The organism is Streptomyces sp. NPDC002520, assembly GCF_053595235.1.
Window position 1 is genome coordinate 1 of the sequence record NZ_JBSFXG010000005.1, and the last position, 230,686, is coordinate 230,686.

A 230,686-nucleotide genomic window follows, 5' to 3' on the forward strand; every position below is an offset into this window, starting at 1 on the left:
AGTACAGACGTGAGCTCTTGCGATCCCACGGTGGGGGTCCCCCACGGTGGGGGTCCCCCACGGTGGGGGTCCCCCACGGTGGGGGTCCCCCACGGTGGGGGTCCCCCCGCTCGAGCTCAGCCGGGAGTGGGGGAGAAGCCGAGAGTGGGGGAGCGACCAGCCACGACGGACCCGCGGATGACGCACCTGATGGCCAGTGGAGCGCTCAGCGTTCGGCGGCCACGCGGAAGGTGATTCCGGCTGCGCGCAGTCGCTCGGTCAGGGCGTCGCCCATGGCCGCGGCCGTGGTGACCTGGCCCGCTGTCGGCGGCGTGTCGTCGAAGGCCAGGCACAGGGCCGCCTCGGCGAACATCTTGGCCGTCTCGTCGTAGCCGGGGTCGCCGCCGGCGACCTCCGTGAAGACGCGCCGGCCCCCGCCCTCGCCGACGAAGCGCACCCGGAACCAGCTCTTCGCCCGCTTCTCGGGGCTGGGTCCGTCCCCGGGCTTGAGCCGGTCCGACAGCCAGCGCCGGGCGGGCGGCAGCTGGGCGGCGGCCGCGACCGCGCCGACGGCGGCGACACCGCCCGCGGCGACGGGAAGGCTGTCGACCGCCGCGTAGTGCCGGTAGCGGAAGTCGGGGCCGTACCGGTCCAGGGCCCGCGCGGAGCGGGACACGATCTGCGGGTCGATGGTCGGCAGCGGGAGCGCCCAGGCGCCGACCTCCGGGGCGAAGCGCGGAACGCCCGTCGGCGCGCTCACCCGGCGGTTCATCAGGCGCGGCTCGTGCCGGCCGCGGTCGCGGGCCGCGGCGGCCATCCGGCGGGCGCGCGCGAACTGGTTGAGCGCCGAGGCCAGCGTGCCGCCCGAGAAGGCCGCGTCGGCGGTCACGAACCCGTCCACGGTCAGCGGCACCCCCTCCGGCAGCTGCCGGACCGTGAAGTGCGCGCCCAGGTCGTGCGGCACGGAGTCGAAGCCACAGGCGTGCACCAGGCGGGCGCCGGTCTCGCGCGCACGTGCGTCGTGCCGGACGTACATCAGGTCCACGAACTCGGGCTCGCCGGTGAGGTCGAGGTAGTCGGCGCCGGTGTCCGCGCAGGCGGCGACGAGGTCCTCGCCGTAGGTGAGATACGGCCCCACGGTCGTGGCCAGCACGCGCGCGTGCTCGGCGAGTGCGCGCACGGCCGCCGGTTCGTGCACGTCGGCCCGCAGCACCCCGACACCCTCGCCGCCGGGCAGCCGCTCGCGCAGCCGCTCCAGCTTCTTCTCGTCGCGGCCCGCGATCGCCCAGCGCAGGTCCTCGGGCGCGTGCGCGGCGAGGTACTCCGCCGTGAGCGTGCCGACGAAGCCGGTGGCTCCGAAGAGCACGATGTCGTAGGGACGGTCCGTCCTGTTCAGCCTGCTCATGACACCCCTTGCCTGCTCATGACACCCCTTGGTCGTGCAGCCCGCGCCGCTGCCGGTGGCTGAGGCTAGCGTGAGGAGTGCGGAGTCGGACGACCAGCCCGGAGGCGGCGGTGGCGGTGGCCAGGAACACCCTGAGGAAGCGGGAGAAACCGCCCGAGCCCCGCACGCCGGGACATGACGCGACCTCCTCCCCGGCACATCATCCACATCGGGCACTTGGCTAAGCGCTTGCTCGTTCAGGTCTTGTGCACCGTGGAACGTGTTCTTAGCATCGTCGGTGTTACATCAGTTGTGTCACACACGCTTGGGAGCTGGACGGCATGACGACGGCGAAGACGCCCGGGCCGGGGCACGGCCCGCTGCACGGCGTGCGCGTGGTGGAGCTGGCCGGGATCGGACCGGGTCCGTTCGCCGCCATGCTGCTGGCCGATCTGGGCGCCGACGTGGTCCGGGTGGACCGCCCCGGCGGCCCCGGTCTCGGGATCGACCCCGCCCACGACGTGACGAACCGCAACAAGCGCTCGATCGTCGTCGACCTCAAGGCGCCGGACGGCCCCGCGCGCGTGCTCGACCTCGCCGAGCGCGCCGACGTCCTCGTCGAGGGCTTTCGCCCCGGCGTGGCCGAGCGGCTCGGTGTCGGCCCCGAGGCCTGCCACGCCCGCAACCCCCGCCTGGTCTACGGCCGCATCACCGGCTGGGGCCAGGAGGGTCCCCTGGCCGACCGCGCCGGGCACGACGTGGCGTACATCGCCCTCACCGGCACCCTCGGCATGATCGGCCGCCCGGGTGAACCCCCCGCCGTCCCCGCCAACCTGCTCGGCGACTACGCGGGCGGCTCCCTCTACCTCGTCGTGGGCGTCCTCGCCGCGCTGCACCACGCGCGCGCGACCGGCGCCGGACAGGTCGTGGACGCGGCCATCGTCGACGGCACCGCGCACCTCTCCGCGATGATCCACGGCATGCTGTCCGCCGGCAGCTGGCAGGACCGGCGCGGCGCCAACCTCCTGGACGGCGGCTGCCCGTACTACGGCACCTACGAGACCGCCGACGGCCGGTACATGGCGGTCGGCGCCCTCGAGCCGCAGTTCTACGAGGAGTTCCTGCACCTGCTCGACCTGGACGAGCCGGCGTCGGCCCGCACGGACTGGACGCGCTGGGGCGGGCTGCGCGAACGGGTCGCCGCCCGCTTCAAGTCCCGTACCCGGGACGAGTGGACGGCCGTCTTCGAGGACACGGACGCCTGCGTGGCCCCCGTGCTGTCCCTGCGCGAGGCCCCCCACCACCCCCACCTGGCATCCCGTGGCACCTTCACCGATCACGGCGGCATCACCCAGCCGGCCCCCGCTCCCCGCTTCTCCGCCACGCCGGCCTCTGTGCGCACCGGCCCCGCCCTGCCGGGCACCGGCACGCAGACGGTGGCGCGGGACTGGGGAATACCCGCACTTCTGGACGACGACCGCACACCGGCCGGCGACTGACCCCGCGACCGACTCCGCGATCGACCCGCCCACCCGGCGGCGACCCTCGCCCGACCCCGCTCGGCCCACCCTCCCGAAAGGCACTTCAGTGAGCACCGAAGCGTACGTGTACGACGCGATCCGCACTCCGCGCGGCCGCGGCAAGGCGAACGGCGCCCTGCACGGCACCAAGCCCGTCGACCTGGTCGTCGGCCTCATCCACGAGATCCAGGGCCGCTTCCCCGACCTCGACCCGGCCGCGGTCGACGACATCGTGCTCGGCGTCGTCGGCCCGGTCGGCGACCAGGGATCCGACATCGCCCGGATCGCCGCCGTCGCCGCCGGACTGCCGGACACGGTCGCGGGCGTCCAGGAGAACCGCTTCTGTGCCTCCGGCCTGGAGGCCGTCAACATGGCCGCCGCCAAGATCCGCTCCGGCTGGGAGGACCTGGTCCTGGCCGGCGGCGTCGAGTCGATGTCCCGGGTGCCGATGGCCTCGGACGGCGGAGCCTGGTTCAACGACCCGATGACCAACCTCGCCACGAACTTCGTGCCGCAGGGCATCGGCGCCGACCTCATCGCCACCATCGAGGGCTTCTCCCGCCGTGACGTCGACGAGTACGCGGCCCTGTCCCAGGAGCGCGCCGCCACCGCCTGGAAGGAGGGCCGCTTCGATCGCTCCACGGTCCCCGTCAAGGACCGCAGCGGCCTGGTCGTCCTGGACCACGACGAGCACATGCGCCCCGGCACCACCGCCGACTCCCTCGCGGGGCTCAAGCCGTCGTTCGCGGACATCGGTGACCTCGGCGGCTTCGACGCCGTCGCGCTGCAGAAGTACCACTGGGTGGAGAAGATCGACCACGTCCACCACGCGGGCAACTCCTCCGGCATCGTGGACGGCGCCTCGCTCGTCGCGATCGGCTCCAAGGAGGTCGGCGAGCGCTACGGCCTCACCCCGCGCGCGCGGATCGTCTCCGCCGCCGTCTCCGGCTCCGAGCCCACCATCATGCTCACCGGTCCCGCCCCCGCCTCCCGCAAGGCCCTCGCCAAGGCCGGCCTGACCGTCGACGACATCGACCTCGTGGAGATCAACGAGGCGTTCGCGGCCGTCGTGCTGCGCTTCGTGAGGGACATGGGCCTGTCGCTGGACAAGGTCAACGTCAACGGCGGCGCCATCGCGCTCGGCCACCCCCTCGGCGCCACCGGCGCGATGATCCTCGGCTCGCTCGTCGACGAACTGGAGCGCCAGGACAAGCGCTACGGCCTCGCCACCCTGTGCGTGGGCGGCGGCATGGGCATCGCCACCATCGTCGAGCGCGTCTGAACTCCCCGCGGAACCACGAGACTTCAACGGAGACGACTGTCATGACCGAGAGCACCACCATCCGCTGGGAGCAGGACGACACCGGTGTCGTCACCCTCGTCCTCGACGACCCCAACCAGTCCGCGAACACGATGAACCAGGCCTTCCGGGCCTCCATCACGGCGGTCGCCGCGCGCGCGGAGGCCGAGAAGGACTCCATCCGCGGCATCATCTACACCTCCGCGAAGAAGACGTTCTTCGCCGGCGGCGACCTCAAGGACATGATCAAGGCCGGTCCCGAGGACGCCCAGGACGTCTTCGACACCGCGACCGAGATCAAGACCGCGCTGCGCCGCATCGAGACCCTCGGCAAGCCGGTCGTCGCCGCGATCAACGGAGCGGCCTTGGGCGGCGGTTACGAGATCGCGCTCGCCTCCCACCACCGCGTCGCCCTGGACGCCCCCGGGTCCAAGATCGGCCTGCCCGAGGTCACGCTCGGCCTGCTGCCCGCGGGCGGCGGTGTCACCCGTACCGTGCGCCTGATGGGCATCACGGACGCGCTGCTGAAGGTGCTGCTCCAGGGCACCCAGTACAACCCCCGGCGCGCCCTGGAGAACGGCCTCGTCCACGAGGTGGCCGCCACGCCCGAGGACATGCTCGACAAGGCCCGCGCCTTCATCGACGCCAACCCCGAGTCACGGCAGCCCTGGGACAAACCCGGCTACCGGATCCCCGGCGGCACCCCCGCGAACCCGAAGTTCGCCGCCAACCTGCCCGCGTTCCCGGCCAGTCTGCGCAAGCAGACGAACGGCGCCCCCTACCCGGCCCCGCGCAACATCATGGCCGCGGCCGTCGAGGGCTCCCAGGTCGACTTCGAGACCGCGATCACCATCGAGACCCGCTACTTCACCGAGCTGGTCACCGGGCAGACCGCCAAGAACATGATCCAGGCGTTCTTCTTCGACCTCCAGGCCGTCAACTCCGGTGCGAACCGGCCGCGGGGCATCGAGCCCCGCACGGTCCGCAAGGTCGCCGTGCTCGGCGCCGGCATGATGGGCGCGGGCATCGCCTACTCGTGCGCCCGCGCGGGCATCGACGTCGTCCTGAAGGACGTCTCCCCGGAGGCCGCCGCCAAGGGCAAGGACTACTCCGAGAAGCTCTGCGCCAAGGCCGTCGCCAAGGGCCGTACCAGCCAGGAGAAGGCCGACGCGCTGCTGGCCCGCATCACCCCCACCGGGGACGTGGCCGACCTCGCCGGCTGCGACGCGGTGATCGAGGCCGTCTTCGAGGACACCGCCCTCAAGCACAAGGTCTTCCAGGAGATCGAGTCCGTCGTCGCGCCCGACGCGCTGCTGTGCTCGAACACCTCCACGCTCCCGATCACCGCCCTCGCCGAGGGCGTGGAGCGCCAGGGCGACTTCATCGGGCTGCACTTCTTCTCGCCGGTCGACAAGATGCCGCTGGTCGAGATCATCAAGGGTGAGCGGACCGGCGACGAGGCGCTCGCGCGCGCCTTCGACCTGGTCCGGCAGATCAACAAGACGCCGATCGTCGTCAACGACTCGCGCGGCTTCTTCACCTCCCGGGTGATCGGCCACTTCATCAACGAGGGCGTCGCCATGGTCGGCGAGGGCGTCGAGCCCGCCTCCGTGGAGCAGGCCGCCGCCCAGGCCGGCTACCCGGCCAAGGTGCTCTCCCTGATGGACGAGCTGACCCTCACCCTCCCGCGCAAGATCCGGGGCGAGACGCGGCGGGCAGTGGAAGAGGCGGGCGGCACCTGGACCGTGCACCCGGCGGAGGCGGTCATCGACCGGCTCGTCGACGAGTTCGGCCGCACCGGCCGCAGCGGCGGCGCCGGCTTCTACGACTACACCGAGGACGGCAAACGCGCCGGACTCTGGCCGGGCCTGCGCGAGCACTTCACGAAGCCCGGGTACGAGATCCCGTTCCGCGACATGCAGGAGCGGATGCTCTTCTCCGAGGCGATCGACACCGTACGGCTCCTCGAGGAGGGCGTGCTGACCTCGGTCGCCGACGCCAACATCGGCTCCATCTTCGGCATCGGCTTCCCGGGCTGGACCGGCGGCATCCTGCAGTACATCAACGGCTACGAGGGTGGCCTGCCCGGGTTCGTGGCACGCGCGCGTGAACTCGCCGAGCGCTACGGCGAGCGGTTCACCCCGCCCGCGCTGCTCGTGGAGAAGGCGGAGAAGGGGGAGACCTTCACCGACGCGCGCTGACGCGCCGCCGGCTCACGCCGAGGGCGCACCCCGGGGAGTCTCGGCTTCCCGGGGGCGCACCTCGCCCGAGCCGTCCAGCCACTCCCGCAGCTCCTCCTTCAGCGACCGCTGGAAGGTGGTCAGCAGGGCCTGCACCACCAGCGGGTGCATATGGGCGGAGAGCGACTTCACGTCCTCGGTGTCGCGTTCTGCCACGGCGTCGCGCAGCAGCCCCGACAGCTCGTGCGCCGCCGCGCGGGCGTGCTCGGTGAGCACGCCGCGGGCCGCGAGGATCGTCTCCTGCGAGAACGGCACGTCGAGCAGCTGCACCGCGAGCCGCAGCAGACCGGTGTCGACGCGGACGGACTCCCCGTCCCGCGCGATCACGTTCATCGCCGCCAGCCGGTCCACGTCCTCCTCGGCGAGCGGCCGGCCCGCCCGCCCGTCGAGTTCCGCGCGCGAGACCGTCTCCACCGTGTCCGGCGCCCAGGAGGCGACCACCGCCCGGTGGATCGCCAGGTCGTGCGGGCTCAGGTCCGCCGGCAGCTGCCGCAGATGACGTTCGATCGCGGCGAGGGTCATGCCCTGGTGCTGCATCTCCTCGATCAGCGCCAGCCGGGCCAGATGGTCGCGGCCGTAGCGCCCCACGCGGCGCGGACCGATCACCGGAGGCGGCAGCAGGCCCCGGGTGCTGTAGAAGCGGACCGTGCGCACGGTGACACCGGACCGCGCGGCCAGCTCGTCGATGGTGAGCGTCGGTTCCTCGGCCTCGGTCGTCATGTCGAGCAGTATCGCTGTCTCACCAATGGTGTGAAACCCGGGGAGGCCATGGTGTGAAACCCGAGTGGCCCATGGTGTGAAACTCGAGGAGGACATGTGAGAAGTCCTGTGACAAGTGCCGCTCTGTGACCTGGACCACCGCGCATCGGGCGATCTCTCTGGGACACTCCTGACTTGGTCCGTACCACGTCCCCACCAGGGCGGTACGGACCGGATCGTAAGGACACCCGGACCCACGAGGACCGGGCGCACCAGGAAAGTGGAACCACCTTGAGCAAGGACGCCGTGGAATCGGCTCCGGCCACCGCCCCTGCGCAGGTGGCCCAGCCGCCCGCCGATGCGGGAGACGCCGGCTACAGCAAGGGCCTCAAGTCCCGCCACGTCAACATGATCGCCATCGGCGGCGCCATCGGCACCGGTCTGCTGCTGGGCGCCGGCGGCCGACTGCACAACGCGGGCCCGGCGCTCGCGCTGGCCTACCTGGTCTGTGGCGTCTTCGCCTTCTTCGTCGTGCGGGCCCTCGGTGAGCTGGTCCTGTACCGGCCCTCGTCCGGTTCCTTCGTGTCGTACGCGCGCGAGTTCCTCGGCGAGAAGGGTGCGTACGTCGCCGGCTGGATGTACTTCCTGAACTGGTCGACCACCGGCATCGCCGACATCACCGCCGTCGCGCTCTACACGCACTACTGGAGCATGTTCACCAGCATCCCGCAGTGGGTGCTCGCGCTGATCGCCCTCGCGGTGGTCCTGGCCGTGAACCTGATCTCGGTGAAGATCTTCGGCGAGATGGAGTTCTGGTTCGCGATCATCAAGGTCGCCACTATCGTCGGGTTCATGCTGATCGGCATCTTCCTGCTCGCCACCCAGCACAAGGTCGGCGGCCAGACCCCCGGCCTGAGCATGATCACCGACCACGGCGGCTTCTTCCCGCACGGCGTGATGCCGGTCGTCCTGGTCATGCAGGGCGTGATCTTCGCGTACGCCGCCCTCGAACTGGTCGGCGTCGCCGCCGGTGAGACCGCCGAGCCGCACAAGGTCGTCCCGCGCGCGGTGAACTCGATCATGTGGCGTGTGGGCCTGTTCTACGTCGGCTCGGTCGTCCTGCTCGCCCTGCTGCTGCCCGGTTCGGTCTACCACGCCGGCGAGAGCCCGTTCGTCACCGTCCTGTCGAAGATCGGTGTCCCGGCGGCCGGCGACGTGATGAACCTGGTCGTGCTCACCGCCGCCCTGTCCTCGCTGAACTCCGGCCTGTACTCCACCGGCCGCATCCTGCGCTCCATGGCGATGTCCGGCTCGGCGCCCAAGTTCACCGCCCGCATGAACCGCAACCAGGTCCCCTACGGCGGCATCCTGCTGACCTGCTCGGTCTGTGTGCTCGGCGTCGGCCTGAACTACCTGATGCCCGCCCAGGCCTTCGAGATCGTGCTGGAGGTCGCCTCCCTCGGCATCATCAGCACCTGGGTGATCATCATGCTCTGTCACATGGTCTTCGTCCGGCGGGCCAAGGCGGGCCTGGTCACCCGGCCGAAGTTCCGCATGGGGGGCAGCCCTTACACGGAGATCGTCACGATCGCCTTCCTGCTGTTCTGCCTCGGCATGATGGGGAACGACCCCGAGGTCGGCCGCAAGGTCCTCCTGCTCATCCCCGTCATCGCCGCCGCGCTGGTCGCCGGCTGGTTCGGCGTGCGTCGCCGCGTGTCGAAGACGGCCGACCAGGAGCTGGGCGAGCTCACGAAGTAGCAGCTCAGGGCCACTGTCAGTGGCATCGCCTACGGTGGCGTCATGTCGGAGATCACGTATGTCCGGGGTGACGCCACCGTGCCATTGGGCAAGGGCACCAAGGTGATCGCCCATGTCTGCAACGACATCGGGGGCTGGGGCAAGGGCTTCGTCCTCGCCCTCTCGCGGCGCTGGCCGGAGCCGGAGGCGGCCTACCGCGCCTGGCACCGCGACCGCGCCCACAACGACTTCGGCCTGGGGGCGGTCCGGCTCGTCCAGGTCGAGCCGTACGTGTGGGTGGCCAACATGGTCGGCCAGCGCGGCATCAGGACCGGCAGCATGGGCGTGCCGGTGCGCTACGAGGCGATCGACACCGCCCTCGGCCGCCTCGCCGACCACGTGATCGAACTCGGCGCGTCCGTGCACATGCCTCGCATAGGCTGCGGCCTGGCGGGCGGCAAGTGGTCCCGCATCGAGCCACTGATCACCGAGCGCCTCGTCAAGCGCGGGATCCCGGTGACGGTGTACGACCACGGGGAGGGCGGGGGATGACCGGGCGGACGGATGTCCTGGTGCTGGGCGGAGCCGGGGTGGACACGATCGTCCCCGTGCCCGAGCTGCCGCTGCCGTACGCCGACAGTTACATGATCGACTCCGGGATCCGTACCCGCGCCGGGCAGACCGGTGACTTCGTCGCGCTGGGGCTGGCCTCCCTCGGCCTGCGCACCCACCATCTCGACCTGCTCGGGGACGACCCCGAGGGCGACCTCGTGCGCGCCCTGCACCGCGAGCACGGCATCGGTCTCACCGCGCTCCCGCAGCCCGCCGGGACCAAGCGGGCCGTCAACCTCGTCGGCCCCGACGGGCGCAGGCTGTCGCTGTACGACACCAGCCGCGCCCACCCCGACGACCGCTTCCCCGAGGAGACCCTCGGCGCCCTCGCCGCAGCGAGCAGTCACGTCCACGTGACGATCACCCACCCCTGCGCCCACGCCCTGCCCGCGCTGGTCGAGACGGGCCTGCCCCTCTCCACCGACCTGCACGACTGGGACGGCGAGAACCCGTACCACGAGCCGTTCGCGTACGCGGCGGACGTCGTCTTCCTCTCCGCCTCCGCCCTCGCCGACCCCGAGCGGACCATGCGGCGCATCGCCGAGCGGGGCCGGGCCGAGGTCGTCGTCGCCACCGCCGGAGCGGAGGGCGCCCACCTGCTGGCCGACGGTGAGCTGACCCGGATATCCGCGGTGACACCGCCCGCGCCGGTGGTGGACTCCAACGGCGCGGGCGACGCCTTCGCGGCCGCGTTCCTCTACGGGCGCCTCGCCGGCGAGGCGCCCGCCAGGTGCGCCCTGTACGGCGCGGTCGCGGGCGCCTTCGCCTGCACCGTCCCGGCCGGCCGCGCGGACGCGATAGGCCGCGAGGAACTTCTCCAGCGGGCGGCCGAGCCGAGACCGTGAGGCGCCCAGAGGGCGCCCCACGGCTGGGGCGTCAGTGCGCGTGGACGTCGTTCGTCGCCTCGATCTTCTTCCACGACTTCGGCTGGACCGCCGCCTTGGCCGTGCGGGCGAACGGCGCCGCGCTCACCGCGGACGCGCCCGGCTTCGACGGCTGGAACAGCCAGGTGTCGAACAGCGCGGACAGCGGCTTGCCGGAGACCTGCTCGGCGTACTGCTGGAAGTCGGCCACCGAGGCGTTGCCGTACGCGTGCTTCTTCGGCCAGCCCTTGAGGACGGCGAAGAACGCGTCGTCGCCGATCTCGTTGCGCAGCGCCTGGATCGCCAGCGCGCCCCGGTCGTAGACGGCGGCGTCGAACTGGTTGTCCGGGCCCGGGTCACCCGGCTTCACCGTCCAGAACGCGTCGTCGGCCGGGTGCGAGTCGTACACGTAGTCGGCGAGCTGCTGCGTGGTGCCCTCGCCCTCGTGCTCGGACCACAGCCACTGCGCGTACCGGGCGAAGCCCTCGTTGATCCAGATGTCCTTCCAGCCCTTCAGCGACACGTCGTCGCCGTACCACTGGTGGGCCAGCTCGTGCACGACCACCGAGGTGTTGGAGCCGTTCGCGAACTGCCGGGGGCTGTAGTAGACGCGGGTCTGCGTCTCCAGCGCGTACCCGGTGGTGGTGTTGGGGACGTAACCGCCGGCCGAGGCGAACGGGTACGGCCCGAAGTAGCCGCTCAGCCAGTCCACGATCTCCCCGGTGCGCTCGACGCTGGCCCGCGCGGCCCCGTCGTTGTCGCCGAGGTCCTGGCTGTAGGCGTTGACGACCGGCACCCCGCCCTCGGAGGTGCTCGTCGTGATGTCGAACCTGCCGAGGGCGAGCGTGGCCAGATAGGTCGCCTGGGGCCTGTTCTGGCGCCAGTTGTAGCGGGTCCAGCCCAGCTTCGAACTGGTCGACTGGAGCGTTCCGTTGGAGATGGCCTGCGTGCCGTCCGGGACGGCGACCGACACGTCGTAGGTGGCCTTGTCGCTGGGGTGGTCGTTGCTCGGGAACCACCACCAGGCGGCCTCGGGCTCGTCGGCGGCGACCGCGCCGTCGGGCGTGCGGTGCCAGGTGGTGAAGCCGTAGGCGCTCTTCGTCGACGGCACCCCGCTGTAGCGGACGACGACGGTGACCGACGCCCCCTTGGCCAGCGGCGTCTTCGGGGTCACGACCAGCTCGTGCTGACCGGACGTGGTGAAGGAGGCCTTGGCGCCGTTGACCCGTACCTCGCTCACGTCCAGCAGGAAGTCCAGGTCGAAGCTGGACAGGTCCTGCGTGGTCTTCGCCAGGATGGTGGCGGTGCCCTGCAGCTCGTCGGTCGCCGGCTGGTACTGCAGTCTCAGGTCGTAGTGCGAGACGTCGTAGCCGCCGTTGCCGTAGTACGGGTAGTAGGGGTCTCCGATGCCCGGCGCGCCGGGTGCGTAGCTCGCGGCCGATGCCGGGATCGCCAGCAGGAGGGAGGCCGCCGCCAATGCGCCCGGCGCGATGATTCTGCGGTGCACGTCAGCTCCAAGTCGTCGGGACAGGAAGTCTGTTCGAAGCCTATGCAGCCACTGTGGCCTCAAACCTTTCCGCGGCCACTGCTGTCACACGATCGCCATTCGGGCGACACGATCCGGACGGCGACCGGGATGCCTTCTTCTGCAAGGGAGTTGACGCGGAGTACGGTCCGCCCATGCCGAAACGCACGCGCTTCACGATCTGGAGACCGCTCACGGCCGTGGTCGTCGGGTTCCTGACGGCCGCCTTCCTCACCCCTGCCGCCGCGCACGCCGCGCCCCGCGAGAGCCGGCCCGTCTACTCGTACGCGCACGCCGTGCGCGAGTCCGTCTGGGTGGACACCGGCCTGGACGAGGACGGCGACGGGAAGACCGACCGCGTCGCCGCCGACATCGTCCGCCCGTCCGAACCGGCCCGGCAGGGCCGCAAGGTCCCGGTGATCATGGACGCCAGCCCCTACTACTCCTGCTGCGGGCGCGGCAACGAGAGCCAGCTCAAGACGTACGACGCGCAGGGCCGTGTCGTGCAGATGCCGCTGTTCTACGACAACTACTTCGTGCCCCGCGGCTACGCCTTCGTCGGCGTCGACCTGGCCGGCACCAACCGCTCCGACGGCTGCGTCGACGTCGGCGGCCGCTCGGACATCCGGTCCGCGAAGGCCGTCGTCGACTGGCTGAACGGCCGGGCCAGGGCGTACAGCAGCCGCACCGGCGGCACCCCGGTCAAGGCCACCTGGACCAACGGCCGCACCGGCATGATCGGCAAGAGCTGGGACGGCACCATCGCCAACGGCGTCGCCGCCACCGGCGTGAAGGGCCTGAAGACGATCGTCCCGATCAGCGGCATCTCCTCCTGGTACGACTACTACTTCGCCCAGGGTGCCCCGCTGTACGACGGCGGCCCCGACGAACTGGCCGGCTACGTCGAGAGCGACCAGGCCCGGGCCCACTGCGCGGCCGTGCGGAAGAAGCTCGCCGACGGCAGCCCGCGCAGCGGCGACTGGACCCCGCTGTGGACCGAGCGGGACTACGTCAAGGACGCGGCGAAGGTCCGCGCCAGCGTGTTCCTCGTGCACGGCATGCAGGACCTCAACGTTCGCACCAAGCACTTCGGCCAGTGGTGGGACGCCCTGTCCCGGCACGGGGTGAAGCGCAAGATCTGGCTCTCCCAGACCGGCCACGTCGACCCCTTCGACTACCGGCGCGGCGCCTGGGTGGACACCCTGCACCGCTGGTTCGACCACGAACTCATGGGCTACGACAACGGCATCGACCGCGAGCCGACGGCGGACGTCGAACGCCACCCCGACCAGTGGGTCACCTCCGCGGTCTGGCCCCCGCGCGGCACCAGCGCCACCACCCTGCGCCCCGCCCCCGGAGACCGGCCGGGCGTGGGCACCCTCGGCCTCGCCACGGGCACCGGCACCGGCACCGGCACCGAGACCTTCACCGACGACCCGAAGCTGGGCGAGACCGACTGGGCCGCACACCTCACCACTCCCACCCCGGAGAAGGCCGGCTTCCTCACCGCGCCGCTCACCCGCGACCTGCGGCTCGCCGGTACCTCCCGGGTGACCGTGACCGCCACCCCGACCACCACCTCGGCCCATCTGTCCGCCGTCCTGGTGGACCTCGGCCCGGACACCATCCGTGACTACGCCGACGGCGCCGAGGGCATCACCACGCTCTCCGACCGCACCTGTTGGGGCGCGAGCACGGCCGGGGACAGCGCCTGCTTCAAGAAGACCGAGGCGAAGACGACCAAGGTCGACTACACGGTGGTCAGCCGTGGCTGGGCCGACCTCGGCCACCACGCGTCCCTCGGCAAGGGCGTCCCGCTCACGCCGGGCAGGGCCTACACGATGACCCTGTCGCTGGCCGCCACCGACCACGTCGTACCCGAGGGCCACCGTCTGGCGCTCATCGTCGCCGGCACGGACAAGGACCTCATCGACCCGCCGTCCACCAAGCCGACGCTCACGCTGGACCTCGCCCGCACGACCGCGCGGCTCCCGCTGGTCGGCGGAGCGACCGCCTTCGCCCGGGCCACGTCCGGCGGCGCGGCCGCCGCTGCCGTGGACCGGCTGTGGCACGGCGTCCGGGCGCCGGGCACCGTGGGACACATCCCGGCGAACTGACCCCTGGGGCGGCCCGGCGGACGGTGCGATCCGCCGTCCCCGGGCCGCCCTTGGGTTCGGGCCGCGCTTGGGTTCGGGCCGCGCTTGGGTTCGGGCCGCTCTTCAGACCCCGGACCGCCCCTCAGACCTCGGTCAGCCCGGCCGCCTCCCGTGCGCATCCCCAGGCCACGGTGATACCGGCCCCGCCGTGCCCGTAGTTGTGCACCAGCACCGGCCCGCCCGGCAGGGCCTCGCGTTCCAGCCGTACGGCGTGCCGCGCGGGCCGGAGCCCGACCCGGTGGGCCAGCACCCGCGCCCCGGCGATCTCCGGGCGGACCGCCGCGCACCGCGCGACGATCGCCGCCGCGGTCGCGGGGTCCGGCTCCAGCGACCAGGCGTCCTCCTGCGCCGTACCGCCCAGCAGCAGTCGGCCCGGCTGCGGAATGAAGTACGTGGAGGCGTCGGAGACATGGGCGACGGACGTGTACCAGGTCGTGATCCCCGGGTTCTCCACCACGACCAGCTGTCCGCGCACGGGACGCACGGCCGGATCCGGCACCAGCGAACGCGCCCCCAGCCCCGTGCAGTCGACCACGACCGGCGCCGGCACGGCGGCAAGGTCTCTCACCTCGCGCACCTCGACCGTGCCCCCCGCCCTCGTGAACCGGTCCCGCAGCCACGCCAGATGGACCGGCATGTCGATCACCGGAACCCGCGCCGCCAGCCCGCCGGCCACCGCCCGCAGCCCCGGCACCCGGCCCGCCCAGTCACCCAGCTCATCCAGCCGGGACCCCTCGTGCACGCCCTCGACCAGGCGTACGCCCGTCTCCTCGGGCCGGTCCGCCAACTCCTCGTACACACCGAGGCTCTCCAGCGACCAGGCGCCGACCAGCAGTTCGGGCTCGATCCGGTACGGCCACCACAGACCGCCGGCGACCGCCGAGGTCGTGTGCTCGGCCGGCTCCCGCGTCCAGACCCGCACCCGCCGCCCGGACTCGGCCAGCACCACGGCCGTCGTCAGACCGGCGATCCCGCCGCCGACCACGATCACTTCGTCACTCGACAAGGGCTCCACGCCAGGACGCTAACCGAATATGTCATGCCGCACTCACATCATGCTGCCGCGCCGCGTGCGCCCGGGGGCCGAAACCGTCTAGGGGGACGGCCCGGCCCCGATCGTCCCGCTGCCCGTCGCACAGATCGAGCACGCCCTCGGCCGCAGCCCGCAGGGACGGCGCCGACCGACCGGACCGGTCACCGCGTACCGCCTCGACCGGTTCTCCCGCACCCGCACCCGGGAGATCTACGACGGCGTCCCGGAACCCGGTCGGCACCGCGTCCCGCTGGACCCCGAGGTGGCGCAGGGGGAGACGCTCCTGGTGGCCAGGACCACGGGGAGTGTGCTGGTGGAGCCGGTGTGAGGGTGACGCCCCGGACGGAGGGGCGGTCGCCCCCCGTACCGGGAAACCCCGCTGAGCGGCGGTCGCCCGGGACATTAGGATCGGGCTTCTGATGACTGCCACTCTCGTCGCCAAGAACCTCGCCGCCGGGCACGGCGACCGCTCCCTCTTCGCCGGGCTCGACCTCGTCGTCGCGCCCGGCGACGTGATCGGGCTGGTCGGCGCCAACGGCGCGGGCAAGTCCACGCTGCTGCGCCTGCTCGCCGGGCTGACCCCACCCGAACAGGGCGAGCTCAAGCTCTCCCCGCCGACCGCGACCGTCGGCCATCTGCCGCAGGAACCGGAGCGCAGGCCGGGGGAGACGGTCCGGGCGTTCCTGGCCCGCCGCACCGGCGTCGCCGAGGCCCAGCGCGTGATGGACGAGGCCACGCAGGCACTGGTCGACGGCGCGCCCGGCGCCGACGACGCGTACGCGATCAGCCTGGAGCGCTGGCTCGACCTGGGCGGCGCCGACCTGGAGGAGCGCGCGGAGGAGGTCGCCGACTCCCTCGGCCTGGCCGTGGACCTGGACCAGCCGATGACCTCCCTCTCCGGCGGCCAGGCGGCTCGCGCCGGCCTCGCCTCCCTCCTCCTGTCCCGCTACGACGTCTTCCTCCTCGACGAGCCCACCAACGACCTCGACCTCGACGGCCTGGAGCGCCTGGAGCGGTTCGTCGCCGGACTGCGCGCCGGCACGGTCGTCGTCAGCCACGACCGCGAGTTCCTCACCCGCACGGTGACCAAGGTCCTCGAACTCGACCTCGCCCAGCGGCAGATCAACCTCTACGGCGGCGGCTACGCGGCCTACCTGGAGGAGCGGGAGGTCGCCCGCCGGCACGCCCGCGACGACTACGAGGAGTACGCCGACAAGAAGGCGGCCCTCCAGGACCGCGCCCAGCTGCAGCGCGGCTGGATGGACAAGGGCGTGAAGAACGCCCGGCGCAAGGCCGGCAACGACAACGACAAGATCGGCCGCAAGTTCCGCAGCGAGGCCAGCGAGAAGCAGGCCGCCAAGGCCCGGCAGACCCAGCGGATGATCGAGCGGCTGGAGGTGGTCGAGGAGCCGCGCAAGGAGTGGGAACTGCGGATGGAGATCGCGTCGGCCCCGCGTTCCGGCGCGGTCGTGGCGACCCTGCGCGACGCCGAGGTCCGGCGCGGCGACTTCACCTTCGGCCCCGTGTCCCTGCAGATCGACTGGGGGGACCGGGTCGCCGTCACCGGAGCCAACGGCGCCGGCAAGTCCACCCTGCTCGGTGCCCTCCTGGGCCGTGTCCCGCTCGACTCCGGGCACGCCGCGCTCGGCTCGGGCGTCCTGGTCGGCGAGGTCGACCAGGCCCGGGGGCTGTTCCACGGTCCCGAGGCCCTGCTCGACGCGTTCAGCGCGGCCGTACCCGACACCGAGCCCGTCGAGGTCCGCACCCTGCTCGCCAAGTTCGGCCTGAAGTCGGACCACGTCCTGCGCCCGGCCGAGACCCTCTCCCCGGGCGAACGCACCCGCGCCGCGCTCGCCCTCCTCCAGGGCCGGGGCGTGAACCTCCTCGTCCTCGACGAGCCGACGAACCACCTCGACCTGCCCGCCATCGAACAACTGGAGTCCGCCCTGGACTCCTACACCGGCACCCTCCTGCTGGTCACCCACGACCGCCGCATGCTGGACGCGGTGCAGGTGACCCGGCGCTGGGAGGTCGAGGCGGGCAAGGTGACCGAGCGCTGACGGGGCCGGGCCCCGGGGGAGTACGACAGCCCCGGGGCCCGGCGTGCGTGGTGCGGCTGGATCAGCCGGCGGGCAGTACCTTCCAGGAGCCCGTGCCGGTGCCGCGGTCGGTGTAGTGGCTGGTGGAGACGGAGTACTTGGCGCCGCCGCCCTGGTACGAGTGGCCGTTGGTGTCGAGGAAGCCGCCGTTGGCGGAGTTGTAGTCGTTGAGCAGATGCACGATGTCGTCGGTGCGGATGTGGCCGTCGGCCGGCGAGGACGTCTTGCCGAAGATGTGCCACCTGCCGGTGCCTGGACCCCGGTCCCTGGTGGCGGTGGCGGACACCTTGTACTTGGCGCCCGCATGGTCGGAGACGCCGTTGGTGTCGAGGTACGTGTGGTTGCCGTACTGGTTGACGAGGTAGATGACGTCGCCGCTGACGACACGGGTGCCCTCGGCCTTGCCGGTGGCGGAGACGACCTTCCACACCGAGGTGGCGGGGCCGCGGCTGTTGGGACGCTCGTTGGTGCTCACGTTGTAGGTGGCACCCGGCTGGTTGGAGTGGCCGTTGGTGTCGAGGTAGCCGCCGTCGCCCCCGTACCGGTTCTGCAGCAGGATGTCGCTGCCGTAGGTCAGGTCGCTGCCGGCCGCGGCGCCGGCGGCCGTCGTCGGCGCCGCGAACGAGGCCGCCGCCGCGGCCAGGGTCGCGGCGGTCGCGCAGGCCGCCAGACGCTGCTTGGTCGTACGGAACACAGAGTTCTCCCCATCGCTTTGCGTACACGATCGTGTACGAACAGTGAGTGTGGGCAAGGTGGGGAGGCGCTGTGACCACTTCGTGACTTTCGTTGCGTCAAACCCCTCGATACGGGGAAAAGCCTGCTTCGGTCGATTCCTGCCGATGCGGAACGCGCGAAGAGGGGCCGGAGCCACGCGGGCTCCGGCCCCTCTCCTGAGCGCGGGTCAGCGCTGCCCGAGTGCGGGTCAGCGCTTCTTCGGGTCCAGCAGGCCCGCGCGGCGCAGCGCGTCGGCCATGGCGCTGTTGGCGGGGGGCGGCGCCTGCCGTCCGCCCCGGTCGCCGCCACCGCGGCCCTGTCGCTGCCCCTGCCCCTGCCCCTGACTCTGGCGCTGCTGGGGCGGGCGGGCGCCGCCGCGCTGCTGGCCGCCGCCGCGCTGCTGCCGGGCGCCCTGGCCCTGCGGGGCGGCCTCGTCGTCCAGCCGCAGCGTCAGCGCGATCCGCTTGCGCGGAATGTCCACGTCCAGGACCTTCACCTTGACGATGTCGCCGGGCTTCGCGACATCGCGCGGGTCCTTGACGAACGTCTTCGACATCGCGGAGACGTGGACGAGGCCGTCCTGGTGGACGCCGATGTCCACGAACGCCCCGAAGGCCGCCACGTTCGTGACGACGCCCTCCAGGATCATCCCGGCGGACAGGTCGGAGATCTTCTCCACGCCCTCCTTGAAGGTGGCCGTCTTGAAGGCGGGTCGCGGGTCGCGGCCAGGCTTCTCCAGCTCCCTGAGGATGTCGGAGACGGTCGGCAGACCGAAGGTGTCGTCCACGAAGTCCGCCGGCCGCAGCGAGCGCAGCACGCCCGTGTTGCCGATGAGGGAGGCGACCGCCTGGCCCGTCGTCTTCACCATGCGCCGCACCACCGGGTACGCCTCCGGGTGCACGCTGGAGGAGTCCAGCGGGTCGGAGCCGCCCCGGATCCGGAGGAAGCCCGCGCACTGCTCGTACGCCTTCGGACCCAGCCGGGCCACCTTCTTCAGCTCGGAGCGCGAGGTGAAGGGGCCGTTCGTGTCCCGGTGCGCCACGATGTTCTCGGCGAGACCGGAGGAGATGCCGGAGACCCGCGAGAGCAGTGGCACGGACGCCGTGTTGACGTCCACGCCGACACCGTTCACACAGTCCTCGACCACCGCGTCGAGCGAGCGCGACAGCTTCACCTCGGACAGGTCGTGCTGGTACTGGCCGACACCGATCGACTTCGGGTCGATCTTCACCAGCTCGGCCAGCGGATCCTGCAGCCGGCGGGCGATGGAGACGGCGCCGCGCAGCGACACGTCCATGTCGGGCAGCTCCTGCGAGGCGTACTGCGACGCCGAGTACACCGACGCGCCCGCCTCGGACACCATCACCTTGGTGAGCTCCAGCTCCGGGTGCCTGGAGATGAGTTCACCGGCGAGCTTGTCGGTCTCCCGGGACGCCGTGCCGTTGCCGATGGCGACCAGGTCGACCGTGTGCTCCTTCGCCAGCCGCGCGAGCTTGGCGATCGCCTCGTCCCACTTGTTGGCCGGGACGTGCGGGTAGATCACGTCCGTGGCGACGACCTTGCCGGTGGCGTCGACCACGGCGACCTTCACGCCCGTGCGGAAGCCGGGGTCCAGGCCCAGCGTCGCGCGCGTGCCGGCCGGCGCGGCCAGCAGCAGGTCGCGGAGGTTCGCCGCGAACACGTTGACGGCCTCGTCCTCGGCCGCCGTACGCAGCCGCAGGCGCAGGTCGATGCCGAGGTGGACGAGGATCCGGGTGCGCCAGGCCCAGCGGACGGTGTCCGTCAGCCACTTGTCGGCGGGGCGGCCGCGGTTCGCGACCCCGAACTTCGAGGCGACGATGCCCTCGTACGACGACGGAACCGATGAGGACTCAGCGGCCTCCTCCGGCTCCAGGACGAGGTCGAGGACCTCCTCCTTCTCGCCGCGCAGCATCGCCAGGATCCGGTGCGAGGGCAGCTCGGTGAACGGCTCGGCGAAGTCGAAGTAGTCGGCGAACTTGGCGCCCGCCTCCTCCTTGCCCTCCCGCACCTTCGCGGCCAGCCGCCCGCGCACCCACATGCGCTCGCGCAGCTCGCCGATCAGGTCGGCGTCCTCCGAGAACCGCTCGGTCAGGATCGCCCGCGCGCCCTCCAGCGCGGCCTGCGGGTCGGCGACGCCCTTGTCGGCGTCCACGAACGCGGCGGCGGCGGCCGCCGGCTCGACCGCCGGGTCGCTCAGCAGCCCCTCGGCCAGCGGCTCGAGACCGGCCTCGCGCGCGATCTGCGCCTTGGTGCGCCGCTTCGGCTTGTAGGGGAGGTAGATGTCCTCCAGCCGTGCCTTGGTCTCGGCGCCCCGGATCCGCGCCTGAAGCTCCTCGGTGAGCTTGCCCTGCTCGCGCACCGACTCCAGGATCGCGGTCCGCCGCTCCTCCAGCTCCCGCAGATAGCGCAGCCGCTCCTCGAGCGTGCGCAGCTGCGCATCGTCGAGCATCTCGGTCGCTTCCTTGCGGTAGCGGGCGATGAAGGGAACCGTCGAGCCGCCGTCGAGCAGCTCCACCGCGGCCTTCACCTGCCGCTCCCGTACGCCGAGCTCCTCGGCGATCCTGCCTTCGATGGACCCTACTTCGAGGGACTCGGGTGTCGTCACGATCCCGTACCGCCTTCTCCACTCAGGTGTGCGCGGCAATTGTGGCAGGTGACACCGACAACGCGGGGTCAGGGCCGCAACACGCCGCTGTCGCGTCGTCCCCGTCGGCCGATGTCCGCGGCGCCTGTCCGTGGATGTCCCAAACGCCCGTCCGCCGGTGCCGGGGCGAGGATCGCCTCAGCCCGCCGACGGCACACTCCAGGTGAAGTGCGGCCGGCGGCGCTCCAGGAAGGCGGCAACGCCCTCGGCGGTGTCGCCGCTGCCGTGCGCCTGCTCCGCCCAGTGGGCGTCCCGATCGGTGCGGCCGTTCGCGAACTCCTTCGCGGCCGCCTGGGTGAGCTGGGAGCGGGACACCAGGACCCGGGTCAACTCCGCGACCCGCTTGTCCAGTTCGCCCTCGGGCAGCACCTCGTCCACGAGTCCGGTGCGCAGCGCCCGCCCGGTGTCGATCAACTCGCCCGAGAACAACAGGTACTTGGCGGCGGCCGGACCCACGAGGGACACCAGGCGCCGGGTCGAGGAGGACGGGTAGACGATGCCGAGCTTGGCCGGCGTCACCCCGAACAGCGCGCCCTCCTCCGCCAGCCGCAGGTCGCAGGCCGCCGCGAGCTGGGACCCGCCGCCCACGCAGTGGCCCCGGATCGCGGCGAGCGTCGGCTTGGGGAACGCGGCGAGGGCCTCCTCGGCGGTGACGGCCAGAGTCTGCGCCTCCTGGGGCGAGCCCTGGAGGGTGGAGATGTCGGCGCCGGCGCAGAAGGTCGCGCCCTCGCCGGTCAGCACCAGCGCCCGTACGCCGGGGTCGGCGGCGAGGCTGTCCAGCAGCGGGGGCAGGGCGCGCCACATCGCGGCGGTCATCGCGTTGCGCTTGGCCGGGTGACCGATGACGACGGTGGCGACGGAGTCGGTGACCTGGTGCGACAGCTGGGGCTCCATGCGCGGATCGTATCGGCCTGTCTGTGGGCCGCGGAGTGCCGTCCGTTACACCCCGGTGCGTCAAGACGCCCGTCAGAGGGGACAAAGGGAGAGTAAGTGTCGATCGGGGGCGGTCGAGGAGGTGGCCATGGCCAGGTCCGGGAAGCCTCGGAGCAGGGCGGGGAAGCTGCGCCGTGCGTTCAGCTGGCTCGCGGCACTCGGTGTGCTGCTCGTGCTCGCCGGACTCGTCGGCCTGGTCTACACGGGTGTGGCCACCCTGACCTCGATGCTCCTGTTCGGGTGGCTGCTGCTGATCGGCGGGGTGGTCGGGCTGCTGCACGCCGTCCAGGCCCGCGGAACGAGCTACTTCTGGCTCGGTGTGATCGTCGCCGCGCTGAACATCGCGGCCGGTGTCGTCGTCATCCGCATGCCCCACGCGGCGGCCGCCGCCCTCGCCATGTTCGCCGCGCTGCTGTTCCTCTCGGCCGGCCTGTTCCGGCTGGTCGGCAGTCTGGTGGTGCGCGGTCCCCAGTTCGGCTGGACGCTCCTGCTCGGCGCCTTCGACCTGCTGCTGGGCATCCTGGTCCTCGGCTCCTGGCCGAGCAGCAGCCAGTACGTCATCGGCGCCTTCTTCTCGCTCGCCCTGCTCTTCGACGGCCTCGGCCTGATCGCCACCGGGTACGGCGGCCGCCGTGTCGTCGGGCTCGTGGACGAGGGGGTACCGGCCAAACCCGTACAACACGAATAGTTCGCGAACCGGCGCGGGGGGAACAGGAACAGTCCTTCAAGTGACCATGTCATACGCCAACGATCAGAACCGTTCGATACCAGCTGACTTCTGCTCAGTCATCCGGGGTGAAGCGGCTCGTTACCAACACTCGACGTGTGGTGACAATCGAGCGTGAGGGTGGCGACCGGACGATGGACAACCATGGGCGCGGGGGCGTTCCGCGCCCGGCGGGGGGCACCGAAGGGCCGCCTCAGCCACTGCCGTACGAGGGTGTGTGGCGGTTCACCGCGGCCGCGGTGGACGCGTCGGTCCCGCAGGCGCGGCACGCCGTACGGGACCTGCTGCTGCGGCAGGGTGTACCGGTCTGCGACGACGTGGTGCAGGGACTGCTGCTGATCGTCTCCGAGCTGGTCACGAACGCGGTGCGGCACGCGGCGCTGCTGTCGCCGATGCTCGCCGTGGAGGTGGCCGTCGGGGCCGAATGGGTGCGGGTGTCGGTGGAGGACAACCACCCCTACCGCCCGACCGCCCTGGAGGCCGACCACGGCCAGACCGGCGGCCGGGGCCTGCTGCTGGTCCGGGAGGTGGCCCGGGAGGCGGGCGGAGTGGTGGACGTCGAGCACACGGCGAGTGGCGGCAAGGTGATCTGGGCCGCCCTGCCGCTCAAGCCCGCGACACTGCTGTAGGAAGTCCGGCGCCCCGCTCGCCGGGACCCCGCGGGGGGCTACCAGCCCGCGGACTCGCCCGTCAGCTCCCTGATCGCCGGGCGGGCCGCGTCCAGCACGGTCATGAACCAGGCCGAGAAGGGGTCCTGGGCGTGCCGCTCGGCCAGCTCGGCGGCCGTCACGAACGCCGTCGCGGCGACCTCCTCCGCGTCCGGCGCGGGCGGGGCCTGCACCATGCCGACGAACAGGTGGTTGTACTCCTGCTCGACCAGGCCCGAGGCCGGGTCCGGGTGGTTGTAGCGGACCGTGCCCGCCGAGGCCATCAGCGACGGCGAGACGCCCAGCTCCTCGTACGTCCTCCGGGCCGCCGCCGCGAACGGCGACTCACTGGGGTAGGGGTGACCGCAGCAGGTGTTGGACCACACACCGGGGGAGTGGTACTTGCCCAGCGCCCGCTGCTGGAGCAGCAGCCGGCCGTGCTCGTCGAAGAGGAACACCGAGAACGCCCGGTGCAGCTGCCCGGGCGGCTGATGCGCGGAGAGCTTCTCCGCGGTGCCGATCGTCACGCCCTTCTCGTCGACCAGTTCCAGCAAAATCGCCTCTGCGGTGCCGTTCGACGAGCTGTGCGTCTCGCTGGCAGGTGTGATCGGCATACCCATCCTTCGCCTCGGTCTTCGCACCCCAAGTCTGCCGTACGAATCCGGCACTCCTGTCACTCCCCGGCGCGTCCGCATGTCCCGCGCGCAGGTGGTGACCGGAGGGGGTCCGGTAGATCATCGTGCCCGTCGCCGGACCCCGGGAATCGTCACCGGGTGCCGAACAGAAGAGCGTGCCGTCAGTGGCACAGCCTCGACTCGTGCTCGGCGTGCCCGCCCGGCTCCAGCTGGAAGGTGCAGTGCTCCACGTCGAAGTGGTCGCCCAGGCAGCCCTGCAGCTCGTGCAGCATCTTCTCGTTGCCGATGGCGTTGAGCACGTCCGAGCTGACCACCACGTGGGCGGAGAGCACGGGCATGCCGGAGGTGATGGTCCAGGCGTGCAGATCGTGGACGTCCTCGACGCCCTCCAGGCCGAGGATGTGGGTGCGGACCTCCGCCATGTCGACGTTCTTCGGGGCCGACTCCAGCAGCACCTCCAGCGTCTCGCGCAGCAGCTTCAACGTCCTCGGGACGATCATCAGGCCGATGACCAGCGAGGCGATCGGGTCGGCGGGCTGCCAGCCGGTGGTGAGGATCACAGCCGCGGAGATCAGCACCGCCACCGAGCCCAGCGCGTCCGCGGCGACCTCCAGGAAGGCGCCGCGCACGTTCAGGCTCTCCTTCTGCCCGCGCATCAGCAGCGTCAGCGAGATGGAGTTAGCGACCAGGCCGATCAGACCGAACACGATCATCAGGCCGCCGCGGGTGTCCGCGGGCGTGACGAACCGCTGGACCGCCTCGTACAGGACGTATCCGCCGACGCCGAGCAGCAGCATGCAGTTGGCCAGGGCGGCGAGGATCTCGGCGCGGGCGAAGCCGAAGGTGCGGTTGGTGCTCGGCGGGCGGCTCGCGAAGTGGATGGCGAGCAGCGCCATGCCGAGGCCCACCGCGTCGGTCGCCATGTGGGCGGCGTCCGCGATCAGGGCGAGCGAGTCCGCGAGCAGACCGCCGACGATCTCGACGACCATGATCGTGAGCGTGATGCACAGCGCCGCCCGCAGCCGGCCGCGGTAGGCCGCCGCGGCCGTACCCGTGGGCGGCACATGGGTGTGCGCATGCCCGTGGTCGTGCCCTGCCCCCATGACGACTCCGCCCGTTCTTCTCGCGCCTTCTCGTGCCTGGCTCACAGTGAACTACTGGAGGGAGGTATCGGGCAACGCGGCACTGAACACCGTTGTCATGTGCCCTGACCTGCGTAAATGATCCGCAGGTCAGCGAGTCGCCCGGCGCATGGGCGCACGGGAGGGCGTGCGCAAGCTCACGTGCCGTGCTGCAGCTGCCAGCCCTGCCAGGCGGAGGTGATCATCTCGCGCACCCCGCGCCGGGCGCGCCAGCCCAGCTCCTCGGCGGCCCGCTCGGCCGAGGCCACGGCGCGCGGCGCGTCCCCCGGGCGGCGGCCCTCCACGACCGGCGGCCGCCGGTCGCCGGTGGCCTCCCCGATCACCGTGATCAGCTCGCGCACGGAGACGCCCTCGCCACGGCCGATGTTCAGCGTGAGATCACCCGCGAGATCCGCGTCGGCGAGCCGCCGCGCGGCCGCGAGATGCGCCTCGGCGAGATCGGCCACGTGAATGTAGTCACGGACGCAGGTGCCGTCCGGGGTCGGATAGTCGGCGCCGAAGATCCGTGGGGCCTCGTCGCGGGTCAGCCGGTCGAAGACCATCGGCACGATGTTGAACACACCGGTGTCCGTGAGTTCGGGCGCGGCCGCACCCGCCACGTTGAAGTAGCGCAGGCACACCGTGGAGATCCCGTGCGCCTTTCCCGCCGCCCGCACCAGCCACTCACCGGCCAGCTTGGTCTCGCCGTACGGGTTCACGGGCGCGCACGGGGTGTCCTCGGTGATCAGGTCCACGTCCGGGTTGCCGTAGACGGCCGCCGACGAGGAGAACAGCAGCCGGCGGATCCCCGCGCCGGCGGCCGCGTCCAGCAGCGTGGCCAGTCCGCCGACGTTCTCCCGGTAGTAACGGGTGGGCTCGGCCACCGACTCGGCGACCTGCTTGCGCGCCGCGAGGTGGACGACGCCCGTCACGTCGTACTCCGCGAAGACCCGCCCCAGCAGGTCCCCGTCCAGCGTCGAGCCCCCGACGAGCGGGACGTCCGCCGGGAGCCGCGCGGGCACGGCGGCCGACATGTCGTCCAGCGCCACGACCCGCTCCCCGGCGCCGGCCATGGCGTGCGCCACATGGGCTCCGATGTATCCGGCTCCGCCGGTGATCAGCCACGTCATGGTCGTCCACCTTATGCCGGTGGCGAGCCGTGTCCGGGATGCCGTGGGATGCCCGGCGCCGCGACCGTGGTTTGTGGGGCGGGCCCCCGATCACCGATGATGATCGCGGCAAAGGCAGGGGCAGCCTCCGTGGGCCGGGCCGTGAACGGTCGGTGAACACGGTCTTCCCGCCATCCGATACCCTCTGCCGACATGCCGCCCGGGTGCCGCAGGCAGGGGCGCCCCATCACGCAGAAGACCGGCGCCGACGCGCCGGCACCCAGGGAGTGAGTTTCGGTTTGTCGACCGCCATCGTCACCGGTCAGCCGGTCCCGGGATCGTCGCTCGAGAACGATCTGCGGTCGCTGGGCTTCGACGTGCGCGTGGCCGGTGACGCCGCCGAGGCGGAGTCCCTGCTCGCCACCGTCCCCGCCGACCGGCGGGTGGCCCTGGTCGACGCCCGCTTCGTCGGACACGAGCACGCGCTGCGCCTCGGCCTGACCGACCCCCGCTTCCCGCTCGCCGCCGTCACCGGCGCCGTCACGGCCCAGCCCGCCGCCCGGCAGGCGCTGACCCGGGCCCTGGCCCGCGAGACCTCGGCGAGCGGCGGCTCCCCGGTGCTCTCGGCCCCGTCCGAGCAGGCGGGCACCGCCGCGGTCGCCGTCGGCGGTCTCGCCGACCGTGTCGTCGCCGCCCTCGACGCCGACGGCGCCGAGGTGCACCGCCCCGAGCTGGGCAGCCTGGTCGCCGCCGTCCCGGCCGACCCGCAGGCCCGCAACGAGGCACGGCAGGCCGTCGCCGCCGTCGACGACGAGGCCGTACGCCTGAAGTCGGCGGTGAAGTCCCGCGACGGCTTCTTCACCACGTTCTGCATCAGCCCGTACTCGCGCTACATCGCCCGCTGGTGCGCCCGCCGGGGCCTGACCCCCAACCAGGTCACCACCGCCTCGCTGCTCACCGCACTCATAGCGGCGGCCTGCGCGGCGACCGGCACGCGCGGCGGCTTCATCGCGGCCGGTGCGCTGCTGATCGCCTCGTTCGTGCTCGACTGCACCGACGGCCAGCTCGCCCGCTACGCCCTGAAGTACTCCACCCTCGGCGCCTGGCTGGACGCCACCTTCGACCGGGCCAAGGAATACGCCTTCTACGCCGGTCTCGCCATCGGTGCCGCCCGCGGCGGCCATGACGACGTATGGGCCCTCGCGCTCGGCACGATGATCCTGCAGATCTGCCGGCACGTCGTGGACTTCTCCTTCAACGAGGCCAACCACGACGCCACCGCCAACACCAGCCCCACCGCGGCCCTGTCCGGCAAGCTCGACACCGTCGGCTGGACCGTCTGGGCGCGCCGGATAATAGTGCTGCCGATCGGCGAGCGGTGGGCGCTGATAGCCGTCCTCACCGCGGCCACCACCCCCCGTATCACCTTCACGGCGCTGCTCATCGGCTGCGCCCTCGCCGCCACGTACACCACGGCGGGCCGCGTGCTGCGGTCGCTGACCCGCAAGGCGAAGAGGACCGACCGGGCCGCCGGAGCGCTGGCGGCCCTCGCCGACAACGGCCCGCTCGCCGCCTTCGCGGCGCGCGTGCCACGCGCCCCCCTCGGTTCCCCGCTCCTGGTCGCGCTGAGCGGTGCGGCTGTTCTCGCGGTGTCCGTGCTCTTCGGGTTCTCCGGCTTCTCCGGCGTGACCTGGGCGCCGGTCGCGGGCGCCGTCGTCTACGCCTTCGCGTCCGGTCAGGCGCTGTACCGCCCGCTCAAGGGCGCCCTCGACTGGCTGGTCCCGCCGCTGTTCCGGGTCGCCGAGTACGGAACCGTCCTCGTCCTCGCGAGCAAAGCGGGGGTGAACGGAGCCCTTCCGGCGGCTTTCGGCCTGGTGGCCGCCGTCGCCTACCATCACTACGACACGGTGTACCGCATCCGCGGGAACGCCGGAGCTCCTCCGGCCTGGCTGGTGCGCGCCATCGGGGGGCAGGCAGGACGGACGCTGCTCGTCACCGTGCTGGCCACGCTGCTCACCGCCTCGCAGTTCCAGGTCGCGCTCACGGTCCTCGCCGTGTACGTGGCCCTCGTGGTGCTCGTCGAGAGCATCCGCTTCTGGGCGTCCGCAGGGGCGCCCGCCGTACACGATGAAGGAGAAACCGCATGATCGGCCTCGTGCTGGCGGCCGGCGCCGGACGGCGCCTGCGCCCCTACACCGACAGCCTGCCCAAGGCGCTGGTACCGGTGGGGCCCGCGGGCATAGACGGCGAGCCCACGGTCCTGGACCTGACTCTCGGCAACTTCGCCGAGATCGGTCTGACCGAGGTGGCGATCATCGTCGGCTACCGCAAGGAGGCCGTGTACGAGCGCAAGGAGGCCCTGGAGCAGAAGTACGGCCTCAAGCTCACCCTCATCGACAACGACAAGGCCGAGGAGTGGAACAACGCCTACTCCCTGTGGTGCGGCCGTGACGCCCTCAAGGACGGTGTGATCCTCGCCAACGGCGACACCGTGCACCCGGTCTCCGTCGAGAAGACGCTGCTCGCCGCGCGTGGCGAGGGCAAGAAGATCATCCTCGCGCTGGACACCGTGAAGTCCCTCGCGGACGAGGAGATGAAGGTCGTCGTCGACGCCGAGCGTGGCATGACGAAGATCACCAAGCTGATGGACCCCGCCGAGGCCACCGGTGAGTACATCGGCGTGACGCTGATCGAGGGCGACGCCGCCCCCGAGCTGGCCGACGCGCTGAAGACTGTCTGGGAGACCGACCCGCAGCAGTTCTACGAGCACGGCTACCAGGAGCTGGTGAACCGCGGCTTCCGCATCGACGTGGCGCCGATCGGCGACGTCAAGTGGGTCGAGATCGACAACCACGACGATCTCGCCAAGGGACGGGAGATCGCGTGCCACTACTGACCCGGCTCATTCCCTCGCCGGTCGTCGTGGACATCCGCCCGGGTGCCCTCGACGACCTGGCCGGCGTCCTCGCCGACGAGCGCATCTCGCACTCCGGGCGCCTCGCCGTCGCCGTCAGCAACGGCTCCGGCGCCACGCTGCGCGAGCGCATCGCGCCCTCGATGCCGGGCGCCACCTGGTACGAGGTCGGCGGCGGCACCCTGGACGACGCGATCCGGCTGGCCGGCGAGATGAAGTCCGGCCGCTACGACGCGGTCGTCGGCCTCGGCGGCGGCAAGATCATCGACTGCGCCAAGTTCGCGGCGGCCCGCGTGGGCCTGCCGCTGGTCGCGGTGCCGACGAACCTCGCGCACGACGGTCTGTGCTCACCGGTCGCGACGCTCGACAACGACTCGGGGCGCGGCTCCTACGGCGTGCCGAACCCGATCGCGGTCGTGATCGACCTGGACGTGATCCGCGAGGCCCCGGCCCGCTTCGTCCGGGCCGGCATCGGCGACGCCATCTCCAACATCAACTCGGTCGCGGACTGGGAGCTTGCCCACCGCGTCAACGGCGAGAAGGTCGACGGCCTCGCCGCGGCCGTGGCCCGCCAGGCCGGCGAGGCGGTGCTGCGCCACCCCGGCGGCATCGGGGACAACGACTTCCTCCAGGTGCTCGCCGAGGCGCTGGTCCTCACCGGTATCTCGATGTCGATCTCCGGTGACTCCCGGCCCGCCTCCGGGTCCTGCCACGAGATCAACCACGCCTTCGACCTGCTGTACCCCAAGCGGGCGGCGGCCCACGGAGAGCAGTGCGGGCTCGGCGCGGCCTTCGCGACGTATCTGCGCGGGGCGCACGAGGAGTCCGTGCACACCGCCGGGGTCCTGCGTCGGCACGGGCTCCCGGTGCTGCCGGAGGAGATCGGCTTCACGGTGGACGAGTTCGTCCACGTCGTGGAGTACGCCCCGGAGACCCGGCCCGGGCGCTACACGATCCTCGAACACCTCGACCTCAAACCGAACCAGATCAAGGACATCTACGCCGACTATGTCAAGGCCATCGGTAGCTGAACTCCGTCCGGTCGTCCACCCCGCGGGGGTGAAGGACCGGCGCAGCGGTGAGCACTGGGCGGGACGCCTCTACATGCGCGAGGTGTCCCTGCGCGTCGACCGCTACCTGGTGAACACCAGGGTCACGCCCAACCAGCTCACGTACCTGATGACCGTCTGTGGCGTGCTCGCGGCCCCGGCCCTGCTGGTGCCGGGGATCTGGGGCGCCGTCCTCGGCGTGGTCGCCACCCAGTTGTACCTGCTGCTGGACTGTGTCGACGGCGAGATCGCCCGCTGGAAGAAGCAGTACTCGCTCGGCGGGGTCTACCTCGACCGCGTCGGCGCCTACCTCACCGACGCGGCCGTCCTGGTCGGTCTCGGCCTGCGCGCCGCCGACCTGTGGGGCAGCGGCCGTATCGACTGGCTGTGGGCCTTCCTCGGCACCCTCGCCGCGCTCGGCGCGATCCTGATCAAGGCCGAGACCGACCTGGTCGGCGTGGCCCGCCACCAGGCCGGCAAGCCGCCGGTGCAGGAGGCGGCCTCGGAGCCGCGCTCGTCCGGCATGGCGCTGGCCCGCCGGGCCGCCGCCGCGCTCAAGTTCCACCGGCTGATCCTCGGCATCGAGGCCTCGCTGCTGATCCTGGTCCTCGCGATCGTCGACCAGGTGCGCGGCGACCTGTTCTTCACCCGGCTCGGCACGGCCGTCCTCGCCGGCATCGCCCTGCTGCAGACCCTGCTGCACCTGGTGTCCATCCTCGCCTCGAGCAGGCTGAGGTGACCGGCATGAAGGTCGGCGCGGTCATCATCACCATGGGCAACCGGCCCGAGGAGCTGCGGGCGCTGCTCGACTCGGTCACCAAGCAGGAGGGTGACCAGGTCGAGGTGGTCGTCGTCGGCAACGGCGCGCCGGTCCCGGACGTCACAGAGTTCTCATCGGCTGTCCGGACCATAGAGCTGCCCGAGAACCTGGGCATCCCCGGCGGCCGCAACGTCGGCATAGAAGCCTTCGGCCCCGGTGGCCGCGACGTCGACATATTGCTCTTCCTCGACGACGACGGTCTGCTCGCCCGCCACGACACCGCCGAGCTGTGCCGCGAGGCCTTCGCCGCGGACCCGAAGCTCGGCATCGTCAGCTTCCGCATCGCCGACCCCGAGACCGGAGAGACCCAGCGCCGCCACGTCCCCCGGCTGCGCGCCTCCGACCCGATGCGCTCCTCCCGGGTCACCACCTTCCTCGGCGGCGCCAACGCCGTCCGCACCCGGGTCTTCGCCGAGGTCGGCGGCCTGCCGGACGAGTTCTTCTACGCCCACGAGGAGACCGACCTGGCCTGGCGCGCCCTCGACGCCGGCTGGATGATCGACTACCGATCGGACATGGTCCTGTACCACCCGACGACCGCCCCCTCGCGGCACGCGGTGTACCACCGCATGGTGGCCCGCAACCGGGTCTGGCTGGCCCGGCGCAACCTCCCCCTCCTCCTGCTCCCCGTCTACCTCGGGGTCTGGCTGCTGCTCACCCTGCTGCGCCGCCCCTCGCCGCAGGCCCTGAAGGCCTGGTTCGGCGGCTTCAGGGAGGGCTGGACGAGCCCGTGCGGCCCCCGGCGCCCGATGCGCTGGCGCACTGTGTGGAGGCTCACTCGACTGGGCCGCCCGCCGGTGATCTGACAAGCTTCTCTTACCTTAGAGAGCAAGCTTCTTACTCAAGAGAGTCCGGATTTCCACTCGTGAGTCACACAACGCATGACGGCGGGGTCGCGGTCACCGCGGTCCCGTCGCCCGACGAGGGACTGACGGCGGCGCAGCTCGCCACCAACTACGGGCTCGCCGTGAGCGGCGCCCGGCCGTCGCTCGCCGAGTACGTCCGCCAGCTCTGGGGGCGGCGCCACTTCATCCTCGCCTTCTCCCAGGCGAAGCTGACGGCGCAGTACAGCCAGGCCAAGCTGGGCCAGCTGTGGCAGGTGGCCACGCCGCTGCTCAACGCGGGCGTGTACTACTTCATCTTCGGCGTCATCCTGCACGCGAGCCGCGGCCTGTCCCAGGACGTGTACATCCCGTTCCTGGTCACCGGCGTCTTCGTCTTCACCTTCACGCAGAGCTCGATCATGTCGGGCGTCCGCGCCATCTCCGGCAACCTCGGCCTGGTGCGCGCCCTGCACTTCCCGCGCGCAGCGCTGCCGATCTCGTTCTCGCTCCAGCAGCTCCAGCAGCTGCTGTTCTCGATGATCGTGATGTTCGTCGTGGCGATCGGCTTCGGCAGCTACCCGGGCCCGTCCTGGCTGCTGATCGTGCCGGCCCTGGTGCTGCAGTTCCTGTTCAACACCGGACTCGCGATGATCGTGGCCCGCATGGGCGCGCGGACGCCGGACCTCGCCCAGCTGATGCCGTTCATCCTGCGGACCTGGATGTACACCTCCGGCGTCATGTTCTCCATCAGCAAGATGCTGGAGGGCCGTCCCGAGTGGACGGTGCGGCTGCTGCAGGTGAACCCGGCCGCGGTCTACATGGACCTGATGCGCTACGCCCTCATCGACGGCTACGGTGCCTCCAACCTGCCGCCGCACGTGTGGGCCATCGCCCTGTTCTGGGCCGTGGTCGTCTTCGTCGGCGGATTCGTGTACTTCTGGAAGGCGGAGGAGCGGTACGGCCGTGGCTGAGCAGAACACCGGCGAGCGTCGCCCGACGGTCATCGCGGACGACCTGCACATCGTCTACCGGGTCAACGGCGCCAAGACGGGCAAGGGCAGCGCGACGGCCGCGCTCAGCCGCATCCTCAAGCGAGGCTCCGACGACGAGGCGCGCGGGGTGCGCAAGGTGCACGCCGTGCGCGGTGTCTCCTTCGTCGCCTACCGCGGCGAGGCCATCGGCCTGATCGGCTCCAACGGCTCCGGCAAGTCCACCCTGCTGCGCGCCATCGCCGGCCTGCTGCCCGCGGAGAAGGGCAAGGTCTACACCGACGGCCAGCCCTCGCTGCTGGGCGTCAACGCGGCCCTGATGAACGACCTCACCGGCGAGCGCAACGTCATCCTCGGCGGCCTCGCCATGGGCATGTCCCGGGAGCAGATCAAGGAGCGCTACCAGGGCATCGTCGACTTCTCGGGCATCAACGAGAAGGGCGACTTCATCACCCTGCCGATGCGGACCTACTCCTCCGGCATGGCCGCCCGGCTGCGCTTCTCCATCGCCGCCGCCAAGGACCACGACGTCCTCATGATCGACGAGGCCCTTGCCACCGGTGACCGCTCCTTCCAGAAGCGCTCCGAGGAACGCATCCGGGAACTGCGCAAGGAGGCCGGCACCGTGTTCCTGGTGAGCCACAACAACAAGTCCATCCGCGACACCTGCGACCGTGTCCTGTGGCTGGAGCGCGGCGAACTGCGCATGGACGGGCCCACCGAAGAGGTCCTCAAGGAATACGAGAAGTTCACGGGCAAGTAGCCCGATTTCGGCCAGGGCCCCGCCGGAACGTCTCCGGCGGGGCCCTGCGTCTGCGCGCGCCCGCACGCGCCCGCAAAGGAAGCGTCAACTCCACTGTGCCGTAGGAATCTTGACGCCAATCGGTGTGTTGTTGTGATGCGCAGGACACCCCCTGGGGCCTTGCTGCGTTGTACAACGTAAGCTGTACCGGTCCCAGAAAGTGGCAAGTGGGGCGATAACGCGCGACACCCTCCGCCGGGCGCCCCCTCGGAGGGCGGAGCGGCGTGTCCGAAATAGAGTGTATTGGGTCAGCGGTGTAGAACGGGAGATGTGACGGCAATGGCTACGGAAACTCCCCAGCTCAGCGCAGCATGTGCCGTCCCCGCCCCGGGCAGCGCTCGGTGACGGGAACCGACACGGCGCCGGAACTCGAGAGCGCCACCCTGGACAAGGCCGCGAGCGAGAACTTCCCCGTGGCCCCCTTCTTCCTGCCCCGTGACTGGCGTGCCGACCTCATGGCCGTCTACGGCTTCGCCCGTCTGGTGGACGACATCGGCGACGGCGACCTGGCCCCCGGAGGCGCCGACGCCCGCGTTCTCGGCGTGTCGGCCACCGAGGCCGAGGACCGGCTGGTCCTCCTCGACGCCTTCGAGGCCGACCTGCGCCGCGTCTTCGACCCCGCCTCCTTCGGGCCGCGCCACCCGCTGCTGCGCCGTCTGCAGCCCACGGTCCGCCGCCGCTCGCTGACCCCCGGGCCGTTCCTCGGTCTGATCGCCGCCAACCGCCAGGACCAACTGGTCACGCGCTACGAGACCTACGACGACCTCCTCGCCTACTGCGAACTGTCCGCCAACCCCGTCGGCCGCCTCGTCCTCGGTGTCACCGGCACCGCGACCCCCGAGCGGATCCGGCTGTCGGACGCGATCTGCACCGCGCTGCAGATCGTCGAGCACCTCCAGGACGTCGCCGAGGACCTCGGCCGCGACCGGATCTACCTCCCCGCCGAGGACATGAAACGTTTCCACGTCCAGGAAACGGATCTCGCGGCGAAAACCGCGGGCGCATCGGTGCGCGCCCTGGTTGCATACGAGGCGCAACGCGCCCGCGATCTGCTGAATGAAGGCGCCCCTCTGGTGGGTAGCGTCCACGGCAGATTGAAGCTGCTGCTCGCAGGGTTCGTGGCGGGGGGAAGGGCGGCGGTCCGGGCGATCGCCGCCGCCGAATACGACGTACTTCCCGGCCCGCCCCGACCCGGCAAGGTCCAGTTGCTGCGCGAGGTGGGCGTGACCCTGCGAGGAGAGGGGTGATCCGGACCGTGGAGTCCTGGCCGCACGTGTCCGCACCGGTACTCGCCGCCTACAGGTACTGCGAGGCCGTCACCGGGCAGCAGGCCCGCAACTTCGCGTACGGCATCCGGTTGCTGCCGACGCCCAAGCGCCGTGCGATGTCGGCGCTGTACGCCTTCTCGCGGCGGGTCGACGACATCGGCGACGGCGACCTGCCCGACGAGGTCAAGGTCGCGCGCCTGGAGGAGACCCGGGCGCTGCTCACGCGCGTGCGCGAGGGCGAGGTCGCGGACGACGACACCGACCCGGTGGCCGTCGCCCTCACCCATGCCTCCGGTGTCTTCCCCATCCCGCTCGGCGGCCTGGACGAGCTGATCGACGGCGTCCAGATGGACGTGCGCGGAGAGACCTACGAGACCTGGGACGACCTCAAGGTCTACTGCCGCTGCGTGGCCGGCGCCATCGGCCGCCTCTCGCTCGGCGTGTTCGGCACGGATCCGGGCGCGCGGGGCGCCGACCGCGCACCCGAGTACGCCGACACGCTCGGGCTCGCGCTCCAGCTGACCAACATCCTCCGGGACGTCCGCGAGGACGCCGAGGGCGGCCGTACCTATCTGCCCGCCGACGACCTCGCCAAGTTCGGCTGCTCGGCCGGGTTCGCCGGGCCGACCCCGCCGGAGGGCTCCGACTTCGCCGGCCTCGTGCACTACGAGGTGCGCCGGGCCCGCACCCTCTTCGCCGAGGGCTACCGGCTGCTGCCCATGCTCGACCGGCGCAGCGGCGCGTGCGTGGCGGCCATGGCCGGCATCTACCGCCGGCTGCTGGACCGCATCGAACGCGACCCGCAGGCCGTGCTGCGCGGCCGGGTCTCGCTGCCCGGACGCGAGAAGGCGTACGTCGCCGTGCGCGGCCTGTCCGGGCTGGACACCCGGCACGTCTCCCGGCGGACGCTCAGGAGGCGCGCCTGATGGACCTCACCGAACCAGGGGACATGCGGCAGGCAACCCTGTGCACCGGCGTGGCGTCCCTGACTGCGACGGCCGGACGTGCACCGTTCAACCAGCACGCCCGGCAAAGCCCTCTGGGGTCCGGCAGCGCCCCGAAGGGGCGCGAGGCTGTGTCGGACCTGCGGCTGCCGCCGCGTGGGCGCGACCAGCCACGGCGCCGCCGCAGACGTTCGGCGGCACATCGCGGCACCACCAGCGGAGCGCTCGCGCACGGACGGAAGGACGCACGATGAGCGACGGCTCTCGCCCCGCGCGGGCGGACGGCCACGCCCCGGGCCCCGCGGGCGCGGCAGGCCGCAGCGCCGTCGTGGTCGGCGGCGGGCTCGCCGGGGTCACCGCGGCGCTCGCGCTCGCCGACGCGGGCGTCCGTGTCACCCTGCTCGAGGGCAGGCCCCGGCTGGGCGGCCTCGCCTTCTCCTTCCGCCGCGGCGAACTGACCGTCGACAACGGCCAGCACGTCTATCTGCGCTGCTGCACCGCCTACCGCTGGTTCCTCGACCGGATCCGGGGCACGGCGCTCGCACCGCTGCAGGACCGGCTGGACGTGCCCGTCGTGGACCTCGACAAGCCCGAGGGCAGGCGGCTCGGCAGGCTGCGGCGCGACCCGCTGCCCGTCCCCCTCCACCTGGGGCGCAGCCTGGCCACCTATCCGCACCTCTCGCTCGCCGAGCGTGCCGCCGTCGGGCGGGCCGCGTTCGCGCTCAAGGGGCTCGACCTCGACGATCCGGCCCTGGACACCCAGGACTTCGGCAGCTGGCTGGCCGCGCACGGCCAGTCGCCGCGTGCCGTCGAGGCCCTGTGGGACCTGGTCGGGGTGGCCACCCTCAACGCGGTCGCGGGCGACGCCTCGCTGGCGCTCGCCGCGAAGGTGTTCAAGACCGGTCTGCTCTCCGACCCGGGCGCGGCCGACATCGGCTGGGCCCGCGTCCCGCTGGGCGAACTGCACGACCGGCTGGCCCGCAAGGAACTCGACTCCGCCGGCGTCCGTACCGAGCTGCGCACGCGCGTCACCTCCGTCTCCCTTGACGAGAACGGGAGTTGGAGCGTTCAGGTTCCCGGCGAGACGATCCTCACGGACGCCGTCGTCCTCGCCGTACCCCAGCGCGAGACCCACGACCTGCTGCCGCCCGGCGCCCTCGACGCCCCCGAACGGCTCCTGGAGATCGGCACCGCGCCGATCCTCAACGTGCATGTCGTCTACGACCGCAAGGTCCTCGCCCAGCCCTTCTTCACCGCCCTCGGCACCCCCGTGCAATGGGTCTTCGACCGCACCGACGCGTCCGGGCTGCTGAGGGGCGGGCCCGAAGGGCCTCCGTACAAGGGTGGTGGTGGGCGACGGGCGGGACAGTACCTGGCGCTGTCCCAGTCGGCCGCGTACGACGACATCGACGCCCCGGTCTCCGCGCTCCGCGAGCGCTATCTGCCGGAGCTTGAGCGGCTGATCCCGGGCACGCGCGACGCCCGCGTGCTGGACTTCTTCGTGACCCGGGAGCGCACGGCGACGTTCGCCGCAGACCCCGGCGTCGGGCGTCTGCGGCCCGGCGCCCGCACCAAAACCCCCGGCCTGTACCTGGCCGGAGCGTGGACCGCCACAGGGTGGCCCGCGACCATGGAGAGTGCGGTCCGCAGTGGAGTGAGCGCGGCCGATGCCGCGCTGAGCGCCCTGGGCCGGCCCCGCCCCAGCCACCTCTTCGCGTTCGAGGAGGCGGCCTGATGCTCGATCAGCAGCCGGCGGAAGGCCCCCGCACCCCCGGTACCGCAACAAGAGGAGAGACTGTGCCCACTGTGCCCCCGGCCTCGAGAGCCGCCGACGCGGTGGACGTGACCGCGCTGCTGGAGCGCGGGCGGACGCTGGCCACCCCGGTCCTGCGCGCGGCCGTGGACCGCCTGGCGCCTCCCATGGACACCGTCGCCGCCTACCACTTCGGCTGGATCGACGCCGCCGGCAACCCGGCCGACGGCGACGGCGGCAAGGCCGTACGACCCGCCCTCGCCGTCCTCTCCGCCGAGGTCACCGGCGCCGCGCCCGAGGTGGGCATTCCGGGTGCCGTCGCCGTCGAACTCGTCCACAACTTCTCGCTGCTGCACGACGACCTGATGGACGGCGACGAGCAGCGCCGGCACCGTGACACCGTCTGGAAGTTGCACGGCCCCGCCCAGGCCATCCTGGTCGGCGACGCCCTGTTCGCCCTCGGCAACGAGGTGCTGCTGGAGCTCGGCACCGTCGAGGCCGGCCGCGCCACCCGCCGTCTGACCACCGCCACCCGCGCCCTGATCGACGGTCAGGCGCAGGACATCTCCTACGAGCACCGCGACCGCGTCAGCGTCGGGGAGTGCCTGGAGATGGAGGGCAACAAGACCGGCGCGCTGCTCGCCTGCGCCTCCTCGATCGGCGCGGTGCTCGGCGGCGCCGACGACCGCACCGCCGACACCCTGGAGAAGTACGGCTACCACCTCGGCCTCGCCTTCCAGGCCGTCGACGATCTCCTCGGCATCTGGGGCGACCCGGACGCCACCGGCAAGCAGACCTGGAGCGACCTGCGCCAGCGCAAGAAGTCCCTTCCGGTGGTGGCCGCGCTCGCGGCGGGCGGCCCGGCCTCCGAGCGGCTCGGTGAGATCCTCGCCGCCGACGCCAAGAGCAGCGACTTCGCGAACTTCTCCGAGGAGGAGTTCGCGGCCCGCGCCGCGCTCATCGAGGAGGCGGGCGGCCGTGAGTGGACGGCCGAGGAGGCGCGCCGTCAGCACACCATCGCCGTCCAGGCCCTCGACGCCGTCGACATGCCCGACCGGGTACGGGCCGCCTTCACGGCGCTCGCCGACTTCGTCGTCGTACGGAAGAGATGATCACTATCGGGCGAATAGCTCTCGCGTAGTCGCCGGCCGGTCCTGTGGGATGACAGGTACCGGCCGACGGCGGACCCACAGCAGGACGACTCGCACGACTGCACGAAGGGGAAGCCATGACAGCGACGACCGACGGAAGCACCGGGGCGACCGTTCCGCCTCGCGCAGCCGCGGCCAGCGACACCGACATCACCACCCCCGCGGCGGCCGGGGTACAAGAAGCCGCCTCCCACGCCGCGAGGCGCGCCACCGACTTCCTGCTCGCCCGGCAGGACGCGCAGGGCTGGTGGAAGGGCGACCTCGAGACGAACGTCACCATGGACGCCGAGGACCTGCTGCTCCGTCAGTTCCTGGGCATCCTCGACGAGAAGACCACGCAGGCCGCCGCGAAGTTCATCCGCGGCGAGCAGCGCGACGACGGCACCTGGGCCACCTTTCACGGCGGACCCGGTGAACTCTCCACCACCGTCGAGGCGTACGTCGCCCTCCGTCTCGCGGGCGACGCGCCCGACGCCCCGCACATGGCGAAGGCATCCGCCTGGATCCGCGAGCGCGGCGGGATCGCCGCCTCCCGCGTCTTCACCCGGATCTGGCTCGCCCTGTTCGGCTGGTGGAAGTGGGAGGACCTGCCCGAACTCCCGCCGGAACTCATCTACTTCCCGACCTGGTTCCCGCTCAACATCTACAACTTCGGGTGCTGGGCGCGGCAGACCATCGTGCCGCTCACCGTCGTCTCCGCCAAGCGCCCCGTGCGTCCCGCGCCGTTCGCGCTGGACGAGCTGCACACCGACCCGGCGAACCCCAACCCGCCGCAGCCGCTCGCCCCGGTGGCGAGCTGGGACGGTCTCTTCCAGCGGCTCGACAAGGTTGTCCGCGGTTATCGCAAGGTCGCCGTGCGCCGGCTGCGCAGGGCCGCGCTGAACTCCGCCGCCCGCTGGATCGTCGAGCGGCAGGAGAACGACGGCTGCTGGGGCGGCATCCAGCCCCCGGCCGTGTACTCCGTCATCGCCCTGCACCTGCTCGGCTACGACCTCCAGCACCCGGTGCTGCGCGAGGGCCTCGCCTCGCTGGACCGTTTCGCCGTGTGGCGCGAGGACGGCGCCCGGATGATCGAGGCCTGCCAGTCCCCGGTCTGGGACACCTGCCTCGCCACCATCGCGCTCGTCGACGCGGGCCTGCCCGTCGACCATCCGCAACTGGTCAAGGCCGCCGACTGGATGCTCGGCGAGGAGATCGTCCGGCCCGGCGACTGGGCCGTGCGCCGCCCCCAACTCCCGCCCGGGGGCTGGGCGTTCGAGTTCCACAACGACAACTACCCGGACATCGACGACACCGCCGAGGTCGGACTCGCGCTGCGCCGGGTCCGGCACCACGACCCGTCCCAGGTGGACGGGGCGATCGGCCGCGCGGTGCGCTGGAACCTCGGGATGCAGTCGAAGAACGGCGCATGGGGCGCCTTCGACGTCGACAACACCAGCCCGTTCCCCAACCGGCTGCCCTTCTGCGACTTCGGCGAGGTCATCGACCCGCCGTCCGCGGATGTCACCGCCCACGTGGTGGAGATGCTCGCCGCCGAGGGCCTCGCCCGCGACCCGCGCACCCGGCGCGGCGTCGAGTGGCTGCTGGCCGAACAGGAGCCGGAGGGCTCGTGGTTCGGACGCTGGGGTGTCAACTACCTCTACGGAACCGGCTCGGTGGTGCCCGCTCTGACCGCGGCCGGATTGCCTGGCTCCCACCCGGCGATCCGGCGGGCGGTGACCTGGCTGGAGGGCGTCCAGAACGACGACGGCGGCTGGGGCGAGGACCTGCGCTCCTACAAGCACGTCAAGGAGTGGAGCGGTCGCGGTGCCTCCACCGCCTCGCAGACCGCGTGGGCGCTGATGGCGCTGCTAGCGGCGGGGGAGCAGGACTCCAAGGCCGTCGAGCGCGGCGTCCGCTGGCTGGCCGAGACCCAGCGGGAGGACGGCTCCTGGGACGAGCCGTACTTCACCGGCACCGGCTTCCCCTGGGACTTCTCCATCAACTACCACCTGTACCGGCAGGTGTTCCCGCTCACCGCGCTCGGCCGTTACCTGCACGGGGACCCCTTCGAGCGCGGCCTCCTCGCCAGGAAGCCACTGGCACAGGCGAAGCCACTGGCCGAGGCGAAGGGGAGCTGACTTGAGAGACCAGCCCGTCCCGGCCCCGCTGCTGATCGCCTGCGCGCTCGGCATCGAGCACCTCGCCCTGCGCACCGGCGAACGCGGCGTGAGGCGGAGGGGTGAGCGCCCCGGAGCCGAACCGGACACACGGGGTGTCGGCGGGCCGGTGAGCTTCCTGCGTACGGGCATGGGTCCCCGTGCGGCGGAACGCTCCGTCACCCGGCTCCTCGGGGACCCGGCACTGGCCGACGCGGCCGTGCTGGCCACCGGCTTCTGCGCCGGACTCGCCCCCGGGATGCACCCCGGCGACCTGGTGGTCGCCGAGGAGACCCGGGACCCGCGCGGGACCGTCCCGTGCGTGAGCACCGAACTGCTGGTGAAGGAACTCCTGCGCGCCGTTCCCGGGCGCACGGTCCACACCGGCCCGCTCACCGGCTCCGACCACGTCGTGCGTGGCCCGGAGCGTTCCGATCTGCTGGCGACCGGCGCGATCGCGGTCGACATGGAGTCGGCGGCCACGCTCCTGAGTGCCGTGCGCACGGGCGAGCGCCCTGTTGCGGCTGTCCGGGTGGTCGTGGACGCTCCGGAACATGAGCTCGTCCGGATCGGCACGGTACGCGGTGGAATATCGGCTTTCCGCGTTCTCCGTTCAGTACTTCCCGCTTTTTTCGAATGGCACCGTTCTTTGCTGCTCCCCCGGAGGTGAGCCAGATGGCCATGCCGTTGCGTCAGTCCATCAAGGTCGCTACATATCTGCTCGAACAGAAGCTGAGGAAGAGGGACAAGTTCGCCCTGCTCGTCGAGCTGGAGCCACTGTTCGCGTGCAACCTCAAGTGCGAGGGCTGCGGCAAGATCCAGCATCCGGCGGGCGTCCTCAAGCAGCGCATGCCCGTCGCCCAGGCCGTGGGCGCGGTGCTGGAATCCGGCGCGCCGATGGTGTCCATCGCCGGTGGTGAACCGTTGATGCACCCTCAGATCGACGAGATCGTGCGGCAGTTGGTCGCCAAGAAGAAGTTCGTGTTCCTGTGCACGAACGCTCTTCTCATGCGCAAGAAGATGGACAAGTTCAAGCCGTCGCCGTACTTCGCGTGGGCCGTGCACATCGACGGACTGCGTGAGCGGCACGACGCCTCGGTGGCGAAGGAGGGCACCTTCGACGAGGCGGTCGAGGCCATCAGGGAGGCCAAGCGGCGCGGCTTCCGGGTGACCACCAACTCGACCTTCTTCAACACCGACACCCCGCAGACCGTCGTCGAGGTGCTGAACTTCCTCAACGACGACCTGCAGGTCGACGAGATGATGCTCTCGCCCGCCTACGCCTACGAGAAGGCACCCGACCAGGAGCACTTCCTCGGCGTGCAGCAGACCCGGGAACTGTTCAAGAAGGCCTTCGCGGGCGGCAACCGCGCGAAGTGGCGGCTCAACCAGAGCCCGCTCTTCCTGGACTTCCTCGAGGGCAAGGTCGACTTCCCGTGCACGGCATGGGCGATCCCCAGCTACTCGCTCTTCGGCTGGCAGCGCCCCTGCTACCTGATGAGCGACGGGTACGTGTCCACGTACCGCGAACTCCTCGAGGACACCGACTGGGACAAGTACGGCCGCGGCAAGGACCCGCGCTGCGCCAACTGCATGGCGCACTGCGGCTACGAACCGACCGCCGTGCTCGCCACGATGGGCTCCCTGAAGGAGTCGCTGCGGGCCGCGCGCGAGACGATGACGAGCGGAAAGCAGGACTGACGCCGTGGCCGCCGTACCGCTCGGCGTCCCCGAGGTACCGGTCCGGCCGGTCGCACCGCGGCGCGTGTCGCGGCAGATCCAGGTCGGGCCGGTGGCGGTCGGGGGCGGAGCCCCGGTGTCGGTGCAGTCGATGACGACGACCCGTACGTCGGACATCGGCGCCACCCTGCAGCAGATCGCGGAACTCACCGCGTCCGGCTGCCAGATCGTCCGCGTCGCCTGCCCCACGCAGGACGACGCGGACGCCCTCGCGACCATCGCCCGCAAGTCGCAGATCCCGGTGATCGCGGACATCCACTTCCAGCCCAAGTACGTGTTCGCCGCCATCGAGGCCGGCTGCGCGGCGGTCCGGGTGAACCCGGGCAACATCAAGAAGTTCGACGACCAGGTGAAGGAGATCGCGCGGGCCGCGAAGGACCACGGCACCCCGATCCGGATCGGCGTCAACGCGGGCTCCCTGGACCGGCGCCTGCTGCGGAAGTACGGCAGGGCGACCCCGGAGGCGCTCGTGGAGAGCGCGCTGTGGGAGGCGTCGCTGTTCGAGGAGCACGACTTCCAGGACATCAAGATCTCGGTCAAGCACAACGACCCGGTCGTGATGATCGAGGCGTACAGGCAGCTCGCCGAGGCCTGCGAGTACCCGCTCCATCTGGGCGTCACGGAGGCCGGTCCGGCCTTCCAGGGCACGATCAAGTCGGCGGTGGCGTTCGGGGCGCTGCTGTCGCGGGGGATCGGCGACACCATCCGGGTCTCGCTGAGCGCCCCGCCCGCCGAGGAGGTCAAGGTCGGCATCCAGATCCTTCAGTCCCTGGGGCTGAGGGAGCGGCGCCTGGAGATCGTCTCCTGCCCGTCCTGCGGCCGCGCCCAGGTCGACGTGTACAAGCTGGCCGACGAGGTCGGCGCGGGGCTGGACGGCCTCGAAGTGCCGCTCCGGGTCGCGGTGATGGGCTGCGTGGTCAACGGTCCGGGGGAGGCACGGGAGGCCGATCTCGGGGTCGCCTCGGGCAACGGCAAGGGGCAGATCTTCGTGAAGGGCGAGGTCGTCAGGACCGTCCCCGAGTCGAAGATCGTGGAGACCCTGATCGAGGAGGCCATGAGGCTCGCCGAGCAGTCGAAGTGAGTTGAGCAGAGGCACGGCACGGAAGAAGAGGGGGCCCAGCGTGACGATTCTGGAGAGCATCAGGGGACCACGTGACCTGAAGGCGCTGTCCGAGGCGGAACTGGGTGAACTGTCCGAGGAGATCCGGGAGTTCCTGGTGCAGGCGGTAGCGAGAACCGGCGGTCACCTCGGGCCCAACCTGGGGGTGGTGGAACTGTCCATCGCGCTCCACCGGGTCTTCGAGTCGCCGGTCGACCGCATCCTGTGGGACACCGGCCACCAGAGCTACGTCCACAAGCTGCTGACCGGGCGTCAGGACTTCTCCAAGCTGCGCGGCAAGGGCGGCCTGTCCGGCTACCCCTCGCGCGAGGAGTCCGAGCACGACGTCATCGAGAACAGCCACGCCTCCACCGCGCTCGGCTGGGCCGACGGTCTCGCCAAGGCCAACCAGGTGCAGGGGGAGAAGGGCCATGTGGTCGCGGTCATCGGCGACGGTGCGCTGACCGGCGGCATGGCCTGGGAGGCGCTCAACAACATCGCGGCCGCCAAGGACCGGCCGCTGATCATCGTCGTCAACGACAACGAACGCTCCTACGCCCCCACCATCGGCGGCCTCGCCAACCACCTGGCCACCCTGCGCACCACCGACGGCTACGAGAAGGTCCTCGCCTGGGGCAAGGACGTCCTGCTGCGCACCCCGGTCGTCGGCAACACCCTCTACGAGTCCCTGCACGGCGCGAAGAAGGGCTTCAAGGACGCCTTCGCCCCGCAGGGCATGTTCGAGGACCTGGGCCTGAAGTACGTGGGCCCGATCGACGGCCACGACATCAAGGCCGTCGAGTCCGCGCTGCGCCGCGCCAAGCGGTTCCACGGCCCGGTCCTGGTCCACTGCCTCACGGAGAAGGGCCGCGGCTACGAGCCGGCCCTCGCCCACGAGGAGGACCACTTCCACACCGTCGGGGTGATGGACCCGCTGACCTGCGCCCCGCTCGTGCCGTCCAGCGGCCCGTCCTGGACCTCGGTGTTCGGCGAGGAGATCGTCAGGATCGGCGAGGAGCGCGAGGACGTCGTCGCGATAACGGCGGCCATGCTGCACCCGGTGGGACTCGGCAGGTTCGCCGAGCGCTTCCCCGACCGGGTGTGGGACGTGGGCATCGCCGAGCAGCACGCGGCCGTCTCCGCCGCGGGCCTCGCCACCGGGGGGCTGCATCCGGTCGTCGCCGTCTACGCCACCTTCCTCAACCGCGCCTTCGACCAGCTGCTGATGGACGTGGCCCTGCACCGCTGCGGGGTCACCTTCGTGCTGGACCGGGCCGGTGTCACGGGCGTGGACGGGGCCTCGCACAACGGCATGTGGGACATGTCCGTCCTCCAGGTCGTCCCCGGCCTCAGGATCGCCGCCCCGCGCGACGCCGGCCAGCTGCGCGCCCAGCTGCGCGAGGCCGTCGCCGTGGACGACGCACCCACCCTGGTCCGCTTCCCGAAGGAGTCGGTGGGCCCGGAGATCCCGGCGGTCGGGCACGTCGGCGGCATGGACGTCCTGCACCGCGCCGAACGCCCCGAGGTGCTGCTGGTGGCCGTCGGTGTGATGGCGCCGGTCTGCCTCCAGACCGCCGATCTGCTCGAGGCACGCGGCATCGGCTGCCAGGTGGTGGACCCCCGCTGGGTCAAACCCGTCGACCCCGCCCTGCCGGGGCTGGCCGCCGAGCACCGCCTGGTGGCCGTCGTGGAGGACAACAGCCGTGCGGCAGGCGTCGGTTCGGCCGTCGCGCTGGCCCTCGGCGACGCCGACGTGGACGTGCCGGTGCGGCGGTTCGGCATCCCGGAGCAGTTCCTCGCGCACGCCAAACGCGGCGAGGTGCTGGCGGACATCGGTCTCACGCCCGTCGAGATCGCCGGACGGATCAGCGCGAGCCTCGCCGTCAGGGACGTCGGCGGGCCGAGTACGGAGAAACCTGCGAAACCTGCGAAACCCGTGAAAGCCGCGAAACCCGAGAAACCCGAGAAACCCGAGAAAGCCGAGAAGCAGGAGAAGGCCGAGAAACAGGAGAAAGCTGAATGAGCAAGGAGTTCGACCTCGGCGCCCTCCTCGCCGAGCGCGGAGCCGAACGCTACGAGCTGCACGCGCGGTACCTCAACCCGCAGCTCCCGCGGATGCTGCACACCATCGGCTTCGACAAGGTCTACGAGCGGGCCGAGGGCGCCCACTTCTTCGACGCGGACGGCAACGACTACCTGGACATGCTCGCCGGGTTCGGGGTGATGGGCCTGGGCCGCCATCACCCCGTGGTCCGCAAGGCGCTGCACGACGTCCTCGACCTGAGCCTCGCCGACCTGACCCGGTTCGACTGCCAGCCGCTGCCCGGCCTGCTCGGCGAGCGGCTGCTCGCCCACAGCCCGCACCTGGACCGGGTGTTCTTCGGCAACAGCGGCACCGAGGCCGTCGAGACCGCCCTCAAGTTCGCCCGCTACGCCACCGGGAAGAAGCGGATCCTCTACTGCGACCACGCCTTCCACGGCCTGACCACCGGCTCCCTGTCGGTCAACGGCGAGGACGGCTTCCGCGACGGCTTCGCCCCGCTGCTGCCCGACACCGCCGTACCCCTCGGCGATCTCGACGCCCTCGCCCGGGAACTGAAGAAGGGTGACGTGGCCGCCCTGATCGTCGAGCCGATCCAGGGCAAGGGCGTGCACGAGGCCCCGCCCGGCTATCTGCTTGCCGCGCAGGAGCTGCTGCACAAGCACAAGGCGCTGCTCATCGCCGACGAGGTGCAGACCGGCCTCGGCCGCACCGGCGACTTCTACGCCTACCAGCACGAGGACGGCGTGGAGCCCGACCTGGTGTGCGTGTCCAAGGCCCTGTCCGGCGGCTACGTCCCGGTGAGCGCCACCCTGGGCAAGGACTGGATCTTCAAGAAGGTCTACTCGTCCATGGACCGCGTCCTGGTCCACTCGGCGAGCTTCGGGTCCAACGCCCAGGCGATGGCCGCGGGCCTGGCCGTGCTGTCGGTCATGGAGAACGAACAGACCGTCGCCCGGGCCCGGGCCACCGGCGAGCTGCTGAAGTCCCGGCTCGGCGCGCTGATCGACCGGTACGAGCTGCTCGCCGACGTCCGCGGCCGGGGGCTGATGATCGGTATCGAGTTCGGCCGGCCCACCTCGCTGAAGCTGCGGGGGCGCTGGACCATGCTCCAGACCGCCCGCAAGGGCCTGTTCGCCCAGATGGTGGTCGTGCCGCTGCTGCAGCGGCACCGGATCCTCACCCAGGTCTCCGGCGACCACCTGGAGGTGATCAAGCTGATCCCGCCGCTGGTCATCGACGAGGCCGACGTGGACCGCTTCGTCGACGCCTTCACCGCCGTCATGGACGACGCGCACAGCGGCGGCGGCCTGATGTGGGACTTCGGCAAGACCTTGATCAAGCAGGCGGTGGCCAACCGCTGAGCCAGGCCCCTCGGCTTCCGCTCTTTGTTCGACTTTTGCCTCTGAGGCAAGAGATTTGCCAGAGGGGCAAGGATCGGGCTGAATGGAGGCATGAACGCCTCAGAAGCCGTGCCACCGGCGGGCGAGGGTGACGACCTGCCCGCCGTGGCGCCGCAGCTGCGCGCCCTGCGCCGGCGCACCGGCCTGACCCTGGAGGCCGCGGCCCGGTCCGCCGGGCTCTCGCCGGCCCATCTCTCCCGCCTGGAGACCGGCCGGCGCCAGCCGTCGCTGCCGATGCTCCTCGCGCTCGCCCGTATCTACGGTACGACCGTGTCGGAGCTGCTCGGCGAGGCGGTCGCCGAACGGGACGCCGTCGTGCGCGCCGCCGACATGGAGCCCACCCACGCGGGCGGCTGGACCTACGTCCAGACCGGCGCCCCGGGGCGCGCCATGCAGGCGCTGCGCGTCCAGGTGCCGTACCGCACCCAGGGCGACATCGTGCGCGTCCATCCCGGCGAGGAGTGGCTCTACGTCCTCAAGGGCCGTCTCCGGGTGCGCCTCGGTGACACCGCGCACCTGCTCGGGCCCGGTGACAGCGCGCACTTCGACTCGCTCACCCCGCACCGCCTCGCCGCCGAGGACCCGGACGGCGTGGAGCTGCTGTTCGTTCACACCCTGCTGCAGAGCCCCACGGCCTCACTGTGCCTGGGCCACCTGACCGGAGAACTGCCATGAGCAACTTCGAAGAGAAGTTCCCCCGCGCCCTGTGGGTCCGTCTCATCATCTACATCGCGCTCGGGCACGTCCTGGCCGCGTTCCTCTACCTGCTGTTCGCGGTGGGTGCGAAGGGCTGAGGCGGCCGTCGCCGAGCGCGTGACTCAGTCGACCAGGCGCTTGCGCAGCCGCTCACGGTTCTCCGGGGTGAGGTTCAGGCCCTGCTCCAGGTAGGTGTCGACCCCGCCCCACGTCTCGTCGATGCTCTCGAAGGCCGCCGTCAGATACTCGGCGCGCGCGTCGAAGAGCGGGCTCAGCAGCTCCATCACCTCGGGCGTGTACGCGGTCTCCGCGCTGCCGCTGCGCCGGACCTTGTAGCGGCGGTGCTTCGCGTTGGACTCCAGGTAGTCCGCGACGATCGCGTCGCGCTCCACACCCACGGCGAGGAGTGTGACGGCTATGGAGATGCCCGCGCGGTCCTTGCCCGCCGCGCAGTGCATCAGCGCGGGCACGCTGTCCTCGGCGATGGCGTGCAGCACCCGGGAGTGCTCGGCGGTGCGCTCCTTGACGATCGTCCGGTACGAGTCGACCATCCGGGCCGCCGCCTTGCCGTCGGCGAGGATGTCGCGCAGCTGGTCGAGGTCGCCGTCGCGGACCATCTTCCAGAACTCGGCGCCGTCGGCCGGGTCGCTCAGCGGCAGGTTCACGTTCCGCACGCCGGGCAGCTCGACGTCGGGGCCCTCCAGCTTCTGGTCGGCCGCGTTGCGGAAGTCGAAGATCGTGTGCAGGCCCAGGGTGGCGAGGAAGGCCGCGTCCTGCTCGGTCGCGTGCGCGAGGTGGCCGCTGCGGAACAGCACTCCGTGGCGCACCCGTCGCCCGTCCCCGGTGGGAAGGCCGCCCACGTCACGGAAATTGCGGACGCCGGCCAGCCCGGGCTCGGTCGACGGGACCTGCTGCGTCACGGGGGCTCCTCCCGGTCGGCCCCACCGACGCGACTCGCCGGCGGGCGCTCAGTCGACCATACGACATTGATTTCCTCGGGCATCGAGTTGTCCACAGGCCTTGTCACTGCACCTCCACTGGGGGCCGCGCGGACCGAGCCCTTCGCCCCCTCGAATGCCGGGCGGCCCGCGCAGGCCCCGCAGTTCTCGCAGGCGTCGGACGCCAACGCGAGTGCCCCGCAGCAGCAGGCCGCGGCGCCGGAGAGCGCCGAGGCCGCCCCCGCCACCGGCTTCACCCTCCCGGTCGCAAGCGCCACCATCGGCACCGCCTACCACGTGGCCGGCAGCATGTGGTCCAGCGGTTACCACACCGGTGTCGACTTCGTCGTCCCGACCGGCACGCCCCTCAAGGCCGTCGGCGCCGGCACGGTCGTCTCCGCCGGGTGGGGCGGCGCGTACGGCAACCAGGTCGTCATCAGGCTGAACGACGGCTACTACGCCCAGTACGCCCACCTCTCCCAGCTCTCCGTCCCGGCCGGGCAGACCGTGACCGCGGGCCAGCAGGTCGGCCTGTCCGGCGCGACCGGCAACGTGACCGGACCGCACCTGCACTTCGAGATCCGCACCACGCCGAACTACGGCTCGGACATCGACCCCGTCGGCTACCTCCGCCGGCACGGCGTCCCCGTCGGCTGAGCCGCCTCTCCACTCCGAAGTCCGGACCCCCGATCCCCCGGGTCCGGCCTTCGGCGTCGTATTCCGGGTTGGCGACTGAATTTCCAGTGTCTTATCTCACCGTTCGTCAACCCATCCTTACGGTCGCGTAGGTCACATCGAAGGTGAATCATGGTCCGACGTGGCAGACGATTCGAAGAATGACAACAGATCAGTGATCGGGTCGTACGTGGCGGTGGGGGACAGCTTCACCGAGGGCGTCGGCGACCCCGGACCCGACGGGGCCTTCGTGGGCTGGGCCGACCGATTCGCGGTCCTGCTCGCCGACCGACGGCCCGAGGGCGACTTCACATACACCAACCTGGCAGTGCGCGGAAAGCTCCTGGACCAGATCGTGGCCGACCAGGTCCCGAAGGTTCTCGAACTGGCCCCGGACCTCGTCTCCTTCTGCGCGGGCGGCAACGACATCATCCGGCCCGGCACCGACCCGGACGAGGTGGCCGAGCGGTTCGAGCGCGCTGTGGCGCAGCTGACCGAGGCCGTCGGCACGGTGCTGGTGACGACCGGCTTCGACACCCGTGGCGTGCCCGTCTTCAAGCACATGCGCGGCAAGATCGCCACCTACAACGGACATGTCCGGGCCGTCGCCGACCGGTACGGCTGCCCCGTGCTCGACCTGTGGTCCCTGAAGTCCGTGCAGGACCGCAGGGCCTGGGACGACGACCGCCTGCACCTGTCGCCCGAGGGGCACACGCGCGTGGCGCTGCGCGCCGGCCAGAGCCTCGGCCTTCAGGTTCCGGCCGACCCTGAGCAGTCGTGGCCGCCGCTCCCGCCCCGCGGCACGCTGGAGGTCCGCCGCGACGACGTCCACTGGGCCCGCGAGTACCTCGTCCCCTGGATCGGCCGCCGGCTGCGCGGCGAGTCGTCCGGGGACCATGTGACGGCCAAGGGCGCTCTGTCGCCCGACGACATCAAACTGCGGATCGCCTCCGTCGCCTGACGCCCGCCGTTCGCGCCCCGCACTGCGACCAGGGGGAGCGGTGCGGGGCACGTCCCAGCGCGGGGCGGACCGCCGCTCAGCGCTCCCGTTCGGACAGCGCGTCCAGGGGCAGTCCCAGCTCGCGGGCCAGGGCCTCGTCCACCCAGGTCTGGGCCCGGGTCCTCGGGACCGAGCCGGGGTACGACGTCAACTGCACGGCCAGGCCGTCCAGGAGGGCCGTGAGCCGCAGGGCCGTGGCCGCCGGGTCGGGGCACTCGAACTCGCCCGCCGCCACGCCTTCGGCGATGACTTCGGTGAGCGCGGCCTTCCACTGCTTGTCCAGACCCCGGCCGACATCCCGGAGCGCGGGTTCGCGCAGCGCCACCGCCCAGCCCTCGATCCACAGCCGCCAGCCCTTGGCCTGGCCGGTGGGCGCGTACCACCGCACGGCCGCGCGCAGCCGGCGCAGCGCGGGGCCGCGCCGCCCTAGCAGCCTGCGCAGATGCGCGAGGTCGCCCTCGGCCGCGTAGGCGAACGCGGCGGAGACCAGCTTCTCCTTGGTCGAGAAGTGGTACAGCACCAGCGCGTTGCTGACACCGAGCGCCGCGGCCACGTCGGCGATCCTGACCGCCGCCACGCCGCGTTCCTCGATCTGCTCGATGGCGGCCCGCAGCAACTCGTCGCGCCGCTCCGCCACACTCAACCGCACTCTCGCCACGCGATCACCCTATTGCGTCGGTCGGGGAGTTGCCGTAGGCCCGGGTCCTTTGGCCGGTCGGCATCCCCCGGAGGTCCGGAAGGCGCCGGCCGCCGTCCAGTTGCAGGCCGTCGTCAAGCCGCCCGCTGCCGTCCAGTCGCCCGCCGCCGTCACCGGTCCAGGTACTGAACAGCCAGTCAGTATCCGGAGTCGGTACGGACGCTGTCAACGCGCGGGACGCTTCAGTAGGGTCGTCGGGTGTGAGCGGGGCCACCGGAGACGCCCCTCCGGTTCGCCCGGCGGCCGACCATAATGGAGAGCCTCAGTGACACCATCTGGAGGTACCGTGACCGGTCTGCGTTCCCAGAGCTTCGGGCTCCGCGCGCTTCAGCCCGAGGCCTTCGGCGCGGAACCGAGCGGTGAGCGCCTCGCGCGCATCCGCCGTTCCCCCCACTTCAAGGACGGCGTCTTCCAGAACCCCGGCGGCATCGCCCGCACCCGTCCCTCCGGCTCCATGCTGAACTTCGCGAAGGTGTTCTTCGACAAGGACACCCGCCCCCTGCGTGCCCCGCGCGGAACCGTCCCGGTGCACGCCACCACACTGGCCGACCTGGCCAAGCCACCGGTCTCGGGGCTGCGCGTGACGTGGATGGGGCACTCCAGCGTGCTGGCCGAGATCGACGGGCACCGCGTCCTGTTCGACCCCGTCTGGGGCGAGCGCTGCTCCCCGTTCCCGTTCGCCGGCCCCAAGCGGCTGCACCCGGTGCCGCTCCCGCTGGCCGCGCTCGGCCCGGTCGACGTCGTCGTCATCTCGCACGACCACTACGACCACCTCGACATGCCCACCATCAAGGCGCTGGCCGGCACCGACACCCTCTTCGCGGTGCCGCTCGGCGTCGGCGCCCACCTCGAACACTGGGGCGTCTCGGCGGACCGGCTGCGCGAACTGGACTGGCACGAGGCCACGAAGGTCGGCGGACTCACCCTCACCGCCACCCCGGCCCGCCACTTCTGCGGCCGCGGCCTGCGCAACACCCAGCACACGCTGTGGGCGTCCTGGGTGGTGCAGGGCGAGGAGCACCGGATCTACCACAGCGGGGACACCGGCTACTTCGACGGTTTCAAGGAGATCGGCGCCGATCACGGCCCGTTCGACGTCACCATGATCCAGATCGGTGCGTACAGCGACTTCTGGCCCGACATCCACATGACCCCCGCGGAGGGCCTGCGCGCCCACCTCGACCTCCAGGGCGGCGCCCCGCACGGTGCCCTGCTCCCGATCCACTGGGGCACCTTCAACCTCGCCCCGCACGCCTGGGCCGAGCCCGGCGAGTGGTCGAAGGACGCCGCGGAGGGGGCCGGTCAGACCGTGGCGGTTCCCCGTCCGGGTGAGCCCTTCGAGCCCGCGGGAGCCGTGCCGGGCGATCGCTGGTGGCGCTCGGTCTCCGCACCTGTGGCTCGCCCCTGGCGCCTTGCCGAGGCCGCGGAGAGCAGCACGCCCCAGGAGCCGGACGCCGCTCAGGGTGATCTCGACCTCGCTGGTGAGCGGTGACGTCGGTCGGCGTTCCTCTGGGGAATCGGCACCACTCTCGGCGCCCTCGGTGCAACTGGGGAGGCTCTATCGTTGACCCCGGGCAGGCCGCACCACCATCGTCGACATTCGCATCGACCTGGTGGAATCACCACGTTGGGCTGCCCGGCGAAGCTGGTTTCGCCACCCACGACCACCGTCGCCGCGACCGCTGCCGCCACACCGCACTCAATGCCGCCCAGGAGGCCATCTGCCGGCGCAGCGGCGACTGCCCAGACCCTGGTCGGTGATATCCGCACCGCTCGTGCGGACTTGGCGCCGCCAAACCGCGCCAGCGGCTACCTCCACGGCCAGGCTGGAGTCGCCGGGGGAGCGGTGAGCATGGCGGGCGACGACCTGGCTGTCCTGGTCCAGATGCTCTCGGACATGACACCCGAGGAACGCGCACGCGTCCCGGATGCGGTCGACGGCCGCCACCGCGAGCGGAAGGCGCCCGTGGAGCAGCACTTCGTGCCGTTGCCGACGCGGGGGTCCGCGTCATCGGGCCTGGACATTCACGTCCGACAAGCACCTGAGGGGGCGCCGTCTCCTCAAGTGCCTCGCAACGCCGATCGAGTCCCAACCGGTAGGCCGCGCCACGGGACGGAGCGTCCACCGATCGCTGAGAGCTTCACTACGAGGTTGTCCGCTCCGGTAACGTTGAGGCGATCCGGTCGGTGGACTCGCGGCTGGGGCAATCAGTAGGAAAACCGGCGGCAGGCGCGGCTGGGGGACATCGGCAGAGGAACCAGACGATGGCCACGGTCTACCGCGTGGTGACCATGAACGACGAAGGCCGGGAGCAGAGCGCTCGGTACTTCGATGTGGACGGTCGGGAGATCGATGATCCCCACCTGTCCAGGGGGCGTATCCCTTCCCCGCAACGGCAGTCTGTGGATCTGCCCGTCACTCCGGAGCCGGAGCAGGTATCACCCGTTCCCGGGACCGTCGTGTTCGACCCGGTGTGGTGGGAGGATCTGAGGGGGTGCACGGCCGTGTTCCTGCCGGGCGACCCCCCGCGCTCCGGACGGATCGCTTTCCACGACCAGGATGGGCGGCTGCCGGCCGGTGCTCCTACCGAAGAGCTCCTGGTGGTCCTGCCGCACGGTCGCGGAGGTCGGCGACGGACCGTTCCCGCGGTGGTGTGTCCGCTCGCCGACGTTCTGCCGTCGCTGCTCGACGAGCCGCCGGAGCGGCTTACCGCGACAGGTGCCGCATGGCGCCACGCGGCCCTCTACGCGCTGCACATGGCCGGTCGAGGGCTGTTGCTGCCCGGGCTGAGTGCCGGCGGGTACGACGCCTGGAGGCTGGGGCCGTTCTCGCAGGAGGACGCCGGCTGGGTACGGGCATTGGCCGGATCCCTTGACCCCGCCGCGTACGCGACTCCGTTGCAGCAGGCCGGGCGTGGACGTACTCCGCTGCTTCTGCCGCATCCGTACGACCGGCTGCGTCTGTTCCTGGACGCGGTGGCCGACTTGCTGCCGCGCACGCCCGCCGCTGCCGCCGCTGCAGGGCAGGCCGCTTTCGCCGGTCGGGACCCCAGGCATCTGCCGGGGCTGTGGGGCTGGGCCGCCAAGGTCGCCGACGGTCGGGACGCCGGTGTCCAGCTCTCCCTCCGGCTTGAACTTCCGGCTATGGAGGGGTACTTCGACAGCGCCGACGACGGTACGGGCGCGGGCGCTGCGGACCGCCTCGGAGCGGCGGTGCGGTGTGTGCCCCAGGTGCGCTCGCTGGCGGATCCGTTGCTGCTCGCCGACCTGGCCGAGGTGCGATGTGGGACCGTGGACGCATTCGGTCCACGTGACCGTGCGCGGATCGACGCGACGCTGCGTGCGGCCGCCGAGGTCTGGCCCGTACTCGCCGGACTGCTGGAACCGGCCGGGCCGGACGCACTGGACGTGGACGACGACGCCTTTCGCGCCCTGCTGGACGATGGCATCGGTGCCCTGGCACGGGTGGGTGTGGCGGTGCACCTGCCGAAGGACCTGGTCCGGGACCTCGTCGTACAGGCAGTCGTCGAGCCCGGGAGCCGTTCGCCGGACGAAGAACCGGAGGGATCGGGCTTCTTCACACCCGACGCGCTGCTCTCCTTCCGCTGGGAGCTGGCGGTGGGCGACCGCACTCTCACCCCTGCGGAGCTCGACCGGCTGGCACGGGCCGGGCGCCCGCTGGTGCGGCTGCGGGACCAGTGGGTCGTCGTCGACGAGGCGCTGGTACGCAAGGCCCGGATTCGGCCACGCGAACTGGGCGCCCTGGAGGCACTGACGGCCGTCCTCACGGGCGAGGTGGCGGGCGACGACGGATCCGTCACCCCGGTGCGGCCGAACGGATGGCTTGCCTCCCTCCACGACCGGCTGACCGCACCGGAGCACGCCGCGGACGCCGAGCTGCTGCCTCCCGCCGGGCTGGAGGCCACCCTGCGCGGGTACCAGCTGCGTGGCCTGGCCTGGCTGGACAGGCTCACCCGTCTCGGTCTGGGCGCCTGCCTCGCGGACGACATGGGGCTCGGCAAGACGATCACCGCCATCGCCCTCCACCTGCGCCGGCAGGAGGATCCGAGGACGGCCTGCGGCCCCACCCTGGTGGTGTGTCCCGCCTCGCTGCTCGGCAACTGGGGGCGGGAGATCGACAGGTTCGCGCCCGGTACGCCCTGGCGCCGCCATCACGGATCCGCACGTGACCTCGGTGACTTCCGGCCCGGGGAGATCGTCCTCACCACCTACGGCACACTCCGCCGTGACCTGTCCGACCTCTGCGAGGCCGGACCGTGGGGACTCGTCGTCGCCGACGAGGCGCAGCACGCCAAGAATCCCGCCTCGGTCACTGCCAAGGCCATGCGTGCCCTCCCTGCCCAGGCCCGGGTGGCGCTCTCCGGCACACCGGTGGAGAACAACCTCACCGAACTCTGGTCGCTCCTGGACTGGGCCACGCCCGGTCTGCTCGGCCCGCTCACCGCCTTCCGGGACCGCTACGGCCGGGCCGCCGAACGCGCCGCCCGCGGCAGCGAGGCCGAGGCTGACGCGGCGGCCGCCGGACGGCTCGGCCGCCTCATCCGCCCCTTCGTGCTGCGCCGCCGCAAGTCCGACCCGGGCATCGCCCCCGAGCTGCCGCCCAAGACCGAGACCGACCACCCAGTCCGGCTGACCCGGGAACAGACGGTGCTGTACGAGGCACAGGTACGGGAGTCGATGGACGAGATCCGTAACGCACAGGGCATCACGCGGCACGCCCTGGTCCTCAAACTCCTCACTGCCCTCAAGCAGATCTGCAACCATCCCGGCCACTACCTGAAGGAGGACACGGCGGCCCGCCTCACCGGACGCAGCGGCAAACTCGAACTCCTCGACGAACTGATCGACGTCCTCCTGGCCGAGAACGCGTCCGTGCTGGTCTTCACCCAGTACACGCGGATGGCGCGGATGCTGGAGGCGCATCTGGCCCGGCGCGGTGTGCGGACGCTTCTGCTGCACGGCGGGACACCGGTGCACCGCCGCGAGGAGATGGTCGACGCCTTCCAGAGGGGCGAGGTCCCGGTGTTCCTGCTTTCTCTGAAGGCAGCCGGCACCGGTCTCAACCTCACCCGGGCGTCCCATGTCGTCCACTACGACCGCTGGTGGAACCCCGCTGTCGAGGACCAGGCCACCGACCGCGCCTACCGTATCGGCCAGACCCAGCCGGTCCAGGTCCACCGGCTGATCACCGAAGGCACCGTCGAGGAGCGCATCGCACAGCTCATCTCGTCCAAGCGCGACCTGGCGGACTCGGTCCTCGGCGGAAACCGGGGAGAGGCCGCGATCAGCGACCTGACCGACGACGAACTCGCCGACCTGGTCGCCCTGCACACCACCGCCGACCGGAGCAGCCGATGAGCCGCAACGGCACAGGGAAGCGCCCCGTCGATCTGGTCCTCCCGAAGCCGCCGCCGGTACCGGGACAGCGGAAGCTGACGGACGGGTCGTGGGGCATCCTGTGGATCGCAGCCCTGGAAAGTCCCCGCAGACGGGACTCCGGGCACGCGGCCAGGCTCGACCGTGCCCGCACCTATGCCCGGCGCGGGGCGGTCGGAGACATCACCGTACGCGCGGGCGAACTGTCCGCCCGGGTCACCGGCAGCGGCCGCCGCCCGTACAGGGTCACACTCCGCGTTCCCGAACTGCTCGAGGCGGAGGCGGATCGGCTGCTCGACGCATGGGCGGACGACGTCGACGCCGCCGCCGAACTGTCCCGCGGGGAGCTCGGCGAGGCAACCGCGCGCATCGCCGTCGCCGAAGACATCGCCCTGGTACCCAGCCCCGGCCTCACCGACTACGAGTGCACCTGCCCTGACTGGGGCTTCCCCTGCAAACACGCGGCAGCGGTCTCCTACCAGTACGCCCGGGCCATCGACGCCCGCCCCGACGCCCTCCTGCTGCTCCGCGGCCACCACTTGGACTTCGTGCGTGAGGAAGCAGCGCTCCGGTGCGCCGAACGCGAGGCCGCCGCTGCCGAACAGGCCGCCGAAGAAGCGGAACTGACCAGGGCGGGCGCGGCTCGCGGAGTCCCGGCCGGCGAGGCGTTCGCGCGGGCCAGGCAGGAAGGCGGACTGCCTCCCCTGCCGGAGCTTCCCGCCCCGTCGACGGGGCCCCTCACCGTCGGACCGTTCCCGGATCCGGGCCACAAGGACAGCCTTGTCGCCCCCGACCGGCTGCGCACGCTGGCCGACGACGCCGCCCACCGTGCCGCCGACGCCTACAGCCACGCGGTCGTCACCGGAGGCGCCTTTGCTGCCCTGCTCCGGCTCGACACCGACCCCTGGCTGGACACCGTCCGGCGCGCGGCACGAGCGGACGGCGATCCTCGCGTCGTCGGCCGCCTGCTGAACAGCTCGGACCAGGCGCGTGCACGGCTCGCGCGGGCAAGCGCGGCGTGGAAGCACGGGGGCCAACCCGCACTGGCCGTCCTCGACGGAGGCCAGGTGCCACCGCGTGCCGCGGAGACCGCGGCACGCGAACAACTCCTGACCCGGCCGCTTCCCGGCCTGCCCGGCCCTCCCCTGCTGCGCCGCACCGGCGGCCGTCTCCAATTGGTCGGTCACGATATCGAGTTGCGGTACGGACCGGGCGGTCACTGGTACCCGTTCCGCAAGCAGTCCGGCCAGTGGTGGCCGGCCGGCCCTCCCTCCCGGGACGCCGTGGAGGCTGTGCTGCCAATCCTGCCGGGGACATGACCGGCCGGATCAGCTCCGATACCTCGTCCGGTGGACCACTCGGGCAGCACGAATGCCCTGGACTTCTCCCGCGCGGCCGGTCGACGGTTCCCACATCCGGGCGTTGAAGAACCGCGTGAGGGCTCGGACGCAATCAGTCGATGGTCGGATCTTCGGCCTCTTCCCGAAGTCGGGTCGCGAAGTCGGACGCAGTGACGTGCGAGCCCGCGCCCGGAGTGAGCGGGGCGGGCTCGCCAGTGACCGTGTTGCGGTCGCGGTAGAGGTCGGTGCCGCCGGAGAGGGGCCCGCCGTCCCTGGGGGCTTCGGTTGCCGTTCACCCGAGGCCGGGTGAACCATGGCATAGGTACGGTTTTCATTCTTCGAGCAATAAGGATGGGATTTCGTCGGGCCTGCACGTGCGACCTTGGAGGACTCATGTACACGACTCGATCTCGTGCCCGTTCCGCCGCCGTCTGCGCCGCCACCCTGTGTGTCATGGGTGCTACGTCGCTCCCGGCTCTCGCTTCTTCGTCGTCCTCACCGTCGGCGGTCTCCCCTCTGGACAGACAGCTCCTGACCGCAGCCCACCAGGGAAATCTTTGGGAGATTGCGGTCAGTCAGCAAGCTCAGAGCGCAGCGACCACTGCCTGCGTCAAGCGGGTCGGCGTTGAGTTCATTCGTGACCATCGCGCCCTCGATGCCGGTGTCGTCAAGACCGCGGCACAACTCGGCGTGGCACTGCCGTCCGGGCAGTCGGCCGCGCAACTGAGGCAAACCGCCGCTCTCAAGTCCATCGCCGGGACACCCGCGTACGATGCCGCGTGGCTCAAGGCCCAGTACCCTGCCCACGTGCAGACACTGGCGCTCATCGACAAGGAGATCGCTTCGGGCACCAGCCCGCTCGTGAAGTCCCTGGCCAAGAGCGCCCGCCCGGTGGTCGCACGCCACACCCAGATGGTCAACTACGGCATGTGCCACGCGTAACGCCCGCCGACTCACGGGCCTGGATGCGGTTGCCGAGCGCGGCCGCCGGGTTCAGGCGTCCGGGTTCCGGCGTCTGGGGGCGGCGCCGGGCAGGCCGTTGAGGAAGTCGGTCGCCTTGTGGCCTTCGGCGGTCAATGGGTCGCAGCGGAACCGTTCGGACGCTGCGGAGGCGGAAGCAGGAGCGGCAGCGAGGAGCACGGCGGCGCCAACCCCGGGGGACGACGCGGCACGTCGTAGGGGAGGAGCGGCCAGGGTCACTGGGCGTTGCTCCACCCGGTGGTGCTGGAATACGAGTCCAGCAGGTCCACCACGAAGACCAGGGTCGAGCCCGCCGGGATCAGCGGCGAGGGTGACTGATCGCCGTAGCCGAGACGCGGGGGAACGATGATCTCGCGCCGACCGCCGACCTTCATCCCCCTCACCCCCCGGTCCCAGCCCTTGATGACCTTGCCACTGCCCAGGGCGAACTTGAACGGCTGGTCCCGGTCCCAGGAGGCATCGAACTCCTTCCCGGACTCGAAGGTCACCCCGACATAGTGGACCCTGACCACCATGCCCGGCTTCACCTCGGCCCCGTCCCCGACGACCAGGTCCCGGATGGTCAGCTCGGTAGGAGCGTCACCCTCCGGAACGTCGACCTCGGGCTTCGTCGGTTCACTCATCGCAGCCTCATCACTCTCCGTCGGAAGCCGTCGCACGGACCAGCCGGACACGTGGACACTCCATGCAGCAGATGGTCACGCTACCGAGAATGCCGATCCCTGGAGCACACCAGGTCCAGCGGCCGCACGTGATGATCTTTCGCACAGCCGATGAACGCGACCGGCACGCACGGGTCACACGGTAATCGTCAGAACGAGACGAGGTGCAGACGGCTGTCGCCACAGTGCGAGACATGTCGACCGAACGTCGGACTTCGCAGGCACAACCTTCGCCGGTTCCCTGGCCGGCCTGGACGTGCGGGCGCCTCTCCTCCTCAGCATCACCGGGACTACGGCTTCCACCCGTTGGCCTCGGGCGCGTGGAGATCTTTACGGCAAGCGGGCGACGCCGACGTAGAAGCCGCTCAGCTCCTGGGCGGGAGCCGGTGAATCCTTGTACCACTGGGTCGCTGTGACCAGCCCCGGAGCCACCAGTTCCAGGCCCTCGAAGAACGGCTCGATCTCGGCCCGCGTACGCATGCGCAGGGGGATCTCGCCCTTGCGGTAGGCCGTGGTCACCGACTTGACGAGGTGCGGGTGTTCATCGGTGGTGCCGTGGGAGAACATGAAGTAACTGCCCGAGGGCAGCGCGTCGAGAAGCGTCCGCGTAAGACCGTAGGGGTTTTCGTCGTCGGTGATGAAGTGCATCAGCGCGTTCATCGACAGCGCGATAGGACGGGTGAAGTCCAGGAACGTACGGGCGTGGTCGAGGATGGTTCCAGGCTTCCGTACGTCGGCCTCGATGTAGTCGGTGCTTCCTTCGGGGCTGCTGACGAGCAGAGCCTCCGCGTGCCGTAGCACGATGGGGTCGTTGTCGGCGTAGGCGATCCGCGCCGACGGCACTATGCCTTGCACGATCTGATGCAGGTTCGGCTGGGTCGGGATGCCCGTACCGATATCGAGGTACTGGTCGATGCCGTTGCCGGCCAGCCAGGCCGCCGCACGGTGCATGAACGCCCTGTTGCGCATGGCGTTGAGACGCGCTTCCGGTGGCAGCTTCGCCGCCACCTCCTCATCAACCGGATAGTTGTCCTTGCCGCCCAGCAGCCAGTCGTAGACGCGCGCCGGGTGGGGCCTGCTCGTGTCGATACGACTGTCGGAGGAAGGGTCTGCCGTCATGCGTGACTCCAGCGTGCTAGATCAATGACCGACTCACCGAGGTCGCTCCGTGCGCCGTGGGCGAGGCGGTAGAGGGCGTTGTGATTGTGCCATTGGCCTGGTCCTCGCGGAGAGTTGTCGATCGATGTTCGGCACGCCCAAGTGCGCGCCTGGGCGCTGGCTGTACGGCCCCGGAGCGTCCCACGGCTGATCGGTGGCCGGAGCCCTGAAGCCTGATAGAGCGTCATGTTGCCCGACATCCACATGATCCCCGCGGAGGCCTGCGCGCCCACCTCGACCTCCAGGGCGGCGCCCCGCACGGTGCCCTGCTCCCGATCCACTGGGGCACCTTCAACCTCGCCCCGCACGCCCGGGCCGCCCCTGGCGCCTTGCCGAGGCCGCGGAGAGCAGCACGCCCCAGGAGCCGGATGCCGCGCCGGATGCCGCTCAGGGTGATCTCGACCTGACGGGTGGGCGCTGACGCCTGACGCGGCCACAGCTTTCGGCGCGAGGCCCACACGCGTGACGTCCCGGTGCCGCGCTCGACCTGGCCCCCGAGGAGATCGGCAAGCAGGCCGCCGAGCTGCTCATCGACTTGATCCGACGGCCCCCGGAGCCTGGTGCCGTCCCCGAACACCGTCTCGTCGCCGCCACGTTGCTGCCCCGCGCCTCCACCCGGACGGCGTCGGCGGTGAGTTGAGGGGGTACGCGGCCAGGGCGTGGCGGGCGGTGAGTTGAGGGCGTTCGCCGTAGCGGCGCGTTGAAAGTCGGGCCGTACGGCCGCCACGCAGGTGTCTTGTGGCGGCCGCGGCCTCACGCGCGAGGGCTGACCCTCGTCGGCCTCACGCGTGTTGTATGCGGTGGGCCGCCCGGCGGTGGCGGCGGAGGGTGTCGTCGAGTCCGGGGACCTGCGGTTCCCCGGACTCGACCAGGAAGCGTCCGCCGACGACGGTGTGCCAGGCCCAGGTGGGGCCGCAATTGAGAAGGGCGGTGACCGGGTCCGCGAGGGCGCCCGCGTAGGGGAGGGTGTCCATGCGCCACACCGCCAGGTCACCGCAGGCTCCGGCGCGCAGGACGCCGATCTCGCCGTCCCGGCCGATGGCGCGGGCGCTGCCGCGGGTGGCCATCCACAGCGCCTCGCGGGCCGGCATGGCCTCGGCCGACTGCCCGCGCAGGCGCGCCAGCAGCATCGCGGTCTTGGTCTCCATCCACAGCGACTGATGGTCGGCGGCGGTGGCTCCGTCGCAGCCGATACCTACGTCGACACCGGCGTCGAGCATCTCGCGGACCGGGGTGGGGCCACCGGGCAGGCCGCCGTCGATCACGGTCGCGCTGGGACAGTGGGCGACCCCCACCCCGCGCCGCGCGAGCAGGGCCGTCTCGGCGGCGGACGGGTAGACGACGTGGGCGCACCATGTGCGGTCGGTGAGCCAGCCGAGGTCGTCCAGGACCTCCAGGGGCCGGCGGCCGTAGCGGGCGGCGACGAACTCCGCCTCGGACGGGTCGTCGGCGACGTGTGTGTGCAGCCGGACGCCGAGGCGTTCGGCGAGCTCGGCCGTGCGGCGCATGGTGGAGGGCGTGCAGCTCAGCAGGTTCGTGGGGCCGAGGGCGATGCGGGTCATGGCGGCCGGTGCCGGGTCGTGGTGGGTCTTCACGAGCCGTTCGCAGTCGGCCAGGAAGGCGTCCTCGTCCTCCGCCAGGTGGTCGGGGCAGATCCCGCCGTCGCGTGCGCCCATGGTCATCGCCCCGCGGACGGCGGTGAACCGCATGCCCAGCCGGGCGGCCTCCTCGACCTGGGCGTCGATCAGTGCGGGCTCCGGATGGAGGTAGAGATGATCCACCGTGGTGGTGCATCCCGACCAGGCGAGCTCGGCGAGGCCGACCGTCGTGGACAGCCGTACGGCCTCCTCGTCGAGCCGGCTCCACTGGGCGAAGTAGTGCCAGAACCACTCCTCCAGGCCCAGGCCGGCCTCGGGACGGGCGCCGGAGCGGGTGAGGTTCTGGTACAGGTGCTGGTGGGCGTTGACCAGCCCGGGGGTCACCAGGCAGCCGCCGCCGTCGACCACCCTGGCGGCGTCGGGCGGGGTGTCGGCGGCGCTCCCGAGGGAGGTGATCCGCCCGTCGGTGACCGCGACCCAGCCACCGGGCAGGTCGCCGAGCGTCTCGTCCATCGTGACGACGAGGTCGGCGTCGCGGATCAGCAGGTCGGCGGCGCTCACGCGCCGGCCTCGGCGGAGTCGTCGATGCCAGCGGAGTCGTCGGCGCCCGCGGTGTCGTCGGCGCCCGCGGTGTCGTCGGCGCCGGGCGAGTCGTCCGCGTCGGTGTAGTCGTCCAGGATGGCCAGCGCCGCCGCGGTCGCGGCGATCGGGTCGCCCGACTCCACGGCCGCGAACAGCGCGGTGTGGAACGGGTCGTCCCCGGCGGCCTCCATGCACTGGTTGGCCTGGACGGTCTCCCACAGGGCGTCGCTCATGTTCCGGTACAGGTCGCTGAGCAGCGGGTTGTGGGAGGCCTCGGCGATCCGCAGATGGAAGTCGACGTCGGCGTCGGTGAACGCGACCAGGTCGGCCGCCCGCCCCGCCGTGATGCGGCGCTCCATGGCCTCCCGCAGCGCGGTCAGGTCTTCCTCGGTGCGTGTGGTGGCGGCGAGGCGGGCGGCGACGATGTCCAGGCCCCGCCGGACCTCGAGGATGTCGCCGGTCTTGGCGCGCGCCAGGTGCCGGCGCAGGGCGACCTGGCTGTCGTCGGTGGCGGTCACGTAGGTGCCGTCACCCTGCCGGGTGGTCAGCAGCCCGGTGTGCACCAGCACGCGGACGGCCTCGCGGATCGAGAGGCGGCTGACGCCGAGCGTCTCGGCGAGCTGGCTCTCCGGGGGAATCCGGTCGCCGACCTGCCACACCCCTCGGGAGATCTCCCCGCGCAGTTCGTCGATCACGCGGTCGACGAGTGACACCCGCCGTACGGATTTCATTCTGCTCCTCCCCTTCTCAAACATCAGATGACTTGATAACCATATGAACCACTCGGACTGCGGTCCAGTGTTCCCGTCCATGTTGCCGCCCGGAAATCAGGGGGACCTCTTCGTGACCCATGTGCTGTTCACCCATGTCCGCCCGCACGGCGGAACCCTCTGTGACCTGCTGGTCACGGACGGCAGAATCGCCGCCGTCGATCCCGCGACCCCGCCCGCGGACGCCTTGGTCGTCGACGGAGACGGCGCGCTCGCCCTGCCCTCCCCGGTCGACGCCCACATCCATCCCGACAAGTCCACCTGGGGGCAGCCCTGGGTGAGCCGGGAGCCCGCCGAGACGCTGCTCGAACTGATCGACGGCGACGTGGCCCTGCGGATGCGCATGACCGCCTCGGTCGAAGAGCGCGCCGGGGCGCTCATGGCCCACGCGGTCAGCCGCGGCACCCGGGCGATGCGCGCGCACTGCGACGTCGCCCCGGTCTACGGCCTGTCCAACGTGCAGGGCGTCCGCGCCGCCGCCGCGTCCCTCGGCGGCGTCCTGGACGTGCAGATCGTGGCGTTCCCGCAGCTCGGCCTGCTGACCCGGCCCGGTACCGCCGAACTGCTCGAGCAGTCGCTCAAGGAGGGCGCCGACATCATCGGCGGCCTGGACCCGGTCGGCATCGACGGCGACCTGCACGGCCACCTCGACGTCCTGTTCGGCATCTCCGAGCGGACCGGCGCGCCGATCGACATCCACCTCCACGACCGTGGCCGGCCCGGCCTCGACCAGGTCGCCGAGATCGCCCGCCGCACCGCCGAGGCCGGCATGCACGGCAAGGTCACCATCAGCCACGTCTTCTGTCTGGACGGCTGTGACGAGGCCGAGTTGACCGATGTCGCCAACCTTCTCACCGAGGCGGGCGTGGCGCTGACCACCTGCGCGCTCGGCAGCGAACCCGTGATCCCCATCCCGCCGCTGCGCGAGCGGGGCGTGCTGGTCGCCGCCGGTTCCGACGGCGTCCGCGACGCGTGGACGCCCTTCGGCGACGGCGACATGATCGCGCGTGCCCATCTGCTCGCCTACCGCACCGACGCCCGCACCGACGAGGAACTCGAGGCGTGCTACGCGGTCGTCGCCCACCACGGAGCCGACCTGCTCGGCCTGGAGCGGGCCGACCTGCGGGTCGGCGACCCCGCCGACTTCGTCCTCGTCCGCGGCGAGTCGGTGGCCCAGGTCGTGGTCGACCGCCCGGTGCCCGAACTGGTCGTCCGGGCCGGAAACGTCGTCGCTCGCGCAGGCCGCCTGGAGAGGACTCCGAGGTGAGGGGCCGGGGTCTCGGCCTCGCAGCCGGCGTCGCGGCCTTCGGGCTGACCGCCTGCGGCACGAGCACCGGAACCGCCACGGCGCCCCCGAGCCGGAGCGACCTCAAGACGGTCACCGCGCGGGCGGCGCACGGCGTGGCGAGCATCAGCTGGAACCTGCCCTACGAGCCGCAGACCATCGACCCGATCCGCTCCTTCAACTACGCCGAGAACACCGCCCTCGCCAACATGTGCGAGAGCCTCATGCGGCTCACCCCCGACCTGAAGGTCGTACCCGGGCTCGCCGAGCGCGCCACCAACCCCACGCCGAAGACCTGGGTCTACACCATCCGCAAGAACGTGCGGTTCTGGGACGGCCGTCCCGTGACCGCCGAGGACGTGGCGGCCAGCCTGAACCGCCACCTCGACCCGAGCCAGGGCAGCTGGTGGACCCAGTACTTCGAGACGGTCGACTCGGTGAAGGCGACCGGACCGCGACAGGTCACCGTCCATCTCAAGCAGCCCGACGTCCTGTTCAACCAGGCGATGGCCACCGCCGCCGGAGCGGTCGTGGAGAAGTCCTTCCTGACCAAGGCAGGCAAGGACATCGGTTCGCCGAAGACCGGAGTCATGTGCACCGGGCCGTTCCGGTTCGCGGGCTGGACGCCCGGCAACTCCCTGCGGCTGACCCGCAACGACCACTACTGGGACCCGGCCCACAAGGCCCTCTCCCGGAAGCTGGTGTTCAAATTCATCGCCGACGAGACCACCGCGGTCAACGCGCTGCGCTCCGGCGAGGTCGACGGCCAGTACTTCTACCTCCCGCCGGCCGGCATCAGCCGACTGCAGAACTCGCCCAACGGGTCCGTCACCCTCGGCCGTTCGCTCATCTTCTGGACCGTGATCGGCTCCGCCACCTCCGGCCCGTACGCCGATCCCAAGGTCCGCGAGGCCCTGTCGACGGCCCTTGACCGGACCGGCATCGCCCGAGTGATCTTCCAGGGCACCGCCGCCCCGGAACGCTCCCTGGCCGGCCCCGACTACTGGGGCTACAGCGGCGACCGCTTCCGCAAGGCCTACGACGCCCTGCCCCACGGAAACGCCGATCTGGACAAGGCCAAGCGGCTGTTGAAGGAGGCGGGCATCCGCCACCCCCGCATCACCCTCGGCATCCAGGGAAGTTCGGCGGTGCAGGAACAGACCGCCGACATCATCAAGGCCACCGGTGAGTCGATCGGACTCGACGTCGTGATCAAGGTGATCCCGGTCGAGCAGTACGGCAACCTCTACAACGATCCCAAGTCCCGCGAGGGAATCGACGCCTTCCTCAGCACCTGGTACGGCAACGTCCCCGACCCGCTGGACGTGTACGGGATCTTCACCAAGATCGGCCGCACGAACTTCAGCCACTATCCCGCCGTCGACGCGGACCTGAAGCGGGCCAAGGCCGAGTACGACCCGGCCAAGCGTGCCGACCTGGTCACCGGAATCCAGTCCCGGCTCACCCGGGACGTCCCCTGGACGCCGATCGCCAACCTGCCCGTGATCCTCTACCAGAACAAGCGGATCACCGGGGCGGTCGCCTCCTTCTCCTACCTCTATTACCCCTGGGCCGCCGGGATCGGTGCACGATGAACTGGACCCTCTTCCTCACCCGTCGACTGGCCGCGCTCGTGGCCGTGCTCCTGGTCGCCTCGTTCCTCGTGTACGGGCTCCTCTACCTCGTCCCCGGCGGCCCGATGGCCTTCCTCCTGGGCAGCCGCAGCGGCACCCCGGAACAGATAGCCGCGATCCGGCACGCCTACCGCCTGGACGACCCCTTCCTGATCCGCTACCTCGGCTGGCTGGGCGACGCCCTGCACGGCAACTTCGGCCGCTCCCTCGTCTACCAGCAGGACGTCTCCGCCCTGATGTCCACCCGACTGGCGACCACGGGGCTCCTCGTCACCTACTCCGCCGCCCTGATCGTGGTCATCGGTGTCGCCCTCGGCCTCCTCGGAGCGCTGCGGCCCGGCCCGGTCGACGGGGTGATCTCCCTGGTGACCGGCGTGGCCCTGGCCACCCCCACGTTCGTCGTCGGCGCCCTGCTCGCCATCGTCTTCGCGCTCGGCCTCGGCTGGTTCCCCGTCGTCGGACCCGGCGACGGACTCGCCGACCGGCTCTACCATCTGACGCTCCCCGCGATCGCCCTCAGTCTGGGCAGCGCCGCGTTCCTCGCCCGGATCACCCGTGCCTCGGTCTCCGCGGAACTGGGCCGGGAGCACGTGGAGACCGCCCGCGCCCGCGGCTTCTCCCCGGGCCACGTCATCCGCAGGCACGTCCTGCGCAACGCCTCCATCCCGGTCGTCACCGTGACCGGTCTGACCGTCGCGGGACTCATCGCCGGCTCGGTCGTCGTGGAGAACATCTTCGCGCTGGACGGCCTGGGCTCCCTGCTCGTCCGGGCCATCCTCCAGCGCGACTTCGCGGTGGTCCAAGGCGTCGTCCTGGTCCTCGTCGCCGCGTTCGTCCTGGTCAACCTGCTCGTCGACATCTGCTGCTCGTTCATCGACCCCCGTCTGTCCGCTGGGGAGACGACATGAAGTCACGCCTCGGCCCTCTGGGTCTCACCGCTCTGCTCCTGCTCGCCGTCCTCGCCGTGGTGTCGGTCGGCGCACCCCTCCTGGCCCCGTACGACCCCGACCGGCCGAACCTGTTCAACGCGCTGGCCGGCAGCTCCTTGGGGCATCCGCTCGGCGGTGACGCGCTGGGCCGGGACATCCTGTCCCGGCTGATGTACGGGGCGCGCACCACGCTGCTCGGCCCGCTCGTCGTCATCGCGCTGTCCACCGCGGCCGGCACCGCGCTCGCCATCACCGCCGCCTGGGCCGGAGGCCGCGTCGACGCGTTCATCTCCCGCCTGCTCGACGTGCTGTTCGCGGTGCCCGGCATCGTCTTCGCGCTGGTGACCGTGGCCGTGCTCGGCCCCGGCATCACCGGGGTCGTCGCGGGTCTCGCCGTCGCCTACACCCCGTACGTGGCCCGGGTCGTGCGCAGCGCCGCGCTCCGGGAACGCAATCTCCCCTACATCGCGGCGGCCTGGGTCCAGGGCCGGTCGGCCCTCGCCATCTGCGGCCGGCACCTGCTGCCCAACCTGCGGCCGATCATCATCGCGCAGTCGGTGTCCGCACTCGGTTTCGCCATCGTCGACCTGGCCACCATCTCCTTCCTCGGACTGGGCGTTCAGCCCCCGAACGCGGACTGGGGCCTGATGGTCAAGAGCGGTCTGGACAGCGCGCTGCGCGGTCAGCCGGTGGAAGCCGTCAGCGCCGGCGTACTGATCGCGCTCGTGGTCGTGGCGGTCAACTTCCTCGGCGACCGCCTGGCCGGCAAGGAAGGTGAGCTCCGGTGAGCAAAGATCTCCTGGTTCTCGACCAGTTCAGGCTCGACGTCCCGGCCGGCCGCGACCGGCGCACCCTCGTCGAGGACGTCAGCCTCACCATCGCCCCCGGCGAGGCCGTCGGCCTGGTGGGGGAGTCCGGGTCCGGCAAGTCCATGACGGCCCGCGCCGTCCTGCGGCTGACGCCGCCCGGCGCCCGGCTCGGCGGCCGCATCGAGTTCGACGGCGCCTCCGTCCTGGATCTGAGCCCGCGCGAACTGCGTGCCGTGCGGACCCGCCGGATCGCGATGATCTTCCAGGACCCGCGGGCGCACATCAATCCGGTGCGCACCATCGGTGACTTCCTCATCGAGGCCATGGTCACGCACCTGTCGGTGCCGCCCCGCCAGGCCCACGCCAAGGCCGTACGGCTGCTGGCCGAGGTCGGCATCACCAACGGCGAGCACCGCATGCGCCAGTACCCGCACGAGCTGTCCGGCGGACTGCTCCAACGCGTCATGATCGCCTCGGTGCTGGCCGTGGAACCCGACCTGGTGCTCGCCGACGAACCCACCACCGCGCTGGACGTCACCACCCAGTCCGAGGTCATGGCCATCCTCGACGAACTGCGCACCGAGCGTGGCATGGCGATGCTCCTGATCACCCACGATCTGGAACTCGCCTCGGCCACCTGCGACCGGCTGGCCGTCATGTACGCCGGACGCATCGTCGAGGTCCAGTCCGCCGAGGCGCTCACCGAGGCGCCACGACACCCCTACACGGCCGGGCTGATGACCTCACGGCCCCGTATCGACGAGACCGCCCACCGGCTTCCGGTCATCCCGGGCCGGCCGGTCGCCGCCTTCGAGGCCCCGCAGGGCTGCGCCTTCCAGCCGCGCTGCGCCCACAGCGGCGATCAGTGCCTGACCGCGCGGCCCCCGCTGCGGGAGCTGGCCGGCGCCCGCGTCGCCTGCGTAAGAGCGGAGGAACTGTGAGCGAGATCCTGGTCAGAGCCGAAGGGCTGCGCAAGGTCTTCGGCAAGGAGATGGTCGCCGTCGACGACGTCTCCTTCACCGTCGAACAGGGCCAGTCGCTGGCCGTCGTCGGGGAGTCGGGCTCGGGCAAGACCACGGTCGCCCGCATGCTGCTCGGCCTGGAGACCCCCACCAGCGGAACGATCAGCGTCTGCGGACGGACCCGCAGCGGCCGCGCCAACTCGGCCGAACGCAGGCGACGGGCCCGGGAGATCCAGATCGTCTTCCAGGACCCCTACTCCTCGCTGGACCCCCTCCAGCGCGTCGGCGACATCGTCGAGACCAGCCTGGCCATCCACAACCGGCTCACCGCGAGCGAGCGCCGCACCCGCGCACTCGACCTGCTGGAAGCCGTCGGCCTTGCCGAACGCCACGCCACCATGCTGCCCCGCCAGCTCTCCGGCGGACAGCGCCAGCGCGTCGCCATCGCCCGTGCCATCGCGGTCGAACCCCAGGTCCTGGTGCTGGACGAGGCGGTCGCGGCGCTGGACGTGTCCATCCAGGCCCAGATCCTCAACCTGCTCGCCGACATCCGCGAACGGACCGGCATCAGTTACGTCTTCATCTCCCACGACCTGGCCGTCGTCAACCAGATCAGCGACACCGCCCTGGTGATGGCTGGGGGCCGCGTGGTCGAACGCGGCCCGACCGCACAGCTGCTGAGCGCCCCTCAGCAGGACTACACCAAGGCACTCCTGGCCGCGGTCCCCCGACCCGGCTGGAAACCGCAGCGCCGCGAGGCCGCGGCGGGCCGACTTCAGGGCTGACCCCGGCCCGCCGACAGGATCCCCGTCAACAGGACCCCTGTCCTCTCCAGACCCCCCACACCCCTCAAAACCCTCAACCGGAAGGAAATCCATCATGTGCCTGAACCACCCCGCCCCGCCCCCGCCCACCAACCTGGCCCGGCGCGGAGTCCTCGGCGCGGCCATGGCACTCGCCGGCGCGGCCGCTATCACGGGTGCGACCGGCGGTTCCGCCGCGGCGGCCGAGCGGACCACGCGTGACTCCCGCGACTCCCGCGACTCCGGCGCCCCCCGCGGCACCGTCGTCATCGAGGGCGGCACCCTGCTCGACCCGCTGACCGGCAAGGTGACCGAGGACAGCGTCGTCGTCATCGAGGACGGCGTCGTCACGGCCGCCGGCAGCCGCAACGCCACCCGGGCCGCCCGCGCCGCGCTGCCGTCCACCGTGCAGGTGGTCGCCGCGCACGGAAAGTGGGTGCTGCCCGGTCTGATCGACGCACACATCCACCTCAACTCCCTCGCCGAGGCCCGGACCGCGCTGCGCCTCGGCGCGACCAGCGTGCGCAGCGGGTCCACCAACTTCTACCAGGACATCGCCCTGCGCGAGCTGGCCCGTTGGGCCCCCGAGCAGGTGCCGGGCATGCGCGCGGCCGGCGTCTTCGTCACCCCGGACCTCGGTGACACGATCCTCGCCGACCCCGACCTCGCCCCGCTGGCCCGCCTCAAGGACGGGGTGAACTCGGCGGAGGCCCTGCGCCGCGTCGTCCAGGTCAACCTGGAGCGGGGTGCGGACGTCATCAAGACCCGGTCGAACCCCCGCGCGGGCGTGCCCGACCAGGACCCGCGCAAGCAGGTGTACACCCGGGAGCAGCTCGCCACCGTGGTGGCGGCGGCGCGCAAGGGCGGCAAGGGCGTGCTCTGCCACAGCTACAGCGAACAGGGCTGCCGCGACGCCGTGTTCGCCGGTGTCCGCAGCATGGAGCACGGTGTCTTCGTCACCGAGGACACCCTGCACGAGATGGCCCGCCGCGGGACGTTCTTCACCCCCACGATCGGTGCCATCGCCGGGATGATCGGCGACGCCAACCCGGTCCTCGACGAGCGGGGGCGCACCTACGTGCCGATCCTCCAGCGTGCCGTCCGCGCGGCGCACGACATGGGTGTCCCGGTGGCCGCCGGCACCGACTCCGCCGGCGGCGAGGTCGACCCGATCGGCGGCGAGGTGGTGCGGATGCACGAGGCCGGCCTGTCGGTCCTGGACGCGATCCGCACCGCCACCACGTCGGCGGCCGAACTGCTCGGCCAGAGCCGCAGCATCGGCCGGCTCGTCGCCGGCTTCCACGGCGACGCCGTGATCTTCGACCGCAGCCCGCTCGAGGACCTCACCGTCCTCAAGACCCCGAGCGCGGTGATCCACAGCGGTCTCGCCGTGGCTGTCTGACGGATCCATCTGACGGATCCATCTGACGGGTCCACCTGACGGATCCGTCTGACGGCGCCCGCCCGGGGCGCACGTGTTCAAGGGCTGGTGCGTACAGATGTACGCACCAGCCCTTGACGTTAATTGCTTTTCTTTTTTGATCGAATCGGAGCGATTCCCAATTCCTTCGTACTGGAATTCTGGGGCGATTATCGAGCTGTCGTACGAGGCTTAATACCAGAGCGGGATGCTGCTCGGGGGAGTTTGCCAACTGCCCACCGCACGTGATGTGCAGGCAACTACTGTGAGTGTCCGTCGGACGACGCAGGGCCCCTTTCCGGGCCCTTTCGACCGGCCTCGTGATGCGCGAGAAATCCCGACGGACCAGTACGAGGACGCAGATGTCTCAGCTCCGTGCACCGTCCGCCCGCGCCGACCGCCGAGAGGGTGGGCGGCACGGGCGACCGGTCGCCCGACCCGCTCCCGCACTGCCCGAGACGCCCATACGACCCCAGCTCATGCGGCTCGCCGTGCTCCCGCCCGTCGCGGTCGCGCTCAGCGCCGGCGCGGCCGTCGTCTTCAGCATCCGCTCCACCGGGGCGCGCACCGGCCTCACCCTGTGGGCCGTGCTCGCCGGAGCCGTCGCCGTGACGCTCGCCGGCATCCTCATCGCCGCCGTGGCCGCCGACCGCGCCGCCCGCTCCGTGAGCGACCGCGTCGAGGCCCTGCGCAGCAGCGCCGCCCGCGGCGAGTCCGACCTGCGCACCCTCGTCGAGGCGCTGCGGCAGGGCACGATGCCGCCCCAGCGCAAGGCGCGCCGCAGACCGCCCGAGCACGCCGACGACTTCGAACTCCTCGCCGCCGACCTGGCGCGGGCGCACGACGGCGCCGTCACCGCCGTCGTGCAGGCCGCCCAGCTCTCCAGCCAGGCCGCCAGCGAGCAGAAGCTCGAGGTCTTCGTCAACCTCGCGCGCCGGCTCCAGTCCCTGGTGCACCGGGAGATCTCGATCCTGGACGACCTGGAGAACGAGATCGAGGATCCCGACCTCCTCAGGGGCCTCTTCCACGTGGACCACCTCGCCACCCGGATCCGGCGGCACTCCGAGAACCTCGCCGTGCTCGGCGGGGCCGTCTCCCGGCGGCAGTGGAGCAACCCCGTGTGCATGACCGAGGTGCTGCGCTCCGCCATCGCCGAGGTCGAGCAGTACTCCCGGGTCAAACTCGTCCCGCCCGTCGACGGCGAACTGCGCGGTCACGCCGTCGCCGACGTCATCCACCTGCTCGCCGAACTCGTCGAGAACGCCACGGTGTTCTCCGCCCCGCACACCCAAGTACTGCTCCGCGCCAACCTCGTGACCTCCGGGCTCGCCGTCGAGGTCGAGGACCGCGGGCTCGGCATGCCGGTCGGCGAACAGACCAAGATGAACGCCCTGCTCGCCGACCCCGACCAGGTCAACGTGGCCAGCCTGCTGGCCGACGGCCGCATCGGCCTCTACGTCGTCTCCCAGCTCGCCCGCCGGCACGGCATCGGCGTGCGCCTGCAGACCAACATCTACGGCGGTGTGCAGGCCGTACTCGTCGTCCCGCAGGCGTTGTTGGGTACGGCGCCGGGTGTGCCCGGCGCGGGCGGCGGTGCCGTGGGGCGGCCGCAGGACCTCGCGGACACCGGGAAGTCGGCGGTGCCGGTCCGGCAACAGGCGTTGGGAACGAGGGGAGTCGGCGAGGGAATCGGGACTGCTCCCGCCTCCGACGACGGGGCTGAGGCCCGGCGTGCAGGGTGGCAGGACGCCGCCCGGCCGGACTTGGCCGGGCAGCCCGCGGCCACCGGCCGTCGCCGGCACGCGCAGCGCGGGACCGGCCGCGGCGACCCCGAAAGGAACGGGGGCCTGCGGGGCGAGGATGCGCACAGCGGCGATGCGTGGAGCGGCCGTGCGTGGAGCGACGGTGCGTCGAGCTGGGGGCCGAGGGACAACGGTGCGTCGAGCGGCCACGAGTGGAGCGGCCACGGGCAGAGCGGCGATGCGCGGAGCAACGGTGCGCGGAGCGGCGGGACGCAGAGCGTGGACGCGCGGAGCGGGGGCACACCACCGCCGCTCCCCGTACGCGGCGCCCAGGAGCACCGGCCCAACCCCGCCGAGGCCGTACCCGGCGTCAGCCGTGAGCGCCTGCCCGCCGTCGAGGCCCACGCGGGCAAGCCCACGCCGCGCGACGGCACGGTGCGCGGCACCATGGGCAAGCCCCAACTGCCCCGCCGACGCGCCCAGGAGCACATCGTGCCCCAACTGCGAGGCGGTCCCGCCCCGCGCCAGGACGTCGACACCGTCGCGGGCCACGACCCCGGCCTCGTGGCCGCCTTCCAACGTGGTATCGGACTGGCCGAGGCGCAGCAGCGCATGGAGTCGCTGGAGCCGACGCACGCGGAGTCGTACTCCACGGGGAAGGCGTACTCCCTCGGGGAGGCGTACCCCGTGGAGGCGTCGCATATGGAGGCCGGGCACACAGAGGCCAGGCTCACGGCTCCCACCCCCGTGACCACCGCACATGTCGACGCCACACGCGTCGATGCCGGGCACATGGATGCGGCGCACATGGATGCAGCGCACATGGACGCGCCGCACGGGGCTGCCGTGCTCAGAGAATCCGCCCCCATGGACGGTTCCGCCATCGAAGTCGCCGCCCCTGTGGAGTCCGAGCACATGGCTGCCGAACCCACCCTGACCGCAGCCCTGGAGCCGCTGGAATCGCCACGGACCCGGCCCGCCCACCAGGGCCCGGAACCCACCGGACCTGCCGTGGCCGAGCCCGCGCAGCACGCCGAGCCGGCCACCGTAACCCCGCCGCACGCCCACGAACCCGCCTCCGCCTCCGCCCCCGTCTCCGAGGGCGCCGGTCGACCCGACGGGAGCGCACCGGCCGGATGACCCCCCACCTCAGTCCCCCGTCCGTCTCCACCCCCACCGCCGGCGCTGCCTCCACCCCCAGCGCTCCCGCAGACCTTCGTACCCCAAGGAGTCGATCCACCATGGCGAGCGACGCGACGACCGCCCACGCCTCCGACCTCGACTGGCTGCTGAGCGGCCTCGTGCAACGTGTACCGCACACCGGCAGTGCGGTGCTCCTGTCCTGCGACGGACTGGTGAAGTCCGTGTACGGCCTCGACGCCGACAGCGCCGACCACATGGCCGCCCTGGCCTCCGGCCTGTACTCCCTCGGTCGCAGCGCGGGTGTGCGGTTCGGCGACGGCGGCGACGTCCGCCAGGTCGTCGTCGAACTCGACACGACCCTGCTGTTCGTCACCACCGCCGGCTCCGGCACCTGCCTCGCCGTGCTCGCCGGCCGCGAGGCCGACGCCGCCGTGCTCGGCTACGAGATGGCCATGCTGGTCAAGAGCGTCCGCCCCTACCTGGTGACCGCGCCTCGCCAGCACGCCGTCGAACCCACGGCGATGAGGCCTTGAGCGTGGTCACAGTCGGCGATGGGCCCTGGCTCGACGACGCGGCCGGACGACTGGTGCGCCCGTTCACGGTCAGCAACGGCCGCACCAAGCCCAGCATCGCCCTCGACCTGATGTCGCAGGTGATGGCCACCGGAGTCACCCCGCTCGGCTACCTCGGTCCCGAACACGCGCAGGCCCTCGACCTGTGCCGCGCGCCCGTCTCGGTCGCCGAGGCCGCCGCGCATCTGAGACTGCCCGCCGTGGTCACCAAGGTGCTGCTCTCGGACCTCGTCGACTGCGGGGCGCTGACCACCAAGCCCCCCGCCTTCCACCACAACCCCACTGACCGGTCTCTGCTGGAGGCAGTGCTCGATGGACTACGACGACAGCTCTGACCCGTTTCCCACCGCGCTCAAGATCCTCGTCGCGGGCGGGTTCGGGGTGGGCAAGACGACCTTCGTGGGGGCGGTCAGCGAGATCGCCCCGCTCTGCACGGAGGAGCTGCTCACCACGGTCAGCGCCACCACGGACAGCCTCGACGGCATCGAGAACAAGGTCGAGACGACGGTCGCCATGGACTTCGGCCGGATCACCCTCGATCCGGAGCACGTGCTGTACCTGTTCGGCACGCCCGGACAGGAGCGGTTCTGGTTCATGTGGGACGAGCTGTCCGAAGGCGCGCTCGGCGCGGTCATCCTCGCCGACACCCGCCGCCTGGAGGAGTGCTTCGCGGCCGTGGACTTCTTCGAGGAACGCGGGCTCGCCTTCATCGTCGCCGTCAACGAGTTCGACGGCGGCTTCCGCTACGACCCCGAGGAGGTGCGCGCGGCCCTCGACCTCGGCCCGGAGATCCCGGTCGTCCGCTGCGACGCCCGCATCTCCAGTTCGGGCGTGCAGACCCTGCTGACCCTCGTGCGCCATCTCATCGCCCACGCCCCGGCGCCCGCGCCGAGCCACGGTGTCCACATGTGATCCAGCCACATCTTTCATGGAGCCCCCTATGAGAGACGCCCACAACGACGGAGCCCGGCCATGAGCTACGAGCCGGCCCGACCGATCCGGGGTCTGCTGCTGACCCCAGAGGACAAGGAGGCACCCGCCCGGATCTCCCGGCTGCGCCGACTGGGCCTGGGGGAGCGGCCCGAACCCGCCCTCGACGCCTTCGCGGACCAGCTCGCCCAGCTCACCGGGGCGCCGTACGCCATGGTCAACTTCATCGGCGAGGACCACCAGTTCTTCGCCGGACTCAGCACCCCGGTGGCCGTGCCGGTGGTCCGCGAGGACGGCAGCAGGCCCGAGCTCGGCCGTGTCCTGCCGCGCGAGCACGGGTTCTGCCCCCATGTGGTGGCCCGCCGCAAGGCCCTCGTGCTGGAGGACGTCCGCGACTACCCCCGCTTCGCCGGCAATCCGGTCGTCGACGAGCTCGGCGTCCGCTCCTACCTCGGAGCCCCGCTCATCGACAGCTCGGGCATGGTGCTCGGCACCGTGTGCGCCGCCGACACCGCCCCCCGGGCCTGGGGGAGGCCCGGACTGGACGCCATCAAGGCGCTCGCCGGCGATCTCGTCGTACGGATCGAACGGTCCGCGCAGGACGGGCTGCCCATCTGACCGGCGGGCGCGCCGCCCGGAGACCGGGAGGCGTGAAGGAAACCTGAGGCGCCGGTTAAGAAAAGCTCGATGGACCCCGGCCCGCGCATACGGCAGATTGCGGAGTGATTCCACCTCTCTGACCCGGTGCGGGCTCCTTCGGCATGCCCGCGGCCGGGACCTCACCCACAGGAGCCGTTGCGTTGAAGGCGCTGGTCAAGGACAAGGCGGAGCCCGGGCTGTGGCTCGCGGACGTACCGGAGCCCGTCATCGGTCCCGGTGACGTACTGATCAAGGTCATGCGGACCGGTATCTGCGGCACCGACCTGCACATCCGCTCCTGGGACGGCTGGGCGCAGCAGGCCATCCGCACCCCGCTCGTGCTCGGGCACGAGTTCGTCGGCCAGGTCGCGGAGACCGGCCGTGACGTCACCGACATCCGGGTCGGCGACCGGGTCAGCGGCGAGGGCCACCTGGTGTGCGGCAAGTGCCGCAACTGCCTGGCCGGCCGCCGCCACCTGTGCCGGGCCACCGTCGGCCTCGGCGTCGGCCGGGACGGCGCGTTCGCCGAGTACGTGGCCCTGCCCGCCTCCAACGTCTGGGTGCACCGCGTCCCCGTCGACCTCGACATCGCCGCGATCTTCGACCCGTTCGGCAACGCCGTGCACACCGCGCTGTCCTTCCCGCTCGTCGGCGAGGACGTCCTGATCACCGGCGCGGGCCCGATCGGCCTCATGGCGGCGGCGGTGGCCCGGCACGCCGGCGCCCGCAACGTCGTCATCACCGACGTCAGCGAGGAGCGCCTGGAGCTGGCCCGCAAGATCGGTGTGAGCCTCGCCCTGAACGTCGCGAAGTCCTCCATCGCCGACGGACAGCGCGAGCTGGGCCTGCGTGAGGGCTTCGACATCGGCCTGGAGATGTCCGGCCGCCCCGAGGCCATGCGAGACATGATCGCCAACATGACGCACGGCGGCCGCATCGCCATGCTCGGCCTGCCCGCTCAGGAGTTCCCCGTCGACTGGGCCCGCGTCGTCACGTCGATGATCACCATCAAGGGCATCTACGGCCGCGAGATGTTCGAGACCTGGTACGCCATGTCGGTGCTGCTGGAGGGCGGCCTGGACCTCGCCCCGGTGATCACCGGCCGCTACGACTACCGCGACTTCGACGCGGCCTTCGCGGATGCGGCCAGTGGCAAGGGCGGAAAGATCATCCTGGACTGGACCGCGTAACCCCCTTCTCCCGTCAGCACCTTCACAGGAGCCCCCTCATGTTCGACTCCGTCCGCGACGATCTCCGCGCCACCCTCGACGAGATCCGCGCCGCCGGCCTGCACAAGCCCGAGCGGGTCATCGACACCCCGCAGTCCGCGACCGTCAACGTCATCGCCGGCGGCCTGCCCGGCGAGGTCCTCAACTTCTGCGCCAACAACTACCTCGGCCTCGCCGACCACCCCGAGGTGATCGCCGCCGCCCACGAGGCCCTGGACCGCTGGGGCTACGGCATGGCCTCCGTCCGCTTCATCTGCGGCACCCAGGAGGTCCACAAGGAGCTGGAGGCCCGGCTGTCGGCGTTCCTCGGCCAGGAGGACACGATCCTCTACTCCTCCTGCTTCGACGCCAACGGCGGTGTCTTCGAGACCCTGCTCGGCGAGGAGGACGCGGTCATCTCCGACGCCCTCAACCACGCCTCCATCATCGACGGCATCCGCCTGTCCAAGGCCCGCCGCCTCCGCTACGCCAACCGCGACATGGCGGACCTGGAGGCGAAGCTGAAGGAGGCGGCCGAGGGCGGCGCCCGGCGCAAGCTGATCGTCACCGACGGCGTCTTCTCCATGGACGGCTACCTGGCCCCGCTCGCCGAGATCTGCGACCTCGCCGACCGCTACGACGCCATGGTGATGGTCGACGACTCGCACGCCGTCGGCTTCGTCGGCCCGTCCGGCAAGGGCACCCCCGAGCTGCACGGCGTCATGGACCGCGTCGACATCATCACCGGCACCCTCGGCAAGGCCCTCGGTGGTGCGTCCGGCGGCTACGTCGCGGCCCGCGCCGAGATCGTCGCCCTGCTGCGCCAGCGCTCCCGCCCCTACCTGTTCTCCAACACGCTCGCGCCGGTGATCGCCGCCGCCTCCCTGAAGGTCCTCGACCTGCTGGAGTCGGCCGACGACCTGCGCGTCCGCCTCACCGAGAACACGGCTCTCTTCCGCAGCCGGATGACCGCGGAGGGCTTCGACGTCCTCCCCGGCGACCACGCCATCGCGCCCGTCATGATCGGTGACGCGGCGAAGGCGGCACGCATGGCGGAGCTGCTGCTGGAGCGGGGCGTGTACGTGATCGGCTTCTCCTACCCGGTCGTCCCGCAGGGCCAGGCCCGTATTCGGGTCCAGCTGTCCGCCGCGCACTCCACCGAGGACGTGGACCGCGCGGTCGACGCCTTCATCGCGGCCCGCGCGGAGCTGGAGGCCTGACCAGTGCGGTCACCTTGCGATAATTGACCCCATGATCGAAGCGCGGCGGCTCCACATCCTCCGTGCGGTGGCCGACCACCGCACGGTCACGGCGGCGGCCGCCGCGCTGTATCTCACCCCCTCGGCGGTCTCCCAGCAGCTGTCGGCCCTGGAGCAGGAGACCGGCCACCGCCTGGTCGAGCGCGGAGCGAGGGGCGTACGGCTCACCCCGGCCGGCGAGATCCTGCTCAGCCACACCAACGCGGTCCTGGCCCAGCTGGAGCGGGCCGAGGCGGAGCTCGCCGCCTACGGATCCGGGGAGGCCGGGACGGTCACCGTGGCCGCCTTCGCGACGGGCATCGCCCAGGTGGTGGCGCCCGCGGTGGCCCGGCTCGCCTCCACCGCGCCCGGCATCCGCATCCGCGTCCTGGACGCCGAGGGCGACGAGAGCCTGCCCATGGTCCTGGACCGGCAGGTCGACGTGGCGGTCGCCGTCGAGTACCGGGGCGCTCCTGCCGCCGACGACCCCCGCCTGACCCACGTCCCGCTCTACGCCGAGCCGTTCGACGCGGTCGTACCGGTCGGCCACCGCCTCGCGGACACCCCCGAGGTCCCTCTCGCCGAGCTGTCCAAGGACGTGTGGATCGGCCAGTACCCCGGCAACCCCTGCCACGACGTGGTCGTCCTGGCCTGCGAGAGCGCCGGTTTCCAGCCCCGCCTGGAGCACTCCTCCGACGACTTCCGCGCCGTCGTCGCCCTGGCCTCGGCGGACGCGGGCGTGGCCCTCGTCCCCCGCTCGGCCCTGCGCGGCATGGACCTCACCGGCGTCGTCGTGCGCCCCGTGGACGGAGTGGCCCCGACCCGCAGGGTCTTCGCGGCCGTACGACGGGGAGCCGAGGGACACCCGCTGATCCGCCCGGTGCTGGAGGCACTGGGCGAGGCGGCCGGGGCGTAGGGAACCAGCCACCCGTCGCACGCAGTCTGGGCTTTCATGCGTGTGACGATGATCCTCCCGGCCCTGACCGAGGCGACGAGCCCGCTCTTCCGGCCCATCAAGTACTCGCTCTTCCCGCCCCTCGGCCTCGCGACGCTCGCCGGCTACCTCGACCCGGACGACGAGGTCACGCTGTACGACGAGCACGTGGAACGCATCGACCCGGACTCCCTCGACACCCCGGACCTGCTGGTGGTCCAGCCGTACATCACCTCGGCCCGGCGCAGCTACGAGATAGCCGACCACTTCCGCGCCCGGGGCGTCCACGTCGCGATGGGCGGCCTGCACGTCACCTCGCTGCCCGAGGAGGCCGCGGCCCACGCCGACACGGTCTTCACCGGCCCCGGAGAGGACACCTGGCCGCTGTTCCTCAAGGACTTCCGCGACGGCGTCCCCGCCCGCCGCTACGACTCCACGCGGCGCACCCTCGCCGGACTGCCTCCGATCAGACGGGATCTGATCAAGCGCCATCTGTATCTCGTACCCAACTCGATCGTGGTGTCGCGGGGATGCCCGCACCACTGCGACTTCTGCTACAAGGACGCGTTCTTCGAGGGCGGCAAGTCGTTCTACACACAGGCCGTCGACGACGCCCTCGCGGAGATCGACCGCCTGCCCGGCCGCCACCTCTACTTCCTCGACGACCACCTGCTGGGCAACCGCCGGTTCGCGGAGGCGCTGTTCGACGGAATGCGCGGCATGGGACGGCTGTGGCAGGCCGCGGGCACCGTCAACTCCGTCCTGAAACCTGACCTGTTGGAGCGGGCCGTCGAGGCGGGACTGCGCAGCCTGTTCGTCGGCTTCGAGACGGTCAACGACGCCAATCTGGCCGAGCGCCGCAAGGACCAGAACATCGGCACCGACTACGACGCGGCGGTCCGGCGCCTGCACGAGGCCGGGGTCATGGTCAACGCCAGCTTCGTCTTCGGACTCGACCAGGACGGCCCCGACGTCTTCGACCGCACCGTGGCGTGGGCGGTCGAGCAGGGCATCGAGACGGCGACCTTCCACATCATGACGCCGTACCCGTCGACCGGACTGTGGCGGCAGCTGGAGTCCGAGAACCGCATCGTCCACCGCGACTGGGACCTCTACGACACCCGCCATGTCGTCTACCGGCCCGCGGGAATGACGCCGCAACAGCTGGAGGACGGCTACTGGCGGGCGTACCGCGACTTCTACCGCTGGTCCAGCATCTGGCGGTGCTCGGCCGCCCAGCCCGGCGCGCACGAGCGGTTCCGGCACCTCGCGTACGCCGGCGGCTGGAAGAAGTTCGAGCCCGCGTGGGACCTGCTGATCCGTTCGAAGCGGGTGGTGCGGGCGATGCCGGCGCTGGAGCGGACGCTCGCGGCGTTCGGCGGACGGGACTGACGCCCGCCCGCGCCGGGTGGCCGTCGGGGAGACCCCGGGCCGACTGTCAGTGGCAGAGGCTACGGTGCGAAGCATGCCCGACGCCGAAGACGTACGCCGTATCGCCCTCTCCCTGCCGGACACGACGGAGAAGACCGCCTGGAGCATGCCCACGTTCCGGGTGGCCGGGAAGATGTTCGCCACACTCCCGGAGGACGAGACGTCCATCGCCGTGCGCTGCCCCAAGGAGGAGCGCGACGAACTGGTGATGGCCGAGCCGGGGAAGTTCTGGATCGCCGACCACGAGGCCCAGTTCGCCTGGGTCAGAGCCCGGCTCGCCGCCCTGGAGGACGAGGACGAACTGCGCGACATCCTGGCCGACTCCTGGCGCCAGGCCGCCCCGCCCCGACTTCTGCACGCCCACCCCGAGTTGGGTCTGCCGGACGAGCGCTGAAAACCCCTCGGCAGGGGGCAGGGCGGCGTGACATGATCCCGCGCGGCGCACACGGCGCGGGCGGACGGCTCGAGCGGGAATCGCGAACGACGACCCGGGGGAACCGGGGAGACCGGGGACCGGGGGGTACACACAGGGTGACCGGTACGGACGCACGACATGATCGCGTCGCACCAGCCGGGTCGAAGGCCGGCTCCGATGCCGCGTCCCCGGCCCTCTGGTCGCGGGACTTCGCGCTGTTCTTCGTGGCGCGGGCCGTCGCGCGGCTCGGCGACACCATGCTGCCCGTGGCGCTGGCCGCCGGTCTGCTGGAGCACGGGTACGGTGCCGGCGCGGTCGGGCTCGCCATGGCGTCCACGGCCGCGGCCTTCGCGGGCCTCGTCGTCCTCGGCGGGGTCATCGCCGACCGGTTCAGCACCCGCAGGCTGATGATCGGCGCCGATCTGGTGCGGCTCGTCACCCAGTCCCTCGCCGCCGGGCTCTTCTTCGCCGGGCACGTGGTCCTGTGGCAGATCTGCGCCGTCGGCGCCCTCAACGGTGTGGCCGGAGCCGTGTTCCAGCCCGGTGTGGCCAGCACGGTCCCCCGGCTCGCCGCCGACATCCAGGGCGCCAACGGCGCGATCCGCATCGCCGAGTCCGCGGCACAGCTGGCGGGCCCCGCCGTCGCCGGACTCCTCGTCGGCTTCGCCTCGCCCGGCGGGGTGTTCGCCGCGCACGCCGCCACCTACGCGATCAGCGCGCTCTGCCTGCTGCTGCTCCGGCTGCCCCCGCTCCCCGAGGGCGCCCGACGCACCGGCCCGGCCATGCGCGCCTTCCGGGCCGACCTGGTCGAGGGCTGGCGGGAGTTCCGCGCCAGAACCTGGCTGTGGGGCGTGATCGCCGTGTGGTGCGTGTACATGATCGCCGTCTGGGGGCCGACGGTACCGCTCGTGGCCACGGAAGTCGTCCAGCACCACGGTCCACGCGCCTACGGCCTGGTCAACTCGGCCCTCGGCGCCGGCACCGTCGTCGGCGGCCTGCTCGCCCTGCGGCTGCGCCCCCGACGCATGCTCCGGGCCGGCGCGGTCGCCCTGTTCGCCTTCGTCGGCTTCCCGGCGGCCGTCGGCGCGGGCCTCGGCGTACCGGCCATGGCGGCCGGGGCGGCCGTGGCCGGCGCCGGGATGTCGTTCTGGGGCGTGATGTGGGCGACCAGTGTGCAGACCCAGGTCCCCGCCGACGTCCTCAACCGCATCCATGCCTACGACGTGGCCGGTTCCCTCGCCATGCTGCCCGTGGGCCAGGCCCTCGCCGGCCCGGCCGCCGAAGCCCTCGGCGCCGACCACGTCCTGCTCGTCTCCGCCGTCATGAGCCTGGTCGTGGCCGCGGCCCTGCTCGCGGTCCCGGCGATACGCGACCTGGTGCGGGCCGACACCCGGACATCCGCCCACTGAGTCCACCGCCATCCGCCCACTGAATCCACCGCCGAGAGGCCGGGACATCCGTACGTCCGCACACCACGGCCCGCCGATCAGCCACCCGCGCTGACCGACCCCGCCCCCAGAAACGCCCCGACTCGCTCCCTCAAGCTCTTCGCGTCCAGCCCGTGCGCGGCCACGTGCTCCTCGAGCGTCCCGTAGCGCCGCAGCTCGCGGCGGCCGACGCCGAGGCCGAGCACGCGGTGCGGGACGTCGGCCAGGGCCTCGCTCACGGCGGCTGTCGAGGTGCCGGCGAGGTACGGCTCCACGAGGACGACGTCCGTGCCCGCCGCCTCCGTCGCCCGGCGCAGCCCGGCCGCGTCGAAGGGCCGTACGGTCGTCGCGTACAGGACGGTCACGTCCAGCCCCTCCGTCGCGGCGAGCACGGCGTCCAGGACCGGCCCGACCGCGAGGACCACACCGGCGCGGCCCTCGCGCACGGTCAGCAGGCGTTCGCCGTCGACCTCACGCGCCTGAAGGTTGGCCTGCACGGAAAGCCGGACGTACACCTTGTCGTCGCCCGCGGCGACCGCGTGCCGCAGCAGTGTCTCCGCCTCGTCCGGATGTCCGGGCACGTGCGCGGTCCACCCGTCCAGCGTGTCGAGGAGGGCGACGTCGCCGGGCGCCATGTGGGTGAAGCCTCCGGCGGGCCAGTCGAAGGACGCGGCCGCGCTGACCAGCACCGCACCGGCGTCCTGGTGCCCCAGGTCCAGCTTGACCTGCTCGAAGGGCCGCTCGACGAGAAAGCTGGCGAAGGTGTGCACGACCGGCCGGAGCCCGGTGAGCGCCATCCCGGCCGCCGCCCCGACCAGGAGTTGCTCGCGGATGCCGACGTTGATCACCCGGTCCGGATGCCGGCGGGCGGCCTCGGCGAAGCCGTCCTTGCCGATCTCGGCGAGGACGACCGCGACCCGCGGATCCTCGTCCAGCAGCCGTGAGACGACCGGGGCGAAACGGTCACGCATGGTGTCCATGAAAGGGGGCCCTTTCCACAAGAGGGGCGGTGGGTCGACCGGATTGGTCGGACGGAGAGACGGAGAGACGGAGAGACGCAGAGACGGAGAGACGGAGAGACGGACGGGCGGAGAAGCGGCGGGACGGGAAGTCAGAGCGCGGTCTTCGGTTCGACCCGGGCGACGACCACGTGCGGGCGCCCCGGATGCGGGGCCGTGAACGCGGCGTACACGGCCGCGTGGTCCCGCCCGTCGACGGTGGCCGCGGACCAGCCCGCGGCCTCGAACCGGGCGGCGATCCCGCCGGGCAGGGCGCGGCTGGCGGAGGAGTTGTCCACGACGACCGTGTGCAGCCGCTCCAGTCCGGCGGCCCCGGCGAAGGCGATCGCCTCGTGATTGCTGCCCTCGTCCAGTTCGGCGTCGCCGATCAGCACCCAGACGGCCGGCTCGCCGAGCCCCTGCGCACGCAGGCCCAGCGCGGTTCCCACGCCGATCGGCAGTCCGTGTCCGAGCGACCCGCTGCCGATCTCGGCACCCGGCACGAGCACCCGGTCCGGGTGGTGCCCGAGCGGGGAGTCGTACGAACCGAACCCCGGCAGCCACTCCACCGGTAGGAAACCCTTGGCGGCGAGGACGGCGTAGTACGCCATCGGCCCGTGTCCCTTGCTGAGCAGGAACCGGTCCCGGGCCGGGTCGTCCGTCCGCTGGGGCGTGACCCGCAGCACCCGGTCGTACAGCACCCACAGCACGTCGAGCGTGGAGGTGGCCGCCGGGCCGTGCTTCTCGTCGCCGGTCATGAGGCTCATCAGCCGGGGCAGGTCGTCGTAGCCGTGAGGTCCGCCGTCGGCCGGACCGTGGGCGCGGCTGTCGTCCGCTGTGATCGTCATGCCTACGATCGTGCAACCTCAACCATGCTCGAGGTCAACCGTGAACCGGTGCGCGACCACCGACCCGAGTGCGGTATTGTTTCCCTGCGCGTTTCGACCGGGGAAACCCCAGGTCAAACGGCATCGGGACGTGGCGCAGCTTGGTAGCGCACTTGACTGGGGGTCAAGGGGTCGCAGGTTCAAATCCTGTCGTCCCGACTGGAGACAGTCGCAGGTCAGGGCCGGTTTCGGAGACATCCGAAACCGGCCCTTGATCATTCTTGGGGACGGATATCAGCCGGCCATTGCTGTGCTGATTTCCGATGCCACCGACGGCAGGTCCCAGTAAGAGGAGTGCGTCCACACTCCGGTGCTTGCTGCGTGCGGCACCGAGATATCTATGGGAGTGCTGCCGTCGTGGAGCTGGAAAACCCCGGCGGCGACGAAGGCCAGCATGTCGAGTGGTTCCCAAAGGTTCGTCCAGCGGGCCAGGGAAGGAGGCAGCGCCACTGGCTGATTGCCTGAGTAGGGCAAGATCTGGCCGCCTCGTGGATCGCATGCGTGGAAGAACGCCGCCTGGGAACCGAAGGTCAGCAGCGAGGACGTCCACAGCGGCGTGGCCGCGATGGCCATGTCGACCGCGATAACCCCGCCAAGGCTGTGGGCGACCACTCGCACGGGGCGCTCGGGGGTGCGCCCCAGGGCGGGGTCCACGCTATCGATGGATTTGCGCACCCGGGCGTGGATTGCCTCTCGGTGGCGCTGGTAGACCAGAACGTCTCCAAGAAACCGTGTGGTGCCGGGCCCAAACTTCGTGCGCAGTGCATTGTTCAGGTGTCCGGCAGCTGCCTGGATTGCGGCCCCTGCCACCCGGTCCAGGGCGCACAGCCGATTGCGCACCAGCCTCCGCAGCCGGCTCTCGTCTTCATCACCTGCGCGCAGTCCGTCGTACGAGCCCAGTTCGTCAGCCCAGAGGTCGCCGGCCTCGATGAGGGCCTCGGCCAGGGACTGGCCGGTTTCAAAGAGTAGGAGGGGATCGTCAGTGCGCGACAGCCACTCGGTCTTGGGCCATTCCTCGGCCAGGTATGCCAGGAGTTCGTCCGCGTCACCGTAATGTGGAGTGTTCCGTAGGCCCGAATCGGACTGCTGCTCTTCGATCGTGAGTCGCTCACGCACGACGGTTTCCACATGCGTCCACTGGTTGGTCACCTGGAGGTCTGAGGTCAGCGCGGAGGCGAGCAGGGGCTCCGGTACGGAGATGCCTGGCGGATCGTTCGCATCCCGCAGTCCGCCGCTCTGCTGGGCTCTCGGCAGCGTCACGGGGCGGATCGGGAGCGCCGCTGAGACGAAGCGCTCGTCGGCGCCGAGGTCGCCCCAGTACACCGGCATCATGGAGATCCCCGTAGCCGCCTGGAGGTCCGCTACGGCGGCAGTGAAACCGTCGCGGTCGCGGTTGGCGACACCGTGGATCACGAAGACAGGGTCGGTCATGAGCAGTGGCTTCTTCTCGGATAGCTGGCGTGTTCGGGCGGCGGGGAGTTGGGGTGTCATGTCAAGTCGGGGCAATGAGCATGGGATCGTTCGAGGGAACGTCGGCCGTGCGGATCACGGCAGACTCGACTCGGCGTCACCGATTGTTGGTCAAGAAGGTCCTCGGGTCGCCGTGGCGGCCGGGCTGCCATAGACGGCGTATGCGAGCCAGGTCGGGTCGCCGTCGAGGTCTCGGCTGGCGTGGCGGGCAGCGAGCGAAGCCTGTCCCAGGGGCTGGCCGACGTCGAGGAGTTGGTCGTAGAAAGCCTTCGCGAACTGCATGGCCGAGTCGGAACGCACGGGCCACAGCGTGCCGATGAATGCACCGGCTCCCGCCTTCATGAATTGCTGGGCCCAGCTGAGGGTGTCATTGAACCAGGGAATCCCGCCGGTGCTGCGGCAGGCGTTGAAGAACACCAGCGGATGGTGGGCTTGAAGGCGGCCGGTCTGGGCAGCCGTCGCAAGGTCAATGGGCTGGAAGTCGCCGTCGGCCATGTGTACTTGGGATCCCTTGTCGGAGAAAGTGTTGTGGCAAGCGAAATGCAGCAGGCCGGCATGACCGCTCTCGATCAAGGCGGTCAGCGCCTCACGTTCGGTGAGTACGCCCGCGTCCGCAACTCCTGGACCGAGTGAATTGCGCAGTTCGGCTATCTCAAGTGCCGCGTCCGCCGGTGAACCCGGCGGCATGACGAAGGCGGCACCCGGAAGGGGGATTTGGTGCACGCGGTCCTGGTGGAAGACGCGGCGTACGACGGGCAGCCACTCGGCAAGAAAGCCATTGTCGTGACCTTTGTCGAGCGGGTAGAGAAGCTCCCAGGGCACAACGTCGTGCTTACTGAGGACGGTAAAGGAAGTAATACGGTCGGCCTGTTCCCAGAACTGCCGCTGTATGGCCTCCGGCACGGCCGATGCCCACAACTGCACGCCCTCGTTCTTCAGACGCCGTCTGAGCCCGGCCGCGTCGGCGGGTGAAGCACGTCCGGCACGACTGGCTGCCGCGCGCAGCTGGGCGAAGATCTGCTCGGTCGCCCGGCCCGGGTCACCACCGCGGTAACGGAACTGCTCTGGGGGATAGCAGGTCTCGCTCAGCAACTGAAAGCTGAACGAGCCGTCCTCGTCGTTGCGGTGTACCTGGAGCGTGGCCTCTCCCGGTTCGAAGGCGATGCCCGGCAAGACTGCGCGTCGCCGCGGCCCGTCCCTGGTCACCCCACCCTCAGTCACCGAGATCTGCAGGTGCACCACCCCTAGATACGTGCCTTTGTGGAAGGCGCGAACCGTCACGTGATGGAGACCCGAAGCCATCGTGCGCAGGCCGAAGTACAAGACATCGGAGTCCTGGCCCGGGTACACGGTGAGCTCCTGTGTCAGGTCACCCAGCGCGCGCAGACCCTGCGCGGTGACCGTGATCGTCAGTCGTGCACCCTCCTCGGGCACGGGGAACGATCGCATGCGGACACTGCCGTGCCCTTGACCGGGCTCTCGGGTGATCTGAACGTGCAGCGGGACCTCGCGGTCCGGAGCGGCTTGCTCCGCCAGTTCGGCGATCAAGTGGTGCGGTTCGGACAGCCCGTCGACTTCATCTGCGGGGCCGGCAGGGGGAGACTCCGCCCGGGGCCAGGATCGCACCGTGGCCGAACCGCGTGCGGCCTCGCCGTCCTCCGATGAGACGGCGTTGCTGCCGGAAGGTCTTTCACCACCTGGGGGGTGTCTTGGACCCGATCCCGCGCTGTCGAACGCCACGTCGTCCCCCCTCTGGCCGACCTCCACGAGCAGGCCGTCCCGGTCGCTCGCGCCGGCTCTTGCCTGGCGTCCCTGCGCAATTCCGCGCCGTAGATTTGTGAGTCGGCCGCGTACGTCGTCAGGCGCACGCGAGACCTGCGGCCCGGATTGCTGTTGAGCCGTGCCTGGGACGAGGTTCGCCCGCGGCACCCGGCGCGGCAGGCCGGAGGAGGTGACATCACCCGCGGACGGCTGCCGGACCCGCTCTGCCTGCCGGACGAGGTCGTCGTTGGGAGAACTGCGCCAGGCAGGCGTGGCAGGACGCTCCGTCGGGACGGGGGGAGTCTGCGGCTGCTGCGGGGCCGGGGCGGAATTGTTGCCGGGCTGCTGCTCCCGGTGATCCCGGAACCAGCTGGCCTCCAGCGTGTCATACAGCGGCGTACGCCCGTCACCAGGGCCTGTCGGCGGCGCCTCGGGCTCCTGAGGCCCGGGACGCGGCGTTGCCGGGGGCCGACCACCGGCGTACGTGTCGTCGCTCTGCGGTCGCTCGAAGCGGCCGGTGCTCGATGGATCACCCTGCCTGTCCGGCACACCGAAGGAATCCAGGCGGGGCAACCCTGTGGACGTTGAGTCCTCGAAGCTCGGGCGTGCGAGCTCGGAGGGGGAACCGCGTCCCTGCCGGTCGTCGGCTCGCGGCATCTGGGTGGTCTGGTCCGGTTGTCGGCGGGCCACGGACGCACCCGCGGCAGCCTGCGCGGCGGCTGCACCCCCCATGGAACCGGCCCCCGGGCCACCAGGTCTGGCGGGCTGCTGGGGCAGACCTCCCACCGAATGTGGGTCGGGCCCCGGCTGCGGGCGTCCGGGGCGGGGGTGCGGGTCTGCGCCCGGCTCGCCGGCACCCCGACGCTTCGTGTGCGAGAAGCCTTCCGCGACGACCGCCGCCAGTTCCCGGTACGCCTCCCGGGTTGCTTCCTGCATATGCTGCAGGTCCACGTGGTCACCAGCCGCGAGCCGTTCGTCGAACGGTACGACGACGACGCTGCGGCAGGCTCCTCTCAGTCGCTCGGCAGCTTCACGGGCATCGAGCATGGTGGCGCTTTGGTGCACACCGGTCAGCACCACGTGACTGCGATCGGCGAGGTAACGGTAGGTGGCCAGGGCGTCAGCTGTGGCGGCAACACTGGACTCGGACAGGCTGCTGACGAATATCTGCTGGTCAGCCCCGGTAAGCGCGACGAAGGTAGCGAGACCGTCCACTCCAGTGGCGCAGTCACCGAGGACGACTCCGTACGAGTGGAGCGCGGTGAGCAGAGCGCTGTATGAGACCGCGTCAAGCGGCACACGTGGTACGGCGGTGCTCGATGCATCGGCGAGAACCTCCAGGCCGAAAGCCGTACGAGAGGTGAACTCCCGGATGTCGAAGGTGACTTCGCCGAGGCGGGCGGCTAAGTCACGTAAGGACAACCCGGTGCTGAGAGTGACGGCATAACGACCCAGCATGCCGTCATTGGCATCCACCGCGATGATCTGGTCGTCCCGCTCGGAAGCAAGGACGGCACCGAGACCGGCGATCGTCGTGGTCTTGCCGGTGTTGCCGTGCGGGCTGACGACCGCGACAAGATGGGTACTCCCGAGCGGAACTGATGTGCGGATCATCTCACTGAGGTCGGGAGCCTGGTCCCGGTCGGAGCGCCTCGCGCCCCGCCACCACCGTCGACCTGTCACCGACATCGGTCACCCCCGGTCACGCGCCCGCTCTGGCCTGATTCGCCCTGCCATCTATAACTCACGCTGGGGCGTACCCAGACATCCAAGCCGCACTAGGCCCCATAGGCGAACAGCAACCTACTAAACTTACCCAGCCACGATGCTGGATCGGGAAGCACCGCACCATGCGGCGCTCCGACCAACCCCCACGCTGCAGAGCGTAGTTGGGGCTCGGGGCCTCCGGGGCGGTCGACGAGGAGTCAATTCCCGCTGCGGCCTGCTGGGCCGTAACGGCGGTGGTGAAGCCGTCGCGGTCGCGGTCGGCGACACCGCGGATGACGAAGACCGGTTCGTTGGTCAAGGCGCTCCTCGGGTCGTTGCTGTGGCGGCTGGGCTTCCGTAGACCGCGTACGCGAGCCAGGTCGGGTCGCCGTCCAGGTCTCGGATGGTCTGGCGGGCCTTCATCGACGCTTCTCCCAAGGGGAGCCTGCCGGTGATCAGGTGGGCGTAGAAGGCGTCCGCATAGGCCAGTGCCGAGTCCGAACGCACCGGCCACAAGGTGCCGATGAACGCCCCTGCGCCCGCTTCGAGGAACTGCGGGGCCCAGCCCAGGGATGTGGAATACCAGTCGATCTGGCCGGCGCTGCGGCACGCGTTGAAGAACACCAGCGGGCGTGTGGCATCCAAGGAGCGAGATCCCTGAGCGGTGGCGAGGTCCAACGGATCGAAGAGGCCATCCGCCATGGTGACCTGGGAGCCAGTCTCCCTGAAGGCGTTGTGGCAGGCGAAATGCAGCAGTCCAGCCATCCCTTCATCGAGGCGGCTCTGGATCTCCGCTCCCCGGGTCAGGATCCCTCCATCGTCCATCGCGGGGAGGAACCGGGCGCGCAGAGCGTTGACCTCCAGTTCCGCTTCGGGCGGCGATCCGGGTGGTACGACGAAGGTGGCCTGGGGCAGGAGGAGTTGCCGTACCCGCTCTTGGCCGTGAACTCGACGTACCACGGGAAGCCATTCGGCGAGGAAGCCGTCACCCTGCTGTGTTCCGTCGAGCGGGTACAACAATTCCCACGGCACCACGTCGTGCTCGCCGAGCACCGTGAAAGTGCGAATCTTGTCGGTTTCCCGCCAGAACTGTCCACGCACCGCGTCGGGCACGGCAGCCCGCCAAAGGGCTACCCCCAGATTCTGCAGACGTCTGCGCACCTGCCGGGCGTCCGTCCCGACGCCGGCCGCCGCAGCGATCCTGCGCAGTTCCCGGTAGATGTTCTCCGTGGCCTGCCGGGGGTCGCCGGCCTTGAGCTGGAACGCCGGGGCGTAGCTGGTCTCGCTCAGCAGCTGGAAGCTGTAACCGTCGGCGGCTTTGACTACCTGTAGCGTCACCTCGCCCGGGTCGAAGGCGAGTGAGTCCAGCGTTGCCGTGCGCGGCGATCCATCACGGGCGGGCACGTCCGCCTGAACCGAGATCTGTAGGCGCAATTCCCCGAGAAAAGACCCCCCTTTGAACGCGCGCACCATGACCGCATGTAACCCAGGCCGGGCGGTCCGCAGGCCAAAGCGCAGCACATCGGAGTCCCGCCCTGCCTCGACCCACAGCTCCTGCTGCAAGTCACCCAGCGCCAGGAGCCCCGGTGCATGCACTGTGATCAACAGCCGGTCCCCCTCGGCCGGTAGTTCGAACGCCCGGAGAGCCATACCCTCCTGGCCACCACTGCAGGTGACTTGGACCTGCAGCGGTACCTCGCGACCCGGTGATGCCTGCTCCGCAAGTTCTGCTCTCAGCCGACGCTTTTCCGGGTGATCAACGTGCTGGCCAACAACAGGGCCGTGGAACGACCCGCCTCTGAAATCGAGCACACCCGCGACCTCGGTCCCCGGCTCGCTCGGGCCGAGCACGCCCTGCCGCAGCCCGGGCAGGTCGACCTCGCGCACGATACCCCGCTCAATGAGGTACTTGACCATCTCGGCGTGCCGCTGGTCCCGGATCTCGTGCTGGGTGGCCTCGGCCTCCCGGATCCTGGCCAGCTGTTCGAGGGCCTGCGCGGTGTCCTCCGGGTGGCGCGCCAGGTGCTCGCCGATGAGACGCTCGAAGTCCAGCCGCCCGCCGCCCAGCGCGGCGCGCCCCTGCTCCTCCCGGCGCCTGCGGGACGCGGCCCGGTAGTCCTCTATCGCCTCGTCGGAGGGAACCTCGCCGAGCTTCGCGTCGTGCGTGTGCACGCCGAGGCGGGCGCGGCGCCGGGCCTCCTCCCGTTCCTGGATGTGCCGGGCGGCCGCGTCGTCGGGCTCCATCTGGACCTTGCAGTAGTAGATCGTGATGCCCTCGGGCAGCCGGATCTCCCGGCCCAGCTCCTGATTGACGGCCAGCTGGGCCGCCATGGCCTCGGTGATCGCGAACCGCGCGGCCTGCAGCCGGATGCGGTCGGTGAGGTAGCCGTAGACGACCGTCAGCGCGTCCCGTACGTTCCTGGCCACCACCAGCGCCGGGTCGTGTACTCGGAAGCCGATGTCGATCGCGGCCTGGAATCGGTGTTCGCCGTCCTTGCAGGTCAGCGGGGTCTTGGTGACGGCGGCCCGGCGTCGGTGGTCGCTGAGGTCGACGACGTAGCAGGCCCGGTTCTTGCCGAACCAGCGCTGTCCGAAGGTGCGGACGGTCTCGACTTCGAAGGGCCCGCCCTCCACCGGGTAGACGATCGCCACTGAGGGCGGCAGGTTGGGCAGTTCACCCACTCGGCTGCGGGCGATCACCCGCTCGTTGAGTATCAGGGAGACGGTCATCCTCACACTCCTTCCAGGTCGAGCTGCGCGTGCACCATGGCCGCCGTCAGGGTCGGCCCGACGATCCGGTCCGGGTGGATCCAGTCGTGGGTGCAGGAGCGCAGGATCCGGCCCGAGGGCTGGTCGCCGTGGGCGATGGCGCCGACCAGCAGGCGTAATGTCTCGCGGAGTTCGGAGTCCCGTTGGGGCCACGGCCACCGTCACGCTGTCGACCGCGAACAGCCGGGTGAGTTTCTCGACGGGGCGGCCCGGGACAGCACTCAAGCCGTGCACCCGGGCCGCGGCCACCCTCATCTGGGGTCGATCGTCGGCGTAGCAGCCGTTCACGAGCGCGCTCGCCTGCTCCCTCACCCAGGGGTTCTGGCAGGCCACGGAGAGCGCGTAGGCAACGGCGGTGCGGCGCATCGCGCTGTCGCTGCGCGCCCAGGGACCCAGGACGCGGCGTTCGATGTGCCGGTAGGACTCGGCGGCCAGCACGCCGAGCCCGTAGGCCGCCGCGTAGACGCGCACCTGCTCGGCCGGGTGGACCACCAACTTGTCGAGCCAGTCGAGGAGTTCGCTCTGGATCTCGTACTGGGTCCCGGTGTGCAGGATGATCCGGCGGGCGTAGCCGGGGTCCTTCTAATCGAGGATCTTTCCGGGCTTGCCGCCCGGCTTGTCCAGTTCCTGGGTGCGCAGCCGCAGCAACTGCCGCCGCGTGGTCACCGGCCGCCACGGGCGTCGGCGGGGAGGACCGGGGCGGTGGCGTCGGCGCGGTGGGTGCGCTTGTCACGGTCAGCGCATGCAGTTCGGCGAAGTAGCGGTTCGAGATGCCCTGTGCGATGTCCTGGAATCGGGCGGTCGCGTCGAAGAGCTCTCCGGCGGCCTGTGCGAGCGAGCGGCCGGCCGCGGTCAGGATCAGCTGGCTGCCGGGGCGGCGGACGATGAGCTCGATTCCCATGTCGCGCTCCAGAGCGGCGATGTGTTGCGAGACCGCAGAGGGCACGTAGTCGAGCGCGCCCGCAGCCGCCGCCATGGAGCCGTACCGGACCACGGCCATGAACGTGGACAGGAGCTTGAGGTCCGGCTGGCGCTTCATCAGTCGTGAACTATCTCTTCTCGATCCATCGCTTTACGTGTCTTGGTCCGGGGGAGCAGAGTCTAGGCAACTGCCGGGAGGACACGCCCCATGCGTGCCGTCGCCGACCGTCCGCAGCCGCCCTCATGATGCCCCCAGCCTTTCCAGAGAGCCGAGGACATGACCATCGATCTTCCCGCCCTCAGGGCCCATTTCCCCTCTCTCGACAGTGGTCTTGCCTTCTTCGACGGCCCCGGGGGGACTCAGACCCCTCGCCCCGTCGCCGAAGCCATTGCCACGACGCTCACCCGCCCCCTGTCCAACCGTGGGGTCGTCAGCCGCTCGGAGATCAACGCCGAGCAGGCCGTCGCGGAGTTCCGGGTCGCCTTTGCCGACCTGCTCAACGTGCTGGCCCGCGGGATCGTCCACGGGCGCAGCGCGACGCAGCTCACGTACGACTTCTCCCGTCACCTCGCCAAGGACTGGAAGGCCGGCGACGAGATCGTCCTGAGCCGTCTCGATCACGATTCCAACGTCCGGCCCTGGATTCAGGCGGCCGAGCGCTACGGAGCCGTGGTCCGCTGGATCGAGATCGACAGCGAGACCATGGAACTCGACCTCGATTCGTTCGAGCGGGCGCTGTCGCCTCGGACACGGCTGGTGGCGGTCACCGCGGCATCGAACGTGCTGGGCACCAAGCCGCCCGTACGCCGGATCGCTGACCTTGCGCACCAGGCCGGGGCCCTGGTGTACGTGGACGGCGTCCACTACGCCGCGCACCACCTGGTGGACGTGCCCGCGCTCGGGGCAGACCTGTTCGTCTGCTCGCCCTACAAGTTCCTCGGCCCGCACTGCGGTGTGCTCGCAGGGGCTCCGGAACTCCTCGAAACCCTCCGTCCGGACAAGCTGCTGCCGTCCACCGACGCTGTGCCGGAGCGTTTCGAGTTCGGCACGCTCCCCTACGAGATCCTCGCGGGCGCGGCCGCCGCCGTGGACTTCCTGGCCGCGCTGGACCCGGGCACGGGGTCAACGCGCAGGGAGCGGCTGACGTGTTCGTTGGGTTCCCTGCACGAGCAAGAGGAGGAACTGCGCACGAGGTTGGAAGACGGGCTGCACGGCCTGGGAGATGCCGTCACCCTGCACTCGAAGGCCACCGACCGGACCCCGACTCTCCTGATGAGCCTCGAAGGCCGCGATGCCCGAGAGGCACAGACGCATCTTGCGTCTCGTGACGTGGTTGCCCCTGCCGGTTCGTTCTACGCGTACGAGCCCTTCGCCGCCCTGAAGCTGCAGGACCCCGCGCTGAGGGTGGGCCTGGCACCGTACAACACTGCAGACGACGTGGACCGGTTCCTCGACGGGCTGTTCTCGTTCCTCTGAAGCTCGTCGCGCACGTGGCCGTCTGAGACCACTTGGAGGGTTCTCGACGACGCCCAGAGGCCGTGCTCTTCCGTGTACGACGAGGTCAACTGCGGGAAACGGCAGAGGAATCACGGACGACAAGGCGTGGGGGAAGCTTGACCGATTCCGTCGGCTTCTGGTGGATCAGATCGGTCAGACGAGTGGCCTTGGCGGCGTGCGTCAGACTCGCGCACGCAACGCCCGCAGCGCACACAATGCACACGGATGATTTGCCCCAATTTTTCCTCACTGCGAGGTAGGGCCGTCTCAACAGCACGATCGACCAGCCTGACGCACCCACCCAACGATCAAGGTCACTTTGCGCACATCTGCACGTCACAGGCCGGCGTACGGACCGGTGACCGCCGCCGTGGCTGCGCAGGACAGGTAGTTCTTCGCGTGGTGGAATCCGTAGCCCGCGTGCACGGTGTCCGTCAGGTCGAGGCCGATTCCCTGGAACGCGCGGCCGAGCCCCGGAGGGATGGCCACAGGGTCGCCGGGGTCCGCGATGTTCACCCACCGGCGCACGCACGCGGGCCGCTCGCCGCGACGGCCCTCCGGGCCGTCCTCGGGGCGGGGCAGCAGCCGGTCGAACACGGCGCAGGGCATCGCCAGCGGAGAGCCGACGGTCAGCAGCAGCTCGACGTCCAGTTCGGGACGTGCGTGCAGCGCCTCGTAGGCGACGACGGAACCGAGGGAGTGCGCGATGACGATCCGGGGCCGGTGCAGGGCGATCCGCGCGGCCACCTCCTCGCGGGCGGCTGTCCGGGCGGGGTCGTTGTCATGCCGCAGATAGGCGGCCACCTCGCGGAAGAAGACCCGGATGAACAGCCGGGTCAGCCGGCCGTCCAGGCTGAAGTGTTCCGCCACCCAGGCCGCAGCGTGGCGCAGGGGTAGCGTGAGCGCGCCCTGGCTGACCGGCCGCGGGGCGTCCAGGGCGTCCAGCCACTGGGCCATCAGCTCCCGGGCGAGCGGGTCGTCCAAGTCCTCCGGGTCGCCGTCCCCCTGGGGCACGGGGCCGGTGCGGAGCAGCGGCGCGTAGTAGGCGAAGTCCCAGTCGAACGACGAGACGGGCACCTTGAGGCCGGACGCCAGATGCGACGCCCAGTCGGCCGCGCAGGCAGCGCGCACGGCGTCCGGGGTGCGACGGCGGTCGAGATGTCCGACGCCGTGCACGCCGACGATACGGACCGGGGTCGTTGTCACGAGGGCCTCCACGCCGCAGGGGTGAGAGTCAGGGCGATCACCTCGTGCCCCATGCCCAGCACGATGTGTCCTTCGGGGCCGACGCCGACGGTGTGCGGGACGTCGGGCAGGGCGAGAGTGGTCAGGCACCGGCCGTTCGCGAGGTCCCACACCCGGGCCGTGCAGTCGTAGCCGGTCGTGATCGCCCACGTGTTGTCGCCGCGCACCAGGGCGGCGATGTCCGTCACGCCGTCGGTGTGCCCCTCGAGCACCGTGGCCTCATGGGGGTCGCTCAGGTCCCAGACCCGTACGGCGCCCTCGGTGTTCCCGGTGACCGCGACGGGCAGGCCGCCGAGGGTGGTGGCCGCGACGGCGGTGACGGCCGGCGCGTCGCGGTCCAGGGGGACCGTCGCGGCCCGCTCGTCGCCCAGGTCGGGATGCCAGTCGGCCCCCGACGCGGCCGCGAAGACGGCGGCGAGCCGGTCACCGACGACCACGACGTCCATTGCCCGGACCTCCTGGGCGATGACACGGACGGCGCGCCTGACGGCCACGTCCCACACCCGGACCGTGCCGTCCGCGGCGGCCGTGACGGCGAACGGCCGCTCGTGCAGGACCGCCAGGCCGACCCCTGTCACCGGTTCGGTGTGGCGGGTGAACACCGCCGTCGTCCGGCCGCTGACCGCGTCCCACACGCGCGCGGTCCGGTCGGTGCTGCCCGTGAGGGCGACAGGCCGCCCGGCCACGACGGCCATGGCCACGCCGGTGATCGGCCCCTGGTGCCCCTCCAGCACCGTTCTGGTGGTTCCGGCGGTCACGTCCCACACGCGTGCCGTGTGGTCGCGGCTGCCGGTGACCGCGAGCGTACGGCCGTCGGCCGAGGCGGTGGCCGCGTCGGTGACCGCGTTCGTGTGGCCCGGCAGCCCGACCACGGTGCTGCGCGCGGACAGGTCCCAGACCTGGACGGTCCCGCGCTCGCCCGCGGTGACGACGACGGGCCAGCCCGCCGGGTCGGCCACGGCCACGCCGGACAGCCACTGCGAACTGCGGTCCACCGTCGTGGTGGCGGCGGTACGGCCCGTGGACAGGTCCCACACCCGGGCCGTCCCGTCCCTGCTGGAGGTGACGGCGACGGGACGGCCGTCCAGGACCGCGGCGGCCGCGCCCGTCACCCAGTCGGTGTGCCCGGCGAGGACCGTCTCCTGACGGCCGTTGATCAGGTCCCAGACGCGTGCCGTGCGGTCCCGGCCGGCGGTTATCGCCACCGGCCGGCCGTCCATCACGGTCAGGGCCGCTCCGAGGACCCAGTGCGTGTGGCCGGTCAGGGTGAGGCCCGGCCCGTACGGTCCGGTGTCGAGGTCCCAGACGCGGGCCGTGCCGTCGTAGCTGGTGGTCACTGCCACGGGCCAGCCCTGGAGCACCCCGGCGGCCACCGAGGTCACCGGGGCGGTGTGGGCGGGCGGGAAGGCCCTCGGGTGGCTCTCCGCGAGCAGGTCGGCGGCCAGGTCCCACACGTGGACCGTGCCCCGGCGCGCAGTGATCACCGCGATCGGCCGGCCTTCCACGGAGGTGGTGGCCACGCCCGTCAGCGGACCGGCCAGGACGCGCTGGACGGAGATGGTGCGGCCGGTGGCCAGGTCCCACACACGAGCGGTGCCGTCCCAACTCGAGGTGACGGCGACCGGCCGGCCGTCGGCGGCCGTCACCGACACCGCGGTCACGGGGTCGGTGTGCCCTTCGAGGGTGTGGGTGGTGAGTCCGGTTGCCAGATCCCACACCCGCACTCTGCCGCCGTAGCCGGAGGTCACCGCGACGGGCTGCCCGTCGAGCATCGTCAGCGCCACGCCGGTGACCTCGTGCGTGTGACCCTCCAGCGTGGCGGTCAGGGACGTCGCGGCCTGCTGGCCGGTGGCCCACCGGTGTTCCCAGTCGCTGCCGCGGGCCAGCTCGCGGCCCAGTTCGAACGCCTGGAAACGTGCCGCGTCCAGGGCCAGGATCTGCCGCCGCTGGTACGGCTGGAGGCGCCGGTGGGCGCTGTAGGAGGCCCGGTAGACCATCGCGGCGACCCGGGCGTCCCGCGCGCCGGCGCTGCTCAGGATCTCGGAGACCGCCTCCGGGTCCGCCTCGACGAGGAAGTCCGCGTCCAGCAGCAGGTCGTCCGCCCGGCTCGCCCGTACGGCGTGCTGGGCGGCGTGCCGCAGCAGATAGGGGTCGGCGACCTGCCAGAGGCGTCGGCCTTCCCCGGCATCGGGTACGGATTCCAGCAGACGGGTGTAGACCGCTTCGGCGTACGGCGACCGGATCGGCGCGTTCAAGCCCCGTCCCCCCTACCCAGGCCGTGCGGATCGGCGCGCAGGCGTTCGGCCAGGCTCTCGTGGAAGAGCCGGTACAGCGTGGTGCCGTCGACGTCGACATCGCGCCGCAGGTAGAAACGGGCATCGTCCAGGGCCTCGCGGACGAGCGCGGGCCTGAGCGGCTCGCTTCCGGCGGCCTGTGGGCCGACCGCGACGTTCTGCGGGGCGAAGGCGACTGCGGCGTGCGCGAGGACGCGCTCCGGCATGCCCAGCCCCTCCGCGTGAGCCAGGGCCGCGAGCACCGGGCGCATCCAGGGCCGGTCGCCCGGGCCTGCCAGGTCCAGGTGGAGCAGCTCGGTGAGTTTCCGGGGCGTGGCGAGCCCCAGTTGCCGTGCCCGGGCCGGGTCGCTCTCGACCGGCAGGGTCAGGAGATGCCGCAGATAGAGGCCGGCGACGAGGAACTCGCCCCACTCCAGGGGCTGTTCATCGGCCGGGCCGGCCTCTCCCGGGGATCCGACGAGCTGGGCGGCGATGCCTGCCGCGAGCTCCCGGGCGGCGGCCGCGTTCTCCTTGCGCTCGTAGGGGCCGCCGCCGCTGGCCAGCAGGTCCCGGACGTACGCCTCCAGACCGGTGCGCAGGTCGTCCCGGTCGGCCGCATTGAGGTCGATCAGCAGCCCGTCCCGCATGGCGATGTCCAGCAGCACGCCGAACGGCGGCTCGGGCCGGGTGCCGATCAGAAGGCGCACGCCGTTGCCGCGCGTGGCCTCCTGGGCGAGGGGCACGAGCAGCGCCCGGACCACGTCCGCCGGCCGTTCGGCCTCGTCCAGGGCGTCGAGCACGAGCGTGGCGGGTTCCTTCGGGTCCGTACCGGCGAGCCGCGCGAGCCCTTCCGCGTCCCATCCGCCGGTCGGCCTGTCGTCGGGGCGGGCCCCGAGCTGACGGGCAAGGGAGTCGGCTATCTCCTCCAGGTTGCGGCGACGCGCGTGCACGACGGCGAGCCGGCTGTTGACCGCGGGGCGGTGCGGCAGGGGCAGCCACAGGTGCTGGGTGCCCGTGCGGAGCGCGGGATGGGCGGCGCAGACCATCACGCCCAGCAGGGCCGACTTGCCCACGCCGGGCTTGCCGGTGACGACGCCGAACCGTGGGCCCGCGCCGTCGAACCACTCGGTGAGTTCGGCAGCCTCCTTGCCGCGGCCCCGGAAGTAGCCCTGGGCGAGCCCTCGATCCAGGGCTTCGGCACCGGCACCCCGCTTCATGAAGTGCAGCGGGTCGAGCGCCTCGTCGGCCAGCGGCACCAGGTCCTCGTCCAGCTCGGCGGAGAGGCCGGCCCCGACACGGTACTCGGGGTTGGGAAAGAAAGGCAGGTGGTCGAGCGTGTCAAAGAATGGGACGTGGCTTCCGGCGAGCTCCTGGGACAGGCCCTCCTCCGCGTTGAGCCGCGCGACCTTGCGCTTGATCTCGCGCACGACCGTCGGCAGCGGGATGTAACGGCGCGAGGGGTCCGCACGGAGCAGGCCGTCGCGGTACTCGTTCAGCACCGCCGTGGTGGCGCGGCTGAGCCGGTAACCGAAAGCCCTGTCCCTCGCCCCGGAGGCGGCGATCACCCAGGCTCGTCGCTCCAGGGTGCGCATCTGGTGGTGCCAGGGGAGTTCGGCGGCGACACCGGAGTGGCACAGGTCGAGGATGAACAAGGTGAGGGGTCGAACCTTGTCCGGGTGCGACTCGATCAGGCTGATCCATGCGACGACGGGATCGTCGAGGTTGCGCCCGTCCCGGCCCACCGCGTGCAGCGTGCGCTCGCCGGAGGCGGCGATCCGGCCGTGCGCCACCAGATGCACGACGAGTACAGCGGTGTCGTCGTCCGGCATGGTGATCGCGGCCCGGATCCGGCCGGACGGGTCGCCGTCCCCCGCCTCGGCGGATGAAGGCGCGTCGCCGCCGGCGGAGGAAGGCCGGTAGCCGAAACGTGCCAGCGCCTTCGCGACGTCCGCGGCGCGGCGCGGGGCTTCGGCGAGCGGGTCGAGTTCCTGCTGTTCCAGCGACGGCGGTCCGTCCTGACCGTCGTCGTCGATCGGAAGACCGATCGTGAGCATCGTCCGCAGCACAGAACCCCCGGCCCCCGTCGTCGTTCCCGCCCGGCCGGCTCCCGCCGCCCGCACGCTCGCGCGGACAGCGTCGCGGCCGGGACATCGAGCGATCCTCGCAGGTTGGTCCACCCGCCACCACCGAGTCCGGGACATTCATCGAGGGGGCTGGGGAGGCGGAGTTGTGCGTGTGGGGCGGAGCGGGGTGCGGGGGCCGCAAGCCGAGCTGCTCCCGCGGTCGCGAGCCGATCGGACCAGCCCCGCGATCGATAAGCGGATGACGTCCAACGGATCGGCCCGGGGACCGGTTGGGGACCACACGGTGTGCTCGGTGGCGCATGTCATGCCCCCGCATGCGCCGTAAGCGCCCAGATTCAGCCTGCTGTATCCGCAAAAGTCCCCTGGCTCTCACTCCTGGGGGTCAAGGGGTCGCAGGTTCAAATCCTGTCGTCCCGACTGGAGACAGTCGCAGGTCAGGGCCGGTTTCGGAGACATCCGAAACCGGCCCTTGATCATTCTTCGGGACCAGTTTCGAGGGGACGGATCTCCTCGACGATGGGAACCTTGCGGGCTCGCTTGCCCTTGGTGCCCTTGTCGGTCAGCCCGCCGGGCGCGGGTGTGGTCTGACGCCGCACGGTCCAGATCCGCTGGGTGGTGTCGATGTCTCCGACGCCGCAGCCTGAGATCTCTCCGATACGTGCGGCGGTGCGTGCGGGCGTGCGCCGGACGCTCTGAACACCCAGCGACCCTTGTCGTGTCTCCGTATACGGTCAACACGCGTCTGACGTCGATCTCCCGCAAGCTCTCGGTGAACTCGAGGGTCCACTTGACCTGGCTGGTACTGGCGCAGGCCGACGTCGAGGCGGCCGGCCCGTCCCCGTCCGCGTTCTCTGCGCCCGCAGGCAAGCCCCAGGGCATCGCGAGACAACAGGCAGCGCCTCCCCGCCATAGCGTGACCGCACTACGCGCCGCGACAACGCGCGGACCAACCGACCCAAAGCAAGAAGGAAGACACCCCATGCCGTACATCACCGTGGGCCAGGAGAACTCCACCGCCATCGAGCTGTACTACGAGGACCACGGCACCGGCCGGCCGATCGTCCTCATCCACGGCTTCCCCCTCGACGGCCACTCCTGGGAGCGCCAGAGCGCCGCGCTCCTCGACGCCGGCTACCGCGTCATCACCTACGACCGCCGCGGCTTCGGCCGGTCCTCGCAGCCGACGACCGGATACGACTACGACACCTTCGCGGCCGACCTGAACACGGTCATGGAGACCCTCGACCTGAACGACGCCGTTCTCGTGGGCTTCTCCATGGGCACCGGCGAGGTCGCTCGCTACGTCTCGCGGTACGGCTCCGCCCGCGTGGGCAAGGTCGCCTTCCTCGCCTCGCTGGAGCCCTGCCTGCTCAAGTCCGATGACAACCCGGACGGCGTCGCACCGAAGAAGTTCTTCGACGGCGTGGTCGCAGCCGTCAAGGCCGACCGCTACGCCTACTACACCGCCTTCTTCAACGACTTCTACAACCTCGACGAGAACCTGGGCACCCGTATCAGCGAGGAAGCGGTCCGCAACAGCTGGAACACCGCGGCCGGCGGCGGCTCCTTCGCGGCCTCGGCGGCGCCGTCGACCTGGTACACCGACTTCCGTGCCGACATCCCGGCCATCGATGTCCCCGCCCTGATCCTGCACGGCACGGCCGACCGTATCCTCCCCGCCGAAGGCACCGCCCGCCCCTTCCACAAGGCCCTCCCGTCCGCCGACTACGTCGAGATCGACGGCGCCCCGCACGGCCTGCTGTGGACCCACGCGGAGGAGGTCAACAGCGCGCTCCTCGCGTTCCTGGCGAAGTGAGGCCACGCCCGCCGGCTCACACGGGGTGAGCCCCCGCCCGCGGCAGCCGGACGACCGGCTGCCGCGGGCACCGACGCCGGACTATCAGGCGTCGAACGGTCAGGCGTCCGCCGGCTTCGAGTCCCGCGATCACAGCATCCGGACAGGTTCAGGACAGCGGAAGCACCATGCAGTTCGGCATCTTCACCGTCGGGGACGTGACACCCGACCCCACCGATGGCCGTGTTCCGACGGAGCACGAGCGCATCAAGGCGATGGTCGCCATCGCCATCGCCCTCAAGGCCGAGGAGGTCGGCCTGGACGTCTTCGCGACCGGCGAGCATCACAACCCGCCGTTCGTACCGTCGTCCCCGACCACCATGCTCGGCTGTATCGCCGCCCGCACCGAGAAGCTGATCCTGTCCACCGCCACGACTCTGATCACCACCAACGACCCGGTGAAGAGCGCCGAGACTACGCGATGCTCCAGCACCTGGCCGACGGCCGGGTCGACCTCATGCTGGGGCGTGGCAGCACCGGACCGGTGTACCCCTGGTTCGGGCAGGACATCCGCCAGGGCATGAATCTCGCCAAGGAGAACTACGCGCAGAACGCGTAGACGTTGAGCTCGGGGCGGCTCCAGTCGAGATAGAGGCCCACGTCGGGACCATGCCCGCCGCGTGTTTGAACAGCCTTGGCCAGGTACTTGGGGATCGGGTTCCCGAAGCTGCTCTGGCATCCGCTTGTCAGGACGTCGTTCGCCTGCGCGCTGGTGAGGCGGGCCGCGACGTCGTCCGCGAGGTGGTCGTTCGTATCGCTGAAGTCGGTGAAGCGGTCGCCGGCCTCGCCGCCACTGCGACCTCGCGTGCCGAGGACGAGCGAGGTTGTGTGCTTCTCGGCCGCGTGCGACTGCGCGCAGCCGAGTTCCCAGACGTGGGCGCGTTCCGCCCGCTTCGGCCGTGGCCGGCAGCCCCGCACGTTGGGCGGCCAGGTGCGTAGTCGTATCGACGGTCATGTGACGCATGCCTGTGCGCCAGGCTCCTGCCACAGTGAAGGACATGAGGCCGCCTGTGGCGGCGTGTCCTGATCCTGGGAATGGCCGCAGGCCTTGCCCACCGTCACACCGATTCTCGACGGGGCCGCCGAAGTGGGTACGGACCTCGACCGCACCAAGGTGTGCGGGTCCCGCTGCCTTCCGGGCCGCGATTCGAACCAACCGGAGAAACTCGCATGACCACGATTTCCTGGCAGATCCAGGCCGTCTCCCCGCTGTCTCTGGGGAATGAGGAATTCGTCCATCTGGCACTGACGGTCGCCGATTCCGTGCTGATCACCCGAGATGGGGACGAGATCCCCTTGAAGGCCGGTGACCTCGTTTTCTGTGATCCAGGCCGGCCTCGCTCCCCGCGGTTCGCCGATGACGGCCAGGTGACCGTCTTCCGTCTGCCCCACCGCTGTCTGGAGCTGTCGGAAGCGGACCGGGATCGCCTCGCGGGGATGACCTCGAGTGGCAGTGACGGTTTGGGGGCTCTGGTGTCGGGCTTTCTGGCCGGGCTGGTCACCGGGGCGCAGTGTCACAGGCCGAAGGTCCTCCACCAGCTCACCAGCACAGCCGTGGACCTGCTCGTCCTTCTTGTCATGGAACTTCTCCCGACGGAGCGAGAAGACCTATCCGGTACGACAGCTATCCGTAGCGAGATGCTTGCGCGGGTCCAGAACTACATCCAGAATCACCTGGCGGATCCGGGCCTCTCACCTCAATCGATCGCCCGCGCCAACCACATATCGGTCCGCTACCTGCACAGGATTTTCCAGCACGACGGCACCACGGTGAGTCAGTGGTTGCGGCAGCGCCGGCTGGAATCCTGCAGGCGCGATCTGGCCCGAACGCCGAACCGGAGGATCACCGTGTCGGCAGTGGCAAACCGTTGGGGCTTTACCAGCGCGTCGCACTTCAGCCGCGTTTTCCGGGACGAATACGGTATGAGTCCCAGCGAATGGCAGGACCTGTCGTGATCATGAGCGGCCGCGACGGGCGCACGGAGAGGTGTCGAATTCCCGCACTCTCGACCCTCTTGGCATGGCCTCGCAACCGGCTGTGCCCGTGATCCTCTGCCTGCATGGTGCGGGATGGGTGTTCGGCGGTGCCCGGACGCACGACCGTCTGGTCCGCGAACCGGCCGTCGGTGTCGAGGCCGCCGTGGTGTTCCCCGAGTACGCCCTCTCGCCGGAGGCTCGTTACCCGGTCGCCATCGAGCAGAACTACGCCGTCGCCCAGTGGGTCGTGCGCCAGCGCGCGCCGAAGGGGATGGACGGCACGCGTATCGCGGTCGCCGGTGACTCGGCTGGCGGGAACATGGCCATCGCGTGGCCGAGAGGCGCACCCGGGGTCCCGGCAGACGGGGAGGGGAGGGCTATTCGCCTCCGAGGTCGGCCAGGTGCAGCTGGCCGCGGGAGGTGACGTCGAGCTTCTGGAAGATGCGGCGAAGATGCTGGCCCACCGTGCGGTGGGAGATGAACAGGCGGGTCCCGATCTCGCGGTTGGTTATACCGGTCGCCGCCATCCTGGCGATCTGCAGTTCCTGCGGGGTGAGGCTGTCCGCGGTGGACGGTGCGGCCCTGCGGACGGCTTCGCCCGCCGCGCGCAGTTCGGACCGCGCGTCCTGGGCGAACACGGTGGCGCCCAGCGCGTCGAAGCTCTCCACGGCCGCCCGCAGGGGCCGGCGGGCCTCCAGGATGCGGCGCTGGCGGCGCAGCCACCGCCCGTAGGACAGCTGCAACTGTGCGCGGTGGAAAGGCCAGTTGACCAGCAGCCTGTCGTCGAGGGCCCGCAGGTAGCAGGCCTCCGCCTGGTCGGGGGCGACGATCAGGGGTTGGGTGCAGGTGGCCATGACCTTCAAGAGCGCGGCGGTCGTCTTCTCGGCCAGCGCACTGAGCCGGGCGTGATGGTGCGCCGCCTCGTCGGTGCGGTCGGTGCGGACCGCGGCCTCGATGAGGTCCGCGGTGCCAAAGACGCCCAGGACCGGGTGGTAGGTGATGTCGGCCGGATCCAGCACCCGCGTCAACTGCTCGTAGGCGTCGTTGTACTGCTTGTTGACCATGGCGTGGCGCCCCTTGGCGAACTGGGCGAAACCGAGCATCGAGTGCGCTCCGGCGGAGAGCAGTTCCGCCTCGGCCGTCCGGATGAGCTCGTCCGCGGTGTCGGACTCCCCGCGTTCGCTCGCCAGGGTGGCCAGGACCAGGTCGGCGGCGCACGCCCACAGGGGTCGGCCGGTGTCGCGGGAGAGCCGCCGGGACTCGTCCGCCGCAGTGTGCGCCAGCCGGTGCTTGCCGAGGTGGAGCGCAGCCCACGCCTGACACACGAGGGCTTCGCCGAGCAGTCCCAGGCGTCCCTGCCGGCGCAGGCCGTCGACGGCGGCACCATGGTAGGGCCAGGACAGGTCGAGCGCCCAGATCCCGGTGAGCGAGGAGCCCAGGGCATGCTGTTCGGCCGGGTCGTCCACGACCCCCGGAGCGATCCGGGTGGTCGTGTCGATGATCCGGGCCGCTTCACCGACGGGGTCGCCCAAGGCGGCGACGGACAGGGCCATCGGGTCGCTGTCGTGCCGCTGCAGCCGCCGCGCCGCCTGGACGAAGAGGTCGCGGGTCTCCTGCGTCGGGTTGTCGTGCCAGCACCTGATGGACAGGGGCCACAGGGCGTTGAGCGCGAGTGCGGCGCCTGCGGTGTCGGCACCGGCCAGCCGGTCCGCCACGTCGGCGAACGCCCTCACCCGCTCGGTACTGAGCCAGCTCTCGTGGTTCAGCACCTCGCTCCACAGGATCAGGCGCAGCCTGTCCTCGGTCCGCAGTTCCGCCGACTGTGCCTCGGCAAGCTGCTGGTGTGCCGTGGCGGCCTCGCCGAGTTCGAAGTTGATCTCCGCGGACCGCAACAGGAGCCGGCCCCTGTGCGTCTGGGGGAGACTACGGAGCGCCGCCCGCCGCAGCGCCTCGGCCGCGGCACGCGGGGCACCTCGGGTCAGTGCTCTGAGGGCGGCTTGTTCGAGGTCGAGCGCCACGTCGTCGTCCACCCCGGGGGTCGCGGCCGCACGGTGCCAAGCCCTGCGTTCAGGCTGTCCAGCCAGTGTCTTCGCCAGTGCCGCGTGCGTGCTCAGCCGACGGGAGGGGCCGGCGGCGTGGTAGATGGCTGAGCGGACCAGAGGGTGGCGGAAGTGCACGTCGTGCCTGCGGATCTCGAGCAGCCCCGCGTCGACGGCAGGCTCCAGGGCGGCGACCGAGAGGTCGCCGCCGACCAGGACCTTCGCGGTCTCGATGATCTCGGCGAGGTCGCCAACGTCGTCGGCGGCGGCGACCAACAGAACGGTCTGGGTGAGCTCGGGCAGGTCCGAGGCACGCGAGAGGAAAGACCGCTCCAGGCGGCGGGTGGTCGGCACCAAGGGCAGCAGCGACGGTGGGACGCTGCCGTCCCCGCGCAGCGCCGTCGGTAGTTCGACCAGTGCCAGCGGATTGCCGGCGGCCTCGGCCAGGATCCGCCTGCGCACCGAAGGGTCGAGCCCGGGTGTGTGTGCCTGCAGGAGCGCCGCCGCCGCGCCGTCATCGAGTCGGTGGAGCTGCATATCGGCAAGGCCGGCATCGTTCAGCACACTCTCGTGGCCCTCACGGACGGCCATGAGCAGGCCGACCCGCTCCCCTTCAAGGCGTCGGGCGACGAAGGCGAGCACGTCGCTGCTCGCCCGGTCGATCCACTGCACGTCGTCGATCAGCAGGGCGACGGGGGCTTCGTCCGCCAGGCTGCTGATCAGCTCCAGCGAGGCCAGCCCGACGGAGAACATTCCGGGCGCGGCGCTGTCGTTCATGCCGAAGGCCGCGTACAGGGCTTGCCGCTGGGGCTCCAGGAGGGACGGAGCGTGGTCGGACAGGACCGGAGCGAGCAGCTGGTGGAGCCCGGCGTAGGGAACGGAGGCTTCGGACTGCACGCCGAGCGCCGACAAGGCCCGGCCGCCACGTGCGAGGGCGACTTCCCTGACGGCACCGAGGAGGGCGGTCTTCCCGATACCGGCCTCGCCGTGCAGCAGCAGGGCGTCGCCCGCCCCATCGAAGCATCGCGAGAGAAAGTCGGACAGGAACCGCAGTTCACCATCACGCCCGTACAACCTGTCTCCGTCCGAAGTCGCCACCGCGAGAGCGTCGGCCGCTCGGGCGCGGATGACATCACTCCAGGGCGGCCTGGGCCCCCGGCATACCTTCGCTCGGCTGAGAACAACCCTCGTTTTACGACCTGACGGTAACATGATCCCACCCATGAGGTCCGGGCCTGTCAAGGGGCGTAGACGACCCCTGCCTGCGGCTTTTCGATTGGTTGCCGGGGCGTTCTCCTCGTGGATCTTCCTCGTGTCTGTCTGTGGGACCGCCGCGTGGGAGGGGTCCAGTCGGAGCGCCCGGAGCCCCGCGAGGGACGAGCGGGGCGAGGACGAACGCGCCCGAAGCCGACGGGCGGCGGTCCCGGGTGGAGGCCGAGGAAGCGTCATGGATGTTCGCGGATACGGCCGTTGGCATCCCCGGTGCCGGCCGGTCGGCGGAGTGGTCTCACATCCACCCATTCGATGTCTGACCGCACAGGCCGGCGTCATGACCGTGGTGCGGGATCCGGGCTGCTCATTCAGGTCATCGAGCGCGGCCGACAGGCCGTCTCATGGGGTTTTGCGAGCTCACCCGGGGTCTGCGATCGCCGCCGGCGGTTGTCGGCTGCTGTCATCGGGCCCCCTGCTGGTCGCGTTGGTATTGGACGGCGCGCAGCAGGTGGTGGGCGCGAGCCAGCAGGCGACGGCGATGGCGGGGTCTTCCGGCCTCCGCGGCTTCCCGGGCCTTCCCTGCCTCCGCGGCCCTCCTGGCCGTCCCCGCCGGGAACATCGCGCTGTGGCCGCCCGTGGCGATCTCGGCCGCCATGCCGGCGAGCTGGGCGCAGGCTCGCGCGATCTCCCGCTGGGCCTGGTTCCGCTCGCTGACGACCGCGGAGAGCATCAGCGCGGTCAGCGCGGCGGCGCCGTTGAACGCCTGCAGCGTGATCATGTTGGTCAGCAGGTTGTGACCGGCGAACGGGCCCGTTCTCTGGCCGGCGGCGATGATCGCGTAGGTCGACACGGCCAGCGCGCACAGCGCGGCCCCGGCCGGCTGGAAGCGGAACGCCGCCCAGATCAGCAGCGGGAAGCCGATGAACAGCAGCGGTGTGCGACCCGTCTCGACGAAACCGATGCCGACCGTGGCCGCCACGAGCAGCAGCCCCTCCGCCCATCGATACGGTGACAGGTCCTGCGGCCGGCCCACCGAGCGGAGCATGAGCAGGACCGGCGTGACCACCAGGACGCCCATCGCGTCCCCGGTCCACCAGACCGACCACGTCGGCCAGAAGTCACCGCGCCTGAGCGCACCGGCCAGGACGAGGGCCGCGGTGCCCGTCGTGGCGCTGACCAGCGTCCCGGTGAAGGCACCGAGAAAGATGAGGGAGAGCGCGTCCCGTAGGCGATCCAGCCTGTTGTGGAACCCCACATGGCGGAGCAGCGCATAGGAGCAGATCGGCGCGAGGGTGTTGCCGACCGTGATCATGAGTACGGCCGGCACCGACGGGCCCAGCATGACGTTGACCAGGAACGCGCCGAGCGCGATCGCAGGCCAGACCCGGCGGCCGCACAGCAGCAGGCTCGCCAGGGCGATGCCGGTCGGTGGCCACAGCGGTGTGACCTGGCCACGCACCAGTTGCTGCAGCAGCCCCAGTCTGGCCGAGCCGAAGTACAGCGCGGTGATGGCACACATCTCCAGGACGGCCACGGCGCTGCGCCGGAGCCGTACATGGTGTGCATGGCACGCGAGAGCCATCGGGCGACCTCCGTGTCGACATCGCCCCACAGCCCATCATCCGCCGGTTCCGCGGGATCCTCCACGGCACGGGCGAGCGGCGTGTGAACGGCCGGGGTCAGGCCTGCGGGGTGCGCAGGGCGACGATGGCCATGTCGTCGTGGCCGTCGCTCGGGTGGTGATCGGCCAGTGCCTGGACGAACTCGGGCAGGGGGAGGACGGCATACGTCGCGGCGAGTCGGGCGAGCGCGTCCAGACTCTCGTCGATGGAGTGGACGGGGTCTTCGACCAGCCCGTCGGTGAAGAAGACCAGGGTGGCGGCCGCAGGCAGCAGGCGGGAGTGGTCCGGGCGGGGCTGGGAGGTGTCGACGCCGAGCGGCAGTCCGGGCTCGCCGAGCAGGTAGGAGGCCCGGCGCTCGGCGGTGATGAGCAGGGGCGGGACGTGGCCCGCGGTGCTCCAGTGGAGGCGCCAGCCCTGTCCCTCGGGTTCGATGCGGGCCAGGGTGGTGGTCGTGACGGGACTGTTCGTGATGGCTTCCAGCGTCCGGTCGAGCTGGGTGAGGACCTCGCCGGGCGGCTTGTTCCGGTCGAACAGCAGGGCGCGCAGCATGTTGCGGGTGGAGGCCATGGCGGCAGCGGCCCGCAGGTCGTGGCCGACCACGTCGCCGATGACGACCGCCACGACCCTGTCGGCGAGGGGGATGGCGTCGTACCAGTCCCCGCCGAGCTGACTCGGTTCGGCGGCGGGCCGGTAGATCGCGGCGGCGGTGAAGGGCCGCAGGTCGGGCAGGGTGGGCAGCAGCAGCCGCTGGAACTGTTCGGCTCCGACGCGAACCCGTTCGAACAGCCGGGCGTTCTCGATGGCGATGCCGGCGGCGCCGGCCAGTGCGACGACGATGTCCTCGTCGTGTTTGTCGAAGGGCTGTCCGTCGCGCCGCTCGGAGAGGTAGAGATCGCCGTAGATCTCACCGCGCACGCTGATGGCGACGCCGAGCAGGGTCCGCATGCGCGGATGGCCGGGCGGGAACCCGGCGGAGGCCGGGTGGGACGGGATGTCGTCGACCCGCAGGGGTTCCGGGAAGCGGATCAGGTGGCCCAGGACGCCCAGGCCACGAGGCAGGCCGGTGTCCGCCATGGCAGCGCGTTCCCGCTCGGACATGCCGGCCGGGATGAACTGCCCCAGGCTCTCCCCGGACTCGTCGAGCACGCCCAGCGCCCCGTAGCGGGCGCCGACCAGGTCCATGGCGGTGGTCACGATGCGCCACAGCACCTCGGACAGCTCCATCTCGCGGTTGATGGCGACCACCGCGTCCAGCAGGCCCTGCAGCCGGTCCGTGGTGGACAGCAGGCCGCGCAGTTGCTCGTCGATCCGGCTGAGCTCGGAGCGCAGACGTGCGTGGAGGTCGGGGAGGCTCGGCTGCCGCCACTGTCTCTCCTGCCGGTCTCCGGCCATTCCGGCCTCCTGACATGAACCCGGGGCAACGGCGTGCGGCACTTTCGATTGTGGCATCGCCGCATGGTCCGCACATGTGTGGTGCGGGGCCCGCACGGCAGGCGGCCTTCTCGACGTCACGCCGGGACGGAGCCGGACGGCCCACGAAGCCGAGGATCGCCACCGCCCGCGACAGGACGACCGGGCCGAGCCCCCCCGCGTCCGGTTGCGGACCCAGCGCCCGCTCCTCACCAACCACGTGCCGTGGCGTTCCCTGCTGCCCGGCGTCCTCGCGGGTGCGTCCGCCACGAGCACCCTCGGGCCGACCGCGCGGCCGGTCATGCCGACCGCGCCGCACCGGGCCCTCGGCGAGTACGGATCTCTCGGTCCTGTCCTGGCCGTCCTGTCCTGGTTGATCCCGTCGTGGTTGATCCCGTCCTGGCTGATTCTGGCCTGCGGCGACCGCCTCTCGACGGACCGCCGGCGAACTCCTGGCGGACGACGGACTCCTGGGTCGCTCCGGACGGTGAGCCGACATTGACAGATCGTCAGGTAACGAAAACATCACGGGTCTAGCCCAGTTGTAGGGGCTTGTTCATGTGCCCGATGGCGTGAAAAGCCTTGCCGGTCGCCCGTGGCAACGAAGCTCACGGTGACCGGAGGGCCTCGCTCCGGTCGCCCCCTCGCGCCGAGGGGGCAATCCGAAGTCCACGAAAGGGACATGAACCGTGAGATGGACAGGATTCCTGCGCGGGCGAGAACGCAGGTCGCGGAAGGCGGTCATGGCGGCGGTCTGCGCGAGCACGCTCGTGATGGGCGGCGGACTGGCGGTCGCCCTCGGCGGGTTCGACCACGCGGGCCCGCAGGGCGACGGCACCGCCTACACCCCCGCGGGCTGGCGGGTGACCCCGGCCGGTGCGCAGAAGGCCGCCGGTTTCTTCCCGGCGAACGCGGTGCTCTCGCCCGACGGCCGCGCGGTGGTCGTACCGAACATCGTGCGCAACGCACACGGCAAGCAGACCGTGCAGGTGCTCGACGCCGGCGACGGCTCCCTCGTACAGGAGCTGGAGCTCGACACCTCGAACTCCTCCGTGCCGCAGGGCGTGGCTCCGGGGCTGACCTTCAGCCATGACGGCAGGCGCGCCTACCTGGCGACGGCGAGCAAGAACGCGATCCTCGTCCTGGACTGGGACTCCGCCGCGCGCAAGCTCAGCGTGAACAAGTCCCTTCCGCTGCCGAAGGGTTCGTACCCGCAGACCGTGGCGGTGTCCCCGGACGACAGGACGGTGTACGCCAGCGGGCAGTACTCCCGCTCCCTGATCGCAGTCGATGTCGACTCCGGCCGGACCCAGCAGGCGCCGGTGGGCCTGTACCCGTACGGGGTGACCCTCTCGCAGGACGGCCGTACCGCCTACGTCAGCAACCAGGGCGCGAAGACCGTCTCGGTCTTCTCGGTCGACGGCCTCACGCTCACCCCCCGCCCCGAGATCACGGTCGGCACCCACCCGAACGCGATGCTCCTGGACGCCGGGCACCACCGGCTGTTCGTCGCCAACGGCGACAACGACAGCGTGTCCGTGGTCGACACCGACGGCGACAAGCTCGCCGGCACGATCTCGCTGGCGCCGTTCAAGGGCGCGCACGGCGGAGCGCAGCCCACCAACCTCGCGCTCTCCCCCGACAAGGCCACGCTGTACGTCACCAACGGCGGCAACAACGACGTCGCGGTGGTCAACGTTTCCGACCAGGGTGAGTTCGGCCGGGTCAAGGGCCTCGTCCCGACCGGCTGGTACCCGACCGGCGTGCAGGTCACCCCGGACGGCAAGCGGCTGCTCGTCACCAGCGCCAAGGGGCTCGGCACCGGCCCGAACAAGGGCACCGACCCGTCGAATCCGGACAGCCACCCCTACATAGAGAACCAGCTGCAGGGCTACCTGTCCGTCGTGCCGGTCCCGGACGCCGACCAGCTCGCCAAGTACACCCGCCAGGTGCGCGAGAACAACGGCTTCGACGACAAGAACGAGGTGCGCGGCTTCGACGACCGGACGCCCGGCACCATCGTGCCCAGGCAGGTCGGCGACTCCTCGCCGATCAAGCACGTGATCTACGTCGTCAAGGAGAACCGCACCTACGACCAGGTCCTCGGCGACTTCCACAAGGGCAACGGCGACCCCTCGCTGGCCGTTTTCGGCAAGGACGTCACGCCCAACCACCACAAGCTCGCCGACCAGTTCGTCACCCTGGACAACTTCTACGTCAACGGCGAGGTCAGCCAGAACGGCTGGCAGTGGGCCACCCAGGCCAGCTCCAACGGCGAGAACGAGACGGCCACCGCGCAGGGCTACGCGGGCAACGGCTCGGAGTACGACTCCGAGGGCTACCACCCCGACGTGGCGGCCGCCGGCGCCGACCCCGACCACGCCTATCTGTGGGACAAGCTCGCGCAGAAGAAGGTGCCGTTCCGCAACTACGGCCAGTTCGTGGTGCCGGACAACTGGGTCGGCAAGGACGAGAAGGTGAAGTGCGCGAAGGGCGACTTCTGCGCGCACGACCCGCTGCTGGACGCCTCCACCGACCACTCCTACCCGTGGTTTGACATGGGCGTGAGCGACGCGCACCGCTACGACCTGTGGAACAAGGAGTTCCAGGACTACGTCGCCCACGACAACCTGCCCGCCATGCAGTTCATCGACCTGCCGCGCGACCACACAGCGGGCGGGGCGACGGCGAAGCAGCTCGTCGCGGACAACGACGTGGCGCTCGGCAGAATCGTCGACACGGTGTCGCACTCGAAGTACTGGAAGAACACGGCGATCTTCGTCGTCGAGGACGACGCCCAGGCCGGTCCCGACCACGTCGACGCGCACCGCACGATCGCCTCGGTGATCAGCCCGTACACGCAGACCGGCAAGGTCGACTCGCACTTCTACAGCCAGGTGTCGATGCTGCGCACCATGGAGCTGTTCCTGGGCGTCGACCCGATGTCGCAGTACGACGCGGCCGCGCTGCCGATGATCTACTCCTTCACCGACAAGCCGGACTTCGCCCCGTACAGCGCGGTCACGCCGCCGAGCGTCACGGCGACCGTCTCCGACCCGATCGTCAAGCCGGGGCAGACCGTCACGGTCACGGGCAAGGTCACCAACCAGGGCAGCACCCCGCTGACCGGTGCGAAGGTGCGGCTGACCACTCCGGACGGGTGGAAGGCGACGCCGGACGGCCCGTCGGACCTGACCGCCGTCGCACCCGGCGCCGACTCCACGCTGACCTGGAAGGTAGAGGTGCCCTCGGGGGCGGCCTACGGGCAGCAGCGGTTCACCGTGCAGGCGGACTACCCGATCAACGGTCACATGACCGGCTCGCAGAAGGCCACCGTGGCGACCGTCGTACCGGACCCGCACACCGCGCAGGTGCCGCAGGCCTTCGTCGCGAACTACTCCGGCAACAGCGTGTCCGCCGTCGATGTGTCGACCGGCAAGCGCCTGGCCGACATCCAGGTCGGCGCGGCCCCCGGCACCATCGCCGTCAGCCCCGACCACACCAAGGCGTTCGTCGCCAACCAGGGCTCGAACAACGTCAGCGTGATCGACGTGGCCGCCGACGCCGTCGTCTCCACCATCCCGGTGGGCAGGACCCCGGCCGGACTCGCCGTCAGCCCCGACAACAAGACCCTGTGGGTCAGCGCGTACGGCGACAACGCCGTGCAGCCCGTCGACATCGCGACCGGCAAGGCCGGCGCCGAGATAGCCGTCGGCAGCGGCCCGGAGAACCTCGCCCTCACCCCGGACGGCTCCACGCTCTACGTCGCGAACAAGTGGAGCGACACGGTGACCCCGGTCAAGACGGACACCCGTACCGCCGGTGCGGCGATCAGGACCGGCAGCCAGCCGTTCGGCATCGCCATCACGCCCGACGGCAAGAGCGCCTACGTGACCGACATGGGATCCGGCGACGTCACGCCGATCGACCTCGCGTCCGGCGCGCCGAGCGACCGGATCAAGACCGGCACGACCCCGTTCAACATCAGCATCTCGGCCGACGGCAAGACCGCGTACGTGGCCGACACCGGGAGCGACAAGGTCACCCCGATCGACCTCGCGACCGGGACGGCCAGGCCCGCGCTGACCGCCGGCTCCGCCGCGAGCGGTGTCGCCGTCTCACCCGACGGCGGCACGGTGTTCGCCACCGCGGCCGGTGAGGGCAAGCTCGTCCCCCTGTCCACCGCGACGGGCACGGCCGGCACGCCGATCCAGGTCGGCAGCTACCCGATCTGGGTCTCCTACGCCCCGCCGGTCGGCTCCCAGCCGGCCATGCGGGAGCAGGCGCTGAGCCAGACCAGCCCGGCGACGAACCCGTCGGTCCTCCCCTCCCTGGCCATGACGCCGCAGGAGATCTCCGGAGCGCCCGACCAGGCGAACTCCGAGGCTCTCAACGAGGAGATCTGGAAGGCGATCCGGGGGCAGCACAGCAAGATGCCGAAGCCGGAGCACCACCTGTACGCGAATGTGCCCGGGGCCGAGGACTGATCCCGCGGTACTGAGCGCATGCCAACGGGGCGCCGCACTCTCCTCGAGTGCGGCGCCCCGCCACGTCACCGCGTGTTCGTCAGCCGGCGGTCCGGGCGGGCTCGGTGTCCCGCCGGGTCACCCCCACGTAGGCCACGAAGCCGAGGATCGCCACCGTCCAGGACAGGGTGACCGGACCGAGCCCCCAGGCGAGGCCGCCGCGGGTGTGCGGAAGGGCCATCCAGTCGGCGATCGAGGCACCGAGCGGGCGGGTGATGACGTACGCCGTCCAGAAGGCGGCCACCGCGCCGAGGGTGCCCGCACGGTGGGCGAGGGCCGGTACGGCGATCGCCACGGCGAACAGGACGACCGAGCCGAGGTAGCCCAGGCCGATGGAGGCGGTGAGGTCGCCGGCCGCGGTGCCGAGGGCGAACGTGGCCAGCACGGCCGCCCAGTAGAAGGCCTCGCGGCGGCGGGTGCGGATGCTGTGGATCGACAGGGTCCGCTCGCTCGCGTACCAGAGGGCGAAGACGGCGGCCAGGGCGATCAGGAAGACCGGGGTGGACAGGGTGTAGGGGACGCCGAGGCCCACGTGGAGCACGTCGGCGGCCATCGTGCCGAACACGCTGACCATCACGATCGCCGTCCAGTAGACCGCGGCCACGTACCGGCGGACGGCGAACTGAAGGACGAGGGCGGCCGCGAAGGCGAGGGCGCCGAGGCCGACGGCCGGGATCGGGCCCAGCAGGTGGGCCAGGAAGTCGGACGCGGTCTCGCCCATCCCGGTGGTCAGGACCTTGATGATCCAGAAGTAGACGGTGACCTCCGGCACCTTGTTCGCGCCGGTGCGGATGCGGGCGCGGGTACGGCCGGGGGACCGGCGGTCGAGGACGTGCTCTGTGCTCATGATCCGCACCCTGGCACGGCCAACTGTCGTTCCCCCAGCCCCCTTTGCCATTGCTTTGGGGCTTCTGGTGCAGGTGTTGCCACAGGCCCGGGCGAGCCTGAACGCAACCTGAACGCCTCCGGGAAAGCCCTGGTCGGCGCCCTGAAAGGGCTGATAGACAGGCAGGTCGGGCCGGCGCGCGTCAGGACACGACGCCCACGTGCGCCAGCGCCTGCTTCAGCAGCATCCCGTGCCCGCCCGGCATCTCGCTCTGCACGACCTCCGAGGCGGCCTCCTGCGGACTGAACCACACCAGGTCGAGGGCGTCCTGCCGGGGGCGGCAGTCGCCGGTCACCGGGACCACGTAGGCGAGGGACACCGCGTGCTGGCGCGGGTCGTGGTACGGCGTGACGCCCGCCGTGGGGAAGTACTCGGCGACCGTGAAGGGCTGCAGGGAGGCGGGGACGCGGGGCAGGGCCACCGGGCCGAGGTCCTTCTCCAGATGGCGCAGCAGGGCGTCGCGGACCCGCTCGTGGTGCAGGACGCGGCCGGAGACCAGGGTCCGGCTGACCGTGCCGTCCGGGCCGATGCGCAGCAGCAGTCCGATGCTGGTGACTTCGCCGCTGTCGTCCACGCGCACGGGCACGGCCTCGACGTACAGGATCGGCATCCGGGCCCTGGCCATTTCCAGCTCGTCCGTGGTCAGCCAGCCGGGCGTGGTCTCGGTCATGTCAGACATTGCTTGATCATACTTTCCGGGTGGGGCGCCCGCTGGGATCGCGGGTCGGTTCGGATGGGGGCAGCCCGTAGAGTCGGCGGGCGTTGTCGCGGCCGGTCCAGGCCGCTATGCGCAGGGCGTCGGGCAGGCTCAACTCGTCGGCGTCCACCCGGGCTTGGAGCAGATCGGCCAGACCCTGGCGGAAGCACAGCGCGCCCAGGTGGTGGAACTCGGCCACCCCGTAGGCGTCGGAGCTGTACAGCAGCTTGCGGAACGGAGTGATCTCCAGCGCCTCCTCCAGCACCGCACGGGAGCGGGCCGGACCCGTGTAGTGCAGGGCCAGTCCGACGTCGAGGTACACCTGCTCGAACACCGCGGCCAGATAGCCCGCTTGGCGATGGTAGGGCCAGCAGTGCAGCAGCAGGACCGGGATCGTACCCGCCGTCAGGTGCAGCCAGTCGGTCAGCAGGGCGGGGTCGGCGCGGTGCAACCGTACGTCGGCGTCACCGAACCCGGTGTGCAGCTGAAGGGGCAGGCCGAGGTCAACGGCGGTCCACAGCACATGCCGAACGAGAACCGGGTCGCTCAGCCGGCCACCGCCGGCGAGCCAGAGCCGGGCCGCCTCCGTCACCTCGACGTGTGAGGGCCGCTGCGGATTCAGCGCGAAGCCCGTGCGGTAGGCGGCCACCGACTTCACCGCGATCACACCGGGCCGGCGCACGGCCTCCTCGGCGGCCGCCCGGAAGACCGCCGCGTACGCGTCCGCCTCCACACCCCGCCCGGCGACCGCCTCCGCGACCTGCTCCAGCCGTACGACCTCGTACGCGGCGGCGCCGGCCGCCTCGGCCAACTCGGCCGGAGTGGTGAGGGGATGCGGTGCGTAGCCGGTGTCCACGCAGAACGACTCGGTTCCCGCCGAGGTCAAGAAGCGGCGGTTGACCTCGCGCCAGCCGAGGGCGGAACGCCGGGCCAGGTAGTCGGCCGGCGGCGCGTGCCGGGGAAGGTCCAGCAGGGGCGCGCAGTGCCGGCGCACGGCCACGCCGACCGGACTGTCGAAGGGGGAGATCCCGGGCCAGGCCCCACCCTCGGTGATCAGCGACTCGAACTCCCCGGGCGCGAGGTCGGCGGTGACCGCGCCGTGGCAGTGGTGGTCCACCAGCGGTAGCGTCGCGAGGGCCTCGTGGAGCGGGCCGGGTGCGGTCATCGTCGGTACGTCCAGGTCATCGTCGGTCGGTCCGGTTCATCGTCGGTCGGTCCGGTTCATGGTGGGTCGGTCCGGTTCATCGTCGGGCGATCCGGGTCATCTCAGTACTTCCACCGATAGGCCGCCGCCACCCCTGCGTCGTCCAACCCGTCCACGGCCGCCGCCTCGCCGAGCCGTACGGCGCTCACCGCGTCCGCCAGGACCGGCCCCAGAGCGGCCCGCAGCACCTGGTCGGCCCGGAACTCCTCGACGGCCTCGGGCAGCGACACCGGCAGCCGCCGTACACCGAGGGCGGCCGCCTCCTGCGCGCCGAACCGGGCCGGGTCGCCGGTGATCTCCTGCGGCAGACGGAGGGCGCCGGCGATCCCGTCGAGGCCCGCGGCGATGACGCAGCCGAGGGCGAGGTACGGGTTCGCGGCCAGGTCGACGGGTTTGATCTCCAGGTTGGCGTCCTGGTCCCGGCGGCCCGTCGTACCGGTGACGACCCGCAGCGCCGCCTCCCGGGTCTCGCGGCCCCAGGCGGTGAACACCCCTGCCCACTGGGAGGGCCTGAGCCGCAGATAGCTGGCCGGACTGGGCGCGGTCACCGCCGTGAGCGCGGGCAGCCGGGCGAGCACCCCGGCCGCGAACGACTCCGCCTCGCCCGTCATGCCGTACCGGCCCTCCCCGCCCGCGTGCAGGTTCACCCCGCCGCGCCGGCAGGACAGATGGAGGTGGCCGCCGTTGCCGACGCCCTCGGCGAGATACGCCGGAGCGAAGGACACCCGCAGGCCGTGCCGGCGCGACACCGCCCGGATCGTCTGCCGCACCAGCACGCTCCGGTCGGCCGCCGCCACCGGATCGAGGGCGCCCGCCGAGATCTCGAACTGCCCGGCCGCGTACTCGGGATGGACCTGGTCCACGTCCACACCCTGGGCCGCGAGGGCCTCCAGCAGGTCGGCGGTGCAGTCGCTCAGCTCGACCTGCCGGACCGCGCCGTACGCCGGGCCGGACACCGCCGGCACGAACTCCCCGGCGGGCGCGGAGTCCAGCCCGACGGCCCACTCGATCTCCACGGCCGCCTTGAAGTCGAGGCCGTGCCGCTCGGCCGCGTCCGCGACGATCCGGCGCAGGAAGGTGCGGGAACATCCAGGGTGCCGGGATCCCTCCTGGGTGATCCGGTCCACGGGCGCCCACGCCCAACCCGGCTGCCCGGCCAGCACGGTCAGTCCGTCGAGGTCGGGGAACAGACGCAGATCGCCGTCGGGGGAGCCGAGGACGTCCGTGGTGACGATCGAGTCGTCGGCGAGGAACGTGTCGAAGACCGGCGACATGCCGACACCCCAGGACACCGCGGACTCCAGCCGCGCCGTCGGGATCGTCTTCACCCGGCCGACACCCGCGGTGTCCACGTACGCGAGCACGATGCCGCGCACACCCCGCTCCGCGAGATCCGCGGTGAGCGCGGCGACCCGTTCGAGGTCACCGGGGCGCCCACCGGGGACGGGATCGGCAAGGGTGGTCATACGTCCTCCTCGGCGCGCTGGGATCCCGCGCGGTGGGGGCGGGGGCCGGGCCCGGCCCGCGTGTCGGGGTCAGCGTTTCACGGCCACCGCGCCGAACTGTGGTACCGGCGCGGCCGAGTCGGCCTCGGCGCGCCACTGCGAACAGGGCACAAGACCCGGCTCGACCAGCTCCAGACCCTCCAGGAAGGCGGCGATCTCGGTACGCGAGCGGGCGGTGATCGGCGGGGTCGCGTTGGCGTTCCAGAACTCCATCGCCGCGATGTTGCCCTCGCCGCCGACCTCCGCGTCGTAGGTCGGGTGGGTGAGCACCAGGTGGCTGCCGGCCGGGACGGCCGCCATGAGCCGCCGGACGATGTCCCGGGCCACGTCGGTGTCGGTGACGAAGTTGAGGATGCCCAGCATCATCACGGCGACCGGCTGCGACAGGTCCAGCGTCCCGGCGGCGCGCTCGACGATGGCGTCCGGGTCGCGCACGTCGGCGTCGATGTAGTCCGTCACGCCCTCGGGGGCGCTGGTGAGCAGGGAACGCGCGTGCACCAGCACGATCGGGTCGTTGTCGACGTACACGATCCGCGACTCGGGGGCTATTCGCTGCGCTATCTCGTGGGTGTTGTCCACCGTCGGCAGCCCGGTGCCCACGTCCAGGTACTGCCGTATCCCGCGCTCGGCGGCCAGGAAGCGCACCGCGCGGGCCAGGAAGTCGCGGTCGGCGCGTGCCACGGCACGGATCACGGGGAACATCCCGGCGACGTGTTCACCGACCCGCTGGTCGATCTCGTAGTTGTCCTTGCCGCCGACCCAGTAGTTCCAGACCCGCGCGTTGTGCGCCACGGAGGTGTCCAGCCGTGCCGGCAGGGCCGCCGGGGAGTCGTTCTCGCTCACGTCGCCGTCCTTCGTCTGTGCGGTTGTCCGCCGTCATTGTGTCGTCCCTTGATCGACCTGTCCCGGAAAACGCGGAGCGTGCCCCGCCGGGCACGCTCCGGTCGCCCGGCGAGGCGGCCGACCTCCATGAGGAACACTGGAGCGGGTACGCCGTCGCCGACCGGAAGCAGGACATGCCCGCCACGCCCGCCCCTCTCCTCGACACCCCCGACCTGCCCGCGGGCCCGGCCGACATCCGGCTCGTCGTCACCGACATGGACGGCACGCTGCTGGACGACGCCAAGCGCATCCCCGCCGGCCTGTGGCCCATGATCGGCGAACTGCGTCGCCGGGGCGTGCTGTTCAGCCCCGCGAGCGGCCGCCAGTACGCCACCCTGGCGCGGCAGTTCGCGGACGTCGCCGAAGGCATGGCGTTCATCGCGGAGAACGGCACCTACGTGGTTCGCGACGGCGAGGAGCTGAGTTCCGACCCGCTGCGACCGTCCGTCGCCGCGGGCATCGCCCGGACGGTACGACGCCTGGTCGCGGACGGCGTGGACGTCGGCGCCGTCGTCTGCGGCAAGCGGTCCGCGTACGTCGAGCGGACCGACGAGGCGTTCCTCGCCGAGGTGCGCAAGTACTACGTCGAGCACCGCGTCGTCGGGGACGTCACCACCGTCGACGACGACGTGATCAAGATGGCACTGTTCGACTTCGGCTCCGCCGAACACAGCACCGCCCCCGCCCTCGACGCCTTCGCGGCCACCCACCAGGTCGTCGTCTCCGGCGAACACTGGGTCGACGTCATGAACCTCACCGCCGACAAGGGCGCCGCCCTGCGCGGGCTCCAGCGCGAACTCGGCATCACACCCGCGCAGACCATGGTGTTCGGCGACTACCTCAACGACCTGGAGATGCTGGACGCCGCCGACTGGTCCTTCGCCATGGCCAACGCCCATCCGGAGGTCGTCCGGCGTGCCCGCTACCTCGCCCCGTCCAACAACGACAACGGGGTGCTGCGCACCGTCGCCCGGGTCCTGGGCATACCGCTGCCGCTGTCCTGAGGCGGACGCCGGTCAGCCGGCAGGTGCGGGAGCGGCGGGGAGAGCGGCGTCGAGGAAGCGGGTCACCTCCGCGAAGACCTCCGCCCTGTTCGTCTCGTTGAACACCTCGTGCCGGGCCCCGGCGAAGATCCGCTCGGTCAGCCGGCCGCCGCTCAGCAGTTCCACGCCGACCCGGCTGCCGGGCAGGGGCACCAGCCGGTCGTCGTCCCCGTGCAGCCACAGCAGCGGCAGCGGGCCGACGTCACCGCCCTTGGCGACGGTCTCCAGGGTCCGGGCGAACGCCTCGACCGTGGGCCGCTTCATGGGCCCGTGCCACGCCAGGGGGTCGGCGGCGTAGTCGGCGCCGACGGCGGGGTCGCGGGAGAGCGCGGCCGGACTGACCGGCGTGTCCGGGATCTCGTCGAGGGCGAGCAGCATCCCGGGCAGCTCCCAGGCGCCGATCACCGGACCGGACAGGACGAGCGCGGTCAGCTCGTCGCCGTACCGCTGCGCGTACCGGGCCGCGATCAGGCCGCCCATGGAGTGGCCCAGCACGACGAGCGGCAGCCCGGGGTGTGCGGCGCGGGCCACGTCCGCCACGGCGTGCACATCGGTGACGACGTCCTCGAAGTCCTCGATCAGCACCCGCTCGCCGGCCGATCTTCCGTGCCCCATGTGGTCGGGGGCGTACACGGCCGCCCCGTGCCCGGTGAGGACGCCGGCGAGTTCCTGGTAGCGGCCCGCGTGCTCGCCGTATCCGTGCACCACGACGGCGAGGTACCGCGGCGCCGGGTGCGGCCACTCGCGGACGGCCAGGTCACCGCGGGTGCCGGGCAGGGTGTGCGCGCGGACGTGGGGCATGTCTCCTCCGGCTGCGTGGGTGAAGGTGCGGGGGAATCTTCCCAGGGGGCCGGTCCGGGGTCTATAGTCGAAAACTAGCAGTGCTAATTAAGTGGTGCTGTCGCAGCCAGAACCGCAGTCGGAACCGCGGGTCACAACCGCAGTCGGATCCGAGCTGATCCACAGCGTCGTAGGTCAGGAGTTCACGCCGTGCGTCCCGTCCATTTCGCGGCCGCCCGCCGCACCCCCATCGGCAAGCTGCGCGGAGCCCTGTCCTGCGTACGGCCCGACGATCTCGCGGCGACCGTGGTCCGCCGCCTCGTGGCCGACGTGCCCGCCCTCGACCCGGCCCACGTCGACGACGTCTACTGGGGTGCCGCCAACCAGGCCGGCGAGGACAACCGCAACGTCGCCCGCATGGCCGCACTGCTGGCCGGCCTCCCCGACTCCGTGCCCGGCGCCACCGTCAACCGGCTGTGCGCCTCCGGTCTCGAAGCGGTCACCGCCGCCGCCCGCACCATCGCCGCGGGCGAGGCCGACATCGTGATCGCCGGCGGCTCCGAGTCCATGAGCCGCGCCCCCTTCGTCCTGCCCCGCCCCGACGAGGCCCTGCCGCAGCGCATGGAGACCTACGACACCCGGCTCGGCTGGCGCCTGGTCAACCCCGCCATGAAGGACCTGCACGGCCTGCTCTCCATGGGCGAGACCGCCGAGGAGGTCGCCGAGCGGTACGGCGTCACCCGCGAGCGGCAGGACGCGTTCGCGCTGCGCAGCCACCAGCAGGCCGCCGCCGCCCGCAAGAACGGCCACTTCGACGACGAACTCCTCCCCGTCGAACGCCCGGACGGCATCACCGTCGAACAGGACGAGTCCGTCCGCGAGGACACCTCGCTGGAGAAACTGGCCCGCCTGAGGCCCGTCTTCCGCGCCGGCGGCACGGTCACCGCGGGCAACGCCTCGCCGATGAACGACGGCGCGGCCGGACTCCTGCTGGTCAGCGATGAGGCCCTCGAGGAACTGGGCCTCGAGTCCCTGGGCCGGTACGTCGCCGGGGCCTCCGCGGGCGTCCACCCCGACGTGATGGGCATCGGCCCGGTCCCGGCCACCCGCAAGGCGCTCGCCCGCGTCGGCTGGGAGATCGGCGACGTCCAGGAGGCCGAGTTCAACGAGGCGTTCGCCGCGCAGGCGCTCGCGTGCGTCGACCAACTGGGCATCGACCCCGAGCTGGTGAACCCGTACGGCGGCGCGATCGCCCTCGGCCACCCGCTCGGCTGCTCCGGCGCCCGCATCCTCACCACCCTGCTGCACCGCATGCGCCGCACGGGCTCGCAGCGGGGCCTGGCGACCATGTGCGTGGGCGTGGGGCAGGGCAGCGCGGTGCTGGTCGAGAGGGACTAGCGACACATCGACGGGAGGCTCCCCGCAGGGGGATTCGGTCACACGAGCCGCAGCAAGGGATGCACGGAAACAAGGAAAGCAAAGAAGCAAGGAAAGCAAAGAAGCAAGGAAAGCGAGCACCACTCCATGGCCACCCTGTCCGTCGCCGCCATCCTCGCCGAGAACGCCCGGCGCCGTCCGCACAAGACCGCTCTCGTCGAAAGGGATCTGCGGCTGTCCTTCGCCGAGGCGTGGCTCCGGGCACGAGAGCAGGCGGGGGCACTCGCCGGGCTCGGTGTCCGGCCGGGGGACCGGGTCGCCCTGATGGCGCCCAACACCGTGGAGTTCCCGGTCGCCTACTACGCGATCGCGGCGGCGGGCGGCGTCGTCGTCCCCGTGCACCTGCTGCTGTCGCCGGCCGAGGTCGAGCACGTCCTGAAGGACAGCGGTGCCACGCTGCTGCTCGTGCACCCGGCGCAGGCGGAGACCGCACGGGCCGCCGCCGAGGCGCTCGGCGTGCGGGTGGTGACCCTCGGACCGGAGTTCGACGGGCTCGCGGCCGACGCGACCCCGCTGTCCTCGTACGTCACCCGGGCGCCCGACGACCCGGCGGTGATCTTCTACACCAGCGGCACGACCGGCGTCCCCAAGGGTGCCGTGCTCAGCCACTTCAACCTGGTGATGAACGCGACCGTCAGCGCCTTCGACGCCAACGACGTCCGTGCCGAGGACATCGCGCTCGGCGCCCTCCCGCTCTTCCACGCCTTCGGCCAGACCGTGTCGCTCAACGCCACCTGGCGGGCGGGCGCCACGCTCGTCCTGCTGCCCCGCTTCGACGCGGCCCGCGCCATCGAGCTGATGGTGAAGGAGGGCGTGAACACCTTCCACGGTGTGCCGACCATGTACGTGGCCCTGGCCGCGGCCGCCGCGGACGCCGACGTGCTGCCCGAGCTGCGGGTGTGCGTCTCCGGCGGAGCCTCGCTGCCGGTGGCCGTGCTGGAGCGCTTCGAGGAAGGGTTCGGCGCGCGGATCTACGAGGGGTACGGGCTCTCGGAGACCTCGCCGTCGGCCACCGTCAACCAGCCTGTCTTCGGCACCCGGGCCGGCTCGATCGGCCACCCGCTGTGGGGCGTCGACGTGGAGGTCGCCCGCGCGGACGTCGAGGGGAGCATCGAACTGCTGCAGGCCGGTGAGCTGGGCGAGGTCGTCGTCCGCGGCCACAACGTCTTCGCCGGCTACCTCGGCCGCCCGGAGGCCACCGCCGAGGCCCTGGTCGACGGCTGGTTCCGCACCGGCGACCTCGGCACCAAGGACGAGGACGGCTTCCTGCGGATCGTCGACCGCAAGAAGGACATCATCATCCGCGGTGGCTACAACGTGTACCCGAGGGAGGTGGAGGAAGTCCTGATGCGCCATCCCGGCATCGCCCAGGTCGCCGTCATCGGCCTGCCCGACGAGCTGCACGGCGAGGAGGTGTGCGCCGTCGCCGTCCCCACGCCGGGCGCGACCCCCGACGCCGCCGAGATCATCGAGTGGTCCAAGGGCCACCTGGGCAAGTACAAATATCCGCGGTGCGTGGAGTTCACCGACGCGCTGCCGCTCGGGCCGAGCATGAAGGTGCTCAAGCGGGAGCTGCGGGCACGGTACGCCGGCTGAGGCCTGCCCACAGGGGGGACATCGCTTACCCGGACCGGATGTGTGCACATAGCATCGGTTCCCACATGAACACGATGACGCTCTGGCACATATCCGGCTGGGAGTTCGCCGCCCTGGCCCTCGCGGCCCTCGTCGTGGGCTTCTCCAAGACCGCCGTCAGCGGGGCCAACACGGTCAGCCTTGCCGTCTTCGCGGCCGTCCTGCCCGCCCGCGCCTCCACCGGCGTACTCCTGCCCGTCCTCATCGCCGGCGACGTGCTCGCCGTCCTCACGTACCGGCGGCACGCCCACTGGCCCACGCTGTGGCGGCTGTTCCCGGCGGTGGCGGCCGGTGTGGTGGCCGGCACGCTGTTCCTGATGTGGGCCGACGACGGGATCGTACGGACCTCGATCGGCGCGATCCTGCTGCTGATGACCGGTGTCACGCTGTGGCGGCGGCACCGGGCCGACACGGCGGCGGAGCCGGACGCGGTCACCGGCAGGACGGGCCGCGTGAAGGCGCGTTCGTACGGCGTCCTCGGCGGGTTCACCACCATGGTCGCCAACGCGGGCGGCCCGGTGATGTCGATGTACCTCCTGTCGGCGGGCTTCCGGAAGCTCGGCTTCCTCGGTACGTCCGCCTTCTTCTTCCTGATCGTGAACGTGTCGAAGGTGCCCTTCAGCGTGGGCCTCGGCCTGATCGACGGCCGCTCGCTGCTCCTTGACGCCGCGCTCGTGGTGTTCGTCATGCCCGGTGCGCTGTTGGGCAAATGGGCTGTGAACAGAATCAACCAGCGACTCTTCGAGCAACTGGTGATCGCGGCAACGGTCGTGGGCGGCGTGGAACTGCTCCTGACCTGACCGGACCCCGGAGTCTGCTTCCGGCCTAGCCGAGCCCCAGCAGGCCGGGCAGGTCCGCGAAGGAGTCCAGGACGTGGTCGGGCCGGCCGCTCGCCCGGTCGAGCGTGTCCGGCAGGAACTTGCCGGTCCGCACGAGCACCCCGGTGATGCCCAGCCGCTGCGCCGCCAGCACGTCCGACTCCACGTCGTCCCCGATCATCAACGCCTCCCGCGCGCTCACCCCGAGCCGTCCGAGGGCCGCCTGGAAGAAGGCGGGCGCCGGCTTCCCGGTGACCTCGGCCTCGGTCCCGGCGGCCGCCTCCAGCCCGGCGACGAACGCGCCCGCGTCCAACTGGAGCCCCGCGTCCGTCCGCCAGTACAGGTTCCGGTGCATGGCGACCAGCCGCGCGCCCCGCTGCAGATATCCGAAGGCCCGGTTCAGCGCCGCGTATCCGAACTCCGGCCCGGCTCCGCCGACCAGGACGACGTCCGGCACGCCGTCGTCCTCACCGAGGAGCGTGATCCCCTCCAGGTCCTCCGTGACCTCCCCGCTGTTGAGCAGGACGCAACGGGCTCCGGCCAGGTGGGCGGCGGTGGCCGACGGCGCGGTCAGGATCTCCTCCGCGGTCACCGGGAAGCCCGCGTCCGCGAGCGTCGCGGCGATCGACGCCCGGGTCCGGGACGTCGTGTTGGTGACCAGTACGATCCCGAGCCCGGCCTCCCGGATCGCCCGCAGGGCCGCAACCGCACCCGGCAACGGCCGCCAGGACACGGTCAGCACCCCGTCGATGTCGATGAGCACGGCACGCACGGACGCCAGGGAAGCCATGCCAGGACCATAACGGCCGAATACGCTCCGACCGGCAAGGCGAACCGGTGGGGGCGTCCCGGCACCCGTCCCCTACGCTCACCCTCATGTCCCGGCACGTCCTGATCCTCGGCGGCACCACCGAGGCCCGCCGCCTCGCCACCGACCTCGCGGCCCGCCCCGGCGTCCGGGTCACCACCTCCCTCGCGGGCCGGATCACCCGGCCCGGAGCGCTGGACGGCGAGGTGCGCGTCGGCGGCTTCGGCGGGGCCGAGGGGCTCGCCGACTGGCTGCGCACCCACCGTGTGGACGCCCTGGTCGACGCCACGCACCCCTTCGCCGAGTCGATCACAGCGAACGCGGCCCACGCGGCGCGGGCCACCGAAATCCCCGCCGTCGTCCTGCGCCGCCCCGGCTGGCGCCCCGCCCCCGGCGACCGCTGGCACGACGTCCCGTGCCTGGCCGCGGCCGCCGACGCCCTTCCCCGGCTCGGCCGCCGCGTCCTGCTCACCACCGGCCGACTGGGCCTCGCGGCCTTCGCCCACCTGACGGACCTGCACTTCGTCGTGCGCTCGGTGGAGCCTCCGGGTCCACCGCTGCCGCCCGACACCCAAGTGCTGCTCGCCCGAGGCCCGTTCGCCCTCGCCGACGAGCGGGACGTACTGCGCGGCCACCGCATCGAGGTGCTGGTCACCAAGGACAGCGGGGGCGAGGCGACGGCACCGAAGCTGACGGCCGCCCGTGAACTCGGTCTCCCCGTGGTCGTCGTACGACGCCCCGAACTGCCGCCCGGCGTGAGTGCCGTGGCGGACGTGGCGGCCGTGCTCGGCCGGCTGGGGTTCGACGGCCGGTGACGCGCGGCCGGCTCAGCCCTCGTCCGGGTGCCTGCGCAGCAGGTACGTGTCCATGATCCAGCCCTTGCGGTCGCGGGCCTCCGCGCGCAGCCGCTCGATGCGGGGACCGGCCTCGGCGAGCGGTCCGGAGACGAGGATCTCGTCCGGGGTGCCTATGTACGCGCCCCAGTAGATGTGCATGTCCTCGTCGGCGTACTGCCGGAAGGTCTGGTGTGCGTCCAGCATCACGACGACGTCGTCCACACCCTCCGGGAAGCCCTCCGAAAGCCGGCGCCCGGTGGTGATCTGGACCGGCCGGGCCACCCGGTTGAGCCCGGTGCGATGGCGGGCGACCAGGGAGGAGACGCTGCTGATGCCGGGCACCACGTCGTACGCGAACTCCACCGCTCCGCGCCCCAGCACCTCCTCCAGGATCCCCAGCGTGCTGTCGTACAGCGACGGATCCCCCCACACCAGGAAGGCGCCGGTGCCGTCCTCGCCGAGTTCTTCGGCGATCAGTCGCTCGTAGATCCCGGCGCGGGCACTGCGCCAGTCCTCGACGGCCGGCGAGTACGACGCCCCGCCCGCCCCGCGGTCCCGCTCCGGATCCCGGGCCTCCACCACCCGGTACGAACCCTCGGGCAGATGTGCGTCCAGGATGTCCCGGCGGAGCTGGGTCAGGTCGCTCTTCACCTCGCCCTTGTCGAGCAGGAAGAACACGTCCGCGCCCCGCAGCGCCTTGACCGCCTGAAGGGTCAGCTGGTCGGGGTCGCCCGCGCCGATACCGATGACATGAATCTTTCGCACGACCCGAGTCTGCCGCATGCCACTGACAGAGCGTTCATCGCCTCCACACACGCCGCGACGACGCCTTTCCGGGAACCGGTCACCCTCGGCCGGTGGCGCTCAGGAACCGAGCCGCGGTGCCTCGGCGCCCGCGTCGACAGGACCCGGCCCGCGCTCCACCCGGCCGGCCAGCTCGCGGGCCCAGACGACCAGCCCTGCGAGATCCACTCCATAGGGCCGGCCGGAGCCCTGGTCGGAGCTCTGGCCGGCGACCCGCCCGGCCGCCGCCCACTCCTCGACCGCGCCCGCGCCGCGCCGCAGCAGCCGTGCCCCGCCGGTGGCGTTCCCGCGTGCCGCGTGGGTGAGCCCCACCGCCAGCTGGGCCAGCCCCCGCCACAGCGCGCGCTCCTCCTCGGGACCCGACTTCCAGGCGTCCTCGAACACCTCGTGCGCGTGGAACGGCTTCCCCGCGTCCAGCAGCGCCTGCGCCTGCGCGAGCGTCTCCCGCGGGGTCCGTACGACGCCCTCCGGCTGCCGCTCGACCCCTTCCGTGCCGTACGGCAGCGGCCTGCCCAGCCCGTCACGGGGCCGGGCGTTCCGTGCCCGCCCCGCCACATCCCGGTCCCGGCCGCCCTCCGGCCTCCCTGTCACCGCGCCCGCGTCTCCCATACGACCGATTGTCCCCTCCGCGCGCGGGGCCCTCTTCGGCGCAGCCCCGTACGTGGGGTAAAGTTCTGTTCGCGCGATCACACGGGTCACCCCGAGTGAGCGCATCGGGACGTGGCGCAGCTTGGTAGCGCACTTGACTGGGGGTCAAGGGGTCGCAGGTTCAAATCCTGTCGTCCCGACTGGAGACAGTCGCAGGTCAGGGCCGGTTTCGGAGACATCCGAAACCGGCCCTTGATCATTCTTGGGGACCAGTCGGGGACCGGCGTCCTCGACTGGGGTCAGCGGATCACGAGCGGGGTCCTGGCGTGCCGACCGCGCAGATCGACCGGCCGGTGAAGGTGACCGTGGGCCTGACCGGCGTTGCCACCCTCACGATCGAGGGCCATGAGCAGGGCGACCCTGGATACCCCGAAGTCGCTCTCGGTGATCCCGTGCCGCACGGCCTCTGACGGGCGGCCCGCTCCGCCGTCGGGGTTCTTGTGGGGCGCATGTGATGCCCTATACGGTGAACTGCCTTGTATGGCACGTGAGTTCGAGGTCGTCCACCAGGGGAGAGCCGTGGAGATCAAAAAGGTAGTGATCCGCGAAGAGGAGCGCACGAACCGCAAGCCCGCCGTCATGGAGAAGCGCCCGCCGACCCGCTGACCGGGCGGGAACGTGAGCGTGAGCGGGGTGTCGAGGGGGCGGCGACGGGGGAGAGTGGTGTGCGCGTACAGCTGGTGACCATGCCGTGGCACCCGATCGATCTGCCCTCTCTCCAAGTGGGCCTGTTGCACCAGCTGTTGCGGCAGGTCCGCCCGGACGACGATGTGCGTGAGTTCCACGGCTCGCTGCGCTGGGCGGAGTTCCTCCTCGAGCGGTCCGGCGGACGGCTGCGCCCCGGTGACTACGAGGCGATCGGCAGCGATTCGATCTTCGACGGCCTCGGTGACTGGGTCTTCTCGGGTGTGCTGTACGAGGACGAGAACTGGGGCGTCGCCCGGCTGAAGGAGTACGCCGCACGTCGCGGCCTCTGCATCGACACCGCCTCCGACATGCGGGTCCACGCGGCCGAGTTCATCGCCGAGTGCGCGACGGAGGTGCTCGCCCAGGAACCGGACGTCGTCGGGTTCACCAGCACGTTCATGCAGAACGTGCCCTCGCTCGCGCTGGCCAGGGAGCTCAAGCGCCGCCGTCCAGGGCTCACCGTCGTCTTCGGCGGCAGCAACTGCGACGGCCCGATGGGGCACGCCCTGCACCGCAACCATCCCTTTGTCGACCACGTGGTGCGCGGCGAGGGCGAGTACGCCTTCCCGGCGCTCCTGCGCCACCTGGACGCCGACACGCCACCCGCCGACGTACCGGGCCTGTGCTGGTGGGAAGGGCAGACGGACGGCCGGGTCTCGCGGGCGAACACCGAGTCCCGGCGCACCGTGGCGCCCTCCGACATCCCCGCGCCCGACTACGACCAGTGGCAGGCAGCCCTCGACGCATCCCCCGTCCTCGAATACGTCTACCCGAAGCTGGTGGTCGAGGGGGCACGCGGCTGCTGGTGGGGCGAGAAGCACCACTGCACCTTCTGCGGGCTCAACGGCTCCTCCATGGCGTTCCGCGCCAAGTCGGGCGAGCAGCTGTGGAGCGAGATCGACCACCTCGTACGACGGCACCGCATCCTCGACGTCGTCACCGTCGACAACATCATCGACATGGCGTACTTCAAGGACTTCCTGCCCCGCGCCGCCGAGAGCGGCTGGGACCTGCGGATGCACTACGAGGTCAAGTCCAACCTCAACCGTGAACAGATCGCCCTCCTCGGGCGGGCCGGAGCCGTGCTCATCCAGCCCGGCATCGAAAGCCTGAGCAACCGGGTCCTCGACCTCATGGACAAGGGCGTCAGCGGCGCCCGCAACGTCCGCACACTCCGTGAGTGCGAGAACCACGCGCTGACCGTCACCTGGAACTACCTGTACGGCTTCCCGGGCGAGACCGTCGAGGACTACGCCCCGGTCGTCGACCAGCTGCCCGCGCTCGTCCACCTGCAGCCCCCGGGCGGCGCCCACCGCATCCAACTGGAGCGGTTCAGCCCGAACTTCACGGACCCGGGGTTCGGCTTCGGCAAGCGGCGCCCAGCCGAGATGTACCACCATGTCTACGACCTGCCCGAGTCCGAACTCTCCGACCTCGTCTACCTGTTCGCGACGGACGACGCGGGCATCGGCAAAGAGACCGAGAGCCGGCTCAAGCGGGCCGTCGCGGCATGGCGCGACGGACATCACGGATCGAGCCTGGTGATGGAGGAAGCGGAGCCGGAGGACGGCGTGGACGTACTGCTCGTACACGACCGGCGCCACGGCTGGCCCCGCTGCACCCACCGGCTGACCGGCTGGCAGGCGGGGGCGCTGCGCCGCCTCGAGGACGGGCGGACGGAGCCCGCGCTGCACCGGCTGCTGACCGGCGACGGACACGACATCCCGGCCGAGGAGCTGTGCGGGTGGATCCAGCAGGCTCAGGCGACGGGGCTGGTGTTCCGCGACGGGCGGACGTACGTGTCCCTGCCCACGTGGGACGTACCGGACCGCATCGACCCCGACCCGGCTCCGCAATCCGCGGACCGTCAGGAGGTGGCCGGATGAGCGGGCTTCCCGCGACCGTCCCCCACCGCGTGATCGGCCGACAGGTCCACGTGGACGTGCCGCTGCGCCTGGGCGGGGCGGGGCGCGAGACGGCGGTGGCGGTCCAGTTCCTGCGCGAGTGCCAGAGCCAACGGCTCCGTACGCACTGGGAGATCGCCTACGAGGACCGGCCGCGAGGCGACGACCCGCTTGACACGCATGACGCCCCGTACGTACGGATGCTGCACCACCTCCCACCACCCGTCGAACAGCGAGACGAACCCAGTGAGTTGAGCGCCTGGCGCGCCTCGTACGCCGCCTTCCCCGCCGGCATGCTCTACCATCGCCGCGGCCCGGACTTCATCACCGTCATGGACCGCAGAGAGCGGCCCGCCTCGGCGAGGTTCACCCTCGACCACCCGGATCTGCTCGCCACCTTCGCCACGGTCCAGGAGCCCACGGCGCTCGGTGAACTCGACGCCGTGCAGCGGGAGGCCGTCGACCTGCTCGCGGCCGAGCGGCTCGCTCTCGTCGCCGACGGTTGGGTGGTGGCCCTGCCGCCGCGGCTGCACCGCTGGCCCGTTCCCTGCACGGGGATCTGAGGGTTGGGCGCGTCACGGGCCGACGGGAAGGTCCCCCTGCGTCGCCACCGTCCCTTCGTGCTGCTGTGCGGCGAGCAGGTCGCCAGCTCCGTCGGGCGGCAGATCACCGCTCTCGCACTGACCTTGCTGGCCGTGACCGACCTCGGCGCGGGGCCGTTCGGGGCGGCCGCGCTGCTGGCGCTGACCTATCTGCCCGGTGCCGTGCTGAGCCCGCTGGCCGGAGCGATCGTCGACCGGATCAGGCTGCGCCGCCTCCTTGTGTGGGTGACCACCCTGCAGACCCTGGTCGTCGGCTCGATCCCGTTGGCCGGCGCGGTGGGGCATGTCACCCTGGCGCACCTGTACGTGGTCGCAGGCGTCTCGGGCACCCTGACCTTCACGCTCTCGGTCGCGCTCCAGGCAGCGCTGCCGCGCGTCGTCGGACCGGAGCGGCTCCTCGCCGCCAACTCGGCGCTGACCGCGGCCCGTACGAGCGGACAGGTCGGCGGGCCCGCGCTCGGCGGTGTCATGGTCGGGCTCCTCGGAGCCGACGCGGCCCTCCTCGCGGGCAGTGCGGCCTACGCGATCGAGGCGCTCCTTCTGTTCGCGCTGCCCGCCGCGCTGAACGCGCTGACAGGCTCGCGGGAGTCCGCCCGCGCGAAGTCCCTGGCCGGCTCGCTGCGCACGGGACTCGCGGTGGTGCGCGCCGAGCGCCGGCTGCGCCGCATGGTCCTGGCGGGTGCCGGACTCAACCTCGGCAGCGGTGCGGCGGCCGCTCTCTACGTCCTCTACGCGACCCGCGATCTCGCCCTGCCCGCCTGGCAGTTGGGCACGACGTACGCTGCCTACAGCGCGGCCACCCTGGCGGGCGCCCTGCTCGCCGGACGCTTCGCCAGGACCTCGGGGCTGTGGCGGGCCACGCGGATCTTCGGACTCGCGGCAGGCGCTGCCGTGTTCCTGATCCCGGCCGCGTCGCTGGGCCTCGCCTTCCCCGTGCTGCTCGCCTACCAGGTCTGCTACGGCCTCTCCGGCACCGTATGGATGATCTCCATGACGACCACGCAGCAACTGGTCACCCCTGACGGCATGCAGGGCCGCGTCGCGGGACTCGTGCAGGCGGTGCTGCTCACGACGGTGCCGGTCGGAGCCCTTGCGGGCGGCGCGCTGGCCGCCTGGCTCGGCAACGTACCCATGCTCATGGGCGCGGCGGCCGTGACCCTGCTCTCCGCGGCGACGCTTTGGGCACCCACGGGGGCGGGCGTCACGGTGCCGGAACGGGCCCTGGACGCGGAGGCGGAGAGCCGCCGCTAGTCACTCACGACGACCTCCGCCTGACTGCCGGTTGTGGACCTCGATATGGGCATACGCATCCGAGATGAGGACGCCGCGAGCCGTCTCCGGGTCCGGCGCCCGGAGCAGGGCCGCTGTCCCGAGCCAGGTGCCGCCGTCGTCGGACAACAGCGGCCCGTACGCGTCCGAGGGGCCTGCCTGCGCCGTTGCTGCTACTCCCTGGCTCCGCGCGGGAGCTGCCCGCCGTCGAAGTACGTCACGAGCTCCGGCTCGAGCTTCGGAACGTCGTACGGCACGCCCCCCTCGCGCAGTGAGCGGGTGGCGAGCGCGCCCGCGGCCACGCTCATCCGGGCCGCGACCGGCGACGTGTCGGTGCGCCCGCCCGCGCGCACGAAGTGGCAGAACTCGCCGACGATGCGCTCGTCGGCACCGCCGTGCGAGCCCTTCGCCTCGGGGACGCGGTACACGACGTCGGCGTCGGAGCGGTAGCCGGTCGGGCCGGTGTTCCAGACGCGCACCTCGTCGCCGGGGCGGTCCCCGAAGTTCTCCAGGCGGCCCTCGGTCCCGATGACCGTGTAGTTGCGGAAGTAGTCGGGGCTGAAGTGGCACTGCTGGTAGGCGGCGATCACGCCGTTGTCCAGACGCATGTTCATCACCGACACGTCCTCGACGTCCACCACGTGGTGGAGGTCCCTGCGCGCGGTCGGCGGCCAGTCGAACTCGCGCAGCCAGCCGTCGGGCCGCGGGGTGTCCGGCGACCTGCGCGGCAGGTCGCCGTAGACCATCAGGTCGCCGAGGGCGTTGACGCGCTGCGTGTAGCCGCCCGCCAGCCAGTGCACGACGTCGATGTCGTGCGCGGCCTTCTGCAGCAGCAGCCCGGTGGTGCGCCGCCGGTCGGCGTGCCAGTCCTTGAAGTAGTAGTCACCTCCGTACGAGACGAAATGCCGTACCCACACGGTCTTCGGCTCGCCGATGTCGCCGCGCGCGATGATGTCGCGCATCAGCCGGACGACGCCCATGTGCCGCATGTTGTGGCCGACGTAGAGTCGGGTGCCGGTCTTGTAGGCGGTGCGCAGAATGGTGTCGCACTGTTCGACTGTGATGCCGAGCGGCTTCTCGACGTACGCAGGCTTGCCCGCTTCGAGGGCGTCGCAGGCGATGGCCTCGTGGGTGTCGTCGGGGCTCGCCACGATGACGGCGTCGAGCGTGGGATCGTCGAGGAGGCGCCGGTAGTCCTCGACGGCCACCGCTCCCTTGTACAACTCGGGTACCTCGGCGCGGATTTCGGGGTCGAGTTCGGCGACCGCCGCCACGACCGAGCCCTTGCCGGGCCGGTGCGCGGCGGTCGCCAGGTTCCGTCGCAGTCCGAGCCCGATGACTCCGATGCGCAAATCTTCCACGTGCGGGTGTCCTGTTCTGGGTGAGCTGTGCGTGGGAAGGTGCCGGCGGGTGCTACTTGGCCGCGGCGATGGCCCGCTCGAACTCGTGGCGCATCGCGTCGCCCGCGGTCCGCTGCCACTTGGGCAGGATGTCCTTCTTGAAGGAGGCCAGCGGCTTGCGGCCGGCGACGATGTCCTTGACGGCGGTGTAGACCTCGTCGGTGGAGGAGGCGCCCTTGTTGGCGAAGGTGTCCGAGAAGAAGCCCGTGGTCGGGTTGATCCTGGCGATCTTCATCAGCTCGACCTCCGTCTCGTGGACGCCGCGGGTGATGTCCGGCTTGCCGGGCAGGTACAGGGTCTGCGGGGCGTTGCCGAAGAAGTTGATGGCCTGCCGGGTGGTGAGGACCTCGGCGTTGCCCTTCTTGTTCAGCACCACGTCGCCGTCCTTGGTGCGGTTGTAGTGCGTGCCCTCGAGACCGTTGTCCAGGAAGAGCCGCTCCTCGGTGCCGAAGGGGGCGGACAGGTAGTTCATGATCTGGAGCAGGGTCTCGATACGGTCCTTGCCCACGTTCTTGCTGATGGCGGTGAAGCCGACGGAGCCGTAGCCGTAGCCCCAGGTGGGAGTCGTGCCCTTCTCGGCGGCGAACGGGACGACGACCTTCTCCGGCCAGTCGTACATGTTGCTGTCGTTCAGGAAGCCCGGGAAGGACTGGACGTGCAGGCCCAGGAAGCCGCCCTCCATCTTCTCCAGGGTGGTCGGCAGGTTCGGGTCCGGCCAGAACAACTGCGCCTTCTGGCACTTGAGGGCGAACTCCAGACCGGCGTGGAACTCGTCGGTCTCGAAGTAGTGGGTGAGCTTGCCGCCGTCCATGCGCCAGCCGTTGGGCGCGCCGTGCCAGTAGGCGAACTGGAGGATGTGGTTCACATACGCGGGCTCCAGGACGTACTTCTTGCGCTTGACGTCGAGGAGTTCCTTCGCCTTGTCGAAGAAGTCCTGGGCGCTGTCGAACCGCACGCCGCCGACCGGCTTCCAGAAGTCCTCGTTGGCGACGTAGACCTGGCCCATGCGGCCGTACGGGACGGCGAGACCCCAGATCATGCCGTTGAAGACGGCTGTCTTCCAGGCGAACTCGGGGATATTGGCGAGGTTCGGGTACTTCTTGACCGCGTCGCCGGAGAGGTACGAGGTGAGGTCGTGGAACTTCGCCTCCAGGAGGGCCGGGACGTTCTTCAGGCCCTGGTTCGGCGGGAACCACATCAGGTCGGGCATCTCGCCGCCGGCGATGATCGCGTTGAACTTCGCGCGGTAGACGTCGTCGGCGCCGAGGCCGTTGACGATCGTCATCTTCAGTTCGGAGCCCAGGCGCCTGTTGAGCTCCTGCCAGTACGCGTTGCGGTTCATCGCCGGGGCCGCGGTCGTGAACGTCTCGGTCAGCACGGTGACCGGCTTGCCGTCACCCGGCTTCCTGCTCGCGCTGCGCACCGGGGACTTGGGATAGCGCAGGTACGCGGGGTCGAGGCCCTGGGCGTTGCCCGGCAGGTCCGGGGCCGGGACGTCGGCGGCGACGTACGTCGGCAGCTTGAGCTTGGCCGACGCCTTCGCGCCGCCGCCCGAGGCACCGCCGGAACCGCAGGCGGTGAGGGTGCCGGCACCGGCGAGGGTGAGGCCGGTGACGCCCGCGGCGCCGAGGAAGCCGCGGCGGTTGAGATCTCTGGCGGACATGGCTCTCCTAAGGAACGTGGAACGTGGAGCGGATGAGGGTGACTGCTTGGGCCCGGTGACGGATCAGGCCTTGATGGCGCCGGTGAGAACGCCCTTGACGAAGTACCTCTGGAGGAAGGGGTAGACGGCGATGATCGGCAGCACCGCGAGGATCAGCACGGCCATCGACAGGGAGGTGCTCGCGGGCAGCACGCTCACGCCGAGGGCCTTCGCGTTGAACGTGTCGCCCTGAAGGACGTACGAGCGCAGGACGACCTGGAGGGGCAGCTTGTTCGGGTCGTTGATGTAGAGCATCGCGTTGAAGAAGCTGTTCCAGTACGTCACCGCGTAGAACATGCCGACCACGGCGATCACGGCCTTGGACAGCGGCAGCACGATCCGGCACAGGATGGTGAGCTCGCCGGCGCCGTCGAGGCGCGCCGCCTCGTGCAGTTCGTCGGGGATGCCCTGGAAGAACGCCCGCACGACGATGATGTTGAAGGCGTTGAGCAGGATCGGCACGACCATCGCCCCGTAGGTGTCGAGCAGTCCGAGCTGCTCCACCACCAGGTAGTTGGGGATGATGCCGGGGGTGAAGAGAAACGTGCCGACGACGATCAGGAGCAGCGGCTTGCCCGCGAAGGTGCGGGGCCGCGAGAGCCCGTACGCGAGAGAGATCGTGCACAGCAGGCTCAGCGCCGTGCCGATCACGGTGACCCCCACGCTGACGAGCGCGGCGCGGGTGATCACGCCTCCGGAGAGGACGACGCGGTACGCCTCGAGGGTGGGGTGCGAGGGGAGGAGGACGTAGCCGCCGTTCGCGGCGAGTTCGGCCTTGGTGGAGAGGCTGGTCCCGATGGCGAGCAGGAAGGGGTAGCCGACGGCCACGATCATCGCGATGATGACGACGAACTTGAGCGTCTGCGCCGCCGGGTTGGGCTGTTCCATCCACGCCGGGCGCTCGGCGGAGCGGCGGCGCTTCCTGATGGCGCTGCGGCTCGAGCGGGGCATCGTGGTGGACATGGGCGTGGTGCTCACTGGTATACCCCCTGCTCGCCGAGGCGGTGCGCGACCTTGTTGGCGAGGACGATCATGACGAACCCGATGACGCCCTTCATCAGACCGGCGGCGGTGGACATGCCCCAGTCGCCGTCGACGACGCCATGGAAGTAGACGTAGGTGTCGAGGACTTCGGAGGCGTCCGCGCCGACGTTGTCGCGCTGGAGGAGGATCTGCTCGAAGCCGACCGACAGGATGTCGCCGAGGCGCAGGATGAGCAGCATGATCATCACGGGCCTGATGCCGGGCAGCGTGATGTGCCACATGCGGCGCAGCCAGCCCGCCCCGTCGATCGCCGCGGACTCGTAGAGCGAGGTGTCGATGGAGGCCATCGCGGCGAGGAAGATGATCGCGCCCCAGCCGGCGTCCTTCCAGATGCTCTGGGAAGTGATCAGGTAGATGAACGTGTCGGGGTTGTTCATGATGTTGCCGATGTGTACGCCGTGGTCGATCAGGTAGCTGGTGACCGTGCCTGCGCCGCCGAAGACCTGCTGGAACATGCCGACGACCACGACCCACGACAGGAAGTGGGGCAGATAGACCACGGTCTGCATCAGCCGGCGGGTCTTGTTGCTGATCAATGAGTTGAGGAAGAGCGCAAGGGCGATCGGCGCGGGGAAGTAGAGGATGAGCTGGACGGCGCTGATCTTCAGCGTGTTCCAGACGGCCGTCCAGAACTCCGGTTCCTCGAAGAGGGCCTTGAAGTTGGCCAAGCCGGTGAACGGGCTTCCCTTGAAGCCGAGGTAGGGCTGGTAGTCCTGGAAGGCGATGCTGTTGCCCGCGAGCGGCAGATAGAAGAAGACCGCGAAGTAGAGGATGCCCGGCACACACAGCAGGAGCAGTGTGCGGTCCCTCCTCAGGCGCTCACGCAGGGTCCGCCGGCCGGTGGGCCTTCGTGCCCCCTTCGTACTGGACGCGTTCTTCCTGCCCGACGTCCCGGGTTCTTCGGGCTGTTGGCCGGGCGGGGTCTTGGATGTGGGTATGGGCGATGCGGACGCAGCGGCCGACACATTCACCTCCTGCGTCGTGTGGTGAGCGAGGGTTGGTTTCCTGAGCCCCTCGCGGGGGCCGCGGCCCGACGCGCGAGGTACCGGAATCTTGCGTCAGTCTGCCCACGAGTGACAAGTCTTGATTGGTAATTCTTTAAATCTTGCAGCTTCACGCACGTGCGCGCAGGCAACGAACACAGCCGAGGCGGTCGCGCACACCGTCCCCCGGCCTGGGCGAAGCTGCTGGTCTCTGTCCGACGGCAGCGGCAAAAGGCGCGTCACCGCCTGCGGGTCGGTGATGTCCGCCGAGGGTGTGACCGCGTGGTCCGCCCTGCTCACCGGGGTCGTGACGGCCTTGCCTGCCGGCTCGTGTCCGCCTCGCTCGGCTGGGCCCACAGCGGGCGTTGCCCTTGCCGGAAACGTCATCCGCCGTGCTCAGGACGCGTGTTGGTTCTCGTGGAGGAGGTCGCCGAGGCGGGTCGGTTCGGCTGGTGGGTGATCAGCGGGTGGCCTGGCGGGCGAGTGCTTGTTCACCGCCCGGCTTGCGGCGGGTCGCCCGTCAGGCGGATTCGCGCAGGCGCTGATGATCAAGGCCGAGGTTGTGGCACAAGCTGAGCGCCGGGAGACGAGCGAACCTCGGCCGGGCCGCCGCCGAGGCGGCAGCCGGTGGCCCGTAGTCGCGTCAGACGGCGATCACGTTGACGCCTGCCTCGGTGAAGCGGGCGGTGGTCTCGGCGCTGATGCCGGTGTCGGTGACCAGCACGTCGACCTGGCTGAGACTGCAGACACGGGCGAAGGCGCGCTTGCCGACCTTGGAGGAGTCGGCTGCGACGACCACCCGCTGCGCCCGCTCGGCGAGCAGCCGGTTGATCGTGGCCTCCCCCTCGTGATGGACGTACGCCCCGCGCTCGATGTCGATCGCGTTGACCCCGAGCACCGCGATGTCCAGGGCGATCTCCTCGAGCACCCCGCTGGCCAACGGGCCGATCAGCTCGTAGGACTGCGGCCGGGCGACACCGCCGGTCACCACGATCTTGATCTGTGGTCGGATCACCAACTCGGTCGCGATGTTGAGGGCGTTGGTCACCACGGTGAGGGCCGGCGGGCGCCCCATCCCGGCCGTGGTGTCCGCGGCGACGTCGGCCCGTACCGCGAGTGCACGGGCGACCTCGGTGATCGTGGTGCCGCCGGTCAGCCCCACCACCTCGCCGACGGCCACCAGATCCGCCGCGGCCCGGCCGATCCGCTGCTTCTCCGAGGCGTGGCGTGCCGTCTTGTAGCGAAGCGGCAACTCGTAGGAGACACCGTGTGCGACCGCGCCGCCTCGGGTGCGGGTGAGCATCTGCTGCTCGGCGAGCTGGTCCAGGTCCCGGCGGATGGTGGCGCCGGAAACGTCGAGGGTGACGGCGGCTTCCTCGACCTCCAGTCGACCGTGCTGGGCCAACAGCTCCAGCAGTGCGTTCCACCGGGCTTCCCTGGACACGGGCACTCTCCTCGCTCTGCGGCTCTCCGCCGCCAAGAATCGCACAGGGCGTCGCTTTTGCAGGCGATCTGCAAGAAGAATGCTTGATGTTGATCGTAATCCATGGCTATCGTGCGCAAATGAGCATTCAATCTTCAGGGCGGAGTGCAGAGATGTCCCATGTCGAGGTCGAGACCGCCAGCCAACCGGAGTGCTGGCGTCGCGCGGCAGATCTGGCTCCCACCCAGCGGGATGCGCTGCCGGCCACGGGCGAGCGGATCGCCGTCGTCGGCTGCGGCACGTCGTACTACATGGCCCAGGCCTACGCCGCGCTGCGCGAAGGCTCCGGCCAGGGCGAGTCCGACGCCTTCGCCGCTTCGGAGTTCCCCACCGGCCGCGGCTACGACCGGGTGGTGGCGCTGACCCGGTCCGGCACCACGACCGAGGTGCTGGAACTGCTCGGGCACCTGCGTGGCACCGTCCGCACCTCGGCGATCACCGCGGACCCTGAGACCCCGGTCATGACGGCGTCCGACAGCGTTACGGTGCTCGACTTCGCCGACGAACGGTCCGTGGTGCAGACCCGCTTCGCCACAGCCGCCCTCACCCTGCTGCGCTCCCACCTCGGCCTGCACACCGACTCCGTCGTCAAGGACGCGGAGACCGCGCTGGCCGAACCGCTCCCCGAAGGCCTGGTCGACTGTTCGCAGTTCACCTTCCTCGGGCGGGGCTGGACAGTCGGCCTGGCCAACGAGGCCGCGCTCAAGATGCGCGAGGCGTCACTGTCCTGGACCGAGTCCTACCCGGCGATGGAGTACCGGCACGGCCCCATCAGCATCACCACAACCACTACCGCCACCTGGATGTTCGGCGAGGCCCCCGAGGGTCTCGCCGAGCAGGTCCGGGGCACCGGTGGACGGTGGGTGGAGGGCCGGCTGGACCCGCTGGCCGAACTGGTCCGGGCGCAACGGCTGGCGATCGCCATATCGGCCGCCCGGGGCCTGGACCCGGACAGCCCGCTTCATCTGACGCGCTCCGTCATCCTCGCCGACGCCTGACCGCCATGGCGTACGTCATCGCTCTCGACGTCGGCGGCACCGGCATCAAGGCCGCGCTGCTGGACCGGGCCGGGCAGGTCCTCCAGCGGTCCTGGCGGCCCACGGGCCGGGAACGCGGCCCACAGGCCGTGGTGCGGGGCATCGTGGACTTCGCCGCAGACCTGCACCGCGAGGCGACCGAGGCGGGGCACCCCGTGTCCGCGGTCGGCCTCGCCCTCCCCGGCACCGTGGACGACGCCACAGGTCGCGGCGTCCACTCGGCGACCACCGGATGGCGCGACATCCCGTTCCGGGACCTGGTCTCCGAGCGAACCGGCCTGCCCACCGTCGTGAGCCACGACGTGCGCGCGGGAGGCGTGGCCGAGGCGCGGCTGGGCGCCGGGCGCGGGCAGCGGCGCTTCCTGTTCGTACCGGTCGGCACCAGCATCGGCGCGGCCGTCATGACGTACGGTCAGGCGGAGTCCGGTGCCCACAACCGGGCCGGCGAGATCGGCCACCTCGTAGTGCGGCCCGGCGGGGAACGGTGCGTCTGCGGCGCCGTCGGATGCGCGGAGAACTATGCATCGGCCGCCGCCGTCGAGCGCCGCTACGCCGCCGCAACCGGAGTGCGCGCCGACCCGGCCCTGATCGCCCGGCGGGCGGCCGACGGCGAACCGGCGGCCGTCGCCGTCTGGGACGAGGCCGTCTCCGTCCTCGCCGACACGCTGATGCTGTGCTGCACGGTGGTGGACCCATCGCTCATCATCCTCGGCGGAGGGTTCGCCGAGTCCGGCGACCTCCTGCTCGGCCCACTGCGCGCGCGGATGGCCGAGCGGGCCACCGTCGCGGTGGTACCGGACCTCGTCCGCGCGCAACTCGGCGACCGGGCGGGTTGCCTGGGCGCGGGGCTGCTGGCCGCGGACCTGCGGCCGGCGGACACGGCCGCAAAGGGGGCAGAGCAGTGATCGTCACCGTGACTCCCAACCCGGCCCTGGACATCACCTACACCGTGCCCGGCTTTCGGCTGCACACCACCCACCGGGTGGCCGAGGTCGCCGCGCAGGCAGGTGGCAAGGGCGTCAACGTCGCCCGGGTACTGCGTGCGCTGGGCCGCAGGACCACTGCCGTACTGCCACTCGGCGGTGCCACCGGCACGGCGGTCGAGGCGGATCTCGTCCGGTCGGGGATCCCTCACCTCTGCGTACCGATCGAGGGCGAGACCCGCCGTACCGTCGCCGTCGCGGACACCGCCGACACAACCATGCTCAACGAGGCCGGTCCGGAGGTCGCCGCGGCGGAATGGGCGGCGCTGCGCGGCCGGGTGCGTGACCTGCTGCCGGAGACCCGGGTGCTGGTCGTCTCCGGCAGTCTGCCGCGCGGCCTGCCCGAGGACGCCTGCGCGGACCTGGTCCGGCTCGCCCGGGACCGCGGGGTGCCGGTGATCCTCGACGCGGACGGCCCGGTGCTGCGGGCCGGCCTGGCCGCACGGCCCACGGTCGTCAAGCCGAACGCCGCCGAGCTGCTCGCCGCGACGGGTATCCACAACCCGGCCGAGGCCGCGACCGCCCTGCTGGCGGCGGGGGCCGAGGCGGTGGTGGCCTCGCTCGGGCCGGACGGTCTGCTTGCCGCCACCCCGGAGGGCTGCTTCCGGACGCGGCCCCCGGAGCGGGTGGCGGGCAACACCGCCGGGGCGGGTGACGCGGTGGTCGCGGCACTGGCGGCCGGCCTTGCCGACGGCGCGGCCTGGTCAGGCATGCTCGGCGACGCGGTCGCGCTTTCGGCGGCGACGGTGCTGGCTCCGCGCGCCGGGGTGTTCGACCCCGGCGCCTATCGGCGCTTCGCGGTGGCAACCACGCGCGCCGCTTCGACCTGACATATTGTCACCTCCTCTTCCTGGAGCACCCATGCCCCTCGCGGCCACCGACCCGCGGGGACGCCGCGCGACGCGGCCGTGCGTTCGCGGCGGGTGCGCTCGGGCCGGTGCGGAGGCTGGTCAAGGATGCATACGGCTCCGGTCGGGGATGTTGCGCATGCGCGTGTCACTGGTCAAAATGGTTACGTGAATCACGCATTCCCCTGTGGGTCGCTCCCGCTCGACTTCGTCGGCACGCTGCGCGCGCGGCGCAACGCGGCGCCGTTGGAGAAGCTCGCCACCCCCGAGCTGCTCGACGACTGGTTCCTGGAGTCGGGGATGGTCGATCTGGCGCCGGGTGCCGGGGAGTCCGAACTCGTCATCGCCGTCGACCTGCGGGAGTCGATCTATGAGCTGGTGACGGCCCGCCTTGACGGGCGGCCCCTGCCCACCGACGCGGTCGCCGAGGTGAACCTTCATGCCGCGGGCCTGCCCGTGGCCGTGCGCCTGGGTCCAGACGGTGTGATCCGCGCGGGGTCCGTCGCGCAGGGTCTCGCGGCCCTCGCTCGCGAGGCGGTGCAGATCGTGGGGGGCGACCAGGCGGACCTGCTGCGGGAGTGCAGCCGTCCCGAGTGCACCCAGGTCTATCTCGATCGCTCGCGGGGGCACCGACGCGAGTGGTGCGCCATGCGGACCTGCGGCAATCGGGTCAAGGCCGCCGCTTATCGGGCCCGCAAACACAGCCACGAAGAGTTGACCGTCTGACGGTCGGACGGTCCGCGCCGCCCGGCTTCTTCGGGATGGCGGCGTGTGCGACGGCCTGTCAAGGTCGCACACCGTGCGTATGTGTCTGTCTCCGGGGGACTCCGTGATGTGTGTGCGCCCCGTTCGCGTCACCGCCTTGACTGGTTACGTGTGGCGGGTCAGGATGGTTGGCGAGTGAGTGGACCTGACGTGATCCACAATCGATGGAGTGGAGAAGGTCATGCACAAGGACGTCGCGGCGGAAGCCGCGGCAGTACGGCACGCGCGCTTCGGGAATCTCCCCGAGCGCATTCGCTTCGAGGACATGACCCAAGAGGTGGATGCCGATCAGGACAGCCGTGTGAACACGTACAACCCCGAGGGAGCGTGGAACCACTACTCGTGCCTCGCTCTGGATCTGGGCCTGTAGCCCTCTGGGCGGGACGGCACACTCCTCCGGGCTGTCAGCAGGAATCAGTTCGTCGACGCACGAAAGGTTCCACATGATCAAGAGGCGCACCTTCAACAAGGCGATGGGCCTGGGCACCGGAGCGGCCGCCGTGTCGGTGACCGGCATGCAGGGTGTACCGAGTGCGGCTCCCGTCATCCCCACCGCCGCCCCCGGCACGCACACCTCGTTCCCCACGATCAAGCAGGTGCACGCCGGCCTGCTGGACGTCGGCTACGCCGAGCTGGGGCCCGCCCACGGTCCGGTGGTCATCTGCCTGCACGGCTGGCCCTACGACATCCACAGCTATGTCGACGTCGCGCCGCTCCTGGCGGCGGAGGGCTGTCGCGTGATCGTCCCCTACCTGCGCGGTCACGGCACGACGCGGTTCCTGTCCGCGCGCACGTTCCGCAACGCCCAGCAGTCGGTGATCGCCCTGGACATCATCGCGCTGATGGACGCCCTGAGGATCGAGAAGGCCCTGATCGCCGGCTTCGACTGGGGCTCGCGGACCGGTGACATCATGGCGGCCCTGTGGCCCGAGCGGGTCAGGGCCCTGGTCTCGGTGAGCGGATACCTGATCACGAACCGCAAGGCCCAGCTGGAGCCGATCGCCCCGGAGGCCGAGCACACCTGGTGGTACCAGTACTACTTCGCCACCGCACGCGGCCTGAAGGCCATGGAGAACCCCAGGCTCCGCCACGACCTGACCAGGTTCGTCTGGCGGCTCGTCTCCCCGACCTGGAAGTTCGACGACGCCACCTTCGCGCGCACCGCGGCGGCCTTCGACAACCCGGACTACGCCACGATCGTCATCCACAACTACCGCTGGCGGCTCAGCCTCGCCGAGGGCGAGCACCGTTACGACCGCTACGAGGACGCGCTGGCGAAGACCCCCACCATCGCCGTGCCCACGATCACGATCGACCCGGCGCTGGACCCCTTCACTCCCCCCGGTGACGGCTCCACGTACCGCGCCATGTTCACGGGCGAGTACGAGCACCGCACCCTGGCCGGTGTCGGCCACAACGTCCCGCAGGAGGCGCCGGCGGCGTTCGCCCAGGCCGTCGTGGACGTCGAGCGCCTCTGACAGCGGCGGGGGACCGGCACGGGCCGGCCCCACGGCGTCCGGCACGGGCGACGCCCTGCGGGTCGCGATCAGGCTTCGGGTCGTGCCCGGTCGGCAGCCGTGCGGCGTGCCGTCATCACCGCGAAGACGAGCACGCCGGCGAAGAGGAACAGCACCCCCTGGTACACGGCCGCGTAACCGGAGCCGGCGACCAGCCACATCGAGAATCCGGCCGCGACGGAGGCGATCAGGCAGTCCCGCACCAGCCGGGCCCGGTCGACCTTCTCGCGCTGCCCCGAGACGAGATGGAAGATCTGCGCGGCGGCGGCCAGCAGGTAGGGCACGGTCGCGGTGAAGGTCGTGATGAGCACCAGGGACTCGAAGACCCTGCCCGAGCCCGACGCGTAGTTGTAGACGGTGAGCAGCGAGGCGAGGACGACGGTGACGAGGACACCGACGGTCGGCACACCGCGCCGGCGGCGCGCGAAGGCGGCGGGGAACAGGCCGTCCTGGGCGGCCGCGTACGGAGTCTGGGCGCTCAGCAGCGTCCAGCCGTTGAGGCAGCCGGTGATCGACACGAGCGCGGCGAGCGCGACGGCCCAGCCGCCCCAGCTCCCGCCGAACATGGCGTTCACGGCGTCGGAGAACGGCGCGGTGGACGTGACCAGGCGGCTGTGCGCGACCGTGCCGAAGACCGAGAGCGTGCCGAGCAGATAGACGAGCGCCGCACCGATCGTGCCGATGACCGTGGCGCGGCCCACGTTGCGGCGGGGGTTCTCGACCTCGCCGGCGCTGACCGAGGCGGACTCCACACCGAGGTAGGAGAAGAGCAGGATCGCCGCGGAGGCGGACACCGCGCCCATCGTGCTGCCGCCGCCCGAGTGGAACGGGCCGAGGTTGTGCGGGTCGAAGAAGAACAGACCGCCGACGGCGACGAGCAGCAGCGGCGCGAACTTCAGCACGGTGGCCACGAGCTGGACGGCGCCCACGTACCGCGTGCCGGCGAAGTTGGCGAGCGCGGGCAGCCACTGGATGACGAGCGCGGCCAGGCACGCGGTCCAGCGGTTGCCGTTCACCGGGATCAGCACGTCGAGGTAGCCGACGGCGGTCACGGCGAGGGCCGCGTTGGACACCCAGCTGGTGATCCAGTACGCCCATGCGGTGAGGAAGCCGGCGAAGTCGCCGAAGGCCTCGCGGGCGTAGACGTAGGGGCCGCCGGTGAGCGGGGTGCGCTCGGCGAGCCGGCCGAAGACCAGCGCGAGCGCGATGGCGCCCACGGTCAGGACCACGAAGGCGACCAGGCTGACCGTGCCGAAGGGGGCGACGGAGGCCGGGAGCAGGAAGATGCCGCCGCCGATGATGTTGCCCATGACCAGGGCGGTCGCGACGGGCAGTCCGAAGCGGCGGGCGTGCCTGCCGTCGTTGCCGTGGGAGTCCTCGCCGGAGATCTCGGGGGTGGGCGAGGGTGCCGGAGCCGACTTGGGGGCGGCGGTTCCGGTGACGTGCATGGGTGGGGGTACCTCTCATAGAACTGGTGTTCCCGGGATCGCCGGGGCGAGCCCATGGTCGGGGATGCCCCGACCGGGCTCCAAATCACCGTTTCTTGTCTCGTGAAGGGCGTCTGATCACGCAAGAAACCCTCCGTCCCGGCCGCCCTGCCGGGAGATATTGCGGTCTGTGCCGAGGTTGCCCCACCTCTCCTCCCGGCGGCCTCACCCCTTGTTCGAGCCGAGGGTGAGGCCGCTGACGAACTGGCGCTGGAGCGCGAAGTACACGATCAGCGTCGGGATGGCGGTGAGCAACGCGCCCGCGGCCACCAGGTTGGGGTCGGTGAAGTACTGGCCGGTGAGGTTGTTCAGAGCCGAGGTGATCGGCATGTTCTCGCCGGTGGAGATCAGCACGAGGGCCCAGAAGAAGTCGTTGTAGATCCAGATCGACAGCAGGGTCGCCAGGGCCGCCATCGCCGGCTTGCACAGCGGCAGGGTGATCTGCCAGTACAGCCGCCACGCCGAGGCGCCGTCGACCAGCGCGGCCTCGGTCAGCTCGTGCGGCAGCGAGCGCATGTAGTTGCTCAGCACGAAAGCGCAGAACCCGGACTGGAACGCCACGTGGATCAGCACGAGCCCGAGCGCGGAGTCGTACAGCTTGCCGCTCGCCGTGACGCCGGGCAGGTTCGTCAGCAGGTACAGCCGGTACAGCGGGGTGATGATGACCTGTTGGGGGAGCAGGTTGCCCGCCGTGAACACCAGCAGCAGCGCCAGGTTGAGACGGAAGTCGAAGCGTGCCACGTAGAAGGCGACGCAGGAGGACAGGAACAGCGTCAGCAGCACGGCCGGTACGGCGATGATCAGCGTGTTGCCGAAGTAGTGCAGCATGTCCGACTGCTGGAACGCGTTCGTGAAGTTGTCGAAGTTCAGCGTGTCCGGCCAGGAGACGTAGCCCTTGGCGCTGGTCTCGCTGTACGGGCGCAGGGCCGAGAAGACGGCCCACAGCAGCGGCGCCAGCCAGGCGAGGGCGGTGCCGGCGAGGAACACGTGCAGCAGGATCCGGGCCGGGCGGACCGGGGCTCGCCGCTTCGGCGGAGCGGTCACGGTCGAGGCGCTCACGAACGGCGCTCCTTCCGGAAGGTGGCCACCAGGTACGGGATGATCACCGCGAGGGAGATGACGAGCAGGACGACGGCGATGGCGGATCCGTAACCGATGCGGCTGGACTCGCCGATGATGTTGTTGGTCACCAGGATCGACAGCAACTCCGTGCCCTGGGCACCCTTGTTGAAGACGAAGACCAGGTCGAAGCAGCGCAGTGCCTCGATGATGGTGACGACGAGGACGATCGTGTTGGTCGGGCGCAGGGTCGGGAAGATGACGTTCTTGAACGTCTGCCACTCGTTGGCGCCGTCCAGCGCGGACGCCTCCCTGAGCGAGGGGTCGACGCTCTTCAGGCCGGCCAGGTACAGGATCATCATGTAGCCGGTGTGCCGCCAGGACGCGGCGACGAGGATCGCCCACAGGTTGAGGTGCGGGTCGCCGATCCAGTCGATGTAGTGCCCGGGTCTGTTGGCGCCGATGATGCTGTTGATCAGGCCCGTGTCCGGGTTGTAGACGAGCTGCCAGACGAAACCGATGCACGCCATCGAGATGACGACGGGCAGGAAGAACGCGGTCTGGTACACCCGGCTGAAGCGGATCCGCTTGTCCAGCTGCACCGCGAGGAACAGGCCGAAGGGCGTCGGGATCAGGATCAGCACCACGAACCAGATGACGTTGTGCTGGACGGCCGGCCAGAACTGCGGGTTGTCGTTGAAGAGTTGCCTGAAGTTGTCGAGGCCCACCCACTTGATCGAGTCGAACCCGATGCCGTCCCAGGTGGTGAAGGCGAGCGCGATGGAGGCGAGGGCGGTGACCCAGACCAGGGCCACGTGCAGGATCGTGGGCACGCCCGCCATCACGGCGAGCGTCAACCGGTCGCGGCGGGTCAGCAGGCGCTGGTGGCCCCGCGTGGCCCGCTTGCTGTCGGACGAGGCACCCGGAGACGGCGGGGTGGCCATCTCCGGGACCTCGGCGGTCGTGTCGGTGGTCATCATGCCGCTCACTGGGACGCGAAGATCGTCTTCTTCTGGCGCTCGATCGACGAGAGCAGACCGTCCACGCCCTTGGGGTTCTGGATGAACTTCTGCAGGCTCGGCTGCATCACCGTGGAGGTGAAGTCCGGCCGGCTGTCGCGGTCCATGAACTGGGTGAGGGTCTTGGCGCTGCCGATCATCTCGAACGCCTTCTTCTGCAGCGGCGAGTACGCGGAGGTGTCGGCCTTGTCGGAGGCGGCCACCACGCTCGAGTCCGTCTTGAGGTAGAGCTCCTCGGCCGCCGGAGTGCCCAGGTACTCCAGCAGCTTGACCACGCCGTCGTGGTTCTTGGGCGCCTTGCTGACCATGAAGCCGTCGGTGGGTGCCTCGACGGTGTCCTGGCCGTAGGCGGGGTTGATCTCGGGGAAGGCGAAGAAGTCGAGGTCGTCCAGATCGGTCTTGTCGGTGAACTGCTGGGCCACGAAGCTGCCCAGGAGGTACATGCCGGCCTTCTTCGCCACCAGCGTCTGCGCGGCGTCCTGCCAGGTGCGGCCCATCGAGCCTTCCTGGTGGTAGGGGAGGAGCTCGGTCCAGTGGTCGAAGACGGCCTTGACCTTGGCGTCGGTCCAGGACGCCTTGCCCGCCATCAGCTGGACGTGGAAGTCGTAGCCGTTGAGGCGGAAGTTGATCTGGTCGAAGGTGCCCATCGCCGGCCACGCGTCCTTGTCGCCGAAGGCGATCGGGACCAGTCCGTCCTTCTTCATCTGCTTGCACAGGGCCATCAACTGGTCCCAGGTGGTGGGGACCTGGTAGCCGTGCTGCTGGAAGACGCTCTTGCGGTAGAAGACAGCCCAGGGGTACGAAGTCATCGGCAGGAAGTAGTACTTGCCGTCCTCGCCCTTGCTGAGCTTCTTCATCGCCTCGGGGAAGTTGCCCCCGATCTTCTGCCACACGTCGTCGATCGGCGCGGCGAGCTTCTTGGCGGCGAAGAACTGCATGCGGAAGCCCGCGAACCAGTTGAACACGTCGTCCGGCGTGCCCTGGAGGTAGGAGTTGATCTGCTCCTGGAAGGTGTTGTGGTCCTTCGTGTTCACGTTCACCGTGATGCCCGACTGCTTCTTGAAGGCCGCGTAGACCTCCGTGAACGCCTTCTTGGGCACCGCGTCCGACGCGTTGGAACCCACGGTGACGGTCTTCGGGTCGGACCCCGAACCGCTGCCGCCGCAGGCGCTCAGCAGGGGTATGCCGGCGCCGGCGAGGACGGCCGCGCCACCGGCTCCGCGCAGCAGCGAGCGACGGCTGGGACCTGGGACGGAGAGACCGGACGACGAGTGGCGCATGGCGGCTCCTGAGGCATACAGGGTTCGGTCAAGGGATTGAGTCGACTCCTGAAGGTGTACGAAACCGATCAGAAACCAACTCGACCAAACATCGTGGCCGTAATAACAGCTCCAAGTCCGCGCAGGCGTCAATAGCTCGGTGGGCACTGGGGAGTCTCTTGCCCGAAACGTAATCCCAATCGTTACCTGCGCATTCGGCGCGGGACGGGGCGAGCGGCCCGCCGCGCCGGGGGCGGCCGGGAGGCTGTGTGAACGCGGGCGGTTCCGATTCAGGGCCTGACCAGCAGTTGGAAGTCGAAGGAGTACTGCGACGCCCGGTAGACGTGGCTGCCGTACTCGACCGGCCGGCCGGTGTCGTCGTACGCCGTGCGCCGCATGGTGAGCAGTGCCGCCCCCTCCTTCTCGTCCAGCAGGGCCGCCTCCTCGGCGCCGGCGCTGCGGGCGCCGACGGTCTGGTGGGCGCTGTGCAAGGTGATGCCCGCCGAGCGCAACATCCGGTACAGCCCCGTCGACTCCAGCCGCCCGGTGTCGAGTTGGAGCAGTGACGCGGGCAGGTAGTTGCAGAGGAACGCCACCGGCCGGCCGTGCGTGCCGCGCAGCCGCTCCAGCACGGTGACGTCGGCGCCTTCGGGAAGAGTCAGGGCGGCGGCCACCTCCGCGGTCGCGGGGACGCGTTCGTTGCGCAGCACCCGGGTGGTCGGGTTCTGTCCGGCCGCCTCCAGGTCGTCGTAGAGGCTGCTCAGCTCCAGGGGGCGTCTGACCCTGGTGTGCACCACCTGTGTCCCGACGCCGCGGCGGCGCACCAACAGCCCCTTGTCGACCAGGGACTGGATCGCCTGGCGGACGGTGGGCCGGGACAGGCCGAGGCGCACGGACAGGTCGATCTCGTTGCCCAGGAGGTTGCCCGGGGCGAGGGCCCCGCGCTCGATGGCCGCCTCCAACTGCTGGGCCAGCTGGTGGTAGAGCGGCACCGGGCTCGTGCGATCGAGGGTGAAGTCAAGGGAGTCGACCATGGAGACGGTCACAGGACGGGCGGGATCACCGGTCCTCGCCACGGGGTAGGAGTGGCTCATGCTTCTCAGGTGTAGGCGTGGGCAGTCGGTGCTGTCAATGCTTTGTACTTACATTCTGACCTGTTTGTGAAATGATGTCTTAACAAAATATTGACTTCAGGCTCGACAAGGGCTTTGATCCCGTCCCAACGTACTGCCCCATGCACAGCGCCCCTTTCGCCGTACCACAGTGAGGTGCAGGAAAGATGGACCGCTCTTCTCGCTCCCGCTCCCGCACGCCGGCCCTCGTCGTCGCCGTGGCCGCCGCGGCGGCCCTCGCCCTCGCCGGCTGCTCCAGCAGCTCCGGAGGGAAGAAGGCCGAAGAGACGGGGTCGGGTGCCTCGGCCGGCAAGGCCGACACCCCCCGGATGACGGTCGCCCTGGTCACCCACCAGTCGCCAGGCGACACGTTCTGGGACATCGTCCGCAAGGGCGCCGAGGCCGCAGCCGCCAAGGACAACGTCAAGCTGATCTACTCCGCCGATCCGAACGCCGGCGCCCAGGCCAACTATGTGCAGAACGCGATCGATCAGAAGGTCGACGGCATCGCGGTCACCCTGGCCAAGCCCGACGCCATGAAGGACGTGGTCGCCAAGGCCGGCGCGGCGAAGATCCCGGTGGTCGGCCTGAACTCCGGCGTCAGTGACTGGAAGAAGCTCGGCCTGCTGGAGTTCTTCGGGCAGGACGAGACGGTGGCGGGCGAGGCGTTCGGCAAGAAGCTGAACGAGGTCGGCGCCAAGAAGGCCGTCTGCGTGATCCAGGAACAGGGCAACGTCGGCCTCACTCAGCGCTGCGACGGTGTGAAGAAGACGTTCTCCGGCACGACCGAGACGCTGTACGTGAACGGCGCCGACATGCCGTCCGTGAAGTCGACGATCACGGCCAAGCTGAAGCAGGACAGCTCCATCGACTACGTGGTCACCCTCGGCGCCCCGTTCGCGCTGACCGCGGCGCAGTCGGTGGGCGACGCGGGCAGCAAGGCCAGGGTCGCCACCTTCGACCTGAACAAGCAGCTCAGCGGCGCCATCAAGAAGGGCACCATCCAGTTCGCGGTGGACCAGCAGCCCTACCTGCAGGGCTACCTGGCGATCGACTCGCTGTGGCTGTACAAGAACAACGGCAACTACAGCGGTGGCGGCGAGCAGCCGGTCCTGACCGGCCCGGCCTTCGTCGACAAGTCCAACGTCGACCGGGTCGCGCAGTTCGCCGAGAAGGGCACCCGGTGACGAGCATGGCCCGACAAGCCGAGCCGGCGGTCGGGAGGCCGCAGGCGTCGGGCCCCGAGGGCGAGGACGGCCGCACCAGACGGCGCCCTCTGGCGCTGCGCCTGCTCGCCCGGCCCGAAGTGGGCGTCTTCCTGGGTGCCGTGGCCGTCCTGGTCTTCTTCCTGATAGCGGCGCCCTCGGTCCGCCAGGGCAGCTCGATGGCCACGGTCTTCTACCAGTCCTCGACCATCGGCATCATGGCCCTCCCGGTCGCCCTGCTGATGATCGGCGGAGAGTTCGACCTGTCCTCCGGCGTCGCCGTGATCACCTCCGCGCTCACCGCGAGCATGCTCAGCTACCAGCTGACCGCGAACGTGTGGACCGGCGTGATCGTCGCCCTCGTCGTCTCGCTGGCCATCGGCGCCCTCAACGGCTGGATGGTCGTCAGAACGGGTTTGCCCAGCTTCCTGGTCACCCTTGGCACCTTCCTGATCCTGCAGGGCGTCAACCTCGCCGTCACCAAGCTGGTCACCGGGAACGTCGCCACGGACGACATCAGTGACATGGACGGCTTCGGCCAGGCCAAGAGGATCTTCGCGTCCTCCGTCGACATCGGCGGCGTCGAGGTGAAGATCACGATCTTCTACTGGCTCGCCTTCGCGGCCCTGGCCACCTGGGTGCTGCTGCGCACCAAGTACGGCAACTGGATCTTCGCCGTCGGCGGCGACAAGGAGAGCGCCCGCGCCGTCGGTGTGCCGGTGAACTTCACCAAGATCACGCTGTTCATGCTGGTCGGCTTCGGCGCGTGGTTCGTCGGCATGCACAACCTGTTCTCCTTCAACAGCGTGCAGTCCGGCGAGGGCGTCGGCCAGGAGCTGATCTACATCGCCGCCGCGGTCATCGGCGGCTGCCTGCTCACCGGCGGCTACGGCTCCGCGATCGGCCCCGTCTTCGGCGCGTTCATGTTCGGCATGGTCAACCAGGGCATCGTCTTCGCGGGCTGGAACCCCGACTGGTTCAAGGCCTTCCTCGGCGTGATGCTGCTCGGCGCCGTCCTGATCAATCTGTGGGTCCAGCGCACGGCGACCCGGAGGTGACCCGATGACCGACAACGGAACCGGAAGCCACGGCACCGTCCTCAAGGACCCGGCGCCCACCCAGGACGCCCCGCTCGTCGAACTGCGCGGCGCCGGCAAGTCCTACGGCAACATCCGCGCCCTGCACGGCGTCGACCTCGCGGTCCACGCGGGCCGTGTCACCTGCGTCCTCGGTGACAACGGCGCCGGCAAGTCCACCCTCATCAAGATCGTCTCCGGGCTGCACCAGCACACCGAGGGCGACTTCCTCGTCGACGGCACCCCGGTGCGCTTCAGCACCCCGCGCGAGGCCCTCGACAAGGGCATCGCCACCGTCTACCAGGACCTCGCCACCGTCCCGCTCATGCCCGTGTGGCGGAACTTCTTCCTCGGCTCCGAGATGACCAAGGGCCCCTGGCCGGTCCGCCGCCTGGACATCGCCCGCATGAAGGCGACCGCCGACCGGGAACTGCGCAACATGGGCATCGTCCTGGACGACCTGGAGCAGCCCGTCGGCACGCTCTCCGGCGGCCAGCGCCAGTGCGTGGCGATCGCGCGCGCCGTCTACTTCGGCGCCCGTGTGCTGATCCTCGACGAGCCGACCGCCGCGCTCGGTGTCAAGCAGTCCGGTGTCGTGCTGAAGTACATCGCCGCCGCCCGCGACCGCGGCCTCGGCGTCATCTTCATCACCCACAACCCGCACCACGCCTACATGGTCGGCGACCACTTCAGCGTGCTGCGCCTCGGCACCCTCGAACTCAGTGCCGACCGCAGCGAGGTCGGCCTGGAGGAGCTGACCAACCACATGGCCGGCGGCGCCGAACTCGCGGCTCTCAAGCACGAGTTGGCGCAGGTGCGCGGAGTCGACGTCGAGGAGCTCCCCGAGAAGGAGGACCTGACCGCACCGGTGGCGGCCGCCCCCGAGGAGACGGGCTGACGTGGCCGCCCCCGAGGAGACGGGCTGACGTGGCCGGCCCCGCCCCGCTCGCGGCCGGTGGACGAGGTGGGGGCCGGGGGCCGGGGCGGGAACCAGCGGGGGGTGTCCGGGCGTTGTGACCGATGACGGGGGAACGTCCGCGAGGACGGTGGGAACGGAGGACGACATGGCAGACCGTACGGAACGCCGCGACACGTCCGCGGCGCCGGCCGCCGAGGATTTCGCCGAGGTGGTCGCCGAGGTGGCCGACGCCCCGGGCCGGAGCCGCTTCAGCCACCTGCCCGAGCGGATACGTCCCGAGGACATGGTGGAGACCAGCCCGGCGACCGTGCCCGACCCGGCGCGGGTCGACTACAACGCGGACGAGTGGCTGGTGCGTTACTGCCTCTGAACCGCGCCGACCCGGGGCGGCGGCGGGGCCGACCCGGGTCGGCGGGCAGGTCAGGCGCCCCGGACCTCGGCGATCGTCACCGGCCGGTGCTCGTGCAGGGACAGGGTGCAGGCCTCGGCGACCCAGCCCGCCTCCAGCGCGTCCCCGACGGTGCAGGGGGAGGGGCGGGATCCGGCCACGACCTCGGTGAAGGCGGTGAGTTCGGCGCGGTAGGCGTCGGCGAAGCGGTCCATGAAGAAGTCGTGCGGGGTGCCCGAAGGGAAGGCCACGCCGCGTTCGACGGAGCGCAGCGGGAGCTTCTCGTCCAGGCCGACCGCGATGGAGTCCTTGAAGCCGTGGAGCTCCATGCGGACGTCGTAACCGCGGGCGTTGTGGCGGGAGTTGGAGACCACCGCGATCGTTTCGTCGTCCAGGGTGAGGATCACGCCGGTGGTGTCGGCGTCGCCCGCCTCCTTGATGTACTCGGCACCCCGGTTGCCACCCACGGCGTACACCTCGGTGACCTCGCGGCCGGTCACCCAGCGGATGATGTCGAAGTCGTGCACGGAGCAGTCGCGGAAGATGCCGCCCGAGGCCGCGACGTAGGCGGCGGGCGGCGGCGCGGGGTCCAGCGTGGTCGAGCGGACGGTGTGCAGTCTGCCCAGCTCACCGGCCCGGACCGCGGCCCGCGCCGCGCCGAAGCCCGCGTCGAAGCGCCGGTTGTAGCCGATCTGGATCGGCACCTCGCTGTCCCGGACGGCCTCGAGGACGTCGACACCCTCCGCCATCGTGCGGGCGACCGGTTTCTCGCAGAAGACGGGGACACCCGCCTCCACCCCGGCCAGGATCAGGGCGGGGTGGGCGTCGGTCGCGGCCGCCACGACGATGCCGTCCACGCCGGCGGCCAGCAGCGCCTCCGGCGAGTCGGCGACCTCGGCCCCGAAGCGCTCGGCGGCGGCCTTGGCCGCGTCCGCGAACGGGTCGGTGACGACGAGGGACTCGACGGCGTCGAGCCCGGAGAGGGTCTCGGCGTGGAAGGCGCCGATGCGGCCGAGGCCGAGGATTCCGATGCGCATGTGCTTCGCTGCTTCCTGTGGGTGGTGGGTGCGGTGCGTCGCCGGGTCCTGGCCCCGGCCCCGGTCGTCCTTCGGGCTCGCTCCCGGTCATCCTTCGGTCTCGGTCCCGAGTGGGCCCGGCGTGGTTCGGTCCAGGCCGCCCAGGACCTTCTGGTCCTGGTCGGTCACCGACCCGGTGACCACACGCGCCGCACGGCCTTTTCATTCTCGTCAGTTCTCGTCAGTTCTCGTCAGTTCTCGTCAGTTCTTGTCAGTACGAACACCTCGAAGAGCCAACGGCGAGCCGTCCAGGGGATCGCACGTCAGGCGCGCACCGGCAGGCTGACCCACGCCCGGCGCCCGGCCGACTCCGCCATGGCGTCCAGTGCCGCGGCACTGCGCACCGCGTCCGCGAGCGTGGCGCCGTACGCCCTGCCCTCGGCGATCGAGCGCAGGAAACGCCAGGCCTCGACGACCTTCAGGTCGTCGTAGCCCATCGCGTTGGCCGCGCCCGGCTGGAACGCGGCGAACTCGCCGTCGCCCGGACCGACGTACACCGTGCTCACCGGCTGGTCCTGGTAGGTCGTGCCGCGGCTGACCGCCAGCTCGTTCATCCTGCGGAAGTCCCAGAACACCGCGCCCCTGGTGCCGTGCACCTCGAAGCCGTAGTTGTTCTGCTCGCCCACCGAGACCCGGCAGGCCTCCAGGACGCCCCGGGCGCCGGAGGCGAAGCGGAGCAGGCAGTTGACGTAGTCCTCGTTCTCGACCGGGCCGGGCTCGCCGCCGACGGCGAGGGCGTGACCGGCGGTGGCGCCCGCCGGGCGGGCCCGCTCCGGCAGGAAGATCGCGGTGTCGGCGGCCAGCGACGTGATGTCTCCCAGCAGGAAACGGGCCAGGTCGGCGCCGTGCGAGGCGAGGTCCCCGAGCACCCCGCTGCCGCCGCGCTCCCGCTCGTAGCGCCAGGTCAGGGCGGCGTCCGGGTGGGCGGCGTAGTCGCTGAACAGGCGGATGCGCGCATGCGTGACCGTGCCGATCCCGCCGGAGGCGATCAGGTCGCGGGCCTTCTCCACGGCGGGCGCGCCCCGGTAGTTGAAGCCGACCGCGCCCTGGACACCTGCCTCGGCGACCGCGTCGGCCACCGCGCGGGCGTCCTCCCCGGTCAGGCCGACCGGCTTCTCGATCCAGATGTGCTTGCCCGCCTCGGCCATCGCCACGCCGATCTCCCGGTGCAGGAAGTTCGGCGCCGTGATGCTGACGGCCCGGACGCGCGGATCGGCGGCCACCTCGCGCCAGTCCCGGGTGGCGGAGGCGAACCCGAACCGCTGCGCCGCCTCCTCGGCCCGCCCCGGCACCTCCTCGGCGACCGTCACCAGCTCGGGACGCAGAGGGAGCTGCGGATAGTGGTGCCGGACGCGGGCGTACGCCTGGGTGTGCACCCGCCCCATCCAGCCGAACCCGACGACGGCGACACCGAGCGCATCCACCATGACAGCCCCTCTACGGACGGTCCACATCCTGTCCGGGCCACCTTTGTACGGACATGAGCCGCGCGTCAACGAACGGGCCGACGCGCCCCTCGCGGACCCCCGTCCGAACCGGCGGACGGGCCGCGGCCACCGGCGCCGTGCGGCCCTGTCAAGGCCTCAGAGGTTGATCGCGTACGCCTTGCGCAGCGTCTCGTGCACCGTCCACGTCGTACGGTCGCCCGCGCGCAGCACGGCCATGTCGCCGGGCCCCACCCGCAGCGTCGACCCGCCCTCGACCTCGATCGTCGCCGACCCGCTGATCACGACGAACAGCTCGTCCGCCTCGGTGTCGGTGACCACGCCCGGGGTGATCTGCCAGATCCCGCGGATCTGCCGGCCGTCCGCCGACTCCCAGACCACCTTCCCGGTCACCTCCGGGTTCCCGGAGACGATCTGCTCCGTGGCGAGAGGCTCGGGTTCGAGGTCGGCGTCGGCGATGTGGAGCGCGAAGCTGTGCGTCATGAGGCGACCCTAGCGAGCGCGTCCGCCGCCCGGCCGTCGACAGTGTGTGCGGCATCGGGCCTGGTGGGAGGACACTTCGTCGGGCGGAACGGCACGTCGGGCGGCGCGGTCGCCGAGGTGGCGCGAACGCGGGGCGCGGGTGATCGTGAGGAGCATGGGTGACTCCACGGCAGCCGCGGCCACAGCCGCGGCCGAACCGCACCGGCAGCACGACACGCGCGAGGCGCTGCTGTTCGGCGGGGTGTACGGCGCCGTCCTCGCGAGCTCGTTGGTCGCCGCGCTCAGCAAATACGGCACCACCTCCGCCGCCGGCCGCCGCTACGACGCCATCTGGGTACTGATCACCGCACTCGCCTCCGCCCTCGCCCACGGCTACGCCCACTACATCGCCGAGCGCGCTCCGCACCGCCGCTGGGACGTGCTGCGCAGCCTCCGGGACGAGTGGCCGCTGGTCATGGCCGTCCTGCCCACGGTCTTCCTGCTCGCCGGCGCGGGCTGGAAGTGGTGGCCGCCGAACAGTGTGCAGTACCCGGTGTTCGGCGTGAACATCGCGATCCTGTTCGCCCTGGGGCTGGTCACCGCCCGCTGGTCGGCGCGCAGTTGGCCGGGCGCCCTCCTCGTGGGCGCGGTGGACGCGCTGCTCGGGGTGGTCGTCGTGGTGGCGAACGCGCTCATCAAGTAGGCGGCGGTGGCCCTGCCGGTCACGGTGCCGGCAGGGCCACCGGGCGGGGGCTCAGCGCGTGGTGCGCACCCCGTCCAGAGCGATCGCGAGGACCCGGTCGCGCTGGGTGTCGTCGTCGAAGGTCGTCGCCGTGATGCCCGCGACCATCCGCAGCAGATCGCCGAAGTCCATGTCCTTGCGGGCCACGCCCGCCTCCTGGGCCCGCTCCAGGAGGGGGCCGCCGGCCGCGTACATCGAGGAGCGGCAGGCCATGAAGATGTCCGACTCGTCGTTCAGGGCCTCGCGCACCGCGCGCTTGGTGACCAGGTAGCCGGCGAACCGGTCCAGCCACGTCGTCAGCGCCTCCCACGGCTCCAGGCCGGCGACCTCCACGGAGGCCCGGCACAGCGCGTTGACCTCGTCCGCGTAGACGGTCTCGAAGAGGTCGCGGCGGGTCGGGAAGTTCCGGTAGAGGGTGCCGATGCCGACGCTCGCGCGCCGGGCGATGTCCTCCAGGGAGGCTTCCGCGCCGTGCTCCGCGAAAGCGTCGCGGGCGGCCGCGAGCAGGGCGTCGAAGTTGCGTGCGGCGTCCTTACGGTGCGGTCGGCGGGACGCGACGATCTCGCTGACGGGGTACGGCGTGGCCGTCACTGCTGCCTCCCGGAGGGAATCGAGTTGAACCGGAGGGGTGCCTCCGCTACAGTGGAGGGGTGCCTCCACTTTAGCACTGTGGGGGTGGCCTCGCCGTGGGCGGACGCGTCCGGGCGCAGGCCTCCGCACCAGCGAGGCACGGACCGTGCGTCGGCGCACCGACCGATGACCGATTCCTTCCGGCACCCCTCGCACCCTCCCGGATCCCCCCATGCTGCCTCCGGGCAGCCGACCCTCCACGTCTTCCCGACAGTCAATCCTCCGCGCTCGGATTTCGGAGAGGCTTCTTCATGCCCCGTAAGTCCACCCGCCTCACCTTCGTCGTCCTGGCGACGGGTGCCGGCGTGTTCTCCATGCTGCAGTCGCTCGTGGCGCCGGCCCTGCCGACCGTCCAGCACGCACTGCACACCTCGCAGTCCACCGCGACCTGGGTGATGACGGCGTACCTGCTGTCCGCCTCGGTCTTCACCCCGATCCTCGGTCGCGTCGGCGACCTCGTCGGCAAGAAACGCACCCTCGTCGCCGTCCTGGTGGCCGTCCTCGCCGGCTGTCTTATTGCCGCGCTCGCGCCGGACATCGGCGTCCTGATCGTCGCCCGGGTCGTCCAGGGTGTCGGCGGTGCCCTCTTCCCGCTCTCCTTCGGCATCATCCGGGACGAGTTCGACGCGTCCGAGGTCGGCGGCAGCATCAGCAACCTGTCCGCCGTGATCGCCGCGGGCGGCGGTGTCGGCATGGTGGCCGCCGGCCCCGTCGTCTCCGCGCTCGGCTACCGCTGGCTGTTCTGGATCCCGGTGGCCGTCGTCGCCGCGACCGTCCTGATTGCCGCGCGCTACGTCCCCGAGTCACCCAAACGCGCCCAGGGGCAGGTCAGTTGGCTCGGCGCCGGACTGCTGTCCGCCTGGCTGGTGGCCCTGCTGCTCCCGCTGAGCCAGGCCGGACAGTGGGGTTGGGGCTCGGCGAAGGTGCTCGGCCTGTTCACCGCCGCCGCGGTGCTGTTCGCGGTCTGGCTCGCCACCGAGGCACGCTCCCGAAGCCCGCTGATCGACCTGCGTGTGATGCGGCTGCCCGCCGTCTGGACCACCAACCTGGCCGCCTTCCTCTTCGGTGCGGGCATGTACGCGATCTGGTCCTTCCTGCCGGGTTACGTCCAGACGCCGTCCGCCGCCGGGTACGGCTTCGGTGCGAGCGTCACCGGGTCCGGACTGCTCATGCTGCCGATGCTGCTCGCGATGTTCCTCTCCGGCGTCGTCTCCGGCCGCCTGGAACCCCGCCTCGGCGCCAAGCCGTTGCTCACCACGGGCGCCGCGCTCGGTGCGCTCGCCTGCGGGTTCCTGACGCTCTGGCACGACGAACAGTGGCAGATCGCCGTCGTCGCGGGCCTGTTCGGCCTCGGTATCGGACTGGCCTTCGCCTCGATGGCCAACCTGATCGTGGGCAGTGTCCCGCCCGAGCAGACCGGTGCGGCGACCGGCATGAACGCCAACATCCGCACCATCGGCGGCTCCATCGGCGCCGCGCTCACCAGCGTCCTCGTCACCGGCCGGCTCCAGCCCTCCGGCCTGCCCTACGCCTCCGGCTACACCCACGGCTGGGCCCTGCTCGCCCTCCTGTGCCTGGCCGCCGCCGGCGCCGCCCTCCTCGTTCCGGCCGGCCGCGCCACCGGACGCGTCGTGGGCGCCGCCGCGGACCGGGCGGCGTCCGTGCCCGCGCGAGTGCGGTAGGGTTGACCTGCGTGATCACACGGAACATCCCGCGTGAGACCGCAACGGGACGTGGCGCAGCTTGGTAGCGCACTTGACTGGGGGTCAAGGGGTCGCAGGTTCAAATCCTGTCGTCCCGACTTTACGAAGTCGCAGGTCAGGGGCCGTTTCAGAGGGAATCTGAAACGGCCCTCCGGTCATTCTCGGGGACCGGTTGAGGTCCTTCCCCCAGCCGCTGAACCTGAACTCACGCCAGAGCCGGGTGTGCCCAGCCGCAACGGCGTCATGATCTCGCCGCCGCTCTGCCCCGCGCCCACCGGTTCCGCGTGCCGCCGTGCCCGGCACGGCGCAGGATGCGGCCTCAAGACGGCACATTAGATCTTGCACGCTGAAATTTTATTGTTGCAATGTTCTGTCTAGTCATTGCGTGACCCTGTCGCTGACATTACGGTCCCCCTCGCGTCACCAGCACCCCCCTGCCTTCCCCCCACCCTCCCGTCCCTCCTTGCGTCACGTCCCTCCCTCCCTGGCGATGTCGGCGGAACATTTCCGGCATGTTCTGATAAAAGGAGTGGTAAGTGCTCCATTCCATCCGAGAACTGAGACGAGCCCTTGTCTGGGCGGTCAGCACCGCGATGGTGGCTGCCGTCGGCATCGTCGCTCTGGCCGTCCCACCCGCCTGGGCGGCGGCCGCCGCCACCGGCGGCAGCGGCGCGAGCCTGCCGTACGTCGAGGTGCAGGCGGAGAACTCCGCCACCAACGGCACGACCATCGGCCCGAGTTACACCCAGGGCCAGCTGGCCGACGAGGCGTCGTACCGCAAGGCGACGACGCTCCAGGGCACCGGCGCGTACGTCACGTTCACCACGCCGGTGGCGACCAACTCGATCAACTTCCGGTACAGCATCCCCGACACCTCGGGCGGCTCGGTCTACACCGCCTCGCTGTCGCTGTACGTCAACGGCGTCAAGCAGCCCGACTTCACCCTGACCAACGCCTACAGCTGGTACTACGGCAGCTACCCCTTCACCAACTCGCCGGGCAGCAACCCGCACCACTTCTTCGACGAGGCGCACCGCCTGTTCTCCACCACCTATCCGGCGGGAACGACCTTCAAGTTGCAGGTCGACCCGGGGAACACTGCCTCCTCGTACACCATCGACTTCGCCGACTTCGAGCAGGTCGGCGCCGCCCTGACCGCACCCCCGGGGTCGGTGTCGGTGACCAGCAAGGGCGCCGACCCAACCGGTGCGACCGACGCGACCAGCGCCTTCAACGCCGCGATCAGCGCGGCCGGCCCCGGCGGCACCGTGTGGATCCCGCCGGGCACCTACAACATCCCCGGCCACATCAGCGTCAACAACGTCACGATCGCCGGCGCCGGCATGTGGTACTCGACCGTCACCGGCACGGCACCGGGCTTCTACGGCAACTCCGCACCCTCGGCCAGCACCGGCGTGCACCTCCAGAACTTCGCGATCTTCGGCAATGTGCAGGAGCGCGACGACAGTGCCCAGGTCAACGGCATCGGCGGCGCGATGAGCAATTCGACCGTCTCCGGCCTGTGGATCGACCACATGAAGGTCGGCGCCTGGATGGACGGCCCGATGGACGGGCTGACGTTCAGCGGCATGCGCATCCGTGACACCACCGCGGACGGCGTCAACTTCCACGGTGCCGTCACCAACTCGAAGGTGACCAACAGCGACATCCGCAACACCGGCGACGACGGCATCGCCACCTGGGCGGACTCCGGTATCGGCGCCGACGCCAACGACACGATCTCCGACAACACCGTGTCACTCCAGATCCTCGCCAACGGCATCGCGATCTACGGCGGTCACGACAACACCGTCAGCGGCAACCGGGTGGTGGACAGCGGCATCACCCAGGGCGGCGGCATCCATGTGGGGCAGCGCTTCTCGTCGACGCCGGTCGGCACCACCACGATCTCCGACAACACCATGATCCGGGACGGCAGCCTCGACCCGAACTGGCAGTTCGGCGTGGGCGCCCTGTGGTTCGACGGCAGCCAGGGCGCGATCACCGGCCCGATCAACGTGACCAACGCGCTGATCCAGCAGAGTCCGTACGAGGCCGTCCAGTGGGTCGAGGGCACCATCAGCGGTGTCAACCTCACCAACGTGACCATCGCCGGCACCGGAACCTTCGCCCTCCAGGAACAGACCGGCGGCGCGGCCAAGTTCACCGATGTCACGGCCACCGGCGTCGGCTACTCCTCCCCGGTGTACAGCTGCTCGGTCGGGAGCTTCACGGTGACCGACGGCGGCGGCAACTCCGGTATCGGCGGCACGCCGTACTGCGGAGGGTGGCCGGCTCCGGTCTACCCGCCCTACCCGTCCGAAGGCGTGACGGCCACCCCCGGCGTGCTCAACTTCGGTTCGGTCCCGACCGGTTCGACGAGCGACGCCCAGACCGTGACGGTCTCCAACCCGACCAACACCGTCGCGTCCGTCTCGTCGATCTCCACCACCGGCGACTACTCCCAGACCAACACCTGCGGCTCGTCGATCGCGGCGAACGGCTCGTGCACCGTCAGCGTGAAGTTCGCGCCGACCACCACCGGCAGCCGTAACGGCGCCTTGACCGTCAACGCGGGCGGGATCACCAACACGGTCTCCCTCTCCGGTACCGGCACCGCGCCGGGCCCGGTCCTCAACACCGACCCGGCGAGCCTGACCTTCGCCGCAACGGTGGTCGGCTCGTCGGCCACCGCGCAGACGGTGAAGGTGACGAACTCGGGCACCGCCTCGGCGACCGTCTCGGGCGTCGCGGTGACCGGTGACTTCAGCCAGTCCAACAACTGCTCCACCCTCGCGGTCGGCGCGTCCTGCACGGTGAACGTCGGCTTCAAGCCCACCACGGGCGGCTCGCGCACCGGCAACCTGACGATCACCAGCAACGCCAACAACAGCCCGACCGTCGTCACCCTGGCCGGCAGCGGCATCGACAGCACCACCAACATCGCCGCCGGGCGGCCGGCGTCGGCGAGTTCGAGCAACAGCCCGTACGTCGCCTCGAACCTCACCGACCCGGACGCCTCGACGTACTGGGAGGGCACGAACGGTTCGTTCCCGCAATGGGCCCAGGTCGACCTCGGTCAGAACTACGGCGTCGGCAAGGTCGTGCTCAAACTCCCGCCGGTGGCGGCGTGGTCGGCGCGAACCCAGACGCTGTCCGTGCAGGGATCCACGGACGGCTCCAGCTTCTCCACGATCAAGGCATCGGCCGGGTACACCTTCGACCCGAACAGCAACAACAACACGGTGACCATCACGTTCAGCGCCGCCACGGCGAGATACGTGCGGGTGAACATCACCGCCAACACGGGTTGGAACGCCGCCCAGTTGTCGGACTTCGAGGTGTTCCCCAGCGACGGCGGCTCCTCGCCGGCGACCTTGTCGGCCAGCCCCACGTCGTTGACGTATTCCACCCAGGCACTCAACACCGCCAGCAGCGCGCAGACGGTCACGGTGACCAACACCGGTACCGCGGCGGCGACCGTCTCCGGCATCACTGTCACGGGTGACTTCTCGCAGACCAACACCTGCGGGGCGTCGATCGCGGCGAACGCCTCCTGCACCGTGAGCGTCACGTTCGCGCCCACCGCGTCCGGCACCCGCACCGGTGATCTCAGCATCGCCAGCAACGCGTCGAACGGCACGACCACGGTCGCGCTGACCGGCACCGGCGCCGGCACGGTGAGCAGGAACCTGGCGGCCGGCGCGGCCACCACCGAGTCCAGCCACACCGACGTGTACCCGTCGTCGAACGTGACGGACGGCAACCAGGGCACCTACTGGGAGAGCGCCAACAACGCCTTCCCCCAGTGGGTCCAGGTCGACCTCGGTTCCGCGCAGAGTGCGAGCCGCGTCGTCCTCCAGCTCCCCGCGACCTGGGGCGCCCGCAACCAGACGCTGTCCCTGTCGGGCAGCACCGACGGCTCCAGCTTCACCACCGTCAAGTCGTCGGCCACGTACACCTTCGACCCGACCACCAACAACACGGTCACCATCACGTTCACCGCGACCACCCAGCGGTACCTCCGGGTGAACATCACGGCGAACAACGGCTGGCCGGCCGGTCAGATCTCCGAATTCCAGGTCTGGAACACCTGACCCGACCTGTCGGTGCCGCCGGGCGACCTCGCGCCCGGCGGCACCGACCACCGAAGAGGAGTCCAGATGGGTGTCACACGCAGAGTCTTCTTGAGGGCCGCGATGGCGGCCACCGCGGTGGGAACCGTGGGCGCCACCGAGACCGTACTCGCCCCGACGGCGTCGGCGGCCAGTGCGCCGGGCGACGTGGTCGGCAAGGTCAGTGTCGGCTACCAGGGCTGGTTCGCCTGCGTCGGCGACGGCGCGCCCATCAACGGCTGGTGGCACTGGAGCCAGGACTGGGGCCGGTCGCCGTCCCCGACCAACACCAACATCACATGCTGGCCCGACGTGCGTGACTTCACCAACACGTACCAGACCTCGTACGCGGCCCTCGGCAACGGCCGGCCCGCCACGCTGTTCTCCTCGTACGACCAGCAGACGGTGAACACCCACTTCCTGTGGATGCAGCAGAACAGCATCGACACGGCCGCCCTGCAACGCTTCAACCCGACCGGCGGCGAGGGCCCCACCCGCGACGCCATGGCGACGAAGGTGCGCAGCGCGGCCGAGGCGTACGGGCGGAAGTTCTACATCATGTACGACGTCTCCAACTGGACGAACATGCAGTCCGAGATCAAGACGGACTGGACGAACAAGATGTCGGCGCACACCGCGTCCTCGGCGTACGCGATGCAGAACGGCAAGCCGGTCGTCTGCATCTGGGGTTTCGGCTTCAACGACCCCAACCACCCCTTCTCCGCCGACGCCTGCCTCGACGTCGTCAACTGGTTCAAGGGCCAGGGGTGTTACGTCATCGGCGGTGTCCCGCGCGAATGGCGGACGGGCACCGGGGGCTCGCGGCCCGGCTTCCTGGGCGTCTACCACGCCTTCAACATGATCTCGCCGTGGATGGTCGGCGCCATCGGCAACGTGACGGAGGCCGACAACGCCTACAACACCTACACCGTCGGCGACCAGGCCGACTGCAACGCCAACGGCATCGACTACCAGCCCTGCGTCCTGCCCGGCGACGTCTCCGGCCGGCAGCGCGCGCACGGCGACTTCATGTGGCGGCAGTTCTACAACGTGGTGCGGGCCGGGGTGCAGGGCATCTACATCTCGATGTTCGACGAGTACAACGAGGGCAACCAGATCGCCAAGACCGCCGAGACTCAGGACTGGGTGCCCACCAACTCCGGGTTCCTCGCTCTGGACGAGGACGGCACCGCCTGCTCCTCCGACTACTACCTGCGCCTGACCGGCGACGGCGGCCGCATGCTCAAGGGCCAGATCGCGCTGACCGCCATCCGTCCCACCCAGCCGGTCGTCCCCACCGGCGGCGACACCACACCGCCCGCCGCGCCGGGCGCCCTCACCGTCACCGGGCACACCAGCACCTCCGTCTCGCTGGCCTGGAACGCGTCGACCGACAACGTCGGCGTGACCGGCTACCGCATCCTTCAGGTGTCCGGCTCGACCAGCACGCAGGTGGGCACCACCAGCGCCACCTCGTTCACCGTCACCGGACTCGGCGCGTCCACCGCGTACACCTTCGACGTCGTCGCCCTCGACGCGGCGGGAAACGTGTCGCAGCCCTCCAACCAGGTCACCGTCACCACCGACCCCCCTTCCGGCACCACCAACCTCGCCCTCCACCGGCCCACCGCGGAGAGCAGCCACACCCAGGTCTACGCCTCGGGCAACGCGACCGACGGCGACACCAACACCTACTGGGAGTCCGCCAACAACGCCTTCCCGCAGTGGGTCCAGGTCGATCTGGGCGCCTCCACCGGCGTCAGGCGGATCGTCCTGAACCTCCCCCCGGCGACCGTCTGGGCCACCCGCACCCAGACCATCTCCGTCCAGGGCAGCACCGACGGCGGCACCTTCGCCCAGCTGCTCGCCTCCGCGGGCTACACCTTCGACCCGGCGACCGGCAACACCGCGACCCTCACCCTCCCGTCCACCGCCACCACCCGCTACGTACGGCTCACCTTCACCGCCAACAACGGCTGGCCTGCCGGGCAGGTCTCGGAGTTCCAGGTCTTCGCCGCCTGATGAACAGAGGGCCTCGGCCTTGCGGTCGCGTTCCACGTTTGTGCGTGTCGCGCGCTGGTGGCAGCTCGGCACTCCCTGGCCGGCTGCCCCGGCGCGTCGCTCACGTGTGGGGGCAGAGCACGAAGTCCGGGTACGCGCGCCAGGTGCGGCCGTCGCCCAGTTCGGCAAGGGCCTCTCGGACGCCGCGGAGGCGGGCGGGGGGCAGTTCGAGCGGGGGCTCGTCGGGCTGGTAGGTGGTGCGGACCGGGTAGTCGACGCCCGGCGTGGTCGTCATCTCGATGTGACAGCCGAGGACATGGGTGACCGGGCGGCGGTCTGCGAAGTCGATCAGGCGGTCGATGCTGCGGGTGAAGGCCGGGACGTCCTCGATGTAGAGGCGGCCCGGGTAGACCGTGTCGCCGGTGAGGAGGAAACCCGTGGCCGGGTCGTAGTAGGTGACCGCCGACTCGTGGTGGCCCGGGGTGGCCAGGCACTCCAGGGCCCGGCCGCCCAGGTCGACGTGCGCGACGGCGTCCGGATCCGTGTCGAACCCGAAGTACCGCCAGGCGCTGTCGCGGTCGGCGCCCACGAGGGTGGTGTCCGCGCGGTCGGCGAACTGGCCGTCGCCCGCCACATGGTCGCCGTGCGCGTGGGTGTGCAGGACGAGCAGGTGGTAGCCGTCGCGAGGGTGGCGGGCGAGCCAGTCGGTGACGAGCTGGTCGACCACCCGGCGCAGCGGGAAGTACTCGGGCGACTCGGTGGCACCGGTGTCGATCAGCACGGCCCGGTCCCGGCCGAACAGCAGGAACAGGAACGGCGCCTCGTAGTGGACCGCCATGTTCTGCCGCAGGACGAAGGTGTCCTCGTCGTAGGCGTGGACCTGGATGTCCGGGTCGGTGTTGTGCTTGGCCGACGGCGAACCGTGGATCCAGGCGACGTCCATGGCACCTCCTCGCAGGTGGACCGGGGATGGCACTGCCCCGGCCCGCGCCGGGACGCTACCACGCAGGTCACCGGCGAAGCTCACGAGCGCACGAGCCTCAGGAGACGAACCCGATGAGGCCGAAGCCGGGCCGGGCCTCCGCGTGGCGCATCCAGCCCAGGCACTGCATGACGCCGTCCACCTGGAGAAGCTCCTCGTCACCGGACCCGACCAGGGCGCGCGTCCGGGCGACGTCCAGCAGATACACGGTCAGTCCTGAACTCATGTCGCGAACCTACCGGCGGGCACCGACACTCCCGCGCGGGGGCTGGATCGTCGCGCGGCCGGACATGAAAACACGCCGTTCGCGGATTGGGCGAACGGCGTGTCGGCATGGCCGGGGCGGACGTCTCCCTCCCCCGAAGGAGACGTCCGCCCGACCGATTCCCCCGGTGCCGGACTCAGGACAGTAAGAGTGCCGTCCCACGCCCTGGCGGCGCCTGAGTCGGGGGCTACTCAAGTCGGCCTGTATCAGAACTGAGTAACCGGACTCCTGTTGACGTGACGACTTACAATCAGGACGCGAAGACCCTTGAACTGCCCTGGCCGTTCACCGGCCGCGAGGACGAACTGGAACTGGTCCGCGACGCGTTGGCCTCCGGACGGCACGGCATCGTGGTGACCGGACCCGCCGGCAGCGGCAAGACCCGGCTGATCACCGAGGCGGTCCGGGGCGCCGACCGGGCCCGGGTGACCGGGACACCCGAGACCCGTGGACTGCCCTTCGCGGCCTTCGCGCACCTGCTCCCCGAGTCCGTCTCGCTGCACCGCGCCGTCCAGCTCCTGTGCGGTGTGCGCCTCCTCGTCGTCGACGACGCCCACCTCCTCGACGAGGCCTCGGCCGCGCTCGTCCACCAGCTCGCCGTGCACGGACGCACCCGCCTCGTCGTGGCCGCCACCGACGGCGCGGCGGCGCCGGACGCGGTGACCCGGCTGTGGACGGGCGAACTGCTGCCCCGGCTGTCCCTGGAACCGCTGCCCCGCGAGGACACCGCCCGACTCCTCGCCGCGGCCCGCCTGGAACCGCTCACCACGGACCGGCTGCACCGGCTGTGTCGCGGGGACCTGCGGCTGCTGCGCGACCTGCTGGGCGCGCTGCGCGCGTCCGGGCGGCTGACCCGCGTAGCCGACGGCGACGAGTGGGCGTGGCGCGGCGCGGTCCCCGTCACCGGGGCGGTACGGGAGCGGTTGGCCGTCGTCCTTGACCGGTCCGGACCCGGGGAACGCGAGAGTCTCGACCGCCTTGCCTTCGCCGAGCCTCTTCCGCTCCCGCTGGACGACTTCGACCTGGGTGTCCTCGAAGACCTGGAGGCGGACGGCCTCGTCCATGTCGACGAGCGGGGCCGTGTCCGTCTCTCCCACCCCCTGCACGGGCCGGCCGTGCGCGCCACCGCCGGCCGGCTGCGGGCCCGTCGCCTCGCACCCGCGCCGGAACGGCTCGGGCCCGCCCTGGAGGCCGAACGGTCCGTCTTCGTAAGGCGGTTGGAGCAGCAGCGGGTGACGCCGGTACCGGCACCGGTGGGGGACTGGCTGCTCGCCGAGGAGCTGCCGGTGCCCGCACGGTACGCCGCCGTGCGTGCGCGGTACGCGCGGCTGCGGGGAGAGCTGCGGGAGGCGGTGGCCTGGGCGCGGGAGGGGGTGAGCCGGACGCCGGGGGATGCGGTGTGCTGTCGCGAACTCGACTTGGCTCAAGGGCAGTTGGGTGAGGAGGTCGGACGGGGAGACGGGGAGAGTGGGGCGCGGGCCGCGGCGGCTCGGGGGGACGGCGACGGTGACCTGGGCGTGGTCGACGGGGACGAGGTGTTCGCGCTCTACGACGCCGTACGACTCGGTGCGCCCGAGCGGGTTGCCGGGCGGCTGCCGGCCGGCGGGGTGTTCGCCCGGCACGCGGAGGCGCTGGCCCGGGGGGACGGGGCGGGACTGGACCGGGTGGCGGAGGAGTTGGAGGAGCGGGGCTTCGTGCTGTTCGCGGCGGAGGCGTGTGCGCAGGCGGTACGCGCTCACCGGGATCCGCGTGCCGCGCGGCTTTCCCGTACCCGTGCCGTCGCGCTGGCCCGCCGCTGCCAGGGGGCGCGCACGCCGGCGTTGTCCGGGCTCGTCCTCGGTGAACTCACGGCGAGGCAGCGGCAGATTGTCGCTCTCGCGGCGGCGGGGCTGAGCAATCGGCAGATCGCCGAGAGGCTGACGCTGTCCGTGCGGACCGTCGGGAATCACCTGTACAGCGCGTACACGCGGCTCGGGGCGAGTGATCGGGGTGCGTTGCCGTGGTTGATGGACATGCCGGAGGCGCGGCCGGCGTAAGGGGGTGTCGGGACCGGGGGAGGGGGTGCGGGTCGTCGGCCGGCCGCGGGTGGGGTGTGGCCGGTCGCGCGGTTTCCCGCGCCCCTTGGGGGGTGGTGGGCCGCTGGTCGGCGGGGTTGCGGCGTCGTGGGTGTGGGTTGTCGGTCTGCTGCCGGTGGGTCGTGGCCGGTCGCGCGGTTCCCCGCGCCCCTCGGGGTGTTGGTCGGTGGGGCGGTGTCAGGCCGCGCCGAAGGCGGTGAAGGCCCAGGCGGTCGACTGGTGGATGGGGTCGGAGGGTTGGGCGGTGCGGGCGTCGCGGAGGGACTCGGCGAGGGAGAGGCCCGCTTCCAGGCCCTTGTGGAGGGCGAGCATGAGGGGGACCACGGCCGCGTCGTTCACGGGGGCGCTGCTGGCTACCACGCCGGCTGTGCCGAGGGGGAGCAGCGCGGTGACGAGGCCGAGGAGTTCGTCGGCGCCGACCGAGGCGAGGCGCGCGGTGTCGCAGCTGGACAGGATGATGCGGTAGGGGCTGCGGGCGAGGCGTTCGAAGTCGTGGACGATCAGGGGGCCGTCGGCCATCCGGAGGGCGGAGAACAGGGGGTTGTCGGCGCGGAAGGTGCCGTGCGCCGCGAGATGGGCCAGGGCGGCGCCGTCCAGGTGCTCCAGCACGCGGGGGACCTGCGCGGCCTCGCCCTCCAGGACGGTCGCCGCGCCGTTGCGGCCGGCCAGTTCGGGTACCTCCGCGCCGCCCGAGACGAGGCCGGGGCCGCGGACCAGGACGTGCCGGCCGCCGGGCGGCGGCTCGGTCTCTCCGGCGCGCAGCCAGCTGCCCGCCGACGGCGACACGCTCAGCACCCGCTCCCGCAGCGCGGGCAGCAGCGCCCACGGCACCCGGTGCAGCGCGCCCGGCGGCACGATCACCACCGGCCCCGACCCGAGGTGCGGTACGGCACCGGCGAGGAGGAGTTCCTGCAGCCGACGGCCGGCCGTGGCGACCAGCGGGAGCCGGCCCTCGCCACCGGGGTGCGCCAGCCGTCGTAGTCCGGCCTGTACGTACTCCGCCTCGGTCACCGCCTGCGCGAGCGAGCCGCCCGTGAACCGCCGTACCCGGCCGCCTCCGCACAGCAGTACGTGCACGCGCCCGTCCACCACGGCGAGTTCGACCAGCCGTGTGTCGCCCAGCCGGTCCAGCAGCCGGCCGGTGTCGAAGCGGTCGCCGGAGCCGGGCGCCTCCCCGCGCATGTGGTGGGTACGGGAGCGGATCTCCCGCTCCAGGCGCCGCTGTTCACGCTCCAGGGCCGGGACCGGACGGCCGTCCCTGCGGGCCTCCTCCGCGCGGGCGGCGATCTCCCGGTAGGCGGTGAGGTTCCCGAGGAGGGCGGGGTCGGCGGGCGGTCGGGCGGGCGGTGCGGCCAGCACGGTGGCCCGCCAGCGCTCGCTCCACTCCAGCAGCCGGCGCGGGCTGCCCTGCGCCAGGCTCGCCTCCTGCGCGAGCGCGGCCAGTTCGGCGCCCTGCGCGGTGACGCGGGCCCGCAGTTCGGACGCGCCGAGGGTCATCCGGTGGTCGTCGAGGACGTCCAGGCCCCGCCGGCAGGCCTCCAGCACCCCGCGTGCGGAGCCCGCCGCCCGGGCCCGCAGCGCCTGCGCGGCCCAGCCCGTCACGCGGGCCGGCGGGGCTCCGGCGCGGCGGCTGCGCGCGGCCGCCGCCAGGTGCCGCTCCGCGTCCGCGGACCGGCCGAGGGCGAGCGCGGTCCGTCCCGCCAGCAGTGAGGCCTCGGGGGCGGCCGGCGAGCCGAAGGCGTCCAGCCGTTCGGCCACCTTCGCCGCGTCGGCGACCAGCCGCCCGGACCCGCGCCCGGCCGCCGCGCGCGCCTCGGTCAGCACCAGCCGGGCATGCGTCTCCCACCAGGTCCGCCGCTGCCCCGCGAACAGCCGTACGGCGTCGGCGGCGCGGGCGATGGCGGTGTGCGGATCGCCGGCCGAACGGGCCGCCCGCGCGGCGGCGAGCAGCAGTTCGGCCTTGCGCGTGGACTGCCCGCCCATCCGGTCCAGCAGGGCGATCGCCGCGTCCGCCTCGGTGAGCGCCTCCGGGGCGAGCCCCGCCGCCATCAGCACCTCGCAGCGCCGCACGGACAGCATGAACGTGGGCGTGCCGAGCTTCGCGTACCGCTCCTCGGCCTCGTCCAGCAGCCGCAGCGCCACCGGGATGTCCCCGGACCGGAACGCGGCCAGGCCCCGGCTCTCCACCGCGTCCGCCTTGTCGTGCTCCTGGCCCGTGGTGTCCCACAGCCGCTCGGCCGCCGTGAAGTCCGCGTCGGCCCGCTCCACCGCGCCCAGCGCCAGATGCACGGTGGCCCGCAAGGTCAGCGCCCGCGCGGTCCAGATGTCGTCACCGGCCTGCCGCAGCACGGGCAGGGCCCGCCGTACGTCCTCCAGGGACTCCCGGTGGTGCCCCAGCACCCACCACACATAGGCACGCCGGTACAGCACCCGCGCCCTGGTGTGCCCGGCGCCCCGCGCGACCCCCCGCTCGAACGCCGTGAGCCCCTGCCGCGTGCGCCCCGCGTGCACCAGGGCGACCCCCAGCGTCGCGAGCACGTCCGCCTCCCGCTCGGCCGACTCGGCGCGCGCGGCGAGGTCCCGGGCCCGGCGCAGATGCCGCAGTGCGATGCTCAGGTCGCCGAAGTCCCGTTGCCAGATGCCGAGTACCTGGTGGGCGACGCTGGCGTGCAGCGGCGGCGGACCGGCGTGCAGTATCCGTTCGGCGCGTGCCCGTGCCTCGCCCGGGTCGGCGAAGACCATCGGCAGCAGTTCGAGTACCGGCGCGCTTCCCGCTGTCACTCCTCGCATGGTAGTGCCCCGGGAGAACCCGTCACACGGGTTCTCCGTCGCCCGTTCTCTGTACCGGACGGCCCGCCGGCTGTATCAATCGGACGTCCGGCGACTCTCGTTGACGGACACCGGCTCAGGGGGAGGAACACGCCATGGCACCTCAGCGATTCCACGAGCAGTTCGACCACATCCAGCGCTCCATGCCCGACATCCCCCTGGCCATGGGGCCGGACGACTCCGCCGAGTTCCTCTACGAGAAGGGTGTCGTCCTCGCCCGCGACGGCGAGGAGGCCCGCCTGGTCGAGGACACCGTGCGCACCCACTTCACCGACACCCGGGGCCTGGTTCCCGACCATGTGGGTCGCGCGGGCCCGGGGGACAACCGCACCGGAGTCACCCGCATCCGGGTCGCCGACCCGGCCCACGGTGAGGATGTCGTCCCGCACGCCCTCGGCGCCCTGCGGGAGGCCGAGGGCCGCCGGGGCCGCCGGCTGGTCAGCCGCAACCACGTGGTGCACATCGCGGTGAACGCCTGCCCCGGCGACGAGCCGGTGCCCGCTCCCCGCGGCGGACCACCCAACCCCGCACCGGCCGAGGGACGTCACGACGCGCGCACGGCCGTCGGCGTCCTCGTCGTCGACACCGGCCTCGTGCACGACCACACGTCCTACCCGCTGCTCGCCCACACCAGCGGCGATCAGCAGACGAGCGAGACCGGCACCGACGGAGTCCTCCGGCAGTACGTCGGCCACGGCACCTTCATCGCCGGGATCCTCGCCGCCGTCGCGCCCAACACCGACATCACCGTGCGCGGCACGCTGAGCGACGCGGGTGCCGTCCTGGAGTCCGAGTTCGGCGCCAAGCTCCTCGACGCCGTCGACCAGGACGGCTGGCCCGACATCATCAGCCTCTCCGCGGGCACCGCCGGCGCCGGCGCGGAAGGCCTCATCGGACTCGACGCGTTCATGCGCGAACTACGCGAACAGCGCACCCTGTTGGTCGCCGCCGCGGGCAACAACGCCAGCGACAGCCCGTTCTGGCCGGCCGCCTACGCGGCCCTTCCCGAGTACGAGGACTGCGTGCTGTCCGTCGGCGCGCTGCGCGGGGACGGTGAGTCCGCCGCCTGCTTCAGCAACCACGGTCCCTGGGTGCGTGTCCACGCCCCCGGCGAGCGGCTCACCAGCGCCCTCACCGGCTTCGGCACGCCCGTGCCGTACGTGTACCAGCACTCCACCTACGATGCCTGCCGGTTCGGCTTCGACTACGCCTGCACCTGCCAGTACCCGCGTCACACCGGCGTGTTGAGCGAGGCGCGGGAGGGCACCGCCGGCAAGCCGGACCAGGTGATGTTCGACGGCCTCGCACAGTGGAGCGGCACCTCCTTCGCCACCCCGGTCGTCGCCGCCCTCGTCGCCGCCCACATGACGGCGCACAAGGAACGGGACCCGCGCGCCGCCCGCGCCCGACTGCTCGCCTCCGTCACGGAGTCCGCCGACGTGCGCGGGGCGCGGGCCCCGGCGCTCCGCCCGCCCACCTGGCGTCCGGTTCCGGTCATGATCCCGGCGCAGCCCGCATGAGCGCCGGAACCCTCCACTCCACGGCGTACGATGACGTGCCGTACACGAGGGGTGGAGCCGTGGACCGAACAGAGGTCGGCGCGCTGGTCAGGTCGGCCGTCGACGGCGATGCCGCGGCCTGGAAGGCGCTGGTGGAAGGGCTGAGTCCGCTGGTGTGGTCGGTGGTGCGTGCGTACCGGCTCTCGGACGCCGACGCGCACGAGGTCTACCAGACGGTGTGGTTCCGCTTCGCCCAGTACCTCGGCCGCCTCCGCGAACCCGACAAGGCCGGCGCCTGGCTGGCCAGTACGGCACGGCACGAGTGTCTGAAGGTGCTCAAGGGACTGGCGCGGCTGACGCTGACGGACGACCCGCAGGTGCTCGACCGGGCCAGCGAGGCCAGCACGCCGGAACAGTCGCTGATCGACTCCGAGGAGGAGGCGGACCGGGCCGAGCGGATCCGCCAGCTGTGGCAGGAGTTCGAGGAACTCGGCGAGCGGTGCAGGCAGTTGCTGCGCGTGCTGATGGCCTCGCCGCCGCCCAGCTATCTGGAGGTGTCGGCCGCGCTCGGCATCGCGGTCGGCAGCATCGGGCCCCTGCGCCAGCGCTGTCTGCGCCGGCTGCGGGCCCGGCTGGACGCCCGAGGGACGGTGTGAGGAGCATGAACGACGAAGAGTTCCCCGGCGACGAGTTCGGTGACGGCGATCTGCCCGGCCCGAAGAGCCCGGAGGACGGCCTCGCCGGTATCGGCTTCGACGACGCCGGGGTCGACGGCGACCCGCTGGAGGAGGAGCTGCGCCAGGCGGCGGCCGTGCTCGATCCCGTACCGGAAGGTCTGGTCCAACTCGCTCTGGATGCCTACGCGTTGCACGACCTCGACGCCCGGATCGCCGAGCTGGCCTTCGACTCTCGGGTGGACGGGCTGCCGGTCAGGGGAGTGCGGGACGCCCCGCGGATGCTGACGTTCCAGGCCGGTGGCCTGACCCTGGATGTCGAGGTCACCGGGGAGGGGCTGATCGGCCAGGTGCTGCCGCCGCAGTCCGCGCGCATCGAGGTGCTGGCCGGACCCCGGTCGGCCCGGCCGGTCGAGGTCGACACCCTGGGCCGCTTCACCAGCGAGGCACCGCCCGCCGGCCCGTTCGCCCTCCGGCTGCGCACCGGCGACGAGGTGATCGTCACGCAGTGGCTGCGCGCCTGAGCCCGCCGTCGTACGTACCCGGTCGTCCTGTCCCGCGGGACTGCTCCAGCCGGATGCCGAGGCGAGGAAAAGCGAGTGCTAGACGGTGTCCACGAGCGCGGCCAGCGCGGACGCGAGCCGTTCCAGGCCCGGTCCCGCCGGTCCGCCGGGCTCGGTCATGTAGGTGTCCCGCCGGATCTCCACCATCAGCGCGCTCACCCGCCGCTCCCGCCCGTAGTACTCCAGGGGTACGTAGGTCCCGCTGAACGGGCTGTCCAGCCCCGTCTCCCCGCACCCCGCGAACGCCGTCCGCGCCGCCTCGCGCAGTCCGGGCGGGGTGTGGAAGGGGTCCGTGCCGAGGCAGACGGGTGGACGTGGGCCCGTGCCGTGCAGCTCGTACGGCAGCGCCCGCGTCGGATAGGAGTGCACGTCGATGACGACGGCCCGCCCGGTCGCCGCGAGCCGTCCCGCCACCGCCTCGGTCATCGCCCGCGCGTACGGCCGGAAGTACCGCTCTACCAGCGGCTCCGGATCGGTGCCCGATGCCCGCAGTTCACCCCGGTGCGTGGTCCGCGTGTACACGGCTCCCATGCCCACGGCGAGCATCTCCTCCCGCTCGTCCGGGAACCGCTCCGGATCCACGACCAGCCGCGACAGCCGGTTCACGAACCGCCAGGGAGTGAACCCGGTCAGCCCGGCCGCCCGCTCGGCGATCTCCGCGGTGTGCGCGTCGGTGATGTGGTCCAACTCCCGCGCGAGGTCCGTGTCGTCCAGCAGGATTCCCCCGCGCACCTCCTCGGGTATCGCCCGCGCCGAGTGCGGCACATGCAGCAGCACGGGTGACTCGGCGGCACCGGGGAGGAGTTCGAACGAGGCGGCGGGGTCGGGCACGGGCTGCTCCAGGGCGAGGCGTGGGCGACGGAGAGGTCGTCGCAGTGGTCGGCGGCGTGGTGCCGGATCACGGTGTCACACGGCACTGTCCGTGTCTGCTGCCGCCCGTCCGGACATAATCCCGCCCCGTCCGGAGACGCCGCCGCCCCGGCCGGGCAGTGCCGACCGGGGCGGGGTCACTCATGACGACGGCTCGGGAGCCGCCGGCGTCAGCTCAGCGAGGCGAGCGCCTCGTTCCAGGTGGCCGACGGGCGCATGACCGCGTCCGCCTTGGCCTTGTCGACCTGGTAGTAGCCGCCGATGTCGGCCGGGGAGCCCTGGACGGCGAGCAGCTCGTCGACGATCTTCTGCTCGTTCGCCGCGAGGGTCTCGGCCAGCGGGGCGAAGGCCTTCGCCAGGTCCGCGTCCTCCGTCTGCCGCGCCAGCTCCTGCGCCCAGTACAGGGACAGGTAGAAGTGGCTGCCGCGGTTGTCGATGCCGCCGACGCGACGGGTCGGGGACTTGTCCTCGTTGAGGAAGGTCGCCGTGGCGCGGTCGAGGGTGTCGGCGAGGACCTTGGCGCGGGCGTTGCCGGTGAAGTCGGCGTACTGCTCGAAGGACGGCACCAGGGCGAAGAACTCGCCGAGGGAGTCCCAGCGCAGGTAGTTCTCCTTGACCAGCTGCTGGACGTGCTTCGGCGCGGAGCCGCCGGCACCCGTCTCGAACAGGCCGCCGCCCGCCATCAGCGGGACGACCGACAGCATCTTGGCGCTGGTGCCCAGCTCCAGGATCGGGAAGAGGTCGGTCAGGTAGTCACGGAGCACGTTGCCGGTGACGGAGATCGTGTTCTCGCCGCGGCGGATGCGCTCGATGGAGAACTTGGTGGCCTCGACCGGGGGAAGGATCTTGATGTCCAGGCCCTCGGTGTCGTGCTCCGGCAGGTACTGCTTGACCTTCTCGATGATCACGGCGTCGTGGCCGCGGGTCTCGTCCAGCCAGAACACGGCCGGGTCGCCGGTGGCGCGGGCGCGGGTGACGGCCAGCTTGACCCAGTCGCGGATCGGGGCGTCCTTGGTCTGGCAGGCGCGGAAGATGTCACCGGCGGCGACGGGCTGCTCCAGGACGACGTCGCCGGCCTGGTCGACGAGGCGGACGGTGCCCGCGGCCTGGATCTCGAAGGTCTTGTCGTGGGAGCCGTACTCCTCGGCCTTCTGCGCCATGAGGCCGACGTTCGGCACCGAGCCCATCGTGGACGGGTCGTAGGCGCCGTTCGCGCGGCAGTCCTCGATCACGGCCTGGTAGACACCGGAGTACGAGGAGTCCGGCAGCACCGCGAGGGTGTCGGCCTCCTGGCCGTCCGGGCCCCACATGTGGCCGGAGGTGCGGATCATGGCCGGCATGGACGCGTCCACGATCACGTCCGACGGGACGTGCAGGTTGGTGATGCCCTTGTCGGAGTCGACCATGGCCAGCGCCGGGCCCTCGGCGATCTCCGCGTCGAAGGAGGCCTTGATCGCGTCGCCCTCGGGCAGGGACTCCAGGCCCTTGAGGATGGCGCCCAGGCCGTCGTTCGGGGACAGACCGGCGGCGGCCAGCGTCTCGCCGTACTGCTCGAAGGTCTTCGGGAAGAAGGCACGCACCACGTGACCGAAGACGATCGGGTCGGAGACCTTCATCATCGTGGCCTTCAGGTGCACGGAGAACAGGACGCCCTCGGCCTTGGCGCGGGCGACCTGCGCGGCGAGGAACTCGTTCAGCGCGGCGGCGCGCATCACGGAGGCGTCGACGACCTCGTCCTTGAGGACCGGCACGGACTCGCGCAGGACGGTGGTGGTGCCGTCCTCACCGGTGAACTCGATGCGCAGCGTGCCGTCCTCGGCGATCACCGTGGACTTCTCGGTGGAGCGGAAGTCGTTCTGGCCCATGGTGGCCACGTTGGTCTTGGACTCGGGGGTCCAGGCGCCCATGCGGTGCGGGTGGGTCTTGGCGTAGTTCTTCACCGAGGCGGGGGCGCGGCGGTCGGAGTTGCCCTCGCGCAGCACCGGGTTGACGGCGGAGCCCTTGACCTTGTCGTAGCGGGCGCGGATCTCGCGCTCCTCGTCGGTCTTCGGGTCGTCCGGGTAGTCCGGCAGCGCGTAGCCCTTGCCCTGCAGCTCGGCCACGGCGGCCTTGAGCTGCGGGATCGACGCCGAGATGTTCGGCAGCTTGACGATGTTGGCCTCGGGCGTCTTGGCCAGGTCGCCCAGCTCGGCCAGCGCGTCCGCGATGCGCTGGTCCTCGTTCAGGTACTCCGGGAAGTGGGCGATGATGCGGCCGGCCAGGGAGATGTCGCGGGTCTCGACGGCGACACCGGCCTGCCCGGCGTACGCCTGGACCACCGGCAGGAACGAATGCGTCGCGAGGGCCGGGGCCTCGTCTGTGTAGGTGTAGATGATGGTCGAGTCAGTCACCGGGTGCTCCGCTCCACGTCTGCAACATTGCTCGACATCAAGATATCTCGTGATCCCGGCAGGCTCGACAGGGGTAGGGGACTGGTATTGCGCGCCGTGTCGGACGCGTGCCGGGCCGGTGACGGTATGCGCTCGGTAGGGCGTCCTCTGTCACACTCTCCGAGGGGTGACCGGGCCGTCACGGTGCCCGGCACCCGCCGGGCCGAGGCCGCCGGAACCCGTCCGGTCCCGGCGACCGACCGGGACGCCGCCCTTCGCGTCCGTGCTGGTCAGGAGGTGTTTCCATGGCTCCGTGCCGCGGCTCCGGGAGGGTCTCGTGCGGGGCGATGCCCGGATCGGGGACGCCGGTCAGGCGCTGAAGGGGGCCGTCGGCCCCCGCCGCTTCATCCGGTACGACAGGTTCATCCGGTACGACAGGCTCTTCCTGCCTTCCTGCCTTCCTGCCTGCCCGCCTGCCCGCCTGCCTCGGCGCGGGACCCCGCGCGAGGAGCGGGCCCTCGGCGAGATCCTGTGCAGCCGCTGGTGTCAGCGGGTCCCGTCCTGCCCGGCGGCCTCGCGCATCGGTACGACACCTGTCGGGACGATCCGCCGGAGGCGGCCCCCGGGGGTGGGAGCGGGGGGCCGTCCGGGATTGCCTCAGTCGATCGCGGTCGTCCCGCCGACGACGTCCTCCCCGTTCCGCTGCTGAGGGATCACCGCCGAGCCCTGCTGGAGCGACACCGACCGGGCCGGGGAGGGGATGCGGATGCCCTCCGCGCGGTAGCGACGGTGGAGGCGCTTGATGAACTCGTGCTTGATCCGGTACTGGTCGCTGAACTCGCCGACGCCGAGGATCACGGTGAAGCCGATGCGGGAGTCGCCGAAGGTGTGGAAGCGGATGGCGGGTTCGTGGTCCGGGATGGCGCCCTCGACCTCGTGCATGGTCTCCCCGATGACCTCTGCCGTGACCCGCTCCACGTGCTCGAGGTCGCAGTCGTAGCCGACGCCGACCTGCACCAGCACCGTCAACCGCTGTTCGGGGTGGGTGAAGTTGGTCATGTTGGCCTTGGCGAGCTGCCCGTTGGGGATGACCACCAGGTTGTTGGACAGCTGGCGGACCGTCGTCTGGCGCCAGTTGATGTCGACGACGTATCCCTCCTCGCCGCTGCTGAGCCGGATGTAGTCGCCCGGCTGCACGGTCTTGGAGGCGAGGATGTGGATGCCCGCGAAGAGGTTCGCGAGGGTGTCCTGCAGGGCCAGCGCGACGGCGAGACCGCCGACGCCCAGGGCGGTGATCAGGGGCGCGATGGAGATGCCGAGGGTCTGCAGCACCACCAGGAAGCCGATCGCCAGGACCAGCACGCGGGTGATGTTCACGAAGATGGTGGCCGAGCCGGCCACGCCCTGGCGGGACTGGGTGACCGAACGGACCAGGCCGGCTGTCACCCGGGCCGCGGACAGGGTCACCACGAAGATCAGCCACACCTCGAGGACCTGGTCGACGTGGTGCTGGACCGTCCGGGTCAGCGGTAGCACCACCGCGGCCGTCGCCGCGCCGCCCGCGATCGCCGCCCACGGGACGACGGAGCGCAGCGCGTCCACGACGACGTCGTCGCCGCTCCACTTGGTCCGCTTGGCGTGCTTGGCCAGCCAGCGCAGCACCGCGCGGGACAGGAGGCCCAGCACCAGGCCCGCGGCGAGCGCGATGCCGGCGAGGACGAGGTCGTCCAGGGTCAGCGCACGGTTCACAGGTCACCCCCGGGGCGCAAAGCGGCTGTGCGGAGCCTGATGTGAAGTCTCGTCACGATGTCACCTGCTCGATGTGCGGAATGTGCGATCGCGCCGCCGTCGGTTCCCCGACGGGCGACGCGATCGCTCATCCTGCCTCATCCGGAACACCAGTTCGCACCTCGACGGGCTTCGGTTCCCGTCACTCAGACGATGCCCTCGGCGAGTTCGGCCTGGTCGCGGTCGCTGCCGTAGGCGGCGGTGGTGGGCGTGCCGTACGAGCGGCGGGCGACGTACCACCACACGCTCGCCAGGACCAGGACGACGGCCAGGGCCACCGACGCGTAGTTCATCGTGTCGGCGGTGACCGGAGAGGACTGCGGCAGGCAGAACAGCACCGTCACCCCGGCCACCCAGATCACCGCGATCCAGCCGATCGGCCTGCTCCAGCGGCCCAGGTTCCAGGGGCCCGGCCGGAAGCGGTCGCCGGCGCGCAGCCGCAGCAGCACCGGGATGGCGTAGGCAGGGGTGATGCCGATGACGTTGATGGCGGTGACCGCGCCGTACGCCGTCGCCGAGTACAGGGACGGCAGCGCGAGGACGCCCGCGACGATCACCGACAGCCACACGGCGGCGACCGGGGTCTGGGTGCGGCCGCTGACCTTGCGCCACAGATGCGAGCCGGGCAGCGCCCCGTCCCGGCTGAACGCGAACACCATGCGACTGGCCGCGGCGACCTCGGCGTTGCCGCAGAACAGCTGGGCGGCGATCACGACCAGCAGCAGCGCGCTCGCGCCGTCGGTGCCGAGCCCGTCGAGCAGGATCTGCGCGGGCGGCACCCCGGTGTCGGTGCCGACGGTGCCGGCGTAGTCCTGGATCGCGAAGGTCAGACCCGCGAGCAGCACGAAGCCCGCGATCCACGACACCCAGATGGACCGGACGATGCCCTGCGCGGCGGACACCGAGGCGTTGGAGGTCTCCTCGGACAGGTGAGCGGAGGCGTCGTAGCCGGAGAAGGTGTACTGCGCGAGGAGCAGGCCGATCGCCGCCACGTAGACGGGGCTGTCCCAGCCGGTTCCGTTGACGAACTTCGTGAACACGAAGGACGCCGACTGGTGGTGGTCGGGGACGATCGCCAGCGCGCCGACGATGAGCGCGACGCCCGCCAGGTGCCACCACACGCTGATCGAGTTGAGCAGACTGACCAGGCGGACGCCGAACAGGTTCAGCACCGCGTGCAGCAGCAGGATGGCGCAGAAGATCAGCATGGTCTTGCCGGGGGTCGGCTCGAATCCCCACTGAAGGTTGGCGAAGGCGCCGGTGAACAGGGCGGCGCCGTAGTCGATGCCGGCGATCGCGCCGAGCAGACCGAGGAGGTTCAGCCAGCCCGTGTACCAGCCCCAGCGCCGGCCCCCGAGCCGGTCGGCCATGTAGTACAGGGCGCCGGAGGTCGGGTAGGCACTGGTGACCTCGGCGAGCGCGAGGCCGACGCACAGCACGAACAGGCCGACCCCGGCCCAGCCCCAGAGCATCACGGCGGGCCCGCCGGTGTTCAGGCCGAAGCCGTACAGGGTCATGCAGCCGGACAGGATCGAGATCACCGAGAAGCTGATCGCGAAGTTGCCGAACCCGCCCATCCGGCGGGCCAGCACCGGGCGGTAGCCGAGTTCGCGCAGCCGCTGCTCCTCGTCGTGCTGCGGCACGCCGGGCGAGGCCGACGGCTCGGGCGTGGGGGACATGCGGAGACCTCCGGGGGGAGTAGGGGGAAGCGCCGGGGGAGTCGGGGGAAGCGGGGGAAGCCGGGGAAGTGGAGAGCCGGGAACAGTGGGTGGGCGTCAGGGTGCGGGGAGCCTGGAACAGTGGGTGGGCGTCAGGGGTGCGGGCCGTGGTCCTTGACGGCCGCGCGACAGCGGGCCCTGGCCTGCCGGAACACCTGGACGGCGGCGCTACGGTCCGGGGTGCGGTACATCCAGGGCAGAGGTGTGACGTAGGGGCCGATGGCCTCGAACACCCGTGCCGCGTCCTGGAATTGAAGGGCACCCCACAGGGCGTGAGCCAGGTGGTTGAGGTCCAGCAGGGAGCGTTCGGCGCGGTGCGTGTGCTCGAACCAGGAGTACAGCGACCGCTGCGCCTCCCGGGCCGCGTCCTCCGCCACCCAGTGCAGGTCGAGCGCCGCGTCGTGGCCGCTGGCGCGCCGGTAGCGCGCGACGCGGACGTACAGCGGCAGCACGTGCAGCGCGGACCCGGGCGGCGCCGTACCGGCGGCCCACTGCGCGTACCCGGAGGACTCCGCGAGCCGGCCCGAGGAACCGCCGCGCGCGTACAGGAACTGGAGCATCCGGTGGTGGGCCTCGCGGTTGTACGCGTCGCGCTTGTCGGCCTGGGCCAGCAGCCCCCACGGGCCCGGCGGCAGCATGGGATCAGGTGGCGGCTCCCGGTGCTCCTCCCAGCGCTGCTCCGGATCGAGCTGGGCCAGCGCCAGCAGGCACACCCAGGGCACCGGGTCCTGCGGCGCGGCGTCCGCGGCGGACCGGGCGGCCTCCCACGCCTCGATCCACAACTCGCCGGTACGGCGGTGCTGTTCACGCTGCGCCCGCAGCGCCCGCTCCACCCCGACCCGGGCGTACATCACCGCGGCCGCCCGGCAGTGCGGCTCCTCCGCCAGCCAGGTGCGCACCACGTCGGTGCCGGCCGCCGCGGCCGCGAGGACCTGGGTGCGCTGGGTCCACTGGCACCAGTTGGTGGTGTCCGCGAGCAGGGTGCGCATCGCCATCCAGCGTCCGGTGCGCAGATCCTGGAGAGCGCCGCGCAGCGCGCCGTCGTGGCCGGCGGGGTCGTACGAGGGGCGTACTCCGTCCCTGGCCATCAGCGCCCCGCCCCGGTCCGCGAGCGGACGGGCAGGGTGGCGTGATGCGGCAACAGCCCTCCTATGGTGGGGGTGAGGGATCTTGTGCGGGTCGGCGGTCACTATAGGGGTGTCGGATGCGCCGTGCCATGCTTCTCAACTCAAGCGACCAAAAGCGGAGTTGATCGAACAGGACGTGCTTGACGCCGGACGCGGCCCGGCGGGAGGCTGGTGCGGTGATCTTCGGAGGGGCCCAGCGGATCCGCGGGAGGGTGCGATGACGGGGCCGGTGCTCGCCGTCGACCAGGGCACGTCCGGCACCAAGGCCCTGGTGGTCTGCCCCGAACGCGGCGTCCTGGGCACCGGGTTCGCCGCCGTGCGCCCCCGGCATCTGCCCGAGGGCCGGGTCGAGGTGAATCCGTCCGACCTGTACGGGTCCGTCCTGGAGGCCGGCCGGCGCGCGCTCGCCGAGGCGGGCGAGGGCGTCGTGGCGATGGGCCTGGCCAACCAGGGCGAGACCGTCCTCGCCTGGGACCCGGCGACCGGCCGCCCGCTGGCCGACGCCCTCGTCTGGCAGGACCGGCGCGCCGACACCGTGTGCGCCGAACTCGCCGAGTACGGCGATGAGTTGAAGCAGCTCACCGGACTGCCTCTCGACCCGTACTTCGCGGCGCCGAAGATGGCCTGGATCCGCCGTCACCTGACCGGCGAGGGTGTCGTCACCACCTCCGACGCCTGGCTCGTCCATCGCCTCACCGGCGCCTTCGTCACCGACGCGGCCACCGCCGGACGCACCCAGCTCCTCGACCTGGACCGCGCCACGTGGTCGGCGCGGGCACTGGACGTCTACGGGCTCCTGGGCGAACGGCTCCCCGAGGTGGTCGACAACGCCCGACTCGTCGGCACCACCACCGCGTTCGGCCCCGAGATCCCGGTCACCGGCCTCGCCGTCGACCAGCAGGCCGCCCTCCTCGCGCAGCGCGTCACCGGGCCCGGCGCCGCCAAATGCACCTACGGCACGGGCGCGTTCCTCCTCGCGCACACCGGTGACACACCCCGGCGCGGCACCTCGGGCCTGGTCAGCTGCGTCGCCTGGCGGCTCGCCGGCGCCACCGGCTACTGCCTCGACGGGCAGGTCTACACGGCCGCCTCCGCCGTCCGCTGGCTCACCGACCTCGGCGTCATCTCCTCGGCCGCCGACCTCGACCCGGTCGGCCGCTCCGTCCCCGACAGCGGCGGCGTCACCTTCGTCCCCGCCCTCGCCGGGCTCGCCGCCCCCTGGTGGCGCGGCGACCTGCGCGGCTCCCTGACCGGGCTCGGCCTGGACACCGGACCCGGACACCTGGTGCGCGCCCTGTGCGAGGGCCTCGCCGCCCAGGTCGTCGAACTGGCCGAGGCGGCGGCGACCGACCTCGGCGCCCCGCTGGAGCTGCTGCGCGTCGACGGCGGCCTGACCCGCTCCGCCCTGCTCATGCAGACCCAGGCCGACCTGCTGCAGCGCCCCGTCGAGGTCTCCGCCCTCCCCGACGCCACCGCACTCGGCGCCGCCGTCCTCGCCCGGCTCGGCGCGGACCCTACGCTGACCGTGGAAGACGCCCTGCCCGACGGGAAACCCGCCGCCGTGTACGAACCCCGCATCCCGGCCGACCAGGCCGCCGAACGCCTGGCCGGCTTCCGCACCGCGGTCGCCGCACTGCTCGCCTCATGACAGGCACCACGGGAGGGCTGCCGCCCGGCAACACCGTCGTCGGTGAGGGGCTGGTGCCCGGCAACACCGTCGTCGGCGCGGGGCAGCCGCGTGACATCGCCCTCGCCGACGAGGGCCCAACGTCCGGCGTGACCACCGTCGGCGAGGGGCTGGTGCCCGGCATCGCCGGTTCCAGCGAGGGGCTGCCGCCCCAGGTGATCATCAGTGGCGAGGGGCCGGCGTCCGGCGTGGCCACCGTCGGCGAGGGGTCGGTGCCCGGCATCGCCGGTACCAACGGGGAGCCGGTGCGTGACCTGACCACCACCGGTGAGGGGCCGCCGCCCGACATGACCACCACCGGTGAGGGGCCGCCGCGCGACATGACCACCACCGGTGAGGGGCCGCCGCGCGACATGACCACCACCGGCGGGGAGCCGCCGCGCGACATGAGCGCCACCGGCGACGGCCCGCCGCCCGAGACGACCGCCCCCTGCAAAGCGACCTCGCCCGACATCACGGTCACCGCCGAAGGTCCGCTGCCCGAGCGGTCGTACGACGTGGCGGTCGTGGGCGCCGGAGTCGTCGGCTGTGCCGTCGCCCGCGAACTCGCCCGCCACCCCCGCCTGCGCATCGCCCTGATCGAGGCCCAGGACGACGTCGGCCAGGGCACCTCCAAGGCCAACACGGCGATCCTGCACACCGGTTTCGACGCGACCCCCGGTTCCCTGGAGGCCCGTCTCGTCCGCGAGGGCTCCCGGCGGCTCGCCGCCTACGCGGCCGAGTCCGGCATCCCCGTCGAACCGGTCGGCGCCCTGCTCGTCGCCTGGGACGAGGAACAACTGGCCGCGCTGCCCCGCCTCGCCGCGAAAGCCGAGCGCAACGACTACCCGGACGCCCGGCTCCTCGACGCCGGCGAGCTGTACGCACGTGAGCCGCACCTCGGCCCCGGCGCGCTGGGCGCACTGCACGTACCCGGCGAGAGCGTCATCTGCCCCTGGACGACGACCCTCGCCTACGCCACCCAGGCGGTCCGCACGGGCGTACACCTGCATCTGAACACCCGTGTGGAGCAGGCGAGCCGGAGTCCCGAGGGGCACGTTCTCGCCACCTCCAGGGGCACTTTGCGCGCCCGTCACCTCGTCAACGCGGCCGGACTGCACGCCGACACCCTCGACCGGGCGCTCGGCCACGACGACTTCACCGTCACCCCGCGCCGCGGCCAGCTCATCGTCCACGACAAGCTCTCACGCCCCCTCGTCCGGCACATCCTCCTGCCCGTCCCCACCGCTCTCGGCAAGGGCGTCCTGGTCGCCCCCACCGTCTACGGCAACGTCCTGCTCGGCCCCACCGCCGAGGACCTGGAGGACAAACGGGCCACGCAGTCCACCGCCGAAGGCCTCGCCCAGCTACGGGAGAAGGGCGGCCGCATCCTGCCCGCGCTGACGGAGGAGGAGGTCACCGCCGTCTACGCAGGACTGCGCGCGGCCACCGAGCAGGAGGACTACCGCATCACCGCCCACCCCGAGCAGGCGCACGTCACCGTCGGCGGCATCCGCTCCACCGGCCTGACGGCGTCCATGGCCATCGCGGCCCACGTCGTCGGTCTGCTGGCGGAGACCGGGCTCGACCTCGGCCCGACGGAGGAACCGGCCCCGGTGAGCATGCCCAATCTCGGCGAGGCGTTCCCGCGCCCGTACCAGCGGCCCGAACTCATCGCCGCCGACCCGGAGTACGGAACTCTCGTCTGCCACTGCGAGCGCGTCTCCCGGGGCGAGATCCGCGACGCCCTCGCCAGTACGATCCCGCCCCGCACCCTGGACGGCCTGCGCCGCCGCACCCGCGCCCGCGCGGGCCGCTGCCAGGGGTTCTACTGCGGGGCCGCGGTACGGCAGCTCTTCGAGGAGGCCGGCCGGTGACCGCGGAACCCCAGGTGCGCCGGGTCGGCGTGCTGGTCGTCGGCGCCGGTCCGGCGGGCCTCGCGGCCGCGGCCGCTCTGGCCACCGCCGGTGCGGGCAGGGTCGAGGTGCTGGACCGGGAGACGCAGGCCGGGGGAGTGCCACGGCACTGCGCACACGGCGGCTTCGGCACCTGGACCCACCCGCTGACCGGCCCCGGATACGCCCGTCTGCTCACCGAGGCCGCCACCCGCGCCGGAGCCGTCCTGCGCACCGGCGTCACGGCCTTGGACTGGGCGGGCCCGCGCACGCTCACGACCGTCGGCCCGCAGGGCCCGGAGACGATCGAGGCCCGCGCCGTCGTCCTCGCCACCGGCTCCCGCGAACGCCCCCGCGCCGCCCGGCTGGTGCCCGGCACCCGGCCCACCGGCGTCTACACCACCGGTGAACTCCAGCAGGCGGTCCACCTGTTCGGGCAGTCGATCGGCACCCGGGCGGTCGTGGTCGGCGCGGACACCGTCTCGTACGCGGCGGCTCACACCGTCCGCGCCGCCGGGGCCGAGGTCGTCGCCCTGGTCACGGACCACCCGCGCGCCCGCGGGGCCGCCGTCCGCGCCCAGGCGGCGCGCCTGCGCCACCGCATCCCGCTCCTCACGGACACCACGGTCACCGAACTCCTCGGCCACGGCCGCCTGTCCGGCGTCCGCGTCCGCCACCGCGACGGCCGTACGACCACCCTCGCCTGCGACACGGTCGTCTTCACCGGGGACTTCGTCGCCGCCGACGAGCTCGCCCGGCAGGCCGCCGTCACGCTCGGCACGGGCCCGTACACCTCGCGTCCCGGCGTGTTCGCGGCCGGAGCCCTGCTGCACCCGGGCCGGCGCGCGAGTGCGGCGTACCGGGCGGGAGCCGAGGCGGCGGACGCGGTCCTGGACCTGCTGGCGGGAGGGACCGGGGCGGCGACGGGAGGTGAGGGGGGAGGTCAGAGGTCGGTGTAGGACCCGTGCCGTCCCGCACCCCGGGCGAACCGCTCCGCCCCCTGCTGGGCCTCGGCCAGGACACCGATTCCGTGGCGGAGTTCCCGGCGCATCGCGGCCTCCTCGTCCAGCCCGTCCTGCTCCAGCACCGAGGCCCGGTCGCCGCGCAGACAGGCCTGCGGGTAGCGGGCGATGGCGGCGGCCAGCTCCTCTGCCTCGGCGCGGGCCTGTCCGGTCGGGACGAGACGGTTGGCGAGGCCGATGTCGTAGGCCTCGCGGGCCGGGACCGGGCGGCCGGTCAGGATCATGTCCATGGCCCGGCCGGCGCCGATCAGCCGGGGCAGCCGTACTGTGCCTCCGTCGATCAGCGGGACGCCCCAGCGGCGGCAGAACACCCCGAACACGGCGTCCTCCTCGGCGACCCGCAGATCGCACCAGAGGGCCAGTTCGAGGCCGCCCGCCACCGCGTGCCCGGCGACGGCCGCGATCACCGGCTTGGACAGCCGCATCCGGGTCGGACCCATCGGCCCGTCGCCCTCCTCGGCGACGTGGTTGCCGCGCTCGGTGCCGATCGCCTTCAGGTCGGCACCCGCGCAGAACGTGCCGCCCTCGCCCCACAGCACCGCCACCCGGGCGTCGTCGTCGGCCTCGAACTCGCGGAAGGCCGCCGCCAGTTCGGCCGCGGTCGGGCCGTCCACCGCGTTGCGGACCCCGGGCCGGGACAGGATGACCGTGGTGACGTGCTCCTGGTGCTCCACGCGGACCGGCACGGCGGACGCTCCTTCTCGGACAGCGGCTCGAAAGGCCACGGACTTGAGAGGCCGCTGCCTCGAAGGGCCGCTGCCTCGAAGGGCCGCTGCCCCGGAGGACCACTGTGCCTCAGATGACCTTCAGCCGCACCAGCGCCCCCAGCGTCAGCGCACCCGGCACCAGCGGCACCCAGACGGTGATGATGCGGTAGGCGAGCACCACCGCCGTGGCCACCGCCACCGGGCCGCCCGCCGCCACCAGTGCGATGATCAGCGCCGCCTCCACGGAGCCGATCCCGCCCGGTGTGGGCACCAGCGCGACCGCGACCGTCGCGGCCAGGTACGCCAGCGCCATGTGCGCCGGCGGCACCGGCAGCCCCAGCGCCTGCCCCACCGCCACCAGACCGGCGGCCTGGAGCGCGGGGAAGGCGAACGAGCCGCCCCACAGCGCGAGCGCCCGGGACGGGCGCGTGTGCACCGAGCGAGCCTCGCCGAGGGCGGTGCGCAGGAAGCGGAGCACGGGCTCGCGCAGCCGGCGTACGAGGGCCAGCGCTGCTGCTGCCGCCGCCAGCACCGCGCCGGCGATCAGGAGCACCGGTCCGGCGTCCCCGTCGGGCAGCAGGGTGCCGAGGCGCAGCGCGTCCGGGAAGGCGACCAGCAGCGCGGCCAGCAGGCTCAGCCTGCCGATCGACTCGGCGAGCAGGTACAGCGCGATCGCGGCGGAGGAGCGGGCGAGCGGCACCCCGCACACGCTCATGAAGCGCAGGTTCACCGCGCCCGCGCCGAGCCCCGTCGGCAGCAGGTGGTTGGCCGAGCCCGCCGCGAACTGGGTGGCCAGCAGCCGCCAGCGGGGCAGTGGCTGGATGACGGCGCCCTGCCGGGAGAAGGAGGCGGCGACCCAGGTCAGACTGGTGGCGGCGCCGGCCGCCAGCAGCCACGGCAAGTCGGCGGTCCGCAGCTGTCCGAAGCCCTCGACCAGGACGGACCGGTGCCGGACCGCGACGATCGCGACGAGCAGGACGGGCAGCAGACACAGGATCTGCCGCACGGGGACGCGCCGGGCGAGCCGGGAGAGGCGTCCCTCGCGGAGGTCGGGGAGTCGTACCGCTGTCACATTCGGAGAGGTTTTCCGTGCCATGTCAACGGCGGATGGCGCGCGCACGGACGGCGGCTTACGGACGGGCAGCGGATGGGAGTGGGCGGGGAGGACCACGTGAACCCCGGGGGACGGAGGCGACGGCGGGGACGAAGGCGATGAAGACGACGAAGGCGATGAAGACGACGAAGGCGATGAAGGCAATGAAGGCGACGAAGGCGATGAAGGTGGTGAAGAGGATGGAGGTGATGAACGCGATGAAACGGGAGAAAAGGGCGGGCGATTGACCTCAACGACGCTTGAGGTCCTACGTTCTCTTCCATGAGTATGGAGACCACCGCATGGACGCAGCTGCACAGCGTGATGACCGCGCAGCAGGAGCGCCGCCCCTTCGCCCGCGCCACGCTGCGCCGCATCGCCGCCTTCGCCCGCCCGCACCGTTCCGGCATCGTCCGCTTCGTCCTGCTCGGGGTGGTGACGGCACTGCTCGCCGTGGCCACCCCGGTCCTCGCCGGCCACGTCGTCGACACGATAGTGGCGGGCCGGGACTCCGGCACGGTCGTACGGCTCTCCCTGCTCATCGCGGTGGTCGCCCTCGCCGAGGCAGGGCTCGGCATCCTCGGGCGGCGCCTGTCGGCGACGCTCGGGGAGGGACTCATCCTCGACCTGAGAACGGCTGTGTTCGATCATGTGCAGCGCATGCCCGTCGCGTTCTTCACACGTACTCGTACGGGAGCGCTGGTCAGTCGGCTCAACAATGACGTGATCGGAGCCCAGCGGGCGTTCGCCAACACCCTGTCCGGTGTGGTCACCAACGTGGTGACACTGCTGCTCACCCTCGCCGTGATGCTCACCCTGTCCTGGCAGATCACCCTGCTCGCGCTGGTGCTGCTGCCGGTGTTCGTGCTGCCGGCCCGCCGCATGGGCAGCCGGATGGCGCGGATGCAGCGGGAGGCGGCGGCGCTGAACGCGGCCATGGGCACCCGCATGACCGAGCGGTTCTCCGCGCCCGGCGCCACCCTGGTCAAGCTGTTCGGCCGCCCCGAGGAGGAGTCCGCGGAGTTCGCGGCCCGCGCCGCCCGCGTCCGGGACATCGGGGTGCGCACGGCCACGGCCCAGTCGGTGTTCATCACCTCCCTCACCCTGGTCTCGGCCCTCGCGCTGGCCCTCGTCTACGGCCTCGGCGGCTGGTTCGCGCTCCACGGGACCCTGGAGGCGGGCGCGGTCGTCTCCCTCGCCCTCCTGCTGACCCGGCTCTACGCCCCGCTCACCGCGCTCGCCGGAGCCCGCGTGGAGGTGATGAGCGCCCTGGTCAGTTTCGAGCGGGTCTTCGAGGTGCTCGACCTGAAGCCGCTCATCGAGGAGAAGCCGGACGCCGTCGCGGTGCCCGAGGGGCCGGTCGCCGTCGAGTTCGACGAGGTCACCTTCTCCTACCCGTCCGCCGACCAGGTCTCCCTCGCCTCCCTGGAGGAGGTCGCCTCCCTGGACACCCGCGGCGGGGCCGAGGTGCTGCACGGCATCTCCTTCCGCGCCGAACCCGGCCAGACCGTGGCCCTCGTCGGCTCCTCCGGCGCCGGCAAGTCCACCATCGCGCAGCTGCTGCCGCGCCTGTACGACGTCGACTCCGGCGCGGTCCGCATCGGCGGGGCCGACGTGCGGGACGTGAGCGCCGCCTCCCTGCGGGCCACCCTCGGCATGGTCACCCAGGACGGCCACCTGTTCCACGACACCGTCCGCGCCAACCTGCTGCTGGCCCGCCCGTCCGCCTCGGACGAGGAGCTGTGGGACGCGCTCGGCCGCGCCCGCCTCGCCGAGGTCGTGCGGTCCCTGCCCGACGCTCTGGACACGGTGGTCGGCGAGCGCGGGTACCGGCTGTCCGGCGGTGAGCGCCAGCGCATGACCATCGCCCGGCTGCTGCTGGCCCGGCAGCGCGTGGTGATCCTCGACGAGGCCACCGCCCACCTGGACAACACCTCGGAGGCGGCCGTCCAGGAGGCGCTCGCGGAGGCCCTGGAGGGTCGCACCGCCGTGGTGATCGCCCACCGGCTGTCCACCGTGCGGGCCGCCGACCAGATCCTGGTCGTGGAGGCGGGCCGGATCGTGGAGCGGGGCACCCACGACGAACTCCTCGCGGCGGGCGGCCGGTACGCCGAGCTGCACCGCACGCAGTTCGCCGAGCGGGACGGCGAGGTGTCCGCGGCCTGAGCGAGGGCGCGGCCGACGGGGTCGTCGGCGGGGACGGCCGTCCGGCGGCCGGCGGCCGGCGGCCGGGGACGGGCATCGCGTGCCCGCCCGGCCGTCGAACCTCTTGACGCCTCTGGTCCGGACCTTTAACTTCACGCCTTAAACAAAGACTCCGGACACGTACAACACTCAGGCGTCACTTGCGTGTTGGGCCCGTGCCCCCGTCGTTCCCCCACGCGAAAGGCCACCCCTCACATGGCCAGACCACTCCCCGCGGCCGTCTCCCTCGCCGCCCTGTCCCTCGCCACCGGTCTGCTCACCGCCGCCCCCGCCCACGCCGGCACCGGTGCCATCACCGGCCTCGCCGGAAAATGTCTCGACGTCGCCGGCGCCAACTCCGCCGACGGTACTCCCGTCCAGCTCTACGACTGCAACGGCACCAACGCGCAAGCGTGGACGGTGGGCAGCGACGGCACCATCCGCGCCCTCGGCAAGTGCCTTGACGTCACCGACCGTTCGACCGCGAACGGCGCCAAGATCCAGCTCTGGTCGTGCTCCGGCGGCGCCAACCAGCAGTGGACCGTCACCGCCGCCCACGACATCGTCAACCCGGCAGCCGACAAGTGCCTGGACGTCACCGACAACAACCCCGCCAACGGCAGCCGGATCCAGATCTGGAGCTGCTCCGGCGGTGCCAACCAGAAGTGGAACGCTCCCGCCGCCGGCGGCGGTACGCCGCCCCCCGTCGCGTCGATGGCCGTGGCCCCGTACCTCTACAACGGCTGGGGCAACCCGCCCAGCCCCAGCACCATCACCCAGGCCACCGGCGTGAAGTGGTTCACGCTCGCCTTCCTGCTCAGCAACGGCTACTGCAACCCGCAGTGGGACGGCGGCCGCGCGCTCACCGGCGGGGTGGACCAGCAGACCGTCAACACCGTCCGGGCGAACGGCGGTGACGTCATCCCGTCCTTCGGCGGGTACAGCGGCAACAAGCTGGAGAGCTCCTGCTCCAGCGCGGGCGAACTCGCAGGCGCCTACCAGAAGGTGATCAACACCTACGGTCTGAAGGCGATCGACATCGACCTCGAGGCCGACGCCTACAGCAACGGCACCGTGCAGCAGCGGACGGTCGACGCGCTCAAGACCGTCAAGGCCAACAACCCCGGCCTGAAGGTGTACATCACCATCGGCACCGGACAGTCCGGCCCCGACACCAGCCTCATCAACAGGGCCGCCTCCTCCGGGCTGACCGTGGACGCCTGGGCCATCATGCCGTTCGACTTCGGCGGCGCCGGGCAGAACATGGGCAACCTCACCACGCAGGCCGCCGAGGGCCTCAAGAACGCGCTGAAGAGCGCGTACGGCTACAGCGACGACCAGGCGTACCGGGACATGGGCATCTCGTCCATGAACGGCATCACCGACAACAACGAGACGGTCACGGTGAACGACTTCCGGACCATCCTCGCCTACGCGCAGGCGCACCACCTGGCCCGCCTCACCTTCTGGTCCGCCAACCGCGACCGGCCGTGCACCGGCGGCCCCGCCGACAGCTGCTCGGGCGTCTCCCAGTCCGACTGGGACTACACCCGCGTCTTCGCCGGCTACACCGGCTGACCCGCCCGCTCCCGGTCCTTCGGCAAGGAGAACCCGTGCCATCCTTCAAACGCCGCGCCAGGTCGACCGCGACCGCGCTGGTCGCCGTGACAGCCGCGGCGATGCTCACCGGCGCGCCCGCGCGCGCCGTGGCCAGCGCGGTGCCCGGTGGCTTCGTCACCGTCATGAACGCCGCGAGCGGCCGCTGTCTCGACGCCAAGGCGGCCGGCACCGCCAACGGCACCGTCGTGCAGCAGTACGCCTGCAACGGCACCAGCGCCCAGCAGTGGACGTTCACCGACGCCGGCAACGGCTACGTCCACATCGACAACCGCAACGACACCCACCAGGTGGTCGACGTCACCAACGTCTCCACCGCCGACAACGCGCCCATGCAGCTGTGGAGTTACGGCGGCGGCGCCAACCAGCAGTGGCTACCCGTCGACGACGGCGGCGGTTCCTTCCACTTCGTGAACCGAAACAGCGGCAAGTGCCTGGACGATCCGGGCGCCTCGCTCGCGGACAGCGTGCAGTTCGTCCAGTACACGTGCAACGGCACCACCGCCCAGCGCTTCCAGGTGGTGCCCGTGACCCAGTCCACCGCCGACCCCGATCTCGGCCCGAACGTCGTCGTCTTCGACCCGTCGATGTCCGCCTCGACCATCCAGTCCAGGCTGAACACCATCTTCCAGCAGCAGGAGAAGAACCAGTTCGGCTCCCAGCGCTACGCCGTGATGTTCAAGCCCGGCTCCTACAGCGCGGACGTCAACGTGGGCTTCTACACCCAGGTGCTGGGGCTCGGTCTGACCCCCGACGCGGTCTCCGTCAACGGGGCCGTGCACGCGGAGGCCGACTGGTTCCAGGGCAACGCCACGCAGAACTTCTGGCGCGGCGCCGAGAACCTGTCCGTCAACCCCACCGGAGGCAACGACCGTTGGGCGGTCTCGCAGGCGGCGCCGTACCGGCGGATGCATCTGCGCGGCAACCTCGCCCTGGACGACGGCGGCTGGTCCAGTGGCGGCCTCCTGGCCGACAGCAAGATCGACGGACAGGTCAGGTCCGGCAGCCAGCAGCAGTGGCTGACCCGTAACTCCCAGATGGGCAGCTGGACCGGCTCGAACTGGAACATGGTGTTCGTCGGCAGCCAGGGCGTCCCCGGCACCAGCTTCCCCAACCCGCCGTACACCACGGTCGGTCAGAGCCCGGTGACCCGGGAGAAGCCGTTCCTGTACGTCGACGGCGCCGGGGCCTACCAGGTCTTCGTGCCCTCGGTGCGCTCCAACTCCACGGCCACCAGTTGGGCGGGCGGCAGTCCGGCGGGCAGCTCGCTGCCGCTGAGCCAGTTCTACGTCGTGAAGCCGGGCGCCACCGCGGCCCAGATCAACGCCGCCCTCGCCGCCGGACAGAACCTGCTCGTCACCCCCGGCGTCTACCACCTCGACCAGACCCTGAAGGTGACCCGCCCCGACACGGTCGTCCTCGGGCTCGGCCTCGCCACCTTCGTCCCGGACAACGGCATCACCGCGATGACCGTCGACGACGTCGACGGCGTCAAGATCGCCGGACTGCTCTTCGACGCCGGCACCACCAGCTCGAAGTCCCTGCTCGAGGTCGGGCCGGCCGGCTCCGCCGCCTCCCACGCGGCCGACCCGACCTCCCTGCACGACGTCTACTTCCGCATCGGCGGCGCGGGCGTCGGCAAGGCGGCCACCAGCCTCGTCGTCAACAGCGACAACGTCATCGGCGACCACATGTGGATCTGGCGCGCCGACCACGGCGACGGCGTCGGCTGGACCAGCAACACCGCCGACACCGGGCTCGTGGTCAACGGCGACGACGTGACCATGTACGGGCTGTTCGTGGAGCACTTCCAAAAGCACCAGGTGCTCTGGAACGGCAACGGCGGACGCACCTACTTCTTCCAGAACGAGATGCCGTACGACCCGCCGAACCAGGCCGCCTGGATGAACGGCTCCACCCAGGGCTACGACGCCTACAAGGTCGCCGACAACGTCACCAGCCACCAGGCCTACGGACTCGGCAGCTACTGCTACTTCAACGTCAACCCGAGCGTGACCGCCGCGCACGCCATCGAGGCACCGAACAACCCGAACGTCCGCTTCACCAGCATGGTGACCGTCTCCCTCGGCGGCACCGGCACGATCAGTCACGTCATCAACAACACGGGAGGACCCTCCAACTCGACCACCAACGTGGCCGACCTGGTCAGCTACCCCTGACCGACCGACCGACCGACCGACCGACCGACCGACCGACCGACCGACCGACCCGACCCGACACCTCGCCCGGCCGGCATCTCGGGGCCCGGCCGGGCGAGGCGCGCGTGCACACCCGGACCGAAGGTGTGGATTTCCGCAGGCTGGATACGCGGACCCGCGAAGGGAGGCCGCCGCGGTGACCGGTCTGCTGTGGGAGTACGACGGCTACGACCCGGCGCAGGAGAGCCTGCGCGAGTCCCTGTGCACCCTGGGCAACGGCCGCTTCGCCACCCGGGGAGCCCTGCCCGAGTGCGTCGCGGACGGCGTGCACTACCCCGGCACCTACGTGGCCGGCTGCTACGACCGCCTCACCTCCGAGATCGCCGGACGGCGGGTCGAGAACGAGGACATGGTCAACCTGCCCAACTGGCTCCCGCTGCGCCTGCGCCCCGCCGACGACGACTGGCTCACCCCCGACACCGCCTCCGTCGACCTGCACCATCTGGCCCTCCACCTCGACCCGGGCGTCCTGGAGCGCCGTACCCGCTACCGGCTCGCCGCGGGCGGCACGCTCCTCGTGCGCCAGCTCCGCCTCGTCCACATGGCCGACCCCCACCTCGCCGCCCTGCGCACCGACCTCACCGCCGAGGGCAGCGCCTGCGACCTGGAGGTGGAGGCGGCGCTCGACGGCACGGTCACCAACTCCGGCGTGTCCCGCTACCGCGACCTGGACGGCCGCCACCTCACCCACGTCGAGACCGGCACCGCCGCACCCGGCACGACCTGGCTGCGCTGCCGTACCCGCAACTCGGACATCCGTATCGGCCTCGCCTCCCGCCTGACCACCCACGTGGACCTCACCGGCACGGACGCCACCGGCACGGACGCCGATCACACGGACGTCATGGGCGCGGATCTCACCGACGCGCACGAGCCCTGGCGGGCCGTGCAGCGGCTGCGCCTGCGGCTGACCCCCGGCCGTACCGTCACCATCGACAAGTGCGTGGCCCTGCACACCTCCCACGACCCGGCCATCAGCGACCCGCTGCGCGCGGCCGTCGACCGCGTCGCAGCCGCGCCCGGCTTCGAGGAACTGCTCGCCTCGCACACCACGGCCTGGGAGCAGCTGTGGCGGGGTGCCGGACTCGAGGTGCCCGGCGAGTCGGGCCGCGTCCTGCGCCTGCACCTCTTCCACGTGCTCCAGACCCTCTCCCCGCACACCGCCGACCTCGACGTCGGCGTCCCCGCGCGCGGACTGCACGGCGAGTCCTACCGGGGACACGTCTTCTGGGACGAGCTGTTCGTGCTGCCCTACCTCGACCTGCGCCTGCCCGACGTCTCCCGCGCCCTGCTGCGCTACCGCCACCGCCGCCTGGACGCGGCCTGCCGCGCCGCCCGCGAGATCGGCCGGCGCGGCGCGCTGTACCCGTGGCAGAGCGGCAGCGACGGCCGCGAGGAGACCCAGGAACTGCATCTCAACCCCCGCTCCGGACGCTGGCTGCCCGACCACTCCCGGCTTCAGCGGCACGTCGGCTCGGCGGTCGCGTACAACGTGTGGCAGTACGCCGAGGCGAGCGGCGACACCGCCTTCCTGGACGGCGAGGGCGCCGAGATGATCCTGCAGATCGCCCGCTTCTGGGCCGACTCGGCCGCCTGGGACGACCGTCTCGGCCGGTACCGCATCCGGGGCGTCGTCGGCCCCGACGAGTACCACGACGCCTACCCGGACGCCGCCGAACCCGGCCTGGACGACAACGTGTACACCAATGTCACGGCGGCCTGGGTGCTCGCCCGCGCGCTCGATCTGCTGGAGACGCTGCCCGAGCCGCGCCGCCGCGAACTCACCGAGAGCATCGGCCTGGAACCGGACGAACCCGCCCGCTGGGACGACGTCTCCCGCGGCCTGCACGTGCCCTTCCACGACGGTGTGATCAGCCAGTTCGACGGCTACGGCGACCTCGCCGAACTGGACTGGGACGGCTACCGGAACCGGTACGGCGACATCCGCCGCCTGGACCGGATCCTGGAGGCCGAGGGCGACACCGTCAACCGCTACAAGGCGTCCAAACAGGCCGACGCGCTGATGCTCGGCTACCTCTTCTCACCCGCCGAACTCCGCTCCCTGTTCGCCCGGCTCGGCCACCACCTGCACGACGACACCTGGTCGGCCACCGTCGACTACTACCTGCGCCGCACCAGCCACGGCTCCACCCTCAGCGGCCTGGTCCACGGCTGGATCCTGACCCGCGCCCGCCGCGCCGACGCCTGGGGCTGTGTGGCGGAGGCCCTGCGCGGCGACGTCGCCGACATCCAGGGCGGCACCACCGGTGAGGGCATCCACCTCGGCGCCATGGCCGGCACCCTGGTCCTCGTCCAGCGCGGACTGACCGGCCTGGAGACCCGCGACGGCGCCCTGTGGCTCGACCCGGTCCCGCTGCCCGAGCTCTCCTCCTACGGCTTCACCCTGCGCTACCGGCAGCACTGGGGCGTGCGCCTGTGGCTGTGCTCCGGCCTGCTGGAGGCCGCCGTACCGTCCTCGCACGCCGCACCCATCGACATCCGCCTCCCGGACCGGCTGGTGTCCGTCCAGCCGGGGGAGACGGTGCGGCTGCTGCTGGTGGACTGAGGCGTCGGTGCCGGTGGACCGAGGCGTCAGGCGGTCGGCGTCAGGTGGTCCAGCGGCCGTCGGGCTGGCGGTGGTCCGGCTGCTGCCGGCGGCCCACCGGCGGCTGGCTCTTCGCCTGCCGGACAGCCGTCTCGGGGATCTGCGTGTGGAAGTAGAGCAGCTTGCCCTGTCCTCGCGCACCCAGGCCGTGATGTCCCTTTACCGGAGAGTTCTTACGCATGACTCGACTCCTTGGCACCGCTCACGGTTACCGCTCACGCTACGCCGCCCCTTCCCGGGCGGCGACCGGGCGTCGAGACCCCCTTCGAGGTGCGGGTCCCGACGCCCGGTGCGACGCTGACAAGATGCACACCTCAGAGCTGACTCCCGAAATCCGGGCCGCTCTCAGTGAGGAGCGGCCCTACCCCGCCATCACGCTGGTCGTGCCGACCGATGCCGACTTCCCCTTCAGCGAGAAGAACCGGATCACCCTGCGGGACCTCGTCACCGAGGCCAAGCGGCGGCTGGCGGACGACCCCGACGTGGGGCGGGAGATCAAGCTGGAGCTGCGGGACCACGTGCTGGATCCCGCCGTGATCGAGCGCGAGGTCGATCCCTTCCATCCCGACGACGCCATGGTCGTCTACCTGGCCGCGAACGAGCCGGTCCAGGTGTGGCAGATGACATCGCTCGCCGACGTGGAACCGCGGGTCGAGTTCGCCTCGTCGTTCCTGACCCGCTACCTCGTGGGGGCCGAGCAGCGGTCCCGGCCGTTCCTGGTGCTCGTCCTCGACCAGGACATGTGCCGCCTCTACCACGGCTCGGTGCGCCGCCTGGTGCAGGTCGAGCACCACGGCTTCCCGTGCGCCCCGGAGATCCCGTCGCCGGAGGACGCCCTGCCCGGTCTCATCCCGCACTCGGCGCCGTACGAAGGACACGAGGAGCGCGTCCAGCAGTACCTGCGCAGGGTCGACAAGCGGCTGGGCGACGCCCTCGGCGAGCACTCCGGACTGCCGCTCTTCGTCATCGGCGGCGACAAGATCCTCTCGGCGTTCAAGGGCATCACCACGTACGGCAACCACGTCGCGGGCACGCTGCCGCTCACCGGTATGGACAAGGACCGGCCGCAGGACCTGATGAGGCGGCTGGAGCCGGTCCTCGCCGAGTTCTACCGGCGGCAGGTGGCCGAGGCGGTGAACGCGCTGAACGAGGCCCACGGGCAGGGCAAGTACGCGGGCGGCCCGGCGGAGGTCTGGACCGCCGTCGCCGACAAGCGGGTGCAGCAACTGATCGTCGAGGAGGGTCTGGTCCTGGCGGGCCGGATCACCGGCGACGGCCGGATGCTGGAACTGGTCGAGATGTCCAAGCCGGTGACCCTGCCGGAGCCGAAGCAGGACATCGAGCCCCCGCCCCGCTCCATGGGCGTGGCCACCGACATCGTCGAGCAGCTCGTCGACCGGGCGATCGCGGCGGACACACAGGTGCTGTTCGTCCCCGACGGCACGCTCGTCGGAGCGGGCGGAGTGGCCGCGCTGCTGCGGTACTGACCGGCCTGCGGGCGCTGCCGGGAGGGGGCCGAGGGTCCGGCCCCCTCCCGGCAGCGCCCGTGGCGGTTTCGCGCGTGCAGATCGGGATGCCGGGTCCGTCGGAGGTGCGCGGCAACGAGGGCTGCCCGGTCGACGTCCCCGGCGTGCGACTGCGGGGACTGCGCGTCGCTCTCGCGCCCAAGCGGACGGTTACGGGCTGACGGTGGAACCCGGCGCTGTCGACGCCGTGCGGTTCGTTCGACGCTGCCGGTGACGCGGAGATCACCCTCGGGCGCGGTTACGGGGCTGATCACTGAACTGACCGACCTGGTGGCCGCGCACCCGGCACTGCGCCGCGCCGCGGCGAGCCCGGGGAAGCCGCGGACGCGGCCCGGATCGAGCGGAGCGCGTGGAGCCGCCTCGGCGAGGAGAAGCTCGCCGACGCGGTGTGGGAGGGGACGGTGACCAGCCGGCCCCGGCTGGTCGGGGCCACGCCCGCTGCCTGAATGTGGACACCGCCCACACCTACCCGACGAGGGCCGTTCCGGCGCACCAGGGGCCGGCCGCGAGGCCGGCAGCACGAGGAGACCGATCGCACCGAGCCGGTCGAGGGCGCTCGCGGCTGGTTCGTACCCCATCGCGAAGGCCACCGCGACGACGGCCGCGTCCGCCACCGGACAGCGCACCGTGGTGACGACGACGTGCTCGCTCAGCACGAGAACCGCGGGAGACGTTTCAGATCGCGCGGCAGTGTGATCGCAGCCCCGGCCGACGGCGTCGAGACAGTACTCATCGTGCGATCGCCTCGAAGTCGATGCCGTCGAGCACCACTTTGCCGCCGTACGCCTTGCGCAGCCCTGACACCGCGATCGCCGAAGTCTTCATGTCCACCACTCTCCCGACCGGGCCTGACACCGCCCTGACACGCCCCTGACACGGCCCTCGACACCCTCCGGTGAAGTGACGTCAGAGCGCTGCCACCTGCGCCGAGTTGGCTCGATGGCGGGAAGCTGCCACGGCGCAAAGCCGCCTTGACCTGGCATCTCTGCATGGGCCGACGGTCTGCCAGGGTGGGGCCACCGCAGCACCGACCGGGCTTCGTCCGCCGCCTGTTGGCACGTACGGGCGTGGGCGAATCCGGCAGACGTGTGACACCGGCGGGCATCCGCCGGTGCACGGATTTGGGAGAGCGATGCGCGCGATATCGCGTACATGTCTGGGCGCGGCGACAGCCGTCGTCCTGGCCGCCACCACGGCCCTGACCTCCGCGGCGGCGACGCCCGGAGACTCCGCAGCGAACGACAGACCTCTGACCGGGACCGCCGCGGCGGCGGCGCACGGCGACACGAGTTCGGTCGTGACGCTCGTGACCGGCGACAGGATCCTGGTCACCAAGGACGCGTCGGGGCGCGGCTCCGCGGTCGCGCTGCCCGCCGACGACGGCAGTACCCCACTCATTCAGACCCGGCAGACCGGCGACGACCTCTACGTCTACCCCGACAGCGCCACCGCCGCGATCGCCGCCGGCCGCGTCGACCAGGAACTGTTCAACGTCACCGGCCTGGTGCGCCAGGGGTACGACGACGCGCACTCCGACGTGACGCCGCTCATCGCCGTCTACGACAAGTCCGTCGACGTCACCCGCAGCGTGCCCGCGACCCCGCGCGGCGCCGAGCGCGGCCTCGTCCTCGACCCGGTCGACGGCGTGGCACTCGAAGCCTCCAAGAAGGACGCGGCCTCCTTCTGGGCCGACATCACCTCCCCGCGCTCCCGAGCCGCCGGGGACCTGAAGAAGCTGTGGCTCGACGGCAAGGTCAAGGCCACCCTCGACAAGTCGACCAAGCAGGTCCACGCTCCCGAGGCCTGGGCCGCCGGGTACGACGGCAAGGGCACCAAGGTCGCCGTGCTCGACACCGGCGTCGACGCCGAACACCCCGACCTCAAGGGCCGGATCGGTGCCGCCGAGAACTTCACCGACTCGCCCGACACCACCGACCGTCAGGGGCACGGCACCCACACCACCTCCACGGTCGGCGGCACCGGCGCGGCGAGCGACGGCAAGAAGCGCGGAGTCGCCCCCGGCACCGAACTCCTCGTGGGCAAGGTGCTCAACGACGGCGGCTACGGCGAGATGTCCTGGATCATCGCGGGCATGCAGTGGGCCGTCGACCAGCACGCCGACGTCGTCTCCATGAGCCTCGGCAACCCGACCCCCACGGACTGCTCAGACCCCATGGCCACGGCCACCGAGGAGCTGGCCCGCACCAACAAGAACACCCTTTTCGTGATCGCGGCCGGCAACTCCGGACCGTCCCTCAACACGGTCTCCTCACCCGGCTGCGCGCCGAGCGTCCTGACCGTCGGCGCCGTCGACCGGGACGACTCCACCGCGTGGTTCTCCAGCAGGGGGCCGGTGGGCGGCTCGCACACCCTCAAGCCCGAGATCGCCGCGCCCGGCGTCGCCATCTCCGCCGCCGCGGCGGGGGGCCGCGGCATCTACGCGTACCAGAGCATGAGCGGCACCTCGATGGCGACCCCGCACGTCGCGGGCGCCGCCGCCATCGTCAAGCAGCGCCACCCCGACTGGACCGCGCAGCAGATCAAGGCCGCGCTCGTCTCCTCCGCCGACAGCGCCATCCCCGGCGACGTGCGCGAGACCGGCGGCGGACGCCTCGACGTGAAGGCCGCGATCGACGAGACCGTGCTCGGCGCCCCCGCCGTGCAGGGCGGCAGCTTCGACTGGCCGCAGGGCAAGGACGACCGCACCACCGTCGACGTGCCGTACACCAACACCGCCGACCACTCCGTCACGCTGAACCTCGCCGTGCGGGACGTCACCGGCAACGACGGCTCCGCCGTCCACTCGGCCCTCGCCAAGCTCGGCGAGCGGTCCGTGACCGTGCCCGCGGGCGCCACCGTCTCGGTGCCGCTGCAACTGGACCCGGACGCCTCGCTCAAGGCGCGCCAGTACGGCGACGTCACCGGCCGCGTCGTCGCCACCACCGGCACGGACGCCGTCGGCAAGGTCACCGTCTCCACCCCCTTCGCGCTGTACGTCCAGCCGGAGACCGTCAGCCTCCGCGTCAAGGTCGTCGACCGCACCGGCAAGCCCGCCTCGGGCTCCTCGTCCCTCGACCTGATCGGCACGGACGTCGCGTCCGGTGAGCGGCGCTACAACGACGGCGCCACCGAGCAGACCTACCAGGTCCGCCCCGGCAGCTACTTCCTCTCCTCCTACATCACCACCCCGGACAGCGGCTCCACCCAGATCGACTCCGTGACCTACGCCGCCCGCCCGCAGCTGGACATCGCCAAGGACACCACCGTCGTCCTCGACGCACGCGAGGCGCACAAGCTGTCCGTGCGCACCGAACGGCCCACCGAGAACCACAGCACCACGCTCGGCTTCGCCCGCTCGTGGGGCGCGAACTGGCTGCACGCGGGCTCCCTGAGCGGCGGCCGCCAGATCAACGGCTACTACGCCGACGTCCAGGGCCGCGCCCACGACGGCGACTTCGAGTTCGGCAGCTACTGGCGCCGCTACGCCCCGCAGATCAGCGACTTCGGCATCGCCGACGGACCGCGCCTGCACCCGGTCACCGCCGCCACCGGCTCCGCCAACCTCGACGGCACCGGCAAGGCCGAGGTCGTCGACGCGGGTGCCGGCACCGCCGCGGAACTGGCCGCCGCCCAGGTCAAGGGCAAGATCGCGCTGGTCCGGGTCCCGGACACCACCACCTCCGTCAGCAGGCAGGCCCAGGACGCCCGGACCGCCGGCGCGGTCGCGCTCGTCGCCTACCACGAGGCTCCCGCCCGCTGGTACCCCTCGGTCGGCTTCACCGGCGGACCGCTGCCGGTCCTCGGCCTTCCCACCGACGAGGCGAAGACCGTCCTGGACCGGCTGGCGTCCGGCCCGGTCACCCTCGACTGGCGGGCCACCGCCGTCAGCCCGTACGTGTACACCCTCGCCTTCCCGGAGAACGGCCCCGTCGAGTCCGACCGGACCTACCGGGTCCGCGACACCGAGCTCGGCAGCACCAAGGCCACGTACCACAGCATGGGTGTCGCCGCCGACTACCTCGACGGGATCACCGCGCACCGTCCCGGCACGGACGTGGCCGTGGGCGTGTTCGACCTGGTCCCGGTGCCGGCCAAGCGCACCGAGTTCTACACGGCGGGCGACACCGGCTTCACGCAGTGGGTCTCCAGCAGCTTTCCCTGGGGCGAGTTCATGGACGGCGCCGCCCACACCTACAAGGCGGGCGACCAGCGCACCGAGAGCTGGTACGACGGCGTCATCGCCCCCACCGCCCCGCGCGACGCCTCGGGCAAGGAACAGCTCGCCGCCGAGCGGCAGGGCAACCTCATCGGGGTCGCGCCCAGCATCTGGGGCGACGGTGAACACAGCGCCACCCAGGGCTCGTTCGGCGACCTCGGCTCGATGACCCTGCGCATCGACGGCAAGGAAGCCGGATCGAGCAGCTGGCCCTCGGGCGTCTTCGAGGTCCCGGCCGCCGACTCGGCGTACGAACTGACCCTGAACACCGCCAAGTTCGGTCAGCCGGCACAGGTCTGGAAGCGTTCCACCTCGACCCGGACCACCTGGTCCTTCCGCTCGCAGCTCGACGAGAACGCCTACTCCCAGGGCCTGCCGCTCCTCTTCCCGCACTACGGCCTGCCCGAGGACGGCCTCAAGACCCTGTCCGCCACCGGCGATGAGCACATCACCCTCACGGCCACCGGCCACGCCGGCTACACGCCGGGTGCCCTGCGCAGCGCCGAGCTCTCGTACTCGTACGACGGCGGCACCACGTGGACCAAGGCGCCGACCGCCGAGCACGACGGCGTCTGGACCGCGACGGTGAACCACGCCGGAGCCTCCGGCAAGCAGGTCACCCTGAAGGTCGCGCTGACCGACACGAACGACAACTCGGTCACCCAGACCGTCACGCGCGCCTACGACGTGCGCTGATCCACCTCACACCGGCAACCGCCGGGCGGCCACGACGGTGGCGCCCGGCGGTACGTCGTGCGGCCGTGCGGCGCGCAGGACCCAGGCGCCGCTCGCGGGGCGAACCGGAAGCCGGTCGAGGCAACTTTTGCTGACCCGTTCGGGTGGCGGGCGCGACGGAGCCGGACGAGGAGAACCGCGTGGACCGTTCGCACGGTGGCCCGTTCAGGGGGTGACGATCGCGAAGTCCGGGTCCGGGGCGCGGAGGTAGCCGAAGAGTTCGGCGGGCTTGGCGGCATCGCCGGTGACCTTGACGTCGGCGCGCGTCGTCAGTTCGTCCGGGGGGAGGGTGCCGAGCAGCACGGCCCGCAGGTCGCTCTCCGCGAGGGTGATCTCGACTTCCGGCGCGGCGGCCGCGGGCCCGGTGCCGGTGACATGGGTGAGGACCCCGTTGCGCAACCGCATCGTGACGGGCTCGCCGCCGGTCACGTTCCAGCGCACCGTGATGTCCGCGTCCCAACTGCGCGGTCCGTCCACCCGGATGGCCAGTGCGTCGAACAGCTGGTCCAGCGTCAGCGCGGCCAGTACGTCGGGCGAGGCGGTGACGGTGGGCGTTCCGACCGAGCCGTGCCGGAGCTCGTAGGCGCCCATGAGGAAGAAGTTGCGCCACGTGCCGTTCTCGCTGCCGTACCCGAGCTGCTCCAGGGCGTCGGCCTGCAGCGCACGGGCCTCGGCGTTGTCCGGATCGGCGGACAGGACGTGGTTGACGACCTGCGCCACCCAGCGGTGGTCGCCGACGTCGAACGACTGCCGGGCACGGCGCAGGACCTCGTCGGCGCCGCCCATGTACACCACGTACCGCTGCGCGGCGTCGACCGGCGGATGCTCCCACAGGTGCGCCGGGTTGCCGTCGAACCAGCCCAGGTAACGCTGGTAGATCGCCTTGGTGTTGTGGCTGACCGAGCCGTAATAACCGTGGGTGTGCCAGGCCCGCTCCAGCGCCGGGGGCATCTCCATCCGCTCGGCGATCTCCGGTCCGGTCAGCCCCAGGTTGAGCATGCGCAGCGTCTGGTCGTGGAGGTAGGCGTACAGGTCGCGCTGCAGGGTCAGGAACTCGACCACGCGCTCGCGCCCCCAGGTCGGCCAGTGGTGGGAGGCGAAGGCCACGTCACTGGAGCCGGCGAACAGGTCCACGGCCTGGGTGAGGTAGTGGGCCCACACACGGGGGTCGCGGACCTGGGCGCCGCGCAGGGTGAGCAGGTTGTGCAGGTTGTGGGTGGCGTTCTCGGCCAGGCACAGCGCCCCGTGGTCGGGGAAGTGGACGTTCATCTCCGCCGGGGCCTCGGTACCGGGCGTGAGCTGGAAGACCATCCGGATACCGTCGGCGGTCTCCCTCTGCCCGGTACGGCTGATGTCCACCGTCGGCGGGATCAAACCGACCGCACCGGTCGAGGTCGTCTGCCCGAGGCCCGCGCCGATCTGCCCGCGCGCACCCTTCGGCAGCGCGGCGCCGTACATGTAGGCGGCCCGGCGGCCCATGGCCGTACCGGCGTACACGTTCTCGCTGACCGCGTGCTCCAGGAACCCGTGCGGGGCGAACACCGGCACACCGGCCGCGACGTCCTCGTCGGTGGTGACACCCCGCACCCCGCCGAAGTGGTCGGCGTGGCTGTGGGTGTAGAGCACACCCTTCACCGGCCGGTCGCCGCGGTGGCCGCGGTACAGGGCCAGGGCCGCCGCCGCGGTCTCGGCGCACAGCAGCGGGTCGATGACGAGGATTCCCTCCTCACCCTCGACGATCGTCATGTTCGACAGGTCGAAGCCGCGCACCTGGTAGATGCCCCCGGTCACCTCGAAAAGGCCGTGGTCGGAGCAGAGCCGGCTCTGCCGCCACAGGCTGGGGTTGACCGTGTCCGGGCAGTCCCGGTCGAGGAACCCGTAGGCGTCCAGGTCCCACACGACGCGGCCGTCGGCGTCGCGGATCACGTTGTCCCGCGCGGTGCCCAGGAAGCCCCGGCGCGCGTCCTCGAGGTCCTGCGTGTCGTCGAACGCGAACCGCCGCCGTACGGCTTCGTTCCCCGCCACGATCCCCGGCTCGGCCTGCTTGCTCTCGGTGTTCCCGGGCATCTCGGTCTCCCTGGCGGACGACGGTGAGGTGGCCGCCGTACGCACGCGGCAGTGCCACCCTCCCTTCGGCCGGGCCCGCGCACGAGCCGGTGTAGGCCGTTCGGATGAGCCCGGTCGGCGCGGTCGCCCCACCTCCGCTCGGCAGGTGAGCCCTGCCCCCTTGGGCTAGCCTGGACGACGACTTCGATGGCTTCGACCCCGTCGCCCACGACCACGTCGGCGACCAGCCGGGCGGCTCGACAACTCGATGCCCCGGCGGGCCGGGTGGTGGCCCGGTGACAGGTGAACCGGTGGCGACGGCGCCACGGAAAGCTTCTGGTGAGCCCCCACGGGAGGCACGATGGTCTCAGCACACGCGACGCCGGGCGCGGACCGCCGGCACGGGGTGACGGTCGCCGCGCAGGCGGAGCCGGACCGCTGGTGGTTCGGGTTCGGCCAGCGGACGGAGCCCATCGCTCCCGGAGCCGAGCCGCCCGAGGGGGCCAGACCCCAGATCACCCAGCACTACATCTGGGCGTTCACCGTGGACGAGGCGCAGCGAAACCTGTGGTGGGGCACGGCCGGGAACGTCACCGGCGCGGGACTGGCCACCGTGGCCACCGACTTTCCGGGCACCGGAATGCTCGCGCCGCTGCAACCGTGGGACGACCCCGAGAACGTGACCTGCGAGTTCGACATCTCCTACGACTCCACCCACGACGTGCTGCCGGCCCAGGGCATCGTCGGCGACGCGGTGCCCGCGCAGGTGTGGCAGCACGACATCGCCGACGGAGTGTCGACGAACCGGACCCCGACCTCCGAGCAGTGCCCCGAACTGAACACGCTGGCCGGACTGCGGGCGGCGGGGTCGGTGGGGAACGTCGTACTCATCGGCGGGATCCAGACCACCACAGAGGCGGGCGCACAGGGGGGCGGGACCGTCATGCTGCTGGCCTACCGGGCCGACGACGCCGAGTTCCTGGGCTGGCGACTGTTCCCCGAGTGGAACAACATCAAGAACTTCGTCGTCGCCGGCGGCCGGCTGTACTTCGGCGTCGGCCTGGCCGAACCCGGCGAGCGGGGCACCGGCTCGGGCCCGAACCCGCCGACCGGCAGCGTGCAGCGCTGGGCGGGCGACGCGCAGGACCCGTTCCGGTTCGAGGAGGTCGGCCTGCTGGGCAACCAGCCCGCCTACTTCACGGTCCATCACGACCGGATCGTCACCAGCACCTGGGCCGGAACGGGCAGCCGGGAACACACCGGTGTCTACGTCAGCCCGCCCCTGCACGAACTCTCCCCGGACACCCGGACCGGCTGGCAGCTGGCGTTCACGTCGGCCCAGCTGTTCCCGGACCCGATCACCGCACGCTCCATGGTGTCGTTCGCGGTGACCTCCTTCGACGGATGGGTGTACGCCACGTTCGGCATCCCCAGCGTCGAACCCTCGCTCACCCACCACCTCACCGCCCACCCCGACATCCCACGCGGCTCGCTCCCCGACCTGGCCCGCGCCTACCTGCGGACCTCACCCGCCGGAGTGGTCTACCGACTCAAGAACCCCGGCGCCCTCGACCAGCAGGTCGAGTTGCTGTACGGCGAGCGCGCGTACTGGACGTACGAGCCCGGCCACGGCGACGACGGGTGGACGCTCCAGGACAACCTGCTGCACCAGGAACCGAAGTTCGGCGGCGGCGGTTTCGGCGACCGGTGGAACGACTACGTCGGCTGGGGCGCGGCCGTGTTCCGCGGCAAGCTGTACATGGGCACGTTCAACATGACCAAGATCGTGCGGGACATCACCCTGAACCCCGCCACCGGACTGCTCTCCCACGCGCTCGACCGGCCCGTCAGCCAACTGGAGCTGTGGCTGGCGCGCACGTTCCTCTTCCCCGACGACCGGGTCGCCGGCCAGGTGTGGGTCTTCGACGACGCCGACAGCCCGGCCTGGCCGCTGACCACCTCCGGGTTCAACAACGCCTGCACCTGGGGCATCCGAGGCGTCCTGCCGGTCGGTGACGAGTACCTGTTCTTCGGCACCAACCAGGGCTGGCAGTACCCCACGCAGGCGCGCGACAACCCGCCCCGCCGCGCCGGGTGGCAACTCCTGAAACTCACCCCCGAACACCAGGCCCCACACGATCAGGGGTGGTTCATGGACTTGTCCGAGGGTGTGATCCGTACGGTGCGGGACGTGGCCGGGGCCGTGCCGAAGGGCGACCTGGACGGCGCGCTGCGGGCCGTGGTCCGACCGGTGGCCGGGCTCGTGCCGGACACGTTCTGGTCCGATACCGCGCTGCGCGCGATGGACCGTGCGGTGGGGCTGATCCGTGGGCCGCTGAGTCTCGGCCGGCCGTGGGCGTGAGCGTTGTGTCCGCATGTGCGGGCCGCGCGACGTCTAGCCACCCTGCAGGGCGGACACCAGGGTGGCCACCGTCACGGTGTTGAAGACGAAGGCGATGACCCCGTGGGCCGCCACGGTCCGCCGCATCTCCCGTGAGGTCACGTTCACGTCGGTCGTACCGAACGTCGTCATCACGGACAGGGCGAAGTAGACGTAGTCGGCCCAGACCGTGGAGCCCTCGCCGGGGAAGTCGAGCCCCTGCTCGTCCTCCAGGAGATCGTCGGCCTGGAAGGTGACCGCGAAGGACGCGACCACGCAGATCCAGGCGACGACGACCAGGGTGAGCGCCACCACCACGCGCGGCGTCACCGCAATCGCGGAACCGAGGTGTCCGGGCAACCACAGCACCGCCACCGTGAACGCGGCCGCCGCGATGAAGATCGAGGCCCCCGGTCCGGGCGCGGTACCGAGAACCCATCGCTGGATCACCGTGCCCCGCGTCTCACGCTCGGCCCAGGCACGCACCTGCTCCGGTCGCGCGCTCGCGAAGGCGAACACGGTGAGCCCGAGATAGGGAACCAGATAGCCGAACAGCACGAGCACGCCGAAGTCCGCCGCCGAGAACCGCAACGTGTCGTCCCGGAGCGCGAGCAGAACCACCGCCGTACACGCCGCGACGAGAACACTCGCCGCCGACCGACGGCGCTCGGAGAGCCATTGCTGCACGGAGTCGTGTCCTGCCTTTCCGCGGAGAAGGTACGGCATCCACCGCGCCCGGTAGCGGCCAACACTACGGACCGAGGGACGGCCGCCGACCGCCGGGCTCCGAAGTGGCGGTGATGACCCGTCAGCATCTCCGGCGCCTTGAGGATCTCTTTGGCCGCGCTTGGTGAGCGGCGTGCGGTGATGACCTGTCCGTGAACAGACCGCCGCCCGGCCCGCCCGTTCCCCTTCCGACAGGACGGAAGGAAGCGGGCGGGCCGGGCGGCGGCGGGACATGACGGCCGTCGGGCCGCCACGGCCTCCTCTACGGTGTGATCACTTGGCCGGCGGAGCGGGCAGCTTGTCGCCCTTGAAGTCCGGGGCGTCGGCGGCCGCACGCATCGCGCTGAGCGCGAAGGTCTGCTGGGCCTGGTAGATGCGGGTCTGGTTGTCGGCGGTGCGGAAGGTGAAGGCCCAGGTCGGACCGGTGGGGTTGGTGTAGGTGAAGGCGGTCGGCTCGGTGGCCGCGGCGTCGCCTTCGTAGGTCTCCTGCTTCCAGTTGCGCCACTGGCCGCTGCCCTGGGTGGTCTCGCCGGTGTTGTAGACGAGGCCGTCGCTGCCGCGGACGACGACCTCGGTGAGACCGGTCAGCGGGGAGATCACGGCGCTGGGGGATCCCTGAGCGGTGACGCCGGAGACGCTGTCCCACGTTCCGTAGGCGCCGCCTTCGACGGACTGGCCGGCGGTGACGACGCTGCCGTTCGTGTCCGTGGCGAAGACCCGCATGCGGTAGCCGGGGTAGACGACGACGGACGGGGTGCCCGTGATCGCCGGGTTGCCCACGGACGTCCAGGCGGAGAGGGTGCCGTCCTCCTTGAAGAGGGCGGTGCTCAGTCTGCCGGAGGCGTCCTTGCCGAACAGCTGGATGCCGTCGCGTACGGTCACGGCCTTGAGGGGACCGGCGAAACCGGTGCCGGCGAGCTGTGTCCAGCCCATGAAGTCGACGTTGGCGCGCTGCTGGATGCGGTACCAGGGCTTGCCGTCCGCGTCGAGTGCGAACTGGGTCATCAGACCGGTCGGGGTCTTGCCGGTGACGGCGTGCCGGCCCATGGCGCCGGCCAGATCGATCCAGTCGCCCCAGTCGACGGCGCCCTTGGCGGTCTGGTTGCGCTGCCAGATGCTGCCGGAGGTGTTGTGGGCGGTGACGACGACACGGCCGTCGGTGTGCTCGGAGAGCGACGGCGTGCCGCTGAAGGCCTCCTGGCCGGAAATCACCGTCCACTGGGCGCCGTTGATGTCGGCCGGGTCGGTGCGGCCGTGGACCAGGCGGCCGATGTTGTCGGTGTAGGCCAGTTCCAGCTTGCCGTCGGAGGCCTGCATGACGGCGTTGGGGGTGTAGGACTCCAGCGGCACCGGAGTCGCCGCGGGCGTGTGGTTGGTGCCGATGCGGCAGATGTCGGGCGCACCCGCGACCGATGCGAATCCGGCCCAGCCGGACGCCTCGACCTGCTTGTTCCAGACGGGCCAGTCCTGCGTGTCCTCGTCGAAGCGGTAGTACGTGACGGACCCGGTGCCCTTCACGCGGAAGAGCGTGTCGCCGCCGTAGGAGGTCATGAACTTGGTGTCGCTCCAGTCGGCGCCGGACACCAGCCGGTGGCGCTCGATCCAGCGCTGGCTGGTGTGGTCGTAGCGGGAGCGGTAGAGCTTTCCGTCGGTCGCGTCACGGCCGTAGATCACGCCCTGGTCGCCCGCGTAGATCGCGTCGTAGTTCAGTCCCTTGTCGACGATCTTGCCGCTGCCCGCCACGAAGTCGCTCGCGGCCGCGTCGTAGCGGTACCAGCGCAGGTCGTTGGTGTCCGAGAGCGTCCATATGTAGCTGCCGCGGTCGATGGTGATGTCGTCGGTCAGGCCGGCCGTCCTGAACTGGGTGAAGCCCGAGCTGATCTTGCGATGGTGAACGTCCCAGGTGTTGCTGGAGCTGATCCGGTGGCTGTAGTACAGCCCATCCGACTTGATGCCGTAGAAGCTCGCGCCCGGGCCGGCGAGCATACGCCCGTATCCGGTCCACGTGCTGTCGATGGTGGTGCTGTTCGGGACGGCGTTGCCGACCGCCGGGTCGGGCATGTCGGCCCGGTTGAGCTTGCCGGTGGAGTCCAGGGTGTACGTGGCCGCCGCCGTGCCGCACGTCAGCGGCACGACCGCCTGGGCCGTGCCGGGCGCGGCGACGAGGAGTGGCAACGTTGCGGCGATTGCGGTTGCGATGGCAGCCAGACGTCCTTTTCGGGACAGTGAGTTGAGCGTCATGGCGACGGACATTAGGCAGCCTTCGGTGAACGGTGCGGTGGCGAAAAGATGAATTAAATGATCTTGGAGTTTGCGATTCCATGAACATGGAGATTTTGAGCGGGAGATGGGGTCTTCTGTTTCATGTGGCGGGGTCGCGGCACAAGTCGCCCTGGAAGGAGCCGTGTTCACCGGCCGGGAGGGTGATCACGGAAAGGTAACGCCCCGATGAATGGTGTGGGTGAGTGGTCGACAAGGCTGCCGGTGAACCGTCAAGATCCCTTCAAATCTCTGTGCTTTCTGTGGGGGGACTGTGCCGGTGTATCGGATACGCGCGCGCAAATTCCTGACGGCTGGACTGCTCCGTCATCGCTGGAGCCGAGCCGTCGCGCTTGCTGTTGCGACGGTCATGGCTGTCGGCGCGCTCGCCGTCGCCGACGTCGGGATCCTGTTCTTCCCCGGTGACCCGGCCCCCGCGAAAGGCCCTGCCCAGAGCTGGGGCAGTGCCGAGGGACGCGGTCACGAGGTGGTCCGCGGGCGCAACGACGACGCACCGCGGTCCCTGCGGGCCAAGTACCCGCTGAAGGGCGCCTCCGCCGCCCGGCCCGCGGTGCGCAAGAACAAGGTCGAGGTCACCGACCCGCCGCGCACGAAGGTCAAGGGCTTCGACCGCGAGAAGAGCAAGGAGATCTTCTCGCAGCGGGACGCCCACAGCCGTACGTACGCCAACGACGACGGCACCCGCACCACGGAGATCTCCACCAGTCCCCTCAACTACCGTGACGAGCACGGAGTCTGGCGGGGCATCGACAGCTCCCTCGTCGAGCAGGGCGGCGGCTGGGCCAACACCGCCGACTCCGTGGACGTGCGCTTCGCCGACCGGGCCGACGCCGGTGAACTCACCTCCGTCACGCTGCCGTCCGGCGAGTCCTTCGGGTACGGGCTGAGCGGTGCCGCCTCCGCGGCCGGCAAGGCGGACGGCGCCCGCGTCAGCTACGGGCAGGTGCTCCCCGAGACCGACCTCTGGCTCGACTCACAGGCCGGCGGGGCCAAGGAGACCCTTGTCCTGAAGTCCGCCGAGGCCCCGAACAGCTTCCTCTTCCCGCTGCACCTCAAGGGCCTCACCGCCAAGGCCGACGGCGCATCGATCCTGCTGACCGACGCCAAGGGCCGCACCCGTGCCGTGATTCCGGCCGGGTTCATGGAGGACGCCGCACAGTCCGTCTCGCACGCCGTGACGTACGAACTCGTCCAGCAGGACGGCGGCCAGGCACTGAAGGTGACCGCCGACCGGGAATGGCTCGCCGACCCGGCCCGCGCCTTCCCCGTCCTTATCGACCCCTCCGTCGACACCACGTCCGCGTCCACCTCCATGACGGTCCGCAGCGGCGGTTCCGTCGTCGGCTCCACCGAACTGCAGGTCGGCAAGGGGCCGGACGGCGCGTCCGCTGCCTACCTCGGCTTCCCCGGCCTCGACGAGGAGCTGAGGTACCACCAGATCTTCGGTGTGCAGCTCCAGGTCGTGAACTTCGACTCGGCCTCCTGCAAGCCGCGTTCCGTCTCCGTCCATCCCGTGACCGGGTCGTGGACCGCCGGTACCGGCACCGCCTACCCCGGCCCCGCCGTCGGCGGCGCCCTCGCGTCGAAGTCCTTCGCATACGGCTACATCGGCTTCGGCCAGTCGCAGTCCGCCTGCCCCACCGCCGGTGAGCTCTTCGACCTCGGCAAGGGCGGCCGCGACCTGGTCCAGCGCTGGGTCAACGGCACCCAGGCCAACTACGGCCTGTCGCTGCGTGCTTCCGCCACCGACTCGCTCGCGTTCAAGAAGTTCACCGGCCACGCCTCGGCCAACCCGCCCAAGCTGTTCGTCACCCACTCCCCGTACAACGCGTCCTACAGCTTCCCCAAGCCCGTCCCCGAGCCGCCGGTGCTGCAGAACCAGGCCGGGAAGGTCCAGGTCTCCGTCACCAACAAGGGCGCCGAGACCTGGACGCCGTCCACCTACTACCTCGCCTACCGCGCCTACGACAAGAAGGGCAAGCTCGTCACGCAGCAGCGTGCGGGCAGCCTCACCGGCAGCGTGGCCCACGGTGCCAAGGCGACGGTCGACGCCACCATCAAGGCGCTCCCGCCGGGCGTCTACATGCTCGACTTCACGATGGTGCGCCAGGGCGGCAAGGTCTTCACGGACGAGCAGGTGCCGCCGGGCCGGCTGACCATCCAGGTCTTCGACATCGCCCCGGTGGTCAAGGAGCAGTTCCCGCCCAACGGTTACCAGGCCCAGACCCTGACCCCGCAGCTGTGGGCGGCCGGCGTCGACATCGACGCGCCCCCCGGCTCCTCGCTGCAGTACAAGTTCGAGATCTGCGAGTCGGACAAGGACGGCAAGCCGGCCGGCTGTACGACCTCGGCCTACCAGACGAGTTCGGCCTACCCGATCCCCTCCGGCCGGCTGAAGTGGGGCAAGACCTATCTGTGGCGCGGCTTCGTCAAGGACGCGTCCAACGAGGTCCCCACCGCGCAGGTGGCCCTGGTCGCCACCGTTCCGCAGCCCGAGATCACCTCACGGCTCTCCCAGGCCCAGGGCAAGGAGTTCGACCCGAACGTCGGCAACTTCACGTCCAGCGCCTCCGACGCGTCCGTCGCCGGTGTCGGTCCGGACCTGACGCTCATCCGTACGTACAACAGCCTCGACCCGCGGCGTGACCTCGCCTTCGGCGCAGGCTGGACGACCCGCTACGACATGCGGCTCACCCCGGACGACGACGGCAGCGGCAACGTCGTCATCCGCTATCCCGACGGCCAGGACGTCCGCTTCGGCAAGAACGCGGACGGGACGTTCGCCCCGCCGCCCGGCCGCTTCGCCAAGCTGACGTTCGACTCGACGGCCGGCACCTACCGGCTGCAGGACAAGTCCGGTACGACGTACGACTTCAGCTCGTCCGGCCTGCTCGCCAAGATCACCGACCAGTTCTCCAACTCGGTCACCTACACCTACAGCGCCGGGAAGCTCTCGACGGCGACGAACAACCGCACCGCCCGCACCCTGTCCTTCACCTGGACCGGCGCGCACGTCACCAGGGTCCAGACGACCGCCGTCGACGGCGCCCCGCTGGCCTGGGCGTACAGCTACGTCGGCGATCTGCTGGACAAGGTCTGCGACCCGCTGAACGGCTGCATCCAGTACTACTACGGAGCCGGCAGCCACTACCGCACCACCGTGCTCGACTCCCGGCCCGAGTCCTACTGGCGCCTCGGCGAGGAGGAGGGCACCGCGGCGAGCAGCGCCAACGAGGCCAACCTCGGCAAGGACCGCGGCACTTACCAGAACGTCACCCTGAAGGCCGTCGGCGCGATCACCGGCGACCCCGACACCGCCGCGAGCTTCAACGGCTCCACCTCGCGCGTCGACCTGCCCTCCGGCACGCTGAAGAAGAGCCGCGACGCCTCCGTCGAGGTGTGGTTCAAGACCATCGCCGGCGGCGTCGGCGGCCCGCTGGTCGGCTACCAGGACAAGGCCTGGGGCACCACGCCCGGCACCGGTGTCCCGATGCTCTACGTCGGCACCGACGGAAAGCTGCACGGCCAGTTCTGGACCGGCACGGTCGAACCGATCACCGACATCACCAAGAACGTCAACGACGGCCAGTGGCACCACGCGGCGCTGTCGATGTCCGGCTCCACCCAGAGCCTCTACCTGGACGGCAAGCTCTCCGGGACCATCGCGGGCAAGCAGCCGCTGCAGACCACCCTCACCTACAACCAGATCGGCGCCGCCACCGCCACCACCCCCGCCTCCTGGCCGGGCTGGGGCTCCACCGCCGCCAAGTCCTTCACGGGCACCATCGACGACGTCGCCGTCTACCACCACCCGCTGGGCACCTCGGCCGTCGCCGCCCACTACCGCGAGGGCGGCCGCACCGCCGACGTCCTGACGAAGACGACGCTGCCGAGCGGCCGCACCGCCTCCGAGGTCCAGTACGACACCACCCGCGACCGCGTCCAGGAGTACACCGACCGCAACGGCGGCACCTGGAAGATCGGCACGCCGGCCGTCTTCGGCAACGACAAGGACCTGCGCCGCACCGTCGAGGTCCGCGACCCGATGGACGCCCCGTACTTCTACGAGTACGACGGTCTGTCCTCGCGGCTGCTGCGCTACGGCGAGCCGATGGCGCTCGGCGCCCGCGAGTCCGTCACCGAGGCCCCGTCCCCGTCGCCGACCGATCCCGGGCAGATCTGCACCCAGCCCGACCCGGGCGACCCGGCCTTCTGCACCAATCCGCCCGGCAGCGGCGGCGACGGGCCGGACTTCATCCGGTACGACGTCGACGGAGTCGCCATCCGCTCCTTCGAGTACGACGACAACGGCTTCCAGACCGGGATCACCAGCGAGAACGGCGACAAGGTCACCCTCGGCTACGACGACCGCGGCAATGTGACCAGCCGGACGACCTGCCGTGCGGCCGGCGACTGCCAGACCTCGTACACCACCTACCCGACGCCGGCCGGCGACTTCGACCTGCGCGCCGACCAGCCGTCCGAGACCCGGGACGGACGCTCCTTCGGCCCCACCGACAACCGCTTCCGCACCCAGTACACGTACAACACCAGCGGCGCGCTGCTCACCCAGATCGCACCCGACGGCGGCACGGTCAGGAACACGTACACGACCGGCGCCGAACCGGCCATCGGCGGCGGCAACACGCCCACCGGGCTGCCGCTGACCACCGCCGACCCGCGCGGGAAGGTCACCCGCTACCAGTACTACAAGAACGGTGACCTGGCCTGGGTGACCGAGCCGTCCGGGAGCGTCGCCAAGTACACGTACGACGCCCTGGGCCGCAAGCTCACCGAGACCGTCGTCACGGACGCCCAGCCGGCCGGCACGACGTCGACCTTCACCTACGACAAGCTGTCGCGCGTCCACACCCTCACCGACCCGGCCGCGACCAACGCCGTCACGTCCGGCAAGCACCAGCAGCGGACCACCACGGACTACGACGCCGACGGCAACGTGGTGCGCACCGAGGTCAGCGACCTGCTGGGCGGCGACGCCGCGCGGGCGATGACCTTCGACCTCGACGACCACGGCCGCCCGGAGCGGGCCACCGACGCCGAGGGCGACGAGACCACGTACACCTACGACGTCTTCGGCAACAAGACCTCGATGGTGGACGCGAACGGCAACCACTTCGACTACGTCTACACCGCGCGCAACATGATGGCCGAGACCCGGCTGCGCGACTGGGACGACGACGGGGGCGACGACAACTACACCGTCCTGCAGTCCTACGCGTACGACATGGGCGGCCGGCTCGCCCGGCACACCGACTCGATGGGCCGCTCGCTGGTCTACCAGTACTACGGCGACGACCTGGTCAAGTCGATCACGCTCAAGGACTTCCACAACCCCGACGGCACCAAGCGCGACGTCGTCGTGGAGTCCGACACCTACGACGGCGCCGGCAACGTCCTCGCCGAGACGACCGCCAACGGCACGCTCGACACCGCGTACACCTACGACGCGGTCGGCCGGGTGAAGTCCGAGGTCATGGACCCGAACGGGCTGGCGCGGCGTACGACGTACACGTACGACCTGGACGGCAACGTGCTGACGACCGCCTCCAGCGGCTCGCCCTCCAACGTCCCCTGGCCGGTGAGCGTCAGCGGTGACTCCGTCAGCTACGAGTACGACGACGCGGGCAACGCGCTGAAGGAGACGGTCGACAACGGCACCGACTCCCGTACCACCGCCCGCACCTACGACGACCGCGGGCTCATCACCTCCACGACGGACCCGGCCGGCAACAGGACCGACTACACCTACGACGAGCTCGGCCGGCCGGCCTCCGTCACCGCGCCCTCCGTCCAGACCGAGTCCGGTGGCGGCACTCCCGCCACCACCCGGCCCGTCACCTTCACCGGCTACGACACCTTCGGCGCCGTCACGGAGTCGGTCGACGCGCTCGGCAACGTCAACCGCACCGCCTACGACCGGCTGGGCCGCCCCGTCACCCGGACGGCGCCCTCCTACACCGCGCCGGGCTCCACCGAGACCGTCGCCCCGACCGTCACCAACACCTACGACGCGCTCGGCAACGTCACCGAGACGACCGACCCGCTCGGCCGCGTGACCAAGTACCAGTACGACCGCGAGAACCGGGTCACCGTGAAGGACGTGCCCGTCGGCACGGGCGACGAGCGGGGCCAGTGGACGTACACGTACACCCGCACCGGCGAGGTGCTGTCGGTCACGGACCCGAACGGCGCCCGCGCCGAGACGACCTACGACGACCTGGACCGCCCGGTCACCATCACCCAGATCGAACGCAAGCCCCAGCCCGGCGCGTTCACCACCCGCAACGAGTACGACGACGCGGGCAACGTGGTCAAGCAGACCTCACCGAGCGGCGCCGTCAGCCAGTACACCTACGACGGCCTCGGCCAGATGACCAGGCTGCAGGAGGCCAGCGGCGTCGCCACCCAGTTCGGCTACGACGCCTCGGGCCGTGAGGTGCGCCGCACGGACGGCATGGGCCGCACCTCGGCGAAGATCTACGACCAGCTCGGCCAGCTCGTCCAGGACCAGGACCTGGACCCGGTCAACAGCCAGCTGCGCAAGGTCAGTTACACCTACGACAAGGCGGGCAACCTGGTCACCTCGACCAACCCGCTGAACCGCACGACGACGTACAGGTACGACGCCCTCAACCGGATGACCGGCCAGACCGAGCCGGTCTCCGACACCAAGTCCATCACCACGTCCTTCGGCTACGACGCGCTCGGCAACCGCACCCGTTACACGGACGGCCGCGGCAACTCGACGATCTACACGGTCAACACGCTCGGCCTGGCCGAGTCGGTGATCGAACCGTCGACCGCGCGCGACCCGTCGGCGGCGGCCCGCACCTGGACGACCGCCTACGACGCCGTCGGCGAGCCCGTGAAGCTCAGCGCACCGGGCAACGTGGTCCGCGAGCGCGAGTACGACAAGGCCGGGCAGCTGGTCCACGAGACCGGCACGGGCGCCGACGTGGCCACCGCGGAGAAGCGGTTCCAGTACGACCCGGCGGGCCGGCTGGTCAAGGCCTCCTCCCCGAAGGGCGACAACACCTACGAGTACAACGACCGGGGTGCCCTGCTGACGGCTGCCGGCCCCTCCGGCGACGCCACGTACCAGTACGACAGCGACGGCCTGCTCACCAGCCGCACCGACGCGTCCGGCACCGCCGGCTTCGGCTACGTCAAGCAGCAGCTGAACTCGGCGACCGACCCGCTCACCGGCGTGCGCCAGACCTACACCTACGACGGCTCGGGCGCGGTCAAGAAGGTCGACTACAGCGCGGGGCAGTCCCGCACCTTCACCTACGACGACCTGGGCCGGCTCGACACCGACTCCCTGAAGAACAGCACCGGCCAGACGATGGCGTCGACCGACTACGGCTACGACACCGACGACCATCTGACGTCCAAGACCACGACCGGCACCGCCAAGGCCGGGACCAACACCTACGGTTACGACGACGCCGGCCGCCTCACCTCCTGGACGGCCGACGGCACGAGAACCGACTACGGCTGGGACGACAGCGGCAACCGCGTGAAGAACGGCGGCAAGACCGCCGCCTTCGACGAGCGCGACCGGCTGCTGTCCGACGGCGACTACACCTACGACTACACGTCGCGCGGCACGCTCGCCTCACGCACCAGCTCCGGTCTGACCGAGCAGTTCACCTTCGACGCCTTCGACCGGATGGTGAAGGCGGGCGAGTCCGGAACGGAGTACACGTACGACTCGCTGGACCGCGTCTCGGCCCGCAACGGCGTGGACTTCTCCTACGACGGCTTCGCACCCGACCCGGTCAAGGACCAGACCTCCACGTACGGCCGCGGCGCGTCGGACGAGCTCATGGCGGTCGCCGAGAACGGCGGCACGGCCCGGCTCACGCTGGAGGACGCGCACGGAGACGTCGTCGGCGACATGTCCGCGACGGACGGCACGGCGGCAGGCCTGGACCAGTCCACGGCCTTCGACCCCTTCGGCCAGGTACTCGGCACGGCCGGTGCGGCAGGCGCGTCCGGCGTGGACGGAAACGCCGGATACCAGGGTGACTGGACCGACCCGGACACCGACCAGGTCAACATGGGGGCCCGCTGGTACGACCCGGGGACCGGCACCTTCGACTCCCGTGACTCGTACACCTACAACTCCGGCGCCTCGATCCTGGCCAACCGCTACGCCTACGGCGCCGGCGACCCGCTCGACTACTCCGACCCGGACGGCCACTGGCCGAGCTGCGGCTGGTGCAAGAAGGCCGTGAGCTGGGCGGGCAAGAAGATCCGCCAGGGCGGGCACTACGTCGCCAAGACCGCCCTGTCCATCTGGCACGGTGCGCAGTACGTGTGGAACCACCCGATGGCCGCGTTCAAGAAGGCTCTGAGCTACGCCGGCAAGGCCGCGAGCTGGATCTACCGGAAGTCGGGTCTGAAGACGGTCGTCGACGCCACCGTCAGCGCCGTCAAATGGGTCGGCCAGAAGACGGGCATCACCCAATGGGCCCGGGAGAAGGCACGACAAGCAGCAGCGGCGGCCTACCAGGCCAAGGTCTACATCACCAAGAAGGCCAGGCAGGCGGCCTCCTTCGCGGCCCAGCACAACCCGATACCGGCGATCGTCGCCGCAGCGAAGCCCCTGATCGCGGTCGCCAAGGCCATCGTCACGGCCGACCCCAACCTCCCCGCGATCCTCGTCGGCGCGGCCGTCCAGGTCGTCTCCGATGTCGCCAAGACCGTGGACACCCTCCGCGAGGAGGTCGTCAAGCAGGTCGGCAGCGTCGTCGAGACCGTCAAGGACTCGGTCGACTGGGGTGAGGTCTGGGACGGCGTCAAGACGGTCGGCAACATCGTCGGCGACGTCACCGGCTTCAACGACATCAAGGCCTGCGTCACCACGGGCGACATGGAGTCCTGCGCCTGGGCGGCGGCGACCGTGGCCGGCATCGTCCTCGGCGGCGCCGGCGCGGCAGCGGTCCGCGCGGCGAAGGCCGGCCGGATGGCGGCGAAGGCGGCGAAGTACGCGGACGAGATCGCGAAGGCGGCGGAGAAGGGCAAGAAGGTCCTCGACGAGGTCGAGTCGGTCGCCGAATGCGTGTCGACCGCCAGAGACGTGGCCTCACTCGCCAGCGGCAACAGTTTCGTCCCGGGCACGGAAGTCGTCATGGCCGACGGCACCCGCAAACCGATCGAGAAGGTCGAGGAAGGCGACGAGGTCCTCGCCACCGACCCGACCACCGGCAGGACCACCAAGCAGAAGGTCACCGACACGATCAAGGGCACGGGCGAGAAGCACCTCGTCAAACTCACGCTCGACACGGACGGCCCGAAGGGCCACGCCACCGACACCATCACGGCGACGGAGGGCCACCCCTTCTGGGTCCAGGACCTGAAGAAGTGGCTCAAGGCCGGCGACCTGAAGCCGGGCGAGTGGCTGCGGACCGGCTCGGGCACGCGGGTCCAGATCGAAGCGGTGAGCGCGTGGACGCAGCAGGCGGCGGTCTACAACCTGACGGTCGATACGGCGCATACGTACTATGTGGTGGCCGGGGCCACGCAGGTCCTCGTCCACAACTGCGGTCCCGTATATTCGGACGTCGTCAATGGCCGTCGGGGCGCGGCTTACGCAGAGGTGTCCCCCAAAACCCTTGATGATGCGGCAGCAAAACTCATTGGAAGCGAGCCCGGGAAGGCGAAGCCCGATGGATTCAGGCCCGGTGACTCCCGGGGTCACCTGATCGGCAGGCAGTTCGGCGGCGATGGGCGCGACAAGCGAAACATCATCGCGCAGGGCAAGGCGCAGAACAACGGCGACATATCGACTGCCGAGGACATCATCGCGGCGCATGTGCGGAGAACCAAGAATACTGTCACCATGAGCGTGACGCCCATCTATGGAGAAGCGAAATACCGCGCCACGCATGTCAGGATCGAAGCCGTGGACGACTTCGGCTGGTCGTTCGATGAAACCATTCCAAATTTCTAGGGTCGTGCCATGAGTGCGCTGAGTTCACTGATCCACTTGTGTCCACCGCCGGTGGGGCGGGATGGCAGCAGGGAACTGCCTGGCGAGGCAGGTTTGCTCATCCCGCCAAGCCACGCGGCCATGCTCGAGATCTACGGCCCCGGGTGTTTCAATGATTTTCTCTGGATCTATGAAAATGGGCGTCCAGATATCTGGCCGAATATCGCAGCGCGTAGTCGCGAATCGTCGAAGATTCTTTCAGGAAAGGAAATCCCCGACATTCGGTCCGTGTTGAGCCGATTCGGTGCCACCCCGGATGAATTGATCGAATGGGGGGGTACTGATAATGCGGATTCCCTCTTCTGGGTCCCTGTAGGTACGGAGGATCGTTGGCCAACCCTGATCGTCGAAGCTGGGCAACTGGACTTCATCATGATCGAAGAACAGTCGCCGGAGGTAATCCTCAGCTTCCTTGAAGGGACGCTTGACTGCCCGTTCTTCCCTGTTGAATTCATAGAACAGGGCCCCGTCTTTGAGGGGTGGTCAGGTGAGTGAGGGGGGAATTCTCCAGCGTCCAGCCGACCGCAGTGAGCGATCAGCCCTCCTGCACCGTCAGTGAGGCAGGACGACCGATTCACCGGCGGGCCCCTTCTGCCCGGGTGCAATTCTTGCCGGGGTCACGTTCCGGCTGGGCATCAGGGACATGTACGTCGACATCGGCTGATAGGGGTGTCGGCCGTGGGGAGCCCGCTGAAGGTGGTTCCCGGGGTGCGTTGGGGGGACCCGCGAGGCGCGCAGGCCGAGCGACATCTTCGCCGCCATCAGATAGGACAGGAGCAGGCCTATATCGCACCTATCGTCGTTGTCGATGGGTAACAGCAACGAGGGGGCCGCGATGCCTGAGCAGACCAAAGCCGCACCAGAGGGCTACACCACCGTTGCGCCCTGGGTCGTCACCGACGACACGGGAGCGTTCCTGGACTTCGTCACCCAGGCGTTCGGCGGTGAGGAACTCGCGCGGGTGGCGACCGAGGACGGCTTGATCGGGCACGCTGAGATCCGAGTCGGCGACACCGTCGTGCTGGCCTTCGACCGACACGCGGGCTGGCCCACCATGCCGAGCCTGTTGCGCGTATTCGTAGTCGACGCGGACGAGGCGTTCTCCCAGGCCGTTGCGGTTGGCGGCGAGGTCGTCACTTCTCTGGTGGACGACGCTTTTGGCCAGCGTGGAGGGCGTATCAAGGACCCCTTCGGCAACATCTGGTGGGTGGTCAGCCGCGTTGAGGACGTCTCAGAAGACGAGATGTGGAAGCGGCTGCAGGCGCCCGTGTATGCCGACGCCATGCGCGTGGCCCAGGAGACACTCGACGCCGAGTTGAGCGGTCGACGCCAGGGACGCAACAGCGCACCCATAAGGACCGCCGGCTGACCAATGGTGGTGCAGGTAGGAATTGACCGAGGTCACGTACGCAGGAGGCGGCGGCACTCGCGGTCGCGCACTTGCCGCCCTGGAGCCCGGTCTTGCGGAGCCGCGCGAGTGAGGGCGGCGCTGATCGGACTCGGGCGCCGTGACTGGGTCGCCTTGCGCTGCGGTTGCGGGCAGTCGGGTGCGCACCTGGCGGAGAGTCGCATCACAGCGAGGTCGAGGCCGGGCGCCCCGATCTGGAGGAGGAGTGCGTCGCCACGGTGCGTGAGGGCATCGTGGTGCTGTACGCCGAGGCTGTGTTCGGGAACGCCGAGGCCGCGTTCGACATTCTGGAGTTTCGTGGACGAGGACGAGGATCGGCTGGAGTACTACCGGTCCGCTCTCGCAGCGGCCGATTGACCGTGCGTGTCGGTCAAGTCAGAGGTCCCCAGGAGCTTGGTCGTCAGCTCCTGGGGACTCTGTCGCATCCGGCTGTCCTTACTCGGCGCCGAGACCCGCGTCGTCGACCTTGCCCTTGCCCTCGGTCTTGAGGACCTTGTTGAGCAGGGTGAGGTCGTAGATGCCCTTCAGGTCGGGCTTGTCCAGCAGGCCGGCCTTGACCGCGTGGTCGGCCTCGGTGGTGAGAGTCGAGGCCAGCGGGTCGTCGAGGAAGGTGACGGACTTCCAGGCCGGGTCGATGACGTCTGCGGGCAGAGCCTTGCCCGACAGCTTCTCCAGTGCCGTGTTGGCGGACGCCTTCGCCTTCTGCGGGTTCGCGTTGATCCACTCGTTCGTCTTCACCGAGCCGCGCAGCACGGCCTCGACGACGTCCGGGTGATCCTTCAGGAACTTCTGCGACACGATGATGTTCGTGATCACGAACTTCTTGTCGGGCCACAGCGTCGACTCGTCCAGCAGCACCTTGCCGCCCTCGGCGACGAGCTTGGACGCGGTCGGCTCGGGCACCCAGGCGCCGTCGATGGAACCGGACTTGTAGGCGTCGGGCGTGATCTTGTTGTCGGTGCGGACGACGGAGACGTCGCCCTTGCCGCTCTGGGCGTCGGTCTTCCACCCCTGGTCGGCGATCCAGTTGAGGAACGCCACGTCCTGCGTGTTGCCCAGCTGGGGCGTGGCGATCTTCTTGCCCTTGACGTCCTTGAGGGACTTGATCTTCTTCGGGTCGACGACGAGCTTCACGCCGCCGGACGCCGAACCGCCGATGATGCGCAGGTTCTTGCCCTCCGACTTGGTGTAGCCGTTGATCGCCGGGGACGGGCCGATCCAGCCGATGTCGATGGACCCGGCGTTCAGCGCCTCGATCTCGGAGGGGCCGGCGTTGAAGGTGGAGGTCTTGATCGTGGTGCCGCCGAGCTCCTTCTGGAACAGGCCCTCCTGGACGCCCACGAGAGCGGTGGCGTGCGTGAGGTTGGGGAAGTAGCCGATCTTGACTTCACCGGCGGAGAGCTTCTTGGCGCCCGCCGCGACCACGGGCTTCTTCTCGTCATCGGTGGAATTGGACCCGTACCCGCAGGCGGTCAGCAGGAGCGGGAGCGCCGTGACGACGGCGATGGTGCGCAGGGCGGCGAGCGGTCTGGCGGCAGACACGGAGGTGTCCTCTCGGGGAATGGGTGATCAGGGAGGTACGGAAGAGCGATGAGCGAGTCCCGCGGCGTGCACCAGTAGGCGAGGGTGACGGGGCCGCCGAAAGCCGGCCGGACGGCGTGAGGAGCCCAGCGGAATTCGCTGCGGCGCCGACAGGTTCCGCCGAGGTCTCAGGCGGGCCGACAGGTGCTGCGGAGGTCGCGAACGGGCCGACAGATGTCACTGGACGTGCGGCCGAAGTCGATGTGGCGACGGGAGGTCAGCAGGGTCAGCGACAGGTCTGCGCGGTGGAGCGATCCCATGGCCACGCCTCCCCGCATTCCCTAGTTTCCCTACCTGGTTGCTAGGGATCGTGGCAGAAGGAGGCGCCCACCCCAAGAGGGTGTTCGTATGATGGACCCGCCTATCTCGCTCCCTGAGACTCAGGGGTTCGTCCACGCCCCCGGAGCGTCGGCCAACGCGGATACCTCGGCGGGTAGTTGGGCGGAGGCGACGTCAGCGAGCGACACGCCGTCGAGGATCTCACGCACGTTGGACCGCAGTGCGATCCACAAGGGGAGCAGCGCCTCGGCCGGACCGGTGTAGGAGAGTTCCGGAGGGCGGACTCCGCGGACCGAGACCAGCGGTCCGTCCACGACGCGGATGACGTCGGCGATGCTGATGGACTCGGCGGGCCTGGCCAGCCGGTAGCCGCCGCTGACGCCGCGCTGGCTGAGCACGAGACCGCCCCGGCGCATGTCGTTCAGGATGCCTTCCAGGAACTTGTGCGGAATGCCCTGTGCGTCGGCGATGGCCTCGGCCTTCTGTGGCTCGTCGTCTTTCGAGGCAGCGAGCTGCAGCGCGGCACGTACCGCGTAGTCCGCCCTTGCTGAGATCCGCATGCGCTCATTATCCCGTACGGCGTCGGTCGGCATCCGTTGCGGGCAGCCCGCCGGGCGGGGCGGGTGCGGTGCCCCGCCCGACGGACCCGGGAGGCTCAGGCCGCGGCGGGTGTGTAGTGGGAGGCGTCGTCGCCCTCGATGACATGACTGAGGGTGCCGTCGACACCGGCGGGGACGTCACCCGCGACGGTCACCCGGTGCAGCAGGCGCGGGAGGTCGCCGTAGTCGTCGGGGGCGTAGTGCTGGGTGATGCGGTTGTCGAACAGGACGAGGTCGCCCGGTGTCCAGGCCACCCGCAGGATGTTCTCCGGGCGGGTGACGTACGACTGGAAGATGCGCAGAAGGTCGCGGGAGTCGGAGGGGCCGAGGCCGACGATGCTCTGCGCGAAGCCGCCGATGAACAGCCCGCGCTCCCCGGTCTCGGGGTGGACGCGGACGACGGGGTGCGCGGTGCGGTACTTCCGGGAGACGAACCGCCGGCGATGCTCAGCGGCCTTCTCGCTCTTCGGGGCGGCGTAGTCGTAGTCGTTGGTGTGCACGGCCCACAGCCTGTCCGCCAGCTCGCGCAACGGCTCGGGCAGATCCCGGTACGCGGCGGCCGAGTTGGCGATGAGGGTGTTGCCGCCGTAGGGCGGGACCACGATGCCGCGCAGCGTGGACGCCTTCGGAGGCGTCCGCACGAAGGTGACGTCCGTGTGCCAGTGGTTGGCGCGAATGCCCTCGTCGCCGTCGACCGGCAGGATCTGGGGCTGCCCCTCGACGGAGGGCACGGTGGGGTGAGCGGCGGTGAGCTCGCCGAAGAGGGAGGCGAAGCGGAGCTGGCCCGCGTCGTCGAGCCGCTGACCGCGGAAGACGAGAGCCTTGTTGTCCAGGAGTGCGGAGTTGATCTCGGTGACGAGGGCCGGGTCCAGGTCGGCGGAGAGGTCCACGCCGAGGATCTCGGCGCCGATACGGCCGCCGATCCTGCGGATGTCGAAGCCGTTGGTGGTGGTCATGCGCGGGTGTCCTTTCGGGAACTGAACAGTGGGGTGATCGGTCGGGAGGTGAACAGTGGGGTGATCGGTCGGGAGGTGAACAGTGGGGTGGTCGGTCGGGCGGTGATCAGTGGGGTGATCGGCTGAGAAGCGGCCCGCAGCGCGGTCACGCGGGCCGTCCTCCTGCCACCGTCACAGCTGCCGCTGCCGCTGCCGCTGCCGCTGCCGCGGCCAGCCGGTTGGCGGGTCGGGCCAGGCCGTAGTGCTCGCGCAGGGTGCGGCCGGTGTACTCGGTGCGGAACAGGCCGCGCCGCTGCAGGATCGGCACGACGTGGTCGACGAAGTCCTCCAGACCGCCCGGCAGATGGGGCGGCATGATGTTGAAGCCGTCGGCGGCTCCCTGCGTGAACCACTCCTCCAGCTGGTCGGCGATCTGCTCCGGGGTGCCGGCGAACACACGGTGGCCGCGACCGCCTCCGAGACGGGCGATGAGCTCGCGCAGGGTGAGGCCGTCGCGGCGGGCGAGCTCGGCGACGAGCGTGAAACGGCTCTTGTTGCCGTTGATGTCCCGTTCCTCGGGCAGGTCAGGCAGCGGCCCGTCCAACGGCAGCCCGGTCAGGTCGATGCCCAGCATCCCGGAGAGCTGGGCGAGACCGTACTCGGGGACTTGGAGATCGGTCAGTTCCCGTTCCAGCGCGCGGGCTTCGGCCTCGGTCGAGCCGATGACGGGGGCGATGCCGGGGAGCACCAGCAGCTGGTCCTCGGTGCGGCCGTGGCGGGCCAGCCGGGACTTGAGGTCCTTGTAGAAGGACTGGCCGTCGGCGAGGGTCTGCTGAGCGGTGAAGACGGCCTCGGCGTACCGGGCGGCGAACTCCTTGCCGTCCTCCGACGAACCGGCCTGCACCAGCAGCGGGTGTCCCTGCGGGGTGCGCGGTACGTTCAGGGGGCCCTGCACCCCGAAGTACGTGCCACGGTGGTTGATCTCCCGCACCTTGTCGGTGTCGGCGTAGACGCCGCGCTCACGGTCGAGCACGATCGCGTCGTCCTCCCAGCTGTCCCACAGCTTGGTGGCGACCTCGAGGAACTCCCGCGCCCGCTCGTAGCGCAGCCGGTGCTCCAGGTGCTCGTCCTGCCCGAAGTTGCGGGCTTCGTTCACGGTGCCGGAGGTGACGATGTTCCAGCCGGCCCGGCCACCGCTGATGTGGTCCAGGGAAGCGAACTTGCGGGCGGTGTGGAAGGGCTCGTTGAACGTGGTGGAGACGGTGGCGATCAGTCCGACGTGCTCGGTGACCGCCGCCAGCGCGGACAGCAGGGTCAACGGCTCGAAGCCGCCGAGCGCGTTGTGCCGGACCTTGCCCCACAGGGCGAGGCCGTCGGCGAGGAACACCGAGTCGAGCAGGCCGCGTTCGGCGGTCTGAGCGAGTTGCTGGAAGTAGCGCACGTCGGTGACGCGTTCGGGCTGGGTACGGGGGTGTCGCCAGGCGGCGTCGTGGTGGCCGGCGTTCATGAGGAAGGCGTTGAGGTGCAGTTGACGGGGGCTGGTCGTGGTCATGGGAGTCCTCGGATCGGGGGAGCGGGAAGACGAGGGCGGCGAGATGTGCGGCGAGCGGGTCAGCCGCCCGCCGGCACGCGCCAGGAGCTGAGCCGCCGCTCCACCGCCACCAGAACCTGGTTGAAGATCACCCCGATCGCGGAGATCGTGATGATGCCCGCGTACATCTGCGGGATCGCGAAGTTGTACTGCGAGGCGTTGATCAGGTAGCCGAGACCCGCCTTGGCGCCGATCATCTCGGCGGCGACCAGGACCAGGATGGACGCCGCCCCGGCCAGTCGGATGCCGGTGAAGATCACCGGTACCGAGGACGGCAGGATGACCTTCTGGAACAGCCGGAGCGCGGACAGGTCCATCGACTTCGCCAGCTTCAGCAGGGTCGGGTCGACGCTGCGGACCGCGCTGATGGTGTTGAGCAGGATCGGCCAGGTGCACGCGTACACCACGATGGAGATCTTCGAGGTCTCGCCGATGCCCAGGAGCAGCACGAACACCGGCAGCAGGGCCAGTGCCGCGGTGTTGCGGAAGACCTCCAGCAGCGGTCCGAGGAGGTCGGCGACCGGCCGGTACCAGCCGATCAGCAGACCGAGCGGCACCGCGACTGCCACGGCGAGACCGAATCCGCTGAAGGAACGGACCAGGCTGGCCGTTGCGTTGTCGGCGAGCTGCCCGTCGGCCGCCAGCCCCCACCAGGCGCGGGCGACCTCGCTGAACGGCGGCAGGAAGGTCCGGTCGACCAGGCCGAGTCGCGGCGCGGTCTCCCACAGCAGCGCCAGAGCCACGATCGCCGCGGACTTGGTCGCCCCCTTCACCAGCGGGTACAGCAGCCGGCGCACCGCCCTGCGAGCCGGGGCCGCCGGGGAAGGGGCCAGGCGCGTGTACGACGTCGATGCGCCGGGTGGCGCGGGCGATGCGGACGGGGGAGGGGAAGCGGCCGGGACGGGCTCGGCGGCGCTTGCGGAACCCGGCGTCGTGGTCCTGCCGGTGGCCGTGCCGGTTACGGGGCTCATACGGAAGCCTCCTCCTTCTCCAACTCCTGGGCCCTGGCCACCTCGTCGCGCAGCAGTGACCAGATCTCGTGCCGGTGGCGTGCGAACTCGGGACTGGAACGGAGGTCGTCCGTCGCCGTACGGGAGTCGAAGGCGACCGGCACGATCTGCTTGATGCGGCCCGGCCTCGATGTCATGACGGCGACGCGCTGTCCCAGGTAGACGGCCTCGTCGATGCCGTGCGTGATGAAGACGACGGTCTTGCCGGTGCGCTGCCAGATGCGCAGCAGCTCGTCCTGCAGCGACTCGCGGGTCTGTGCGTCCAGCGCGGCGAACGGCTCGTCCATCAGGAGCACATCGGGGTCGTAGGCGAGGCTGCGGGCGATTGCCACCCGCTGCCGCATGCCACCCGACAGCTCGTGGGGATGGCGGTCCTCGAAGCCGGACAGACCGACCAGCTCCAGGAACTCCCTGGCCCGTGCCGCGCGTTGGCGCCGCGGAACGCCGGTGGCCTCCAGGCCGAACTCGACGTTGCCCTGCGCCGTTCGCCACGGCAGCAGCGCGTACTGCTGGAACACGACGCCCCGGTCCAGACCCGGACCGGTGACGGGTTCACCGTCCAGCAGGATCTGTCCGCCGGTGGGCCGGGCGAGGCCGCCGAGGAGATCCAGCAGGGTCGACTTTCCGCAGCCGCTGGGGCCGACCAGGACGACGAACTCGCCGGCCGCTATGTCCAGGTCGATTCCGTCGAGGGCGGTGAACCGGGCGGTGGACCGGGTGCCCTGCCGGGCCTGATGCGCCGCTCGGTCCCTGACGGTGAACTCCTTGCGCACCTGCTTCAG

General features: G+C 71.0%; 169 protein-coding genes, 3 tRNA genes and 11 pseudogenes (1 of these 183 cut by a window edge). 108 read left to right on the forward strand and 75 right to left on the reverse strand.

What is annotated here, in order from left to right; translation table 11 throughout:
• Positions 1–205: 205 nt before the first annotated feature.
• Positions 206–1,384: a saccharopine dehydrogenase family protein gene (locus tag ACWD5D_RS09990; RefSeq protein ID WP_451372320.1), complete on the reverse strand. Its 1,179-nt coding sequence runs from the start codon at positions 1,382–1,384 to the stop codon at positions 206–208.
• A 320-nt stretch (positions 1,385–1,704) separates the two neighbouring features.
• Here ACWD5D_RS09990 and ACWD5D_RS09995 point away from each other — a divergent pair, with 320 nt between their 5' ends.
• From ACWD5D_RS09995 to ACWD5D_RS10005, 3 genes are all read left to right on the forward strand, one after another.
• A complete protein-coding gene (locus ACWD5D_RS09995) occupies positions 1,705–2,862 on the forward strand; it encodes a CaiB/BaiF CoA transferase family protein (protein ID WP_451372321.1) in 1,158 nt (385 codons plus the stop codon).
• A gap of 88 nt (positions 2,863–2,950) precedes the next feature.
• Complete coding sequence (locus tag ACWD5D_RS10000) at positions 2,951–4,165, forward strand: acetyl-CoA C-acetyltransferase (protein WP_451372322.1); 1,215 nt, start codon at positions 2,951–2,953, stop codon at positions 4,163–4,165.
• A 41-nt stretch (positions 4,166–4,206) separates the two neighbouring features.
• Entirely contained in the window at positions 4,207–6,384 is a 2,178-nt protein-coding gene (locus tag ACWD5D_RS10005) for a 3-hydroxyacyl-CoA dehydrogenase NAD-binding domain-containing protein (RefSeq protein WP_451372323.1), read from the forward strand.
• 12 nt (positions 6,385–6,396) lie between these two features.
• Here the strand turns inward: ACWD5D_RS10005 and ACWD5D_RS10010 are convergent, their stop codons facing one another.
• The gene (locus ACWD5D_RS10010) at positions 6,397–7,143 is read right to left on the reverse strand and encodes a MerR family transcriptional regulator (RefSeq protein ID WP_451372324.1); all 747 of its coding nucleotides are present in this window, start codon (positions 7,141–7,143) and stop codon (positions 6,397–6,399) included.
• A gap of 270 nt (positions 7,144–7,413) precedes the next feature.
• Here ACWD5D_RS10010 and ACWD5D_RS10015 point away from each other — a divergent pair, with 270 nt between their 5' ends.
• From ACWD5D_RS10015 to ACWD5D_RS10025, 3 genes are read left to right on the forward strand one after another with little or no spacing between them, the layout of a single operon-like run.
• Positions 7,414–8,880 carry an amino acid permease gene (locus ACWD5D_RS10015; RefSeq protein ID WP_451372325.1) on the forward strand — a complete coding sequence of 489 codons (1,467 nt, stop codon included), beginning with the start codon at positions 7,414–7,416 and terminating at the stop codon, positions 8,878–8,880.
• Positions 8,881–8,922: 42 nt separating this feature from the next.
• On the forward strand, positions 8,923–9,411 hold the full coding sequence (locus ACWD5D_RS10020; protein ID WP_451372326.1) for a macro domain-containing protein: 489 nt from the start codon (positions 8,923–8,925) through the stop codon (positions 9,409–9,411).
• On the forward strand, positions 9,408–10,316 hold the full coding sequence (locus ACWD5D_RS10025; protein WP_451372327.1) for a PfkB family carbohydrate kinase: 909 nt from the start codon (positions 9,408–9,410) through the stop codon (positions 10,314–10,316). Before ACWD5D_RS10020 ends, ACWD5D_RS10025 begins: the two co-directional genes overlap by 4 nt.
• Before the next feature lie 31 nt (positions 10,317–10,347).
• Here the strand turns inward: ACWD5D_RS10025 and ACWD5D_RS10030 are convergent, their stop codons facing one another.
• Positions 10,348–11,841: a M1 family metallopeptidase gene (locus tag ACWD5D_RS10030; protein ID WP_451372328.1), complete on the reverse strand. Its 1,494-nt coding sequence runs from the start codon at positions 11,839–11,841 to the stop codon at positions 10,348–10,350.
• 173 nt (positions 11,842–12,014) lie between these two features.
• Between ACWD5D_RS10030 and ACWD5D_RS10035 the strand changes: the two genes are divergently transcribed.
• Positions 12,015–13,976 carry a Xaa-Pro dipeptidyl-peptidase gene (locus ACWD5D_RS10035; protein WP_451372329.1) on the forward strand — a complete coding sequence of 654 codons (1,962 nt, stop codon included), beginning with the start codon at positions 12,015–12,017 and terminating at the stop codon, positions 13,974–13,976.
• A 121-nt stretch (positions 13,977–14,097) separates the two neighbouring features.
• On the opposite strand, the gene ACWD5D_RS10040 is transcribed toward ACWD5D_RS10035, so the two are convergent.
• Positions 14,098–15,006, reverse strand: a complete 909-nt coding sequence (locus ACWD5D_RS10040) for an FAD-dependent oxidoreductase (protein ID WP_451372541.1) — start codon at positions 15,004–15,006, stop codon at positions 14,098–14,100.
• A 109-nt stretch (positions 15,007–15,115) separates the two neighbouring features.
• Between ACWD5D_RS10040 and ACWD5D_RS10045 the strand changes: the two are divergent.
• Positions 15,116–15,376 (forward strand): annotated as a pseudogene (locus ACWD5D_RS10045) (oxidoreductase); the annotation flags it as partial.
• Between the two features lie 91 nt (positions 15,377–15,467).
• The gene (locus tag ACWD5D_RS10050; RefSeq protein ID WP_451372330.1) at positions 15,468–17,108 is read left to right on the forward strand and encodes an ABC-F family ATP-binding cassette domain-containing protein; all 1,641 of its coding nucleotides are present in this window, start codon (positions 15,468–15,470) and stop codon (positions 17,106–17,108) included.
• Between the two features lie 61 nt (positions 17,109–17,169).
• On the opposite strand, the gene ACWD5D_RS10055 is transcribed toward ACWD5D_RS10050, so the two are convergent.
• The 3 genes from ACWD5D_RS10055 to ACWD5D_RS10065 all read right to left on the reverse strand — a co-directional run bounded on the left by ACWD5D_RS10055 (position 17,170) and on the right by ACWD5D_RS10065 (position 21,420).
• Positions 17,170–17,841, reverse strand: a complete 672-nt coding sequence (locus ACWD5D_RS10055) for a hypothetical protein (RefSeq protein WP_451372331.1) — start codon at positions 17,839–17,841, stop codon at positions 17,170–17,172.
• Positions 17,842–18,069: 228 nt separating this feature from the next.
• Positions 18,070–20,487, reverse strand: coding sequence for a Tex family protein (locus ACWD5D_RS10060; protein ID WP_451372332.1), 2,418 nt, complete (start codon positions 20,485–20,487; stop codon positions 18,070–18,072).
• Between the two features lie 177 nt (positions 20,488–20,664).
• Positions 20,665–21,420, reverse strand: a complete 756-nt coding sequence (locus ACWD5D_RS10065; RefSeq protein ID WP_451372333.1) for an enoyl-CoA hydratase/isomerase family protein — start codon at positions 21,418–21,420, stop codon at positions 20,665–20,667.
• A 127-nt stretch (positions 21,421–21,547) separates the two neighbouring features.
• On the opposite strand from ACWD5D_RS10065, the gene ACWD5D_RS10070 reads away from it, so the two are divergent.
• Together ACWD5D_RS10070 and ACWD5D_RS10075 are read left to right on the forward strand one after the other, a co-directional pair.
• Positions 21,548–22,147 (forward strand): HdeD family acid-resistance protein, encoded by a 600-nt coding sequence (locus tag ACWD5D_RS10070; RefSeq protein WP_451372334.1) that lies wholly within the window; start codon positions 21,548–21,550, stop codon positions 22,145–22,147.
• Positions 22,148–22,320: 173 nt separating this feature from the next.
• Positions 22,321–22,815, forward strand: a complete 495-nt coding sequence (locus ACWD5D_RS10075) for an ATP-binding protein (protein WP_451372542.1) — start codon at positions 22,321–22,323, stop codon at positions 22,813–22,815.
• Between the two features lie 38 nt (positions 22,816–22,853).
• Here the strand turns inward: ACWD5D_RS10075 and idi are convergent, their stop codons facing one another.
• The 3 genes from idi to galE all read right to left on the reverse strand — a co-directional run bounded on the left by idi (position 22,854) and on the right by galE (position 25,719).
• Positions 22,854–23,447 carry an isopentenyl-diphosphate Delta-isomerase gene (idi, locus tag ACWD5D_RS10080; protein WP_451372335.1) on the reverse strand — a complete coding sequence of 198 codons (594 nt, stop codon included), beginning with the start codon at positions 23,445–23,447 and terminating at the stop codon, positions 22,854–22,856.
• 182 nt (positions 23,448–23,629) lie between these two features.
• Complete coding sequence (locus ACWD5D_RS10085) at positions 23,630–24,571, reverse strand: cation diffusion facilitator family transporter (protein ID WP_451372336.1); 942 nt, start codon at positions 24,569–24,571, stop codon at positions 23,630–23,632.
• A gap of 176 nt (positions 24,572–24,747) precedes the next feature.
• Positions 24,748–25,719: a UDP-glucose 4-epimerase GalE gene (gene galE, locus ACWD5D_RS10090; protein WP_451372337.1), complete on the reverse strand. Its 972-nt coding sequence runs from the start codon at positions 25,717–25,719 to the stop codon at positions 24,748–24,750.
• A 278-nt stretch (positions 25,720–25,997) separates the two neighbouring features.
• On the opposite strand from galE, the gene ACWD5D_RS10095 reads away from it, so the two are divergent.
• The 20 genes from ACWD5D_RS10095 (at position 25,998) to ACWD5D_RS10190 (ending at position 47,427) form a co-directional block, all read left to right on the forward strand.
• On the forward strand, positions 25,998–27,845 hold the full coding sequence (locus tag ACWD5D_RS10095; protein WP_451372338.1) for a DUF5941 domain-containing protein: 1,848 nt from the start codon (positions 25,998–26,000) through the stop codon (positions 27,843–27,845).
• Positions 27,842–28,594 carry a phosphocholine cytidylyltransferase family protein gene (locus ACWD5D_RS10100; protein WP_451372339.1) on the forward strand — a complete coding sequence of 251 codons (753 nt, stop codon included), beginning with the start codon at positions 27,842–27,844 and terminating at the stop codon, positions 28,592–28,594. The genes ACWD5D_RS10095 and ACWD5D_RS10100 overlap by 4 nt, the downstream gene beginning before the upstream one ends.
• Entirely contained in the window at positions 28,582–29,643 is a 1,062-nt protein-coding gene (locus ACWD5D_RS10105) for an iron-containing alcohol dehydrogenase family protein (RefSeq protein WP_451372340.1), read from the forward strand. The genes ACWD5D_RS10100 and ACWD5D_RS10105 overlap by 13 nt, the downstream gene beginning before the upstream one ends.
• Entirely contained in the window at positions 29,621–30,400 is a 780-nt protein-coding gene (locus ACWD5D_RS10110; protein ID WP_451372341.1) for a CDP-alcohol phosphatidyltransferase family protein, read from the forward strand. The genes ACWD5D_RS10105 and ACWD5D_RS10110 overlap by 23 nt, the downstream gene beginning before the upstream one ends.
• A 5-nt stretch (positions 30,401–30,405) precedes the next feature.
• Positions 30,406–31,287 (forward strand): glycosyltransferase family 2 protein, encoded by an 882-nt coding sequence (locus tag ACWD5D_RS10115; protein ID WP_451372342.1) that lies wholly within the window; start codon positions 30,406–30,408, stop codon positions 31,285–31,287.
• 59 nt (positions 31,288–31,346) lie between these two features.
• The gene (locus ACWD5D_RS10120) at positions 31,347–32,276 is read left to right on the forward strand and encodes an ABC transporter permease (RefSeq protein WP_451372343.1); all 930 of its coding nucleotides are present in this window, start codon (positions 31,347–31,349) and stop codon (positions 32,274–32,276) included.
• On the forward strand, positions 32,269–33,057 hold the full coding sequence (locus ACWD5D_RS10125) for an ABC transporter ATP-binding protein (RefSeq protein ID WP_451372344.1): 789 nt from the start codon (positions 32,269–32,271) through the stop codon (positions 33,055–33,057). Before ACWD5D_RS10120 ends, ACWD5D_RS10125 begins: the two co-directional genes overlap by 8 nt.
• 350 nt (positions 33,058–33,407) lie before the next feature.
• Entirely contained in the window at positions 33,408–34,343 is a 936-nt protein-coding gene (hpnC, locus tag ACWD5D_RS10130; RefSeq protein WP_451372345.1) for a squalene synthase HpnC, read from the forward strand.
• Complete coding sequence (hpnD, locus tag ACWD5D_RS10135) at positions 34,340–35,290, forward strand: presqualene diphosphate synthase HpnD (protein ID WP_451372346.1); 951 nt, start codon at positions 34,340–34,342, stop codon at positions 35,288–35,290. Before hpnC ends, hpnD begins: the two co-directional genes overlap by 4 nt.
• Positions 35,290–35,562, forward strand: a complete 273-nt coding sequence (locus ACWD5D_RS10140; protein WP_451372347.1) for a DUF6380 family protein — start codon at positions 35,290–35,292, stop codon at positions 35,560–35,562. The genes hpnD and ACWD5D_RS10140 overlap by 1 nt, the downstream gene beginning before the upstream one ends.
• Positions 35,559–37,043 (forward strand): hydroxysqualene dehydroxylase HpnE, encoded by a 1,485-nt coding sequence (hpnE, locus tag ACWD5D_RS10145; protein WP_451372348.1) that lies wholly within the window; start codon positions 35,559–35,561, stop codon positions 37,041–37,043. The genes ACWD5D_RS10140 and hpnE overlap by 4 nt, the downstream gene beginning before the upstream one ends.
• A complete protein-coding gene (locus tag ACWD5D_RS10150) occupies positions 37,043–38,173 on the forward strand; it encodes a polyprenyl synthetase family protein (RefSeq protein ID WP_451372349.1) in 1,131 nt (376 codons plus the stop codon). Before hpnE ends, ACWD5D_RS10150 begins: the two co-directional genes overlap by 1 nt.
• A gap of 116 nt (positions 38,174–38,289) precedes the next feature.
• On the forward strand, positions 38,290–40,332 hold the full coding sequence (gene shc, locus ACWD5D_RS10155) for a squalene--hopene cyclase (RefSeq protein WP_451372350.1): 2,043 nt from the start codon (positions 38,290–38,292) through the stop codon (positions 40,330–40,332).
• 1 nt (position 40,333) lies between these two features.
• Positions 40,334–41,020 carry a phosphorylase family protein gene (locus tag ACWD5D_RS10160; protein ID WP_451372351.1) on the forward strand — a complete coding sequence of 229 codons (687 nt, stop codon included), beginning with the start codon at positions 40,334–40,336 and terminating at the stop codon, positions 41,018–41,020.
• A gap of 5 nt (positions 41,021–41,025) precedes the next feature.
• A complete protein-coding gene (gene hpnH, locus ACWD5D_RS10165) occupies positions 41,026–42,051 on the forward strand; it encodes an adenosyl-hopene transferase HpnH (RefSeq protein WP_451372352.1) in 1,026 nt (341 codons plus the stop codon).
• 4 nt (positions 42,052–42,055) lie between these two features.
• On the forward strand, positions 42,056–43,171 hold the full coding sequence (gene ispG / locus ACWD5D_RS10170; protein ID WP_451372353.1) for a flavodoxin-dependent (E)-4-hydroxy-3-methylbut-2-enyl-diphosphate synthase: 1,116 nt from the start codon (positions 42,056–42,058) through the stop codon (positions 43,169–43,171).
• A 40-nt stretch (positions 43,172–43,211) separates the two neighbouring features.
• Positions 43,212–45,212 (forward strand): 1-deoxy-D-xylulose-5-phosphate synthase, encoded by a 2,001-nt coding sequence (dxs, locus tag ACWD5D_RS10175; RefSeq protein WP_451372354.1) that lies wholly within the window; start codon positions 43,212–43,214, stop codon positions 45,210–45,212.
• A complete protein-coding gene (locus ACWD5D_RS10180) occupies positions 45,209–46,594 on the forward strand; it encodes an aspartate aminotransferase family protein (RefSeq protein WP_451372355.1) in 1,386 nt (461 codons plus the stop codon). Before dxs ends, ACWD5D_RS10180 begins: the two co-directional genes overlap by 4 nt.
• A gap of 90 nt (positions 46,595–46,684) precedes the next feature.
• A complete protein-coding gene (locus ACWD5D_RS10185; protein WP_451372356.1) occupies positions 46,685–47,308 on the forward strand; it encodes a helix-turn-helix domain-containing protein in 624 nt (207 codons plus the stop codon).
• The gene (locus ACWD5D_RS10190) at positions 47,305–47,427 is read left to right on the forward strand and encodes a DUF6126 family protein (RefSeq protein WP_451372357.1); all 123 of its coding nucleotides are present in this window, start codon (positions 47,305–47,307) and stop codon (positions 47,425–47,427) included. Before ACWD5D_RS10185 ends, ACWD5D_RS10190 begins: the two co-directional genes overlap by 4 nt.
• Before the next feature lie 24 nt (positions 47,428–47,451).
• On the opposite strand, the gene ACWD5D_RS10195 is transcribed toward ACWD5D_RS10190, so the two are convergent.
• Entirely contained in the window at positions 47,452–48,249 is a 798-nt protein-coding gene (locus ACWD5D_RS10195; RefSeq protein WP_451372358.1) for a tyrosine-protein phosphatase, read from the reverse strand.
• A gap of 261 nt (positions 48,250–48,510) precedes the next feature.
• Here ACWD5D_RS10195 and ACWD5D_RS10200 point away from each other — a divergent pair.
• Both ACWD5D_RS10200 and ACWD5D_RS10205 read left to right on the forward strand, forming a co-directional pair.
• Positions 48,511–48,924, forward strand: a pseudogene (locus ACWD5D_RS10200) (M23 family metallopeptidase); the annotation flags it as partial.
• 193 nt (positions 48,925–49,117) lie between these two features.
• Positions 49,118–49,903, forward strand: a complete 786-nt coding sequence (locus ACWD5D_RS10205; protein WP_451372543.1) for an SGNH/GDSL hydrolase family protein — start codon at positions 49,118–49,120, stop codon at positions 49,901–49,903.
• 76 nt (positions 49,904–49,979) lie between these two features.
• Here ACWD5D_RS10205 and ACWD5D_RS10210 read toward each other — a convergent pair whose 3' ends face one another.
• Positions 49,980–50,600 (reverse strand): TetR/AcrR family transcriptional regulator, encoded by a 621-nt coding sequence (locus ACWD5D_RS10210; RefSeq protein WP_451372359.1) that lies wholly within the window; start codon positions 50,598–50,600, stop codon positions 49,980–49,982.
• Between the two features lie 325 nt (positions 50,601–50,925).
• On the opposite strand from ACWD5D_RS10210, the gene ACWD5D_RS10215 reads away from it, so the two are divergent.
• The 4 genes from ACWD5D_RS10215 to ACWD5D_RS10230 all read left to right on the forward strand — a co-directional run bounded on the left by ACWD5D_RS10215 (position 50,926) and on the right by ACWD5D_RS10230 (position 58,318).
• Positions 50,926–52,131 carry an MBL fold metallo-hydrolase gene (locus tag ACWD5D_RS10215; protein WP_451372360.1) on the forward strand — a complete coding sequence of 402 codons (1,206 nt, stop codon included), beginning with the start codon at positions 50,926–50,928 and terminating at the stop codon, positions 52,129–52,131.
• A 773-nt stretch (positions 52,132–52,904) separates the two neighbouring features.
• A complete protein-coding gene (locus ACWD5D_RS10220) occupies positions 52,905–56,018 on the forward strand; it encodes an SNF2-related protein (protein WP_451372361.1) in 3,114 nt (1,037 codons plus the stop codon).
• Positions 56,015–57,355 (forward strand): SWIM zinc finger family protein, encoded by a 1,341-nt coding sequence (locus ACWD5D_RS10225; protein WP_451372362.1) that lies wholly within the window; start codon positions 56,015–56,017, stop codon positions 57,353–57,355. Before ACWD5D_RS10220 ends, ACWD5D_RS10225 begins: the two co-directional genes overlap by 4 nt.
• 474 nt (positions 57,356–57,829) lie before the next feature.
• Positions 57,830–58,318 (forward strand): DUF4142 domain-containing protein, encoded by a 489-nt coding sequence (locus tag ACWD5D_RS10230; RefSeq protein WP_451372363.1) that lies wholly within the window; start codon positions 57,830–57,832, stop codon positions 58,316–58,318.
• A 254-nt stretch (positions 58,319–58,572) separates the two neighbouring features.
• On the opposite strand, the gene ACWD5D_RS10235 is transcribed toward ACWD5D_RS10230, so the two are convergent.
• The gene (locus tag ACWD5D_RS10235; RefSeq protein WP_451372364.1) at positions 58,573–58,980 is read right to left on the reverse strand and encodes an FKBP-type peptidyl-prolyl cis-trans isomerase; all 408 of its coding nucleotides are present in this window, start codon (positions 58,978–58,980) and stop codon (positions 58,573–58,575) included.
• A 369-nt stretch (positions 58,981–59,349) separates the two neighbouring features.
• The gene (locus tag ACWD5D_RS10240) at positions 59,350–60,138 is read right to left on the reverse strand and encodes an SAM-dependent methyltransferase (protein WP_451372365.1); all 789 of its coding nucleotides are present in this window, start codon (positions 60,136–60,138) and stop codon (positions 59,350–59,352) included.
• A 231-nt stretch (positions 60,139–60,369) separates the two neighbouring features.
• On the opposite strand from ACWD5D_RS10240, the pseudogene ACWD5D_RS10245 reads away from it, so the two are divergent.
• Together ACWD5D_RS10245 and ACWD5D_RS10250 are read left to right on the forward strand one after the other, a co-directional pair.
• Positions 60,370–60,551: pseudogene (locus ACWD5D_RS10245) on the forward strand (MBL fold metallo-hydrolase); the annotation flags it as partial.
• 113 nt (positions 60,552–60,664) lie between these two features.
• The gene (locus ACWD5D_RS10250) at positions 60,665–60,817 is read left to right on the forward strand and encodes a hypothetical protein (RefSeq protein WP_451372544.1); all 153 of its coding nucleotides are present in this window, start codon (positions 60,665–60,667) and stop codon (positions 60,815–60,817) included.
• A 142-nt stretch (positions 60,818–60,959) separates the two neighbouring features.
• Here ACWD5D_RS10250 and ACWD5D_RS10255 read toward each other — a convergent pair whose 3' ends face one another.
• Entirely contained in the window at positions 60,960–62,336 is a 1,377-nt protein-coding gene (locus tag ACWD5D_RS10255) for an amidohydrolase family protein (RefSeq protein WP_451372366.1), read from the reverse strand.
• Positions 62,333–63,088 carry a FadR/GntR family transcriptional regulator gene (locus ACWD5D_RS10260; RefSeq protein WP_451372367.1) on the reverse strand — a complete coding sequence of 252 codons (756 nt, stop codon included), beginning with the start codon at positions 63,086–63,088 and terminating at the stop codon, positions 62,333–62,335. The genes ACWD5D_RS10255 and ACWD5D_RS10260 overlap by 4 nt, the downstream gene beginning before the upstream one ends.
• Before the next feature lie 112 nt (positions 63,089–63,200).
• Between ACWD5D_RS10260 and ACWD5D_RS10265 the strand changes: the two genes are divergently transcribed.
• From ACWD5D_RS10265 to ACWD5D_RS10350, 18 genes and pseudogenes are all read left to right on the forward strand, one after another.
• A complete protein-coding gene (locus ACWD5D_RS10265; RefSeq protein WP_451372368.1) occupies positions 63,201–64,394 on the forward strand; it encodes an amidohydrolase family protein in 1,194 nt (397 codons plus the stop codon).
• Complete coding sequence (locus ACWD5D_RS10270) at positions 64,391–66,007, forward strand: ABC transporter substrate-binding protein (RefSeq protein WP_451372369.1); 1,617 nt, start codon at positions 64,391–64,393, stop codon at positions 66,005–66,007. The genes ACWD5D_RS10265 and ACWD5D_RS10270 overlap by 4 nt, the downstream gene beginning before the upstream one ends.
• Positions 66,004–66,954, forward strand: a complete 951-nt coding sequence (locus ACWD5D_RS10275; RefSeq protein ID WP_451372370.1) for an ABC transporter permease — start codon at positions 66,004–66,006, stop codon at positions 66,952–66,954. Before ACWD5D_RS10270 ends, ACWD5D_RS10275 begins: the two co-directional genes overlap by 4 nt.
• Positions 66,951–67,763 (forward strand): ABC transporter permease, encoded by an 813-nt coding sequence (locus ACWD5D_RS10280; RefSeq protein ID WP_451372371.1) that lies wholly within the window; start codon positions 66,951–66,953, stop codon positions 67,761–67,763. Before ACWD5D_RS10275 ends, ACWD5D_RS10280 begins: the two co-directional genes overlap by 4 nt.
• Positions 67,760–68,725, forward strand: coding sequence for an ABC transporter ATP-binding protein (locus ACWD5D_RS10285; protein WP_451372372.1), 966 nt, complete (start codon positions 67,760–67,762; stop codon positions 68,723–68,725). Before ACWD5D_RS10280 ends, ACWD5D_RS10285 begins: the two co-directional genes overlap by 4 nt.
• A complete protein-coding gene (locus ACWD5D_RS10290; RefSeq protein WP_451372373.1) occupies positions 68,722–69,531 on the forward strand; it encodes an ATP-binding cassette domain-containing protein in 810 nt (269 codons plus the stop codon). Before ACWD5D_RS10285 ends, ACWD5D_RS10290 begins: the two co-directional genes overlap by 4 nt.
• Positions 69,532–69,625: 94 nt before the next feature.
• A complete protein-coding gene (locus ACWD5D_RS10295) occupies positions 69,626–70,951 on the forward strand; it encodes an amidohydrolase family protein (protein ID WP_451372374.1) in 1,326 nt (441 codons plus the stop codon).
• A gap of 380 nt (positions 70,952–71,331) precedes the next feature.
• Positions 71,332–73,848 (forward strand): annotated as a pseudogene (locus ACWD5D_RS10300) (ATP-binding protein); the annotation flags it as partial.
• 104 nt (positions 73,849–73,952) lie between these two features.
• The gene (locus ACWD5D_RS10305) at positions 73,953–74,387 is read left to right on the forward strand and encodes a roadblock/LC7 domain-containing protein (RefSeq protein WP_451372375.1); all 435 of its coding nucleotides are present in this window, start codon (positions 73,953–73,955) and stop codon (positions 74,385–74,387) included.
• Positions 74,388–74,389: 2 nt separating this feature from the next.
• Positions 74,390–74,761, forward strand: coding sequence for a DUF742 domain-containing protein (locus tag ACWD5D_RS10310; RefSeq protein ID WP_451372545.1), 372 nt, complete (start codon positions 74,390–74,392; stop codon positions 74,759–74,761).
• Positions 74,739–75,338, forward strand: a complete 600-nt coding sequence (locus ACWD5D_RS10315) for a GTP-binding protein (RefSeq protein ID WP_451372376.1) — start codon at positions 74,739–74,741, stop codon at positions 75,336–75,338. Before ACWD5D_RS10310 ends, ACWD5D_RS10315 begins: the two co-directional genes overlap by 23 nt.
• A 60-nt stretch (positions 75,339–75,398) precedes the next feature.
• Positions 75,399–75,974, forward strand: a complete 576-nt coding sequence (locus ACWD5D_RS10320) for a GAF domain-containing protein (protein ID WP_451372377.1) — start codon at positions 75,399–75,401, stop codon at positions 75,972–75,974.
• A gap of 182 nt (positions 75,975–76,156) precedes the next feature.
• Positions 76,157–77,185, forward strand: a complete 1,029-nt coding sequence (gene tdh, locus ACWD5D_RS10325; protein WP_451372378.1) for an L-threonine 3-dehydrogenase — start codon at positions 76,157–76,159, stop codon at positions 77,183–77,185.
• A gap of 38 nt (positions 77,186–77,223) precedes the next feature.
• Complete coding sequence (locus ACWD5D_RS10330; RefSeq protein ID WP_451372379.1) at positions 77,224–78,423, forward strand: glycine C-acetyltransferase; 1,200 nt, start codon at positions 77,224–77,226, stop codon at positions 78,421–78,423.
• 31 nt (positions 78,424–78,454) lie between these two features.
• Positions 78,455–79,357: a LysR family transcriptional regulator gene (locus ACWD5D_RS10335; RefSeq protein ID WP_451372380.1), complete on the forward strand. Its 903-nt coding sequence runs from the start codon at positions 78,455–78,457 to the stop codon at positions 79,355–79,357.
• A 36-nt stretch (positions 79,358–79,393) separates the two neighbouring features.
• Positions 79,394–80,767 carry a B12-binding domain-containing radical SAM protein gene (locus ACWD5D_RS10340; protein WP_451372381.1) on the forward strand — a complete coding sequence of 458 codons (1,374 nt, stop codon included), beginning with the start codon at positions 79,394–79,396 and terminating at the stop codon, positions 80,765–80,767.
• 73 nt (positions 80,768–80,840) lie between these two features.
• The gene (locus ACWD5D_RS10345; protein ID WP_451372382.1) at positions 80,841–81,200 is read left to right on the forward strand and encodes an MmcQ/YjbR family DNA-binding protein; all 360 of its coding nucleotides are present in this window, start codon (positions 80,841–80,843) and stop codon (positions 81,198–81,200) included.
• Between the two features lie 137 nt (positions 81,201–81,337).
• A complete protein-coding gene (locus tag ACWD5D_RS10350) occupies positions 81,338–82,630 on the forward strand; it encodes an MFS transporter (RefSeq protein ID WP_451372383.1) in 1,293 nt (430 codons plus the stop codon).
• 77 nt (positions 82,631–82,707) lie between these two features.
• Here the strand turns inward: ACWD5D_RS10350 and ACWD5D_RS10355 are convergent, their stop codons facing one another.
• Entirely contained in the window at positions 82,708–83,628 is a 921-nt protein-coding gene (locus tag ACWD5D_RS10355) for a transketolase family protein (protein ID WP_451372384.1), read from the reverse strand.
• Between the two features lie 131 nt (positions 83,629–83,759).
• Positions 83,760–84,494, reverse strand: a complete 735-nt coding sequence (locus tag ACWD5D_RS10360; RefSeq protein WP_451372385.1) for a transketolase — start codon at positions 84,492–84,494, stop codon at positions 83,760–83,762.
• A gap of 124 nt (positions 84,495–84,618) precedes the next feature.
• Between ACWD5D_RS10360 and ACWD5D_RS10365 the strand changes: the two genes are divergently transcribed.
• Positions 84,619–84,692 (forward strand) — tRNA-Pro (locus ACWD5D_RS10365).
• Between the two features lie 75 nt (positions 84,693–84,767).
• Here the strand turns inward: ACWD5D_RS10365 and ACWD5D_RS10370 are convergent.
• The 5 genes and pseudogenes from ACWD5D_RS10370 to ACWD5D_RS10390 all read right to left on the reverse strand — a co-directional run.
• Complete coding sequence (locus ACWD5D_RS10370; protein WP_451372386.1) at positions 84,768–85,964, reverse strand: hypothetical protein; 1,197 nt, start codon at positions 85,962–85,964, stop codon at positions 84,768–84,770.
• A gap of 150 nt (positions 85,965–86,114) precedes the next feature.
• Complete coding sequence (locus ACWD5D_RS10375) at positions 86,115–87,452, reverse strand: CHAT domain-containing protein (RefSeq protein WP_451372546.1); 1,338 nt, start codon at positions 87,450–87,452, stop codon at positions 86,115–86,117.
• A gap of 342 nt (positions 87,453–87,794) precedes the next feature.
• Positions 87,795–88,418: pseudogene (locus tag ACWD5D_RS10380) on the reverse strand (nitrate- and nitrite sensing domain-containing protein); the annotation flags it as partial.
• Between the two features lie 1,368 nt (positions 88,419–89,786).
• The gene (locus ACWD5D_RS10385) at positions 89,787–92,606 is read right to left on the reverse strand and encodes a CHAT domain-containing protein (RefSeq protein WP_451372387.1); all 2,820 of its coding nucleotides are present in this window, start codon (positions 92,604–92,606) and stop codon (positions 89,787–89,789) included.
• A gap of 532 nt (positions 92,607–93,138) precedes the next feature.
• A pseudogene (locus ACWD5D_RS10390) lies at positions 93,139–93,279 on the reverse strand (helix-turn-helix domain-containing protein); the annotation flags it as partial.
• A gap of 159 nt (positions 93,280–93,438) precedes the next feature.
• On the opposite strand from ACWD5D_RS10390, the gene ACWD5D_RS10395 reads away from it, so the two are divergent.
• Positions 93,439–94,638: a cysteine desulfurase-like protein gene (locus ACWD5D_RS10395; RefSeq protein WP_451372388.1), complete on the forward strand. Its 1,200-nt coding sequence runs from the start codon at positions 93,439–93,441 to the stop codon at positions 94,636–94,638.
• Between the two features lie 357 nt (positions 94,639–94,995).
• Here ACWD5D_RS10395 and ACWD5D_RS10400 read toward each other — a convergent pair whose 3' ends face one another.
• The 4 genes and pseudogenes from ACWD5D_RS10400 to ACWD5D_RS10415 form a co-directional block, all read right to left on the reverse strand.
• A complete protein-coding gene (locus ACWD5D_RS10400; RefSeq protein ID WP_451372389.1) occupies positions 94,996–95,865 on the reverse strand; it encodes a serine peptidase in 870 nt (289 codons plus the stop codon).
• Positions 95,862–98,159 (reverse strand): WD40 repeat domain-containing protein, encoded by a 2,298-nt coding sequence (locus ACWD5D_RS10405; RefSeq protein WP_451372390.1) that lies wholly within the window; start codon positions 98,157–98,159, stop codon positions 95,862–95,864. The genes ACWD5D_RS10400 and ACWD5D_RS10405 overlap by 4 nt, the downstream gene beginning before the upstream one ends.
• Positions 98,156–100,231, reverse strand: a complete 2,076-nt coding sequence (locus ACWD5D_RS10410; protein ID WP_451372391.1) for an AAA family ATPase — start codon at positions 100,229–100,231, stop codon at positions 98,156–98,158. Before ACWD5D_RS10410 ends, ACWD5D_RS10405 begins: the two co-directional genes overlap by 4 nt.
• A 524-nt stretch (positions 100,232–100,755) precedes the next feature.
• Positions 100,756–100,935 (reverse strand): annotated as a pseudogene (locus ACWD5D_RS10415) (site-specific integrase); the annotation flags it as partial.
• A gap of 305 nt (positions 100,936–101,240) precedes the next feature.
• Here ACWD5D_RS10415 and ACWD5D_RS10420 point away from each other — a divergent pair.
• Both ACWD5D_RS10420 and ACWD5D_RS10425 read left to right on the forward strand, forming a co-directional pair.
• Positions 101,241–102,077 carry an alpha/beta fold hydrolase gene (locus ACWD5D_RS10420; protein ID WP_451372392.1) on the forward strand — a complete coding sequence of 279 codons (837 nt, stop codon included), beginning with the start codon at positions 101,241–101,243 and terminating at the stop codon, positions 102,075–102,077.
• 167 nt (positions 102,078–102,244) lie between these two features.
• Positions 102,245–102,663: pseudogene (locus tag ACWD5D_RS10425) on the forward strand (LLM class flavin-dependent oxidoreductase); the annotation flags it as partial.
• On the opposite strand, the gene ACWD5D_RS10430 reads toward ACWD5D_RS10425, so the two are convergent.
• Positions 102,657–103,034, reverse strand: coding sequence for a hypothetical protein (locus ACWD5D_RS10430; protein ID WP_451372393.1), 378 nt, complete (start codon positions 103,032–103,034; stop codon positions 102,657–102,659). The pseudogene ACWD5D_RS10425 and the gene ACWD5D_RS10430 overlap by 7 nt on opposite strands.
• Before the next feature lie 252 nt (positions 103,035–103,286).
• Here ACWD5D_RS10430 and ACWD5D_RS10435 point away from each other — a divergent pair, with 252 nt between their 5' ends.
• A complete protein-coding gene (locus tag ACWD5D_RS10435; RefSeq protein WP_451372394.1) occupies positions 103,287–104,072 on the forward strand; it encodes a helix-turn-helix domain-containing protein in 786 nt (261 codons plus the stop codon).
• Positions 104,073–104,154: 82 nt separating this feature from the next.
• Positions 104,155–104,424, forward strand: a pseudogene (locus tag ACWD5D_RS10440) (alpha/beta hydrolase fold domain-containing protein); the annotation flags it as partial.
• A gap of 46 nt (positions 104,425–104,470) precedes the next feature.
• Here the strand turns inward: ACWD5D_RS10440 and ACWD5D_RS10445 are convergent.
• The 3 genes from ACWD5D_RS10445 to ACWD5D_RS10455 all read right to left on the reverse strand — a co-directional run bounded on the left by ACWD5D_RS10445 (position 104,471) and on the right by ACWD5D_RS10455 (position 110,358).
• A complete protein-coding gene (locus tag ACWD5D_RS10445) occupies positions 104,471–107,230 on the reverse strand; it encodes a helix-turn-helix transcriptional regulator (RefSeq protein ID WP_451372395.1) in 2,760 nt (919 codons plus the stop codon).
• A gap of 574 nt (positions 107,231–107,804) precedes the next feature.
• Positions 107,805–108,926 (reverse strand): MASE1 domain-containing protein, encoded by a 1,122-nt coding sequence (locus tag ACWD5D_RS10450; RefSeq protein WP_451372396.1) that lies wholly within the window; start codon positions 108,924–108,926, stop codon positions 107,805–107,807.
• A gap of 97 nt (positions 108,927–109,023) precedes the next feature.
• On the reverse strand, positions 109,024–110,358 hold the full coding sequence (locus ACWD5D_RS10455; protein WP_451372397.1) for a PP2C family protein-serine/threonine phosphatase: 1,335 nt from the start codon (positions 110,356–110,358) through the stop codon (positions 109,024–109,026).
• 707 nt (positions 110,359–111,065) lie between these two features.
• Here ACWD5D_RS10455 and ACWD5D_RS10460 point away from each other — a divergent pair.
• Positions 111,066–114,863 (forward strand): beta-propeller fold lactonase family protein, encoded by a 3,798-nt coding sequence (locus ACWD5D_RS10460; protein WP_451372398.1) that lies wholly within the window; start codon positions 111,066–111,068, stop codon positions 114,861–114,863.
• 79 nt (positions 114,864–114,942) lie between these two features.
• Here the strand turns inward: ACWD5D_RS10460 and ACWD5D_RS10465 are convergent, their stop codons facing one another.
• From ACWD5D_RS10465 to ACWD5D_RS10485, 5 genes are all read right to left on the reverse strand, one after another.
• Positions 114,943–115,749 (reverse strand): COG4705 family protein, encoded by an 807-nt coding sequence (locus ACWD5D_RS10465; protein ID WP_451372399.1) that lies wholly within the window; start codon positions 115,747–115,749, stop codon positions 114,943–114,945.
• A gap of 181 nt (positions 115,750–115,930) precedes the next feature.
• Positions 115,931–116,458 carry an NUDIX hydrolase family protein gene (locus ACWD5D_RS10470; RefSeq protein ID WP_451372547.1) on the reverse strand — a complete coding sequence of 176 codons (528 nt, stop codon included), beginning with the start codon at positions 116,456–116,458 and terminating at the stop codon, positions 115,931–115,933.
• A 16-nt stretch (positions 116,459–116,474) separates the two neighbouring features.
• Positions 116,475–117,650 (reverse strand): amidohydrolase family protein, encoded by a 1,176-nt coding sequence (locus ACWD5D_RS10475; protein ID WP_451372400.1) that lies wholly within the window; start codon positions 117,648–117,650, stop codon positions 116,475–116,477.
• Between the two features lie 101 nt (positions 117,651–117,751).
• On the reverse strand, positions 117,752–119,155 hold the full coding sequence (locus ACWD5D_RS10480) for a glutamine synthetase family protein (RefSeq protein ID WP_451372401.1): 1,404 nt from the start codon (positions 119,153–119,155) through the stop codon (positions 117,752–117,754).
• Positions 119,156–119,224: 69 nt separating this feature from the next.
• Positions 119,225–120,037, reverse strand: a complete 813-nt coding sequence (locus tag ACWD5D_RS10485; RefSeq protein WP_451372402.1) for an SAM-dependent methyltransferase — start codon at positions 120,035–120,037, stop codon at positions 119,225–119,227.
• Between the two features lie 173 nt (positions 120,038–120,210).
• Between ACWD5D_RS10485 and ACWD5D_RS10490 the strand changes: the two genes are divergently transcribed.
• Entirely contained in the window at positions 120,211–121,080 is an 870-nt protein-coding gene (locus ACWD5D_RS10490) for a Cof-type HAD-IIB family hydrolase (protein ID WP_451372403.1), read from the forward strand.
• 12 nt (positions 121,081–121,092) lie between these two features.
• On the opposite strand, the gene ACWD5D_RS10495 is transcribed toward ACWD5D_RS10490, so the two are convergent.
• Positions 121,093–121,920, reverse strand: coding sequence for an alpha/beta hydrolase (locus ACWD5D_RS10495; RefSeq protein ID WP_451372404.1), 828 nt, complete (start codon positions 121,918–121,920; stop codon positions 121,093–121,095).
• A 189-nt stretch (positions 121,921–122,109) separates the two neighbouring features.
• On the opposite strand from ACWD5D_RS10495, the gene ACWD5D_RS10500 reads away from it, so the two are divergent.
• The 3 genes from ACWD5D_RS10500 (at position 122,110) to ACWD5D_RS10510 (ending at position 125,771) form a co-directional block, all read left to right on the forward strand.
• Complete coding sequence (locus ACWD5D_RS10500; RefSeq protein ID WP_451372405.1) at positions 122,110–123,297, forward strand: thiolase family protein; 1,188 nt, start codon at positions 122,110–122,112, stop codon at positions 123,295–123,297.
• Positions 123,298–123,423: 126 nt separating this feature from the next.
• Positions 123,424–124,932, forward strand: a complete 1,509-nt coding sequence (locus ACWD5D_RS10505; RefSeq protein WP_451372406.1) for a long-chain-fatty-acid--CoA ligase — start codon at positions 123,424–123,426, stop codon at positions 124,930–124,932.
• A gap of 65 nt (positions 124,933–124,997) precedes the next feature.
• The gene (locus ACWD5D_RS10510) at positions 124,998–125,771 is read left to right on the forward strand and encodes a sulfite exporter TauE/SafE family protein (RefSeq protein ID WP_451372407.1); all 774 of its coding nucleotides are present in this window, start codon (positions 124,998–125,000) and stop codon (positions 125,769–125,771) included.
• A gap of 25 nt (positions 125,772–125,796) precedes the next feature.
• On the opposite strand, the gene ACWD5D_RS10515 is transcribed toward ACWD5D_RS10510, so the two are convergent.
• Positions 125,797–126,570 (reverse strand): HAD-IIA family hydrolase, encoded by a 774-nt coding sequence (locus ACWD5D_RS10515; protein ID WP_451372548.1) that lies wholly within the window; start codon positions 126,568–126,570, stop codon positions 125,797–125,799.
• A gap of 95 nt (positions 126,571–126,665) precedes the next feature.
• On the opposite strand from ACWD5D_RS10515, the gene ACWD5D_RS10520 reads away from it, so the two are divergent.
• Positions 126,666–127,412 (forward strand): cobalt-precorrin-6A reductase, encoded by a 747-nt coding sequence (locus tag ACWD5D_RS10520; RefSeq protein ID WP_451372408.1) that lies wholly within the window; start codon positions 126,666–126,668, stop codon positions 127,410–127,412.
• A 12-nt stretch (positions 127,413–127,424) separates the two neighbouring features.
• Here ACWD5D_RS10520 and cobF read toward each other — a convergent pair whose 3' ends face one another.
• Together cobF and ACWD5D_RS10530 are read right to left on the reverse strand one after the other, a co-directional pair.
• Positions 127,425–128,198, reverse strand: a complete 774-nt coding sequence (cobF, locus tag ACWD5D_RS10525) for a precorrin-6A synthase (deacetylating) (protein WP_451372409.1) — start codon at positions 128,196–128,198, stop codon at positions 127,425–127,427.
• A 99-nt stretch (positions 128,199–128,297) separates the two neighbouring features.
• A complete protein-coding gene (locus ACWD5D_RS10530; RefSeq protein ID WP_451372410.1) occupies positions 128,298–128,846 on the reverse strand; it encodes a DUF309 domain-containing protein in 549 nt (182 codons plus the stop codon).
• 105 nt (positions 128,847–128,951) lie between these two features.
• On the opposite strand from ACWD5D_RS10530, the gene ACWD5D_RS10535 reads away from it, so the two are divergent.
• From ACWD5D_RS10535 to ACWD5D_RS10560, 6 genes are all read left to right on the forward strand, one after another.
• Positions 128,952–129,025, forward strand: a tRNA-Pro gene (locus ACWD5D_RS10535).
• Between the two features lie 126 nt (positions 129,026–129,151).
• Complete coding sequence (locus ACWD5D_RS10540) at positions 129,152–129,295, forward strand: hypothetical protein (protein WP_451372411.1); 144 nt, start codon at positions 129,152–129,154, stop codon at positions 129,293–129,295.
• A gap of 70 nt (positions 129,296–129,365) precedes the next feature.
• Positions 129,366–129,491 carry a hypothetical protein gene (locus ACWD5D_RS10545; RefSeq protein WP_451372412.1) on the forward strand — a complete coding sequence of 42 codons (126 nt, stop codon included), beginning with the start codon at positions 129,366–129,368 and terminating at the stop codon, positions 129,489–129,491.
• A 59-nt stretch (positions 129,492–129,550) separates the two neighbouring features.
• Positions 129,551–131,458 (forward strand): RiPP maturation radical SAM C-methyltransferase, encoded by a 1,908-nt coding sequence (locus tag ACWD5D_RS10550; RefSeq protein ID WP_451372413.1) that lies wholly within the window; start codon positions 129,551–129,553, stop codon positions 131,456–131,458.
• A complete protein-coding gene (locus ACWD5D_RS10555) occupies positions 131,455–132,039 on the forward strand; it encodes a DUF5825 family protein (RefSeq protein WP_451372414.1) in 585 nt (194 codons plus the stop codon). Before ACWD5D_RS10550 ends, ACWD5D_RS10555 begins: the two co-directional genes overlap by 4 nt.
• Before the next feature lie 3 nt (positions 132,040–132,042).
• Positions 132,043–133,329 (forward strand): MFS transporter, encoded by a 1,287-nt coding sequence (locus tag ACWD5D_RS10560; protein WP_451372415.1) that lies wholly within the window; start codon positions 132,043–132,045, stop codon positions 133,327–133,329.
• Here the strand turns inward: ACWD5D_RS10560 and ACWD5D_RS10565 are convergent.
• The 6 genes and pseudogenes from ACWD5D_RS10565 to ACWD5D_RS10590 form a co-directional block, all read right to left on the reverse strand.
• A pseudogene (locus ACWD5D_RS10565) lies at positions 133,330–133,491 on the reverse strand (YciI family protein); the annotation flags it as partial.
• A gap of 29 nt (positions 133,492–133,520) precedes the next feature.
• Positions 133,521–134,708, reverse strand: coding sequence for a Gfo/Idh/MocA family protein (locus ACWD5D_RS10570; RefSeq protein ID WP_451372416.1), 1,188 nt, complete (start codon positions 134,706–134,708; stop codon positions 133,521–133,523).
• A gap of 52 nt (positions 134,709–134,760) precedes the next feature.
• Positions 134,761–136,410 (reverse strand): hypothetical protein, encoded by a 1,650-nt coding sequence (locus ACWD5D_RS10575; RefSeq protein WP_451372417.1) that lies wholly within the window; start codon positions 136,408–136,410, stop codon positions 134,761–134,763.
• A gap of 63 nt (positions 136,411–136,473) precedes the next feature.
• Positions 136,474–137,400, reverse strand: a complete 927-nt coding sequence (locus tag ACWD5D_RS10580) for a carbohydrate ABC transporter permease (protein ID WP_451372549.1) — start codon at positions 137,398–137,400, stop codon at positions 136,474–136,476.
• A 23-nt stretch (positions 137,401–137,423) separates the two neighbouring features.
• Positions 137,424–138,458 (reverse strand): ABC transporter permease, encoded by a 1,035-nt coding sequence (locus ACWD5D_RS10585; protein WP_451372418.1) that lies wholly within the window; start codon positions 138,456–138,458, stop codon positions 137,424–137,426.
• A gap of 661 nt (positions 138,459–139,119) precedes the next feature.
• The gene (locus ACWD5D_RS10590) at positions 139,120–139,920 is read right to left on the reverse strand and encodes a DeoR/GlpR family DNA-binding transcription regulator (RefSeq protein ID WP_451372419.1); all 801 of its coding nucleotides are present in this window, start codon (positions 139,918–139,920) and stop codon (positions 139,120–139,122) included.
• 152 nt (positions 139,921–140,072) lie between these two features.
• Here ACWD5D_RS10590 and ACWD5D_RS10595 point away from each other — a divergent pair, with 152 nt between their 5' ends.
• The 6 genes from ACWD5D_RS10595 (at position 140,073) to ACWD5D_RS10620 (ending at position 145,070) form a co-directional block, all read left to right on the forward strand.
• The gene (locus ACWD5D_RS10595) at positions 140,073–140,957 is read left to right on the forward strand and encodes an SIS domain-containing protein (RefSeq protein ID WP_451372420.1); all 885 of its coding nucleotides are present in this window, start codon (positions 140,073–140,075) and stop codon (positions 140,955–140,957) included.
• Positions 140,958–140,962: 5 nt separating this feature from the next.
• The gene (locus tag ACWD5D_RS10600) at positions 140,963–141,901 is read left to right on the forward strand and encodes an ROK family protein (protein ID WP_451372421.1); all 939 of its coding nucleotides are present in this window, start codon (positions 140,963–140,965) and stop codon (positions 141,899–141,901) included.
• Positions 141,898–142,809 carry a 1-phosphofructokinase family hexose kinase gene (locus ACWD5D_RS10605; protein ID WP_451372422.1) on the forward strand — a complete coding sequence of 304 codons (912 nt, stop codon included), beginning with the start codon at positions 141,898–141,900 and terminating at the stop codon, positions 142,807–142,809. Before ACWD5D_RS10600 ends, ACWD5D_RS10605 begins: the two co-directional genes overlap by 4 nt.
• Before the next feature lie 186 nt (positions 142,810–142,995).
• The gene (locus tag ACWD5D_RS10610; protein WP_451372423.1) at positions 142,996–143,553 is read left to right on the forward strand and encodes a CGNR zinc finger domain-containing protein; all 558 of its coding nucleotides are present in this window, start codon (positions 142,996–142,998) and stop codon (positions 143,551–143,553) included.
• 220 nt (positions 143,554–143,773) lie between these two features.
• Positions 143,774–143,962 (forward strand): hypothetical protein, encoded by a 189-nt coding sequence (locus tag ACWD5D_RS10615; protein ID WP_451372550.1) that lies wholly within the window; start codon positions 143,774–143,776, stop codon positions 143,960–143,962.
• A 73-nt stretch (positions 143,963–144,035) separates the two neighbouring features.
• On the forward strand, positions 144,036–145,070 hold the full coding sequence (locus tag ACWD5D_RS10620) for an alpha/beta fold hydrolase (RefSeq protein ID WP_451372424.1): 1,035 nt from the start codon (positions 144,036–144,038) through the stop codon (positions 145,068–145,070).
• A 68-nt stretch (positions 145,071–145,138) separates the two neighbouring features.
• On the opposite strand, the gene ACWD5D_RS10625 is transcribed toward ACWD5D_RS10620, so the two are convergent.
• The 5 genes from ACWD5D_RS10625 to ACWD5D_RS10645 form a co-directional block, all read right to left on the reverse strand.
• Entirely contained in the window at positions 145,139–146,557 is a 1,419-nt protein-coding gene (locus ACWD5D_RS10625; RefSeq protein WP_451372425.1) for an amino acid permease, read from the reverse strand.
• A 204-nt stretch (positions 146,558–146,761) separates the two neighbouring features.
• Positions 146,762–147,655: a carbohydrate ABC transporter permease gene (locus ACWD5D_RS10630; RefSeq protein ID WP_451372426.1), complete on the reverse strand. Its 894-nt coding sequence runs from the start codon at positions 147,653–147,655 to the stop codon at positions 146,762–146,764.
• The gene (locus tag ACWD5D_RS10635; RefSeq protein WP_451372551.1) at positions 147,652–148,632 is read right to left on the reverse strand and encodes a carbohydrate ABC transporter permease; all 981 of its coding nucleotides are present in this window, start codon (positions 148,630–148,632) and stop codon (positions 147,652–147,654) included. The genes ACWD5D_RS10630 and ACWD5D_RS10635 overlap by 4 nt, the downstream gene beginning before the upstream one ends.
• 8 nt (positions 148,633–148,640) lie before the next feature.
• Entirely contained in the window at positions 148,641–149,954 is a 1,314-nt protein-coding gene (locus tag ACWD5D_RS10640; protein WP_451372427.1) for an ABC transporter substrate-binding protein, read from the reverse strand.
• A gap of 269 nt (positions 149,955–150,223) precedes the next feature.
• Positions 150,224–151,009: a GntR family transcriptional regulator gene (locus tag ACWD5D_RS10645; RefSeq protein WP_451372552.1), complete on the reverse strand. Its 786-nt coding sequence runs from the start codon at positions 151,007–151,009 to the stop codon at positions 150,224–150,226.
• A 203-nt stretch (positions 151,010–151,212) separates the two neighbouring features.
• Here ACWD5D_RS10645 and ACWD5D_RS10650 point away from each other — a divergent pair, with 203 nt between their 5' ends.
• From ACWD5D_RS10650 to ACWD5D_RS10665, 4 genes are all read left to right on the forward strand, one after another.
• Positions 151,213–152,232: a sugar ABC transporter substrate-binding protein gene (locus tag ACWD5D_RS10650; RefSeq protein WP_451372428.1), complete on the forward strand. Its 1,020-nt coding sequence runs from the start codon at positions 151,213–151,215 to the stop codon at positions 152,230–152,232.
• 5 nt (positions 152,233–152,237) lie between these two features.
• Entirely contained in the window at positions 152,238–153,308 is a 1,071-nt protein-coding gene (locus ACWD5D_RS10655) for an ABC transporter permease (RefSeq protein ID WP_451372429.1), read from the forward strand.
• A gap of 4 nt (positions 153,309–153,312) precedes the next feature.
• A complete protein-coding gene (locus ACWD5D_RS10660; protein WP_451372430.1) occupies positions 153,313–154,224 on the forward strand; it encodes an ATP-binding cassette domain-containing protein in 912 nt (303 codons plus the stop codon).
• Positions 154,225–154,390: 166 nt separating this feature from the next.
• Entirely contained in the window at positions 154,391–154,615 is a 225-nt protein-coding gene (locus tag ACWD5D_RS10665) for a hypothetical protein (RefSeq protein WP_451372431.1), read from the forward strand.
• Positions 154,616–154,665: 50 nt separating this feature from the next.
• On the opposite strand, the gene ACWD5D_RS10670 is transcribed toward ACWD5D_RS10665, so the two are convergent.
• The 3 genes from ACWD5D_RS10670 to ACWD5D_RS10680 all read right to left on the reverse strand — a co-directional run bounded on the left by ACWD5D_RS10670 (position 154,666) and on the right by ACWD5D_RS10680 (position 157,637).
• Positions 154,666–155,670, reverse strand: coding sequence for a Gfo/Idh/MocA family protein (locus tag ACWD5D_RS10670; RefSeq protein WP_451372432.1), 1,005 nt, complete (start codon positions 155,668–155,670; stop codon positions 154,666–154,668).
• 302 nt (positions 155,671–155,972) lie between these two features.
• Positions 155,973–157,136, reverse strand: coding sequence for a Gfo/Idh/MocA family protein (locus ACWD5D_RS10675; RefSeq protein WP_451372433.1), 1,164 nt, complete (start codon positions 157,134–157,136; stop codon positions 155,973–155,975).
• 156 nt (positions 157,137–157,292) lie between these two features.
• Positions 157,293–157,637 (reverse strand): cupin domain-containing protein, encoded by a 345-nt coding sequence (locus tag ACWD5D_RS10680; protein WP_451372434.1) that lies wholly within the window; start codon positions 157,635–157,637, stop codon positions 157,293–157,295.
• A gap of 154 nt (positions 157,638–157,791) precedes the next feature.
• Here ACWD5D_RS10680 and ACWD5D_RS10685 point away from each other — a divergent pair, with 154 nt between their 5' ends.
• The gene (locus tag ACWD5D_RS10685; protein WP_451372435.1) at positions 157,792–158,319 is read left to right on the forward strand and encodes a hypothetical protein; all 528 of its coding nucleotides are present in this window, start codon (positions 157,792–157,794) and stop codon (positions 158,317–158,319) included.
• Positions 158,320–158,370: 51 nt separating this feature from the next.
• On the opposite strand, the gene ACWD5D_RS10690 is transcribed toward ACWD5D_RS10685, so the two are convergent.
• Complete coding sequence (locus tag ACWD5D_RS10690) at positions 158,371–158,949, reverse strand: TetR/AcrR family transcriptional regulator (protein WP_451372436.1); 579 nt, start codon at positions 158,947–158,949, stop codon at positions 158,371–158,373.
• Between the two features lie 290 nt (positions 158,950–159,239).
• Here ACWD5D_RS10690 and ACWD5D_RS10695 point away from each other — a divergent pair, with 290 nt between their 5' ends.
• From ACWD5D_RS10695 to ACWD5D_RS10710, 4 genes are all read left to right on the forward strand, one after another.
• The gene (locus ACWD5D_RS10695) at positions 159,240–160,670 is read left to right on the forward strand and encodes an MFS transporter (protein ID WP_451372437.1); all 1,431 of its coding nucleotides are present in this window, start codon (positions 159,240–159,242) and stop codon (positions 160,668–160,670) included.
• Between the two features lie 45 nt (positions 160,671–160,715).
• Positions 160,716–160,789 (forward strand) — tRNA-Pro (locus ACWD5D_RS10700).
• A gap of 438 nt (positions 160,790–161,227) precedes the next feature.
• Positions 161,228–164,788 (forward strand): choice-of-anchor D domain-containing protein, encoded by a 3,561-nt coding sequence (locus ACWD5D_RS10705; protein WP_451372438.1) that lies wholly within the window; start codon positions 161,228–161,230, stop codon positions 164,786–164,788.
• Positions 164,789–164,854: 66 nt separating this feature from the next.
• Complete coding sequence (locus ACWD5D_RS10710; protein WP_451372439.1) at positions 164,855–166,828, forward strand: discoidin domain-containing protein; 1,974 nt, start codon at positions 164,855–164,857, stop codon at positions 166,826–166,828.
• A 100-nt stretch (positions 166,829–166,928) separates the two neighbouring features.
• On the opposite strand, the gene ACWD5D_RS10715 is transcribed toward ACWD5D_RS10710, so the two are convergent.
• Together ACWD5D_RS10715 and ACWD5D_RS10720 are read right to left on the reverse strand one after the other, a co-directional pair.
• The gene (locus tag ACWD5D_RS10715) at positions 166,929–167,750 is read right to left on the reverse strand and encodes an MBL fold metallo-hydrolase (RefSeq protein ID WP_451372440.1); all 822 of its coding nucleotides are present in this window, start codon (positions 167,748–167,750) and stop codon (positions 166,929–166,931) included.
• A gap of 97 nt (positions 167,751–167,847) precedes the next feature.
• Positions 167,848–168,015: a hypothetical protein gene (locus ACWD5D_RS10720; RefSeq protein ID WP_451372441.1), complete on the reverse strand. Its 168-nt coding sequence runs from the start codon at positions 168,013–168,015 to the stop codon at positions 167,848–167,850.
• A gap of 275 nt (positions 168,016–168,290) precedes the next feature.
• Here ACWD5D_RS10720 and ACWD5D_RS10725 point away from each other — a divergent pair, with 275 nt between their 5' ends.
• On the forward strand, positions 168,291–170,090 hold the full coding sequence (locus tag ACWD5D_RS10725; protein ID WP_451372442.1) for a LuxR family transcriptional regulator AbsR2: 1,800 nt from the start codon (positions 168,291–168,293) through the stop codon (positions 170,088–170,090).
• Positions 170,091–170,306: 216 nt separating this feature from the next.
• On the opposite strand, the gene ACWD5D_RS10730 is transcribed toward ACWD5D_RS10725, so the two are convergent.
• Positions 170,307–172,919, reverse strand: coding sequence for a CHAT domain-containing protein (locus ACWD5D_RS10730; protein WP_451372443.1), 2,613 nt, complete (start codon positions 172,917–172,919; stop codon positions 170,307–170,309).
• A 134-nt stretch (positions 172,920–173,053) separates the two neighbouring features.
• Here ACWD5D_RS10730 and ACWD5D_RS10735 point away from each other — a divergent pair, with 134 nt between their 5' ends.
• Genes ACWD5D_RS10735 through ACWD5D_RS10745 form a run of 3 tightly spaced genes read left to right on the forward strand, consistent with a single transcriptional unit; the run spans position 173,054 to position 175,655 of the window.
• Positions 173,054–174,478, forward strand: coding sequence for a S8/S53 family peptidase (locus tag ACWD5D_RS10735; RefSeq protein WP_451372444.1), 1,425 nt, complete (start codon positions 173,054–173,056; stop codon positions 174,476–174,478).
• A complete protein-coding gene (locus tag ACWD5D_RS10740; protein WP_451372445.1) occupies positions 174,475–175,113 on the forward strand; it encodes an RNA polymerase sigma factor in 639 nt (212 codons plus the stop codon). The genes ACWD5D_RS10735 and ACWD5D_RS10740 overlap by 4 nt, the downstream gene beginning before the upstream one ends.
• A 5-nt stretch (positions 175,114–175,118) precedes the next feature.
• The gene (locus ACWD5D_RS10745; protein WP_451372446.1) at positions 175,119–175,655 is read left to right on the forward strand and encodes a hypothetical protein; all 537 of its coding nucleotides are present in this window, start codon (positions 175,119–175,121) and stop codon (positions 175,653–175,655) included.
• A gap of 78 nt (positions 175,656–175,733) precedes the next feature.
• On the opposite strand, the gene ACWD5D_RS10750 is transcribed toward ACWD5D_RS10745, so the two are convergent.
• The 5 genes from ACWD5D_RS10750 to ACWD5D_RS10770 form a co-directional block, all read right to left on the reverse strand.
• Complete coding sequence (locus ACWD5D_RS10750; protein WP_451372447.1) at positions 175,734–176,525, reverse strand: N-formylglutamate amidohydrolase; 792 nt, start codon at positions 176,523–176,525, stop codon at positions 175,734–175,736.
• A gap of 209 nt (positions 176,526–176,734) precedes the next feature.
• Positions 176,735–178,954, reverse strand: coding sequence for an NADP-dependent isocitrate dehydrogenase (locus ACWD5D_RS10755; RefSeq protein ID WP_451372448.1), 2,220 nt, complete (start codon positions 178,952–178,954; stop codon positions 176,735–176,737).
• Between the two features lie 636 nt (positions 178,955–179,590).
• Complete coding sequence (locus ACWD5D_RS10760) at positions 179,591–180,682, reverse strand: mechanosensitive ion channel family protein (RefSeq protein WP_451372449.1); 1,092 nt, start codon at positions 180,680–180,682, stop codon at positions 179,591–179,593.
• Between the two features lie 185 nt (positions 180,683–180,867).
• Positions 180,868–182,400, reverse strand: coding sequence for an amino acid permease (locus ACWD5D_RS10765; RefSeq protein WP_451372450.1), 1,533 nt, complete (start codon positions 182,398–182,400; stop codon positions 180,868–180,870).
• A 131-nt stretch (positions 182,401–182,531) separates the two neighbouring features.
• The gene (locus ACWD5D_RS10770; RefSeq protein ID WP_451372451.1) at positions 182,532–183,527 is read right to left on the reverse strand and encodes a hypothetical protein; all 996 of its coding nucleotides are present in this window, start codon (positions 183,525–183,527) and stop codon (positions 182,532–182,534) included.
• 256 nt (positions 183,528–183,783) lie between these two features.
• On the opposite strand from ACWD5D_RS10770, the gene ACWD5D_RS10775 reads away from it, so the two are divergent.
• The 3 genes and pseudogenes from ACWD5D_RS10775 to ACWD5D_RS10785 all read left to right on the forward strand — a co-directional run.
• Positions 183,784–185,214: an FGGY family carbohydrate kinase gene (locus ACWD5D_RS10775; RefSeq protein ID WP_451372452.1), complete on the forward strand. Its 1,431-nt coding sequence runs from the start codon at positions 183,784–183,786 to the stop codon at positions 185,212–185,214.
• Positions 185,215–185,705: 491 nt separating this feature from the next.
• On the forward strand, positions 185,706–187,109 hold the full coding sequence (locus ACWD5D_RS10780; RefSeq protein WP_451372553.1) for an FAD-dependent oxidoreductase: 1,404 nt from the start codon (positions 185,706–185,708) through the stop codon (positions 187,107–187,109).
• A 14-nt stretch (positions 187,110–187,123) separates the two neighbouring features.
• Positions 187,124–188,047: pseudogene (locus tag ACWD5D_RS10785) on the forward strand (NAD(P)/FAD-dependent oxidoreductase); the annotation flags it as partial.
• Positions 188,048–188,070: 23 nt separating this feature from the next.
• On the opposite strand, the gene ACWD5D_RS10790 reads toward ACWD5D_RS10785, so the two are convergent.
• Both ACWD5D_RS10790 and ACWD5D_RS10795 read right to left on the reverse strand, forming a co-directional pair.
• Complete coding sequence (locus ACWD5D_RS10790; RefSeq protein WP_451372453.1) at positions 188,071–188,835, reverse strand: crotonase/enoyl-CoA hydratase family protein; 765 nt, start codon at positions 188,833–188,835, stop codon at positions 188,071–188,073.
• A gap of 109 nt (positions 188,836–188,944) precedes the next feature.
• Positions 188,945–189,928, reverse strand: coding sequence for a lysylphosphatidylglycerol synthase transmembrane domain-containing protein (locus ACWD5D_RS10795; RefSeq protein ID WP_451372454.1), 984 nt, complete (start codon positions 189,926–189,928; stop codon positions 188,945–188,947).
• Between the two features lie 140 nt (positions 189,929–190,068).
• Here ACWD5D_RS10795 and ACWD5D_RS10800 point away from each other — a divergent pair, with 140 nt between their 5' ends.
• The 5 genes from ACWD5D_RS10800 (at position 190,069) to ACWD5D_RS10820 (ending at position 198,535) form a co-directional block, all read left to right on the forward strand.
• Positions 190,069–190,197 carry a hypothetical protein gene (locus ACWD5D_RS10800; protein WP_451372455.1) on the forward strand — a complete coding sequence of 43 codons (129 nt, stop codon included), beginning with the start codon at positions 190,069–190,071 and terminating at the stop codon, positions 190,195–190,197.
• A 40-nt stretch (positions 190,198–190,237) separates the two neighbouring features.
• Positions 190,238–192,115, forward strand: coding sequence for an ABC transporter ATP-binding protein (locus ACWD5D_RS10805; RefSeq protein WP_451372554.1), 1,878 nt, complete (start codon positions 190,238–190,240; stop codon positions 192,113–192,115).
• A gap of 234 nt (positions 192,116–192,349) precedes the next feature.
• The gene (locus ACWD5D_RS10810) at positions 192,350–193,711 is read left to right on the forward strand and encodes a lectin (RefSeq protein WP_451372456.1); all 1,362 of its coding nucleotides are present in this window, start codon (positions 192,350–192,352) and stop codon (positions 193,709–193,711) included.
• Positions 193,712–193,812: 101 nt separating this feature from the next.
• Positions 193,813–195,930, forward strand: coding sequence for an RICIN domain-containing protein (locus ACWD5D_RS10815; protein WP_451372555.1), 2,118 nt, complete (start codon positions 193,813–193,815; stop codon positions 195,928–195,930).
• Positions 195,931–196,105: 175 nt separating this feature from the next.
• Positions 196,106–198,535: a glycoside hydrolase family 65 protein gene (locus ACWD5D_RS10820; protein ID WP_451372457.1), complete on the forward strand. Its 2,430-nt coding sequence runs from the start codon at positions 196,106–196,108 to the stop codon at positions 198,533–198,535.
• A gap of 40 nt (positions 198,536–198,575) precedes the next feature.
• Here ACWD5D_RS10820 and ACWD5D_RS10825 read toward each other — a convergent pair whose 3' ends face one another.
• Positions 198,576–198,755, reverse strand: coding sequence for a hypothetical protein (locus ACWD5D_RS10825; RefSeq protein WP_451372458.1), 180 nt, complete (start codon positions 198,753–198,755; stop codon positions 198,576–198,578).
• Positions 198,756–198,879: 124 nt separating this feature from the next.
• Between ACWD5D_RS10825 and ACWD5D_RS10830 the strand changes: the two genes are divergently transcribed.
• Both ACWD5D_RS10830 and ACWD5D_RS10835 read left to right on the forward strand, forming a co-directional pair.
• Entirely contained in the window at positions 198,880–200,061 is a 1,182-nt protein-coding gene (locus tag ACWD5D_RS10830; protein WP_451372459.1) for a baeRF3 domain-containing protein, read from the forward strand.
• 1,171 nt (positions 200,062–201,232) lie between these two features.
• Complete coding sequence (locus tag ACWD5D_RS10835; RefSeq protein ID WP_451372460.1) at positions 201,233–205,012, forward strand: S8 family peptidase; 3,780 nt, start codon at positions 201,233–201,235, stop codon at positions 205,010–205,012.
• A 204-nt stretch (positions 205,013–205,216) separates the two neighbouring features.
• Here the strand turns inward: ACWD5D_RS10835 and ACWD5D_RS10840 are convergent, their stop codons facing one another.
• Entirely contained in the window at positions 205,217–207,118 is a 1,902-nt protein-coding gene (locus ACWD5D_RS10840) for an alkyl/aryl-sulfatase (protein ID WP_451372461.1), read from the reverse strand.
• A 340-nt stretch (positions 207,119–207,458) separates the two neighbouring features.
• Here ACWD5D_RS10840 and ACWD5D_RS10845 point away from each other — a divergent pair, with 340 nt between their 5' ends.
• Positions 207,459–209,459, forward strand: a complete 2,001-nt coding sequence (locus ACWD5D_RS10845) for a hypothetical protein (protein ID WP_451372462.1) — start codon at positions 207,459–207,461, stop codon at positions 209,457–209,459.
• Between the two features lie 33 nt (positions 209,460–209,492).
• Here the strand turns inward: ACWD5D_RS10845 and ACWD5D_RS10850 are convergent, their stop codons facing one another.
• Together ACWD5D_RS10850 and ACWD5D_RS10855 are read right to left on the reverse strand one after the other, a co-directional pair.
• Positions 209,493–210,164 (reverse strand): DUF1345 domain-containing protein, encoded by a 672-nt coding sequence (locus tag ACWD5D_RS10850; protein WP_451372463.1) that lies wholly within the window; start codon positions 210,162–210,164, stop codon positions 209,493–209,495.
• Between the two features lie 312 nt (positions 210,165–210,476).
• Complete coding sequence (locus ACWD5D_RS10855; RefSeq protein ID WP_451372464.1) at positions 210,477–212,378, reverse strand: tachylectin-related carbohydrate-binding protein; 1,902 nt, start codon at positions 212,376–212,378, stop codon at positions 210,477–210,479.
• A gap of 454 nt (positions 212,379–212,832) precedes the next feature.
• Between ACWD5D_RS10855 and ACWD5D_RS10860 the strand changes: the two genes are divergently transcribed.
• The 3 genes from ACWD5D_RS10860 (at position 212,833) to ACWD5D_RS10870 (ending at position 223,870) form a co-directional block, all read left to right on the forward strand.
• Positions 212,833–222,462 carry a polymorphic toxin-type HINT domain-containing protein gene (locus ACWD5D_RS10860; RefSeq protein WP_451372465.1) on the forward strand — a complete coding sequence of 3,210 codons (9,630 nt, stop codon included), beginning with the start codon at positions 212,833–212,835 and terminating at the stop codon, positions 222,460–222,462.
• Between the two features lie 9 nt (positions 222,463–222,471).
• Positions 222,472–222,996, forward strand: coding sequence for a hypothetical protein (locus ACWD5D_RS10865; protein WP_451372466.1), 525 nt, complete (start codon positions 222,472–222,474; stop codon positions 222,994–222,996).
• Between the two features lie 340 nt (positions 222,997–223,336).
• Positions 223,337–223,870, forward strand: a complete 534-nt coding sequence (locus tag ACWD5D_RS10870) for a VOC family protein (RefSeq protein ID WP_451372556.1) — start codon at positions 223,337–223,339, stop codon at positions 223,868–223,870.
• 474 nt (positions 223,871–224,344) lie between these two features.
• On the opposite strand, the gene ACWD5D_RS10875 is transcribed toward ACWD5D_RS10870, so the two are convergent.
• From ACWD5D_RS10875 to ACWD5D_RS10900, 6 genes are all read right to left on the reverse strand, one after another.
• Positions 224,345–225,451: an aliphatic sulfonate ABC transporter substrate-binding protein gene (locus ACWD5D_RS10875; protein ID WP_451372467.1), complete on the reverse strand. Its 1,107-nt coding sequence runs from the start codon at positions 225,449–225,451 to the stop codon at positions 224,345–224,347.
• A gap of 419 nt (positions 225,452–225,870) precedes the next feature.
• On the reverse strand, positions 225,871–226,329 hold the full coding sequence (locus ACWD5D_RS10880) for an RrF2 family transcriptional regulator (protein WP_451372468.1): 459 nt from the start codon (positions 226,327–226,329) through the stop codon (positions 225,871–225,873).
• Positions 226,330–226,424: 95 nt separating this feature from the next.
• Positions 226,425–227,324, reverse strand: a complete 900-nt coding sequence (locus ACWD5D_RS10885; protein ID WP_451372469.1) for a TauD/TfdA dioxygenase family protein — start codon at positions 227,322–227,324, stop codon at positions 226,425–226,427.
• Positions 227,325–227,469: 145 nt separating this feature from the next.
• Positions 227,470–228,855 (reverse strand): LLM class flavin-dependent oxidoreductase, encoded by a 1,386-nt coding sequence (locus ACWD5D_RS10890; protein WP_451372470.1) that lies wholly within the window; start codon positions 228,853–228,855, stop codon positions 227,470–227,472.
• Positions 228,856–228,914: 59 nt separating this feature from the next.
• A complete protein-coding gene (locus ACWD5D_RS10895; protein ID WP_451372471.1) occupies positions 228,915–229,865 on the reverse strand; it encodes an ABC transporter permease in 951 nt (316 codons plus the stop codon).
• Positions 229,862–230,686: the 3' portion of an ABC transporter ATP-binding protein gene (locus tag ACWD5D_RS10900; protein ID WP_451372472.1), read on the reverse strand. 30 nt of this gene lie beyond the right edge of the window; the window shows 825 of its 855 coding nt (coding positions 31–855); its start codon lies beyond the right edge, outside the window; the stop codon is at positions 229,862–229,864. Before ACWD5D_RS10900 ends, ACWD5D_RS10895 begins: the two co-directional genes overlap by 4 nt.

Excerpts from the sequence above, each read along its gene's own strand:
- ACWD5D_RS10330 (WP_451372379.1), top strand. The coding sequence starts at position 77,224 with ATGTTCGACTCCGTCCGCGACGATCTCCGCGCCACCCTCGACGAGATC.
- ACWD5D_RS10655 (WP_451372429.1), top strand. The coding sequence starts at position 152,238 with ATGGCCCGACAAGCCGAGCCGGCGGTCGGGAGGCCGCAGGCGTCGGGC.
- ACWD5D_RS10580 (WP_451372549.1), bottom strand. The coding sequence starts at position 137,400 with ATGCCCCGCTCGAGCCGCAGCGCCATCAGGAAGCGCCGCCGCTCCGCC.
- ACWD5D_RS10740 (WP_451372445.1), top strand. The coding sequence starts at position 174,475 with ATGAGCGCCGGAACCCTCCACTCCACGGCGTACGATGACGTGCCGTAC.
- ACWD5D_RS10225 (WP_451372362.1), top strand. The coding sequence starts at position 56,015 with ATGAGCCGCAACGGCACAGGGAAGCGCCCCGTCGATCTGGTCCTCCCG.
- ACWD5D_RS10640 (WP_451372427.1), bottom strand. The coding sequence starts at position 149,954 with ATGCGCCACTCGTCGTCCGGTCTCTCCGTCCCAGGTCCCAGCCGTCGC.
- ACWD5D_RS10025 (WP_451372327.1), top strand. The coding sequence starts at position 9,408 with ATGACCGGGCGGACGGATGTCCTGGTGCTGGGCGGAGCCGGGGTGGAC.
- ACWD5D_RS10375 (WP_451372546.1), bottom strand. The coding sequence starts at position 87,452 with ATGCGATCGTTCCCCGTGCCCGAGGAGGGTGCACGACTGACGATCACG.
- ACWD5D_RS10335 (WP_451372380.1), top strand. The coding sequence starts at position 78,455 with ATGATCGAAGCGCGGCGGCTCCACATCCTCCGTGCGGTGGCCGACCAC.
- ACWD5D_RS10885 (WP_451372469.1), bottom strand. The coding sequence starts at position 227,324 with ATGACCACCACCAACGGCTTCGACATCCGCAGGATCGGCGGCCGTATC.
- ACWD5D_RS10455 (WP_451372397.1), bottom strand. The coding sequence starts at position 110,358 with ATGGCCGGAGACCGGCAGGAGAGACAGTGGCGGCAGCCGAGCCTCCCC.
- ACWD5D_RS10805 (WP_451372554.1), top strand. The coding sequence starts at position 190,238 with ATGGAGACCACCGCATGGACGCAGCTGCACAGCGTGATGACCGCGCAG.
- ACWD5D_RS10860 (WP_451372465.1), top strand. The coding sequence starts at position 212,833 with ATGGCTGTCGGCGCGCTCGCCGTCGCCGACGTCGGGATCCTGTTCTTC.
- ACWD5D_RS10575 (WP_451372417.1), bottom strand. The coding sequence starts at position 136,410 with ATGTCCGCCAGAGATCTCAACCGCCGCGGCTTCCTCGGCGCCGCGGGC.
- ACWD5D_RS10490 (WP_451372403.1), top strand. The coding sequence starts at position 120,211 with ATGCCCGCCACGCCCGCCCCTCTCCTCGACACCCCCGACCTGCCCGCG.
- ACWD5D_RS10890 (WP_451372470.1), bottom strand. The coding sequence starts at position 228,855 with ATGACCACGACCAGCCCCCGTCAACTGCACCTCAACGCCTTCCTCATG.
- ACWD5D_RS10475 (WP_451372400.1), bottom strand. The coding sequence starts at position 117,650 with ATGACCGCACCCGGCCCGCTCCACGAGGCCCTCGCGACGCTACCGCTG.
- ACWD5D_RS10065 (WP_451372333.1), bottom strand. The coding sequence starts at position 21,420 with ATGGAGCCCCAGCTGTCGCACCAGGTCACCGACTCCGTCGCCACCGTC.
- idi (WP_451372335.1), bottom strand. The coding sequence starts at position 23,447 with ATGCCGATCACACCTGCCAGCGAGACGCACAGCTCGTCGAACGGCACC.
- ACWD5D_RS10895 (WP_451372471.1), bottom strand. The coding sequence starts at position 229,865 with ATGAGCCCCGTAACCGGCACGGCCACCGGCAGGACCACGACGCCGGGT.
- ACWD5D_RS10765 (WP_451372450.1), bottom strand. The coding sequence starts at position 182,400 with ATGTCCCCCACGCCCGAGCCGTCGGCCTCGCCCGGCGTGCCGCAGCAC.
- ACWD5D_RS10665 (WP_451372431.1), top strand. The coding sequence starts at position 154,391 with ATGGCAGACCGTACGGAACGCCGCGACACGTCCGCGGCGCCGGCCGCC.
- ACWD5D_RS10465 (WP_451372399.1), bottom strand. The coding sequence starts at position 115,749 with ATGAGCACAGAGCACGTCCTCGACCGCCGGTCCCCCGGCCGTACCCGC.
- shc (WP_451372350.1), top strand. The coding sequence starts at position 38,290 with ATGACAGCGACGACCGACGGAAGCACCGGGGCGACCGTTCCGCCTCGC.
- ACWD5D_RS10385 (WP_451372387.1), bottom strand. The coding sequence starts at position 92,606 with ATGCGCCGCACCGCCGTTGCCTACGCGCTCTCCGTGGCCTGCCAGAAC.
- ACWD5D_RS10075 (WP_451372542.1), top strand. The coding sequence starts at position 22,321 with ATGGACAACCATGGGCGCGGGGGCGTTCCGCGCCCGGCGGGGGGCACC.
- ACWD5D_RS10840 (WP_451372461.1), bottom strand. The coding sequence starts at position 207,118 with ATGCCCGGGAACACCGAGAGCAAGCAGGCCGAGCCGGGGATCGTGGCG.
- ACWD5D_RS10280 (WP_451372371.1), top strand. The coding sequence starts at position 66,951 with ATGAAGTCACGCCTCGGCCCTCTGGGTCTCACCGCTCTGCTCCTGCTC.
- hpnC (WP_451372345.1), top strand. The coding sequence starts at position 33,408 with ATGTGCCGTCCCCGCCCCGGGCAGCGCTCGGTGACGGGAACCGACACG.
- hpnH (WP_451372352.1), top strand. The coding sequence starts at position 41,026 with ATGGCCATGCCGTTGCGTCAGTCCATCAAGGTCGCTACATATCTGCTC.
- ACWD5D_RS10695 (WP_451372437.1), top strand. The coding sequence starts at position 159,240 with ATGCCCCGTAAGTCCACCCGCCTCACCTTCGTCGTCCTGGCGACGGGT.
- ACWD5D_RS10220 (WP_451372361.1), top strand. The coding sequence starts at position 52,905 with ATGGCCACGGTCTACCGCGTGGTGACCATGAACGACGAAGGCCGGGAG.
- ACWD5D_RS10140 (WP_451372347.1), top strand. The coding sequence starts at position 35,290 with ATGGACCTCACCGAACCAGGGGACATGCGGCAGGCAACCCTGTGCACC.
- ACWD5D_RS10085 (WP_451372336.1), bottom strand. The coding sequence starts at position 24,571 with ATGGGGGCAGGGCACGACCACGGGCATGCGCACACCCATGTGCCGCCC.
- ACWD5D_RS10100 (WP_451372339.1), top strand. The coding sequence starts at position 27,842 with ATGATCGGCCTCGTGCTGGCGGCCGGCGCCGGACGGCGCCTGCGCCCC.
- ACWD5D_RS10110 (WP_451372341.1), top strand. The coding sequence starts at position 29,621 with ATGTCAAGGCCATCGGTAGCTGAACTCCGTCCGGTCGTCCACCCCGCG.
- ACWD5D_RS10615 (WP_451372550.1), top strand. The coding sequence starts at position 143,774 with ATGCACAAGGACGTCGCGGCGGAAGCCGCGGCAGTACGGCACGCGCGC.
- ACWD5D_RS10020 (WP_451372326.1), top strand. The coding sequence starts at position 8,923 with ATGTCGGAGATCACGTATGTCCGGGGTGACGCCACCGTGCCATTGGGC.
- ACWD5D_RS10050 (WP_451372330.1), top strand. The coding sequence starts at position 15,468 with ATGACTGCCACTCTCGTCGCCAAGAACCTCGCCGCCGGGCACGGCGAC.
- ACWD5D_RS10745 (WP_451372446.1), top strand. The coding sequence starts at position 175,119 with ATGAACGACGAAGAGTTCCCCGGCGACGAGTTCGGTGACGGCGATCTG.
- ACWD5D_RS10355 (WP_451372384.1), bottom strand. The coding sequence starts at position 83,628 with ATGGACACCATGCGTGACCGTTTCGCCCCGGTCGTCTCACGGCTGCTG.
- ACWD5D_RS10275 (WP_451372370.1), top strand. The coding sequence starts at position 66,004 with ATGAACTGGACCCTCTTCCTCACCCGTCGACTGGCCGCGCTCGTGGCC.
- ACWD5D_RS10340 (WP_451372381.1), top strand. The coding sequence starts at position 79,394 with ATGCGTGTGACGATGATCCTCCCGGCCCTGACCGAGGCGACGAGCCCG.
- ACWD5D_RS10505 (WP_451372406.1), top strand. The coding sequence starts at position 123,424 with ATGGCCACCCTGTCCGTCGCCGCCATCCTCGCCGAGAACGCCCGGCGC.
- ACWD5D_RS10180 (WP_451372355.1), top strand. The coding sequence starts at position 45,209 with ATGAGCAAGGAGTTCGACCTCGGCGCCCTCCTCGCCGAGCGCGGAGCC.
- ACWD5D_RS10410 (WP_451372391.1), bottom strand. The coding sequence starts at position 100,231 with ATGCTCACGATCGGTCTTCCGATCGACGACGACGGTCAGGACGGACCG.
- ACWD5D_RS10420 (WP_451372392.1), top strand. The coding sequence starts at position 101,241 with ATGCCGTACATCACCGTGGGCCAGGAGAACTCCACCGCCATCGAGCTG.
- ACWD5D_RS10670 (WP_451372432.1), bottom strand. The coding sequence starts at position 155,670 with ATGCGCATCGGAATCCTCGGCCTCGGCCGCATCGGCGCCTTCCACGCC.
- ACWD5D_RS10600 (WP_451372421.1), top strand. The coding sequence starts at position 140,963 with ATGGCGTACGTCATCGCTCTCGACGTCGGCGGCACCGGCATCAAGGCC.
- ACWD5D_RS10495 (WP_451372404.1), bottom strand. The coding sequence starts at position 121,920 with ATGCCCCACGTCCGCGCGCACACCCTGCCCGGCACCCGCGGTGACCTG.
- ACWD5D_RS10230 (WP_451372363.1), top strand. The coding sequence starts at position 57,830 with ATGGGTGCTACGTCGCTCCCGGCTCTCGCTTCTTCGTCGTCCTCACCG.
- hpnE (WP_451372348.1), top strand. The coding sequence starts at position 35,559 with ATGAGCGACGGCTCTCGCCCCGCGCGGGCGGACGGCCACGCCCCGGGC.
- ACWD5D_RS10345 (WP_451372382.1), top strand. The coding sequence starts at position 80,841 with ATGCCCGACGCCGAAGACGTACGCCGTATCGCCCTCTCCCTGCCGGAC.
- ACWD5D_RS09995 (WP_451372321.1), top strand. The coding sequence starts at position 1,705 with ATGACGACGGCGAAGACGCCCGGGCCGGGGCACGGCCCGCTGCACGGC.
- ACWD5D_RS10520 (WP_451372408.1), top strand. The coding sequence starts at position 126,666 with ATGTCCCGGCACGTCCTGATCCTCGGCGGCACCACCGAGGCCCGCCGC.
- ACWD5D_RS10555 (WP_451372414.1), top strand. The coding sequence starts at position 131,455 with ATGAGCGGGCTTCCCGCGACCGTCCCCCACCGCGTGATCGGCCGACAG.
- ACWD5D_RS10685 (WP_451372435.1), top strand. The coding sequence starts at position 157,792 with ATGGGTGACTCCACGGCAGCCGCGGCCACAGCCGCGGCCGAACCGCAC.
- ACWD5D_RS10370 (WP_451372386.1), bottom strand. The coding sequence starts at position 85,964 with ATGACCGACCCTGTCTTCGTGATCCACGGTGTCGCCAACCGCGACCGC.
- ACWD5D_RS10595 (WP_451372420.1), top strand. The coding sequence starts at position 140,073 with ATGTCCCATGTCGAGGTCGAGACCGCCAGCCAACCGGAGTGCTGGCGT.
- ACWD5D_RS10625 (WP_451372425.1), bottom strand. The coding sequence starts at position 146,557 with ATGCACGTCACCGGAACCGCCGCCCCCAAGTCGGCTCCGGCACCCTCG.
- ACWD5D_RS10660 (WP_451372430.1), top strand. The coding sequence starts at position 153,313 with ATGACCGACAACGGAACCGGAAGCCACGGCACCGTCCTCAAGGACCCG.
- ACWD5D_RS10825 (WP_451372458.1), bottom strand. The coding sequence starts at position 198,755 with ATGCGTAAGAACTCTCCGGTAAAGGGACATCACGGCCTGGGTGCGCGA.
- ACWD5D_RS10865 (WP_451372466.1), top strand. The coding sequence starts at position 222,472 with ATGAGTGCGCTGAGTTCACTGATCCACTTGTGTCCACCGCCGGTGGGG.
- ACWD5D_RS10530 (WP_451372410.1), bottom strand. The coding sequence starts at position 128,846 with ATGGGAGACGCGGGCGCGGTGACAGGGAGGCCGGAGGGCGGCCGGGAC.
- ACWD5D_RS10800 (WP_451372455.1), top strand. The coding sequence starts at position 190,069 with ATGAAGACGACGAAGGCGATGAAGACGACGAAGGCGATGAAGGCAATG.
- ACWD5D_RS10720 (WP_451372441.1), bottom strand. The coding sequence starts at position 168,015 with ATGAGTTCAGGACTGACCGTGTATCTGCTGGACGTCGCCCGGACGCGC.
- ACWD5D_RS10845 (WP_451372462.1), top strand. The coding sequence starts at position 207,459 with ATGGTCTCAGCACACGCGACGCCGGGCGCGGACCGCCGGCACGGGGTG.
- ACWD5D_RS10710 (WP_451372439.1), top strand. The coding sequence starts at position 164,855 with ATGGGTGTCACACGCAGAGTCTTCTTGAGGGCCGCGATGGCGGCCACC.
- ACWD5D_RS10150 (WP_451372349.1), top strand. The coding sequence starts at position 37,043 with ATGCTCGATCAGCAGCCGGCGGAAGGCCCCCGCACCCCCGGTACCGCA.
- ACWD5D_RS10320 (WP_451372377.1), top strand. The coding sequence starts at position 75,399 with ATGAGCTACGAGCCGGCCCGACCGATCCGGGGTCTGCTGCTGACCCCA.
- ACWD5D_RS10005 (WP_451372323.1), top strand. The coding sequence starts at position 4,207 with ATGACCGAGAGCACCACCATCCGCTGGGAGCAGGACGACACCGGTGTC.
- ACWD5D_RS10260 (WP_451372367.1), bottom strand. The coding sequence starts at position 63,088 with ATGAAATCCGTACGGCGGGTGTCACTCGTCGACCGCGTGATCGACGAA.
- ACWD5D_RS10730 (WP_451372443.1), bottom strand. The coding sequence starts at position 172,919 with ATGCGAGGAGTGACAGCGGGAAGCGCGCCGGTACTCGAACTGCTGCCG.
- ACWD5D_RS10185 (WP_451372356.1), top strand. The coding sequence starts at position 46,685 with ATGAACGCCTCAGAAGCCGTGCCACCGGCGGGCGAGGGTGACGACCTG.
- ACWD5D_RS10715 (WP_451372440.1), bottom strand. The coding sequence starts at position 167,750 with ATGGACGTCGCCTGGATCCACGGTTCGCCGTCGGCCAAGCACAACACC.
- ACWD5D_RS10240 (WP_451372365.1), bottom strand. The coding sequence starts at position 60,138 with ATGACGGCAGACCCTTCCTCCGACAGTCGTATCGACACGAGCAGGCCC.
- ACWD5D_RS10620 (WP_451372424.1), top strand. The coding sequence starts at position 144,036 with ATGATCAAGAGGCGCACCTTCAACAAGGCGATGGGCCTGGGCACCGGA.
- ACWD5D_RS10775 (WP_451372452.1), top strand. The coding sequence starts at position 183,784 with ATGACGGGGCCGGTGCTCGCCGTCGACCAGGGCACGTCCGGCACCAAG.
- ACWD5D_RS10835 (WP_451372460.1), top strand. The coding sequence starts at position 201,233 with ATGCGCGCGATATCGCGTACATGTCTGGGCGCGGCGACAGCCGTCGTC.
- galE (WP_451372337.1), bottom strand. The coding sequence starts at position 25,719 with ATGACGTGGCTGATCACCGGCGGAGCCGGATACATCGGAGCCCATGTG.
- ACWD5D_RS10305 (WP_451372375.1), top strand. The coding sequence starts at position 73,953 with ATGGCGAGCGACGCGACGACCGCCCACGCCTCCGACCTCGACTGGCTG.
- ACWD5D_RS10830 (WP_451372459.1), top strand. The coding sequence starts at position 198,880 with ATGCACACCTCAGAGCTGACTCCCGAAATCCGGGCCGCTCTCAGTGAG.
- ACWD5D_RS10190 (WP_451372357.1), top strand. The coding sequence starts at position 47,305 with ATGAGCAACTTCGAAGAGAAGTTCCCCCGCGCCCTGTGGGTCCGTCTC.
- ACWD5D_RS10650 (WP_451372428.1), top strand. The coding sequence starts at position 151,213 with ATGGACCGCTCTTCTCGCTCCCGCTCCCGCACGCCGGCCCTCGTCGTC.
- ACWD5D_RS10770 (WP_451372451.1), bottom strand. The coding sequence starts at position 183,527 with ATGGCCAGGGACGGAGTACGCCCCTCGTACGACCCCGCCGGCCACGAC.
- ACWD5D_RS10295 (WP_451372374.1), top strand. The coding sequence starts at position 69,626 with ATGTGCCTGAACCACCCCGCCCCGCCCCCGCCCACCAACCTGGCCCGG.
- ACWD5D_RS10115 (WP_451372342.1), top strand. The coding sequence starts at position 30,406 with ATGAAGGTCGGCGCGGTCATCATCACCATGGGCAACCGGCCCGAGGAG.
- ACWD5D_RS10810 (WP_451372456.1), top strand. The coding sequence starts at position 192,350 with ATGGCCAGACCACTCCCCGCGGCCGTCTCCCTCGCCGCCCTGTCCCTC.
- ACWD5D_RS10070 (WP_451372334.1), top strand. The coding sequence starts at position 21,548 with ATGGCCAGGTCCGGGAAGCCTCGGAGCAGGGCGGGGAAGCTGCGCCGT.
- ACWD5D_RS10880 (WP_451372468.1), bottom strand. The coding sequence starts at position 226,329 with ATGCGGATCTCAGCAAGGGCGGACTACGCGGTACGTGCCGCGCTGCAG.
- ACWD5D_RS10435 (WP_451372394.1), top strand. The coding sequence starts at position 103,287 with ATGACCACGATTTCCTGGCAGATCCAGGCCGTCTCCCCGCTGTCTCTG.
- ACWD5D_RS10870 (WP_451372556.1), top strand. The coding sequence starts at position 223,337 with ATGCCTGAGCAGACCAAAGCCGCACCAGAGGGCTACACCACCGTTGCG.
- ACWD5D_RS10510 (WP_451372407.1), top strand. The coding sequence starts at position 124,998 with ATGAACACGATGACGCTCTGGCACATATCCGGCTGGGAGTTCGCCGCC.
- ACWD5D_RS10675 (WP_451372433.1), bottom strand. The coding sequence starts at position 157,136 with ATGGTGGATGCGCTCGGTGTCGCCGTCGTCGGGTTCGGCTGGATGGGG.
- ACWD5D_RS10235 (WP_451372364.1), bottom strand. The coding sequence starts at position 58,980 with ATGAGTGAACCGACGAAGCCCGAGGTCGACGTTCCGGAGGGTGACGCT.
- ACWD5D_RS10315 (WP_451372376.1), top strand. The coding sequence starts at position 74,739 with ATGGACTACGACGACAGCTCTGACCCGTTTCCCACCGCGCTCAAGATC.
- ACWD5D_RS10545 (WP_451372412.1), top strand. The coding sequence starts at position 129,366 with ATGGCACGTGAGTTCGAGGTCGTCCACCAGGGGAGAGCCGTGGAGATC.
- ACWD5D_RS10735 (WP_451372444.1), top strand. The coding sequence starts at position 173,054 with ATGGCACCTCAGCGATTCCACGAGCAGTTCGACCACATCCAGCGCTCC.
- ACWD5D_RS10035 (WP_451372329.1), top strand. The coding sequence starts at position 12,015 with ATGCCGAAACGCACGCGCTTCACGATCTGGAGACCGCTCACGGCCGTG.
- ACWD5D_RS10470 (WP_451372547.1), bottom strand. The coding sequence starts at position 116,458 with ATGACCGAGACCACGCCCGGCTGGCTGACCACGGACGAGCTGGAAATG.
- ACWD5D_RS10395 (WP_451372388.1), top strand. The coding sequence starts at position 93,439 with ATGACCATCGATCTTCCCGCCCTCAGGGCCCATTTCCCCTCTCTCGAC.
- ACWD5D_RS10010 (WP_451372324.1), bottom strand. The coding sequence starts at position 7,143 with ATGACGACCGAGGCCGAGGAACCGACGCTCACCATCGACGAGCTGGCC.
- ACWD5D_RS10360 (WP_451372385.1), bottom strand. The coding sequence starts at position 84,494 with ATGACGATCACAGCGGACGACAGCCGCGCCCACGGTCCGGCCGACGGC.
- ACWD5D_RS10815 (WP_451372555.1), top strand. The coding sequence starts at position 193,813 with ATGCTCACCGGCGCGCCCGCGCGCGCCGTGGCCAGCGCGGTGCCCGGT.
- ACWD5D_RS10680 (WP_451372434.1), bottom strand. The coding sequence starts at position 157,637 with ATGACGCACAGCTTCGCGCTCCACATCGCCGACGCCGACCTCGAACCC.
- ACWD5D_RS10635 (WP_451372551.1), bottom strand. The coding sequence starts at position 148,632 with ATGACCACCGACACGACCGCCGAGGTCCCGGAGATGGCCACCCCGCCG.
- ACWD5D_RS10450 (WP_451372396.1), bottom strand. The coding sequence starts at position 108,926 with ATGGCTCTCGCGTGCCATGCACACCATGTACGGCTCCGGCGCAGCGCC.
- ACWD5D_RS09990 (WP_451372320.1), bottom strand. The coding sequence starts at position 1,384 with ATGAGCAGGCTGAACAGGACGGACCGTCCCTACGACATCGTGCTCTTC.
- ACWD5D_RS10480 (WP_451372401.1), bottom strand. The coding sequence starts at position 119,155 with ATGACCACCCTTGCCGATCCCGTCCCCGGTGGGCGCCCCGGTGACCTC.